194 protein-coding genes, 3 tRNA genes, 1 pseudogene and 1 riboswitch (2 of these 199 cut by a window edge) are annotated in these 230,686 nt (G+C 39.6%); of the genes and pseudogenes, 126 read left to right on the plus strand and 72 right to left on the minus strand.

Annotated features, from left to right (window positions below; genetic code table 11):
- Together MED217_RS06515 and MED217_RS06520 are read right to left on the minus strand one after the other, a co-directional pair.
- Nucleotides 1-410 carry the 5' portion of a DUF4268 domain-containing protein gene (locus MED217_RS06515; RefSeq protein WP_009779696.1) on the minus strand. 19 nt of this gene lie to the left of the window's left edge, so the window shows 410 of its 429 coding nt (coding positions 1-410); the start codon lies at nt 408-410; the stop codon falls past the left edge of the window.
- Nucleotide 411: 1 nt separating this feature from the next.
- Nucleotides 412-1,080, minus strand: a complete 669-nt coding sequence (locus MED217_RS06520) for a ZIP family metal transporter (RefSeq protein ID WP_009779697.1) — start codon at nt 1,078-1,080, stop codon at nt 412-414.
- A 75-nt stretch (nt 1,081-1,155) separates the two neighbouring features.
- On the opposite strand from MED217_RS06520, the gene MED217_RS06525 reads away from it, so the two are divergent.
- On the plus strand, nt 1,156-2,319 hold the full coding sequence (locus MED217_RS06525; RefSeq protein ID WP_009779698.1) for a THUMP domain-containing class I SAM-dependent RNA methyltransferase: 1,164 nt from the start codon (nt 1,156-1,158) through the stop codon (nt 2,317-2,319).
- A gap of 91 nt (nt 2,320-2,410) precedes the next feature.
- Here MED217_RS06525 and MED217_RS06530 read toward each other — a convergent pair whose 3' ends face one another.
- Nucleotides 2,411-3,160: a C40 family peptidase gene (locus MED217_RS06530; protein WP_040532631.1), complete on the minus strand. Its 750-nt coding sequence runs from the start codon at nt 3,158-3,160 to the stop codon at nt 2,411-2,413.
- A 98-nt stretch (nt 3,161-3,258) separates the two neighbouring features.
- Entirely contained in the window at nt 3,259-4,434 is a 1,176-nt protein-coding gene (locus tag MED217_RS06535; protein WP_009779700.1) for an acetyl-CoA C-acyltransferase, read from the minus strand.
- Between the two features lie 209 nt (nt 4,435-4,643).
- Here MED217_RS06535 and MED217_RS06540 point away from each other — a divergent pair, with 209 nt between their 5' ends.
- From MED217_RS06540 to MED217_RS06580, 10 genes are all read left to right on the plus strand, one after another.
- Nucleotides 4,644-6,689: an HD family phosphohydrolase gene (locus MED217_RS06540; protein ID WP_009779701.1), complete on the plus strand. Its 2,046-nt coding sequence runs from the start codon at nt 4,644-4,646 to the stop codon at nt 6,687-6,689.
- A 139-nt stretch (nt 6,690-6,828) separates the two neighbouring features.
- Nucleotides 6,829-6,912 (plus strand) — tRNA-Ser (locus MED217_RS06545).
- 22 nt (nt 6,913-6,934) lie between these two features.
- A tRNA-Pro gene (locus MED217_RS06550) sits at nt 6,935-7,009 on the plus strand.
- 423 nt (nt 7,010-7,432) lie between these two features.
- Nucleotides 7,433-8,209, plus strand: a complete 777-nt coding sequence (locus MED217_RS06555) for an alpha/beta fold hydrolase (protein ID WP_009779702.1) — start codon at nt 7,433-7,435, stop codon at nt 8,207-8,209.
- Nucleotides 8,209-8,940: a LuxR C-terminal-related transcriptional regulator gene (locus MED217_RS06560; RefSeq protein WP_009779703.1), complete on the plus strand. Its 732-nt coding sequence runs from the start codon at nt 8,209-8,211 to the stop codon at nt 8,938-8,940. The genes MED217_RS06555 and MED217_RS06560 overlap by 1 nt, the downstream gene beginning before the upstream one ends.
- A 556-nt stretch (nt 8,941-9,496) precedes the next feature.
- Entirely contained in the window at nt 9,497-9,997 is a 501-nt protein-coding gene (locus tag MED217_RS19200) for a carboxypeptidase-like regulatory domain-containing protein (RefSeq protein WP_009779704.1), read from the plus strand.
- A gap of 6 nt (nt 9,998-10,003) precedes the next feature.
- Nucleotides 10,004-12,598 (plus strand): SusC/RagA family TonB-linked outer membrane protein, encoded by a 2,595-nt coding sequence (locus MED217_RS06565; RefSeq protein ID WP_009779705.1) that lies wholly within the window; start codon nt 10,004-10,006, stop codon nt 12,596-12,598.
- A gap of 10 nt (nt 12,599-12,608) precedes the next feature.
- Entirely contained in the window at nt 12,609-14,108 is a 1,500-nt protein-coding gene (locus MED217_RS06570) for a RagB/SusD family nutrient uptake outer membrane protein (protein WP_040532632.1), read from the plus strand.
- A gap of 282 nt (nt 14,109-14,390) precedes the next feature.
- Nucleotides 14,391-16,073, plus strand: coding sequence for a carboxylesterase/lipase family protein (locus tag MED217_RS06575; protein WP_009779707.1), 1,683 nt, complete (start codon nt 14,391-14,393; stop codon nt 16,071-16,073).
- 28 nt (nt 16,074-16,101) lie between these two features.
- Nucleotides 16,102-18,444, plus strand: a complete 2,343-nt coding sequence (locus tag MED217_RS06580; protein ID WP_009779708.1) for an alpha-L-rhamnosidase-related protein — start codon at nt 16,102-16,104, stop codon at nt 18,442-18,444.
- Nucleotides 18,445-18,478: 34 nt separating this feature from the next.
- Here the strand turns inward: MED217_RS06580 and MED217_RS06585 are convergent, their stop codons facing one another.
- Both MED217_RS06585 and MED217_RS06590 read right to left on the minus strand, forming a co-directional pair.
- Complete coding sequence (locus MED217_RS06585; RefSeq protein ID WP_009779709.1) at nt 18,479-19,180, minus strand: LytR/AlgR family response regulator transcription factor; 702 nt, start codon at nt 19,178-19,180, stop codon at nt 18,479-18,481.
- Complete coding sequence (locus MED217_RS06590; RefSeq protein WP_009779710.1) at nt 19,177-19,995, minus strand: sensor histidine kinase; 819 nt, start codon at nt 19,993-19,995, stop codon at nt 19,177-19,179. The genes MED217_RS06585 and MED217_RS06590 overlap by 4 nt, the downstream gene beginning before the upstream one ends.
- 215 nt (nt 19,996-20,210) lie before the next feature.
- Here MED217_RS06590 and MED217_RS06595 point away from each other — a divergent pair, with 215 nt between their 5' ends.
- A complete protein-coding gene (locus tag MED217_RS06595) occupies nt 20,211-21,383 on the plus strand; it encodes a metallophosphoesterase (RefSeq protein ID WP_009779711.1) in 1,173 nt (390 codons plus the stop codon).
- A 77-nt stretch (nt 21,384-21,460) separates the two neighbouring features.
- Here MED217_RS06595 and MED217_RS06600 read toward each other — a convergent pair whose 3' ends face one another.
- Together MED217_RS06600 and MED217_RS06605 are read right to left on the minus strand one after the other, a co-directional pair.
- Entirely contained in the window at nt 21,461-23,269 is a 1,809-nt protein-coding gene (locus tag MED217_RS06600) for a glycoside hydrolase family 2 protein (protein ID WP_040533296.1), read from the minus strand.
- 104 nt (nt 23,270-23,373) lie between these two features.
- Complete coding sequence (locus tag MED217_RS06605) at nt 23,374-24,789, minus strand: MBL fold metallo-hydrolase (protein WP_009779713.1); 1,416 nt, start codon at nt 24,787-24,789, stop codon at nt 23,374-23,376.
- A gap of 188 nt (nt 24,790-24,977) precedes the next feature.
- Between MED217_RS06605 and MED217_RS06610 the strand changes: the two genes are divergently transcribed.
- From MED217_RS06610 to MED217_RS06725, 24 genes are all read left to right on the plus strand, one after another.
- Nucleotides 24,978-25,859, plus strand: coding sequence for a helix-turn-helix domain-containing protein (locus MED217_RS06610; RefSeq protein ID WP_009779714.1), 882 nt, complete (start codon nt 24,978-24,980; stop codon nt 25,857-25,859).
- Nucleotides 25,860-26,197: 338 nt separating this feature from the next.
- Entirely contained in the window at nt 26,198-26,740 is a 543-nt protein-coding gene (locus tag MED217_RS06615; protein ID WP_009779715.1) for a cupin domain-containing protein, read from the plus strand.
- A gap of 245 nt (nt 26,741-26,985) precedes the next feature.
- A complete protein-coding gene (locus MED217_RS06620) occupies nt 26,986-28,194 on the plus strand; it encodes an NAD(P)-dependent alcohol dehydrogenase (RefSeq protein ID WP_009779716.1) in 1,209 nt (402 codons plus the stop codon).
- A 38-nt stretch (nt 28,195-28,232) separates the two neighbouring features.
- The gene (locus MED217_RS06625) at nt 28,233-28,631 is read left to right on the plus strand and encodes a (R)-mandelonitrile lyase (protein ID WP_009779717.1); all 399 of its coding nucleotides are present in this window, start codon (nt 28,233-28,235) and stop codon (nt 28,629-28,631) included.
- Nucleotides 28,632-28,723: 92 nt separating this feature from the next.
- Entirely contained in the window at nt 28,724-29,290 is a 567-nt protein-coding gene (locus MED217_RS06630; RefSeq protein ID WP_009779718.1) for a DapH/DapD/GlmU-related protein, read from the plus strand.
- Nucleotides 29,291-29,301: 11 nt separating this feature from the next.
- Nucleotides 29,302-29,667, plus strand: a complete 366-nt coding sequence (locus MED217_RS06635; RefSeq protein WP_009779719.1) for a DUF2255 family protein — start codon at nt 29,302-29,304, stop codon at nt 29,665-29,667.
- 5 nt (nt 29,668-29,672) lie between these two features.
- Entirely contained in the window at nt 29,673-30,551 is an 879-nt protein-coding gene (locus MED217_RS06640; protein WP_230199243.1) for an alpha/beta hydrolase, read from the plus strand.
- Nucleotides 30,552-30,866: 315 nt separating this feature from the next.
- A complete protein-coding gene (locus MED217_RS06645) occupies nt 30,867-31,268 on the plus strand; it encodes a cyclophilin-like fold protein (RefSeq protein ID WP_154648917.1) in 402 nt (133 codons plus the stop codon).
- Between the two features lie 132 nt (nt 31,269-31,400).
- On the plus strand, nt 31,401-31,757 hold the full coding sequence (locus tag MED217_RS06650; protein ID WP_040533301.1) for a cyclophilin-like fold protein: 357 nt from the start codon (nt 31,401-31,403) through the stop codon (nt 31,755-31,757).
- A 33-nt stretch (nt 31,758-31,790) separates the two neighbouring features.
- Entirely contained in the window at nt 31,791-32,024 is a 234-nt protein-coding gene (locus MED217_RS06655; RefSeq protein ID WP_009779723.1) for a tautomerase family protein, read from the plus strand.
- Nucleotides 32,025-32,067: 43 nt separating this feature from the next.
- Complete coding sequence (locus MED217_RS06660; protein WP_009779724.1) at nt 32,068-32,919, plus strand: aldo/keto reductase; 852 nt, start codon at nt 32,068-32,070, stop codon at nt 32,917-32,919.
- Nucleotides 32,920-33,036: 117 nt separating this feature from the next.
- The gene (locus tag MED217_RS06665; RefSeq protein ID WP_009779725.1) at nt 33,037-33,633 is read left to right on the plus strand and encodes a sugar O-acetyltransferase; all 597 of its coding nucleotides are present in this window, start codon (nt 33,037-33,039) and stop codon (nt 33,631-33,633) included.
- 21 nt (nt 33,634-33,654) lie between these two features.
- Nucleotides 33,655-34,161 carry a cupin domain-containing protein gene (locus tag MED217_RS06670; RefSeq protein WP_009779726.1) on the plus strand — a complete coding sequence of 169 codons (507 nt, stop codon included), beginning with the start codon at nt 33,655-33,657 and terminating at the stop codon, nt 34,159-34,161.
- Between the two features lie 256 nt (nt 34,162-34,417).
- Nucleotides 34,418-35,143, plus strand: a complete 726-nt coding sequence (locus tag MED217_RS06675) for an SDR family NAD(P)-dependent oxidoreductase (protein WP_009779727.1) — start codon at nt 34,418-34,420, stop codon at nt 35,141-35,143.
- Between the two features lie 22 nt (nt 35,144-35,165).
- On the plus strand, nt 35,166-36,383 hold the full coding sequence (locus MED217_RS06680; RefSeq protein WP_009779728.1) for a multidrug effflux MFS transporter: 1,218 nt from the start codon (nt 35,166-35,168) through the stop codon (nt 36,381-36,383).
- Nucleotides 36,384-36,450: 67 nt separating this feature from the next.
- Nucleotides 36,451-37,110: an SDR family oxidoreductase gene (locus MED217_RS06685; protein WP_009779729.1), complete on the plus strand. Its 660-nt coding sequence runs from the start codon at nt 36,451-36,453 to the stop codon at nt 37,108-37,110.
- A 274-nt stretch (nt 37,111-37,384) separates the two neighbouring features.
- Nucleotides 37,385-37,801, plus strand: a complete 417-nt coding sequence (locus MED217_RS06690; RefSeq protein WP_009779730.1) for a response regulator — start codon at nt 37,385-37,387, stop codon at nt 37,799-37,801.
- Nucleotides 37,801-38,367, plus strand: coding sequence for a heme NO-binding domain-containing protein (locus MED217_RS06695; protein WP_009779731.1), 567 nt, complete (start codon nt 37,801-37,803; stop codon nt 38,365-38,367). Before MED217_RS06690 ends, MED217_RS06695 begins: the two co-directional genes overlap by 1 nt.
- A complete protein-coding gene (locus MED217_RS06700; protein WP_009779732.1) occupies nt 38,339-40,714 on the plus strand; it encodes a PAS domain-containing sensor histidine kinase in 2,376 nt (791 codons plus the stop codon). The genes MED217_RS06695 and MED217_RS06700 overlap by 29 nt, the downstream gene beginning before the upstream one ends.
- Nucleotides 40,704-41,837, plus strand: coding sequence for an FIST signal transduction protein (locus MED217_RS06705; RefSeq protein WP_009779733.1), 1,134 nt, complete (start codon nt 40,704-40,706; stop codon nt 41,835-41,837). Before MED217_RS06700 ends, MED217_RS06705 begins: the two co-directional genes overlap by 11 nt.
- Entirely contained in the window at nt 41,838-42,899 is a 1,062-nt protein-coding gene (locus MED217_RS06710) for an ATP-binding protein (RefSeq protein ID WP_009779734.1), read from the plus strand.
- Nucleotides 42,892-43,221 (plus strand): Hpt domain-containing protein, encoded by a 330-nt coding sequence (locus tag MED217_RS06715; RefSeq protein WP_009779735.1) that lies wholly within the window; start codon nt 42,892-42,894, stop codon nt 43,219-43,221. The genes MED217_RS06710 and MED217_RS06715 overlap by 8 nt, the downstream gene beginning before the upstream one ends.
- Nucleotides 43,222-43,230: 9 nt before the next feature.
- The gene (locus tag MED217_RS06720; RefSeq protein ID WP_009779736.1) at nt 43,231-43,950 is read left to right on the plus strand and encodes a LytR/AlgR family response regulator transcription factor; all 720 of its coding nucleotides are present in this window, start codon (nt 43,231-43,233) and stop codon (nt 43,948-43,950) included.
- A 98-nt stretch (nt 43,951-44,048) separates the two neighbouring features.
- Nucleotides 44,049-46,487, plus strand: coding sequence for a DUF4114 domain-containing protein (locus MED217_RS06725; protein ID WP_009779737.1), 2,439 nt, complete (start codon nt 44,049-44,051; stop codon nt 46,485-46,487).
- A 168-nt stretch (nt 46,488-46,655) separates the two neighbouring features.
- On the opposite strand, the gene MED217_RS06730 is transcribed toward MED217_RS06725, so the two are convergent.
- On the minus strand, nt 46,656-47,390 hold the full coding sequence (locus MED217_RS06730; RefSeq protein WP_009779738.1) for a hypothetical protein: 735 nt from the start codon (nt 47,388-47,390) through the stop codon (nt 46,656-46,658).
- A 134-nt stretch (nt 47,391-47,524) separates the two neighbouring features.
- Nucleotides 47,525-49,570 (minus strand): tetratricopeptide repeat protein, encoded by a 2,046-nt coding sequence (locus MED217_RS06735; RefSeq protein ID WP_009779739.1) that lies wholly within the window; start codon nt 49,568-49,570, stop codon nt 47,525-47,527.
- 358 nt (nt 49,571-49,928) lie between these two features.
- On the opposite strand from MED217_RS06735, the gene MED217_RS06740 reads away from it, so the two are divergent.
- The 3 genes from MED217_RS06740 to MED217_RS06750 all read left to right on the plus strand — a co-directional run bounded on the left by MED217_RS06740 (nt 49,929) and on the right by MED217_RS06750 (nt 52,814).
- The gene (locus tag MED217_RS06740) at nt 49,929-50,225 is read left to right on the plus strand and encodes an STAS domain-containing protein (protein ID WP_009779740.1); all 297 of its coding nucleotides are present in this window, start codon (nt 49,929-49,931) and stop codon (nt 50,223-50,225) included.
- A 22-nt stretch (nt 50,226-50,247) separates the two neighbouring features.
- On the plus strand, nt 50,248-51,495 hold the full coding sequence (locus MED217_RS06745; protein ID WP_009779741.1) for an MATE family efflux transporter: 1,248 nt from the start codon (nt 50,248-50,250) through the stop codon (nt 51,493-51,495).
- 107 nt (nt 51,496-51,602) lie between these two features.
- Nucleotides 51,603-52,814, plus strand: a complete 1,212-nt coding sequence (locus MED217_RS06750; protein WP_009779742.1) for a glycosyltransferase — start codon at nt 51,603-51,605, stop codon at nt 52,812-52,814.
- 85 nt (nt 52,815-52,899) lie between these two features.
- Here MED217_RS06750 and MED217_RS06755 read toward each other — a convergent pair whose 3' ends face one another.
- From MED217_RS06755 to MED217_RS06765, 3 genes are read right to left on the minus strand one after another with little or no spacing between them, the layout of a single operon-like run.
- Nucleotides 52,900-54,423, minus strand: coding sequence for a cellulase family glycosylhydrolase (locus tag MED217_RS06755; protein ID WP_009779743.1), 1,524 nt, complete (start codon nt 54,421-54,423; stop codon nt 52,900-52,902).
- Nucleotides 54,420-55,637 carry a hypothetical protein gene (locus tag MED217_RS06760; RefSeq protein WP_009779744.1) on the minus strand — a complete coding sequence of 406 codons (1,218 nt, stop codon included), beginning with the start codon at nt 55,635-55,637 and terminating at the stop codon, nt 54,420-54,422. Before MED217_RS06760 ends, MED217_RS06755 begins: the two co-directional genes overlap by 4 nt.
- Nucleotides 55,634-58,735, minus strand: coding sequence for a membrane protein (locus MED217_RS06765; protein WP_009779745.1), 3,102 nt, complete (start codon nt 58,733-58,735; stop codon nt 55,634-55,636). Before MED217_RS06765 ends, MED217_RS06760 begins: the two co-directional genes overlap by 4 nt.
- Before the next feature lie 187 nt (nt 58,736-58,922).
- On the opposite strand from MED217_RS06765, the gene MED217_RS06770 reads away from it, so the two are divergent.
- Nucleotides 58,923-59,735 (plus strand): dolichyl-phosphate beta-glucosyltransferase, encoded by an 813-nt coding sequence (locus MED217_RS06770; RefSeq protein WP_009779746.1) that lies wholly within the window; start codon nt 58,923-58,925, stop codon nt 59,733-59,735.
- Nucleotides 59,736-59,811: 76 nt separating this feature from the next.
- Here MED217_RS06770 and MED217_RS06775 read toward each other — a convergent pair whose 3' ends face one another.
- Nucleotides 59,812-60,564 carry an NUDIX hydrolase gene (locus MED217_RS06775; protein WP_009779747.1) on the minus strand — a complete coding sequence of 251 codons (753 nt, stop codon included), beginning with the start codon at nt 60,562-60,564 and terminating at the stop codon, nt 59,812-59,814.
- 268 nt (nt 60,565-60,832) lie between these two features.
- On the opposite strand from MED217_RS06775, the gene MED217_RS06780 reads away from it, so the two are divergent.
- The 3 genes from MED217_RS06780 to MED217_RS06790 all read left to right on the plus strand — a co-directional run bounded on the left by MED217_RS06780 (nt 60,833) and on the right by MED217_RS06790 (nt 67,029).
- Nucleotides 60,833-62,266 (plus strand): sulfatase family protein, encoded by a 1,434-nt coding sequence (locus tag MED217_RS06780; RefSeq protein WP_009779748.1) that lies wholly within the window; start codon nt 60,833-60,835, stop codon nt 62,264-62,266.
- A 145-nt stretch (nt 62,267-62,411) separates the two neighbouring features.
- A complete protein-coding gene (locus MED217_RS06785) occupies nt 62,412-64,661 on the plus strand; it encodes a TonB-dependent receptor (RefSeq protein WP_040533307.1) in 2,250 nt (749 codons plus the stop codon).
- 10 nt (nt 64,662-64,671) lie between these two features.
- Nucleotides 64,672-67,029, plus strand: a complete 2,358-nt coding sequence (locus tag MED217_RS06790) for a beta-glucosidase (protein WP_009779750.1) — start codon at nt 64,672-64,674, stop codon at nt 67,027-67,029.
- A gap of 122 nt (nt 67,030-67,151) precedes the next feature.
- Here the strand turns inward: MED217_RS06790 and MED217_RS06795 are convergent, their stop codons facing one another.
- Entirely contained in the window at nt 67,152-70,679 is a 3,528-nt protein-coding gene (locus tag MED217_RS06795; protein ID WP_009779751.1) for a PAS domain-containing hybrid sensor histidine kinase/response regulator, read from the minus strand.
- A 205-nt stretch (nt 70,680-70,884) separates the two neighbouring features.
- On the opposite strand from MED217_RS06795, the gene MED217_RS06800 reads away from it, so the two are divergent.
- The gene (locus tag MED217_RS06800) at nt 70,885-71,952 is read left to right on the plus strand and encodes a serine hydrolase domain-containing protein (protein WP_040532636.1); all 1,068 of its coding nucleotides are present in this window, start codon (nt 70,885-70,887) and stop codon (nt 71,950-71,952) included.
- Nucleotides 71,953-72,069: 117 nt separating this feature from the next.
- Here MED217_RS06800 and MED217_RS06805 read toward each other — a convergent pair.
- A tRNA-Ser gene (locus MED217_RS06805) sits at nt 72,070-72,154 on the minus strand.
- Nucleotides 72,155-72,245: 91 nt separating this feature from the next.
- On the minus strand, nt 72,246-72,908 hold the full coding sequence (locus MED217_RS06810; RefSeq protein ID WP_009779753.1) for a SanA/YdcF family protein: 663 nt from the start codon (nt 72,906-72,908) through the stop codon (nt 72,246-72,248).
- 208 nt (nt 72,909-73,116) lie between these two features.
- Between MED217_RS06810 and MED217_RS06815 the strand changes: the two genes are divergently transcribed.
- Complete coding sequence (locus MED217_RS06815) at nt 73,117-73,746, plus strand: NAD(P)H-dependent oxidoreductase (protein WP_009779754.1); 630 nt, start codon at nt 73,117-73,119, stop codon at nt 73,744-73,746.
- Here MED217_RS06815 and MED217_RS06820 read toward each other — a convergent pair.
- The 11 genes from MED217_RS06820 to nhaC all read right to left on the minus strand — a co-directional run bounded on the left by MED217_RS06820 (nt 73,741) and on the right by nhaC (nt 84,586).
- Nucleotides 73,741-74,091, minus strand: a complete 351-nt coding sequence (locus tag MED217_RS06820; protein WP_009779755.1) for a hypothetical protein — start codon at nt 74,089-74,091, stop codon at nt 73,741-73,743. The two genes, MED217_RS06815 and MED217_RS06820, sit on opposite strands and share 6 nt — an antisense overlap.
- Before the next feature lie 80 nt (nt 74,092-74,171).
- The gene (gene ribB / locus MED217_RS06825; protein ID WP_009779756.1) at nt 74,172-75,317 is read right to left on the minus strand and encodes a 3,4-dihydroxy-2-butanone-4-phosphate synthase; all 1,146 of its coding nucleotides are present in this window, start codon (nt 75,315-75,317) and stop codon (nt 74,172-74,174) included.
- A gap of 175 nt (nt 75,318-75,492) precedes the next feature.
- On the minus strand, nt 75,493-77,106 hold the full coding sequence (locus tag MED217_RS06830) for an LptF/LptG family permease (RefSeq protein ID WP_083777987.1): 1,614 nt from the start codon (nt 77,104-77,106) through the stop codon (nt 75,493-75,495).
- Nucleotides 77,107-77,113: 7 nt separating this feature from the next.
- Complete coding sequence (locus MED217_RS06835; RefSeq protein WP_009779758.1) at nt 77,114-77,779, minus strand: outer membrane lipoprotein periplasmic chaperone LolA1; 666 nt, start codon at nt 77,777-77,779, stop codon at nt 77,114-77,116.
- On the minus strand, nt 77,772-80,165 hold the full coding sequence (locus MED217_RS06840; protein WP_009779759.1) for an FtsK/SpoIIIE family DNA translocase: 2,394 nt from the start codon (nt 80,163-80,165) through the stop codon (nt 77,772-77,774). The genes MED217_RS06835 and MED217_RS06840 overlap by 8 nt, the downstream gene beginning before the upstream one ends.
- A gap of 207 nt (nt 80,166-80,372) precedes the next feature.
- Nucleotides 80,373-80,750: a diacylglycerol kinase gene (locus MED217_RS06845; RefSeq protein WP_009779760.1), complete on the minus strand. Its 378-nt coding sequence runs from the start codon at nt 80,748-80,750 to the stop codon at nt 80,373-80,375.
- Between the two features lie 3 nt (nt 80,751-80,753).
- On the minus strand, nt 80,754-81,254 hold the full coding sequence (gene tpx, locus MED217_RS06850; protein WP_009779761.1) for a thiol peroxidase: 501 nt from the start codon (nt 81,252-81,254) through the stop codon (nt 80,754-80,756).
- Nucleotides 81,255-81,612: 358 nt separating this feature from the next.
- Nucleotides 81,613-81,861: a DUF6952 family protein gene (locus MED217_RS06855; protein ID WP_009779762.1), complete on the minus strand. Its 249-nt coding sequence runs from the start codon at nt 81,859-81,861 to the stop codon at nt 81,613-81,615.
- The gene (locus MED217_RS06860) at nt 81,842-82,156 is read right to left on the minus strand and encodes a thioredoxin family protein (RefSeq protein ID WP_009779763.1); all 315 of its coding nucleotides are present in this window, start codon (nt 82,154-82,156) and stop codon (nt 81,842-81,844) included. Before MED217_RS06860 ends, MED217_RS06855 begins: the two co-directional genes overlap by 20 nt.
- A 58-nt stretch (nt 82,157-82,214) precedes the next feature.
- A complete protein-coding gene (locus MED217_RS06865; protein WP_009779764.1) occupies nt 82,215-82,853 on the minus strand; it encodes a peroxiredoxin in 639 nt (212 codons plus the stop codon).
- 251 nt (nt 82,854-83,104) lie between these two features.
- The gene (gene nhaC / locus MED217_RS06870) at nt 83,105-84,586 is read right to left on the minus strand and encodes a Na+/H+ antiporter NhaC (protein WP_009779765.1); all 1,482 of its coding nucleotides are present in this window, start codon (nt 84,584-84,586) and stop codon (nt 83,105-83,107) included.
- 850 nt (nt 84,587-85,436) lie between these two features.
- Here nhaC and MED217_RS06880 point away from each other — a divergent pair.
- From MED217_RS06880 to MED217_RS06895, 4 genes are all read left to right on the plus strand, one after another.
- Complete coding sequence (locus MED217_RS06880; RefSeq protein ID WP_009779767.1) at nt 85,437-85,823, plus strand: hypothetical protein; 387 nt, start codon at nt 85,437-85,439, stop codon at nt 85,821-85,823.
- Nucleotides 85,824-85,978: 155 nt separating this feature from the next.
- The gene (locus tag MED217_RS06885) at nt 85,979-86,776 is read left to right on the plus strand and encodes a hypothetical protein (protein WP_009779768.1); all 798 of its coding nucleotides are present in this window, start codon (nt 85,979-85,981) and stop codon (nt 86,774-86,776) included.
- Between the two features lie 219 nt (nt 86,777-86,995).
- Nucleotides 86,996-87,496 carry a hypothetical protein gene (locus tag MED217_RS06890; RefSeq protein WP_040532638.1) on the plus strand — a complete coding sequence of 167 codons (501 nt, stop codon included), beginning with the start codon at nt 86,996-86,998 and terminating at the stop codon, nt 87,494-87,496.
- A gap of 38 nt (nt 87,497-87,534) precedes the next feature.
- Complete coding sequence (locus MED217_RS06895) at nt 87,535-88,026, plus strand: hypothetical protein (protein WP_009779770.1); 492 nt, start codon at nt 87,535-87,537, stop codon at nt 88,024-88,026.
- Here MED217_RS06895 and MED217_RS06900 read toward each other — a convergent pair.
- Nucleotides 88,004-89,133 (minus strand): IS3-like element ISLbl2 family transposase gene (locus tag MED217_RS06900; RefSeq protein ID WP_088124381.1). Its coding sequence is split into 2 segments (ribosomal slippage): nt 88,004-88,872 and nt 88,872-89,133, totalling 1,131 coding nucleotides; the frame shifts between segments, so codons are not numbered across the junction. The genes MED217_RS06895 and MED217_RS06900 overlap by 23 nt on opposite strands.
- A gap of 399 nt (nt 89,134-89,532) precedes the next feature.
- Here MED217_RS06900 and MED217_RS06910 point away from each other — a divergent pair.
- From MED217_RS06910 to MED217_RS06975, 14 genes are all read left to right on the plus strand, one after another.
- Nucleotides 89,533-90,291, plus strand: coding sequence for a hypothetical protein (locus MED217_RS06910; protein WP_083777989.1), 759 nt, complete (start codon nt 89,533-89,535; stop codon nt 90,289-90,291).
- A 219-nt stretch (nt 90,292-90,510) separates the two neighbouring features.
- Nucleotides 90,511-91,050, plus strand: coding sequence for a DUF4377 domain-containing protein (locus tag MED217_RS06915; protein ID WP_040533320.1), 540 nt, complete (start codon nt 90,511-90,513; stop codon nt 91,048-91,050).
- A gap of 283 nt (nt 91,051-91,333) precedes the next feature.
- Nucleotides 91,334-91,786, plus strand: coding sequence for a thioredoxin family protein (locus tag MED217_RS06920; RefSeq protein WP_009779776.1), 453 nt, complete (start codon nt 91,334-91,336; stop codon nt 91,784-91,786).
- A gap of 665 nt (nt 91,787-92,451) precedes the next feature.
- A complete protein-coding gene (locus tag MED217_RS06925) occupies nt 92,452-94,011 on the plus strand; it encodes a hypothetical protein (protein WP_009779777.1) in 1,560 nt (519 codons plus the stop codon).
- 88 nt (nt 94,012-94,099) lie between these two features.
- Nucleotides 94,100-95,506, plus strand: a complete 1,407-nt coding sequence (lpdA, locus tag MED217_RS06930) for a dihydrolipoyl dehydrogenase (RefSeq protein ID WP_009779778.1) — start codon at nt 94,100-94,102, stop codon at nt 95,504-95,506.
- A gap of 114 nt (nt 95,507-95,620) precedes the next feature.
- A complete protein-coding gene (locus MED217_RS06935; RefSeq protein WP_009779779.1) occupies nt 95,621-96,601 on the plus strand; it encodes an NAD(P)H-quinone oxidoreductase in 981 nt (326 codons plus the stop codon).
- A gap of 5 nt (nt 96,602-96,606) precedes the next feature.
- On the plus strand, nt 96,607-97,848 hold the full coding sequence (locus tag MED217_RS06940; protein ID WP_009779780.1) for an ATP-binding cassette domain-containing protein: 1,242 nt from the start codon (nt 96,607-96,609) through the stop codon (nt 97,846-97,848).
- Nucleotides 97,849-97,983: 135 nt separating this feature from the next.
- Nucleotides 97,984-101,601, plus strand: a complete 3,618-nt coding sequence (locus tag MED217_RS06945) for a PAS domain S-box protein (RefSeq protein WP_009779781.1) — start codon at nt 97,984-97,986, stop codon at nt 101,599-101,601.
- Nucleotides 101,602-101,625: 24 nt separating this feature from the next.
- The gene (locus tag MED217_RS06950) at nt 101,626-102,351 is read left to right on the plus strand and encodes a response regulator (protein ID WP_009779782.1); all 726 of its coding nucleotides are present in this window, start codon (nt 101,626-101,628) and stop codon (nt 102,349-102,351) included.
- Complete coding sequence (locus tag MED217_RS06955; RefSeq protein WP_009779783.1) at nt 102,348-102,710, plus strand: response regulator transcription factor; 363 nt, start codon at nt 102,348-102,350, stop codon at nt 102,708-102,710. The genes MED217_RS06950 and MED217_RS06955 overlap by 4 nt, the downstream gene beginning before the upstream one ends.
- Before the next feature lie 81 nt (nt 102,711-102,791).
- Nucleotides 102,792-103,886 carry a HEAT repeat domain-containing protein gene (locus MED217_RS06960; RefSeq protein WP_009779784.1) on the plus strand — a complete coding sequence of 365 codons (1,095 nt, stop codon included), beginning with the start codon at nt 102,792-102,794 and terminating at the stop codon, nt 103,884-103,886.
- A 50-nt stretch (nt 103,887-103,936) separates the two neighbouring features.
- Entirely contained in the window at nt 103,937-105,364 is a 1,428-nt protein-coding gene (locus MED217_RS06965; protein WP_009779785.1) for a glycosyltransferase family 2 protein, read from the plus strand.
- Nucleotides 105,365-105,376: 12 nt separating this feature from the next.
- Nucleotides 105,377-106,636, plus strand: coding sequence for a YaiO family outer membrane beta-barrel protein (locus MED217_RS06970; RefSeq protein WP_009779786.1), 1,260 nt, complete (start codon nt 105,377-105,379; stop codon nt 106,634-106,636).
- 2 nt (nt 106,637-106,638) lie between these two features.
- On the plus strand, nt 106,639-107,790 hold the full coding sequence (locus MED217_RS06975) for a hypothetical protein (RefSeq protein WP_009779787.1): 1,152 nt from the start codon (nt 106,639-106,641) through the stop codon (nt 107,788-107,790).
- Between the two features lie 8 nt (nt 107,791-107,798).
- Here MED217_RS06975 and MED217_RS06980 read toward each other — a convergent pair whose 3' ends face one another.
- Nucleotides 107,799-109,829: an LTA synthase family protein gene (locus MED217_RS06980; RefSeq protein ID WP_009779788.1), complete on the minus strand. Its 2,031-nt coding sequence runs from the start codon at nt 109,827-109,829 to the stop codon at nt 107,799-107,801.
- A 281-nt stretch (nt 109,830-110,110) separates the two neighbouring features.
- Between MED217_RS06980 and MED217_RS06990 the strand changes: the two genes are divergently transcribed.
- From MED217_RS06990 to MED217_RS07055, 14 genes and pseudogenes are all read left to right on the plus strand, one after another.
- The gene (locus MED217_RS06990) at nt 110,111-110,533 is read left to right on the plus strand and encodes an HYC_CC_PP family protein (RefSeq protein WP_230199244.1); all 423 of its coding nucleotides are present in this window, start codon (nt 110,111-110,113) and stop codon (nt 110,531-110,533) included.
- A gap of 118 nt (nt 110,534-110,651) precedes the next feature.
- Nucleotides 110,652-114,367 (plus strand): annotated as a pseudogene (locus MED217_RS06995) (efflux RND transporter permease subunit).
- 4 nt (nt 114,368-114,371) lie between these two features.
- Nucleotides 114,372-115,598 (plus strand): TolC family protein, encoded by a 1,227-nt coding sequence (locus tag MED217_RS07000; RefSeq protein ID WP_009779793.1) that lies wholly within the window; start codon nt 114,372-114,374, stop codon nt 115,596-115,598.
- A 4-nt stretch (nt 115,599-115,602) separates the two neighbouring features.
- Nucleotides 115,603-116,220 carry a DUF3347 domain-containing protein gene (locus tag MED217_RS07005; protein ID WP_009779794.1) on the plus strand — a complete coding sequence of 206 codons (618 nt, stop codon included), beginning with the start codon at nt 115,603-115,605 and terminating at the stop codon, nt 116,218-116,220.
- 10 nt (nt 116,221-116,230) lie between these two features.
- Nucleotides 116,231-117,451 (plus strand): permease, encoded by a 1,221-nt coding sequence (locus tag MED217_RS07010; protein WP_009779795.1) that lies wholly within the window; start codon nt 116,231-116,233, stop codon nt 117,449-117,451.
- A 30-nt stretch (nt 117,452-117,481) separates the two neighbouring features.
- Nucleotides 117,482-120,214 (plus strand): heavy metal translocating P-type ATPase, encoded by a 2,733-nt coding sequence (locus MED217_RS07015; protein WP_009779796.1) that lies wholly within the window; start codon nt 117,482-117,484, stop codon nt 120,212-120,214.
- Nucleotides 120,215-120,220: 6 nt separating this feature from the next.
- Nucleotides 120,221-120,925 (plus strand): PepSY domain-containing protein, encoded by a 705-nt coding sequence (locus MED217_RS07020; RefSeq protein ID WP_009779797.1) that lies wholly within the window; start codon nt 120,221-120,223, stop codon nt 120,923-120,925.
- 18 nt (nt 120,926-120,943) lie between these two features.
- A complete protein-coding gene (locus tag MED217_RS07025) occupies nt 120,944-122,656 on the plus strand; it encodes an efflux RND transporter periplasmic adaptor subunit (protein WP_009779798.1) in 1,713 nt (570 codons plus the stop codon).
- Between the two features lie 373 nt (nt 122,657-123,029).
- On the plus strand, nt 123,030-124,106 hold the full coding sequence (locus tag MED217_RS07030) for a 3-oxoacyl-ACP synthase III family protein (RefSeq protein WP_009779799.1): 1,077 nt from the start codon (nt 123,030-123,032) through the stop codon (nt 124,104-124,106).
- A gap of 266 nt (nt 124,107-124,372) precedes the next feature.
- A complete protein-coding gene (locus tag MED217_RS07035; protein WP_009779800.1) occupies nt 124,373-127,999 on the plus strand; it encodes a chemotaxis protein CheB in 3,627 nt (1,208 codons plus the stop codon).
- 3 nt (nt 128,000-128,002) lie between these two features.
- On the plus strand, nt 128,003-130,216 hold the full coding sequence (locus MED217_RS07040; RefSeq protein WP_009779801.1) for an ATP-binding protein: 2,214 nt from the start codon (nt 128,003-128,005) through the stop codon (nt 130,214-130,216).
- 10 nt (nt 130,217-130,226) lie between these two features.
- Entirely contained in the window at nt 130,227-130,637 is a 411-nt protein-coding gene (locus tag MED217_RS07045; RefSeq protein WP_009779802.1) for a response regulator, read from the plus strand.
- 1 nt (nt 130,638) lies between these two features.
- Entirely contained in the window at nt 130,639-131,178 is a 540-nt protein-coding gene (locus tag MED217_RS07050; RefSeq protein WP_009779803.1) for a response regulator, read from the plus strand.
- A 4-nt stretch (nt 131,179-131,182) separates the two neighbouring features.
- A complete protein-coding gene (locus tag MED217_RS07055; RefSeq protein WP_009779804.1) occupies nt 131,183-131,749 on the plus strand; it encodes a biliverdin-producing heme oxygenase in 567 nt (188 codons plus the stop codon).
- Here the strand turns inward: MED217_RS07055 and MED217_RS07060 are convergent.
- Genes MED217_RS07060 through MED217_RS07075 form a run of 4 tightly spaced genes read right to left on the minus strand, consistent with a single transcriptional unit; the run spans nt 131,746 to nt 135,177 of the window.
- Nucleotides 131,746-132,933: a THUMP-like domain-containing protein gene (locus MED217_RS07060; protein ID WP_009779805.1), complete on the minus strand. Its 1,188-nt coding sequence runs from the start codon at nt 132,931-132,933 to the stop codon at nt 131,746-131,748. The genes MED217_RS07055 and MED217_RS07060 overlap by 4 nt on opposite strands.
- Complete coding sequence (locus MED217_RS07065; RefSeq protein ID WP_009779806.1) at nt 132,923-134,026, minus strand: AI-2E family transporter; 1,104 nt, start codon at nt 134,024-134,026, stop codon at nt 132,923-132,925. Before MED217_RS07065 ends, MED217_RS07060 begins: the two co-directional genes overlap by 11 nt.
- Nucleotides 134,016-134,537: a TrmH family RNA methyltransferase gene (locus tag MED217_RS07070; RefSeq protein WP_195891556.1), complete on the minus strand. Its 522-nt coding sequence runs from the start codon at nt 134,535-134,537 to the stop codon at nt 134,016-134,018. Before MED217_RS07070 ends, MED217_RS07065 begins: the two co-directional genes overlap by 11 nt.
- Nucleotides 134,527-135,177, minus strand: coding sequence for a DUF4159 domain-containing protein (locus tag MED217_RS07075; RefSeq protein WP_009779808.1), 651 nt, complete (start codon nt 135,175-135,177; stop codon nt 134,527-134,529). The genes MED217_RS07070 and MED217_RS07075 overlap by 11 nt, the downstream gene beginning before the upstream one ends.
- Nucleotides 135,178-135,285: 108 nt before the next feature.
- On the opposite strand from MED217_RS07075, the gene MED217_RS07080 reads away from it, so the two are divergent.
- Nucleotides 135,286-135,672, plus strand: coding sequence for a glyoxalase superfamily protein (locus MED217_RS07080; protein WP_009779809.1), 387 nt, complete (start codon nt 135,286-135,288; stop codon nt 135,670-135,672).
- A 5-nt stretch (nt 135,673-135,677) separates the two neighbouring features.
- On the opposite strand, the gene lysA is transcribed toward MED217_RS07080, so the two are convergent.
- Entirely contained in the window at nt 135,678-136,895 is a 1,218-nt protein-coding gene (lysA, locus tag MED217_RS07085; protein ID WP_009779810.1) for a diaminopimelate decarboxylase, read from the minus strand.
- Between the two features lie 254 nt (nt 136,896-137,149).
- Between lysA and sucC the strand changes: the two genes are divergently transcribed.
- From sucC to MED217_RS07100, 3 genes are all read left to right on the plus strand, one after another.
- On the plus strand, nt 137,150-138,340 hold the full coding sequence (sucC, locus tag MED217_RS07090) for an ADP-forming succinate--CoA ligase subunit beta (protein WP_009779811.1): 1,191 nt from the start codon (nt 137,150-137,152) through the stop codon (nt 138,338-138,340).
- Between the two features lie 369 nt (nt 138,341-138,709).
- Nucleotides 138,710-139,072 carry a hypothetical protein gene (locus tag MED217_RS07095; protein WP_009779812.1) on the plus strand — a complete coding sequence of 121 codons (363 nt, stop codon included), beginning with the start codon at nt 138,710-138,712 and terminating at the stop codon, nt 139,070-139,072.
- Between the two features lie 189 nt (nt 139,073-139,261).
- A complete protein-coding gene (locus MED217_RS07100) occupies nt 139,262-139,702 on the plus strand; it encodes an Hsp20/alpha crystallin family protein (RefSeq protein ID WP_009779813.1) in 441 nt (146 codons plus the stop codon).
- A 125-nt stretch (nt 139,703-139,827) separates the two neighbouring features.
- On the opposite strand, the gene xerA is transcribed toward MED217_RS07100, so the two are convergent.
- Nucleotides 139,828-140,724, minus strand: coding sequence for a site-specific tyrosine recombinase/integron integrase (gene xerA / locus MED217_RS07105; protein ID WP_009779814.1), 897 nt, complete (start codon nt 140,722-140,724; stop codon nt 139,828-139,830).
- A gap of 109 nt (nt 140,725-140,833) precedes the next feature.
- Here xerA and MED217_RS07110 point away from each other — a divergent pair, with 109 nt between their 5' ends.
- The 4 genes from MED217_RS07110 to MED217_RS07125 all read left to right on the plus strand — a co-directional run bounded on the left by MED217_RS07110 (nt 140,834) and on the right by MED217_RS07125 (nt 143,741).
- A complete protein-coding gene (locus MED217_RS07110) occupies nt 140,834-141,436 on the plus strand; it encodes a porin family protein (protein ID WP_009779815.1) in 603 nt (200 codons plus the stop codon).
- Nucleotides 141,437-141,883: 447 nt separating this feature from the next.
- Nucleotides 141,884-142,486: a porin family protein gene (locus MED217_RS07115; protein ID WP_009779816.1), complete on the plus strand. Its 603-nt coding sequence runs from the start codon at nt 141,884-141,886 to the stop codon at nt 142,484-142,486.
- A gap of 98 nt (nt 142,487-142,584) precedes the next feature.
- On the plus strand, nt 142,585-143,010 hold the full coding sequence (gene aroQ, locus MED217_RS07120; protein ID WP_009779817.1) for a type II 3-dehydroquinate dehydratase: 426 nt from the start codon (nt 142,585-142,587) through the stop codon (nt 143,008-143,010).
- A 5-nt stretch (nt 143,011-143,015) separates the two neighbouring features.
- Nucleotides 143,016-143,741 (plus strand): Dph6-related ATP pyrophosphatase, encoded by a 726-nt coding sequence (locus MED217_RS07125; protein ID WP_009779818.1) that lies wholly within the window; start codon nt 143,016-143,018, stop codon nt 143,739-143,741.
- A gap of 88 nt (nt 143,742-143,829) precedes the next feature.
- Here MED217_RS07125 and lpdA (MED217_RS07130) read toward each other — a convergent pair whose 3' ends face one another.
- The 5 genes from lpdA (MED217_RS07130) to msrB (MED217_RS07150) all read right to left on the minus strand — a co-directional run bounded on the left by lpdA (MED217_RS07130) (nt 143,830) and on the right by msrB (MED217_RS07150) (nt 147,522).
- Nucleotides 143,830-145,206: a dihydrolipoyl dehydrogenase gene (gene lpdA, locus MED217_RS07130; RefSeq protein WP_040532641.1), complete on the minus strand. Its 1,377-nt coding sequence runs from the start codon at nt 145,204-145,206 to the stop codon at nt 143,830-143,832.
- An 87-nt stretch (nt 145,207-145,293) separates the two neighbouring features.
- Nucleotides 145,294-145,860: a uracil-DNA glycosylase family protein gene (locus MED217_RS07135; protein ID WP_009779820.1), complete on the minus strand. Its 567-nt coding sequence runs from the start codon at nt 145,858-145,860 to the stop codon at nt 145,294-145,296.
- A gap of 18 nt (nt 145,861-145,878) precedes the next feature.
- Nucleotides 145,879-146,391: a hypothetical protein gene (locus tag MED217_RS07140; RefSeq protein WP_009779821.1), complete on the minus strand. Its 513-nt coding sequence runs from the start codon at nt 146,389-146,391 to the stop codon at nt 145,879-145,881.
- 131 nt (nt 146,392-146,522) lie between these two features.
- Nucleotides 146,523-146,921 (minus strand): peptide-methionine (R)-S-oxide reductase MsrB, encoded by a 399-nt coding sequence (msrB, locus tag MED217_RS07145; protein WP_009779822.1) that lies wholly within the window; start codon nt 146,919-146,921, stop codon nt 146,523-146,525.
- Between the two features lie 130 nt (nt 146,922-147,051).
- Nucleotides 147,052-147,522, minus strand: a complete 471-nt coding sequence (msrB, locus tag MED217_RS07150) for a peptide-methionine (R)-S-oxide reductase MsrB (RefSeq protein WP_009779823.1) — start codon at nt 147,520-147,522, stop codon at nt 147,052-147,054.
- Between the two features lie 292 nt (nt 147,523-147,814).
- Between msrB (MED217_RS07150) and MED217_RS07155 the strand changes: the two genes are divergently transcribed.
- The 6 genes from MED217_RS07155 to MED217_RS07180 all read left to right on the plus strand — a co-directional run bounded on the left by MED217_RS07155 (nt 147,815) and on the right by MED217_RS07180 (nt 158,266).
- On the plus strand, nt 147,815-149,749 hold the full coding sequence (locus MED217_RS07155; RefSeq protein WP_009779824.1) for an alpha-1,4-glucan--maltose-1-phosphate maltosyltransferase: 1,935 nt from the start codon (nt 147,815-147,817) through the stop codon (nt 149,747-149,749).
- 32 nt (nt 149,750-149,781) lie between these two features.
- Entirely contained in the window at nt 149,782-151,419 is a 1,638-nt protein-coding gene (locus MED217_RS07160) for a phosphotransferase (protein ID WP_009779825.1), read from the plus strand.
- Nucleotides 151,412-153,334: a 1,4-alpha-glucan branching protein GlgB gene (gene glgB, locus MED217_RS07165; protein WP_009779826.1), complete on the plus strand. Its 1,923-nt coding sequence runs from the start codon at nt 151,412-151,414 to the stop codon at nt 153,332-153,334. The genes MED217_RS07160 and glgB overlap by 8 nt, the downstream gene beginning before the upstream one ends.
- A 221-nt stretch (nt 153,335-153,555) precedes the next feature.
- Nucleotides 153,556-155,949: a glycoside hydrolase family 31 protein gene (locus tag MED217_RS07170; RefSeq protein WP_009779827.1), complete on the plus strand. Its 2,394-nt coding sequence runs from the start codon at nt 153,556-153,558 to the stop codon at nt 155,947-155,949.
- A 91-nt stretch (nt 155,950-156,040) separates the two neighbouring features.
- On the plus strand, nt 156,041-156,853 hold the full coding sequence (locus MED217_RS07175; protein WP_009779828.1) for a M48 family metallopeptidase: 813 nt from the start codon (nt 156,041-156,043) through the stop codon (nt 156,851-156,853).
- A gap of 81 nt (nt 156,854-156,934) precedes the next feature.
- A complete protein-coding gene (locus MED217_RS07180; RefSeq protein ID WP_009779829.1) occupies nt 156,935-158,266 on the plus strand; it encodes an MFS transporter in 1,332 nt (443 codons plus the stop codon).
- Between the two features lie 57 nt (nt 158,267-158,323).
- Here MED217_RS07180 and MED217_RS07185 read toward each other — a convergent pair whose 3' ends face one another.
- Genes MED217_RS07185 through MED217_RS07200 form a run of 4 tightly spaced genes read right to left on the minus strand, consistent with a single transcriptional unit; the run spans nt 158,324 to nt 161,266 of the window.
- Complete coding sequence (locus MED217_RS07185; protein ID WP_009779830.1) at nt 158,324-159,052, minus strand: head GIN domain-containing protein; 729 nt, start codon at nt 159,050-159,052, stop codon at nt 158,324-158,326.
- A gap of 18 nt (nt 159,053-159,070) precedes the next feature.
- Entirely contained in the window at nt 159,071-160,174 is a 1,104-nt protein-coding gene (locus tag MED217_RS07190; protein WP_009779831.1) for a hypothetical protein, read from the minus strand.
- Nucleotides 160,155-160,706, minus strand: coding sequence for a hypothetical protein (locus MED217_RS07195; protein ID WP_009779832.1), 552 nt, complete (start codon nt 160,704-160,706; stop codon nt 160,155-160,157). Before MED217_RS07195 ends, MED217_RS07190 begins: the two co-directional genes overlap by 20 nt.
- 2 nt (nt 160,707-160,708) lie before the next feature.
- The gene (locus MED217_RS07200) at nt 160,709-161,266 is read right to left on the minus strand and encodes an RNA polymerase sigma factor (RefSeq protein ID WP_009779833.1); all 558 of its coding nucleotides are present in this window, start codon (nt 161,264-161,266) and stop codon (nt 160,709-160,711) included.
- 227 nt (nt 161,267-161,493) lie between these two features.
- Between MED217_RS07200 and lon the strand changes: the two genes are divergently transcribed.
- The 5 genes from lon to MED217_RS07225 all read left to right on the plus strand — a co-directional run bounded on the left by lon (nt 161,494) and on the right by MED217_RS07225 (nt 168,604).
- Nucleotides 161,494-163,944, plus strand: a complete 2,451-nt coding sequence (gene lon / locus MED217_RS07205) for an endopeptidase La (protein WP_009779834.1) — start codon at nt 161,494-161,496, stop codon at nt 163,942-163,944.
- A gap of 114 nt (nt 163,945-164,058) precedes the next feature.
- Nucleotides 164,059-165,078 carry a type IX secretion system protein PorQ gene (gene porQ / locus MED217_RS07210; protein WP_009779835.1) on the plus strand — a complete coding sequence of 340 codons (1,020 nt, stop codon included), beginning with the start codon at nt 164,059-164,061 and terminating at the stop codon, nt 165,076-165,078.
- A 35-nt stretch (nt 165,079-165,113) separates the two neighbouring features.
- Nucleotides 165,114-165,809 (plus strand): (d)CMP kinase, encoded by a 696-nt coding sequence (cmk, locus tag MED217_RS07215; protein ID WP_040533331.1) that lies wholly within the window; start codon nt 165,114-165,116, stop codon nt 165,807-165,809.
- A 24-nt stretch (nt 165,810-165,833) separates the two neighbouring features.
- Nucleotides 165,834-167,003: an MFS transporter gene (locus tag MED217_RS07220; protein ID WP_009779837.1), complete on the plus strand. Its 1,170-nt coding sequence runs from the start codon at nt 165,834-165,836 to the stop codon at nt 167,001-167,003.
- Nucleotides 167,004-167,173: 170 nt separating this feature from the next.
- Nucleotides 167,174-168,604: an NAD-dependent succinate-semialdehyde dehydrogenase gene (locus tag MED217_RS07225; RefSeq protein ID WP_009779838.1), complete on the plus strand. Its 1,431-nt coding sequence runs from the start codon at nt 167,174-167,176 to the stop codon at nt 168,602-168,604.
- A 57-nt stretch (nt 168,605-168,661) separates the two neighbouring features.
- Here the strand turns inward: MED217_RS07225 and MED217_RS07230 are convergent, their stop codons facing one another.
- Nucleotides 168,662-170,086, minus strand: coding sequence for an amidohydrolase (locus MED217_RS07230; protein WP_009779839.1), 1,425 nt, complete (start codon nt 170,084-170,086; stop codon nt 168,662-168,664).
- 238 nt (nt 170,087-170,324) lie between these two features.
- On the opposite strand from MED217_RS07230, the gene MED217_RS07235 reads away from it, so the two are divergent.
- Nucleotides 170,325-172,019 carry a carboxypeptidase-like regulatory domain-containing protein gene (locus MED217_RS07235; RefSeq protein WP_009779840.1) on the plus strand — a complete coding sequence of 565 codons (1,695 nt, stop codon included), beginning with the start codon at nt 170,325-170,327 and terminating at the stop codon, nt 172,017-172,019.
- A gap of 71 nt (nt 172,020-172,090) precedes the next feature.
- Nucleotides 172,091-173,779, plus strand: a complete 1,689-nt coding sequence (locus tag MED217_RS07240) for a carboxypeptidase-like regulatory domain-containing protein (RefSeq protein ID WP_154648918.1) — start codon at nt 172,091-172,093, stop codon at nt 173,777-173,779.
- Here MED217_RS07240 and MED217_RS07245 read toward each other — a convergent pair.
- Nucleotides 173,776-174,618, minus strand: coding sequence for an alpha/beta hydrolase (locus MED217_RS07245; RefSeq protein ID WP_009779842.1), 843 nt, complete (start codon nt 174,616-174,618; stop codon nt 173,776-173,778). The two genes, MED217_RS07240 and MED217_RS07245, sit on opposite strands and share 4 nt — an antisense overlap.
- A gap of 192 nt (nt 174,619-174,810) precedes the next feature.
- Between MED217_RS07245 and rpsA the strand changes: the two genes are divergently transcribed.
- Together rpsA and MED217_RS07255 are read left to right on the plus strand one after the other, a co-directional pair.
- Nucleotides 174,811-176,694 (plus strand): 30S ribosomal protein S1, encoded by a 1,884-nt coding sequence (rpsA, locus tag MED217_RS07250; protein ID WP_009779843.1) that lies wholly within the window; start codon nt 174,811-174,813, stop codon nt 176,692-176,694.
- 181 nt (nt 176,695-176,875) lie between these two features.
- On the plus strand, nt 176,876-178,054 hold the full coding sequence (locus MED217_RS07255) for a GlmU family protein (protein ID WP_009779844.1): 1,179 nt from the start codon (nt 176,876-176,878) through the stop codon (nt 178,052-178,054).
- Nucleotides 178,055-178,094: 40 nt separating this feature from the next.
- Here MED217_RS07255 and MED217_RS07260 read toward each other — a convergent pair whose 3' ends face one another.
- The 3 genes from MED217_RS07260 to MED217_RS07270 form a co-directional block, all read right to left on the minus strand.
- The gene (locus MED217_RS07260) at nt 178,095-178,715 is read right to left on the minus strand and encodes a TetR/AcrR family transcriptional regulator (RefSeq protein ID WP_009779845.1); all 621 of its coding nucleotides are present in this window, start codon (nt 178,713-178,715) and stop codon (nt 178,095-178,097) included.
- A gap of 80 nt (nt 178,716-178,795) precedes the next feature.
- A complete protein-coding gene (locus MED217_RS07265) occupies nt 178,796-179,080 on the minus strand; it encodes a hypothetical protein (protein ID WP_009779846.1) in 285 nt (94 codons plus the stop codon).
- Nucleotides 179,081-179,129: 49 nt separating this feature from the next.
- On the minus strand, nt 179,130-180,773 hold the full coding sequence (locus MED217_RS07270; RefSeq protein ID WP_009779847.1) for an ABC transporter substrate-binding protein: 1,644 nt from the start codon (nt 180,771-180,773) through the stop codon (nt 179,130-179,132).
- A 164-nt stretch (nt 180,774-180,937) separates the two neighbouring features.
- On the opposite strand from MED217_RS07270, the gene mtaB reads away from it, so the two are divergent.
- The gene (gene mtaB, locus MED217_RS07275; RefSeq protein WP_009779848.1) at nt 180,938-182,281 is read left to right on the plus strand and encodes a tRNA (N(6)-L-threonylcarbamoyladenosine(37)-C(2))-methylthiotransferase MtaB; all 1,344 of its coding nucleotides are present in this window, start codon (nt 180,938-180,940) and stop codon (nt 182,279-182,281) included.
- A 49-nt stretch (nt 182,282-182,330) separates the two neighbouring features.
- Here mtaB and MED217_RS07280 read toward each other — a convergent pair whose 3' ends face one another.
- On the minus strand, nt 182,331-182,630 hold the full coding sequence (locus tag MED217_RS07280; protein ID WP_009779849.1) for a hypothetical protein: 300 nt from the start codon (nt 182,628-182,630) through the stop codon (nt 182,331-182,333).
- A gap of 152 nt (nt 182,631-182,782) precedes the next feature.
- Here MED217_RS07280 and MED217_RS07285 point away from each other — a divergent pair, with 152 nt between their 5' ends.
- Both MED217_RS07285 and MED217_RS07290 read left to right on the plus strand, forming a co-directional pair.
- A complete protein-coding gene (locus tag MED217_RS07285; protein ID WP_040532645.1) occupies nt 182,783-183,433 on the plus strand; it encodes an alpha/beta fold hydrolase in 651 nt (216 codons plus the stop codon).
- Nucleotides 183,434-183,471: 38 nt separating this feature from the next.
- The gene (locus MED217_RS07290) at nt 183,472-184,425 is read left to right on the plus strand and encodes a lytic transglycosylase domain-containing protein (protein WP_009779851.1); all 954 of its coding nucleotides are present in this window, start codon (nt 183,472-183,474) and stop codon (nt 184,423-184,425) included.
- An 81-nt stretch (nt 184,426-184,506) separates the two neighbouring features.
- On the opposite strand, the gene MED217_RS07295 is transcribed toward MED217_RS07290, so the two are convergent.
- Both MED217_RS07295 and MED217_RS07300 read right to left on the minus strand, forming a co-directional pair.
- Nucleotides 184,507-185,208 (minus strand): TlpA family protein disulfide reductase, encoded by a 702-nt coding sequence (locus MED217_RS07295; RefSeq protein WP_009779852.1) that lies wholly within the window; start codon nt 185,206-185,208, stop codon nt 184,507-184,509.
- Nucleotides 185,209-185,381: 173 nt separating this feature from the next.
- The gene (locus MED217_RS07300; protein WP_009779853.1) at nt 185,382-185,939 is read right to left on the minus strand and encodes a hypothetical protein; all 558 of its coding nucleotides are present in this window, start codon (nt 185,937-185,939) and stop codon (nt 185,382-185,384) included.
- A 215-nt stretch (nt 185,940-186,154) separates the two neighbouring features.
- Between MED217_RS07300 and rpmH the strand changes: the two genes are divergently transcribed.
- From rpmH to MED217_RS07310, 3 genes are all read left to right on the plus strand, one after another.
- The gene (gene rpmH / locus MED217_RS18740; RefSeq protein WP_009779854.1) at nt 186,155-186,313 is read left to right on the plus strand and encodes a 50S ribosomal protein L34; all 159 of its coding nucleotides are present in this window, start codon (nt 186,155-186,157) and stop codon (nt 186,311-186,313) included.
- Between the two features lie 110 nt (nt 186,314-186,423).
- Nucleotides 186,424-189,276 (plus strand): carbamoyl-phosphate synthase large subunit, encoded by a 2,853-nt coding sequence (gene carB / locus MED217_RS07305; protein WP_009779855.1) that lies wholly within the window; start codon nt 186,424-186,426, stop codon nt 189,274-189,276.
- Between the two features lie 131 nt (nt 189,277-189,407).
- Complete coding sequence (locus tag MED217_RS07310; protein ID WP_009779856.1) at nt 189,408-190,001, plus strand: T9SS type A sorting domain-containing protein; 594 nt, start codon at nt 189,408-189,410, stop codon at nt 189,999-190,001.
- Nucleotides 190,002-190,149: 148 nt separating this feature from the next.
- Here the strand turns inward: MED217_RS07310 and MED217_RS07315 are convergent, their stop codons facing one another.
- The 6 genes from MED217_RS07315 to MED217_RS07340 all read right to left on the minus strand — a co-directional run bounded on the left by MED217_RS07315 (nt 190,150) and on the right by MED217_RS07340 (nt 195,547).
- Nucleotides 190,150-190,644 carry an acyl-CoA thioesterase gene (locus tag MED217_RS07315; RefSeq protein ID WP_050759349.1) on the minus strand — a complete coding sequence of 165 codons (495 nt, stop codon included), beginning with the start codon at nt 190,642-190,644 and terminating at the stop codon, nt 190,150-190,152.
- 122 nt (nt 190,645-190,766) lie between these two features.
- Nucleotides 190,767-191,135 (minus strand): hypothetical protein, encoded by a 369-nt coding sequence (locus tag MED217_RS07320; protein ID WP_009779858.1) that lies wholly within the window; start codon nt 191,133-191,135, stop codon nt 190,767-190,769.
- A gap of 24 nt (nt 191,136-191,159) precedes the next feature.
- On the minus strand, nt 191,160-192,497 hold the full coding sequence (locus MED217_RS07325) for a DNA recombination protein RmuC (RefSeq protein WP_009779859.1): 1,338 nt from the start codon (nt 192,495-192,497) through the stop codon (nt 191,160-191,162).
- A gap of 87 nt (nt 192,498-192,584) precedes the next feature.
- Complete coding sequence (locus MED217_RS07330; protein WP_009779860.1) at nt 192,585-193,373, minus strand: ABC transporter ATP-binding protein; 789 nt, start codon at nt 193,371-193,373, stop codon at nt 192,585-192,587.
- 4 nt (nt 193,374-193,377) lie between these two features.
- Nucleotides 193,378-194,406: an iron ABC transporter permease gene (locus MED217_RS07335; protein WP_009779861.1), complete on the minus strand. Its 1,029-nt coding sequence runs from the start codon at nt 194,404-194,406 to the stop codon at nt 193,378-193,380.
- Complete coding sequence (locus tag MED217_RS07340) at nt 194,399-195,547, minus strand: ABC transporter substrate-binding protein (RefSeq protein WP_230199246.1); 1,149 nt, start codon at nt 195,545-195,547, stop codon at nt 194,399-194,401. The genes MED217_RS07335 and MED217_RS07340 overlap by 8 nt, the downstream gene beginning before the upstream one ends.
- 95 nt (nt 195,548-195,642) lie before the next feature.
- Nucleotides 195,643-195,856, plus strand: a riboswitch (cobalamin riboswitch).
- A 30-nt stretch (nt 195,857-195,886) separates the two neighbouring features.
- On the opposite strand from MED217_RS07340, the gene MED217_RS07345 reads away from it, so the two are divergent.
- Entirely contained in the window at nt 195,887-197,722 is a 1,836-nt protein-coding gene (locus tag MED217_RS07345; protein ID WP_009779863.1) for a TonB-dependent receptor plug domain-containing protein, read from the plus strand.
- Between the two features lie 5 nt (nt 197,723-197,727).
- Complete coding sequence (locus tag MED217_RS07350; RefSeq protein WP_009779864.1) at nt 197,728-198,795, plus strand: YncE family protein; 1,068 nt, start codon at nt 197,728-197,730, stop codon at nt 198,793-198,795.
- 75 nt (nt 198,796-198,870) lie between these two features.
- Here the strand turns inward: MED217_RS07350 and MED217_RS07355 are convergent, their stop codons facing one another.
- Nucleotides 198,871-200,394, minus strand: coding sequence for a S41 family peptidase (locus MED217_RS07355; protein ID WP_009779865.1), 1,524 nt, complete (start codon nt 200,392-200,394; stop codon nt 198,871-198,873).
- Nucleotides 200,395-200,433: 39 nt separating this feature from the next.
- Complete coding sequence (locus MED217_RS07360; RefSeq protein WP_009779866.1) at nt 200,434-201,909, minus strand: S41 family peptidase; 1,476 nt, start codon at nt 201,907-201,909, stop codon at nt 200,434-200,436.
- 111 nt (nt 201,910-202,020) lie between these two features.
- Between MED217_RS07360 and MED217_RS07365 the strand changes: the two genes are divergently transcribed.
- The 6 genes from MED217_RS07365 (at nt 202,021) to MED217_RS07390 (ending at nt 207,460) form a co-directional block, all read left to right on the plus strand.
- A complete protein-coding gene (locus MED217_RS07365; RefSeq protein ID WP_009779867.1) occupies nt 202,021-202,530 on the plus strand; it encodes an RNA polymerase sigma factor in 510 nt (169 codons plus the stop codon).
- Nucleotides 202,517-202,954 carry an anti-sigma factor gene (locus tag MED217_RS07370; protein WP_009779868.1) on the plus strand — a complete coding sequence of 146 codons (438 nt, stop codon included), beginning with the start codon at nt 202,517-202,519 and terminating at the stop codon, nt 202,952-202,954. Before MED217_RS07365 ends, MED217_RS07370 begins: the two co-directional genes overlap by 14 nt.
- A gap of 16 nt (nt 202,955-202,970) precedes the next feature.
- Nucleotides 202,971-203,495, plus strand: a complete 525-nt coding sequence (locus MED217_RS07375) for a DUF4252 domain-containing protein (RefSeq protein WP_040533341.1) — start codon at nt 202,971-202,973, stop codon at nt 203,493-203,495.
- Between the two features lies 1 nt (nt 203,496).
- Nucleotides 203,497-204,033, plus strand: a complete 537-nt coding sequence (locus MED217_RS07380; RefSeq protein ID WP_009779870.1) for a DUF4252 domain-containing protein — start codon at nt 203,497-203,499, stop codon at nt 204,031-204,033.
- Nucleotides 204,034-204,171: 138 nt separating this feature from the next.
- Nucleotides 204,172-206,268, plus strand: coding sequence for a phosphate acetyltransferase (gene pta, locus MED217_RS07385; RefSeq protein WP_009779871.1), 2,097 nt, complete (start codon nt 204,172-204,174; stop codon nt 206,266-206,268).
- A 10-nt stretch (nt 206,269-206,278) separates the two neighbouring features.
- Nucleotides 206,279-207,460 (plus strand): acetate/propionate family kinase, encoded by a 1,182-nt coding sequence (locus tag MED217_RS07390; RefSeq protein WP_040532648.1) that lies wholly within the window; start codon nt 206,279-206,281, stop codon nt 207,458-207,460.
- 183 nt (nt 207,461-207,643) lie between these two features.
- On the opposite strand, the gene purB is transcribed toward MED217_RS07390, so the two are convergent.
- Together purB and MED217_RS07400 are read right to left on the minus strand one after the other, a co-directional pair.
- The gene (gene purB / locus MED217_RS07395) at nt 207,644-208,984 is read right to left on the minus strand and encodes an adenylosuccinate lyase (RefSeq protein ID WP_009779874.1); all 1,341 of its coding nucleotides are present in this window, start codon (nt 208,982-208,984) and stop codon (nt 207,644-207,646) included.
- 89 nt (nt 208,985-209,073) lie between these two features.
- On the minus strand, nt 209,074-209,619 hold the full coding sequence (locus MED217_RS07400; RefSeq protein ID WP_009779875.1) for a hypothetical protein: 546 nt from the start codon (nt 209,617-209,619) through the stop codon (nt 209,074-209,076).
- Between the two features lie 39 nt (nt 209,620-209,658).
- On the opposite strand from MED217_RS07400, the gene MED217_RS07405 reads away from it, so the two are divergent.
- Nucleotides 209,659-210,132, plus strand: coding sequence for a heme-binding domain-containing protein (locus MED217_RS07405; protein WP_009779876.1), 474 nt, complete (start codon nt 209,659-209,661; stop codon nt 210,130-210,132).
- On the opposite strand, the gene MED217_RS07410 is transcribed toward MED217_RS07405, so the two are convergent.
- Nucleotides 210,101-210,781 (minus strand): SIR2 family NAD-dependent protein deacylase, encoded by a 681-nt coding sequence (locus tag MED217_RS07410; RefSeq protein WP_009779877.1) that lies wholly within the window; start codon nt 210,779-210,781, stop codon nt 210,101-210,103. The two genes, MED217_RS07405 and MED217_RS07410, sit on opposite strands and share 32 nt — an antisense overlap.
- A 135-nt stretch (nt 210,782-210,916) precedes the next feature.
- Here MED217_RS07410 and MED217_RS07415 point away from each other — a divergent pair, with 135 nt between their 5' ends.
- From MED217_RS07415 to MED217_RS07430, 3 genes are all read left to right on the plus strand, one after another.
- On the plus strand, nt 210,917-213,247 hold the full coding sequence (locus MED217_RS07415) for a CHRD domain-containing protein (RefSeq protein WP_009779878.1): 2,331 nt from the start codon (nt 210,917-210,919) through the stop codon (nt 213,245-213,247).
- A gap of 65 nt (nt 213,248-213,312) precedes the next feature.
- Nucleotides 213,313-213,966 (plus strand): TrmH family RNA methyltransferase, encoded by a 654-nt coding sequence (locus MED217_RS07425; protein WP_009779879.1) that lies wholly within the window; start codon nt 213,313-213,315, stop codon nt 213,964-213,966.
- Nucleotides 213,963-214,205, plus strand: coding sequence for a CBU_0592 family membrane protein (locus tag MED217_RS07430; RefSeq protein WP_009779880.1), 243 nt, complete (start codon nt 213,963-213,965; stop codon nt 214,203-214,205). The genes MED217_RS07425 and MED217_RS07430 overlap by 4 nt, the downstream gene beginning before the upstream one ends.
- 79 nt (nt 214,206-214,284) lie before the next feature.
- Here MED217_RS07430 and MED217_RS07435 read toward each other — a convergent pair whose 3' ends face one another.
- From MED217_RS07435 to MED217_RS07445, 3 genes are all read right to left on the minus strand, one after another.
- Nucleotides 214,285-215,082 carry a carboxypeptidase-like regulatory domain-containing protein gene (locus MED217_RS07435; RefSeq protein WP_040532652.1) on the minus strand — a complete coding sequence of 266 codons (798 nt, stop codon included), beginning with the start codon at nt 215,080-215,082 and terminating at the stop codon, nt 214,285-214,287.
- Between the two features lie 74 nt (nt 215,083-215,156).
- Entirely contained in the window at nt 215,157-216,935 is a 1,779-nt protein-coding gene (locus tag MED217_RS07440) for a DEAD/DEAH box helicase (protein ID WP_009779882.1), read from the minus strand.
- A gap of 182 nt (nt 216,936-217,117) precedes the next feature.
- Nucleotides 217,118-217,690, minus strand: a complete 573-nt coding sequence (locus tag MED217_RS07445) for a non-canonical purine NTP diphosphatase (RefSeq protein ID WP_009779883.1) — start codon at nt 217,688-217,690, stop codon at nt 217,118-217,120.
- A gap of 125 nt (nt 217,691-217,815) precedes the next feature.
- Between MED217_RS07445 and MED217_RS07450 the strand changes: the two genes are divergently transcribed.
- Together MED217_RS07450 and rpiA are read left to right on the plus strand one after the other, a co-directional pair.
- Nucleotides 217,816-218,394 carry a nucleotidyltransferase family protein gene (locus MED217_RS07450; RefSeq protein ID WP_009779884.1) on the plus strand — a complete coding sequence of 193 codons (579 nt, stop codon included), beginning with the start codon at nt 217,816-217,818 and terminating at the stop codon, nt 218,392-218,394.
- A gap of 36 nt (nt 218,395-218,430) precedes the next feature.
- The gene (gene rpiA / locus MED217_RS07455; protein ID WP_009779885.1) at nt 218,431-219,105 is read left to right on the plus strand and encodes a ribose-5-phosphate isomerase RpiA; all 675 of its coding nucleotides are present in this window, start codon (nt 218,431-218,433) and stop codon (nt 219,103-219,105) included.
- A gap of 86 nt (nt 219,106-219,191) precedes the next feature.
- On the opposite strand, the gene MED217_RS07460 is transcribed toward rpiA, so the two are convergent.
- Complete coding sequence (locus MED217_RS07460) at nt 219,192-220,079, minus strand: SDR family oxidoreductase (RefSeq protein WP_009779886.1); 888 nt, start codon at nt 220,077-220,079, stop codon at nt 219,192-219,194.
- A gap of 130 nt (nt 220,080-220,209) precedes the next feature.
- Between MED217_RS07460 and MED217_RS07465 the strand changes: the two genes are divergently transcribed.
- The gene (locus MED217_RS07465) at nt 220,210-220,578 is read left to right on the plus strand and encodes a winged helix-turn-helix transcriptional regulator (RefSeq protein WP_009779887.1); all 369 of its coding nucleotides are present in this window, start codon (nt 220,210-220,212) and stop codon (nt 220,576-220,578) included.
- Between the two features lie 51 nt (nt 220,579-220,629).
- On the opposite strand, the gene MED217_RS07470 is transcribed toward MED217_RS07465, so the two are convergent.
- The 3 genes from MED217_RS07470 to MED217_RS07480 all read right to left on the minus strand — a co-directional run bounded on the left by MED217_RS07470 (nt 220,630) and on the right by MED217_RS07480 (nt 226,218).
- Nucleotides 220,630-221,034: a rhodanese-like domain-containing protein gene (locus tag MED217_RS07470; RefSeq protein ID WP_040532655.1), complete on the minus strand. Its 405-nt coding sequence runs from the start codon at nt 221,032-221,034 to the stop codon at nt 220,630-220,632.
- A 5-nt stretch (nt 221,035-221,039) separates the two neighbouring features.
- Nucleotides 221,040-222,455 carry an MBL fold metallo-hydrolase gene (locus MED217_RS07475; protein ID WP_009779889.1) on the minus strand — a complete coding sequence of 472 codons (1,416 nt, stop codon included), beginning with the start codon at nt 222,453-222,455 and terminating at the stop codon, nt 221,040-221,042.
- Between the two features lie 94 nt (nt 222,456-222,549).
- Nucleotides 222,550-226,218 (minus strand): ShlB/FhaC/HecB family protein, encoded by a 3,669-nt coding sequence (locus MED217_RS07480; RefSeq protein ID WP_009779890.1) that lies wholly within the window; start codon nt 226,216-226,218, stop codon nt 222,550-222,552.
- 181 nt (nt 226,219-226,399) lie between these two features.
- On the opposite strand from MED217_RS07480, the gene MED217_RS07485 reads away from it, so the two are divergent.
- From MED217_RS07485 to MED217_RS07505, 5 genes are all read left to right on the plus strand, one after another.
- The gene (locus MED217_RS07485; RefSeq protein ID WP_009779891.1) at nt 226,400-226,600 is read left to right on the plus strand and encodes a hypothetical protein; all 201 of its coding nucleotides are present in this window, start codon (nt 226,400-226,402) and stop codon (nt 226,598-226,600) included.
- Nucleotides 226,597-227,934 (plus strand): 2TM domain-containing protein, encoded by a 1,338-nt coding sequence (locus tag MED217_RS07490; RefSeq protein WP_009779892.1) that lies wholly within the window; start codon nt 226,597-226,599, stop codon nt 227,932-227,934. The genes MED217_RS07485 and MED217_RS07490 overlap by 4 nt, the downstream gene beginning before the upstream one ends.
- A 103-nt stretch (nt 227,935-228,037) precedes the next feature.
- Complete coding sequence (locus MED217_RS07495) at nt 228,038-228,352, plus strand: 2TM domain-containing protein (RefSeq protein ID WP_009779893.1); 315 nt, start codon at nt 228,038-228,040, stop codon at nt 228,350-228,352.
- Nucleotides 228,343-228,702 (plus strand): 2TM domain-containing protein, encoded by a 360-nt coding sequence (locus MED217_RS07500; protein WP_009779894.1) that lies wholly within the window; start codon nt 228,343-228,345, stop codon nt 228,700-228,702. Before MED217_RS07495 ends, MED217_RS07500 begins: the two co-directional genes overlap by 10 nt.
- A gap of 14 nt (nt 228,703-228,716) precedes the next feature.
- Nucleotides 228,717-229,475: a LytR/AlgR family response regulator transcription factor gene (locus tag MED217_RS07505; protein ID WP_009779895.1), complete on the plus strand. Its 759-nt coding sequence runs from the start codon at nt 228,717-228,719 to the stop codon at nt 229,473-229,475.
- Here MED217_RS07505 and MED217_RS07510 read toward each other — a convergent pair.
- Nucleotides 229,472-230,686 carry the 3' portion of a DUF2254 domain-containing protein gene (locus MED217_RS07510; protein ID WP_009779896.1) on the minus strand. It continues 117 nt past the right edge of the window, so only the last 1,215 of its 1,332 coding nucleotides appear in the window; its start codon lies off the right edge, out of view; its stop codon occupies nt 229,472-229,474. The genes MED217_RS07505 and MED217_RS07510 overlap by 4 nt on opposite strands.

The following is a 230,686-nucleotide window of genomic DNA, read 5'->3' on the forward strand; positions in this document are numbered from 1 at the left end:
TGATATTCCCACCAGAAGAGCTCAAATTTTTCCATATTGTCGTGGAAGAATTCAAAAACTTCGGGCCAATGCTTTTTGTTGTGAATGTTCACGTTTGGTTTTTCAACATAAACACGTGAAATGACTTTTCCGCTGCTGCGTATATATTCCTTTTCAAAAAGAATATCTTCAGAAACTTCTGCTTTAAGCAGGTTTTTTAAGCTTTCAAACTTTTCAAAATAGTATTCACGGAATACTTGATCATAGGTTTCAATATCAAATGAAACCATCGCTTTATCGTTATCAAAACTAAATTTCAAATTGATTTCTTTTACTTTGGTATCATACAGCAACCATTTTTTTTGATAACGTTTACCAAAGAAAATCCAGAAATCTTCACGTAGTTTTTTTGATTCTTCCCTGCTAAACATATTAGAGTAAATAGGCTAGAGTTATTCCCAGTAAAATAACACCAAATTTAGTCGCATTGAACTGGTGATTTTTAGAGGATTCAAAAAGTATAGTGGTAGATACATGTAATAAAACGCCAACGACAATCGCATTTATACTACTTTTTAAAGTTAAAGACCAAATATCTAACGCTCCTAAATAACTTCCTAAAGGAGTCATCAAAGCAAAAACGCTTAAAAAGGCCACAATTTGAAGCTTGCTAATGTTTGATGACAACAAGAAAGAGCTGATGATAATGGCAATTGGGATTTTATGCACAACGATTCCGTAGACAAGATCTTGATTTTGCGACAACGGAAAACCTTCAAATGCTGAATGCACACACAAACTAACGAGTAATAGCCACGGGATATTTTTTCGGGCTTTATCTAGGTGTAAATGTCCGTGTTCTGCACCTCTGGAAATAAATTCTAATAAGATTTGAAGTAGCAATCCCGCCATAATGAATAAGCCGACATTCTCATTGCTAGAAGCGTAAAGCTCGGGTAAAAATTCAAAAATCGTAATTGAAAGTAAAAAGGCCCCACTAAAAGCCAACAGCAATTTTACAGACGTGTCTAAAGTAGGTTTAAAAAGTAGCGCAATAACAAAACCCAGTAAAACTGCGGCTACAGGTAAAATAAAAATCATAGAATCGTTAGCTAGAAATTCTTAGTCGTAACAAGCCGACAAAATTAACCTATTTTTGCAATCAAAATTTTAACGATGGAAGGGAACTTTAAAATGCTGGCAAAAACCTTATTTGGTTTTGAAGATTTACTAGCACGAGAATTACGGGAATTAGGAGCAGGAGATATAGAAATAGGAACACGAAGTGTTGGTTTTTCTGGTGATACAGGTTTTATGTACAAGGCCAATTTATGCTGCCGTACTGCCATAAAAATTTTAAAGCCGCTGCGCTCTTTTGTAGTCAAAGATGAAAATGCACTTTATGCTGCGGTGAAGAGTATCGATTGGAGCCAATATATGCGTGTTAATGACACCTTTGCTATCAATGCCACCATAAGTGGTGAACAGTTTACACATTCTTTGTTTGTTGCTCAAAAAGCCAAGGACGCGGTTGTAGATCAGTTTAGAGAGGCTACGGGCGATCGACCGGATGTAGATCTGAAATTCCCCGATTTGAGCATTGACATTCATATACGCCACAACAGATGTACGATTTCGCTTGATAGCAGTGGCGTTTCGTTACATCAGCGAGGATATCGTTTAAGCACCAATATTGCCCCTATAAATGAAGTTTTGGCCGCGGGCTGTTTAATGCTTGCCGGGTGGAAGGGGTACAGTGATTTTCTTGACCCAATGTGCGGTAGTGGGACAATGCTTATTGAAGCTGCGATGATCGCCTGCAATATTCCGCCTAATTTGAACCGAAAGCAGTTTGGTTTTGAAAATTGGCACGATTGGGATCCAGATCTTTTTGACGTGATCGAAGCTGCAGCGTTGAAGAAAATACGGGAGTTCCATTTTACCATTCAAGGCTATGATCTAGATCCTTCAGTAATCGATAAAGCCAAAGAGAATATTAAAAATGCCGAATTGAGCGAGTTTATTTCTATAAAGCAAGCCGACTTTTTTAAGACTGAAAAAGAACGCGAGCGTCATTTGCATATGGTTTTTAATCCGCCGTACGGCGAAAGAATTCCGGTAGAAATGGAAGCTTTTTATAAAAATATAGGAGATACGCTGAAGCAAAATTATAAAGATACCGAAGCTTGGTTCATCACTTCAAACCTCGAATCTTTAAAGCACGTAGGCTTACGCACCAGCCGAAAAATAAAGCTTTATAATGGTTCGTTAGAATCACGTCTAGTGAAATATGATATTTATGCCGGTTCTAAAAAGGCGAAGTATCAGAACAACGATTAATTACAGAACACCGTAATAAAAAAAGCGAGAAATTTATTTCTCGCTTTTTTTATTGGCGTCGCTAAAGGGATTAATCTCTTTAGCGCGTGAATTAAAGAATTCTTTTTATAACTCTTAGTTTATGGGTGTGTGTGCGACGTTCTGCATTATAAATACCCGTGTGATCTATACGATCAATACGCACCTCACCATGGCAATGTATAATATAATTGTCTTGAAGCATTATTCCCACGTGTACGATAGCACCTTCGTCATTATCAAAAAAGGCCAGATCGCCAGGTTCACTTTCTTCAATAAAGCTTAAAGCTTCCCCTTGAGTCGCTTGCTGGGAAGCGTCTCTAAATAAGGAATGTCCGTTAAGTCTATATACCATTTGCGTAAAGCCACTACAATCTAAACCGAAAGGTGTACGACCACCCCACAAATACGGACTTTTCAAATACAGTAATGCGGTGTTAATGAATGTGGCTTTCTCTCGTTTTTCTGCAACAGAATTACCTTCGTAATGATCACCAGTTAATGACAAATTTGCCAATTGCGCTCCTAATGGAATGCTGAGCACGTGCTCGTCTGAAGAAGTAGCCATCTGCAAGAGATCACTGGCGAGAATAGGAGTGCGCTCTTGGGCAGCATCATAATCTTCAACCGTAATTTCTTTATATTGCTTGTTGTCAATCCACCCCTCATATTTATCATGTGCAAGACGGATGCGACTCCATTTCTTACGGATTTCAAGCACTTTAAAATGCTCACCATAAAGTACTTGGTTGATCATTTCGGCCGCATCTGCAGGCTCTAAACGCATAGGTACAATACTTAATGGGCAAATGCCGTAATTCATCAGGCGGTTTTGAAATTTTTGTAAAAGTAATTCAAATGATTTTTTCCCACCAAAATGATTATTAACAAGACGTGTATAACTTCAGTTTCAATACAATTTTATCTGGAAATCACCATTGCCGAAGCGCCACCGCCACCATTACAAATCGCAGCAGCACCCAACTTGGCATTATTCTGTTTTAAAACGTTTATGAGCGTGATGAGAATACGCACACCACTACATCCCAAAGGATGCCCAAGAGATACGGCACCGCCATTTACATTTACTTTATCTGCAGATAAACCTAAGATCTTCATATTGGCTAAACCAACAACAGAAAAGGCTTCGTTAAACTCAAAATAATCAATCTCACCTTGACCTACGCCCGCTTTTGCCAAGGCTTTAGGCAAAGCTTTTGAGGGAGCGGTAGTGAACCACTCAGGATCTGTAGCAGCATCAGCATAACTTTTGATGGTGCATAAAACTTCTAGATTAAGTTCTTCAGCTTTTTCTTTAGTCATTAAAATGACAGCACCGGCACCATCATTAATCGTAGAGGCATTTGCAGCGGTCACCGTACCATCTTTTGAAAATGCCGGTCTTAGGCTGCTTATCTTGTCCATACGAATATTCTTAAATTCTTCGTCTTCTTTGATTAGAACAGGTTCTCCACGACGCTGTGGCACTTCCACAGGAACAACTTCATCAGTAAACTTTCCGCTTTCCCAGGCAGCAGCTGAACGTTTATAGCTTTCAATAGCAAATGCATCTTGGTCTTCACGAGAAAAATTATATTCTTGAGCACAAGCATCTGCACAAACACCCATCGCATTACCATCGTAGGCATCGACGAGTCCGTCTTTTTGCATACCGTCTACCAAAGTCGTCGGACCAAATTTTTGCCCGTTACGCATATGTACGTAATGTGGAATTTGGCTCATACTTTCCATTCCGCCGGCAACAACGACCTCATTATCTCCAAGAGCGATAGATTGCGCAGCAAACATTACCGCTTTCATTCCTGAAGCACAAACCTTATTTACGGTGGTACACGGAACATTTTTTGGAATACCGGCACCAAGTGCTGCTTGTCGCGCAGGCGCTTGACCAACCCCGGCTTGTACCACATTTCCCATAAAAATTTCATTGACTAAAGTCGGGTCTAAATCAATTTTATCTAAAGCTCCTTTGATCGCAGCAACTCCCAGATCAACAGCGGTAAGTGAAGATAAACTTCCTAAAAAACTACCTATTGGAGTACGCACGGCGGAAACGATAACTATATCTTTTTGCATCTTATTTGTGTGTTTTTTGATAGAACTCAAAAGTAAGGAATACCAAACGAAAACGTTATCTTTTAGTCAATACTTAACACCTTAAGCTTCCCGTTTAATTTTAGTACTTTTACTTTTAAGTGCATGCTCAAGGAATTGAATAAACTTGAAAAATTCAGGTTGGTCTTATTGAAGTTAAGCCTTGACATTAGGAGCCTCACACGTGTTTTATGAGTAGTATTTTAAACCGGTTTTATAAAAATCAAGGTGCAATATATAAGGTGTTGTTATGTATTGCAAGTACCATTCTTATCGTTTATCTCTTTCCGAAAAGCGGGAAGTTTCAGTTTGATTTTCAGCAGAATAAACCTTGGCAATATGATAATTTGTATGCGCCGGTAGATTTTGCGATTCTGAAAAGCGAAGACCAGCTAGAGCAGGAGCGTGCCGATGTTGAGAATTCGATTATTCCTTATTTTAATTATGATCAGGATATTGCCAATGAGGCTAAGGCAGCCTATGAAAACCAGTTTGCTTCGGTTTTTACCGATTCGATCTTTAGAAACCGGCAGGACGAACTCAAGAATTTTGGTCTCCAAATTCTTGATGACATTTATAAATACGGGGTCATAAGCGATCTTGTGGCTTTTCAGGAAGGAAGAAAGATTTACTTACGTCGCGGTAATGAAATCGAAGAAACTTCTATAGAAAACCTGAATACGACCGATGAGATCAGCGCGCTTATCAACAGGCGTCTTGTGAACGGACCTTATGTGCAAGCCGCCAATCGTTTTAAAGAGCTGTTTTATGATGTGGTGCAACCTAACGTAACCTACGATGAAAAGCTCACCAATAAAGAGCTCAATGCAGAATTGAGTAAAATCGCTCCTACAAAAGGTGTGGTAAACAAAGGAAGCCGAATTGTCGCAAAAGGAGAGATCGTTGAGCAGAGTACTTACCAAATTTTAAAGTCGCTTCAAGCCGAATATGAATCCCAATCCTGGACGGCCAGCAAATACAATTGGGTTGTTTTTGGTTATGTGTTGCTGGTTTCAGTGGCACTTACAATGCTTTTGCTTTTTATCAAAACCTATAGAGAGCAGGTTTTTGAGAACAATACAATGGTCACTTTTATTTTCTTCAATATCATTTTAATGGTGTTGTTTACGACCTTGATCGTAAAGTATGATGCCAATTATGTATATGTGGTTCCTTTGTGTATACTTCCGCTGGTGATCAAGGCGTTTTTTGATTCGCGATTGGGACTGTTTACTCACGTGATCACGCTTCTGCTGTTGGGTTTTATCGTGCCTAATACTTCAGAGTATATGTTTTTGCAAGTGATCGCCGGGATCGTGACGATTTTAACGGTTTCAGAGTTGTATAAGCGGGCTAATTTATTTATTTCGGTAGGGCAGATCACTTTTATATACATCATTGGGTATTTTGCGTTCCATATCATTCATGAAGGGACTGTAGACAACCTTGAATGGGAAACCTTTAGTTTGTTTATCATTACCGGTCTTGCTACATTATTCGTTCAGCCGCTTATTTATGCGTATGAGAAGATCTTTGGCCTTGTGAGCGATCTTTCGCTGTTAGAGCTTACCGATACCAATTCTAAGCTGCTGAAAAACTTAGCCAATAAAGCACCGGGAACTTTTCACCATAGTTTGAATGTAGCAAACCTTGCAGAAGCTGCCGCAAATGAGATTGGAGCCAATGCGATGCTGACTCGGGTAGGGGCATTGTATCACGATATTGGCAAAATGGTAAATCCTACAGATTTTACCGAAAATCAATCGACAGGAATCAACACGCACGAAGACTTATCACCTCGAGAAAGTGCACGTATCATCATTGATCACGTGATTAACGGGATTGAAATTGCGCGTAAGAATAATCTACCGGATCGGGTTATAGATTTCATCAGAACACATCATGGGACCAGCACGGTATATTTTTTCTACAAAAAAGCGCAGGAGCAGGATGAGGATGTAAATATTGATGACTTTAGATATCCCGGGCCCTTGCCGTTTAGTAAGGAGACTGCAATCCTGATGATGGCAGATAGTGTAGAGGCGGCTAGTAAAAGTTTGAAGTCACCAACTTCTGTGTTGATCGATTCTTTTGTAGAAAAGATCATCAACAAGCAAATGGAGGAAAATCAATTCTTGAACGCGACGATTACCTTCAAAGAAATACAGATTATTAAAAAAGTATTGAAGTCAAAGCTGAATAATATCTATCATCTGCGAATTGAATATCCTGAATAGGGTTTTGTGAAATTCTTGTTTTCAGGGAGTTAAAAAAAGATTGAAAAAAAGTTATAGAAATTCTTCAAAAAGCTTTGGTTGATCGAAAACTTAGATATATATTTGCACCCGCGTTTTGAGAGAGACGCCAACGTTCTTAGGAGAGGTGCCAGAGTGGTAATGGAGCAGATTGCTAATCTGTCGACGGGTAACCGTCGCCAGGGTTCGAATCCCTGTCTCTCCGCAACTTTTTTAAGAAAACACCTCGGGGTGTAGCGTAGCCCGGTCATCGCGCCTGCTTTGGGAGCAGGAGGTCGCAGGTTCGAATCCTGCCACCCCGACGAACCACTTGAAAGTGGTAATCAAAAACCTGTTAGTTTTTAACTAACAGGTTTTTTTATTTTAAAACTAGACAAATCTGATTTACCTTAAAACAAGCAGTTTAGTCCTTTAAACCTATCCAAATTCTTCATCAAAGACTTATTTTTCAAAAGAAAACAAAGTAAATAGCGAGGATGCTCACAAACTGTCTTTCCAGAGACTGTTTGAAAAGGTCTTTAGAATGCCTTATATTGAGAATTTTAGAGCAAAAAAATCCTTTGTCTATAAAGTTATTTTCAGAATAAGTATTTTACAGGAAGTTAATTGGTTTAGCAGAAGTTTTGACTTATAGCACAGACATAGATAAAAGCCGAAAGCGTTTTGTAAATCAATGTCTAGTATACAAAACGCCATGTTTTTACTAAATTTTTCGAGCCCTAACTATGAACCATAAATTAGAATTACAATTTCAAACGTGTTCCAACCAATCTAAAAATCTATTGGTGTGTCTTCACGGTAATTCTGTAGACTCCAATTATTTTTCAGTATTGCTAGCAGGTGTCGCCGGATGGAGGGTGGTAGCGCCTGATTTTATAGGACACGGAGAAAGCCCTAAGCTAGATTCTGAAGATTATAATTATGAGAATTTTGTACAGTGTTTGGTTCAATTCATCGATCAATTTTCATACGACCGACTAGTGATAGTTGGGCATTCTATGGGAGGAAATCTGGCTATTGAATTGATGAACCTTCTTCAGATAGATGGTTTATTGCTAATGGCATCCCTTCCTGTTTCATACTCCAGTAAGTTATCTCCTTATCTAAAAATGCCCGATTTTAAATTGTCTGAGCGTCACCAAGAAAATAGGATTCTTGCTGAAAAATATCTTTCTCAGCTTTCAACAGATCAATCTTCGATAAGTTATTTGACTCAGGCTTTCTTAAAAACCGACCCTGTTTTTCGTGATCGATTGCTGGAAGAATTTGGCGCTATGAAATTCTCTGATCAGCTAGAACTATTACAGCAGAATAACACAACCTATGTAGGTTATTTAATGGGGCTTGAAGATGCGGCAATAAACAGGGAATATCTAAATCAATTGGTTAAGGAGGAGATTTTTGATTTTTTTGACGTAATTCCGAATTGCGGACATTACAGCTTCATAGAAGCACCTCTAGAAAACAAAAAGTTTGTTTTAAAATTTATTGAACGCGTTTAATGAGTAAAAATGACATGGATACGTTTTTAAATCAGCAGGCTGAAAAGCTGAAAAATTTAGAAGCCATACCTCAAAAACTCGATGGTCTAGAAAGTTACCCGCTATCAGCATCTCAATGTCTTTATATTCATAATTTCCAAACAAAGTCCATTAGTTTTCAAAAAGGTGTGTCGGAGTTCTTAGGCTATTCACAAGATGAATTCAATTCACAACTCGTCAATAGTTTTTTTCACCCACAAGATAAAGCTATAGTATCCCGACTCATTCAAGCCTCTGTGAGTTATGCCATAGAAAATAAATTTTCTCAAGACGCACACCTTTCATTGACCTACAGAATTCGAAAAAAGAATGGGGAGTATATCAAAATTCTACGGCAGTCAAAAGTATTTGAAGCAGATAAAGACGGGCATCTGGTAAGCAATTTTTCGCTGTTGACCGATATTTCTTATATGGATACCTCCAATTGCGTAGAATGGAATTTTGATGCCAACTATTTAGATCAGGCGGCTTTCAAAAGATATGTAGGGCATCAATATGAAAACTTTTTTTCAGCCCGGCAATTTGAAGTGATAAAGGGAATTACTGAAGGACTCAATAGTAAAGAAATCGCAGATTTACTGTTTATTAGTAGGCATACCGTAGATACGCACCGCAAGAATATTCTTAAAAAAGCCAGGTGTAAAAATTCGGTTGAGCTTATTTCATTTTGTAAAAAGAATGGGTTAATTTAAATGGTTGCTAATAAAATTTAGACCCCAAAATGTATGTTTCTAAAGGCATAGGAACAAGTATTTTGCCAATACGCTTTGGAGCCAGAGCAGAAATGGTAGAAATGGAAATTTAAAGTTTATTTGCGCACCATAGAAAAGCAACTGCTTTTAGCTTTAATTTGAAGCATTTTCAACTTATCGATTTTACATCTAAAACCTATTAATTTTTCAATTTAAAAGGTGTTTTGTTGTTGAATTTTTAATAAAATGTAATTATCACACTTAATTTGTCTTTTTGAAGCATTTGACTTTTTCAAGTAAAATTATGTGCGCTTTTCAAGCACATTTCATTTCGAATTCGATCATTTTCAATACCTATTTATAGGTTTGTTTGGTGTTTAAATTGTTGATTTTCAGTATTTAAAAAATTGTAAAAATAGTTTGTTTTATCAAGCAGTACACAACAGGACAGTAAAGCTACAACGTTGTAGTATCATTGTTTATGTGACTAAGTCCTAAATCTTTTACTTCTAGGAGTGGTCTTTACAACATTTACATTTTTAACTAAACAAGAATTATGAAAACTAAAAGAAAACTAAGCTCAATTTTTATTTTGCTGCTGTTTTTCTGTTCCCTTCATGTTCAGGCTCAAGAGACCATAACGGTTACTGGGACGATAACAGATGCAGAAAATGGCCAGCCATTACCAGGAGTAAATGTATTGGTCAAGGGGACCAGCACAGGAGCCATCGCCGACTTTGATGGTAATTATACTATTGATGCGGCAGCAGATGGCGTATTAATTTTTTCTTCTGTAGGTTTTGTCACTCAATCTGTTGCTATAAATGGTCGTTCTCAAATCAATTTGAGCCTAGCGGTTGACAATCAACAACTGGATGAAGTCGTGGTAGTGGGATATGGTACTCAAAGTAGTAGAAAAGTAACTGGTGCAGTCCAGCAAATTAGTACCGAAGAATTGGCAGATATACCGGTACCACAGGTTACTCAAAAACTTCAGGGGAGGTTAGTTGGTGTTCAAATCAATCAGACCACTGGTAAACCGGGACAGGGAATCTAGGTTCGTGTGAGAGGTCAGGCTTCCATTTTAGCAGGAAGTGACCCTTTATACGTGGTCGATGGGTTTCCTATTGTAGGTGATATCAGTTCTATTAATCCTGATGAAATTGAAAATATAAGTGTACTTAAAGATGCTGCTTCAACATCATTATATGGTTCACGCGCGGCAAATGGCGTTGTTTTAATAACTACAAAATCTGGTAAAACCGAGCGAGGATCGTTATCCTTGAGTTATTATGGTGGAGTACAAATCGTTCCCGAACGTGGACGACCAGATTTAATGAACGGTACTGAGTTTGCTCAATTTAGAAAAGAATCCTTTGAAGATTTAGGACAGCCGGTTCCAGAACCATTTCAAAATCCGGAACAATACGGCGAAGGTTTTGACTGGTATGACGCAATGTTTGTGGCGGCTCCTATTCAGAGTCTAAATCTCAATTGGAATTCCCGTACAGAACGCAGCTCTGTAGCGATCGTTGCAGGAGTCTTCAATCAGGACGGGGTGATGGTTAATTCAAATTTTAAAAGATACTCGCTTCGTGCAAATTCTACCTTTAAATTAAATGATAATTTAAATCTGGGCATTTCTGTCGCTCCTAATTACTCTATAGATAACTTACCAAGTTCTGATGGTGCATTTTATGCAACTAATGTAAATTCTGGTATCCCCGGAGGTTTGGTTACTAATGCAATGCAAACCTGGCCAATATTACCCTTTGAGAATCCAGACGGAACGCTTCCGCTCACTGCTTGGATTCCAGGGGTAAGTGCTTTTCCAACACCCAACTGGTATCGTGCAGCTAAAGAAATTACCAATGAAACAAAATCTACTCGTATTTTAGGAAACTTGTTTTTAGAATACCGTCCAATAGAAGGTTTAACTTTGAAAACTTCTATTAATGGCGATTTTGGAAATTCTTCCTTTTTCAACTATAGCCCTTCTACTTCATCAACGACGTTCACCGCATTACCCCCGGTGATAGCTACGTCAATACGCCGTGAGAATAAATATTTAAGCTGGTTGAATGAAAATACAGCGACTTATAATAAATCTTTTGGAAACCACAACTTTGAATTACTTGGTGGAATTTCGTACCAAAAGTATGAAGGAGACAACTCCCAGCTATATTTGTCTAATTTTCCAGACGATCGCATTCGCACCATACAATCGGCGCTTAATATCGATAGAACAGCTTCTTTTAATAATATTAATCACTGGAGTTTATCTTCCTATTTCTCGAGATTGAACTATGACTATGACGGTAAATACTTAGTAACATTGGCATTACGTCGTGATGGTTCGTCTAGATTTGGTTCAAACAATCGCTGGGGTAACTTTCCTTCAGTCTCTGCAGGATGGGTGTTTTCTGATGAATCTTTCCTAGAAAATGCAGATTTTTTAAGTTTTGGTAAAATAAGAGCAAGTTATGGTGTCATCGGTAATAACAACATAGGAAACTATACCCAATATGCATTGGTCGATAATTCAATTAATGCTGTTTTTGGGAACACTGTAGCAAGTGGTGCTGCTGTTACTACTTTAGGTAATGCTAATTTAGGTTGGGAACGTACAAAACAGTTTGACATTGGATTAGACCTGAGATTCTTCAATAATAGAGTTGAGTTTATCTATGATTATTACAAGAAAAATACCACAGACCTTTTATTTAATGTGGCTATACCACAAGAATCAGGTTTTTCGAATTTTAACGATAACGTTGGAGAAATTGAATTTTGGGGTCATGAGTTTGCTATCGTAAGTCGAAATGTGGCCAATGATAATTTTACGTGGAATACAAACTTTAATATCGCCTTTAACCGAAATAAAGTGGTGGCATTGGCAGAAGGAGTAGATCGAATTTTCTCACCAGGGGGAAACTATACCAGCATAACACGCGCAGGTGAACCTCTAGGACAATTTTGGGGTTTAATTCACGACGGTGTATATGATAATCAAGCAGAATTTGATTCCTCACCACGCGCGGTAGAATCTGAAGTAGGTACTATCAAATTTGCCGATGTCAACGGGGACGGCGTCATTACATTCGGGAATGAAAATGATGACCGCACGGTAATTGGTAATCCGTTTCCTGATTACATTTTTGGTATTACTAATGACTTTAAATACAAGAATTGGGATGCAAGTGTGGTTATTTCAGGATCAGTAGGTAATGACATCGCAGTTACCACAGATCAAGGTCTTACAAATCTTGATGGTGTTTTTAATGTACTCAGAGATGTACAGGACCGTTGGAGGTCTCCAGAGAATCCGGGAAGTGGTCGTTACGGGAAAACTACGAGCGCAACTTTTATGGAGCGTGATTGGTTCAGTTCTAGATTTATTGAAGACGGAAGTCATCTCACCGTCAAAAACATAACAGTAGGATACAATTTTCCTGTAAAAGAAGATGGATTGTTACAGCGTGCACGTGTATATGCCTCTGTTCAACAGGCATTTGTTTTTACTAAATATAGAGGGTCAAACCCAGAAATTAGTACCACAACACAAGGGCAACAGGCCGGTGCATTGTCTTTAGGTTACGACTGGGGTTCCTATCCAGTACCTAGAACGTTTACAGTAGGATTTAATCTATCATTATAAAAAATATATCATGAAAAGCATATTTAAAATATTTCTAATTCTTTTCGCAGGCATAATGATTTCCTGCGAAGAAGATTTTCTGCAACTGCCCCCGGAAGACTCTTTGAGTAAAGAAATTTTCTTCAACACTCAAAGTGATTTTGAACAAGCTATCAATGCTACCTATGCGCCATTGCGGGCGCTACACGAAGTGCCCAATGGCGTCAATTTTCAAGGGGCTTGGGGTCTGGGTGAACTTACTTCAGATAACACGTATTATAAATACAACTCAAATTATCGAGCAGTACAAGATGGAGAAAGCTTGGCCGATTTTTATGTGAATGACGGTAATGCTACCATCCAAAACAATTATGTGACCAATTATCTAATCATTTCGCGAGCCAATCAAATTCTTGCATTGATTGATGATGTCGAGTTTGATGCTGCTGCTGTAAAAGACAATGTTAAAGGGCAAGCATTGTTTTTAAGAGCGCTTAGTTATTTTGAGTTAGTACAATTTTATGGCGCTATACCGCTTCACTTAGTGCCGGTTACCGGTCGTGAAGATGCGGCGCTGCCACTTTCTGCACCCGGTGAGGTATATACTCAGATTTTAGCCGATGTGAATGACGCGATAAACCTTTTACCGGTTAAATCTAATCAGGAAGCCGGTAGAGCTACGAGAGGATCGGCACAGATGCTGTTAGCTAATGTCTATATGGTTCAAGAAAATTGGGATGATGCAGAAACTTTATTAAAAATCATCGATGCTTCAAATGAATATGATTTGTTAGGAAGTTATGCAGCTGTTTTTGATTTATCTAACCAAAATAGTATTGAGTCTATTTTTGAAGTTCAATATTTAGAAGGGACAGATGGTTTTGCAAGTTCTTTTCAGTACGAGTGGCTTCCGATGCCATTAACCGGAGAGCAGGTAGCCTCAATTACCGGGGTCACTAATTCTCAGGCAGCCAACACTCAAGGCTTTAATATACCAACACCAGATCTTCTCGGGAGTTATGAGGATGGTGATACCCGTAAGTCAGCTTCGATTGACAGTATTCTTTTAGAAGGTACCTATTTCCCCTATATCGACAAATTTTGGGAACCGCATTCAACGCCGCAGTTAACCGGAGTAAATTGGCCCGTTTATAGGTTTTCTGAAGCCTTGTTGTTTCTTGCAGAAGCTATAAATGAGCAAGGAAGACCCGGAGAAGCAGAACCTTATATAAATCGTGTAAGAGCTAGAGCAGGTCTTGACCCGGTAAGTGGTCTTAATCAGAACCAAATGCGTGAAGCTATTATGAACGAGCGACGCGTAGAATTAGCCTTTGAAAATAAGCGCTGGTTAGATTTGGTACGTACAGGTACGGCTCAGGAGGTGATGACCGCTTTCGGCCAGCGCGTAAAAGCTAATCCACAAGACTACTATTTTCCTGAAGGTTTTGCACCACCTGCGGCGGCTTTCAATTCTATATATACAACATTTCCATTACCGGCGAGTGAGGCTTTATTAAATCCAAATTTTTAGAGTATCGGTAAATTAATAAGAGAAGAAGATGTGTTTGTTTGTTTTTCTTTCCTGGTGTTTTTTAATGCCGGGAAAGATTTTCAAACTAATTTCATTTTTTACAAAATACGTTGAAAAATAAAATTCTAAAATATCAAAGCAGATTTAATAGTTCGTCACTAATTTTTTGTGAAACTAAGCGTATAAATAGGGATCTGTGCAATTCATTAAAATTAAATACTCTTATTTTTAAAGGGACAAAACAACAGAAGCAAATCAATCTGAAAAATAAAGCTAATAGTTATGCATTCGCGTAGATCATTTCTAAAAACAACTTCTGCTACAGCAGGCCTTTTTTTATTATCTGGAAACTTTTGGGTTCGAGGAATGGGCTTAATAAATAGTCCCGAAGAATATATTACAGCAGAAACCCAGTATGGCAGTATAAGAGGAAGTAGGTCTCAAGGGGTTAATGCCTTTAAAGGAATTCCATATGCGGGCTCAGTTTCTGGCTTAAATAGATTTAAAATGCCAGCTCAGTTAAAACCGTGGACTGGAATACGGGACGCATTGACCTTAGGAGCTCCAGCTATTCAAGCACCGCGACGAGGTGAGCCTCAGCCAGATGAAGATTGCTTATTTCTTAATGTGTGGACACCGGCCAACGACAATAAAAAAAGAACTGTTATGTTTTACAACCACGGCGGTGGCTTCGTAATAGGTTCTGGAGGTTCTGCGGGACAAGATGGAGCTAATTTAGCCAGAAATTTTGATGTGGTGGTTGTCGAGACAAATCACAGACTGGGAATTCTAGGTTTTTTATACCTAGATGCTATTGGCGGGGAAGAATATGCAGGTTCGGGTAATATGGGACTTTTAGATATTACTGAAGGGCTCAAATGGGTGCACAATAATATTGAATCCTTTGGTGGAGATCCTGAAAATGTTATGATTTTTGGGGAATCTGGTGGAGGAGCTAAAACCTCTTGTCTCTATACGATGCCGGCTGCTGCGCCCTATTTTAATAAAGCATCTATAGAAAGTGGTCCGGGCGTTCGAATGCTTACCAAAGAAATGGCTGAACAAAATACTGAGATGATTCTCCGACAGTTTGGACTTACAAAATCAAACTGGAGAAAGTTACTTGACATACCAGCCGCTGAAATATTGAAAGTTCAGTCTCAGCTTCCGTTTGTTCCACCATTTCAAGAAAGAACAACTGCATCTAGTTTAGCAAAAACTCAGGTGGGTGGAGTAGGACCTGTAATAGACGGTGTGGTGATGTCTCAGCATCCTTTTGATCCTGTTGCGCCAGCCATTTCAAAAGACAAACCTTTAATGGTAGGGTGGAATGAAGATGAGTATACCTTTTTTGCGTGGGAACGAAGAGATACTGAATTTGCAAATCTTGATTTTAAAGGGCTTGAGAAGCGCTTAACTCCGCAGTTTGGTAATGATACTCAAAAAATCATATCAACCTATCGGCAAGCTCGCCCTCAGGCGAGTGCAGCAGATATATTCATAGCGGTATCTTCAATTACGATGATGGGGCTTGGGTCTGTAGAAATTGCAGAGGCAAAGCTAGATCAACAAAGTGCTCCGGTATATTTGTATAATTTCGGGTACAAATCTGAGCGTACGATCCCCGGAACCGATTATCCGATGGGAACACCGCACGCGATGGATATTTCATTTAAATTCAATAATGAGGTTCCGCCAAAAGCGGGAGAAAAGGATCAGCCCAGTTTCTTTGGTGGTGGACGTCCCGAACGCTTTGAGGCTTCGCATAAAATGGCATCCTACTGGACGGGCTTTGCTAAAACGGGAAAACCACACGGCGATGCGTTGCCTGAGTGGCCAGAATATAATCTTAACAACAAGCCCATGATGCGTATTGCAGAGCATTGCGAGGTTATTGATAATCGCTTTGCTCAGGAATTAGCTATGTGGCGTGAGATTGGCCGTTTACCCAAACAGACCAATTAAAAAACATTGTAAAACAAAGATCATAATTATGAAAAATATACTTTCAATTCTAATTTTGATATTCGGGGTGTCGCTTATGGCGCAACGCCCTCAGCAAAGCGAATGGACCGCCAGCTGGATCACATTAGATAAAGAAAATGCAGCGTCTGCAGGGCAATACTTATTTAGAAAAAGCATTGCTCTTGAAGCAGTACCCGAGACGTTCAATATTCGTATTTCGGCAGATAATAGGTACAAGCTTTTTGTGAATGAAAGCTTAGTTTCTACAGGTCCTAACTGGGGAGATATTAAGCATTACAACTATCTCAAGCTTGATCTGGCACCTTATCTGAAATCAGGTCAAAATAGCATTGCAGTACAAGTGTGGAATGAAGCCGACTTGAGACCGGTGGCGCAGTTTTCTTATAAAACCGCGCTTATCATCCAGGGAATGGAAGAATCTTCTCAGGTTATCAATACAGATGAAAGTTGGAAGGTGTTAAAAGACACAAGCTATACACCCAAAAAACAGCAAGTAGATGGCTATTATGCCGCTGGCGCCGGAGATTTTATAGATTTTAATAAGGGAGTTTTCGGTTGGAAAGCGATAGACTTTGACGATACTACGTGGGAAACTGCTGAAAAAGTTTTTGAGGCAACCGCTCAAGGTTTCGGTTTTAGACAACAGGCGGGTTGGCAGTTGGTTCCATCCATTTTACCGGATATGGAATTGAAGAAGGAACGCTTACAAAGTCTACGGCGGGCAGAAGGAGTGCAGGTTCCTAAAACCTTTCCTCAGGAGCTAACGGCAATTACCATTCCTGCCAATACAAAAGCTACATTGCTTCTAGATCAGGAACATCTTACAAATGCGTACTTGACATTGCTTTTCAGCAAAGGAAAAAACAGTGGTATCACGCTAACGTATGCTGAAAGTTTATTTGATGCCAATGGCGTTAAGGGAAATAGAAATCGTGTAGAAGAAAAAGAAATTAAAGGAAGACGGGATAGTATTATTTCTGGAGGTCAAATGAATCAGGAATTTACGACCTTAACCTACAGAACGTATAGATACCTTCAGTTAGCTATAGAAACGCAGGACGAGCCGCTGGTTGTTGAAGATATTTATGGCACCTTCAAAGGTTATCCTTTTGAACTGAATGCACAACTTGACACCAAGGATGAGGAGCTCGAAAAGATGATGGAGATCGGTTGGAGAACCGCCCGACTTTGTGCAGTGGATACCTATATGGATTGCCCTTACTATGAGCGTCTGCAATATGTAGGAGATACCAGAATTCAACATTTTGTTTCTTTTTATAATAGTGGTGATGATCGCTTGATCAAAAACGCCATAAACCTGCTTGATTATTCGAGACAACCTAATGGCTATACGCTTAGCCGTTATCCCGACCGACAAGATCAAGTAATTCCTACTTACGCGCTTTGGTATGTGAGTATCTTGTATGATTACATGATGTATGGTACAGATACCGACTTTATAACTGAAAAATTGATGGGTTCTAGACAGGTTTTAAACTACTTTATCACCTATCTGGATAAGGATGGGTCACTGAAGAATGTTCCCGGATGGAATTATACCGATTGGGTTCCTGAGTGGAACTTTGGTGTTGCGCCAATGGCTGAAGATGGTTCTTCGGCATTATTAGATTTACAAATGCTTCTTGCACTGCAATCAGGTATTGCGCTAGAAAAGGAATTGGGTAAACCCGAGTTTGTAACGCTTTATGAAACACTAGCAGCGCAATTAAAAACGACTATAAAATCAAAATATTGGGATGAAGCTTCAGGTTTATTTGCAGATACTCCAGATAAGCAAAAGTATTCGCAGCATGCCAATTCGCTAGCAATTCTCGCTGATATTGTAGATGACCCAACAAAACAAGCCATTGGAGCTAAATTACTTTCAAATGAAGATTTGGCTCCGGCATCGATCTATTTTAAATATTATCTACACCTAGCGCTCAATGCCGCCGGTTATGGAGATGATTATTTAGATTGGTTAGATATCTGGAGAAAAAACATAGATTTAGGCCTTACCACCTGGGGCGAAACATCTCAGGTAGAAACTACACGTTCTGATTGTCACGCTTGGGGAGCGAGTCCAAATATTGAGTTTTTCAGAATTATTTTAGGAATTGAAAGCGCTGCGCCAAATTTTGAAAAGGTAAAAATTGAACCTCATATTGAAGATTTTGAAACAATAGGAGGGGAGATGCCACACCCTGCAGGTATGATCAAAGTAGCTTATGACCAAAAAGGTTCAAAACTGAAAGCGACGATTACCTTGCCAAAAGGTATCACAGGAACTTTTGTTTGGGATGGGAAAGTTCAGGATTTATCCTCTGGCGAAAATACCTTGAGTCTGTAAAATAAAAGGTATTGATTGGTTTCTGATCAATGCCTTATTCTTTCAAAAGTTTATTAACCTGAGCTTTGTAAAAATTACCGATAGGGAGATGCTTTTCAAGAGCTTGGACCCTGTTTCCTTCAATGATCTTGATATGCTTTTTTGAGACGATAAAGGATTTATGAATGCGTATAAAATCAGCTTTAGGTACTTTTTCCATTAAGTCGGAAAGTTTTGATCTAACCAGTAGTTGATCATTTTCAAAGATGATTTTAGCATAATTTCCGGCAGCTTCGATGTAAACAATTTCATCGAGTGTTACCTGAATATGCTTCTTATCAGCATACACAAAAATGGTTTCTTTTTGTAACTTGTTTTCAGTAATACGGTTTGATAAACGCTGTGCGTCTACCTCCAATGCTTTATTGACTGCTTTCAGAAAGCGTTCAAAACTGAAAGGTTTTAAAAGGTAGTCTGAAATTTCCAGTTCGTATCCTTCTAAAGCATATTCTTGATAAGCCGTGGTCACGATGATCTTGGGCTTTTTAGATAAACTTCTTAAGAAATCAAAGCCTTTAAGTTTCGGCATATTTAGATCTAGAAATATGAGATCAACTTGATTTGTCCTGAGATAATCTAAAGCTTCCAGCGCGTCGTAGCAGTGTTTTGCAAGCTTCAAATCTGGAATGAGATCACAATACTCCTTTATGATTTGGTGAGCCATTTGCTCATCGTCAATGATTAGATACTTGGTCATTGGTTTAATTGAAGTTTGGCTTTAAAAATAGCGTCTTGTTTAGAGATACTGAATTTATGCCTTTGTGGATAGGCTAATTCTAATCTACGTTTTAAATTCTTAAGACCAATTCCGTGGTTTTCTTCAAGTTTAGTTGCGTCAAAATTGTTGCTAATTTCAAAATCGATAATGCTGTCTGAAGCTTTCAGGTTTATATGCACAAAAGCATCTTCTCGCAATTTTTCCACGCCGTGTTTAAACGCATTTTCAACAAGAATGATAAACAGCAACGGCATTACTTTCAGGTTTTCATTCTTAACCTCAACATCAAATTGGATATCTACTTTTTTATGATACCGCATTTGATTGAGTGCTATAAAATTTTCTAAGTAGGTTAGTTCTTCAGTCAATTTTACCCGATGCTTTTCACCTTCATAAATGCTATAGCGCATCAATTCTGATAATTTCAGAATAAGTCCTTTTGCCTTATCTGTGTCCTTGCCAACCATTCCGTAGAGGTTATTCAGCATATTGAAAAAGAAGTGCGGATTCACCTGATTTTGTAAATGCAAAAGCTCGTTGACTTTCTTTTCATTTTTAAGAATTATGAGTTCTTTCATCTGAATAACAAGCCAAATCACAGCCCACAAAAGAATAAGTGAATAATAGCACAAAACGCCAATACTAAATGCCGTAGGATAGCCTTCAAGAAAAACTACCGAGTTCTTCCCGAGAAATAGAATTTGGTATGTAACGATACTCAAGGGTATCAGAATCGATAAGCCGATCAGGAATTTAAGAATCCCCCAGCGCTTGTATGAAAACGTAGAAATCATACCGCAAAATACTCAGATTTTGTAAAGCCTGGGCAAACTTGTGATGAATAGGCTTTATAGAATTATAAAATCGGTTTTGAATGGGGTAAACTCAATTTGGATAATGCTAGCAATTATTCAGACTGAAAATGAGTGTGCTGAGCACAAATTTTTCAGCAAAAAGAATCGAAAGAACACATTTGCGGTAAGCATATGTTCAACGAATTAAAAATACAATGAAAACAAGAATTTTACGCTACTTTAAGCATTTAAGCCTTACCATTTTAGTGCTACTCTTAATTTTAATACCTGTCGGGATTTCTGAAGGCGCTCAGGTCAGTTACGGTCACGATTCCGCAAGTCTCAATTTTGATGGCGAAGGTCCGTATGTATTTTATAAGAATGACAGTTTGGTTACGTTAAAGTATATTAGAGGAAACAAGGACGATGGTTTTGCAATAGATGAAAAGGACTATTCTGTAAATCAACCTATTCCTGCGGAAGTTTATTTTCCTTTAGATCAGACGAAATTCAATTTTACGATACCAACAAGCTTTGAGACTCCACGAAGTATTTATAGGGACAACAAGAAGATCTTAGCGATTTCTGATATTGAAAGCGGATTTAAAACTTTTCGAGATTTTCTAATTCAAAACAAAGTGATCGATAAAAACCTGCATTGGATCTTTGGTGAAAATCATCTTGTCCTGTTGGGAGATTTTGTAGATCGTGGATTTTCAACAACTCAGGTGCTTTGGTTGATTTTCAAATTAGAACAGGAAGCCAAAAAGCAAGGCGGAACCGTACACTTTATATTAGGCAACCACGAATTGAAGAATATGTACGGCGACCATCAGGCGGCTTCTTTAAAATATACGTTTGTCGCTTCGATGCTTGGCAAAACACAGTCTGAACTTTACAGTAAAAATGCTGTCCTAGGAAGATGGTTGTCTAGTAAAAATGTAATTGAATCCATCAACGGAACGCTTTTCGTGCACGGTGGTTTACATCCTGAAATCACCGCTTTGAATATGAGCATTCCGCAGATCAATGCTTTTATGCGGAAAACCTATTATGAAGCGCCTTATCCAAAAGTTGATGAGGATAAAAAAGAGCTTTTAATTTCATCCAAAACCGGTATTTGCTGGTATCGTGGTTATTTTAAAGAAGATCTAAGTCAGGAAGAAGTTGAAAAACCTTTGAAGAAACTTAAGGCAAACGCTGTGGTGGTAGGACATACGTTACATTTTAGCGTCAAGAAGTTTTTTGAAGGCAAAGTGTATGGAATCGATGTAAAACATAGCAGTGATTATCACAAAAACTGGCCAGATTATGATTCTGAAGGTTTGCTTATCACAGACGGAAACTATTACAGAGCTATGGCAGATGGAACGCTTGAAAAATTATAGAGCATGAAATTCTGGTGAAATATAAAGCCTGCTGTTCGACGTGTGCAGCAGGCTTTGATGTAAAGTACGGGTAAGAATTACTTGTTGTCGTAATATTCCTTTAGAATAAAGAATGCTTTTTTCTTTTGACCTTTTTCAGAAATCAGGCCTTTTCTGTTCCAGCCGTCCTGTACTCCACGCAGTTGACGTAGCGGAGACATGAAATCTACAAGAATCCACGGGGTCATCCCTGCCAGACCTTCAATTTTGTCAAACATCGCAAGACTTTCTTTGTAAAGATTCTCTTGAAATTCTTCAGACCAGCGGGTGTGTTTATCGCCGTGAAAGCCTTGTAGAGCGCCACCACCAAACTCACTTACGATAATAGGTTTCTTCATTCCTGTAGTAAACGATTTGGTACGACTTTCTTCCGGTAGGCCGCCATACCATCCTAAATATTCATTGATGCTTATGATGTCTAGTTTTTCGATCAAAGGATCGTTGTAGGTGTATACGCTATCAGGATGACCGTCTATTTCCTGGTCTTTTTTTACAGCGGCAGAAATCAAACGTGTACTGTCTTTGCTGCGGATGTAATCTGCAAGATTTGATAAAAAGTTGTTACGGTCTTTACCGGGAGCCGTCTCATTAGCAATCGACCAAATGATCGAACTAGCACGATTATAATCGCGATTTATGAGTTCGTCATATTGTGACTTGGCTTTTTCCAAAACTTCAAGATTTCCCCACTGAATTCCCCAATACAAAGGTAATTCTTCCCAGAGTAGAATCCCTTTTTCATCCGCCAGGCGCACCAGTTTTTCTTGATGTGGATAATGTGCCAAACGAATAAAGTTACAACCTAATTCTTGGGCCCAATTCAATACAAGCTCTGCATCTTCAGTGGTGTTTGCGCGATCTTTTCTGAACGGATTCTCGTCGTGCAGGCAAATTCCTTTTAAGAAAACCGGCTTCCCGTTTAATAGAATTTCACGCCCTCTGGTTTCAATAGTTCTAAACCCAACAGCATCTTTTACGCTGCTTGAACCTGCGCTGATGTGCACTTCATACAATTTGGGGTTAGCAGGTTCCCATAACTTGAGGTTTTTTACAGAAAAACTAAATGTTGTCGGGCCTTCCTGATTTGTGTTGAAGGTTTCTTCAACCTTTAGCTCAGGAATTTTCACGCTGATTTCCTGCGTAATTTGAGGACCGTCAAAAAAGACAGAACCCTTGATCGTTTTGTTTTTCTTATCAAGACTGCTTTTGTCAAGTGCGATAAAAAAGTTGTTGATAAACGTTTTCTCGGTCTCTAGGAGTTTGACGTCACGTGTGATTCCCCCGTGGTTAAACCAGTCGGTAACCACTGACGGAATATAATCTGCGCGTCTCCCGCTGTTTACACCAATGATGAGGTAATTGTCTTTTTCCTTTAGTAAATCGGTGATCTCATAAGAGAACGGAGTGAAACCGCCTTCGTGCTCACCCAGTACCTTCCCGTTAAAGGTAACTTTGGTCTTGTAATTGGCAGCACCTACATTTATAAAATAGCGCTTGTTGGCGTCTATGTTTGCTTTGTCAAAGGTTTTGCGATACCAAACAATACCTTCAAAATATTTCAATTCTGGTTTTTGGGTGTTGAAACTTCCCGGTACATACAAGGTTTCAGCGGTATCAAAACTATATTCTACGCGATCGGTTTTTCCTGTAGCTTCTTTATTTTCATACACGGCTGCGCCACCCATACCGCCTGTTTTGTAAGGGTCAAGAACGTATTCCCATTTTCCGTTGAGGTTGGTGTACTTACGGTTAACGGTATTATTGATAAAAAGATCTTGCCCATGCACATAAAAAATAGATTGGCTAAGGACGAGACAAAGGATAAAAAGTTTGATATAGCGTTTCATCTTGAATTTTGATTTGAAGTGTAAAATATACACTTTTTTGCAAAATTCAGATTTTATTTTAGTATTTATTGAAAAGAGCGTCATTTTAGACGCTCTTTTTGATTTTATAATAACGTGCTGGGACAGACGTATTGAGAGATTTTGACTTGAGTTTCTTTGATACTTTTAAAACCACCTAAGACATCTGCAAAACTTTCATAACCGCGTTGTTTGAGCATAGATGCGGCAATCATACTGCGATAGCCACCACCACAAAACAAAATGAAGGAGCGGTCTTTAGGTATTTCTGCCAGACGCTCACTGAGTTGGTTAAGCGGAATGTTGATACTGCCTTCTACATGTTCTGCGTCAAACTCACTTTTTTTACGCACATCGATAAAGAGCAGGCGATTTTCATTATACATTCTTTCAAAGGCTTCGCAAGAAATACGTTCTATAGAATCGATCTCTTTTTCTGTATTTTTCCAGCTTGTAAAACCACCTTTTAAATACCCTATGACGTGATCATAACCTACTCGGGCCAGCCGCGTGATGGCCTCTTCCTGTTTGCCTTCTTCTGTAACCAATAAAATTTCCTGTTCAATATTGGTGATGAGTTCGCCTACCCAGGGAGCATAGTTTCCATCAAGGCCAATATTGATACTGTTTGGGATAAATGCTTTGGCAAAATCATTTGCATTTCTCGTGTCTAAGATGAGCGCTTGTGAGACATTCGCAACAGCTTCAAATTCATCAGGAGTAAGCGGGTTTTCGGCATTGTGTTTTACCTTATCAAAACTCTCGTAACCCTGAATATTCATCAGCACATTTTTAGGAAAATATCCCGGAGGTGTTGTAAGTCCGTCAAGCAATTCCTTTATAAATTCGTCTTTTGACATATCGGCACGCAGTGCATAATTTGTCTTTTTCTGGTTGCCTAAGGTGTCTGTAGTTTCTTTACTCATTTTTTTACCACAAGCCGATCCTGCTCCGTGATTAGGATAAACGATTAGCGTGTCGCTAAGCGGCATAATTTTGTTACGTAAAGAGTCGTATAAATGGCCCGCGAGCTTTTCTTCGGTCAATTCTGAAACCACGTGCTGCGCAAGATCTGGTCTACCCACATCTCCTATAAAAAGAGTATCGCCGGTAATGATCCCGTGTTCTTTTCCGGCTTCATCAATAAGAAGGTATGTGGTACTTTCCATCGTGTGCCCAGGAGTGTGAATCACTTTTACCTGATAATCGCCAATTGAAAAAAACTGACCATCTTGAGCTGTTATCGCTTCATAGTTAGGTTTGGCGCCGGGACCAAAAACAATTTGTGCTCCGGTTTTTTGATGCAGGTCCAGATGACCACTCACAAAATCTGCGTGAAAGTGCGTTTCAAAAACATACTTGATTTGCGCGTTATCTTTTTCTGCACGCTTGATGTAGGGCGCAACTTCGCGTAAAGGGTCAAAAATTGCAGCTTCGCCCTTATTCTCGATATAATAGGCAGCGTGTGCAAGACATCCGGTATAAATCTGCTCAACTTTCATAATACTGAATTTTAAAATGATTGTTTAAAGTTCGATTTGATTTTTAGAAGGTTGTGTAACCTGCGTTGCAAATTTTTAATTTTTATAAGCTATTTTATATGACTTAAGTCAGTGTTCTAAAAAAAAGAGAACCTGTTTAATTGATTTTTGTCAAAGGCTGTAAGATTTGAAAATCTTAAATTTGAAGTATGAGCGCAATTACAAAAAGATCGGTTTCAGAGTTTAATAACGAGTTAAAGCTAAAAGGTTTTAACGTGTTTAGAATCGAAGACGATAGTGCTTCTACCAAAATCTATAGCCGAAAGGATTTTTACAAGATCTGTCTCACTACCGGGGAGAGTGTGATTCATTATTCTGATAAAAGTTATAAAACAGACGGGAAGACCGTACTGTTTTTTGGCAATCCCCATGTGCCTTATTCCTGGGAGACTTTATCTAATAAATATGTAGGCTATACGTGTTTGTTCTCTGATGAATTCTTGACGCTTTCAGAGCGTTCTGAAATGTTGCAACAGTCGCCTTTGTTCAAATTAGATGGCACTCCGGTGCTTCAGATTGCAGATGAACAGCGGGTGTTTTTAAACTCGATGTTTGAGAATATGATCAGAGAGCAGCAGAGCGATTACAGCAATAAAGATGATGTGATGCGCAACTATATCAATTTGATCATTCACGAGGCTTTAAAATTAGAACCTTCACGCAATTTTCAGCAGAATCAGGATGCCTTATCAAGGCTTACCAATGTATTCTTAGAGCTTTTAGAGCGCCAATTTCCGATTGAAGGAATCGATCAGCCTTTAAAATTACGTACGGCCAAAGATTATGCAAATACGCTGGCGGTGCATGTGAATTACTTAAATCGTGCCGTAAAAAAAGTGACCGGCCATCCTACCACTTCACATATTAACGGGCGTATCATCAATGAGTCAAAGGCATTATTGCTTCACACGGACTGGAGTGTAAATGATATCGCTTATTCATTGGGTTTTGATTACCCGACTTACTTTAATAATTTCTTTAAAAAAGCAACTGGTACAAATCCGGGCTCGTATAGAAAATCAATGGTCTGATCGGGCTTTTGACTTTGTTTGAAATTATAGTTTTCAAACCAAAGAAAAATAATTGCAGTTAGGTGATTCTTGCCTAAGGCTTTCAGAAAAATCAGGGCTAGCACTGTTTAACAGTGAATTAAGAGTTTTGCTTGTTTTTTAGGTTCAAACGACTGAAGTGTAAGAGGTTATATTTTTAAGTCCTTAACGGTTTTTTAAGTTTTTATAAGGTAAATTTAAGACTGAAGGATTGAAAATCTTACTTTTTGATTTGATTTTCGTTATCTCAGATGGCAGATTCAAAAGTACCTTTGTGTAAGATTTCAAACCAAAAATGAAAACTAACTAAAAAACCAAGTATGAAAATGATCAATCTAAGAAATTCCCTTTTTGCAACATCGCTTTTAAGTGTATTGCTGTTAGGAAGCTGTAAAGAAAATACGACCGCAGAAACCGAAGAAGTAGCTTCTGAAGACACGGCACAAGTAGAAACTTCAGCTTCAGAAGAAAGCGAGCTTGATTTTATCTTTCCTAAGGGAAATAAAGGACCAGACAAAAATTTTACAGGTAATGCATTCAATGTTGGTCTGGTAGCACCAGATTCTACCTACACCACCGCAGTAGGAAATGTATACTTTGAGCCGGGCGGAAGAAGCAACTGGCACACGCATCCCGGTGGGCAGATTTTGATCATAACAGATGGTGTTGGATACCACCAGATTGAAGGTCAGCCTAAAGAAATTATGAAAAAAGGAGACGTGCTAAAATGTCCACCAAATACGAGACACTGGCACGGAGCAAGTGAAGATACCGGCGTACAGCAAATGTACATCGTCCCAAATACCGAAAAAGGTATTGTAGAGTGGATGGAAGCGGTTACAGATTCGGTTTACGGCGCTTAAGAAAGGTTCTTACAATCCTACAGTTAACTTTTGTTTATCTGCTTAGTGACCCTGATGTTCATATACATTGGCGTTAAGTGAGTTGGTCGCTAAGCAGCGTAGGATTGATCTTAAAACAAGTTTAGAAATTCTGTTTTAATTGTTTAGATGGAAAAGTGTGTTGCTTTTCGGTCCAGGGATTTCTATGTCTTGCTTCAGGTTAAAGAATCTCTTTGTTCAATAAATATTCAATTAATCGTCTACAAATGAAAGAGCAAACAAATAATAATTCAAGAAGAAAATTTTTACAAAAATCGGCTGTAGCCAGTGCCGCAATGATGAGTGGTTCTTGGGCAGCCTTTTCAAATCAAAACAATATGAGCACAGAAGAAACAGCAAACAATGTTATTCCTAACGGACCTATCAAAACCAAAGGATATGCCGCTACCGACGAATCAGGTAAATTAAGCCCTTGGGAATTTGAAAGAAGACCTGTTGGAGATGACGATATCTTAATCGATATCAAATATGCCAGCATTTGTCACTCAGACATTCATCAGGAAAAAGGACACTGGGGAGAACAGAAATATCCACAAGTTCCTGGTCACGAGATCGTAGGTGTGGTAGCTGCTGTAGGTAAGAATGTAACCAAATTTAAAGTTGGAGACCGTGCAGGGGTAGGTTGTATGGTAGATAGCTGTATGGAATGTGACAGTTGTAACGCCGGTGAAGAACACTTTTGTGATCGCGGTGAAACTAAATTCACCTACGGTGCGCCTTCTGAAGCAGAACCAACAGGAATCACTCAGGGAGGATACTCTAATAAATTAGTGGTAAGAGATCACTTTGCAGTACGCGTTCCTGATCACATCAGTTTTGAAGAAGCAGCTCCGTTGCTTTGTGCCGGGATTACAACTTACTCTCCATTAATGCGTGCGCAATTTAAAGTAGGAGATAAAGTAGGTGTTGCAGGAATTGGTGGTTTAGGACACTTGGCGGTTAAGATCGCGGTTTCTAAAGGAGCTAAAGTGTATGCCTTTACAACTTCAGAAGATAAAGTAGAAGATATCAAATCTTGGGGTGTTGAAGAAGTAATTGTAGTGGATGATGAGTTCAAAAATATGGGAGCTTACAACAAGACGCTTGACTATATGATCTCTACGATTCCCTATCAGTTCAACGTGACTCCTTATGTTATGTGTTTAAAACCCGGTGGAACCTTCACTTTTGTTGGGATGCCAGAAAAGTCAGAAATCACTTTGAACAACCTGATGTTAGCATTCGCACGTGTGAATTTTAACGCTTCACTAATTGGTGGAATTCCAGAAACTCAGGAAGTTGTAAATTACTGTGCAGATAACGGTATTAGACCTTCAATAGAGATCATTAATGCAGAAGAGATCAACGAGGCTTGGGATAAAGTGGTGAACAAAGAAGCAAGATACCGTTACGTGATTGACGCGGCTACTTTCTAAAAGCTTAAATGAAAAGAAAAAGGAAAAAATAAAATGTTATGGATATTACGAAAAACAAAAACATCGATTCTGTAGAAGGACCAGAAGACTATTTTACCGGAAGCGTAAGATTAGATCCTTTATTTGGTCAAAAAGAGAATATTACAAAAGGAGCCGGAACTTTGGTGACTTTTGAAGCTGGGGCAAGAACTGCGTGGCATACGCATCCTGCCGGTCAAACCTTGATCATCACCTCTGGTGCGGGTTGGGTACAACGTGAAGGTGGCCCTATCGAAGAAGTTGGTCCTGGTGATGTAGTTTGGTTTCCACCGGAAGAAAAACACTGGCACGGCGCTTCTCCTAACAAAGCAATGAGTCATATTGCGATTCAGGAAGAGAAAGACGGTAAAGTGGTAGACTGGTTAGAAAAAGTTTCAGACGAACAATACCAGAAATAACCCCCAAATTGTATGACTTAAAAATGCCGGTAATTCTTTGGATTCCGGCATTTCATCTTTCTCATTAAATAAAAACTAAGATTCGATAATTTATGAGTGCAACGAAGAAAAATATTTTCGAGCGATTACTGGCAAATGAAGTGATTCCGATGGAAGATCCCGATTATGGTGATGTTCGTGTAGCTGTTGAAGAAACAATGGGACTTAATCTAAAACTGAATAATGCTGAAGGTTTAGATGAAGTACGAAAATATCTGGGAGAGATCATTGGCACTGAAGTCGACGAAAGCACCACTTTGTTCACTCCGTTTTACACCAATGTCGGCAGGCACATCAAATTGGGTAAAAACATATTTATCAATCACGCGTGTAGTTTTCTGGATCTGGGCGGAATTGAAATTGAAGATAATGTAATGATCGGTCCGCGTGTGAATATTTCTTCGGAAAATCACCCTACAGAAATCGAAAAACGAAACATGATGGTTCCGCAGAAAGTGACCATTAAAAAAGGAGCCTGGCTAGGCGCAAATGTAACGGTCTTACCCGGAGTAACGATTGGAGAAAATTCAGTAGTTGCAGCCGGAGCTTTGGTGAATAAAGATGTTGAACCTAATAGCGTCTATGCGGGAATTCCTGCCAAAAAGATTAAAGAATTATAAAATTTAGAACGATGAGTTTAACAACGGAAGAAATAAAAACGATCGCAGCAGAAAACGATTTTCATATCGCACCTTTTCGTGCCGATGGAAAAACCTACGGAACCCTAACCTGGATCTGGTCTGTTGAGGTTGAAGGCAATTTATATGTCCGAGCGTATAACGGTACAAGCTCACGCTGGTATCAATCAGCTTTAAGCCAAAAAGCCGGAAAAATAAAAGCTGCAGGCATCGAAAAAGATGTAGAGTTTGAACCGATCAAAGGCGAAGAAATCAACGATAAAATTGACGAAGCCTATCGTGCAAAATACAGCAGTAGTCCGTATTTAGGATCAATGATCAGCGATCGCGCAAAAGCGGCAACAGTTCAGGTAAAATAATTTTAATGATGAAAGTTTCAAAATTTATACTGGTTGTTGCTTTGACAGCTGCATTTTTTGGTTGTAAAAATCAAAAAAAGGAAACAACAGAAAACAAAGAAGCTGTAAATCAAAGTGCGATGATAAAGGCCAAATCTGAAAATGTAGAAATCGAAGGAGCGGTAGGAACGTTAAAAGCTGTCTTGCAAACACCGGCGATGGAAGAAGGTCAAAAATACCCGATAGTCATTTTAATGCACGGGATATTTTCTAACAAAGAGACGCCTTTAGTAACGCATTTAGCAGATGGTTTGCAGAAAAAAGGGATTGCGAGTATTCGGTTCGATTTTAATGGTCACGGCGAGAGTGACGGTAAGTTTATCGATATGACGGTTCCTCTGGAAGTTGAAGATGCAAAAGCCGTTTTCAACTACGCAAATCAGCTTGATTTTGTATCCGGCATCAGTTTAATGGGGCATTCGCAAGGCGGAGTAGTAGCTTCTCTTTTAGCTGGAGAATTAGGTGATCAAGTTACTCGTTTAGCCTTATTTGCTCCGGCTGCTGTGATGGAAGATTTGATTGAAGAAGGAAAAATGATGGGTAAAACTTTTGACCCTCAAAATCCACCCGAGTACATAGAAGTTAATAATGAAAAAGTAGGTAGGGCCTATTTAGAATCGACGTCTAAACTTGATATTTATGAACGTGCAGAAAAGTTTCAGGGGCCGGTTTTGATCGTACAGGGAAAAGCAGATCAGGTTGTGCCTTATCAATATGCTGAAACTTATGATGAGCGTTATCAAAATAGCGAACTTCACCTGCTTGAAGATGTAGATCACGTATTTACAAATGCTACAGAAAAAGCTGCAGGAATCGGCCTAGAATTTCTTGCCAAGCTGAAATAATACATCAAAGTTGAAGCACTCAACTTTACAAATTTGACTATTAGTTTTCGAAGCCTCATTGATCGTATTCAATGGGGTTTTGTTTTTTATAGGTTAAAAGTTTTAGGAAATATTATAAAAATCAAACGCTTTGGGAGTGTTGAAATTTATAAAAACCCTTGGTTTTCTTAAAGTTTAGTTAAGCTTAAGGTGGTTTTAAGTAACTGTAAATCAGCAATCAGTTAAAAATAGTTAAATTAAAGGGATGTTTGATTTCCATAGTTTTCAGTTTGAAAAGCTTAAGCTTAAGAGAGTGATTCTTGTTAATTTTGAATAGTGAAATCAAAACAAAAAATGAGTCAGGATCCTCAAAAAGCAACCGAAGTAATTCTTAAAGTAGGAGAGAAAAAATTCAAAGCAAAATTCAACAATTCTACAACAGCGAAAGATGTACTTTCAAAGTTGCCTTACACGGTAAATCTAGATCAATACGAATTTGATTACTGCGGAATTATTCCTGCTCCATTAGCTTTTGACGAAGCAGATAAACACAACGGCTGGACCAATGGCGACATTTGCTTAGCTGATAATTACTTTACGATTTTATATGCCGGTGAAGAACAATCGGCATCCCACACGGGTTTAATCAAAATTGGTGAAGTAGAAGATAAAAATCAGCTTTCAGAAATTAAGAATTTAGGCAGTAACATTAGGTTGACTGTTTCAAGTAGTATATAACATTTTACCCTTCTTTTTCGGTAAGTGATGCAGCAATTAAAAACATATCGAATTTTGTCGATTTTGGTCCTTTTGGTCGGGTTTTTTACAAGTCCGGTTTCGGCTCAAAATCATCAAGAAAATAGTAAGAAAATGAGATTAAAAATAACGATAGGAGATACCGAGTTGATGGCAACTTTATACGATAATGCCACGGCAAAAGATCTTATTGCGCAGTTGCCGTTAACGGTAGAATTGGAAGATTACGCGAGTAACGAAAAGATTTTTTACCCAAAGCCAAAGCTTTCTACACAAGGTGCGCCGGCGGGTTACGATCCTTCAGCAGGCGATATCACGTATTATTCACCTTGGGGAGATATCGCGATTTTTTACAAAGATTTTAAATACAGCAGCGGATTGGTGAGCGTTGGAAAAATCGACGAAGCAGACGTGAAACATCTAAAATTCTCTGGAAATAAAGAAGCCAAATTCGAATTGGTAGCAGAATAATTTCCGCAGAAAAAAATTGAAAAGAAAAAGAAAATGCCACATATACATTTAAAAATAGCAGCGGGACAATCGGAAGAGAACAAGCAAAAACTAGCCGATTTGTTTACCAAAGTAATTACTGAAAATACCGAGAATCCCGACGAAGCGGTTTCGGTAGCGATCGAAGATATTCCGAAAGAAGATTGGAAAGATGCGGTTTACGATAAAGAGATCAAACCCAATATCGAATCGCTCTACAAAAAGCCGGGTTATTCGTTTGATGAATAGACAGTACTAAAAATAGAAATAAGTTTAACCAAAAAAGAAGATTATGATTTTAGAAGAAAAATTCACTTTAAATAACGGAGTAGCAATACCAAAATTAGCTTTAGGAACTTGGATGGTCGATAACGACGATGTGAGTGAAGCTGTACAAGAAGCCATAAAATTAGGGTATCGCCATATCGATACTGCGCAAGCCTATCAAAATGAAGAAGGTGTTGGTAAAGGAATAAAAGCAAGCGGAATCGACCGTAAAGAGTTATTTATCACCACTAAATTGGCTGCTGAAGAAAAGACTTATGACGACGCTAAAAAAGCGATCAATGAGTCGTTCAAAAAATTAGATGTAGATTATATCGATCTAATGATCATTCATAGTCCGCAACCTTGGAATGATTTCCGTGGCGGGAATTATGACGAAGGAAACCTGGAAGCCTGGAAAGCGCTAGAAGAGTTTTACGAAGCCGGAAAAATCAAAGCGATCGGATTGTCAAATTTTGAGCAGTCTGATATCGAAAACATTTTAAACAACGGTCACGTAAAACCAGCGGTAAACCAGATATTGGTTCATATTGGTAAAACACCAAGCGAATTAATTGAGTTTGCTCAGGAAAACGACATCTTAACCGAAGGATATTCTCCACTTGGTCACGGTGTGTTGATGGATCACGAAACCGTAAAAGAGATGGCAGACAAGTATAACGTAAGCGTTGCGCAGTTAGCGATTCGTTACAGCCTGCAATTAGGCGTGTTGCCATTGCCAAAAACCACAAAATCAAAGCATATGCTAAACAACGCAGATGTAGATTTTGAGATTTCTGAAGAAGATATGACAACCTTGAAAAATGTTGAAGAGATCAAAGATTACGGCGATGCAAATCAAATGCCTGTATTTCAATAAGATTGAAGTTTAATAAACTTTAAAACAAAACCTCTCCGGAGCTCATTTTATAGAATTACGGAGAGGTTTTTTTATGCTGAAAATTTTTCAGCTGCTGAAATAGATAATTTCTGAAAAATGAAAAACAACACAGAACATAAACCTGCTGAAGATCGCGATGCAATCATCAAAACCTTGAGAGATCAAGAAAGCGTTTCGATGAGCGATCCCGATATGCCGAGATTGGCCGAAGTGGCGAGCGAAGCATTCAAAGTTTTAAAAGACTTCAACGTAGAATACGATCTTGAAAAAGGCAGAGCGCTTTTTGGAACATTGACCGGGAAAGATTTAGATGAAACCACCACGGTTTATCCACCATTTTATACCAATTACGGCAAAAATATTTCTTTAGGAAAAGGCGTGTTTATCAATCACGATTGCTCGATGCTTGACTTGGGCGGAATCGAAATTGAAGATGAAGTAATGATCGGCCCGCGAGTGAGTATCACTTCAGAAAATCATCCCATTTCACCTAAAGAGCGCAAAACTTTGGTTCCGGGGAAAGTGACGATCAAAAAGAATGCGTGGATTGGTTCTAACGTGAATATTTTACCGGGCGTAACCATTGGTGAACATTCTGTGGTAGCTGCTGGAGCGGTGGTGACCAGAGATGTTCCTCCACGTACATTAGTCGGTGGTATTCCGGCGAAGGAATTGAAAAAATTAGAAGATTAATTCAACCAAAATCAGCTTTACATGTCTCTAAAAAATACCTTCAAAATCACCAATATCGGCTTATTGTTAATGCTGTTTTTTATGAGTTGTAAGCAGGAAACTTCAACAACTCAAACCGAAGAAAATAAGAAACAGCCGACGGTAAATGTTGAAGAAATTCAGCAAGGCGCTTTAGCTTCCGCAGAAAATAATACCGGTAATGTTTGGGTGAAACCGCACGTGATGCAAGATTCGATCTACGATATGATGCTGGTTACCGAAGCTTTTGAACCCGGAGCAAGAACCTATTGGCATATTCATCCTGCAGGCGAAATTTTGGTCGTAACCAAAGGCGAAGGTTATCATCAAATCAAAGGACAAGAGCTTGAAGAAATTAAAAAAGGCGACGTGATCAAATGTCCACCCGGAGTTTCACATTGGCACGGCGCGGTAAAAAATAATGTAATGAGTCACCTGGTCATACTACCAAATATCGCAGAAGGCGGCGCGATTTGGCAAGACGAAGTAGCCTTTGAAGAAGAAAAATAGGTTGGTTGAACTTCAAAAGGAGGAAATAACAGGTTTATTGGCACCGCCAAAGGGTATAATACCCAGAGGCTTGCCTCGAAATTAAAAATTTGTTTCTAACGAATGCCTCGAGGGCTTTCCCCGAGGTAGTTTATTTCCTTCTTTTGTTTTTCTCTATATGAGATTTAGTCGTTTGAAAATAACGTCACCCTGAACCTGCCAGCCGGCTAGGCGGGCTTGATTCAGGGTCTCATCCTCATTTCAAAAGAAGTAAATTATGGCAAAAATATTTATCACAGGATCCAGCGATGGTTTAGGTCTACTCGCGGCAAAAGCGTTGTTAGCACAAGATCACAAAGTCTTTGTACACGCCAAAAATGAACAGCGAGCGAAAGATCTAAACGCAGAATTACCCAATGCTTCAGCAGTTTTAATTGCCGATTTAGCGAATATCGATGAGGTAAAACAGTTGGCAAAAGAACTCAATAGCTTCGGAAGGTTTAATGCGATTATTCATAATGCAGGGATTTCTTCCGGAGAATTATTCGACGTAAATGTCTTGGCACCTTATATTTTGACTGCTGAAATTGAAACTCCAAATCGGTTGATTTACCTAAGCTCAAGTATGCATAAAGGTGGAAGTATGCTGAAAAATGAAGCTGAAATACCGAATATCAGTTATTCAGATTCTAAGTTTCTGCTCACGCTGTTAATGGATTATGTTGCCAAAATTTATCCTAAGACTTATGTGAATGCGGTAGATCCCGGTTGGGTTCCTACAAAAATGGGAGGGCAATCTGCTCCCGATGATTTGCAAAAAGGTTACGAAACCCAACTTTGGCTGGCAACGAGCGAAGAAGATGCTGCAAAAGTTTCCGGGAAGTATTTTTTCCATCAGCAACAACAAAAACCACATTCTGAAATCACGAATACTGACTTTCAGCAAAAATTAATTACTATTTGCAAAAACCGAAGCGGAGTCGAATTGAGTAAAGCAAAATAGAAACAGCATTTTAAACCCCTAAATGAAAAACACCCCAACCACAGCAAACGATACCAACGAAGTAGGAAAACTTTATTTTATAAGTGTTTTAGGCGCCTTGATGGCGTTCACCTCACTTTCTACCGATATTTATTTACCGGCGATGCCGCAAATGCACAAAGATCTGCAAGGCGATGTAGAATTAACCATTTCGGGATTTTTGATAGGTTTTGCTTTGGCGCAGATCATTTGGGGACCTATAAGCGACCGAATCGGGAGAAAAAAGCCCTTAAGAATCGGACTTATTTTATTCATTATCGGTTCGATAGGTTGTGCGTTTTCAGAAACTATTTTTCAGATCGTCACGGCTCGGGTATTGCAGGCCTTTGGCGCTTGCGTGGGGCCAATGTTGTCTCGAGCGATGATTCGAGATCGCTACGATCGTACACAGGCGGCCGAGATGCTTTCAACCTTAATGGTGGTGATGGCGATCGCACCGATTGCTGGTCCGTTGCTGGGTGGTCAGATTATAAAATTCAGTACCTGGCCGGTTGTTTTTTGGGTATTGGCAGCATTTGGCGCGGTGATGTTTATTGCGATTCAGCGTTTGCCGGAAACCCTTCCGCCAGAAAAACAAGCTAAAACTTCGCTGCTGGAAACCTTTAAAAAGTACGGCCGACTTTTTAAGAATTCAGATTTTATGGTGTATACGCTTTGCGTGACCTTTTTCTATATGGGCGTTTACGCCTTTGTTACCGGTTCGCCGGCGGTGTATATCACGTATTTTAATGTCAAGCCGGAATATTATGGTTGGTTGTTTGCGATCAATATTTTAGGTCTTATGGGCTTCAGCATCGCTAACAGAATTTGGGTGCGAAAATATTCGCTGGATAATTTGCTGAAGATCGCAACTTCGGTAGCAATGCTGGCGGGAATTGCTTTGGCGCTATTGGTCAAATTTGAGATTGGCGGAATTTACGCCGTAATAGGCACGGTATTTTTCTTTTTTTCAATGAACGGAATAATCGTAGCCTGTACCAATGCTGCAGCGCTCGATAAAGCCCCGGAAATGTTGGGAGCCGCCGCTGCGCTTTTAGGAGCATTTCAGTATGGAAGTGGCGTGTTATCTTCAGTTTTACTGGCTTTGTTTGGAGAAGACGATGGTTCGCCGGTAACGATGGCTTATATAATGGCTTTTTTCGCGACAGCTTCCACAGTTGTGATTTTTGCAAGAACAAGCCTAAAAAGCAGCAAAGTTTAAGAGCCTTTTAAAACAGGTTCTCTGAAAGAAAAATTAACTTGAAAATAAACGAAAAAGAAAGATTGATATGAAAGTTTTAATTATTGGAGCACACGGAAAAGTTGGACAACGAATTTCCAAAGCGATGCGTGCTGCAGAAGATGTAGAACCTACGGCGTTCATTAGAAAAGAGGAGCAAAAACCACTTTTTGAAGAAATGGGCGTTGATACGGTTGTAGAAAGTTTAGAAAATACGCCTGAAGCTATTGGCGAGGTGATTAAAAATTATGATGCTATCGTGTTTTCTGCAGGATCTGGCGGAAATACCGGAGATGATAAAACGATAGAAATCGACCTTGATGGCGCTATTAAAGTTATCAATGAAGCTGAAAAACATAATATAAAGCGATTTGTGATGGTTAGTGCTTCGCAGGTTGATAATCGTTCCTATTGGGGAAAAGTAGACGGAATGAAACCCTATTTTACCGCAAAATATTATGCTGATTTAGAACTGAAAAGAAGTTCGTTAGATTATACAATTTTGCGTCCTGTTCTTTTAACCGATGAGGATGAAGCCGGAAAGGTTTTAATGACCGAAACCCCGGATGAAGTAGGATCTGAAATTCCACGTCAGGCAGTTGCAGAAACTGTTTTAACTGTCCTAAAAGATCCAAAAACTTACGGAAAAGTAATTGAAATGAGCAAAGGTGAAGACAAGATTGCCGATGCGCTGGCGAAAGTGTGCTAGATCAATTATAGCACCTAAGAATAAAAAATCCTGTTGAGCGATCAACAGGATTTTTTTTATTCACAACGCTAAAGGCTTAAATGCTTTATAATATTACCATTGCATCTCAATCAATAAAGTACAAGTATTTTTACCATTCGTCTACACTTAAGTTCCATTCGTCTACACTTCTTTTTGGTTTCATCGCTTTTAACCAATAATCGCTCTAAGATTTCTGAATTTTACACGCGCGAAAAACCTTGTATTTAGCGCACCCAACTCAAATCAAAAGTAAATGAAAAAGAAAGTGCTATCTATTTTACTCATTGAGGATGACCGTATTGAGGTAATGAAGCTCAAACGTGTGTTATCTAAGGAAGCTTTAAATCATAAATTGATAGAGGCCAAAAACGGCGAAGAGGCTTTGACGCTCTTACGTGATAAAAGCATTTTGCCTGATCTTATTTTGCTAGACCTCAATATGCCTAAAATAGACGGAATTGAGTTTTTGAAGATCTTAAAGGCAGATGATACGTTTAAATACATTCCTACCGTGGTGCTCACCACATCCAGCAATCATAACGATGTAAAGCAATGCTATGAGATCGGAATCGCGGGATATGTGCTCAAACCCTTGAAGTACGAAGATTATGTTACTAAATTATCCGGATTATTGAATTACTGGAGTCTTAACGAATTAATTCATCTCTAATGAAAGGTATTGTTTTTACAGAATTTTTAGAACTGGTTGAAGAGAAGTTTGGGATCGAGATGGTCGATGAGATCATTACGGCTTCAAACTTGGAATCGGGAGGTGCGTATACTGCTGTAGGGACCTACAAATTTGTAGAAATGATCAATTTGTTGACGGCTTTAAGTGCGCGTACACAATTAAGCATAGATGAGTTGCTTTATATCTATGCGCAGCATTTTTTTAAAGTGATTAAGTCAAGTTATGCGGCACTCTTAAATACGTATAGCGATCCGTTAGAACTTTTAGCTTCTATTGAAGATCATATTCACGTGGAAGTGCGTAAAATTTACCCTGATTCGCAACTTCCTACCTTTAAGACGATTAAAAGGTCAGAAAATACCTTAGTTTTAGATTATCATTCAAGTAGAGCCATGTATAATTTTGGTCTTGGGCTTATGCACGAGACCTTTAAACATTTTGGTTTTGAACATAAGGTGACATTCGAGAAAATTAAAGAAGATGGCACGCACGTGCGATTTTTTATAGAAAAGGGAGATGACCACAAAAGATCCGGAACTATATAAAAGACTTGTAGAGCGCGAGCGCAAAGCGCGTAAGATGGCTGAGTCAATTTTGGAGAAAAAATCTTCAGAACTTTATGCGCTTTCTCAAGAACTTCAGAAATCAAATGACAAGCTTCAGTCGTTAATCTATCAAAAGAATACCGAGCTTCAGGGCGTATTTGAAAACTTAGTAGACGCCTATGTTGTGATCGATGTTGAAGGCCATGTGCTCAAGATGAATGATGCTGCAGTCGCCTTGCTAGAATATGATCCTACCAAAGAACCGGTGTTTTTACCAGCTTTGGTTTTACCAGAAGAGCAGGAGCTTGTAGCTGAAGCCTTTAAAGGTTTGTTGAAAAAAGGAAGCATTACCGATTTTAAGGTAAGCATTCGTACAAAAACCGGGGCGATTAGACGCGTACACATCAATGCGAGTACTATTGTAGATGAGAACAATAAAGCGATCGTAGCGCAGGGAATTGTACGAGATATCACCGATGAAGAGCGCAAAGCCCGTATTATCGATGAGCAAAAGCGACAACTGGAGTTTATCGTAAATAACTCGCCATTAGGTATTGCTTTAACTACAGATGGCATAATAGAAAAGTGTAATGCCAGTTTTACCAGAATCCTAGGCTATCCTGAAGATCGAATAATTGGTAAAGATTTGAAATCGATTACCATTGCAGCAGAGCAATCAGATTATGAGGAAAAGCGAAAGGATTTGCATAAAGGAGCTTTTGATTCTTTTGTCACCACACAGAAATACATCACCAGCTCGGGACAGATCATTACGACCAAGATCAATGTGAGCGCTGTGCGCAATCACGATAACCACACCCGTACGCAAGAAGTAATTACGGTTGAAGATGTGACCAAAGAACTCTTGGCCCGAGAACAACTCGTAGAATCAGAAAACCGGCTATCTGCACTTATTTCTCGACTGCAAAGCGGTGTTTTACTAGAAAATGAAGACCGGGCAATCGTGCTTACCAATCAAATGTTTTGTGACATGTTCGGCATTCCTGTGAAGCCTGAACATATGCAAGGTTTAGATTGCTCCAATGCTGCGGAAGAAAACAAGCATCTTTTTAAAAATCCCGAGCAATTTGTAAGCCGCATTACTCAAATCGTAGCCGAGCGCCAGCTGGTTACCGGAGATGAATTAGAATTGCTAGACGGTCGAATTTTTGAAAGGGATTTTGTTCCTATTTTCTCAAACGGCCAATACAAAGGACATTTATGGAGTTATACCGATGTTACTGTCACGCGCCGATACAAGAACGACTTGCAACAGCAAAAAGAAAAGTACAGTAACATTATTGCAAATATGAATCTTGGTTTGCTCGAAGTAGATACCGAAGATCGTATCCTGCTCGCAAATCAAAGTTTTAGTGAGATTAGTGGTTACGACTCTAGCGAACTGATAGGCAAGAAAGCAGCAGAGGTTTTTATGAAACCAAGTGATGCTGTTCAAGTCTTAAAAAAGAATGACCTGCGGGAAAAAGGGATTTCAGACTCTTATGAAATCGAAGTCTTTAACAAGGCAGGGGAGAAGCGCAATTGGTTGATAAGCGGGGCGCCTAATTTTGACATTAACGGGAAATTGGTGGGTTCTATAGGAATTCATCTTGATATTACAACGCTCAAAGACTTAGAAGCGCAAAAGGAATCTTTGCTCAACACCTTAGAAAAAAGCAATCGGGAATTGCAAGAATATGCGCACGTGGTTTCTCATGATTTGAAGAGTCCGTTGCGTAGTATCAACGCCCTTGCCAGCTGGATCAAAGAAGATAACTTAGAGCATCTGGATGAGCAGAGTTTGGAGAATTTCAGCATATTGGAGAACACTTTAGAGAAGATGGAAGGCTTGATCTCCGGGATTTTGAATTACAGCAGCATTCAACGTGAGAATATTCAGGATGAAGAGGTAAGTATTAAAGAGGTGATTGAGGATATTGAAACCTTGCTTTATATTCCCGAACATATAGAATTGATCGTTCCTGATGATTTACCCATTGTGAACGTAGACAGAACACGCATACAACAAGTATTTCAGAATTTAATCAGTAATGCGATTCGCTACAGCAATAAGGAAAAAGGCTTGATTAGAATACACTATACCGAAGAAGCCACCAGACACGTATTTGCCGTTGAGGATAACGGAATGGGTATTGATAAAATTTACCACGATAAGATCTTTAAGATTTTTCAGTCGCTCACAGATCATAAGGAATCTACAGGAATCGGACTTTCAATAGTTAAGAAAATTGTTGATCTGTATGATGGTTCGGTTTGGTTAGAAAGCGAGCTAAATGAAGGGTGCACCTTTTATTTCAGTTTAAAAAAAGACGCTCATGAAAATTAGACAAGGAAATCGGGATGCTTCAGGAAACTGGAATCACAAATCGGAAGCAGTATCATTAAAAAGTCCGTTAGTCTTAATATTTTCTAATCGGTTTGTTCTGGAGCAGGAAGCTGTTTTTTCTGAAATGCGCGCGTTATTTCCTGATGGGCATTTGGTCTTTGGGTCGACCTCTGGAGAGATCACGGGAACTTCGGTACTCAATAACGGCTTGTCGTATACAGCAATTGAGTTTGAAAAAGCCTCTTTTGAGATTGTAACACATTCCATCTTAAAAGAGGATAAAAACAGTTTTAAAACCGGAAAGCATCTTGCTGAAAAGTTAGATCAAAAGCTTCTTAAACACGTATTTGTCTTATCTGAAGGAAGCAACGTAAACGGAAGCGAACTCATCAAAGGTATAGCTTCAGTGTTACCTGAAGACGTTACGATTACCGGAGGCCTGTGCGGGGATGATGCCCGGTTTGAAAAGACCTTGGCGGCCTATAATGAACCTGCAAAGGAAGGAGAAGTGATCGCAATTGGTTTATACGGCGCATCTTTAGAGATTTCATACGCCAATTATGGCGGCTGGTTTTCCTTTGGTCCTGAGCGGCTCATCACCAAATCGGAAGGTAATGTGCTTTACGAATTAGACCATAAACCTGCATTAGATCTGTATAAGAATTATCTTGGTGAAAAAGCTTCAGAACTGCCACAGGCATCTTTATTTTACCCGTTAAGCGTTCAATTTAAAGACAAAAAACGACCGCTGGTGCGCACGATTTTAAATATTGATGAAGCTAGCAATGCGATGGTTTTGGCCGGCGATGCACCAGAAGGAGCAAAAGTTAAATTGATGATGGCTACGGTTGATGGTATTGTAGACGGTGCGCTGGAAGCAGCCAAACGAGCAGTTAAACATCGGGAGCATCCGTGTCAATTGGCTATTCTTGTGAGTTGCGTGGGGCGTAAATTGGTAATGGATCAACGTGTTGAAGAAGAAGTAGAGGAGGTATGCGAAGTTTTGGGTAATCAAGCGGTGATCTCAGGATTTTACAGTTATGGGGAGTTGGCACCTTTTTCTGATGACCGTATCTGTGAACTGCATAATCAGACGATGACACTAACCTTAATAAGTGAGTAGATGAATGCACTTTTAAAAAGACAACTACGGAAACATCTCCAAAACCAAGGAGTCGATTACAAAGAAGATCTTGATGTCTTTTTAAATGCAGTAAGTAGCTCGTATACCAATTATGAAGAGCAATTGGCTATGGTGCAGCGCGCGATGGCACTTAGTTCAGACGAACTTTATGAGGCTAATGAAAGTTTAAGAAAAGAGACCAATCAACAAAAGGAGATCATTAAAAGTCTTACCAATACGATTGCTCAGCTGTATAAACATAGTAACCCAGAAGATTCTAATCAAAAAATTGAAGAAACCAATCTTGATGCCTTAGAACTGGCGCGCGTGATCGATAACCAAACCCGTGAGATCATTGAGTCAAACAGACAGCGTGATATTTTATTAGCACAATTAGAGAAGCAGAATAAAGAGCTGAATGATTATGCGCATATCGTTTCGCATGACCTTAAGTCGCCTTTAAACAACATCAATGCATTGACCAATTTTTTGATCGAAGATGGTGATGTACGCGGAGACGGTGCAGAAAATCTGGATCTCATTCTGGAGCACGTTGAGCATATGCATGACCTTATTCAAGGAATTCTTGAATATTCTGCGATAGACAAAGTAGAAGACGAAGCGTATGCGATCAACTTGAACAAACTGGTAGCACGTTTGATTGAAACGATGCATATTCCGGCGCATATTGAAGTTTCAATACTGAATCAATTGCCCCTGGTTTATGGGAACTCGTTTCGGTTTCAGCAGTTGTTTCAAAATTTAATTCAAAATGCGATTCGGTATAATGATAAAGCGCAAGGCTTTGTAAAAATTGACTTCAAAGATCTTGGAACCCGGTATCAATTCAGTATTGCAGATAATGGCAATGGTATCGCTCCTTCCTATCACGATAAGATCTTTCAGGTTTTTCAAACGCTCGATAACGATTCTAAACATAAAGGAATAGGACTCTCGATCGTATTGAAGATCATTAAATATTATGATGGAGAAATTTGGTTAGAATCAGAACTTCAGCAGGGAACCTCTTTTTTCTTTACCCTGCCCAAACCTAATGCTTAATACTATGGATGCGCCTAATTTGCTTAAAATAAAAGAAATCTCAGGAGGTATGACCGACTTTGAGCAGGAGATGCTACAGATCATCAAAGAAGAATTGCCAGAAGAGATTGAACAGTACCATAGTAATTTAGAGGCCAAAGATTTTTTAAAAACAGCGGGAGATGTTCATAAGCTAAAACATAAAATAAGTATCTTGAACATGAAACACGGTTATGAAACTGCCGTTACCTATGAAAATGAGTTGAGAGCAGGCCGCCCTACATCTGCACAAGACTTTGAAGCTGTTTTAAACAAAATGGTAGTTTTTGTCAACCAACTTTAAATCCTACTTATGAATTGCATTATAATCGATGATGAAGCTTTGGCGCGCTCAATAATTCGTAACCACTGTGAGAAAAGCACAGATGTTGAGGTTGTAGCACAATTTGAGAATGCGATAAGTGCTATTAAATACTTAAACCAAAACGAGGTTGATCTGATTTTTCTAGATATTCATATGCCCGACTTTACAGGTTTTGATTTCATTCAAACCTTAAAAAGTCCGCCAAAAATTATTTTAACCACTTCAGATCGCAATTTTGCTATCGAAGCTTTTGAGTACGATTGCATTGTAGATTATCTTGTTAAACCGGTAGGATTACCTCGCTTTTTAAAAGCGATTCAGAAAGCGCAGCAATTCTCTTTAACCAGCAAAGAACCTGCCGCACCCGCAGCAGCCACAGAAGCAAAGCAGGAGGAAGGCAAGGATTTATATATCAATATCGACCGCAGGTTGATCAAGATTGATTTTGACAGCATTTTAATTATTGAGGCCAAAGGAGATTATATCCTCATCAAAACCGAAGGGAAAAACTATACGGTTCATTCTACCTTAAAGAAGATCGAAGAGAAACTGCCCGAGAGTAAGTTCTTAAAAATTCACCGGTCTTATGTGATCAATTTTCATAAGATCATCGACATTGAAGACAACAGTGTGTTGATCGCAAAGGATGTGATTCCTATTAGCCGTTCAAACCGTCCTATTTTGATGAAGCGTCTTAATTTGCTTTAACGCGTAGCGTTTTCCATTCAACTACACTTAAACGCGACCCACCGAATATTCAAATTTCAGCGCTTCTAGTCTTTTAATTTTGGATTAAAATCCAGATTATGAGACCTTTTCTAAGTTTAAGCATACTTTTAATTTCGGTGGTTGCCACTGCTCAAAATTTCAGCTTTTTAGGTGAATATACCTCAGACGGCACACCGCTTTATTTAGAAGCTCAGGATGATGTGGTTACCTCAGAAACGCTTTCGCTTGTTGCCAGTGCTTTGCCGGAGTCCTATGCGGTGCCTACTTACAATCCGCATTACATCTCTAGTGGTTATGATACAGATGTCATTGTGCATGAAGATGCTGAAGTCTACGTTACTTTTGTCGCCGAAGGCGCAGGGTATAAAAATGTTCTTGGATTTTATACGTATGATATCAATAATCCGTTAGATCGAAAACCTTACGATCACGAGATCACCATAATTTTCCCTAATGTTTCTGCACAAGGTTCCGGCGGTGGTTTAAAGGCCGGAAACAAAGTAAAATTAGGTTCTTTTAAAGCCGGCACCGGCATTGGTTGGGTGCTGCTGGCAAATGCCTGGAAGTCTGAAGTTACCTGGGGTTTATGGCAATTGTATTCTAATCCCGATTTTAATCCGGAGGCCGATCCTGCTTTGCGTTATCATAACGTGCTGCTCAACGATCCTGAAAATGAACGAATCATTCTAGGTTTTGAAGATATTCGTCGGGACTACAGTTCGTGTGATCAAGATTTTAATGATGCCTTGTTTTATATTTCAGCCAATCCTTATACGGCTTTAGAAACCAAAAATTATGCTGATGTAGCTTCTGCAACTAAGGTGAATTCTGCTTACGACGGCGGTTTAGAAAGCAACGGAGACCTGTCTACACTCATTGCAAAGCGCAATTTGAACCGAAGCAAAACAAACGATCAAAAAAATACCAAAGCAGCCCAGTCCCGATTTAAGAAAAGTAAGTTTCCCTCAAAAAACGGCACTTCAAACCTGGCGTCATATTTTGGTGAAACAGCACTTTTTGGCACCGAAACAGCTGCTGTTGCGAGTCCGTCTGACTTGCAAGACATCACTAATGCTTCAGGTATTTTTGCGATTGATTACTATCAAGGAGAAGATCGTGTCGTAGCAGGTCTGTTGCTCAAGACCGAAGACCGCGTGTATGATCACGCCAAAACGATTTGTGACCGATTGAATGGAGCAACTCTTGATGACATTCGTAGGTTTCAACTGCGGGGACATCAGTTTATTTTAGCTGAAATTTTACGAGCTAACGGACTCAAAGAATATGCTGTGAGCTTTTCGGTAAATCAGAGCGATGCTGCACAAACGCTTTACAGTTACTGGAATATTGATCAATATCCGGAAGGTGACTATTTAAACTTTCAATTTTGGGGAACTTCAGTAGCGCAGGTGAGTAGCCTTATAAATTATGCTTTAGATGTTTTAGAGCAATCAGGAGGCTTAAACAGCGACCCCAATACTACCTATAAATTACCCGAGGTATTTGTCAAAAGCGGATATTACAGCCGCGGTGCCCTTGTTTTAAATCTGTGTAATAAAACAGGAGTAAAAACACTTGTGGCAGAAACTAATAAGCGTGCAACCGAAACTGATAGTTTAGAAAACACGGTGCAAAACTTAAGCCTTAGCGGCGCGTATGAAGAGCAGGTTATCTTAGAAACCGGATATTTATTTGATGTTGGTGTATCGCTTACAGATGCTCAAACAGGTAGTTACGATGCTTTGTACCTTGCAGACGGACCTTGGGGTATCGACTATAATCAAACTGAAGCAAACCTGACCGATTTTATCATCGACCAAGCTGTTGAAGTTGCAGAAGGAGATGCTTACAGTATTGAACGCAATGTTTCACTTAATGCAGAAGTAAAGGGGACGTTTAATATTTTTAGACACATTCTCGCCGGTGAGTTGGCGCTTGATGTGCGTGATTTATCTGCTCTTGAATTTGAGCTGGAAACCAATGTTCCTGTTGAAGTTATTCTGGTTCCGGCAAACCTTGAAGATTGGTCAAACAGGCTGCGTTATACGCTACCGGCATCTCAAGAAAATCAATTTTATGCAATTCCTTTTGACGAATTTAAAAATGCATCTGGTGAGGCTCAAAGTGTGACCGCGATACGCAGTGTTGTATTTTCTGTACAGGGTGATTATATCAATTTTCAGTCAGCAGCGGTGAGATTAAAAAATCTGGCATTTAGCAATAATCGCAGTCTTTCTGTAGAAGCGATAGCTCAAGAACTTCAAAGCACGCAGGTACATAATTATCCCAATCCTTTTACGCAGTACACCTTGATCAAACTTCCGGCTCCTGCTGTAGAAGCAGCCATCGAGCTTGTAGATATGAATGGACGCAAGGTGGTTTCAAAAAAGAGAAAAACTTCAGGCAATCAAAATACACTTCGCCTGGATCGAGACGGTTTACCTACCGGTTTATACAGTTATGCAGTGACCACAGATACCGGTAATATATATAATGGAAAGTTACTTATAAATTAGTTTTTTTGTGTTGGTTAGTTAGTTTGTTAGAGGCGGTAGTTTTAAACTACCGCCTTTTTTGTGGTACCAAAAGCTTTAAAAACCATTACCTAACGAGTCTTCCTTGGCCGGCAGAAAGATTTGCCCTTAGCTCGTTTGTGAAGTTTTTTTGCCGATCCCGTATTACAATCAGTTTGATTTGGAGTTTTCTTGGGTATAATCGCAAGCTGCATCAATACGAATGCTTTTATCTATTTTATGGAAGGAAACCAACACATCTCTTTGATCGATATGATCATAATAATCGACAAAAAGTTTTTCGGCAAAAATTCCGTTAGGGATTTGTTTTGGGGCGAGTTGCCAATCTAGAAAAGCTACAGCATAGTCAAATACAGGAAGATGATATTCGGTTTCAGGTGCCACCCGATAGATCTTTGTTCCTGATTTAGACCGCTTTTGCCTGCGCTTACTTGTTGGGCTGAAGCTATACCAGTGTTGTGTTTTACCATCAACCAAGGTATCACGAACTTTACTGAACGCATAGTGCTTGGTCATAAATGCAAAATGATTGCGATAGCTACTCACAAATTCACAGGGAATATTGATTTTAGTTGCTTGTTCTAATTCCGTTTTGAGAAGGTTAACGTCAAATGTGAGTCCGTTTTCATCTTTAAACTGAAGCCTGTAATGTAAAGAACCCTTAGGCGTAACCACAGCGTGATAGCTGTTGTCATTAGCATTGGTTAAGTAAATTACGGTAGTCGTACTGTCCTTTGTATAAAAAGGTCTGTGTTCAATTTTAATACTGTCTTTATAAAAGGTTCTGGTGTAGGTGAGCCAATGATCAAAAGTGTACTGCTTTTGTGCATTGCAAACGAAAGTACATAAATAAAGTAGGCAGAAGCTATAGAAGTAGTTCCTCATATCACAAATTAGCAGCATAAATATACTTAAAATGCTGTGGTGAAACCTGTAAAAACAGAAAAGCCTGTCTGGGACAGGCTTTTGTAATAGCTACATTTTGTGGTACCGTAAAAGCTTATGTTAACTGAGGTAATTTACTTGAAAAGCGGCTTAGCAAAAGGCTGCCATCTTAAGCTTAAACCAACTTCTCCAAACTCAAAACCACTGGCTACAGCCGAGGCGATGTTACTGTATTGCGCATAAAGGCCGAGATCAAATTGATTACTGAAACTGTAGCGTACATTCACTTCAGCTCTAAAAATAGAGGTAGCTTCTTGATCTTCTACAAATTGACGACCGCCGGCAGCAACTGTATGAATAGTAAGGTTTTCTGCAGGCTTAAGCAGTAGATCTGCAAAAAGCTCTGCCGCCTGATATTTAGACGGACTGAAATACAAAGCATTCACCTGATCTTTATAACTCAGATATTGATAGTTGAAGCCCATTTTAAGCGCAGGCTTACGTGTGAGGGAATAATACAACGAGGTAAATAACAATTTACGGTTGTTTTCGTCAGATTGTGCGGTATAGATCATAGACGTGTACCAACCCAGACGTGTTGTAATTCCCCAGTTGTAATTCAAGAAATAATCATTCAAGGCTATTTTTTCTTGTAGTAGCGCAGCATTAAAATTCTGTAAAGCTCTGCGATAACCAAACTCTGCTTGCTGGCGTTTAAAGGGTTTTGCTTGTAAGCTTATTCCGCCTTGTGTATCGGTATATTCATTTTCATTGGTACTTGCTTTAATGAGTCCGGCGTTGGCTTTAAAATTTAAGCCCGGCATTATGCGATATTCTAGATTAGCGCCAAGTTCATAGGCCGTAGCCTCTTCGCCACTTATACCGTTGCGGGTGATACGATAACCGTATTGAGCACCAATTTTAAACGCAGTAGAAAAAGGTAGCGCAGCATTAAAGCCGTAGCTATATGCCTGGTTTTCTCCATTATCTTTGGTTAAAGAAGCACGTGCGCCTAGTTCTGGAGCGTACGATAGATCTAAAGTTTTGATCAAACCTAAAGCATCTTTTTGCCCCTCATAGTAGTCAAGTGTTTTTTGAGCGAAAGCATATGCCTGCAGCGGATTATCGCTTGCACGATAGGCATTAGCAATCCCCAAATTGCCGTCAAAGGAAGTCGAATCTTGCGCTAAAATTTGCTGATAGTTTTTTACTGAAGCTTTAAAATCGCCGGTATACATCCCTAACATCGCTTTTAACGCTAAAAGGGTCTTGTGATCTGTATAAGTTGAATCTAATGCTTTGATCGTTTGGTTGGCTTCAGCATACTTTGCATTCCAGACTAAAGCTTGAACATAACGCTCTGCTGCTTGAAGACGCACTAAAGAGTCGGTTTTCTTTTGCTTACTTAAAGTATAGGCTTCCGTCGCTTGTTGCAATGCCTGTTGTTCTTCCTCTTGCAAATGAGCAACAAGTGCTAAACCTATTTTCCCGGTGATGCTGTCATTACTATTCTTATTAAAACCAGAATAGATTTTAGCAGCTTCTTCAAAACTTTTGTTGGGTAAATAGATGGCGATAAGATTGAGTTGGGTATCACGATCCTGAGGAAAATCTTCAAAATTTGATTGAAGCAATGCAACGGCACTGTCAATTTCTTGACGTTTGGCCAATTGTCCCGCCATTCCTAATTTGATGTATTTATAAGAGACCTTGGCACTTGGGTTTTCCGCATCAACTTCAAGTGCTTTGTTGATATACACCCGAGCTTCTTGATAGCGTTTTAGGTTTGACAAGGTGTTTGCATAACCCAACAATGCCCCAAAATTCTCTGGATGTTCTGCAACGAGCTTTTTATACACAGGAACTGCAGCTTCAAAGTTTTTATTCCATAAAAAGGCTTCGGCATAGTTTAATTCGATTTCCAGATCACCGGGATAATCGTTACGCATTTCTTCAAATAAAGCTAAGGCTTCCTTTGGTTGACCGCCAAGACCTAAAGCACGTGCATAACATAAACGTGCGGTTTTGTTTTGGGGATATTCCTTAAGAATTTTTGCAAAGAACTCTTGAGCTTCTGCGTTCTTTCCGTTTTCAAGATAAGTAAACCCGGTTTGCATCTCTTGCGCCTGAACACTTATAAATAGTAAAGCACTTACAAGGCATAAATAAACTGTTTTCATAACTAAGATTTGGTAGGAGCAAGTTAGCCGCAATACCTTCTTTTTTAATCTACAGCTATGTACAGCTTATCGAAACATAAGCGCATTTCACGGGGAGTACAACTTTTAGAAACGTCAGATTTTGAGTTTGTTAGTCGATACGTGAGCGATTTCGTCAGGCTTTGTAATTCTTATATATAAGAGGATTGAAGCCTTCTTAGTGTATAACAAATATTTTTTAAAAGGATAGCATTGGTTGTTTCGGTTTATCTGCGGGATTTGAACCATTCATCTACACTTAAATTCCGCCGAACGAAATTTTCCGCTGTCGCCTCTCGATGCTCCTCATCTTTGCTTCATAATCTTTAAATCTTTTGTTATGTATTCTTTTATCACACAAAACCAGAGCATTCAAATACGTGGAATTTTAAAAGTACAGTCTGTTGGCGAACTCGCAGCAACGATCAATGAAGACTTTAGAAATCAAAAGAAGATCACGATCGACCTAAGCGAACTCCAAGAACTTACGTTAAGTACTGTTATGAAGTTGATCACTTTGCAAACCAATTACAGAAACAGTGGTAAACTCATCTTGTTTAAAGGCCTTTCTAATAAATCGGTAAGTGGAACCTTCGGCCTTGCCGGAAAGCGGTACTTGCTGGGAAACGTAGCCTAATAATCACTCCAAATCTGCCATTATGATAGCGATACCTTTTGTCAAACAGAAAATTTCTGCCCAACAGATTTTTATGCTAAGTGCCTTGCTGGTAAATACCGGTAACTACGCTTATAACTTACTTCTTGGGCGCTTGCTTGGCCCTGAAGCTTTTGCCGATGCTGCGATTTTAATCACCTTATTATTGGTGTTGTCGTTTGCAGCGATGACGTTTCAATTGGGTACCGCGCGCTTCATCGCACTGCTCGAAGAAGAAAAGCAAGGCGCATTTCTAAAAAAGATCAATAGATGGAGCCTTCGTATGGGGTTTGCGACAGGACTTGTCTTTGTGTTTTTTGCAAGCTTCTTTCAAGAAGTATTACAAACCTCCTCATCAATGATGTTTGTGGTTTTTGGCTTGTCTGTTCCGTTCTATTTTGTGATGAGTATCAATCGCGGGATCTATCAAGGAAAACAGGAACTGCTAAGCTTATCAAAAACCTATCAGATCGAAATGTGGAGCAGGTTACTGCTTACGTTTTTATGCATCTTATTATTTAAAGAACAGCCTGCCATTGGTGTAGCACTGGGAGTGAGTTTGTCTATTGTAGCGGCACAATTTCCCCGAGCAAAAACCATCAAAACCGATCAGGAAACATTAGATCGCCAATCTACAACTGAAGTCCTCAAGTTTTTATCGATCACAGCACTTTATGAAGGAACACAAATTCTTATCAACAACAGTGATATTATTCTTGTAAAGCATTTCTTTGAACCCTATCAAGCAGGATTGTACGCCTCGTTGGCATTAATAGGACGCGTGGTGTATTTCGTAGCCTGGATGTTTGTGATGCTGTTGCTTCCGGAAGTGGTAAAGAAGAAAAAAGCAGGAACACGTACCACAAAGATTTTATGGAAATACGTGGGTTATATTGGGCTACTTTCGGCAAGTATTGTGGTGGTGTGTTTCGCTTTCCCCAAGATGATCGTCAATTTGATGTTTGGGCAGGCGTATCTCGAAGTAGCGCATCTTTTAGGCCCTTATGCCTTAGCTACCGGACTTTTTGCAGTGGCAAATCTGTTTACCTATTACTTCTTATCGCTGGGTAAATACCGGCCTGTATATTTTAGTCTGGTGGGTGGCGCTTTACAAATAAGTGGCGTGCTCTTGTTTCACGACCAATTGTTGCACGTGGTGTTGGTACAAATTGCCACGATGCTTGTACTTCTTCTGGTACAAGTGGTCTATTGTTTTAAGGAAGAGGGAGTTAGATTAAGTGTTAACCGTTAAACGCAAGTAAAGTACCATTGGTCTACACTAGTCTTCGATCAAACGTATTTCGCAAAAACCAGCTTTATTTCTTTTCATCTTTGAATCAGAATTAAAAACCAAATCAAATGAAACTAGCACTTGTAACCGCATTTCCGCCCAGTAAAGTAACACTCAATGAGTATGCTTACTATCTGGTGCGCGCTTTTAGAAATCATCAGGAAATTGAAGAGTTGATCTTACTTACCGATGTTGAGACCGATGTAGCAGAACAGTACCTTGATGTTTCAGGATGTAAGGTAAGCGTGAAAAAATGTTGGAGCTTTAACAGCTACAACAGCTTTCCCGGAGTTTTAAAAGCAATACGCCAAACCAAACCAGACGCTGTACTTTTTAATCTTCAGTTTATGAAGTTTGGAGATAAAAAGATCCCGGCTGCTCTCGGACTTATCTTACCCGGAATTTGCAAAATGATGGGTATTCCTTCCGTAGTATTACTACACAATATTATGGAACAAGTAGATCTTTCTGAAGCAGGTATCACTCAAAACAAAGTACTTCAAAAAGCATACAATTTCATCGGAAGCGCACTTACGCGTATCCTTTTACAAGCAGATTTTGTTGCCTTGACGATCAGTAAATATGTAAGCATACTTGAGGAGAAGTACCAAGCAAAAAATATAGGATTAATTCCCCACGGAACGTTTGAATTGCCTGACACCCCTAATTATAATGTTCCTCAAGGTCCGCTGCAAGTAATGACTTTTGGCAAGTTCGGAACTTACAAAAAGGTCGAAATGCTTATTGAAGCAGTACAACACTTGAGAGCGACAACAACGCTAGACCTGGAGATCGTGATCGCGGGGACTGATAATCCTAACGTAAAAGGCTATTTAAAACAGGTAGAACAAAAATATGCACATGTAGAACAACTGCGTTTTACAGGTTATGTGGAAGAAGCAGAAGTGCCTCGCTTATTTGAAGAAGCTGCTGTAGTTGTTTTCCCCTACACTTCAACTACCGGCAGCAGCGGGGTATTGCATCAGGCAGGAAGTTACGGCAAAGCGGTTGTCATGCCAGACCTTGGAGATCTGGGTATTTTATCACGAGAAGAAGGCTATCAAGCCGAGTTTTTTGAACCGAACAATAGTAAGGATTTGGCAGAATCCTTAAAGGTTGTTCTCGAAAATGAAGCCTATCGTGTGGCTATGGGCATGGCCAACTATCAAGCAGCAACCGCTTTGCCTATGTCCTGCATCGCAGACAAATATGTAAACGTCTTTAAAGAAATAATGCTTTCAAAACAAGTTAAGACCTCTAAGACTTTGATTTCAGGATAGTGTCCCTTCACCCTCTTTGATTTGGTTGCAAACCCCTCTTGCTCTCCCTAAAGCATTTGGGGTTTCTTTTTGCTTGCTGGTGAAGTTATTTTAAGGCTTTAAATAGAGTAGCAGCTTCTTTTGATTCCCCTTGAGAGTCTAGGATACCGAATTTCTTTTGAGGCGCTCTGCGCCAGGGCAGTCGTCCTACCACTGCTGTGGGTACTTCTTCAAAATCATAGAGTGTCCAGAACGCAAAATGTAAGTTATTAGATTTTAAAATGGGTAAGATACGCTCGTAATAGGTTGTTTGATCGTTCTCGTCATTTCCGAAAGGTTTCCAGAGGCCTGAATATGTTGAAAGGCCAAATTCCTGCAACATGATAGGCTTGCTCGTGTTTGCTTTCAAGTCTCGATAGGTTTCTTCAAAGTCTTCAAGCTCTTCGTAATAATGAAAACTTACCACGTCTAGCTTTTCTTCTAAAATTGTGGCCGCTTTTGCTTTAGACCAACCAATGGTGACCGGAGTTTCAGGGTCAAGCTGTTTGAGATGCGCAATATGATTCTGAAGCCAAAAGGTGACTTGGTCTTTTCCTCGATTATCAAAATCGAGATCGGGTTCGTTTTTCAGATCCCAGGCCAAGAGCGCAGGATGTGCTTTGAGCGCAGAAATAATGCTTCGAGCATGTTTAAACGTATTTGGCGTATCTAAAACGGAATAATCTCCATAAAAATCAAAAAGGGTAACGATCACTTGAAGTTCGGCATCTTGCGCCAGATCCATGAGCTGTTTCAGTCGGTTTAGCTTTTCGGGATTTACTTCCGCTTTGCCAAAATCTTCATAACCTACAAATATACGCAGGGTGTTGAGGTTAAGTTGTTTGATTTTTTCGAAATCAGCTTGTATACGTTCCGCTTTAAAAAGGGTGTCAAACGTATTCCAAGGATGTTCTTGAGGGTAATAGTTCACGCCTTTAATCCATTGCGGAAGTCTTTTTAAGGATGACTTTTGTGCTGAAGAATCCTTTGCTTGCGGAATAATGCGCTCCTGATGCCTAATGCGCCAAAAGCCGTCTTCGAGCAGCATAACCACGCGGTAGGCTGAAGTATCTCGAGTTTCCAGCACGAGTTTTTCTTGGTCGTAAATTTGTTTAATTTCAAAAACAGCCTCATCTCTAAAACTGATGAGTTGCCCGTCTGCACTGTAAAATTCAAGATAGAGTTCGTGATTGAGGGAAGCTCCTTTTATGAAGGTCTTACCTTTTTTATTCTGAAGAAGAAGCGTGTCAATTTTAGCACGAGCACTTTCGGTATAATAATCAGTAATCCCTGTATTTTCTCCGGTGGCAAGCGCTACTTCACGCACATACCACGCATTTAAATAATCCTGTGCGACACGTTTTTTTGTTGGTTTTTCAATAGGTCGACTAGGGTTGATGCTGTCCTTCCAAACAAGATGCGGTTTATACACCGGTTCGGCTCCCAATGCCAGATTGAGCATCGTACTTTTGTCTGCACCGGTATTGAGGTAGGAAAGAATGTTGCTTATGGCCGCGACCAAAAGTAAATTCAATCCTATAAAAGAGAGAATAAGTAACGCGCGATAGATATTTTTATTTTGATTTTTCAATAGAGGTTTATCTTTTCAATGGTTTTTGAAACTCCCAAAACGGTCACCTTAAGATCATAAATTCCCGGTTTATAAAAGCTTGTGTTTAATTGAAATTCCACCTTTCCTTCTTGTGTTTTTTTCTCAAGCGTATAGGTGCCTTTTGTGGATTTTAGTTGAAGAACTACCGGCGTTCCTTCAGCAAGCAATTGCTGTAATTTACCAGTGAGTGGACCAACTTTTACAACAGCCTTTGTTTCGTCCCATTCCAGAGGGAAAGCATCCAGTGCCGGGGCATATGCTATAGTTAAAGCATTACTTTCTGCAATACCGGTAATAAAGGCTTGTACTTCCCAATTTTGTGCGCGGTTAGGATGTAGGATTTGTGCTTGAGCCACGCCGTTAAGGGTTGCACCTGAGGTTTGCAAAAGTTGGCTGTCTTGAGTTTTAATTACAAAATTGACCAAAGTTGCGTCAGAAATAAGGTTGCCGTATTGATCTTTGATCGTGCCGGTTTTAAACGTCGTGATCTGGTCTGCATCAGCAAAAGGATTTGGACGCTCATACGTTATATTGAAATCAGTCGCTAAATGCGCATCTATATAGATCGTTTGCAATTTTGAGGAACGCTCGTTAAGATGAACAGCCGTAAACATGGTTCCGGTTTTTTGAGGAGAGAACAGGTTTTTCCAGGCAATTCTGTTTTTTACGGGTAATGTTTCGGTTTGTTGTTGCTCTTTAAATCGGGTTGCAAGCGTTAGGGAAGTAGCGTCGGGGAGGAGGTTGTCATAAACGTCGGTTGCCAAAAGCGTTAATTGGGCAAAATCGGCGCCACCAGCCAGAATACGCTGCGGACCTAAGTACGATTCGATCGCTGCAATTTTTGAGGTGTCTGGTTTTATATTCAGGCTACCTTGCATCAATATATTTTTGTTATGAATCAATTTCCAGTCGAGTTTTCCGCTGGCGTTGGCGTAAGGCGCTTGAATTAGAAAGCTTTTCTGTATGGAAGTAGTTTCCGGTTCTAAAACTGTACTTCCTAGAGCGTTTGAAACCAGCAATTTCAAATCTTCAGCTTCGGTCTCAAAGCGTAATTGTACACGATCTTGAGCAACAACTTTTGTTGTTTGGGTAAGCAGCTTTAGAGTAATGGGTTTACGCGCTTGTTCAGGTTTTAAGGTAAAACCAAGCAGCAACACACAAAGGCATAAGATATGTATCAGTTTACTTTTCATCGCGGATTTCCTAAATAATTATTCAATTCAACTTTGAGATATCCGCCATTTTTCAATGCAATATGTGTGGCGTATTGTTGGGTAGACTTTCGATTGGGGATCACTTTTCGGGCGATCTCTTCGTTAGATAAACCATTCACAAAAATCGCTTGCATACGCGCACTGATCAACTCTGTTGCTTTGGGTTGCAATTTCAAATGTACTTCTTGCTTTCGCTGTTGGCGTACGCCTTCCTTTAAAAAATGATGATCTACCCATAGTAGTTGATGCGCTGCATCATAATAGGATAACAACACCTGCGGAATTGTCGCTTGCTGCGTCCCGGGATTGAAAAGTGTTGCTTGAAGCATTTCATCTTCTATCCTGATATCATTAACGACCACGCTCTTATACAAATCGGTATTGGCGACATTTGCCGAAACGTGCAAGTCAAAAGTAACGGGTTTTCCTTCTAATTCAATCGGGGTGAATTGTTCAGGATCAAAAGTGAGCGGTGCGTGTTCGTCGGGTTTTACCCAGGCAGTGCCTTCAAATTCAACTTTAAAGGAGGTTATTTCTTTAGGCATTAGCTTGTGTTTCATTTCATATTTGGCATTAAAAGTTGCCAAAGCCAGATCTTGTGCGTCATACAAAGTTCCTTTAACCGAAACATCTGCCGGAACATTATCAATATTTTGAATTTCACCTACAATTATATAATCGCCATTTACCTTTAAAAGTCGGGCTGAAAGCACCTCCAACACCGGTTGTTTTAAAATGTCTTCGTGATAGGTTTGCTCAGAGGTAATGCGCCTTCTCCCATGATTATAAAAATCGGTAGCATTACTGGTGATGAGTTGGTCTGGCGGTAGATCGAGATCGGGGTTTTTAGGTTTTACATACCATTTTGGGCCCCGCTTTACCAATTCAAAATCCTCTTGTGTAGGAATACGTTCTAAAGGGGTGATCCATTTGGCATAAGCAGTGGCCAACGCACTGGAGTCGGTTTTTTGAGTGATATCGATCTCAATGGCATCCAGTTTTGCATAGCTGTTAAGCAAGCCGTCTGTTACCGCAAATTCTAGCATAAACTGATCTAGCGATTTATCACTTTTGGGATCAAAATAGGAATAGGCGCGCTCGAGCTCTTTAAAATCAATAGCATCAAAATAAGCCTCAAGCACATTTTGTGGAGCAATCTGATCTGCATTTTTGAGGTAGAAGGTGTAAATGCCAAAGGCAAAACAAAACAATACTATGACACCGTAGCCGTGCGCTATAAGAAATAACAAGCGTTTGCGTTTGTTTGAAGTTTTGGCAGCAGCCGAAAAATCAAGCCTCCATCGCATATAGCTGGGCAGTGTAGGTTTTTTGGAGCGCAAAGCCCTAATCCAGATCGATTGAATATTGATCACAAAAGCGATAAGAACCGTCAGCAACGGAATGATGCCCCACATCAAAATTAAAAATACCGGAATGTCATCTTTAGGAATGATCTCGGGCATTGGTGGTACACCGAGTTTTTCCCAAACCATAATGCCATTTTCAAGTAAACCCAAGCGCTGCCAACCTGCAAAATACAGGATCGGATCGTAGAATTTATCGTTTGAAAAAACATATTTAAGATTATACTTTTCAGGAACGGTGAGAAATTGTTGCAGCGAACCAATACCTTCAACCCCTCTGAATTTTGAGTTCTCCAGACGTTCAATAGCGCGCGAAGTCAACTCGGGTAATCTTCGTGCAGAGTGGTAATTCCCGTCTACGGTCATTGCATCGGTTTGTGCCGAAAGCCAGGCGATTTGGTCTCCAAAACCTAGTGGAAGAAACCGCCATTTATAATGTTGATCCTGATTGAGGAAATTTACAATGGGCAACATATTAATAGGATCGGGCTGCGAGGGTCTAAAGTTATTGAGCGTCATCGTAAAGACCGTTGTACCTAAAAACAGACCTGCCAGAATACCCGCCAGAATGCGATGGTATAAACCGCCCAGTTTTGTACTTAAAAAGGTTTTATAGTCGCCTTCTGCAAAGCGATATGCAAATTCTCCAAACAATGGTAAAACCATAATACTTCCCCACAAGGTAAAGCGGTCTAGTGTAAGAATATTGAAAGCATTATCACCCAAAATGATTTTAGGAATAGGCGTGGTGCCACCAGTTCCCAAAATGGTGAGCATCGTCAAGGATAGTCCAAAAAATAAATAGCGTTTACTGTAATACCGGTAGAAAAAGTAAGGCATTAGCAGCAGTAAAATTCCCCACGGAATCAGAAAAAAAACGAGTCCGCTGGAGGTGATCTCTAGAAAATTATCCCGCGACCCGTGCGGAATAGGAACTTGAGTGATGGGATTATTTTTAGTATTGATCCAATAGGGTAGAATACAAACGATAATTAAAAACAGGGCCGAAAAGCCAAAGGCGATCATTCGCTTTAGCAGCCTAAAAAAGGCTTTGAGAAAAACGGGAAAGGTGATTTCTTTCATCGTATTTACTCGGGTTCTGGCTTCATCCATAACTGCCATCCCGATCAGCGGGAAAATGAAGAATACCATTCCGAAAATAGGCGTGACGTGATGGGAGCAAACCGTGACTGCAAGCAGGGACAATGACGTTAAAAAGTATTTTTTCTTTCCGGAGGTCAGCCAAAGGTAAATTTCTGGCAATGCGTGCATCAGGATCGAAACACCAATAATACTGGGCAGTTGACCAAAGATATGTAGGGTTTCTACAAAAGAGGATGAAAATACAGCAAGAATCGCTGCATATCCTGCAGCGTGAGCACTTGCGGTAATGAGCAAAGCGAAGCGATAAACACCGGTGATAAATAGGATCACCCCGATGATTGCTACCGTGAACATCCCAAATTTTAGTCCACCTATCAAGGATAATATGGCGATCGCCTGATGTACTAGTGGTGGATATCCCATAACCGTAAAACCGGTATACCAACTGTAGTTCCAAGGTTCAAACCAATGCGAGGCATAATGATCTGCAAAAAATAAATGGATTAAGGCATCATAGGTGCCTTCAAGTGTAAAAAAGATCCCAAAACCATGAAATACGACCCCGATCAACAGGGCGATTATCAAGTATCTGTTTGGGGTGTTTTTCATGAAATTATAAGATAAGAGATTGTTTGTTTTCTTACATAGCTAAGATAGAACTTTCGATGAATGACTCATCTGTCGACGAACGGTTTTCATCTAAAGTAGCCGTTTAACCATCGAAAATCAAGCATTTAGCCTGCGAGAGCCCGATATGTTTGTGGTGTAATTAATCAGAAACACCAAAACAAATCCTATGAAAACTGCAATCATCATCCCGTGTTATAACGAAGAAAAAAGAATAGATCAAGCGGCATTTAAAGCTTTTATCACGCAATCTGAAAATCATCATTTATGTTTTGTAAATGATGGGAGTAAAGACCAAACTTTAAATGTACTTAAGAGTATTCAGCACGCAAATCCTGAAAAAGTTACCGTAATCGATATGAAACGTAATTCGGGTAAAGCTGCAGCCGTAAGAGCAGGAGCACGTTACTTATACAGCCAGGAAAATGTACAACATATAGGCTTTATGGATGCCGACCTTTCTACCGACTTTGAAGATTTTATGGCTTTAGATCAGACATTAAAAACCAATAAAAACCTCAAAATGGTTTTTGGAAGTAGAGCAAAAGATGATAGCGGAATAGAAAAAGATCCTTTACGCGCGTTCTTTTCTAAGGTGATTAAATTTTGTGTTTTTTTGATACTGGGCCTGCCCATACAAGATACGCAGTGCGGCGCAAAAGTATTCAGTCGTGATCTCGTTCCTGTAATCTATGGAAATCAGTTTTTAAGCAAATGGCTTTTTGATGTAGAAATGTTTATTAGACTGAAGCACCATATGGGCGGCAAGGAGGCGGTCATGAATGCCATTCACGAGCAGGCTTTACAGCGCTGGGTGCACGTAGAGGACTCTAAATTAGGATTAAAAGACTCGCTTGAAATTCCTGTACGTCTATTCAGTATTTGGTTTAACTATACCGTTTGGGCTCCTGCAACACAATTAAATGTAGCTTCAGAAACCGAAGTACTATCTACGGTATACAGTATGCCTGTAGCCGCATAATTTTAAATTTACCCCAAGAAAGGCTCTGGGATCTTTAGGATCCTGGAGCTTTTTTTGCATTAAAAAGTATTGAGATTTACCAGCTTTCTTGCAAACCGTTCTCCAGCGCGACATTGTAATTTTCCAAATTAAAAGAATACAAGTCAGGAGCTTTGTGCGCGCCACCTCTGCGGGTTTCATTCAGTTTCTCTAAGATATTATAACGTGTCATTTTACGATAGAAATTACCGCGATTTAAAGATTTGTCAAGAATGATCTCGTAGAGCCTTTGCAGTTCTGGCATTGTGAATTTCTGTGGCAAGAGGTTTAGTCCGACCGGTTTGTAATTCAAATCACGTCTTAAATGCATTAAAGCATCTTCAATGATTCCTTTGTGGTCCATCATAATTTCAGGAAGTTGTTCTACCGGCTGCCAGGCACACGAATCAGAATACTTGTCTGTTCTAGGGTTCACGGCATCATAGCGAGTTAAGGCATAATATGCGATAGAAATGTAGCGTTGCTTATGCCATAGATCCTCGGGCAATTCGGTAAACGCATCTTCAGAGCGTTGTGTAGCCCCGTAGGTTTTAAACTGACTCAAGAAAATATTTTCGGCCCCGGTACGCTCTTGTAAAATTCTATGCGCACTTGAGTTGATGTTCTCCTCTTTAAATACGTATCCTCCGGGAAGCATCCATTCAGATTTCCCGATCAAACTGGTAAGTAACACGTGTAAATTTTCACCGTCAAAACCAAAAACAACACTGTCTATAGAAATATGAGGCAGGTAAAGGTCTTTATTATTTTCAGACTCAGCCAGAAGGATATCGTGAAGTTTTTGCGACATGAGAATTGTATTAGTTTTTAAAAGTACGCTTTAGCAGATTTATATAAAAATACCCAAAGCTATTTTCAAGCTTTCAGGCAGAATCACCTGTAGTATTTGCAATATTATCATTTAATATTATTCTAATTGCGCATAAACCAAAATCAAAGGCTTTACAATGTTAAATTTTCAATGCTTCATTTTGAATCTTTAAAAATTATTATTACTATTGCTTTAAATTGAAACATTAAAGACCTTTTACGAAAAGGTTATAGGAAAAAAGCAGCAGATGAATACAACAACAGTCAAATTTAAATTAGCGCTTTTTATAGCGATTCTTTTGGGTGGAACTATTACGATTTCAGCCCAGATTGAAGACAAGCCCAATTTTGTGATCATTTTTGCAGATGATATGGGTTACGGAGATCTAAGCAGTTATGGTCACCCAACGATCAAAACCCCAAATCTTGATAAAATGGCGATGGAAGGGCAGAAGTGGACCAACTTTTATGTGGGTTCTAGCGTATGTACCCCAAGTCGTGCAGCCATAATGACGGGAAGACTTCCCGTAAGAAACGGGATGACCAGTAAAGTGCATCGTGTATTGCAGCCTTGGTCAACCAATGGTTTACCTCAAAGCGAGATCACCATCGCAGAACAACTTAAAAAAGGTGGTTACGGAACAGCAGCTTTTGGTAAATGGCATTTAGGAGATAAAGAAGAATACCTTCCTGTAAACAATGGTTTTGATTACTGGTACGGTGTTCCTTACTCTAATGATATGGATATCACTTTAGAGATGAATGAACCTCAGGATTACTGGAATTTCTGGAAGTCAGAAGAGCGTAAAGAAATCAGTAGTTTCAACATTCCGCTGATGCGAAACACAGAGATCATCGAGCGTCCTGCAAACCAGCATACCATAACCAAGCGCTACACGAATGAGGCTATTGAGTACATTAAAGAGCATAAAGAAAATCCGTTTTTTATCTATCTAGCGTATAACCTTCCACACGTGCCATTATTTGCTTCAGAAGAATTTGAAGGAAAAAGCAAACGTGGATTATATGGTGATGTCGTAGAAGAGATCGATCATAATGTAGGTCGGGTAATGGAAGCTCTTAAAGAGCAAGGAATTGCAGAAAATACTATTGTGGTATTCACTTCAGACAATGGTCCTTGGTTAGTAATGGACGAAGAGGGCGGAAGTGCCGGCTTACTCCGTGACGGAAAAGGATCTACTTGGGAAGGTGGTATGCGCGAGCCGGGAATCTTCTGGTCTCCGGGTAACCTCAAACCGGGTATCGTGACAGAATTAGGTTCTACTATGGATTTGTTTACAACCTTTAGTAAACTCGCTGGTGTTGAACTTCCTGACGACCGTATACTGGATGGTGAAGACTTAAGCTCAACACTTTTTGAAGGAAAAGAGAGTCCTCGAGAAACGATGTTTTACTACAGAGGAGACGAACTTTACGCGGTACGTTACGGTTCTTATAAAGCACATTATGTGACGCAATCTGCTTATGCTGAAGATCGTGAGGCGCACGAAACACCATTATTATACAATGTAGATGTAGATCCTTCTGAGAAGTATGAGATATCTGCTAAACATCCCGAAGTGATCACTGCGATCAATAAAATAGTAGAAGAGCATAATAAGAATTTAGTAAAAGGTCCCGATATGTTGAAAGACTGGGATTACAACCCTTTTGGCGGTTAAACTAGTGTGTTAAATCCGGGCTGCTTATAGCAAGTAGCCCCGGATTTTTACGAGAAAATTTTTTCAACACAAACTACAAGGTTTGAATTTTTTTACTCAAATCTGAATGCTTCACCAAGAAGCTATTGAAAATAAAAATTATATAATGAAATTAAATTACAAGAATATATTCAGCCTGCTTTTTGTGGTCTTAGGAGTCGTTTCGATTCAAGCACAAGAAGAGGAAAAGTTAGCCACTCAGGATTCTGTTGCTATACAGCAGGATGTTGTAAAAGATGGTAATGCCAAAGAAAGCGGCAACCGTAATGTGATGCTCAATGCAGAAAGTAATACCGGTCCCAGAGAAGTAAACATCGGCCTACCACCTTCTATAGGCGGAATCACAATTTTAGAAAATAACCTCCCGGTGGTGTATTGGTTTTGGCCAGAAATGTCTACCGGAACCTGGAGACAAAGTGTAGGTCTAGAACGCACCGGTTTGCTTAAAATGGATGGTCTTGCCAATACTATGGGTGATCTTGGCTTTGCGGTGAATTCGTACACGCAAAAAGGGACTAAGGAGTTTAAAGGAAAAGCAAAACTTTCTGGAAGTCACTTTGGCTGGTTTCAGGGAGACATCAATGTTTCAGGGCCTATATCAGAAAGCGGGTGGAGTTATTCTGCAGGTGCATTTGTAAACTTTGATCCGAGTACGTATGATTTAGGTTTCAACAACTATGCAGATCAAACTCAGATTTATCGCATAGGACTTACCAAGCATTTTAAGGAAAATAAGGGGGATATTACATTTGCCTACAAGTATTCTAATTCCTATTCACTCACCAACTATGCGGTTTTTGAATATGGTCCTAACGGGGAAGCCAGAGAACTTGATGACTTTACCATTGGTCGCGATTCCTACTTACCACGAGATGGCAGACTCAAGTTTTTAGATATGGTAAGTGGAGACAACTATTGGGCAGATATGGATGGTCAATCTGCTACTTCAGAAGCACATAACTTTGATATTTTTGGTAATTATCTAATGGATAACGGTTGGAATTTTAAATACTCAACCCGACTTCATATCGCTGAAGCTTCTTTGATGTACAGTGCGCCAATTAGTATTTTTAATGCAGGTGCCGGTAGCAATTTTACGTTTGCAGATACGGGTGAAGCATATACCGGTCAGGTAGGTACCCAACTGGCAATGAATTCTCCCCGAATTCCCACAACCACGCTAATGGGAAGATTTTCAGTAGAAAAACAACTAGGAAACCATGACCTTACGTTTGGAATGCTAGAACAATATTACACGGTCGACGATTACCATTCTAACCGTTCCTTCTTTTTTCAATCTGTAGAGCCACAGCCCAGAAGACTTATAGGAACCAATACCGATGTAGACGGATTCTACAATTACAACGTGGGAGGGGAGTACAACAACGGTTTTGAAAACAAACTCTCTATTTATGGTTCAGATTCCTGGAAGGTTAGCGATCGCTTAAAGTTAGATTATGGACTACACCTACGCTATCATAAAATGAAAGGAGATCATTATACCACTCCAAGAGCTGCGGGCTTAGTACTTGATGAAGCAAACAAACAGCAGTTTGATCACGATTGGTTTCACGTAGCAGGTAAATTTAACGCGACTTATAATGTCCTAAACAATTTTGGTATACTTGGTAGCTTCCTGTATACCGAAGAAAATGGTCTTTTGGGAGATTATTCCGGAGCTCCTTATCCTAACTTGACAAAAAGTAAAAGTCCGTTGGGAGGTCTTGGGGTGTTCTGGAACACAGATTATATCCAGTTGGTTTCTCAAGCGACCTATTTGAACAAGAACAATTATTTACAACGTTTAAACCTTGTAAACCCTAATGATGATACCGAGTCTGTAACCAATACGATCTACTACGATATCCAGACGATAGGATGGACCACAGATTTTGTTTTAAAGCCTTTTAAAGGTTTCAACTTGCATTACCTGATCACACTTCAAGATCCTGTATATAAGAAATTTAATTTCACTGCATTCGATAATGAATACGATTACAATGACAACAGCGTACAGCAGATCTCCAAAGTATTGATGGAAATAGACCCGAGTTATACCTATAAAGATTGGAGATTTTGGGCAAGCTTCAGATATTTTAGTAAGCAGTATGCTAACCTTACTAATGCGCTTTATTTCGCAGAGCGTTGGGAAACCTTTGGTGGTATCAACTACAAATATAATGAGCACATCAGTCTAGGTGCGACGGTGGTAAACTTCTTAAATCAGCGCGGTGCTAAAGGAACCATTAATGGTGCAGAACTTATTACAGAGCCAGACCCGTATTACGGAAGGTTGTTAACCGGTTCTTACATTAGACCATTTACAGTTCAGGCATCAGTAACTATTAATTTTTAATTCTCAAACGATGAAACAGAATATTAAAACAGTAGCCTTGTCGCTCGTTTGTGTATTGGGCGGAATTTCGCTTTCAAATGCACAAAAAGCGCCACAATTAGGAAAAGCTTCTTTAGATGAAGTGATTGCAGCAATGACTGCTGAAGAAAAAGCTGAGTTATTAATTGGTCCGGGAATGCCCGGCTACGCGGGCTTAGTTCCCCTAGAAGGCGAGCCAGACGTTCGTGTTTTAGGTGCTGCCGGAGGAAATGCAGGCATCGAACGTTTGGGAATTCCGGAGACTGTTTTTGCAGACGGTCCCGCGGGATTGCGTATTCAGCCAAAAAGAGAAAATGATCCTAATACGTATTATGCGACAGCATTTCCGGTAGGAACTTCATTGGCTTCTTCCTGGAATACCCAATTGATCGAAGAAGTAGGAAAAGCAATGGGAGAGGAAGTAAAGGAATATGGCGTAGATGTATTGTTGGCACCGGCGTTAAATATTCATAGAAACCCGCTTAACGGAAGAAATTTTGAGTACTATTCTGAAGATCCTTTGGTTGCCGGTAAAATTGCTTCAGCGTATGTGCGCGGAATTCAATCGCACGATGTGGGGACTTCGGTGAAGCATTTTGCTGCAAATAATCAAGAAAGCAATCGTCTTTCTGTAAATGCACACGTGAGTGAGCGTGCTATGCGTGAGATCTATCTACGCGGTTTTGAGATCGCCATAAAGGAAGCCAAGCCTTGGACGATTATGACCGCTTATAATAAGATTGATGGCACTTACGCGTCTGCAAGCAACGATTTGTTAAAAACAGTCTTAAGAGAAGAATGGGGTTATGAAGGTTTAGTAATGACCGACTGGTTTGGTGGTTATCCGGGTTTTGAGACCATCACTGATACTACGAGATCAAGTGATGTTGTCGCACAGCTAGAGGCAGGTAACGACCTGATGATGCCGGGAACTGTAGCTCAAAAAAATGCATTGATTAAAGCGCTAAAAGATGGGAGTATTGATGAGGCAGCTGTAAACGCAAGCCTAAAACGTATTTTGAACTACATCTTAAAAACGCCTACCGTTGCCAAATACAAGTACAGCGATAAACCAGACTTGAAAGCGCACGCTGAAGTTACCCGAAACGCTGCTACCGAAGGAATGGTGTTACTGAAAAACGAAGGCGATGTATTGCCATATACCAACAAATCTGGAACACTTGCTGTTTTTGGCGATACCTCCTATGATTTTATCGCAGGTGGAACCGGGAGTGGTGATGTAAATGAAGCCTATTCGGTTTCTTTGATCGAAGGTCTAACCGGAGCCGGTTATCAGATCGATACCGATTTACAAAGCGCGTATGTGCCTTTTGTAAAAGAAATGACTGCAAAAGAAATGAAGCGTCGTGAAGAAAATGGTGGTTTATTGGCAGATGTGCAACGTATTCCTGAGATGCCTTTAGACAAGGATCTGTTGGCTAAAAAGGCCAAGGCTTCTGAAGTTGCCGTAATTACCATTGGTAGAAACGCCGGAGAGCAACACGATAGAAAAGTGAGTAATGACTTTTACTTGGGTCAGGATGAGGTGAAAATGATCAATACCGTATCTGAAGCTTTTCACGCAGAAGGGAAAAAAGTCATTGTGATCTTAAACATTGGCGGCGTGATCGAGACTGCAAGTTGGAAGGATAAAGTAGATGCCATTCTATTGGCTTGGCAAGCCGGACAAGAAGGAGGAAACTCTGTAGCCGATGTATTTTCGGGAGTAAAGAATCCTTCAGGTAAATTGACGATGACCTTTCCTGTAGATTATAACAATCATCCATCTGCAGCCAACTTCCCAGGTTTTCCTGCACACGATCCTAAAGAGGTATTTTATGAGGAAGGAATTTATGTAGGATATCGTTATTTCAACACGTTTGGTGTTAAACCATCTTACGAGTTTGGTTTTGGACAATCGTACACGACTTTTGAATATGCAGATCTAAAATTGAGCACAACGCGTTTTACAGACGAACTTGAGGTTTCAGTAAAAGTGACCAATACCGGAGCTGTGGCAGGAAAAGAGGTTGTGCAAGTATATGTTGCTGCTCCTGCGCAATTAGCAGATAAACCTTCAGAAGAATTGAAGGCGTTTGGCAAAACCGAAGTATTAGAGCCGGGACAATCAGAGACGCTTAGCTTTAAACTTACTGCTAAAGATCTGGCTTCATTTATCGATGCGCAAAGTGCCTGGGTTGCAGAAAAAGGAACCTATACCGTTAAAATAGGAGCTTCTTCTCTAGATATTCAACTTAAAGAAGATTTCACGATAGCAGAAGATATCACTGCTGAAAAAGTGAATAACGCATTCGACCTTGATGCTGAAATGGAAACCTTAAAGAATTAATTCAGCATATACTAATATACTATTCAAGTATTCTTAAATTAAAAAAGTCCCATCTTTTAGAAAGGTGGGACTTTTTCTTTATTTAAAGGGTTTTGTGTTTACTACGATGATCCCCTTTATGCTCACTGATCTTGAAAACTCTTTCCTAAAATAAGATGTTTAAATAATACGCTTCTTAGATCATCAAGAACAATGGGTTTGGTTAGATAGTCATCCATCCCGATTGCCAGACATTTTTCACGTTCATTTTTTAAGGCGCGGGCCGTAAGCGCAATAATTGGCGTGTGAGCAGGAACTTCCTCGAGTTCTCGAATGGCTATAGCGGCTTCAATTCCGCTTAGAATAGGCATTTGGATATCCATAAAAACGATATCCGGTTTGTTTTTCTTGAATTTTTTTATGGCCTCTTCTCCATTCACGGCCGAAATGAGCTTCGCATTAGGAGCGATTTTTTTCAAGATGGAATTTGCTAAAAACCGATTTACGGGGTTATCTTCTACAATCAGAATTTTAAAGGCTTCGGTGGTAGTTTTAAATGTCTCTTGATCTTTGTTTACAGGATTTGTTTTCACAGTGCCAATACCTTCTAGCAATTCATAAAGCTGATTGATCTGAATAGGTTTGGTGATGTTATAGGCAACACCGAGTTCCTTACAGGATTTTTGAATCAATTCATCCTCTGTAGCACTATGAAGCAAGATAACAGGAAGTTTTTCTGAATTCAATTTATGGGTGTTGCGTATCTCTTCTATAAGACCAATTCCATTTAAATAAGGCATATTAAAATCGACAATGGCTAAATCAAAATCATCTTGCTCCCCAAGTGTACTCAAAGCATCAATGGCGTCTGTACAAAGCACAGTCTCGATGGAATTTACAGCCAACATTTGCCCGAGAATCTTGCGGTTGGTTGCGTTGTCATCTACAACAAGAACCTTTTTGATCTCTTTTATGTTATGAGATTTGTAAATAGGCTCTTCTTCTGTTTTGAGTTTAAGGTCAAAATAAAACGTACTTCCTGTTCCTTGTACACTATTAACTTTTAGTTTACTACCCATTAGATTAAGCAGTCGGTTGCTAATGGTTAACCCAAGACCGCTTCCTCCATATTTTCGTGTAGTGGAAACGTCTTCCTGATCAAAGGCATTGAATATTTTGTTTATGTTTTTAGGATCTATACCTATTCCTGTATCTCGTATTTCAAATTTAAACTCGGCTTCATTTTCTTGAGCAATTGTATTACTTGCTGTAACGGTCAGCGCTACTTCGCCTTGATCTGTGAATTTAACTGCGTTTCCTAACAGGTTGATCAGAATTTGCCGTAGTCTTATGGAGTCTGCCTGTACAAAGCGTTTAACATCCGGGGAGATTTGTAACAGCATCTCAAGCCCTTTTTGATGCGCCTGATGTTTGACAATGTCTACTGTTTGCGTACAGAGTTCTATCAAATCTGTGCGCTCCTCGTTCAATTCAAGTTTACCGGCTTCTATTTTTGAAAAATCGAGAATGTCATTAATTAGATCCATTAAAGTATTTGCAGAGTTATGCACGGTTTGCATATACTTTTGTTGAAATGGTGCCAGAGAGGTTTGCATAAGAAGATCGGTAAAGCCTATGATACCATTTAAGGGTGTACGTATCTCGTGACTCATATTTGCCAAAAATTCTGATTTTGATCTATTGGCTGCTTCGGCTTTCTTTCGAGCTTCGACAAGAGAATATTCCATCTCTTTAAGGTTTGAGATGTCTATGGCTACGCCTAAATAACCGAACACGTCACCTGTTTCATTATGAACGGGTGTGATCACCAATTTTACCGGAAAGGTCGAGCCGTCCTTTCTTTTATACGTCCATTCTGCATCATAGAATTTTTGATGGTCTGCTTCTCGTTCTATAAATTCTTCTTCGGTATGAAAGGAAGAAACGTTCATTCTACCTACAACTTCTTCTGCGGTATAGCCCAGTAAATTTTCAGCCCCTCGATTAAATTTCTGAATGATTCCGTCCAAATTCGTTTCCATTATAGAGACTTTGGTAGTAGCATTCATGAGTTGCTGAAATTCGGTTAAACTTTTCTGAAGTGCTTGTTCTGCTTTGACTCTTTTTGAGAGGTCAGAAATTTGACCGATTAGGTATAACGGAGTTCCTTGCTCATCAGTAACTACCGAAACATTGAGTAAGCCATGAATAATCTTACCAGAGCGGTGTACAAAGCGCTTTTCTATACTATAGGTGTCTATCTCGAGATTGATGAGCGCTTTTAGCTGTTTAGAATCCTTCTTCAAATCATCGGGATGGGTGAGTTCGCTAGAGCGTTTGTTAATGAATTCTTCTTTTTTGTAACCAAAAATACTAGCGAGATTTTGGTTTACCATCAACCAATCTCCCTCAATACTCACCATACCCATTCCGTTAGGTGAATATTCAAAAGCTGTTGTAAAGCGTTTTGCGTGTTCCTTGGCTTTAAATTCTAAATGCTTACGTTCGGTTATATCTTCTACCTGACTAATGATTCTATCCTTGATTCCATCTTCCCCTTTTACTAAAGAGACCGAAAGCCTGCACCAGATCTCAACCCTATCGATTCTATAAAATTTAGCTTCCATCTGGTAACTATCAATTGCTCCCGCAATCAATTGAGCTCTGTAATTGATAGCTTCTTCTAAAAAATCAGGATGAATAAAATTTCTAAAGGTCAGTTTCAACGCTTCATTTAACTGTTCTTCCTGAAAGCCAAATATTTTGAGACTCGCAGGATTTGCTAAAAGCAGATGCCCATCTACGTGAACCAGAATGATACCTATGGCAGAATTTTGAACGATCTTTTCAAAACGCTCTTTGGTTACGTTATAATCCAGTTGAGCGATCTTACGCTCATTAATATCTTGAAAAGCGCCATAGAGACGAACGCAAACGCCCTCTTTAAATTCAGCCTTTCCTAAAGCTCTTACCCATATCTCCCGGTTTTTTGCGGTTACCAGTTGCAATTCTGCATCCCAGGGAGTGCCAAATTGTATCGCCTTTTGTACCAATTCTGAAATAGTATCCCGACTTTGTCCTTCTTTATAATAATTGATTCCTTCTTCTAGCGTAGGCTCGTAGTCATCAGGCACCTCGTGAATCTTCTTTGTTACGCGCGTCCAGGACACTTTGTTGTTTACTAAATCTACTTCCCAACCACCTACGCGGGCCAGTTCACTAGCTTCATTAAAGAGTTTGCTAATATCACTAAATCCATCCAGGACTTGAAGCGATTCTGATTTTTGCTCGTAGCGTTGAATTTGATACAAAAGACCAGGCTGGTCATTGATCGTTACTTCCTGAAGGAAGATGTTGACGAGAATAGCATTGCCAGTTTTACACGTAAAGGTCTTCTGCAGGGGAGTCTCGGGAAGTTCAGACTTTTGACTCACCTCACTCAGTATAGCTCCAATAGTTTTTTTTAAGTCTTGTACTTCTGCAGACGTAGCATTGAGTTCCAATCCTAAGAACTTAAAAAAGGAAGCACTTACCCACAGTTGGTTAGACGTTTTTTGGGGTTGCAACCAAATACCACAAGCAGCAGTGGCTGTAATTTCACTAAGCAGCTGTAAATTGTTTGCAATGGTTTTTTTAAACCAAGCCTGCGATAAAAACCGGATGTTTCCCATTTTGATAAAAATGTCTGCTAATCAGTGATAATTTACTCAAAATAATCCTTAAAATCATCAATTTGTTATTTTTTGGCTGTGTAGTCTTTCTTTTAATCAAGGATAAAATTAATAAATGAACCAAAGTGAAGAGACTGTAACAAATACGAAATCTCTTGGTCTATCTTTATAGTTGAAGTTGCTGTCTAACCTTATTCCTTTTTTCATGCAAAAATTCTTATCCTTTTTAGGCTTATTATTTGTTGTAACTGTTTCCTTTTCTCAAAGTATAGAAAGTAAGATTGATCAACTTATAGTAAAAGAATTTAATAATACTGATGAGCCGGGCGGCGTATTTTTGGTCGCGGTTGAAGGCGAGTCAATCTATAGAAAAGCATTTGGGAAAGCCAATTTGGCTCTAGCTGTTGAAATGACTCCGGAACAGGTTTTTCAAATCGGGTCGATGACTAAACAGTTTACCGCCATAGCTATATTGATGTTGGAAGAACAGGGAAAACTAAGTGTTGAAGATCCAATTTCTAAATTCCTCCCAGATTATCCCAATGGAGATGCCATCACCATAAATCAATTACTCACCCATTCTTCAGGAATAAAGGATTTTACTCGATTGAAACGTATTGCAGAAATTGCAGAAAAGGAAATGACGCCTGAAGAAATGGTGGCTTTTTTTAAGGATGAACCCGTTGATTTCAGTCCCGGTGATGCATTTCAATACAATAATTCTGGATATGTTTTGCTAGGTTATCTTATTGAGCTTATTTCGGGAGAAACCTATGCCGATTTTATAGAGAAAAATATCTTTGATGCTATAGGTATGGAGCATTCGTACTATGCCAGCGACCGAAAGGTAATTCTCAATCGCGCCTATGGATATCACCAAAAAAGTTATGGCTTCGTAAATAAAAAACCAATTAGCTTTAGTATTCCTTTCTCCTCAGGCGCACTGATGTCTACAGTAGATGATATGCTCAAATGGCAAAATGCACTTGATCAAAATCTATTGCTAAAACCGGAGAATTTAGCTAAAGCTTTTACCAAAAAGCAGCTGAGAACCGGAGAAGCTATTGAATATGGTTATGGTTGGCATCTTAAAGATTGGGGAGAAACCGCTGTGCGGGAGCACGGTGGCAGCATATTTGGGTTTAAAGCAATGGGGGTTTATATCCCAGGTAAAGCCATTTATGTAATTGGTCTTAGCAATTGTGATTGTCACTCTCCAACACAACTCGTTCGAGATATTGCCAAAGTGGTTGATGAATTGGTAGGAGAATGATTAAAAATTACTTGCATTGAGAAGTAAGACAGAAATTCTCTTTTGTGCTCAAAGACAAAAGATAAATTTCCTCAAAAAAACAAAGCCCCGTCATCAGTGCGATAACGGGGCTTTTTGCGGAGAAAGAGGGATTCGAACCCCCGGAGGTGTGACCCTCAACGGTTTTCAAGACCGCCGCATTCGACCACTCTGCCATTTCTCCTTGAGTGTCTCATCAGCTATTTGCTGATTGCGGGTGCAAATATAGAAAGTTTTTTTAGATTGACAACACACTTTTTTAAGGAATTTTCAGCTTAATTATTTTTTCCTGTAATCGGAATTTTATCTCCTTTAAAATGAGGCTCTTTGTTGATCAAAAGTTCGATCCAGGCTTTTACATTTGCAGCAACTTCTCTAAAACGGTTACGGGATTCCAGCTCATATTCCCGACGATCACCGTTATACCCGTAAAAATTTAAGCCCATCGAGCGTGCGATATAAACGGCACGTGGGAGATGAAAACGCTGCGACACGACAATAGCGCTGTCTACTTCAAAAATATACGAGGCACGATATACAGAGTCATAGGTATCAAAACCGGCAAAATCCATAAAAATATCTTCTTCAGGGACGCCACGCTCCAAAAGGTATTTTTTCATTGCAACGGGTTCGTTATAATTGGTGGTACGATTATCACCAGAAACCAAAAAGCGTTTAATCTTTCCTTTGTTATACAGCAACAGGGCCGATTCTACCCGGTCTCTTAACATCGTAGAAAGCTCGCCATTGCGCCGTACACTTGCACCCAAGACCAGCGCGGTGTAGGTTGAGGGCAGCTCCTCTACACGGTCATAAATGTAAGCTTCGGTTTCCTTATTGATGTGATAGGCGAGGTAGGTGGTAAGCAATAAACCCAAAAACCCCAGTAAAATAAGGTAGCGTACAATACGTAAAGCAAGTAATTTGTTAAACCGCATAAATCAAAGTCAGTGCATCATTATTCGTGTAAACTTATCATTTGTTTTAATGCAAACGTAATCTATACCGCATAACGTGTAACTTTAATTGAAAATAATTGTGAAACTCTTACCAAATGCTTTGGTAATGATTATATAAGAATTCCTTAGCTTTCTATAAATCATAGGTAGTATTAACCAACTATCTTTGTACAAAATTAGAACGACCATGGATGTGATCTCAAGCCTTAAATGGCGCTATGCGACCAAAAAATTTGATGCAGATAAATTGCTTACCGAAGAAAAACTAGATATTTTAAAGGAAGCCTTCAATCTCACTGCAACTTCTTACGGACTACAACCGGTGCGTATGGTGGTGGTTTCTGATAAAGCCCTGCAGCAGCGTCTAAAAGAAGCTGCAATGAACCAAAGTCAGGTGCTTGATGCTTCTCACGTGTTGATCATCTGTGTAGAACGCAAGGTAGAAGCTCCTTTTGTAACCAATTATTTTGACCGCGTAAAAGAGGTTCGTGAAACTCCAGATGCGATCTTAAAGCCTTTTAGAGAGATGCTGGAGCAGAAGTTTGACAATCAGCCAAAATCAGATACTCGTGAATGGGCGATACGTCAGGCTTATCTGACTTTGGGAAATTTATTGACCGTATGTGCCTTGGAGGAGATTGATGCCTGCCCTATGGAAGGTTTTGAGCCCGAAAAATTTGACGAAATTCTTGAGCTGAAAAAACACAATCTGGCTTCTGCATTGGTGTTACCGGTAGGCTATAGAGCACAAGATGATATGTTTGCCGACTTTAAAAAGGTACGCAGACCACAGAAGGAAACCATCATTCATCTATGATTGGTAATATCTTTTGATCATTATTGGCTCTAAAATGGGCATTGAATATTGATACGGGTCATTACGATCCAGATACTGCATTTTGTATTCAAAGGAATCATCAGGCTTTAAAATGGGCATTAAGGGAGCAAAACCATTAGGTGATAGCTGAATGCTGTCAAGCGGTTTAAGTTGGTCCTCAAAAGCGTCGAGCTCTGAAAGCGAAAAGCCTTGTTGATTCAGTTGGAAAGGCTGCGCCTGAAACAAAGAATCAGCAGTAGTGAGATGCATTTGTGATTTTAGCTGTGCGTGAGCAAAACTTCCGAAGAAAAAAATCGTTAAAACTGAAGCGTAACCTGTTCTCATAAGTTCATTTTTTGAATAGACTATATTCAAAATACGAAAAAAGAGAAGCCTCGTGACAGAATTGCTTGAAAAAGAATGTTTTAATAGCCTACGCGGTCTGCGATCTCCAGGCCGTAACCTATCATTCCTACGCGTTTATGCTCTTCACTATTAGATAGTAATTTGATCTTAGAAATCCCCAGATCGTGTAAAATCTGAGCGCCAATCCCAAAGTCTTTAAGATCCATTTTTGCAGGCGAACTCATTTTACGACCACTTTCCTGGCGCTCTTTAAGCTCAGCAAGACGGTACAGCAGCTTGCTGGCAAAATTCTCCTGATTGATAAAAACCACAGCGCCTTTTCCTTCTTGATTGATCACCTCAAATATTTTATCGAGTTTGGTGTCGGGCTGTTCGGTAAGTGTGCTCAGAATATCATTATTGACAAAGGTCGAATTCACACGCACCAGTACCGGTTCATCATTAACCCAAGTACCTTTAGTCAATGCGATATGAATTTGATCATTGGTCGTTTGTTGATAGGCGCGCAATCTAAATTCACCATAGTGCGTGTCTATTGTAAAGTCTTCCTTTTTGACAATAAGCGAATCGTGTTGCATGCGATAAGCCACAAGATCTGCTATAGAGACAATTTTCAAATCAAACTTCTTAGCGATCTTTGCCAGTTGTGGCAAGCGTGCCATCGTTCCGTCTTCATTCATCACCTCTACGATCACTCCGGCAGGTGCAAAGCCGGCAAGGCGGGCAAAATCAATAGCAGCTTCGGTATGCCCTGTTCGTCGCAACACTCCGCCTTCTTTAGCTTTCAGCGGAAAAATATGTCCGGGTTTTGTAAAATCCCAAGGTTTCATATCGGGATTGGTAAAGGCTTTCACCGCTTTTGCGCGGTCTAAAGCACTGATTCCCGTAGTGACCCCGTGACCTTTTAAATCTACCGAAACGGTAAACGCCGTTTCCATTGGATCACTGTTAGTGCCTACCATCATTTCAAGCTTCAGCTCTTTACAGCGTTCTTCGGTGATAGGAGCACAAATAAGGCCTCGCCCGTGTGTCGCCATAAAGTTGATAGTTTCTGCCGTTACCATCTCTGAGGCGGCCAGAAAATCACCTTCATTCTCACGATCTTCATCATCTACAACAATAATAACTTTCCCTTTCTTGATATCTTCGATCGCTTCAGGAATGGTATTGAGTTGTATTTCTTGGGTAAGCGTTTGCGCTGTCATAGTAGCTTTTTATTGGCACCGCCAAAGCGTATACTACTCCGGTGGCTTGCATCAAAATTAAAAATTTGTTCTCAAAAAACACCTTGTAGGCTTACACCTGAGGTGGTTTATTTTGAAAGGTAAAGATACGATTTAGCTTAGTCTTAAAATCTAAATGTAGCCTTAAAGCCTGTTTCTAGGTAAAGGTTTTGAGCAATGTTTCGGCGGCGTCTTTGAATTTTTCTGAATAGCCATATTGCTCATAATTGGCTACAATATCTTCAAGTTCACGTTTGGTTTTGGTCTTCAGAATCGCTTTTTCCGAATTGGTAAGGTCAAAGTCGATAAGCGGTTGTTCAGGATGTACTTCCTGATCTTTTTTCTTCTGAAATAACTTCTTAACAGGATCTAGAAAACCGTCCAGATCAAACAAGCCTTGGTCTGTGGTAGCCCTGTACGTTAAATAAACGCCTAGCGGAAAAAGGATCAAGGTGCTTAACCAACTAGCCAACCAAGCAGCGACACTGCCGTCTTCGGCACTGTTTTTGGCAAAAATCCCTATAAAGTGGTAGGTGAGAAAAAGAACTACCCCGATCACAATAGGAAGCCCCAGACCACCTTTTCTAATGATCGCCCCTAAGGGAGCACCCACAAAAAACAGAATGATACAACCAAAAGCCAGAACGAATTTTTCATGCAAAGCGATCTCGTATTTGCTTAGCGTTTTCACTTTGATACCATTGTCGGTTTTACGATTCTTGATCGAAGTGACGTTGTTTTTTACCGTGGTTTTAGCATAATCTAATACCTGGATCTGTTCAGAAAACTCAAAGTTCTCTATGAGATCCTCTTTTAAAACACGAGTAGTGTCTCTGGGAATATTTTTTAAATAGGATGAATCTAACTTACGCAACTGCAGGTCGCGTACCTGACCTTTTCCTAGCGAAGCCAAGTAGGTGTTGTAATTCTTTGAAATGTCAGCCAGTGTATCGTTAAGCTGCTTTACGGTAAGCATCGTATAGGCATTGTCGATACTTTTTTCTTCCATATCTACATTATCAAGCTCAGACAAGTCGATATTGATGGTGTAGGTTTCAAAATAACTCTTTACAAAAGGTTCGCGTTTCTGTTTTCTAAAATCCTTCTGTTCAACTTCATCATAATAATTTCCGTCAATAAGTTTTAAAGAAAGCACATTATCTCCTTCGGCACTTATGAGTTCGCCTTCACGGGCTTTGATCACCGTATAGTTTCCTACGCGGCTCGGGTCTTTTTGGTAGATGATGACATCTTTTAAAAACTGTCCTTTTTCCCCTTGTTTATCGGCTACCTTCATCACATAATCCTCACCAATAGTGTTGTATTGTCCTTTAGTGATCGCCATTGCTGGCTTTACCTGAGCGATATTCCGCCGTAGGTTGAGCGATTCAAACTCTGCTGCCGGAATCACATAATTGGCAAACAAAAACGAGGTTACTGCAAGCCCAAGAATAAAAACCGTAAGACTGCGCATGGCCCGCTGCAAGGAGATCCCGGTAGACTTCATCGCGGCAAACTCATAGTTCTCTGCAAAATTCCCAAAGGTCATAATACTGGTGAGCAATACCGTAAGCGGCAGTACCAGTGTGACCAGACGCGGGGAGAAGTAGAGTAAGAATTTGACAATGATGACCAGATCAAGATCTTTACCGGCAAGCTCTTTGATATAGAGCCAAACGGTTTGCAGCACAAAGATGAACATCAGGATGATGAACGTGCTTAAGAAATTCTTGATGAAGGTAAGTAGTATGTACCGGTCTAGTATTTTCAAAAGGAGCCTAGTCTAATTCATTGATGTAGTAATCTGAATATTTTGAAGCATCAAATGTAAACAGGTTACCGGGTAAAGGTTGATCGGTCTTAAAAGTGTTGACCGTGATGGTGATCTTACTCCCGTTGTTTTGGGTCATAATCAGGCGGTAGATGTGCTTGGTTTGCGCATCGATACCGAGTAAAGCAGATTTCAACTCACTGTTAGAGTCCATAGGAACCAACTTTACATACTGAATTTTACGACCGCTCACATTCTGCTCAATATCCCATTTATAGGTGTATCCTTCGTTAAAGAAGGTTAGCATTTTTGAAGGCGTGATGGCATCATCGTCTCCCGGATTTTGGGTAGAGATGGTGATCTCTTCATCTTCAGGTACGATGGTATACAGTTTTTTACCGTCGTACATTTGCATCGTACCCATCAAATTCAGTTTGTACTTATCACCGTCAAGGGTGACATCTCCACGGGTTTCTTGATTGATTCCCGCAGCCTCATTAGATAAGCCGTATTTAAAATCGATAAACATATTGTCGTAGCTCTTCACTTTTGCCGAAACCTCGTCTAGAAGTTTTTTAGCTTTTGCGTCCTGAGCAAAAAGCGATGAAGTGCTTAACACAGCTACTACAAGCAGGGTGATGTATTTTATTTTTGAAAAGTTCATGTTACTCATTATTTAATTGTTGATGTAAGGCATTCATATCGGCCACGAGTACTTGTCTGGCTTTACTACCTTCAAAAGGTCCTACAATACCGGCAGCCTCAAGTTGATCTATAATTCTACCGGCACGATTGTATCCCAATTTCAGTTTACGTTGTAATAAAGACGCACTTCCTTGTTGCGCTGTGACAATAACTTCGGCAGCATCCATAAACAAGGCATCGCGGTCGCTTGCATCTATATCAAGACTTGTGCCACCTTCTTCTCCCACGTATTCCGGAAGCTGGTGCGCTTCAGGATACGCCTTTTGAGCCCCTATAAAGTCAGTGATCTTTTCTACTTCGGGCGTGTCAACAAACGCACATTGCACGCGTATCAGGTTGTTTCCCTGGGTATACAGCATATCTCCACGCCCTATTAATTGGTCGGCACCCTGACTGTCAAGAATGGTACGTGAGTCGATCTTTGATGTCACCCTAAAGGCAATTCTGGCAGGGAAGTTGGCTTTAATAATACCCGTGATCACATTTACCGAAGGTCGCTGCGTAGCAACAATCAAGTGGATCCCAATTGCACGCGCAAGCTGCGCAAGACGCGCAATAGGGGTTTCAACCTCTTTCCCGGCAGTCATAATTAAATCGGCAAACTCATCTATGACCAGAACGATGTAGGGTAAGAACTTATGCCCGTCATTAGGATTTAGTTTACGTTTTTTAAACTTAGCGTTATATTCTTTAATGTTACGCGCCATAGCATCTTTCAACAGATCGTAGCGTTTATCCATCTCGATACATAACGAATTGAGCGTATTGATCACTTTGGTATTGTCGGTAATGATCGCATCTTCAGAATCTGGAAGCTTAGCCAGATAATGCCGTTCAATTTTATTGAATAAGGTAAGCTCTACTTTTTTAGGATCTACCAATACAAATTTTACTTCCGCAGGATGCTTTTTATACAATAACGACGTAAGAATCGCATTCAAACCTACCGATTTACCTTGACCGGTTGCACCCGCCATAAGCAAGTGGGGCATTTTTGCCAGGTCAACCACAAAGGTCTCGTTAGATATGGTTTTTCCTAAAGTAAGTGGTAATTCCATTTCGGCATTTTGAAACTTAGGCGAAGCGATCGCCGAACGCATAGAAACGATTCGGGCATTTTTGTTAGGCACTTCGATACCAATGGTTCCTTTACCCGGAATCGGAGCGATGATACGTATTCCTAATGCGGCAAGTGAAAGCGCAATATCATCCTCCAGGTTCTTGATCTTTGAAATACGCACTCCGGCTTCCGGTACGATCTCATACAGGGTTACTGTAGGCCCTACGGTCGCTTTAATGTGCGCAATGTCTATCTTGTAGTTTTTAAGCGTATCTACAATACGATTTTTATTTTCTTCAAGCTCTTCCTGATCTACCGTGATGCTTTGGCCTTTGGTATAATCTTTAAGCAATTCTATGGTAGGGAAGCGGTAGTTGCTCAACTCTAGCGTAGGATCGAATTCTCCAAAATCCTGTACGAGTTTGGTGCTTAGATTTTCAACGACTTCCTCTTCTTCAACCGTCTCTTCAATTTCTATTTCAAAATCATCGTCTTCAGTAGCCTTAGGAGTTTCCTTGGTCTCTGTTTCCTGCTTTACCGGTGTTTCTGTTGGGGTAGGAGTGGTTTTGAGTTGCGGCTCTTCTGGTGTTTCTTCAACTTCTTCCTGAGGTAATTCGATATTGTCTTTGTCAAAAGCCGTGTCTACAAACTCGTTGCCTTCGTCATCACTCCTATTGAATTCAGAAGCAATGGCTTGTTTCCGCTTTGCGAAAAACTGCCCAATATGTTCGGGAGTCAGCTTGAGTCTGATGGCAAAATAAACGATGGCTACAAAGGCAAGCACGAGAATTGTACCGATAAGCCCTATAAAATCCTGAAGAAAATCATTGAGTTCGAAGCCTACCATCCCGCCAAGCAACGGATTGGTCTCTGCAAAGAAACCTAAAAAGGTAGCAAACCACAACATCACGATAATTCCCCAAAACCAAAAGCCCTGAAGTTTTTTTCGGGGTTTATCAAAGAAATAGTAAAATCCGGAAAGGGTGACCAGGATGGCCAGGGTAAACGCCGCCAGGCCAAAACCTTGGTAAATGAACAAGTCCCCAAGTGCAGCACCAAATTTATTCAGCCAGTTTTGTGACTCGACACTGCGATCGCTAAGTTCACTAAGCGTGCTTTGATCTGCCTGCCAACTGAAAAAATAAGAGATGAACGAAAACAACAAGGCAAGTCCTAAGAGAAATAGAAAACTTCCCAGTACTATTTTTTGTTGTTTAGACAGTACCCAAGAGATCTTTTTGGACTGCTTGGTCGTTTTGGATTTTGTTTTAGTTTTCGTCTTTTTTCTGGCCATTCTAAGCTTAAACTCTATAGTCGCGCCGCTTAGGTTTTAAAACCCAGCAACACACATTTTTGTTTAACATTTATAGCGTATACAGCTTGTGGTGACAACTGCCTGTATACCCTACACTTAACACGTGTAGTTAAGCGCCTTTCAATTAACACGAATTGATTAGCGCGTAAAAGTACAAATATCAAACGGTACTAAACTTATAAAATTTTAGAACAGTTTAGGTATATAGATGATAAAACCAATAAGTGCCGCAATAACAGCGGCAAAGGTTACCGCTCCCGCCGAAACATCTTTGATGATGCCTATTTTTTTATGGTACTCCGGATGAATAAAGTCGGCTATTTTTTCTACAGCGGTATTGAGGCCTTCAACGGCCAGCACCAGACCAATGGCCAGCAGTTGGATGCACCATTCTAGTGTAGAGATTTCATACACAAACCCCAAAACCGTTACCACAAGCGCACAAAAACTCTGCACCTGAATACTAGGCTCGTTTTTAATAAGCAACCAAGCGCCTTTAAAAGCATATTTAAAGGCCTTGATTCTATTTATTACAAAAGGTTCTTTGGCTTCCGGGTCTGTCATAGTTTAGTTAAGAGCGCTTAGCGCAGCTTCATAATTAGGTTCCTGACCAATTTCTGGAACTTGCTCTTCATAAATGATTTTGTGATCTGCATCAAGCACAAGCACAACACGCGAGTGCAATCCGGCAAATGCACCGTCTGCGATCTCTAAACCGTAGGCTTTACCAAAGCTTCCATCTTTAAAATCTGATAGGGTTTCTACATTCTCAAGACCTTCTGCACCACAAAAACGGGCCTGAGCAAAAGGAAGGTCGCGTGAGATGCACAATACTGCAGTATCTTCTAGCGCAGCAGCATCCTTATTAAAGTGTCGTACAGAGGCTGCACACACTCCGGTATCTACACTCGGGAAAATGTTCATCACAATGCGTTTGCCTTTGTAATTATCAAGACTTACTTGAGATAGATCTTTAGATGCAAGTTTAAAGTCGGGAGCAGCGGTACCTACTTCAGGAAGTTCTCCAGAAGTTTTTGTGGTATTGCCGCCTAGGGTAATAGTAGCCATAGTTTTTAAATTGAAATTAGTTGCCCGATCCTCGGGCCCTCTCTTGTGTTTGATCAACTTGGAATCTATAGGTTAGGGTGATCGCCCACAATCGAACAGTAAATGTACTTATAAGCAAATGGACCTACAATTAAAGGAATGCTAAATTGAAGCGCTATTCACAATTTGAATGCTTTAAGAGTGGGATTGGAATAGTGTGCATAAAAAAAGTCCTCAAATCAATAGACCTGAGGACTCTTTCAATAAAAAATCTAACCTACATTATTTATTATTTCTACCGGAGGGTATCTTAGTTTGAGACTTGAATGCCAATCAAAATGATTTTCAATCTGTGTCTCACTGCTCGCCCTTTGGCAGTTTATCTGTCAATAGAACCTAGAACCTTCTGCGCAAAACCATTTGCTGCATCACGTTCAGACATTCCATCTGCTATCATTTGGTGCATTTCTACCGCTCCGCATAGATTGGTGATCAATTCACCTACAACATCCATATCGTTATCGGTACACGAGCGATGCTCGGTAAACGATTCTAACACATCGATGGTGTTTTGCAAAGCTTCAGCACTATTGTTTTTCTGTAAATGTTTAATTACTGGTAACTTCATCTACGAGTTCTTTTAGGTTTTCAAACTTGTTAGTTTGTACCTGATTAACAAAAGTTCCGTTTTTGAATGTGGCAAATGTGGGTAGATTATCTACCGTAGCCAGTTTACGGCTCTCCGGATATTTCTCTGCATCTACCAAGTAAAACTTAGCATTTTCATTTTCTGAAGCCAGCTTTTTAAACTTAGGTTTCATCAATCTGCAGTTTCCGCACCAGCTTGCCATATATTGAACCACAACAGTTTCGTTATCGCTAACTAATTCTGAAAGGTTGTCTTGATCAAGTTCTTGAATCATAAGAATTGAATTTTAGGGTTATTAATTTCTTTGAAAAATTGAAGTTGGGTGTAAGAAATTAATTTGAAGCTAAGTAAGAAGCTACACCGTCGCGGTTTGCGCTCATTGCATCTTTACCTTCTTCCCAGTTTGCAGGACAAACTTCACCGTTTTTCTGTACGTGTGCATACGCGTCGATCAAGCGTAAAAATTCTTTTACGTTACGACCTACCGGCATATGGTTGATTCCTTCGTGAAATACAGTACCTTCTTCGTCGATCAAATAAGTAGCTCTATAGGTTACGTTATCTCCATCTACAGTTAAAACACCACTTTCTTCATCATAACGCTCGTTAGTCACGTCAAGAATTCCTAAACGGTTTGCCAGGTTACGGTTTGTATCTGCAAGAATAGGATACGTTACCCCTTCGATACCACCATTATCTTTTGGTGTATTTAACCAAGCGAAGTGTACTTCTGGAGTATCACAAGACGCACCAATAACAATAGTATTGCGTTTTTCAAATTCGTCCATCGCTGCTTGAAAAGCGTGAAGCTCTGTAGGGCATACGAATGTAAAATCTTTTGGATACCAGAAAAGCAATACTTTTTTGTTTTTGCTTTTTGCTTCTTCGAGAATGTTTACTTTAAAAGTATCTCCCATCTCGTTCATAGCATCAACTGCAAGATTTGGAAATTCTTTACCTACTAATGTCATATTGTTTGTTTTTAATGATTTATTTCTACTGCAAAGGTAGCAGGGAAATTCCATTAAATGCACGCAAAAAATGCAAACAAATTATTTTAGTATAAGCAATACTTATGCAAAGGAGGCAAGCGGTGATTTTTTGAGATTGTGCTAAAAGCGAGCGTTGAAAAATAGTAAATACCTAATTAAACCTACTGTATTTTATCAGGTTGATAAATGACCGATTTGAACTTTTTTCAATACTGAAAAACTTTAAGCGTTTAAGCGGCTTTTGCTTCTTTCAATGTGCGTATTTTGATACGGAAAGCTGCAAAGATCAAGGTCATAAACGGACTCAACCAGTTGAAGATCGCGTACACAAAATAATCTGCTACCGACACGCCCAAGACACCGCTCTGGTAAGCTCCACAGGTATTATACGGCACAAGTACTGAAGTTACCGTACCACTGTCTTCAAGCGTTCTGCTCAGGTTTTCTGGAGCAAGTCCTTTGTCTTTATAGGCTTTGGCATACATTTTACCCGGCACCACGATCGCAAGATATTGATCACTTGCCGTGGCGTTAAGACCAATACAAGTGGCTACCGTACTTGCAAACAGACCAAACGTACTTTCAAAAAGATCCAGCATAAAAGCACTGATTCGGGATAATGCACCAATAGCATCCATCACCCCACCAAAGGTCATCGCGCAAAGGATCAACCAGATGGTGCCTAGCATTCCTGCCATACCGCTGGCAGCAAACAGGTCGTTGAGATTCTCATTGGTTGTCTCTATGGCGGTGTCTACAGTAATGGCATTCATAATACCCTTATAACCGCTTTCAAAAGTAAGGCTCTCGCTTCCACCCAGACCGGCGATGATCTCCGGCTGAAAGATAAGCGCAGCGATTCCACCTAAAATCGTACCGATAAGGAGTGCAATCAAAGGCGGTGTTTTTTTAATGATCATAAAGATGACGATCGCCGGTACGATAAACAACCACGGACTGATCGTAAACGCATCATCAATCGAGGCCAGGATCGCCGAAGTATCTGCGGTACCGCTGGTTTCGATATTGAGGCCAATGATGATAAAGACGATCAAGGTAATGCTTACCGTAGGTACTGTGGTAAACAACATATATTGAATATGGGTAAACAGATCGGTTCCTGCCATAGCGGGAGCAAGATTGGTGGTGTCGCTCAAAGGCGAGAGTTTGTCCCCAAAATACGCACCCGAAAGAATAGCTCCGGCGGTCATTCCTAACGAAATGCCCAAAGCATTGGCAATCCCTATCAAAGCAATCCCTACGGTAGCCGAAGTCGTCCAGCTGCTTCCCGTAGCCACCGAAATGATCGCACAAATAACCACACAGGCCGCCAAGAAAATAGACGGATTTAAGATCTGGAGTCCGTAATAGATCATCGTCGGGATGATCCCACTTACCAGCCAGGTACCCGCAAGCGCACCAACCATCAACAGGATCAAGATGGCACCGGCGGTAGATTTGATGTTCTGGGCAACTTCTTCCATCATGGTTTCAAAAGAAGTTTTATTAAAAAAGCCCACCAGTGCAGCAACCGCCGCACCCAATAATAAAATAAACTGATTAGAACCGCTTAAGGCATCGTCACCAAACACCAGTACATTATACGCCAGCATACCTACCAATGCAAAAATGGGAATTAAGGCTTCCCAAATGTTTAATGCTCTGTTTTCAACGATTTCCTGATTTTTTGGATCCTGATCCTGATTGCTCATAGGTGTATTTTAAGATGCTTACAATAATAAACAATCTTGAGGATATAGCTTGAATAGATAAAACAGTTGGCAGTGGCAGTTTGGAGTAGGCAGTAATGAGACGTTAGATTTTAGACTTGAGAAGTGAGACAAAAGAAAATAGAACAAAGAGAAAATACTAGATGGAAACATGAGGGTAGAAATTTTAAATACGGAAAAGAAAAGAGTTGGCAGTGTCAGTTTGCAGTAGGCATTAGGGAGATGTTAGACTTGAGACTTGAGAGGTTAGCGTAAGACTAAGAGTCACAAGAATAGAAATAAATAGTTCTTTAAGCAATGTCTGGGCGATCAACGCAATCTAAAAACAGGTTGCCGCGCGATTGCTATCGCGTGTGCATCACTTCTTAACCCATCAGCAATCAACGTAAGCTTAACGACCTCCTTTTAAACCTTAACCCGAAATCCCTTACAAAAAATCAATGGTACCTGCATAGGCTTGCACGGTCTTGCACGCTTTTGCATTAGTTTGCACATTGTTACATATAAGTCCGAAATTTCTGGGGGTTTGCTTCGGGTCTCGTTCGAGTCTTGTTCGGGTCACGTTCGGGGTTGCTTTGAGTCGATAAACGACAGGTTTAGAATCTTATGTGCAGCTGTTTTTAAAAAATGGGAAAATACCGAAGTTCATACGAAGCAAACTGCCATTAAACCTCTAGAAACCTTGTTTTTTACTATTTGGAGGCTAGGGAAGGGGGGAGTGATCAAATTGGATAAACTGGAACTAAAGTTCCAGTTATCCCGAAAATTATAAAGGGATAATAGGTATATTTATCCTGATGTAACGAGTTGTAAAACATTTTGACCAAAAATTATGGGAATAGAAAAAACCGAACTATCACTAAATAAGTTTGACTATAAATTTGAAAAGATAAATAACAAAATAATAGTCAAATTGGACTTTGCTCAAAGAATAATAATTGACTTTTCTGACCCAGAAAAAATAAAAATAACGGATAGATTAGTTGGCTGGAATTTCTTAACTGGGCTTATAGAAATGAGTTTAAAAAATGCTACTCTTTACAATTTTATTGGAGCAATAATTATGACCATTTTATTCGTATACCTGGATTTAGAATATGACGGACTGAATTTTGTATTCTTCTTTTTAGCATTCGTAATTTGGATGCTCCTTTGGACACTATTCTATCTATTTAAAGCGGAAAATCTTAAACGGATTTTAATAAGTTGGAATGAATAAGAATACTCTGAAAAAAAGGTTTTACAACAATGGGTATAAAACATAGGGCGGACAGTGGTTTCCGCAAGTTTTTGGCACTTAGCAAGCTTCGTTTCGGGCGGACAGTTAAGTGATTCTAAATGCCCTCCGTTTCATACCACAACCGTTGGCATAGCATGAAAAGAATACTCCTTTATATAATTTTTTTATCAAGTAACATTGGTCTTTGTCAATATCAACAAAAGGCGGGACAACCTTATACTGAACCTGACTTGTTAATTTGGAAAAATGATACCATTCAAATTCAAACTTTTCCTCTATACTGTTGGTCTAAATTTGACCAAAACAAACTTTTTGATACCCAAAACGTAAAACCAGAGTGTTGGGGCTGTTTGAAAAATTATACTGCGGAATGGAAAATTATAAATGATAAGCTCTACTTGTCAAATATTTATAGTTTCAACTTTAAAAAAGACAGTATAAAAATAGATTTAAACAAACTCTTTCCTAATAAAGTGGAAAGCAATTTGGTATTCGCCAACTGGTACTCTGGTGATCTTTTTGTTCCACAAGGAGAAAAGATTTGGATGAGCCAAAGTCCAGGATTCCCAATTTATGAGTCAGAATGGAATTTAACTTTTAAAGAAGGAAAAATTGAAAATAAGGTTTTTAAAACTGGTAATTATCATAAATCAATTTACACTCAAGATCCAAAAGAGATTGTGAGTTTCATTGATAATCACTTAGACCAAGAAACGAGAACTAAATTGAAAAACAAACGGATTTCAATTCTCTTTAAAACTGGAAAATCTAAAAAAGATTACTCTGTTTCTCTAAAAGGAGTTGATGATAAAAAGTTAGAACTTAAACTAATTAATATATTAAAAGTGTTACCCGATTTTGACTATTATTATAGGCATGGAGAAGAATTAAATTTGACTATTCCTTTAACCTATATAGATAACCGACTTTAATAAGTAGGTATGCCAATAACGAGCCTTCGTGTGGCCGGTACAGCCTGTATAGCAGCATAACCCTGTATCTGATATAAACACTGCGTCTACCAAACTGTCACCATTTAAGTCAACGTACTGTGAGTTTTAGTTCGTTTTGGAATGCGTTATTTAAGGTAGATTAGGGACTATTGCATATCGCAATCACCTCAACTACTTTTAAAATATAAACAGGTAGTTTTGAGACAGACTGCCGTTAGCAAACATTTGATGAAAATCGATTCTGAAAATATAATAAACTTTCTCACAAAGAGAATACCTGAATTGAAATACAGCCTTGAGAAGAAAAATATTCTGAATATTGAGCCTAATGATTCCAATGGATTTGGGATTAAAATGATAATTGACTCAACAGAAAGCACAATTTTTTTCGGAAATTCTGGACATCATATACATTGTTATGAATCTTCCGAAAATATAGAAGAATATTTGAATTTAATTGTGAACTCACTAACAGGAACTGGTAGAATTGTCGCGCACATCTCAAATGGAAAAGAATTTAAGTGGGAATACCAAGAAATGAATGAAAATAATGATTGGATAACAATTTCTGAAATGGGAACATTTTCTTGGAAATTTTGGAAAAAAAGAAAGACTGATAAAAGGAATATCCAAACGAATAATTACAAACAAAAAACGTTTGCTAACATCAGTTGCAAACCGAAAATTAACACATATTAACCCGTAACTGACGGTTATAGGAGACCGTTCCCATAATTATGAAAAAAATCCGTCTGACTTTAATAATTGGAGTTTTAATATCAAATTTTGGTTTCTCACAATCAAAATCTGAAATTGAAAATCTATTGGACGGAATTTCAAAAATTGAAAACTCAAAAGAATTAACTAATACAGAACAAGCCGAAAAACTGATTGAATATGGCTGGCGGATATTACCAACTCTTGCGGAATTTTTTACTGATCAAACTTTGACCAGTACTAAATCGGAATGCCACGATCGAATTTTAAACAAAGGAGAAATTGCAATAATTATGGCTGACCGTATTGAAGGAATGCCTTATGCAAGAGTTACTGAAATCCAAAATTGCACATTAGACTTTTGCGAAAAGAATGCTAATTTGATTGAATATTATTTGCCATATATAAAAAGTAATGGAATTAAAGAATTTCAAAAAAATTATATGGATTGGCTCGTAAGTGATGTAAGCTTCCCCAGACTAGAACTGCTTAATTTTCCAAAACTGGTTTAAAATTATTGTTATTCATTCTCTTGGGGCTAGCCCCAAGAGAATGGAGTTTTGCGTATTGCACTGGTGCTATTTTGCCCAGTGAGTCATGGGGACGATATTTATTGTAATCTTCCATCCATATTTGAGTTTGTTCCCTTACCTGATCAATATTTTCAAAGATATATTTATCTAGGACACCTCTGCGATAGGAGCCATTAAAGCGTTCTACAAAAGCATTTTGAGTAGGTTTGCCTGGTTGTATGTATTTAAATTCAATTTCATGCATTTTACTCCATTCAGCAGTTAGGTTTGCTATGAATTCAGGACCATTGTCCATCCTGATCCTGTTTGGCTTGCCCCGTCGGTTGATTAGGTGATTGAGTACCCAGACTACCCGATTACTAGTCAATGAAAAGTCTACTTCAATATGTAGTGCCTCTCGATTAAAATCGTCTATTACGTTAAAAGATCTAAAACGTCTCTTGTTTTCTAGGACATCGCTTACGAAATCAATACTCCAAGTATCATTCAATTCTTCAGGAATCTCCAAAGGCTCCTGTATACGCGCGGGCAGGCGCTTCTTTGCTTTTCTTCTTAAAGGAAGCCCTAAAGATACATACACCCTGTGTACCCGCTTATGATTCCAAGGCTTTCCTTCGTTACGGATACGCCAGTAGGCTTTCCAGAAACCCTCTTCTGAATGTTCTTCTGCTTTGTCTCTAAGAGCCTTCTCTATAGGAGTATCATCCTTGGGTAATGGCTTATAATAGTAAACACTTTTACTCATATTAAGCACTCGGCACGCCCTACTGATGCCGTAGCGGATAAGTTCTTTAGCTATGGTGCGTTTACGGCAGGGCTTTAGAGCTTTTTTTCAATAATCTCTTTTGCCATTTGGTGGTCTAGTGCTAAAGAGGCATACATCTGCTTTAGACGGGCGTTTTCAGCTTCGAGCTCCTTAATACGCTTAAGTTCTTTGCTGCTCATACCAGCGTATTTAGAACGCCATTTATAAAAGGTAGAGGTACTGACACCGTATTCGCGGCTAATTTCTTCAACACTCTTACCGTTGTCGAACTCCTTTAAAATTTTTGCAATCTGTGTAGGTGTGAATTTGCTTCGTCTCATACTGTTTAAAATTAAGAATTATTACACTTCTAAACAGTTCGGTTTTAAGGGAAGCATACAACATCTTTATCCAAAACATAAAAAGAGGTGATAAATTATTCCAAGAAAAAATTAATAAAGCTATTGATCTTTACAAAGAGGATATTCTTGATGATGAAATTGAAGTAGAATATGTTGATTACTAAATTAATTCTAAAAAAAACAGAACCAATTTGCTTTACAAAGGAAGTAATTGATCTAATTTCTCAATTTGTTTAAGCGGTTTTTGTTTTATTAGTGATTTCGCAATCACTTCAACTACTTTTAAAACATAGAAAGGTGGTTTTGATACAGCCTGCCGTAACCCATAAGCTTGCCAGACCATTGAAAATACTACTTCACATTATAATTTTCGTCTTTTTGACAGTTGTAACACAAATTGGTGGAATTCTTTATCTAATTGCGGTATTATCGATTAAACGTACAGCCAAAAAAAGGCGATTGAAGAAACTCGGAATTTTCACCGGATTTTACTTGATCACAACTTTTCTGATTGTTCCAAACATTGCGCCGATTTTTGGACGTGAAAAAATAAAAGAAACCGAATTTTTAAAGGCGCATTCTTTTTTTTACAGACTTGCCAATAGGAATTACGTTCGACCAGAGCTGAACAAATCGCTGGTTCAAATAGCAACGGAATATGAGAAACGCAATAGCGGAGTCAAAATGATTTACCTTGACGCGAACTTTCCATTCATCAATGGATTTCCTCTTTTACCTCATTTAAGTCACAACGACGGAAAGAAAATTGACGTTTCTCTGATTTACGAAGACCCAAACGGACAATTGACGAACAAAAAACCATCAATAAGCGGATACGGGATTTTTGAAAAACCGACCACAATCGAATATGACCAAAATGCAGATTGCAAACAACGTGGAAATTGGCAATATGATTTCCCAAAATATTTGACGCTAGGGACTATCAACAAAGAAATTGAATTTTCTGAAAAAGGAACTCGTGAATTGGCAAATTTGATTTTACGCCAAAACAGCATCGGGAAATTATTTATTGAACCACACTTAAAAAGCCGACTGAATTTAACAAACGGAAAGGTAAGATTTCATGGTTGTCAAGCTGTTCGACACGATGACCATATTCATTTTCAATTAAAATAAAAAATAAAGATGCACAACCTCGGTATGTATGTAACAAGTCCAAGATTTTAATAATAACCTCTCGAAGTTTCTATATCAAGCGATAATCCAGCTCTACTAAATATCACTCCATATTAATTAAATTACTTCTGTAAAAGTTTGATTTTGAGTTGTTTTTTTCTTTTTTAACGCAACCTTTAGCTGATAATGCATCTTACTTAGAAACTCATCCAAATGCTTATGAAAAAACTACTCTTACTTTTAGTCACTCTAGGATCCTTATGTTCATGTACTAAGGATGATGAGCAAGCTGAAACTATAGCCATGAGAATCAATCATTTTCAGAATACCGGCATTGGTGAAGCTGCTATGTTGACCTTACTGGTGCAAACCGGAGATGCTATAGGAACAGAAACCTGGACCAAATTCTACTCAACTATCGAAGGCTTTGACTACGAACCGGGAAGAGTCTACGATGTAACTTTAAAAACAACACCTATAAACAATCCTCCTGCAGACGGAAGTGCGGTAAGCTACACGCTTTTGGATATTACATCAACTCAAGAAGTTCCTGATGAAACCCTGTTTGATATTGATCTCAAAATAAACGGAGAAAACTTTATAACAAGCGATTCGGGATTACAACTGCTCAATCAAATAGACCTTGATTGTAACGCGCTTTGTGATGAATTAGACACCAGGTTAGTAAATCAAGATTTTGTAGTGGGTACGTTTAAGCGAGGTGCTAACAATGCACTACAGTTGGTAAGTCTTCAATAAAGGTCGTAGTCTGATGCTTTGCACGTTGGTAGTTTAGTTTAGCAATTTAAAGTGTAAATAGTTGTTTTTGAGGTATATTGCAATTGTTGACCATAGCTATAAACTAAAACTATGAACAAAACAGCCAAAGTAATCTTGAATCTGATTTTAATTCCTTTGTTTGTTTATGCAATTTACCTATTTATTGAAATTCCTCAGGTTTATGGAAAACTTGCCTTAGGTATTTTGATTGCCACGCTATCCTTCAACCTGTTCAAAAAGAAGCTGATCGCAATTCCCGTTTATGCTTTGGGGGTTCGTTGGTGCCGGTCTGATCTTATTTTCAGCGTATTCTTTCAATTTGTATACCGAAAGAGAACGAAGCAAATTTGATATTCCAACAGCCGTTAGTTTTGAAAAAACAGATTTCAATACCGCCTTGCTAAAGGCGAAGGAGGCGAATAAACCTCTTTTTATTGATTTTTATACCGGGTGGTGCGCACCCTGTTTGGTCTTTACAAAAAATGTCCTTACAGATCAGGAAGTTGGTGAATTTATGAACGATGCTTTTGTAAATCTAAAATACGATGCCGAAAAAGGTGAGGGGATCAAAATTGCCAAAAAATACAAGGTAACTTCTTATCCCACACTATTGATTATTGATAGCGATGGAAATCTATTAGAGCGCATAGGAGATCAATGGGTGCCGAAAAAAGAGGATATGATCGCGATATCGAAAAAGTACAATAACCAATAACGTATTATATTAAAGCTTGAAGATAAAGTCTTGCCTTACGCGTATAACCGTGTAGGCTACTTTGATTGTTTTTAGCTGTTATTAAGTGGTTTTATAGATTGGTTAGCTTTGATCTCAATACTAGAGATGCGTATTATCTTCTTCGGGCAATGCTAAACTTATAATGACATAAATAGCGATGGGAATCAATAAGCAAGAAACCTAGTTTGTTTTCACCTTCTCTTTCCACAAACAAGTCTTTTTTAAATTTTAGTAGTATTTAGATTTCTTAGAATGGCTTACAGCCAAATCTAGTAAATACTATAAGAATCAAAGTAGTATACCCTTGCCAATAAATTAGCTTTTTGCGGGCCAAAAAAAGTTTGATTTCAATTCTTAGAAAGATGGGTTCTGTAAAGTTCTTGTTTCAAGGTTTTTAGCAGGAATTATGTAAAAATGCAAGTATTGGGCTAATAAAGAACTCCTTACTATCAAGAAAATTAGTAGATATATGGAAAACTTTACTGTTAAAAACATCGTATATGTCGATGAAAAGACTTTTTAAGTCGATAAAAAGCATAAATGTAGGAGATATTTTCTACTTGTGTTAAATAACTGTTTGCCAGTAAAATATAATCAAATTAACAATTAATTTTGCTTTGCCTTAAATCGATTAATTTACCTCAATGAAACAACAATTACTCTCATTAGCTTTCACTTTATTTTCTTCTATAATTTATGCACAAATAGGTATTGGTACCACCAGTCCTGATCCTTCAAGTATTCTCGATATACAATCGACTACCAAGGGATTTTTAGCACCGCGTATTAACTTGTCATCTGTAACAAATTCTAGTATTGACGGAGCCAATACTAATGCAGCCGGATTACTGATCTATAATACCAATGCTTCAGTTACCGGAGGCAGTGGGGTGGGGTATTATTATTGGGATGGTAGTGTCTGGACGGCTATGAAAGCTGCTCCTTCTGGTGGTTCGGGTGCAGGTTGGCAATTGGATGGGAATAACCTAAACGGAAAAGCCAATGACGGGACCACATTTTTGGGTACTACAACCTATCACTCTTTATATTTTAAAGTTGATGGGGATCAGATTGGGCGCTTACATCCTAACGGAGGTATTGCCTTGGGGCTTGGTGCAAGTTCAAGTGTTAATCAGGCTTTTGCTATTGGTGAAAACGCCTCTGCCGGAAATACCAGCAATTATGCTTATGGTAAAGCAGCCAACGCCTCGGGGAGTGACGCTTATGCTATTGGGGCATCTTCAATATCTTCTCAAACAGACTCTTATGCTTTGGGTAAGTCAGCGACCGCATCTGGAACAAGTTCGTATGCAATTGGTGAGGCATCAAAGGCTTCTCACAGTAACAGTTATGCACTAGGAGCAGGTGCTGACTCTAGGGCTACAGGCTCATTTGCTATCGGTAATCAATCGGTTTCCTCTTCAAACAACACGATGGCATTAGGTAATCAATCTAGTGCAACAAGTAACAATGCTACAGCAATAGGTTATCAGGCAAACGCAAGCAATCAGAATGCAATAGCTATTGGTCCGGCGACGACTTCGGTAGATAATTCTATTATTTTAGGAAACACTACAAATACCACAACAGATTCTTATGCTGCGACCAAGGTGGGTATAGGAACTTCAAACCCATCAGCAAAACTTCATGTTAACGGTACATTACGTTATGTTGATGGCAATGAAGGAAACGGGAAGGTGATGACTTCAGATGCAAATGGTAACGTGAGTTGGCAGGATGCCTCTTCAGGAAGTTCTGGAGGTTTAAGCGTTTATGGAGAGATTTATGTTGGTACTGGATATAGACTATCAGATATTAACACTACTAATCGTATAGTATCTTTTGGTGAAGTAGGGCCTAACAAGGGACTGAATAGTCTTTCTAGTTCTAGAATACAGACTAGAGAAGTAACCGGTGTTTACAAATTTACTTATACAATTAATCTTTATAGGCGCAGAGATCGCGGATTTTTGAAATTTTATGTAGCAGAGTATAGTAACGAAGTAGCGAACAGTTCTTCTTTTGTAGATTTTAATAATGATTCAGAATACGTCACAATTACAAAATCATTTTTAGTTAACATCAGTAATACATATAGAGGTTTTGATTTATACATGCAAACCATTGATAATGATGATAATAATGAATGGGATGATCTTGAAATCTTAGAGGGAACGTCGTTAAGGATAGAATTGGTTGATTAAATTAAATTAACCGATAAATCTGCGTTTCAAATTCGGTTAACTTTTTTACGTGTTGTACCTTTATACTTCTTAAACAGAAATTCATATTATGAGTACATACGACGTTGCGGTCATTGGTTCCGGTCCCGGAGGTTATGTGGCTGCTATTCGCTGCGCCCAATTGGGGCTTAAAACAGCAATCATTGAGAAATATGCAACTATGGGCGGTACCTGCCTTAATGTAGGTTGTATTCCTTCTAAAGCCTTATTAGATTCTTCTCACCATTATGAAGATGCCGTTAAACATTTTGAAGAGCACGGGATCGAGATTCCGGGCGAGGTAAAGATCAATCTGGAGAAAATGATGGGCCGTAAAGCTTCGGTGGTGGAGCAAACCACTAAAGGAATCGAATTCTTGATGAGTAAAAACAAGATCGATACCTATCAGGGAGTGGGGAGTTTTAAAGATAAAACGCACATTCATATCGCAGTAGCGGAAGGAGATGATGTAGAGATCGAAGCAAAAAACACCATTATTGCTACCGGAAGTAAACCGGCAAGTCTTCCGTTTATAGAGATCGACAAAGAACGTATCATCACGTCTACCGAAGCCTTAAAATTGAAAGAAATTCCGAAGCATCTTATCGTAATTGGTGGTGGGGTGATCGGTCTCGAATTGGGGCAGGTATACAAACGTTTAGGTGCAGAAGTAACGGTGGTAGAATATTTAGACCGAATCATTCCAACAATGGATGGTGCTCAGAGTAAAGAGCTTACCAAAGTGCTGAAAAAGTCTAAAATGAAGATCAATACCTCACACAAAGTGAGCGCTGTAGAACGCAAGGGTGACGAGGTGATCGTTAAAGCAACCGATAAGAAAGATAAAGAAGTCGAGTTCAAGGGAGATTATGTTTTGGTTTCTGTTGGGCGTAAAGCCTATACAGACGGCCTAAACCTGGATGCTGTTGGTCTAAAAACAGACGATCGAGGCCGCATTGAAGTTGATGAACATTTACAAACTGCTGTAAGCAATATTTACGCGATTGGCGATGTGGTGCGTGGGGCAATGCTTGCGCATAAAGCCGAAGAGGAAGGCGTGTTTGTAGCAGAAACTTTAGCCGGACAAAAACCGCATATCGATTATAACTTGATTCCGGGAGTGGTATACACCTGGCCAGAAGTTGCTTCGGTAGGTAAAACCGAAGAACAATTGAAAGAAGCGGGTACCGCCTATAAATCAGGGCAGTTCCCAATGCGTGCTTTAGGCCGCTCCAGAGCTTCGGGAGACATCGATGGCTTTGTAAAGATCCTTGCCGATAAAGAAACCGATGAGGTGCTTGGTGTTCATATGGTGGGCGCTCGTGTAGCCGATTTGATCGCTGAAGGTGTTACTGCAATGGAGTTCCGTGCAAGTGCCGAAGACATAGCGATTATGTCGCACGCGCATCCTACCTATGCTGAGGCGGTTAAGGAAGCTGCACTCGCAGCAACCGAGGACCGAGCGCTGCATATTTAAAAGAATTATGAAATTTTTAAAAACCCTTTTCAACTGAAAAGGGTTTTTTTGTTGGTGCCGTCAAAGGATAGTATAGCTTGCAGCTTGTCCTTAACGGAATTCACATAAAATACTATGAAAGCGATTTATATAACCCAAGCCGGTGGGCCCGAAGTACTTCAATATAAAGATTACCATCTTCCGCAGCTGCAGCAGCACGAAGTGCAGATCGCAGTCAGAGCCGCCGGGGTCAATCGGAGTGATATTTTAACCCGTAACAACCCGGATGCTTATGGAGGAGATACGCCCAAAGCGCAAATCCCCGGTCTGGAAGTGGCTGGCGAAGTGCTTGCTGTGGGGGAGCAGGTCAAAGGGTTTAAGGTGGGGGATGCGGTTTGTGCTTTGGTGCCGGGCGGCGGCTATGCTACACATAGCAATGTAGATGCCCGTCTGTGTCTTCCGGTGCCTGAAGGCCTGAGTTATACCGAAGCCGCAGCACTGCCCGAAGTTGTTTTTACGGTATGGTTTAATGTGTTTCAACAGGCAAAAGCTAAAGAAGGTGAAGGCCTCTTGATTCACGGCGGTACCAGTGGTATCGGGGTGATGGGACTGCAAATCGCTAAAGCATTGGGATTAAAAACCTTTACCACGGTAGGTTCGCAAGAGAAGCTAGACTTTATAGAGGAACACCAATTGGCTAAAGGCATCAACTATAAAGAAACCGCTTTTGAAGAAGCGTTTAAGAATGATAAGATCGATGTAATCTTAGATATGGTGGGTGGTGATTACACGCAGAGAAATCTTGAATTACTGAATACTAAAGGACGATTGATTCACATTAACGGAATGAAAAGCCTGACTCCGCAAATCAATTTATGGACGATGATGAGCAAACAATTGATCCTCTCCGGAAGTCTGCTGAAGCCGCAACCTGTGGAGGTCAAAAAACGTATTGCCAGGGAGGTAAAAGAAAAAGTCTGGCCGTTGTTGGCATCAGGACAGGTCAAGCCAATTATCCATAAGGTTTTCAAACTAGAAGAAGCTGCCCAGGCACACCAACTGATGGAAAGCAGTGCTCATATAGGAAAGATCATTTTAGAAAACAGTGCGTCCTAAATACTATGCAGGTAAAAACAACAAAACAACATTATGCGATAGCCGTTACTCAGGAGGTTTTAACTAAAAAGCAGTTAAAGGAACTCCTCAAAGCAGCTTGGTTGATCGAAGAAGCAGGAGGTGAGGGATTATTGTTTTCTAATCATATTTTAGAAGAATACCTGGATGAAGAATACCGTCACGGTAGGTCGATATTGACCGAGGAACACGAGCGTTTACAAACCAAGTCAAGTGGCGAACGCAAAAAACTCTTGTTAGATTATCAATTGGCGCAACAGCCTAAATTTTTAATTCTCGATAATCCTTTTGATGCTTTAGATACTGAAAAGATCAAGTGGTTTAAAGAACAGCTAGAAGCGCTTAAAGATACCACCTTGCTCATACAAGTCTATCGGCGTGAAGAAGATGTGTTGCCCTATTGTACACAGGGATTACAGTATCAAGAGGGACATTTTAAGAAGACAGCGCTACCCCGGCAAGATCAAGCGGTAGATCACACTTTAGCGGTTCATCCTATTCCTGAGCCGCTTACGTTCTTTAAGGACATTCCTGAAGAGCTTATTGTGCTAAAAAATGTTTCTGTATCCTTTGGAGAAAAGCCCGTACTTGACAGCATATCCTGGACGGTGAAGCGCGGCACTTCCTGGCACCTCAAAGGACCTAATGGTTCAGGGAAAACCACCTTGCTTTCTATGATTACCGGGGATAGTACCAAAGGCTATGGGAAGGAATTGTATTTGTTCGGAAGAAAAAAGGGAACAGGAGAGAGCGTCTGGGAGATCAAACAGAAAATAGGGTATTTTACCACAACAATGACCGAACGTTTTGACGGAATGCACGATGTGAAGAATATGATCATTTCGGGCTTATACGATAGTGTGGGACTGTATCAAAAGCCCACTACTTTAGAAATCGCTACTGCCGAAGCCTGGCTTAAAGTCATCGGTCTTACTACTTACAGTACAAAACCCTTCAGATCCCTGACCGAAGTTCAAAAACGACTGGTCTTGATCGCAAGAGCTATGATCAAACACCCGCCCTTATTGATCTTAGATGAGCCTACAGCCGCATTAGATTCGGCAGGTGCACGCCTTATCGTTTCGCTTATCAATAAAATAAAAGCAGGGAGCAAAACCGCTGTGATTTATGTTTCACATAGAGAAGAGCCCGGATTGAATTTTAAGAACACGATCCTATTTCAGCCTTCAAAAACGGGTTCAAAAGCAGTACTTTCTCGAAAAGACTGAAGTAACAAATAGCTAAAATGCTTAAGTTAATCGTTAAAGTGTTTAAAAGTTAGGCTGAAAAGCGTACATTTGATTGCCCAATGAATTTTAAAAGTACCTTACTTTTAATTTTACCCAACTTAAAACGCTTCTACAATGTCTGATTCTGCATTTGTTAAAAGGGATTTTCATCGTATTCTTTGCGATGATGCTGAGGTCTTTTCCTGGATTTTAAGCAAAGCATCTATTGGAGTATTCTACATCAATTTAGAGCATCAAGAGCGCTTTCATATCACCACTTCTTTTTGGGATACAATAGGCTATAGAAAGCCTGAAAAAGAGGTTGAACTCGATGTATTCTGGGAGGTTCTGGGAGTAGCGGGAAAGAAAACCATTCAAGACCTGATAAACAAAACAAGTTTCAATGAGTTAACAAAAGAGCGTCATTATTTTTCTTTTTCCGACAAAAACAGGAGAATTCTTACGGCAACTTCGCGGCATTTGGTATACACTGACAGCGACGGCAAACGTCATCTTTTTGTGAAATTTATTGCCGATGTTGCTCAAAAGTCCTCATCTGATAACTATTTAAAGAAAATCAAGAAGCTTCGGAAGTTCAACGAAATTTATGAAGAGACTAATGATCTGGCTTGTGTTGGTGGTTGGGAAGTAGATTTGATCAAGCATAAGGTTACCTGGACGCGGGTCACCAAAGAAATTCATGGTGTGTCTAAGAGCTTTGAGCCTCGTTTTGAAGCAGGTATCAACTTTTATAAGGAAGGAGAAAACCGAGAAAAAATCAAGACTCTTTTTTCAAAATGTGTTGAAGAAGGCGTGAGTTTTGATGACGAGTTTATCATAATCACTGCCGATGGTAAAGAAAAGTGGGTGCGCAGTATGGGTAAAGCCGAATTTGAGAACGGGGTATGCATTCGCGTTTACGGGGCTTTTCAGGATATCAGCAACAGGAAAAAGCATCAGCTCGCTAGAGAAAAAGCAGAAAATCGGTTTACAAAAGTATTTGAGAATTCTTCAATAGGAATTGTTTTGGTGAATCATCAAAGCAATTTGGTGATGGCTAATTCTTCTGCAAGAAGAATTTTCGGTTTAGATCATTTGTCAGAAGAGGAGGTTCTAGAATATACCATAAAAGATGTCCTCCTTCCTGAATACATTCCGGAAGCTATAGAAAACAGAACAGCACTCATGTCTGGAGACATAGACCATTATCAAATGGAGGTAGAGTGCTACCACGGCTCAGGTAAAGTCATTTGGTGTAGTTTTAGCTGTTCAATGATTACAGAAACAGAAGCCCAGTCTAAATTAGTAATTACGCAGGTAGAAGATATTACAAAAAGGAAAAGTTTAGAGCGCAGAGCTTTAGAGAATGCTTCCAAATTTAAAAGGGTTTTTGAGTATTCACCAAATGGAATGGCCCTAGTTGATTTACACGGGAGATGGCGTAGTGTCAATCATAATTTGGCACAAATGATCGGGTATTCTAGAGAAGAATTGCTTAAGATGTCATTGAGAGAAATCACGCATCCTGAAGATCGGGAAAATGATGCGCAACTTTTCTCAAAGATCATTACCAAGGAGTTGACAAACTACCAAGTAGAAAAGCGCTATTTACATAAAGATGGATCGCTTGTACACTGTTTTTTAACGGTTTCCGGTTTGTTTGATGAGCGCGGAAATGTACGTTCGCTTATTGGCCAGGTAGTCGATATGACTGATGAGATCAACGCGAAGAAGGCATTAGAATCTAGCTTGAATGAGATGCGGGTAATTCTTGATTCTACCACTCAAGTAATTATTGTAGAAACTGATCTTGACCATATTATTCGAAAATTCAATAAAGGTGCAGAAAATCTTCTCGGCTATACCGCTGAAGAAGTTATAGGAAATCAAAAGCCGGCTATTTTTCATGTAGACGAAGAAGTTGAAAACTATGCTTTAAAACTGAAAGAAGAATATGGAGAGCAGGTTGACAAACATGATGTTTTTACCTATAAGATCAATAGGGGCGAACTAGAAACCCGCGATTGGACTTATGTAAGAAAGGATGGTACCACATTTCCCGTGCAGCTAGTAGTAACGGCCATTAAAGATGATGAAGGCAAAACCACAGGCTATTTAGGCGTTTCGGCAGATATTTCTGCATTAAAAGCGATGGAATACTCCTTGATCAAGGCCAAACAAAAAGCTGAAGCTGCAAACAAATATAAGTCGGAGTTTTTAGCAAATATGAGTCACGAAATTCGAACGCCATTAAACGGTGTAATTGGTTTTGCCGATATTTTGATGAAGTCTCCACTTAATGAGAATCAGCAAAAATACATGGAGACCATTTATGCATCGGCAATTTCGCTGCTCGATCTGATCAATGATATTTTAGACTTCTCTAAGATCGAAGCCGGTAAATTGAGCCTAAGCGAAGAGCGGGTGAATATCACAGAGCTTTGTGGCCGATCGGTTGAAATGATCAAACATGAGGCGTATCAAAAGAATATTGAAGTATTGCTCAACATTCCGCAAAAGATCGATCAATACATCATTGCAGACGGTTTGCGCTTGCGACAGATCCTGATCAACTTGTTAAGCAACGCCGTAAAATTCACACACGACGGTGAGATCGAACTTAAGGTTGAAGAGCAAAATAGCGCGTTACATCCTAATAAAAAACAATTTACGTTCTCCTTAAGAGATACCGGGATTGGGATTTCAGAACAAAATCTTCAAGAGATCTTTAAAGCCTTTAATCAAGGTGACGCTTCTACGACGCGTAAATATGGCGGTACCGGACTCGGACTCACCATAAGCAACAGACTGTTGCAGTTGATGGAAAGTAAACTGGAAGTAAGAAGTACTTTGGGCGTAGGGACAACCTTTTACTTTACTGTAGATTTTGAAACCGATAGTGGTGTCAACAGGACTCCTACACCGTTTAAAGATATAAAGCGTGCCTTGCTTGTAGATGATAACACCAACAATCGTGTCATCCTTGAAGAAATGTTAAGTGAGCGTAATATAGAAACGGTTCATGCCGCAAATGGAATTGATGCGATCGAAATACTACAAGAAGATACAAACTTTGATATCGCTATTGTAGATTACAATATGCCCTATCTAAACGGACTTGATCTCATTCAGCATTTTAGAGAAGAGCTTAAAATTAATAAAGAACAATTACCTATTATTTTACTGCACAGTTCTGAAGATGACACTGAGATCAATGGGCGTACCAAAGCTTTAGGCGTAGCCGGAAAACTGGTGAAACCTGCTTTACGTAATGATCTTTTTGAAACGATAGATCGTTTAGATGAATCAGAACAAGGGCAGCTAGAAGAGGTACAAGAGGCGACAGATTTAAGCAATGGGACCCTTACCATTCTGGTTGCAGAAGATAATCCGGTAAACAAGTTCTTAACCAAAACCATTCTCAATAAGATCACCGCAAACGCCACTATTATTGAAGCAGATGATGGGGCTCAGGCCGTTGAAGTCTATAAGAATCAGCCGTTAGATTTTATTTTTATGGATATTCAAATGCCGGTAATGAGCGGTTATGAAGCTACTCAGGAAATAAGAAAAATAGAACCACACGGAGATCGCATACCCATTATTGCGCTTACAGCTAGAGCCTTAAAAGGAGAGCACGAGAAATGTGTAGCAAGTGGAATGGACGGATATATAGCCAAACCTTTGGTTCTTGAAGACCTTAAAAAGGTGCTGCAAGAGCATTTGAATAATGAAAAACTAAGCGTATCTTAAAACAAGCGAAACAAGCTTTAAACTTTGAACGAAACAAAAAAACATATAGTCCTTGTAGATGCAGATGCGCTGGCACAAGCGAGATTCAACACTTTTTTTTCTAAAAGTGAGGTTGAGGTCAACAGCTTTGCTTCGGCGATGGGAGCCATTCAATACATCAAGCAGTCTGGCGAGCCAGATCTTTTGTTGATCGAAGAGAACGTTAAACCTCTAGGGGCTATTCAGACGTTGAATTATTTGAAAGAACAAGTAAATTTTAAGGGATCTGTCATGTTAATCGCTAATTCAGAGTCCTTAGTTTCAAAAAGTGCAGATTTTGTAAGATTTTTGAGTAAACCTTTTAAAAATGAAGACATTGGCTTTGTAAAGACATTTTTGCAGCTTCCTTGTTCTCCTGAAGAACCTGAAGAACAAATCTACAGCCTCAATTATCTTATAGAGCTCTCTGATGGTGATGCTGAGTTTATTAGAGAGAGTATCAGCATTTTTAAGGATTCTGTAACGCCACGTCTGGAAGAAATGCTTCAATTTTATAAAGAGGAAGCTTACGAGGAGGTGAGCAAGGTTGCACATAGTTTAAAGCCTTCTTTTGAAATGCTGCAAAACAGCAAGGCTGCACAATTGAGTAATGAATTGGCTCACAAAATTACAGGAACAGCGATGTTTCCACTTATAAATGAATTGATAGAAGAACACAAAAAAATGCAGGAAGCTTTAAAAGATGATTTTCCTGAAGTGTACAGCGTATGAGTAAAAGAATCTTGGTCATAGAAGATAACCCCATGGTCGTAAAATCTTTAGAGTTTAAGCTAAAGAAGGATGGATACACGGTTGTCTTGGCTGAAGATGGCCGCGTGGCTATGCAGTTGCTCAAAGACCAGGAGTTTGATTTAGTGCTTACCGATTTAATGTTACCTTTTGTAAATGGAAACGAAATAATAGAACATATAAAAAACGTGAACCAAGAGGTTCCTATCATAGTATTGTCTACCTCAACACAAGAAGACATTATAACTGATGCCTTTGAGATGGGCGTCGACGATTTTATAACCAAACCTTTTAGCCCTAGTGAGTTGTCGCTACGTGTTAAAAGAACACTAGCTAAGTAACACTTTTAAAATCCTTACGTATAAGAAAACATAAACCTTCATCTAACTCCGACTCCCCAAGTCACAAATGAATTTATTACTATGCCTACGCTTTATTTTAATTTGGAAGATTGGTCTTTGATCCTAAAGATCAATTTGATCCTCAGTTTGATTTTTTCTTGTATAGCACTGTTTTTTGTAAGCTTAGTGCTGTATTTGCGTATACGTAAAAATATCAAGGAATCGCATAGAAAACATTTAGAGGCCAGGTTTATAGATTTTGTCAATGCGTTTCTTTTTGATGAAACCATTAATAAGAGTAAAGCTTTAGGCGATTTTAAGTACAGCTATATAAAGTCTTCCTATGACCATAAAATCTTGATCAAGCAGATTTTAATTTTTGATGAAAACTTAAAAGGAGAGTCCAGCTTACTCATCAAAGAGATTTTTTATGGCTTAGGTTTATATAAATTTCTATTGGAAGATCTACAGGGGTATCGATGGTATTACAAAGCACGGGCAATGTTTGCGTTTTCTAAATTGGGTATTGAAGTTCCCGAGAACTATGTATACCCTTTATTACAGTCCAAACGGGTAGAACTTCGACAACACGCTATTTTGTACTTTTTAAACACTTCAAAAACAGATCCTCTGGTTTTTCTTGATAATTTGGAAGGACGCTTGACCCTGTGGCAACAAGTGCTGATTGAAAATAGCCTGAAAAGCTTTGAAGTAGAGATTCCTGATTTTGCGCGCTGGCTCGACCATCACGAAGATAGTATTGTCGTTTTTTGTATTAAAATGATCTTAAGTTTTAATCAATTTCAGAATATACCCTTGTTGGTAGATTGCTTAGATCACGATGCGGAAGAGGTGAGATATCAGGCTATTCAGTCTTTGCAAACCATGGAAGTTTCTGAAGCCTTACAGTTAATGCTTACTCATTTTCCTGAAGAAACTGCACAGAATAAACGCAGTATTTTATACGCTATAAAAAAGATGGGTACCTATAAAGATCTGCAGACTTTGGTTCCCCATATTCATAAGGAAGATGAAAATTTACAAGTTGATTTTTATAAAATCTCTCGCTGCTTTGAAGATCAAATCCCGGTAAAAAGTCTTTTAAATATAGAAACTTTATCAAAAGATTGGGAAGATTTTCAAGAGTATTCAATGCAACAAAGTATTGGGGCTTAAGCAGGCTGTTTTCAATGAAAGTTGCTTATCTTTTATAAAAATTGAACAACTTGCAACTTAACGCAACCACTATTATAGAAGTTTTTAGTGTCCTGTTTTTGATCTATGGGTTAATTATCATTTCGGGATATATTTTTTCTGCATTTTTTTCAATCTTCGAAATTCGGGATTATAAACGTAGAAATAACTTTCAGGACGACGCAGCCCTTTTACAGTCAGCCAATTTACCAGCGATCTCCGTATTGGCTCCCGCCTATAATGAGGAAGCAAATCTTGTTGAAAACATACGCTCGCTGTTGACGTTAAATTATCCTTCTTTTGAGATAGTGATCATAAATGATGGGAGTAAAGACAATTCGCTACAAAAGCTCATAACTACTTTTCAACTCGAAGAGCAAGAGCCTATTCATTACAATCATATAGCGACAAAAAAACTAAAGGGAATTTATAAGTCTAAAATTAAAGCTTATAAAAACCTTAGGGTCATCGATAAAGAGAATGGTGGTAAAGCCGACGCTTTGAATATGGGAATCAACTGTTGCATACACGATGTGATCTGCTGTATTGATGTAGATTGTGTTTTAGAGCGCAACTCGCTTTTAAAGCTCATAAGACCCTTTTTGAACAATACAAAACGCGTGATCGCCAGTGGCGGAATCATTCGCGTGGCCAATAATTGTATCATAGAAGATGGACGAATCATCGAAGTGCGTCTCCCGCGAACGTTTCTAGGGAAGGCACAGATCTTAGAATATTTTAGGGCTTTTTTGATGGGGAGAATGGCCTGGTCACGGGTTGATGGTTTGTTGCTCATCTCTGGAGCTTTTGGGATGTTTGACAAACAAACGGTTATTGAAGCCGGGGGCTATAACCACAATACGGTGGGCGAAGACATGGAGTTGCTCGTGCGTATGCGTAGGGTTATGCGTGAACAAGGAATCCCTTATAAGGTGGGTTTTGTTCCCGACCCTTTATGTTGGACCGAAGTGCCGGAGAGCACCCAGGTCTTACGCCGGCAGCGCAATCGCTGGGCGCGTGGAACAGTAGAGACCTTAATGCTGCATAAGAAAATGCTTTTCAATCCTAAATATGGAGTTTTAGGATTATTGAGCACACCGTACTGGATGTTTTTTGAGTGGTTTGCGCCAATTATCGAGTTTATCGGAATTCTATTTTTTATCGTTCTTATGCTTCTTGGAAAGATAAATTTTCAGGTATTTATGATCTTTTTCATTGTGATCTATACCTTTTCTATACTATTTTCGATCACAGCGATCTTCTTTGAAGAATACTCTTTTCAGCAGTATAAAAAGCCAAAATATATGTTTATGCTCATATTTACGGCTTTATTAGAACCTATCCTGTATCACCCTATTGTTATGTGGGCGGCAGTTAAAGGAAATATTGATTTAATTCGCGGAAAAAAATCCTGGGGAGAAATGTCTCGAGCAGGATTGGGAAATTCCGGTAAAACTTAAAAAATAAGAATCATGCCCCATTTGTACCAAACTTTTAAAGCTGTTATACTGGCTATTTTCTTGGTTTCGTTTGCCGCTGTGGCACAGGAACAGGAGTATACTACAGATGAACTTTACACACAAGCGCGCAATGCTGCTTTTGAAGAAGATGATTACCCCAAGGCGATCGCACTCTTAAAGGCGGCGCTTAAAAAAAGTCCCGATTATCTGGAAGTACGCGTATTTCTAGGTCGAATTTATACCTACTCAGACAGTTTGCCTCAAGCGCGAATGGCTTTTGAAGAAGTATTGGCTAAAGAAAAAGGACACGAGGAAGCGAGTTTTGCCTACGGAAATCTGGAATTTTGGAACGATAATTCTGAAGCAGCGCTGAAAGTTGTAAATAATGGATTAGACTATCATCCTGAATCTGAAAATTTAGGGCTTTTAAAAGCAAAAGTGTTAAGAGATCTGGAAGCTTATGAAGAAGCTACAGCCACGCTGCAGGGGCTTTTAGAACAAAACCCTAAACTCGATCAGGCACGCAGTTTATTGAGCAGTATCAATAGCGCAACCGCTAAGAACGCTGTAGGTCTCAACTATGAATTTGTTTATTTTGATGAACGATTTGATGATCCGTGGCATTTGGCTGCGCTTGACTATATCAGGCAAACCAAGCTGGGCTCTGTCGCTGCACGTATTAATTTTGCCAACCGATTCAGGACTGATGCGCTTCAGTTTGAGGTAGATGCTTACCCCAGAATATCAGACGTGTTTTATACCTATGTAAACCTTGGTATATCTAGCGATAGCGGGATTTTTCCGCAGTATCGTGCAGGGTTTTCTTTGTTTTCAAACCTTCCGGCTTCTTTTGAAGCAGACGCGGGATTTAGATATTTGGCTTTTGACGATGACACGTTTGTGTATACCTTGGGCTTGGGGAAATACTATAAAAACTATTGGTTCAACTTCAGAACCTATTTGACGCCTTCAGACAGTGCGTTATCACAATCCTATGCGCTTACGGTGAGGTATTATTTTGGGGGTGCAGATGATTTTATTGGTGCAAGAATCGGTACAGGAATCTCTCCGGATGATAATGCCAATAGTGCACTTTTTAACGGGGCCACGATCACGCGTTTGCGCTCTAATAACCTGACCTTGTTTTACAGGAAGCTGTTGGGTGCAACTCACGTCTTGACAGCTCAGGCGGGGCTTGAAGATCAGGAATATGCAGCAGATAGCAGTGGGCTTCAGTTCTCTGTAAGTGTGGGCTTTATTAAACGTTTCTAATTATGTGGCAAAAAGCGCTCAGAATCATTTTGCTCCTAGTCGTTCTAGCACCACTAGTATCGTTTCTTTCCTGGTATTTTACGCCAAAAAAATACCTTACAGCCGCTATAATCGACAAAACGGTTTTTAATACAGACGGTCAGGAACACATCTCTTTTCACTGGGTGTTAAATCACAACCGCTTTATGAAAAGTGGTTCTGAAGCCTATGAAGTGGAGCGTGACTATTTTGGTTTTTTCCCAAAAAAAGATACAGCATATGCTATCAAAGGGATCGAGCGTTTTCCTGCTGAAGCATTAAGCTTATTAAGCGATGATTCAGATATGCTGTATATCACAGATACCTATGGGATTTACAAGCAAGAGTGGTATGCTAATTACAGTAAAAGACCAGGGGTTTTATACGGTGGATTGAGTGAAAAGGATATCAATTTCATCAAACAGATGAAGGCAAAGCAAAAGCCGGTTATCGCAGAATTTAACTGTTTGTCCAGTCCGACTCCAAAACCTATTAGAGCAGCGTTTGAAGCATTATACCATGTGCGTTTCACAGGCTGGAGTGGTCGTTATTTTGATTCTTTAGATGAAAATGTGAATCAAGAACTGCCTTCCTGGATTTTAACCAATTACAAAAATAACCACAACGGGAATTGGCCATTTACCAAAGATGGCGTCGTTTTGGTTAACGATGATTCGGGTACAGTGGTTATTTTAGAAAACGAAACCCATCTCAACAATCCGTTGCCTTTTGTTTATGCTACTGCAGCAGGACAAGAGCGCTTTGACCTGCCCGAAAAAGAAAAGTATCCTTTTTGGTTTGAAATTATGGAAAGTGATACGCAGGTGAATACAACCTATGCCAGTTACCAACTCGCAACCAACACGGCAGGAGCACAGGAGTTAAAAAAATATGGAATACCCAATACCTTCCCGGCGGTCATTAACCATAGTGATTCAGATTATGATTTTTACTATTTAGCCGGTGATTTTAGTGATAACCCTATAGGTTTTACGACTTCTTATTTTAAAGGAATCGGTTTGTTGAAAAGCTTTTTTTATAACGCTAAAGAACCTTCAGATCGCGGTGGGTTTTTCTTCAATTTCTACAAACCTCTGGTCACTCAGATCTTAAGTGAAACTTACGATCAAATGTAGCCGTATTTTTAGTGCGCATATCGGGTGATCAAACTGTCAGGAACTAAAGGACTTCCGTTGGCTATTTGTTGATTTCGTTTTTTAAATTCTGAAAAAGCAGTTAGTAATTCTTCTTTTTTTCCTTCATCGGTAATAGCTTCCTCATATAGGTTGGGATACAGCTTGTACAATTGATTACCATTCAAGTGATAAGTTTCAGAAACAAAATCGATCAGGTCTGTTTTGGTTTGCATCAACGGGATTTGATGGATGTTTCTAAAGGTACTCGAAGTGTCAAGGCCTTTACTCAAAAAGCTGGTTTGCTTGGGTAATGGGATCCCATGCGTTGCATTTAAGTATCTCAAAATACTGGGAGCCACGTCAAAATGTGAGGAGATCGCAGCTATTTCTTTTGTTTTTTGAAGTAGAGGCGAATAGATGATGAGTGGCACGTGATAACGGTCGATCTTAGTGCTCAATGGAATTTCAGGAATGCGATGATCTCCGGTTATTACAAAAATGGTATTATCATAATCTGTGCGCTTACGGTAGCGCTCAAATAGTCTTTTTAAAGAGGCGTCAGCATAAAGCACGGTCGCAAATTCTTCTTTAAAATTTTGTCGTTGCGTTTGTTGTTCAGCACTCAGATTTAAGCGCTGCAGTTGACTTTCAAAAAGCTTGTTATACCGCTCCTGATCATTCACTCTAAACGGGTTGTGCGTGCTTACCGTCAATATGACGTCAAGACGCGGTGTGGCAAGAGTATCGTCTGCACTTTTATCTAAATAAAACTCGTACAGTTCCTCATCGCCATATCCCCAGGTAAAGCCCCCAACCTCCGGGAGTTTTGCAAAAGTTTCAGGAAATGATGCTTCGTCAAAGATACGTGCTGTTTTATTCAAGTCGAGATATCCACTCATATTATCAAAACCGGCATCACCACCATAAAAGAAGCTGCTCTGATAGCCGTTTTTCTCAAGAACGTTAAGCAATGAGAGCTGATTAGGCATTTTATCCTGAAGCGCCAAAAATCCATTTTCAGCAAAAGGTGCCGATCCTAAAAGGGAAGGAAGCACAGCAAAGGTGCGTCCTCCATTGCTCAAGAAGTTTTTAAAGTACAGGCTTTGTTTTGACAGACTGTCTAAAAAAGGAGTGAAATTTCCCAAGTAGGCTTCTTCGTTTGTAAAAGCCCTGCCCAGTCCTTCAACAATGATAAAAACCATATTGGGTTTTCTGGATTTCTTTTCAAAAAACGGACTCAAAACATCGGTGGTTTCTGCTTTATGAAGAAAAGGATAAGCAGTAGCGGTATATTCAAATTTGCCTTGTTGGGCAATACGGCGCTCTAATAGATCAAAGTAATTTTCAGCATAAATATCGGGCTTATAGGTGGTTTGTGTAAGGTAATCTTCTGCAGCCTTAAAAAAGTGTTGTGTTTTATTAGTGACGAGATTATTGGTAAAGTCTTGCTCATACTGTGGCCTGAGATTAGGAAAACTGTCAAACATAAACACGATACCCGCGATTAAAACCAGAGCTCCGGCTGGTATGAAGTTGATGCTCATTTTAGGGCGTAAAAAGACCAATCCGGCAATGATCAAAGCGACAAAACCAAGAAACAAAAGAACAGTTCCTAAAGCCAAAACACCAGAGGCGCCTACCGTTTGTGTAATATCTTCCAGCGAATATCCAAAAAGATCAGAGCCTAAAAGGACCAGTGCTGTTTTATGGTAATAGATAAACAGCAAATTGCAACTGAAGAAAAGCACCCAAATTATATTGAAAACAATTTTAGCTCCCCGTAGGCTGATAAAGCTTATGATGAGGAATAAAACATACGCAGGAAAAATAGCAGATAACCAGAAAAGTACATCGATTATAAAACCTTTGTAAAGCAGCTCAAAAAAGCCAACAGGTAATTTTTGTGATGTTTGAAAAAGAAAGAGTTCTATAATTCTAGAAAACAAAATTCCGAGAAATAGAAAAAGTGCAAAACCCGAAAATTCATTCAAAGTTTTTTTAAGGGTGGTCATCTTTTTATCAGGTTGTTCTGGATTCATACGGTTGCGATCTGGGTTACAGGGCTAAAGTCTGTCTGCTTTATTGGCGTCGCCAAAAGGTTTAATACTGCGTCCCGATAATTATCGGGATGCCTCGAAATTGAAAACTCGTTTTCAACCAATGCCTCATGGGCCTGCCTTTGTCGGCAGACAGGCTTGGCCTGAGGTAGTTTATTCAGCAGTTTCAAGTTATAAAGTTAAATCCATTTTTTTGATAAAAAGCTGGCCCTTAACGATAACTTTTACACGGAGCTATATTTTTGATTACCTTTGTAATTAATATGAAACACGTATCAAAACAAATAATGGCAGTGTTGATGGCTTTCGTAGTACTTTGTACGACGATGTCCTTTACTGTGAATATGCATTATTGTGGCGATACTTTGTTGGATTATGCATTAGTTCAAAAAGCAAAATCTTGCGGGATGGAGCTAAGCACTCCTGGCGAAAATGCAGGATGCGATCTTCAGATTGTAAAAAAATCGTGTTGTCAAGATAAATCAGTTACCGCTAAAGGTCACGACGATCTTAAACCCAGCTTTACTTCTATAGATCTAGAGCAACAGGTTTTTATTACCTCTTTTTTCTATTCCTACGCAGCGCTGTTTACACCGCAAACGGTGACTCCAAAAGCATATACAAACTACACACCTCCGTTACTCTTCAGGGACGTTCAGACTCTGGATGAGGTTTATTTAATTTGATAATGTATGGTTAGGTTCTTTGAGCCTGTATCTTAGTTGTTTCGCATCCGCGGAAGAACTGCTTATACTTCAGTATTTAGACTGAAAAAATAGCGTTTCACACCATACATTATATCTTATGCTGAATAAAAGCATTAAATTTTTTATCGAAAATAAGCTGGTAGCTTTTTTACTCTTGGCTCTTTTATTGGGCTGGGGCATCGCTACAGCGCCTTTCAATTGGGATACGGGTTTTGTACCACGAGATCCGGTTGCGGTTGATGCCATTCCTGATATTGGAGAAAATCAGCAAATTGTTTTTACTCAATGGCAAGGCCGTTCTCCTCAAGATATTGAAGACCAGATCTCTTATCCGTTAACGTCTGCTTTGCTGGGGATTCCCGGGGTAAAAACGATACGCAGCTCGTCGATGTTTGGCTTTTCAAGTATCTACATCATATTTGAAGAAGATATTGAGTTTTACTGGAGTCGCAGTCGCATTTTAGAGAAGCTCAACTCACTGCCTTCCGGTTTACTACCGGACGGTGTTAACCCAACTCTGGGACCTGACGCTACAGGATTGGGCCAAATCTATTGGTATACTTTAGAAGGACGCGATGCAGCCGGGAATGTGACCGGCGGCTGGGACTTGCAGGAATTGCGTAGCATTCAGGATTATTATGTGAAATATGGTCTGGCTTCTGCTGGAGGTGTTTCTGAAGTAGCTTCTATTGGAGGCTATGTTCAGGAATATCAGATCGATGTAAATCCAGAATTATTGAAACAATACAATATAAGTCTGGATGTTTTGGTCAAAGCGGTAAAGTCGAGCAATGAAGATGTAGGAGCACAAACTTTAGAGATCAATAAGGCGGAGTACCTGGTACGCGGTTTAGGCTACATCAAGTCTATTGCAGATATAGAAAATGCCGTGATCACCGCTCAAGAGTATACGTCTATTCGCGTTAAAGATGTGGCTAACGTAAGCTTAGGACCTGCGCCACGACGCGGCATTCTTGATAAAGAAGGCGCAGAGGTGGTAGGCGGAGTTGTCGTTGCGCGGTATGGCGCCAACCCTATGGAAGTCATCACCAATGTCAAAGCAAAGATCCAGGAAATTAGTGGTGGGCTGCCTTCAAAAACCCTTGCAGATGGGCGAAAATCCCAGTTAACGATCGTTCCGTTTTACGATCGTACACAGCTCATTCAAGAGACTTTAGGTACGCTTGATGAAGCACTTACGATGGAGATTCTTATCACCATTCTTGTGATCGTGGTGATGATTTTCAACTTGAGAGCTTCCGTCTTGATCTCCGGATTATTACCGGTCGCTGTTTTGATGGTGTTTGTAGCGATGAAGCTCTTTGAGGTAGATGCCAATATTGTTGCTCTTTCAGGTATCGCTATTGCCATCGGGACGATGGTAGATGTCGGCGTCATCTTGACTGAAAATATGATCAGGCATTTGGATGAGGAAGCGGCTAAACCATCAAAACTTCCATTCAATAATATAATTTATAATGCTACTGCTGAGGTTTCCGGAGCGATCGTTACGGCCGTGCTTACTACGATCATCAGCTTTATTCCAGTATTTACGATGGTAGGAGCAGAGGGCAAATTGTTTCGGCCGCTTGCATTTACTAAAACCGCTGCATAACGGCTTCACTGGTCATTGCACTTTTTCTCATTCCGCCCTTTGCCGCTTTAATTTTTAGAAAGCGAAACTTTAAAAAGACCACCGCGAGAACACTTAATGCCCTTCTCATTGTTTTAGGTGTTATAGCGATTTTCTACGGAGTTTGGTTAGGCTTGCTATTGATCGCCTTTGGTGCGCTTTATTTTTTACGCGCAGCGAAAGCGCTTCCTTTCAATAATTTGAAAAATGCCGAAGGTATACTAACCGTCGTAGCCATCGCAATTCTGTTGGCAACCTATTGGCGCCCATTAGGATTCAACCGAAGCATCCTCATCAACTTTATTTTTGTAGCGCTTTTATGTGCAGCATTTTTTGGTGCATTTTGGCTGTTGCGTCGTTTTTACCAGCGTATTTTACGCTGGGCACTGGCCAATCGAATTGTGTTTTTAAGCATTCCGCTTGGCTTATTGATTTCCGGCGGATTTATACTTTCTAATGCGGGTAAAGAGTTTATGCCGGCGCTTAATGAAGGTGCTTTTTTATTGATGCCAACCTCTTTACCGCACGCCGGTGTAGAAGAAAACAAACGCGTATTGCAACAGCTTGATATGGCTGTGGCGAGTATCCCGGAGATTGAAACCGTGGTGGGGAAAGCCGGAAGAACCGAGTCGGCACTCGATCCTGCGCCTTTATCAATGTACGAGAATATCATTCAATACAAACCCGAATATATGCTGAATACCGCCGGTGAAAAACAACGGTATCAAGTGGATGAGGCAGGCTATTTTGTATTGAAAACAGGGGGCAAGACCTATAACCCAAATACCACTGAAGAAGAAGCCACTGCAAATACAAGAAGCTTTCCTGTTACCACTGAAGCTTTGATCGAAGATGAAGATGGGGAATATTACCGCAATTGGCGTCCCGATATTCAGTCTCCTGATGACATCTGGAATGAGATAGCTCGGGTTTCTAAACTTCCGGGAGTGACTTCTGCGCCTAAACTTCAACCTATAGAAACGCGGCTTGTGATGTTGCAAACAGGAATGCGGGCACCTATGGGGATCAAAGTAAAAGGACAGGATTTAAAACAAATCGAGGCTTTTGGTTTTCAGCTTGAAAAACTTTTAAAGCAAACCGAAGGCGTCAAACAAGAAGCAGTTTTTGCAGATCGCATCGTGGGCAAACCCTATTTACTCATCGACATCAAACGCGATCGATTGGCACGTTATGGTATTAGCATTGCAGATGTGCAGCAGGTTCTTGAAGTTGCTGTAGGCGGAATGCCTATTACGCAAACCGTTGAAGGTCGTGAGCGGTATTCGGTGCGGGTGCGTTATCCTAGGGAGCTTCGAGAAAATCCTGATGATCTTAAGAAAATTTATGTTCCGGTTTCCGGTGGAAGTCCGGTGCCGTTGGGCGAACTTGTAGATATCCGTTATGAGCAAGGCCCACAGGTGATCAAAAGTGAAGATACGTTTCTGGTAGGTTATGTGCTGTTTGATAAACTCGATGGCTATGCTGAAGTTGATGTGGTAGAAAATGCACAGGCAGTGCTTCAGTCAAAGATAGATTCCGGGGAGTTGGTGGTTCCGCAAGGAATAAGCTATCAATTTACCGGTACTTATGAGAACCAATTGCGTGCTGAGAAAACCTTAGCTGTGGTAGTTCCGCTAGCCTTGATCATCATTTTCCTGATCCTTTATTTTCAGTTTAAATCGGTAACAACTTCCCTGATGGTCTTTACAGGAATCGCAGTGGCTTTTGCCGGAGGCTTCATTATGCTTTGGTTGTACGGTCAGGATTGGTTCTTAAACTTCGACTTTTTTGGTGCGAATCTCAGGGACTTATTCAATATGAAAACCATAAACCTGAGTGTGGCGGTTTGGGTTGGTTTTATTGCACTCTTTGGGATCGCGACCGATGACGGTGTGGTTATGGCCACTTATCTTACTCAGACTTTTGATGCTGAAAAGCCAAAGAACAAAAAACAAATACGCCTCGCTACGTTGGAAGCTGCCGGTAAACGCATACGACCATGTTTGATGACAACGGTAACCACAATTTTGGCATTATTGCCGGTATTGACGTCTACAGGACGGGGAAGTGATATTATGATCCCGATGGCGATACCCGTTTTTGGAGGGATGATCATCGACGTGACTTCGTACTTCATAGTTCCCGTGTTGTACAGCTGGAAAAAAGAATTAGCACTTTAAAGCCATGAATAAAAGATTTAACATAGCGACCGCAATAGTATTAGGCTTCACCGCTGTGGCGACTGCTCAGGATTTGAGCGGATATATAGCAGAAGTTGAAACCAACAATCCGGAAGTACAGGCCTATGAATTGCGTTATTCGATCGCGCAAGAAAAGGTGAACGAGGTGAATACCCTTCCGGATACCGAGTTTGGTGTGGGGTATTTTGTAAGTACGCCAGAAACTCGTGTTGGCGCACAGCGCGCGCGTTTTTCGGTGAAGCAAATGTTGCCTTGGTTTGGCACTATATCAAAGCGTGAAAAATATCAAGATGCTTTGGTCGAAACAGAATATCTTGAGTATGTGATTGCAAAGCGGAAGCTGGGTCTGGCGGTCGCTCAAGGCTATTACAAATTGTATACTATTGAAGCGCAGAGCAAAGTTGTGCAGCAAAATGTGGAGCTGCTCGAGCGCTATAAGGAATTAGCGTTGAATGCGGTGGAAGTCGCAAAAGCTTCGGTGGTAGATGTGCTTAAATTGGAGATGCGTCAAAACGAATTGAAAGCGCAGCAGCAAATTCTTGAAGAGCGACGTATCGCTGCAGAAATTCAGTTTAAGAATACCTTGAACACAGCTTCGGAAGGACGCATTCTGGTTGTGGATAGTTTATCTATTCCAATAGAAGATGAGCAGATTAACTCAGAGGATCTTTCAGCGAATCCTGAGCTTTTGAAGTACGATAAATTGTATGAAAGCGTCACACAAGCCGAAATTTTAAACCGTCAGGAAGCCGCGCCAAAATGGGGCGTAGGCTTAGATTACATTCCGGTTTCTGAACGTACTGATATGTTTCCGGCAGATAATGGTAAGGATATCGTGATGCCTATGGTTTCGGTTTCGGTGCCTATTTTCAATTCCAAATACAAATCGGTTTCTCGCCAAAATGAGTTGCGACAGCAAGAGCTGGATGCGCAAAAAGCGCAACGATTGAACACCTTAAAAAATCTTTTAGCAGAAGCTAAACAGCATAAAAATACGGCGCGTATTAATTTTAATACCCAAAAACAAAATATAGCTCAGGCACAAGATGCTGAAGAGATTCTGCTTAAAAGCTACGAGACCGGCAGCATCGATTTTAACGACGTGCTTGATATACAAGAATTACAATTAGAATTTCAATTAAAACAATTACAGGCTGTTCAAAACTACTATGAGCAGGCTGCTTTAATCAATTATTTAACTAATATCTAAAACAATGAAAGAGACTGTAAAATTTATGAGTGTCGCCGTTTTGGCATTAACCTTAGCTTCTTGTGGGGATGATAAAAAATCAGATAAGGATGCTGAAGTTGAACTAGAAATGGATCATGCTATGGATGAATCTATGGAAATGGACGAGATGGATGAAATGGGCGAAATGAACCACGCAACTTCTGAAAAAACTTCAGAAGCTATGAATGAAGATACTGCGGCATTAGCGTTTACTGATGAAAATGCCATGGCAGTTTGGAAAGCTTACAATGCGGTACGTGAAGCTTTGGTCGCTACTGATGCAGCAAAAGCGAAACAAGAAGCAGCACAACTGGCAATGATTTTTGACGAAGATAATGCCAAGCTAAAAGCAATGGCTGAAGGAATCGCAAAGACCGAAGATGTTGCAGCACAACGCGAAGCTTTTTCCAAATTTTCGAATGCTGTTGAAGCTTATTTTAAAAGTACGATCAACGCAGGAACACTGTATAAGCAGCATTGCCCAATGGCCTTTAGTGGCGAAGGAGCAGATTGGTTTTCTAACGAGTCGGCGATCAAGAACCCTTATTTTGGAGATAAAATGTTGAATTGTGGTTCTGTAACAGCAACGATAACTCAATAAATACAAGCTTATGACTGACTTTTTTAAACAATGGGGCGAGGCAGCCTACACCACGGCAGGATTTTTTTGGATGGCACTTTGGGCGTTTGCGCTGGGCTATATCATAAGCAGTATGATACAGATCTTTGTCACCGAAAAGAAAATGCAAAAAACAATGGGAGGCAAGGAAACCAAAGGTGTCCTGCTGGGAACCTTTTTTGGGTTTATCAGCAGTTCGTGCAGCTTTGCGGCGCTGGCTTCCACCAAATCTCTGTTTAAAAAAGGAGCAAGTTTTGTATCGAGCATTGCCTTTTTACTGGCATCGACCAATCTGGTGATCGAACTCGGGATTATCATTTCTATCTTTCTGGGTTGGCAGTTTGTGGTTGGTGAATATGTGGGAGGTATTTTACTTATTCTGTTGAGCTGGATCTTAATCCGTTTGATCAATCCGAAAAAGCTCATTGAGCAAGCGCGGAAAAACCTGGGTGATACTGAAGCCGATGAGGATTCAGGTTCTAAATCCTGGAAAGAAAAAATGAAGTCTGAAGAAAGCTGGGCAAAAGTTTCTAAGCAATACGGAATGGAGTGGAAGATGGTTTGGAAAGACGTAACCGTAGGCTTTACCATAGCCGGTATCGTGGCGGCTTTTGTTCCTGATGCGTGGTTTCAAACCTTGTTCATCGGCTCGGGAAATGGGAATACCGACTTTAGTTTTCTGGAAATTCTAGAGCACATCATCGTAGGTCCGGTCGCGGCATTCATCACCTTTATCGGTTCTATGGGGAATATTCCGCTGGCTGCTTTGCTTTTTGGAAAAGGGGTGAGTTTTGCCGGCGTGATGGCATTTATTTTTAGTGATCTGGTGGTGTTTCCTATTTTGAGGATCAACGCTAAATATTACGGTTGGAAGATGTCGTTGTTTATTCTGTTTTTGTTGTTCACCGCACTGGTGGGAGCCTCGCTGATCTTGCATTATGGATTTGATCTTTTGAGTATGCTACCAGATCCTTCGCAGGTGACTGTGCAGGATTCTGAATATTTCAAGATCGATTATACGTTTTTCTTGAATCTCGCTTTTTTGGCTGTTTCAGGATACCTGATCTATCTGGGCTTTTTTAAGCGGAAGGATATTATGCATATGAAAGAAATGGCACCTAAAAGCAAGACTTTGGAGAGCACATTGAAGTACGCCGCATTCCTTTGTTATTTCTGGCTAGCCGGAGGTTTAATCGTAAAGTTTTTTGTCTAGCGACGACCTTATTTACAAACAAATAGTAAAATGAAACATACCTATCATATACACGGAATGAGTTGTAATGGCTGCCGAAGCCACGTCGAGCAGACCTTGGCAAAGGTGGATGGTGTTCAATCAGTGAGCGTTGATCTGGAAAATGCTGAAGCGACTATTGAGATGCACGAGCATATTCCTTTAGAAACTTTTCAAAAAGCACTTGCGGAAGATGGAGGTGGGTATAGTATTCATATGCCGGCTTCAGAAGATGAAGCTATGCAACATACCTATCACATTCACGGGATGAGTTGTAATGGCTGCCGAAATCACGTGGAGCAGACTTTAGCGAATGTTGAAGGTGTTCAATCGGTGAGCGTCGATCTGGAAAATGCTGAAGCTAGCATTACGATGAAAAAGCATATTCCGCTAGCAAGGTTTAAAAAGGCACTTGCAGATGATGGTGGGTCTTATACGATACACAAATCGGGAGCACACGGTAATCAACCAAACGACAACAAGCAAAAGCAAAAAGCCAACACCCAAGGTACCGGTACTTTTTATTGCCCGATGCACTGTGAGGGCGATAAAACCTATGATAAGCCCGGCGATTGTCCGGTTTGCGGGATGGACTTGGTCGAGGAGCAATCGCTTTCAGCCACTTCTGCAGAGCAATATACCTGCCCAATGCATCCTGAGATCGTTAAAGAAGAACCGGGAAGTTGCCCTATTTGCGGGATGGATCTGATGCCTAAAGAACCCGACCTTTCAGCAGAAGAGAAAAGCTATAATAAGTTGTTGCGCAAGTTTTGGATTGCCTTAGGCTTTACGCTTCCGGTGTTTTTGATCGCGATGAGCGAGATGCTCAGTAACAATCCGTTGTATGATCTTATGCCGCTAAAGTATTGGAACTGGGTACAGTTTGGGTTATCGCTTCCTGTCGTTTTTTATGCGACCTGGATGTTCTTTGAACGCGCGTGGCGCTCTGTAAAAACCTGGAATCTCAATATGTTTACACTTATAGGCATAGGTGCCGGGGTCGCGTGGACTTTTAGTGTTTTTGGTTTGCTGGTACCCGATTTCTTTCCGGAGCAATTCAAAACAGAATCAGGCACGGTGCACGTGTATTTTGAAGCGGCAACGGTAATTCTCACTTTGGTATTAATGGGGCAAGTTTTAGAAGCTCGTGCGCACAGTAAAACCAATTCGGCGGTAAAAGAATTGTTGAAACTAGCACCTAATAAAGCCATTCAGGTGATTGATGGAGAAGAACACGAGGTCGCTATAGATTCCATAGAAAAAGGAGCGATTTTAAGGGTGAAGCCAGGGGCTAAAATTCCGGTAGACGGTAAAATAACCCAAGGCGAAACTTCTATAGACGAATCGATGATCACCGGTGAGCCGATTCCGGTTTCTAAAAACGAAGGCGACAGCGTGAGTAGCGGGACCATCAATGGTAACCAATCTTTTTTGATGGAAGCTGAAAAAATAGGGGGAGAAACCTTGCTTTCTCAAATTATTGAGATGGTCAATAAAGCCAGTCGCAGTCAGGCACCCATCCAAAAATTAGCAGATAGAATTTCAGGATATTTTGTCCCTATTGTGGTTGGAGTTTCGATCATCTCGTTTATTCTATGGGCGATTTTTGGTCCGCAACCGGTTTATGTTTATGCCTTGATCAATGCGATTGCGGTCTTGATCATCGCGTGCCCTTGTGCTTTAGGACTGGCAACGCCTATGTCTGTAATGGTAGGTGTAGGTAAAGGAGCGCAAAACGGAGTACTGATCAAAAATGCCGAAGCCCTCGAGAAAATGAATGCGATAGATACACTCATCGTGGACAAAACCGGTACGCTAACCGAGGGAAAACCTTCAGTTGAAAAAATTGGTGCCGTACACCATAGTTCAGAAACTGAAGTTTTAAACTATATCGCTGCGCTCAATGCGTTGAGTGAACATCCTTTGGCTGAAGCGACCCTGCGTTATGCTGAAGAAAAAAACGTCACTATTTCTAAAGCTGAAGATTTTAATGCAGTTACCGGAAAAGGAGTAACCGGAAGCCTTGAAGGTAAAAAAGTTGCTTTAGGCAATAAAAAAATGATGGAAGAAGCTTCAGCAAAATTGGATGAGGTTTTGGAAAAAGAAGCTTTAGACGAACAACAAAAGGGAAAAACGGTTTCCTTTTTAGCTGTTGATAGAGAGGTTCGGGGGTATGTGGTGATTTCTGACAAGATCAAAGCCACGAGTAAAAAAGCGATTCAAAGCTTAAAAGAAAAAGGAATTGCTGTAATCATGCTCACCGGCGATAATGAAGATACTGCCCGCGCCGTGGCTAACGAACTTGATCTAACCGATTTTAAAGCAGGAATGCTTCCGCAGGATAAACAAGCAGAAGTTGCTCGGTTGCAACAAGAAGGAAAACACGTGGCAATGGTTGGTGATGGCATCAATGATGCGCCGGCCTTGGCGCAAAGCAATGTAGGGATCGCAATGGGTACGGGAACTGATGTCGCTATAGAAAGTGCCGCGATCACGCTGGTAAAAGGCGATTTGCACGGTATTGTAAAAGCCAAAAATCTAAGCGATGCCGTGATGCGTAATATCAAGCAAAATTTATTTTTTGCACTGGTCTACAATTCCATTGGTGTACCGGTGGCGGCGGGAGTATTATATCCGTTTTTTGGGATTTTACTATCGCCAATGATTGCTGCATTGGCGATGAGTTTTAGTTCGGTTTCAGTAATTGCAAATGCGTTACGACTGCGCGCAAAATCTTTAGAATAAGTATTGATGGGAAAAATTAGAGTACGTAAACAGCTTAGAAAAGCCCATCGGTATTTGGGGCTCTTTATCGGGATTCAATTCATCCTGTGGACGGTGAGTGGCTTGTATTTCAGTTGGACAGATATCGATGAAATTCACGGGGATCATTTACGCAAACCGGCAGCACCGGTAGCCTTTGAGAATTTGGTAAGTCCAACTGCGTTAGATTCAACCTTAACGATCCGTTCGGTTGCACTTCGAGAGATCAATGAGACACCGTATTATTGGGTGAATGATAATCTTTTGTACAACGCCCAGACCGGAGAGCAAAAGGAAGAAATTACCGAGGAAGAAGCCCTAAGTATTGCTTCAAAACATATGGCAGATCATCTGGAAGTTGCAGGTGTAACTCGTATAACTTCCGCAGGAAAACATCACGAGTATCGCGAGCGCTTATTGCCGGCGTATGTGGTGAGTTATAAAGGCGACGATGCGATTAAAGCTTACATTTCTACAAATGATGGGACGTTTCAAACCGTGCGACATCGCGACTGGCGTTGGTTTGACTTTCTCTGGATGACGCACACCATGGATTATGAAAGTCGTGATGATATTAATAATTGGCTTTTGCGCGCATTTTCAGTTTTGGGATTGATAACCGTTTTGAGCGGATTTGTGCTTTGGTATATTAGTTCGCCAACTTTAAGAAAGCTGAAGAAAAAGCGAAAATAGATTTAAACTTTTTTGATGATGAATAAATCAATTGTATACATAGTATTGGCTGCGATCGTAGGTCTGGGATTGGGATATGTCTTATTCAATGCTGCGGAAGAACAACAGGATACGGCTGAAGAATCCCATAATCATGAGAATGCCTCTCAAATGTGGACCTGCTCAATGCATCCACAAATTATGCGTGAAGAACCCGGTGATTGCCCTATTTGCGGGATGGATCTAATTCCTGCAGAAAGTAGTAGCGACGGACTTACCGTAAACCAGTTTAAAATGACTGAAAATGCCCTGGCGCTGGCCAATATTCAAACTACAGTGGTTGGGAATAGTAATGCCGCTTCAGAGGCGCTTACGTTGTCGGGTAAAATAGCCGTGAACGAAGACGAGACTGCTACACAACCGGCACACTTTGACGGTCGGGTAGAACGTTTGATGGTTTCTTCCGTAGGGCAAGAAGTGCGCAAAGGGCAAGAAGTTGCGACTATTTATTCGCCAGAATTGGTAGCGGCTCAGCAAGAATTGTTTACCGCAGCAAAGCTGAAAGGTTCTCAGCCAAAATTGTATGCAGCGGTGCGTAATAAGTTTAAAAACTGGATGATCTCTGATGCACTTTTAGACCAAATTGAAGAGACTGGAAAAACGGTAACACGATTTCCTATTTATGCAAGCTTTTCTGGAGTGGTAAGTGAAATTTCGGTTAATGAAGGTGCGCACGTGATGGATGGAAACCCCATTTTTAAAGTAGCCGACCTGAGCACTGTTTGGGCCGAATTTGATGCTTATGAAAGCCAGATCAATCAGCTTAAAAAGGGACAAAGCATACGCATTAGCAGCAATGCGTATCCCAACAAAATATTTGATGCGGAAATCTCATTTATAGATCCCGTTTTAAATACCCAAACGCGTACGGTAACCGTGCGTGCAACTTTGAATAATGCTGAAGACCTATTAAAACCCGGAATGTTTGTAGAAGCAAAAGTAACGGGTGTGTCTAAGGAGAATTCAGGCTTAATGGTTCCTGCTTCTGCGGTGATGTGGACGGGCGAGCGCTCGCTGGTCTATGTAAAGCCTAATGCAAATACATCTGTTTTTGAAATGCGAGAGGTCACCTTGGGCGAGAAAATAGGTGATAGTTATAGCATTGTTTCCGGATTAAACAACGGAGAAGAAATCGTCACCAACGGAACCTTTACCGTAGATGCAGCTGCACAATTGAGCGGAAAAAAATCAATGATGAATGCGACTTCAGAAACTACATCTGATGAAGCAACGGTTGCTATGAAAATGCAGTTGTCTACAGATTTTCAAAACCAACTTAAAGATGCATTAGAAGTATATATGGTTTTGAAAGATGCTTTTGTGGCCTCAGAAGTTGAACAAATTAGTAGTGCAGCAGCAGACTTAAAAGATAAGCTTCAGGCTATACCAACTGAAGCATTAGAAGGAATGGTAAAATCACATTTTGAGATGATTCAACGAAAGCTTGAGGCGATTTCGGCATCAGATACTTTAGAAGAACAGCGTGCAGCTTTTGTTATTTTGAATGAAAATATGGCTGTTTTGGTGAATAATATTTCAGGAATTGCACCTGATCTGTATTTGCAACGTTGCCCAATGGCAAATAACAGTAAGGGTGCGGTCTGGTTGAGTTCTTCTTCAGAAATACGTAATCCTTATTACGGAGATGCGATGCTCACCTGTGGAAGTGTGATAGATACTTTAGGTTTGTAAATTTATTGGCACCGCCAAAGGGTTTAATGCTCCGAGGCCTGCCTTTGTCGGCAGACAGGCTTGCCTCGAAATTGAAAATTCTTTTCCAAGAAATGCCTCATGGGCCTGCCTTTGTCGGCAGACAGGCTTGCCCTGAGGTAGTTTACTAAGAACATCAGTGTAAGAGCTTTAGCCTGCTTAAGTACGGTTGAAACAAGCTTTAGTATTTTGATTTTTAGTGGTTTAAAACGAATGAAGATGCATTGACTTTTGTAATAACAAAATATAAAATGCTTTGAATTACGAAATAAGATTGTATTTTACCCGCATTAGGATAGAAAGAACGATTTAGAGAATCAAAAATATACAGCAAACCCCAACTGCAACGCAAACTATGACAACATACAGTGTAATTACAGGAACAGGAATTTATTTACCTAAGAAAAAGGTGAGCAACAGCGATTTCTTAGACTTTGAGTTTTATGAATCAAATGGTAAACCCATCTCCAAAGACAACCAATATGTGGTTGACAAGTTTCAAGAAATTACCACGATCGAAGAGCGTCGTTATGTCGCTGATGATTTGGTAGCTTCAGATATCGCTTATTTTGCGGCTAAAGAAGCTATCGCAGATGCCCAATTAGATGCTGAGACTTTAGACTATATTATTGTCGCGCACAACTTTGGAGATGTAAAGCATGGTTCAAACCGAAGTGATATGGTACCTGCACTTGCCGCGCGTGTAAAACACAAACTGAAAATTAAGAATCCGGAGTGTGTCGCCTACGACGTACCCTTCGGATGTCCGGGATGGTTGCAAGGGATGATTCAGGCTGATTATTATATCAAATCTGGAGATGCCAAAAAGATCCTCGTAATTGGTACAGAAACGCTTTCTCGGGTTATTGATATACACGACCGTGATAGTATGATTTATGCAGATGGGGCCGGTGCGACAATTTTAGAAAGCAGGGAACAGGATACCAGAACCGGAATTCTAGCTCATAAAACGCGTTCAGACACCTATCGCTATGCAGAAATGCTCACGATGGGCTGCTCGTATAACATCACTGAAGAGAATAAAAAAGATCTTTATCTCAAAATGAATGGGCGCAGGCTATACCAATATGCGCTAGAAACAGTACCGCTTTCTATTAAGGCTTGCATTGATAAAGCGGGAGTTGACATAAGCGATGTAAAAAAGATTTTGATTCATCAGGCTAATGGTAAGATGGATGACGCCATCGTAGACCGCTTGTACAAGTTGTATGGTTATGAAGAAGCACCTGATGATGTTATGCCTATGATCATTTCGTGGCTAGGAAATTCATCGGTAGCTACAGTTCCTACCTTGTTAGACCTAATTTTGAAGAATAAGGTAGCAGACCATAAAATTGAAGAAGGTGATCTGGTAATTTTTGCTTCGGTAGGAGCAGGGATGAATATTAATGCTGCGGTTTACCAGTTCTAAACACTTTTAGCTGGGATTGCTTTACTTCAATAGTAAGAATAATAAAACCTTAAAAACTCTTTTAGAGCTTTTTAAGGTTTTTTATTTAGAATGCAAAGACATGTTCTATAATTTTCAATAATAATTGTCTTAATAAAATCTTAAACCTTAACAGTTGATTGTGATAATAAGGTTAAAAATCTTATTTTTGAGATTGTCGGTTGAGTTGTATTATTTTTAATAATAATACCTTTACTGATTTTTTTTCTAACCCTTAATTAAACTGTGTGACTACAAACTCAAAGACTAACAAAGCCACTCATGTCATTGTAGGAATCGGAGCAAGTGCCGGTGGTCTCCAAGCTCTTAACGATTTTTTTGATAATGTTCCTACGGCGTCTTTGTATAGTTATATCGTAGTTCAACATCTTTCTCCTGATCATAAAAGCCTTATGGCTGAGCTTCTTAGGAAAAACACCAAAATCCCTATCGAGGTAATTGAAAATGGAGGAGAGATCAAAGCAAATTGTATTTACCTCATTCCACCTACAAACAATCTGGTGATCGAAGACGGTAAGTTTAAACTTCTTGAGAAGCCTAAGGATAAAACGCTTAACCTCCCCATAGATTTGTTTTTTGAGTCCCTTGCTAATCACGGTAAAGAACATTGCGCAGGTATCATTCTAAGCGGTACGGGTAGCGATGGATCGAGAGGTATTCGTGCAATAAAAGAAAAAGGAGGCGTGGTTATGGTACAGCAGCCCGATCAGGCGAAGTTTGACGGGATGCCGCGTAATGCCATAAAAACGGGACTGGCAGACTATATTGTTCCTGTAGAGCGTATAAGCGATGAATTGTCTAATTATTTTGAAGCGCAGAGCAGTATAGGTTTTGATGCCGAATTATATCAGTATGATGAGCAATTGTTAAAAGACATTTTAACGGTTTTAAAAACAAATACGGCGCTTGATTTTAGTTTATACAAGCGTCCAACGTTGTTAAGACGCATCGGAAGGAGAGTGCGTGTTTTAAAATTAGACTCGCTTGAAGGATATTATGAGTATTTAAAAGCACACAAAGAGGAGGTTCAAATTCTTTATAAGGAGTTTTTAATTGGGGTGACCAAATTTTTTAGGGACTTTAAAGTTTGGGAACTTTTGCAAAGTGAGGTCATTTCAGAAATTATCGCTTCAAAAGATGATGGAGATATCATTAAAATTTGGGATGTAGGTTGCAGCACAGGTGAAGAGCCTTATTCGCTGGGGATTTTATTTTTAGATGAAATAGAAAAGCAGAAAAAAGACATTTCACTTAAGATCTTTGCAACAGATATTTCACAAGACCACTTGGATATTGCGGGAAGAGGTACCTATTCTGAAAATGTTTTGAGTGACCTGTCTTCTGAACGTTTGCGTAAATATTTTAGAAAGCAGTCAGAGAATTTTATCGTTAAAGATAATTTGCGCAAGTGCATCATTTTTTCAAACCACGACATTACTAACGATCCACCGTTCAAAAATATGGATATGGTGATGTGTCGTAATCTATTGATCTATCTTCAAAACGATGTACAATCTAAGGTAATTCATTTACTTCATTATGCGCTGAAGCAAGACGGGATCTTAACCTTGGGCTCTAGTGAATCTTTAGGAGTGCATAAAGATAATTTTGAAGAGGTCAATCGCAAATGGAATATTTACCGAAATATAGAAAGTTCTGAGCGTTTAAAAACCGAAATATTGAATTCTACGGCAGAACGTCAAACGTTTAAACGTCACGAAAACGGAATGAAAAACGGAAACGTGCAAAATTACAGCAACACGCAACGCCTGAAAGAAGAGATCAGTAAGGCGATCATTCAGCAGTATGGGGCTGCAAGTGTGTATATTGATGAGAACTTCCAGATTTTGGAAGCTATGGGCGCTTTTAAAAAATATGCCCAGTTGCCAGAGGAAGGCTTCACCACAAATCTTATGGAAATGCTTCCTAAAGAGTTGGTAGGCCCCATTAAAAATACCGTTAATAAAGCCAGACGCAAACGCAGTCAAATTCTGTATAAAGATGTTGAGGTTTTTAACGATGCAGAAGAGTTGCAGTCGCGACTTGATGTTTTGATTAAACCCATTAAAAATGGTACTACCGAAGGGGATTACCATTTTATTGTAACGCTCATTGAGCAAAATAAAGAAAACAACAGAGCGCTTATTGTAGAGCGTGCAGATATACATAAATCCTCTCAGGAACGTATTAAAGATCTTGAAGAAGAGCTTAAAGAAACGCAGTACGAACTGAGCAATGCCCTTGAAGAGGCAGAAACCAGTAATGAAGAATTACAGGCTTCTAATGAAGAATTACTTGCCTCAAACGAAGAGTTGCAAAGTACCAATGAAGAGTTGCAAAGTGTAAATGAGGAGTTGCATACCGTAAATGCAGAGCATATCGAAAAGATGGAAGATCTTGCAATGCTCAATGCAGATATGGATAACTTGCTTGACAGCACTCGTATAGGGACGGTATTCTTAGACCGTAATTTGATCATTAGGAAATTCACGCCTGCGATTCGAGAGCATTTTCATCTGGTAAAGCAAGATATTGGCAGATCGATCGAGAACTTCGTAGCCAATTTTGGTATTCGTAAACGCAAAACAATTGTAGACAATTCAAGAACTGTGATGGAAACCGGGCAGGTTTTTGAAAAACGCATTAAAAGTAAATCAGGGCGCTATTTCTTGCAGCGCATCTCGCCCTTTCATACTTCACAAGATACGATAGATGGTGTGGTGATCACATTTATTGATATTCATAAAGTAGAGCAATCGCAAGAGCGCCTACGTAGAAGTGAAGAGAAATTTAAAGCCTTTTATGAAGATGATCCGGTGATGCACGTTACGATCAATTCGCATACTGGTCTGATCTCTGAGTGCAATAAGCTTTTCGTAGAGACTTTGGGCTTCAAAGAGAAAAATGAAATTATTGGTAAATCTATCTTTGAGTTTTATCCGAAGCGTACGAAGGTTAAAGCAATTGCTTTGTTAGACGAACTCGAAAAATCGGGTAGTATCGCCAATGAAGAATTGATGTTGGAATGTGTTGATGGAGATAAAGTAGATGTATTGTTTAATGCAGAGTTGATGACCACAACTTCTGCGAAAGATACCACCCAATGGCGCTGCACGCTTATGGAGATCACCGATCTTAAAAATGCGCAACAGGAGTTGCAACGTCAAAAAGACGATTTGGAGCGTATCAATACAGATCTGGAGCAGTTCGTTTCTATTTGTTCACACGATTTACAGGAGCCGCTATCAACCATACGTTTCAGCAGTGATTTTCTTTCGAAGAAATTCAGCAGTGAGTTGAGCGAAAAAGGAAAGGAATATCTAGGGTATATCCACGAAGCCTCCGGTAGAATGGCAGAGCAGATCAAAGCGCTGTTAGAACATAGTCGAATAGGTGAAGACCTTAAGAAAACCAAAGTTGATGTAGGAGAGTTGCTCGAGGTGGTAAAATATGATTTAAACCGAAGCATTCGTGAGGCTAATGCAACTGTTACGGTAAGCAAAATGCCACAATTGATGGCCTATGAGACCGAATTGCGTTTGTTGTTTCAGAATTTGATCAGTAATGCTTTAAAATATCGAAAGAAAGATACCAATCCTAGTATTCGAATTTCAACATTTGCTGATGAAGAGTATCAAACATTTGCAATTGCAGACAACGGGATCGGGATCAAAGAAGATGATCTAGAGGCGATCTTCAAGATTTTTGGTCGCGTTCCTACCGAAGAGAAATATGAAGGTACCGGAGTTGGACTGGCGCATTGTAAAAAGATCGTGAAACTACACGAAGGGAAAATTTGGGTAGACTCTGAGTTTGGTCAAGGGAGTACGTTCTATTTTAAAATTAAACGCTAATTCATGACGCAAGGCCCTAAGTCCTTATATCCAAAAGAAGTATCTCTTACAAATTGCGATAAAGAACCTATACATATTCTTGGTAAAATACAACATCACGGTTTTTTAGTAGCCTGTGATGCTTCAAATCATACCATTACCTATTGCAGTGATAATATCTCAGCACTTTTTGATAAATCTGCTGAAGATATACTCGGAAGTTCGTTGAGCGACTTGCTTTCTGAGACGATCACTCAAGATGTTTTAAAAACCACTTCAGGAAAAAAATCTATATCCATTCAGCTAAAACTGAAGGATGAGGTATATGTTTTGCTTTCTCATATTAATGAGGGGAATTTGGTTTTAGAGTTTGAGCCACTGCAAGATTCCGGAGATCCATATAATTACCAAAATCAACTTTCAGAAATTGTAGCTCAGCTTAATGCTGCTACTGATGAGCAAGAGATGTGTGATGTAACCGCAACCTTGATCAAAGAGTTTTTTGGTTATGATCGGGTGATGATCTATCGTTTTGATGAAAACTGGGATGGGATCGTGGTTTCAGAAGCACGAGCGTCTAATCTGGAAGAATGGTTAGGATTGAGGTATCCCGCATCTGACATTCCGCAGCAGGCGCGCAAATTATTTTTAAGACAAGGCGTGCGCATCATTGCCGATGTGAAAAGCGAACCGGTGGCGATACAGGCCTTTGGAGGGAAAGAGCAAGACAATCCTATCGATTTATCAATAAGTGAAACCAGAGCTTCTTCACCAATTCATATTGAATATTTAGAAAATATGAAGGTTGGGGCTTCGCTTACGGCTGCGATTATTTCTAAAGGAACGTTGTGGGGTTTGATCGCCTGTCATCACTACAGTCCCAAGTTTGTAAACTATTACCAGCGCCAATCCTGCAAATTCATTACACAAGTTTTTTCAAGTCAGTTGGTGTTGATGGAGTCGAATACTTGGCTTAAAAAGATCAACAAAGCTGCTAACTTACGCAGCAAGCTTATTGAGAAAATTACCAAAGACTGGGATATACACAAGGGATTGACGCAAGGTGAAGCAACGATGCTTTCGCTTACAGAAGCAGCCGGAGCTGCAGTGTTCATTGACGGGAAACTTAAACGTGTAGGAGTAACCCCAAAAAAGAAAGAGATCAAGGCGCTTATCGCAGCATTACAAGAGCGTGCTACAGATGATTTTGTGACCACGCAACTGGTTGAAGAACTACCAGAAATGACCGCTTTGCAGGAAAAAGCTTCCGGAGTTTTATGTTTGTTCTTATCAAATACCAAAAAGGATGCTTTGCTTTGGTTTAAGCCGGAAAAGGTAAAAACGGTAACCTGGGCAGGAAATCCTGATAAAAAGGTTTTGGTAGATAAAGATGAGCGACTTACGCCTAGAAAATCTTTTGAAGCTTGGTCTGTACAGCAAGAAGGTAAATCGGCGCCCTGGCAAGAATATGAGATTACCGCTGCCGAAGCGCTAAAGCAAGATATATCAGAGATCATTCTCGAGAAGTATGATGAAATAAAAGAGCTTCATAACCTGCTTAAAGTAGCCTATGAAGATCTGGAAACCTTCAGTTATAGTGTTGCGCACGATTTGCGAGCGCCGTTGCGCGGAGTTGATGGTTTTGCGCAGATCATCAAGGAAGATTATTTTGACCATCTCGATGAGTTCGGTCAGTCTTCCATAGAAACTATTATCGATTCTGCTACGCAAATGAACCGACTCATAGATGATATTCTGGCATTTTCGATGGTTTCTCAGGCTGCGATGCATAAAGATTCATTTTCTATGAACAAGGTCGTAGCTGATGTGCTTAAACTGCTCGCGGTTAAACAAGAGTATCCGGCGATCAAGATCAAGGTTCAGGAAGAAATGCCTAAGGCCTATGGAGATCAAAAAATGGTTGCGCAGGTCGTTCAAAACTTGCTTACTAACGCTTTGAAATATACCCAAGATGCTGAAAATCCATCGGTCGAAATCGGGTATACGCAAGAAGACGGTAAAGGCTATTATTTTGTAAAAGATAATGGGATTGGTTTTGACCAAATACACGAAAAACGCATTTTCAAATTATTCAATCGTCTCGTGAGTGATGCCTATGAAGGTTCGGGAATTGGATTAACTATTGCCAAGCGTATTGTGAAGAAGCATAACGGGAGCATTAAAGTAAAAAGTGAAGTAGGAGTAGGAAGCACTTTTTTGTTTAATTTGGAATCTTAAATCGAGAGCTGTGAACAGTGATTACATTTTATCAATAGAAGATAATAACACCGATATTGTCTTGATGAACAGGATCTTTAAAAAAAGTATTCCTGAATTTGCCATTAAACATATCACAGACGGCCAGGAGGCGATGGCTTATGTAGAGTCTGAAACCTTTAGGAGTCACCTTCCCAAATTGATTTTGTTAGATATAAAAGTCCCAAAATTAAACGGACTAGAGATATTAAAAAGATTTAGAAAAAAAGAAGAATTTCAAGCTATACCGGTTGTGATGATGAGTTCTTCTGATAGAAAAGATGAGATAGAAAAAGCCTACGAATTAGGGGCTAACAGTTTTATGGAGAAACCCCGAACGTACCCCGAATTGTCCAAAGCATTACCTGCTTTAATTAATTATTGGATTGTTTATAACAAATAAGATGATCAAAGAAGAATTAAAAATATTAATGGTTGAAGATAACCCGGCCGATGTTACCCTGATCAGGCGGGAGATCTCTAAAGTTGCCGAAAATGCCGAGGTGACCGTATGTAATAATGTTACAGACTTCAGGTTGAATCTTATTAAGAATCCGCCAGATTTGATCATTTCAGATTATAATTTACCTACAAGTTCAGGGCTCGAGATTTTGGAGGTAGCGCAACGCTTGACACCTTCAGTAACCTTTTTGTTTATTACAGGAACGATCAACGACGAGGAACTCGCGGCAGACACTATTTTGAATGGTGCTTCGGGTTATATGCTGAAGAAAAACATAAGCAAATTACATCAGCGTTTGGAGCCGTATTTGAATGCGATTTCAAAAAATGGTCCGATGATGCATCCGGTGCGTAAGAAAATCGTAGAGAGTAAAAAACTGGTACGAGACATTGAAGTATTTCTAGAGAATTTTTCCAGAGAAAATATGTCACATCGCGAGGGAATGCTCAAAATTCAAGAAGACCTTAAACGCCTTAAATAAGGATATGATTTTAAAACACTTAAAGAAGCAGACCGAGACCCTACACAAGAAGACTGAAGAAGATAATCTTGCTAAATACATTTTAGATCACAGTATTGATAAGGAAACCTATAAAAGGCTGCTTCAACAAAATTACCTGGCTTACGCAAGAATCGATGCGTTGTTGGCCTCAAATAGCTCTACTTTAACTGCGGAATTAAAACCTTTTGCAGATAAAGCTAAAAGCAATGCATTAGCTGAAGATCTAAAAAGACTTAATGCTGAAATTCCACAAGTTGATCCAGTAAAAGATTCCTATTCTGCTGCGTTTCTTTTAGGATTGATTTATGTAGTTGAAGGTTCAATGATGGGCGGTTTGCTCATTAGGAAGAATCTCGAAGCCTGTACGCATTTAGAAGACATTGAACAGCATCATTTCTTTGGGAAATCAGCACCTGAAGTAATGCAGCGTTGGAAAGCTTTTACTCAAGCGGTTGAATCACAGACCTATACCAAAGAAGAGCAACAGCAAGCTGTAGATGGAGCGCATACAGCTTTCAACATTTTTAAAGATTCGTACAGCTACGCTTAGATTTTTTCACACTCCAGCATAACAGTGGTGCTATCTTCAAGCGTTGTGAAGAAGAGGTATAAATCACCGCCGCTTTTTACTTTGAATTTGGCTCGTAAACTAGCTACAGATTCTTTAAAATTCCGTGTGGTGATGTTGGCTTTTTTTCTTTTTAAGAATTTAGCAATGCTCTTTTTTGAATACGGATGAACCGCATTGATTTTAAAATGCCTGCCCGGAAATTGGATTGCTTCAGTTGAAGTATACAAATGGGTGTTGGGTGCTAACTTATCAAGCTTATAATGTGATGAGATCCAATTAAAGCAACCTAGTTTTAGCAGTGCCGCGTTGGGTTCGTATAAATAGTTTGAAGGTGAGTCGTAGGTCGCTTCGGCGGTTTGCAAATCGAAGCCTTCAATTGAAACCGGAAGATCAAACGCACTAGTTAAGTTTACAGCGATCAATTCAATATCCGGTTGTGTTTCATTAGAAAGCACCCAAAGCAATTCTTTAACTTCGTTTTTTACCGCTACGCAGTGAATTTGAATTACATTTTTCAGTTCGCGCAGACCTGCAGCAATATCTAGCAACGGACTGGTCTTAATCACAAGATGCTTGGCCTTATCTAATAGGAAATCAAGATGCTCCGGAATATTCGGTTCGCAATCCTTCAGCATAAAAACTTTTCCTTTATCCTCATTCCTTCGCGAAGGATCACAATAGATCAAATCAAAATTGCCTGCAGTATTTTTAATAAAGTCTATGCTATTGTGATTGATGGTTTTGATGTTTGTAGCACCTAAAACTTCAAAATTGTGTTGAGCGAGTTCACTCAATTCAGCATTCATTTCACAATGTGTGACCTCGTCAAAAACAGTGCTTAGAAAATAGGTGTCAATCCCTAAACCGCCCGTGAGGTCAATAGCACTTGAGCCAGCAAACAAGGATGCTTTATAAAGTGCAGTCTCTTCTGATGAAGTTTGTTCCAGGTTAAGTTTGGGAGGATATAAAATTTCTGGCTTTTGAAACCAAGATGGAAGTTTGCGTTCTGCCTTTTGTAAGCCAATGATTTGTTGCGCTAGTTCTGGAGCGCTTACGTCTTCAAAGGGAGACTTACTCAATAGTATTTTGGAAACATCTGCTTTGTAATGCGCTCTTGTGTAGGTTATAACCTCTTGTTTTAAAAGGGTTTTATTAAGAGTCATACAGGTTTTTTGTAAGCTTTTGAACAATTTTATATTCCGAAAGGAACTCCTTGGCAATTACTTTGATCGCAGTGTACGCAGGAATGGCGACCACCATACCGAATATTCCGAAAATCAGTCCTGCAATTACGATCACTAGGAAAATCTCTAGCGGGTGCGATTTTACGCTACTTCCAAAAATAAGCGGCTGATTGATAAAATTATCGATCAATTGTGCGATGCAGTACCCAATGAACACGTAGATCATTTTGGGTAAAATAACCTCTTGAAAGTCTGCTGTAAAATTACCACTTATAACAAGTAGCATCATAACCACGCCACCCACAACCGGACCAATATACGGAACAACATTAAGCATTGCGCAAAAGAGCGCTATGGCAAAAGCATTGGGTATTTGAAAGCTTACCAGTAAAATAGCATAAATGGTAAACAGGATCATAAGTTGAAGTAAAATCCCTAAAAAGTAGCGCGAAAGCAGTTGTTTGGTTTTGTGAAAAACCCTGCGAAACCGGCGTTCTTCTCCAGTGTTGGCAAACACCAGAAAACTATCTAGAAGTAAATGACTGTCTTTTAATAGAAAAAAGGAAATAAAAATCACTGACAATAAGCCGACAATCAACGAACTGAAGTTCCCCAAAATACTGTTGATGAAGGTAGGGATTACCGAAATGTCAAAGTTTTTGATAAAGTCTGACTGCTTTAAACCTTCAATTAAGGTTACTTGATCAACCCCCATCGCACGGCTGAATTCAACGTTAAGCCGGTTGATGTTGTGTTTTACTTCTTCAAAATTGATCTTGCTTATGTGTTCGCTTTGATCGATCAAAATGGGAATGAATAAGGCTAAAATACCTGAGATCACACAGATCACCATAAGTAATGTGGTGATTGCCGCCGCAACGGCGCCAAACTTACACTGATGCTTTAAAAAGTTCACTACGGGACGACCTATCAAAGAAATGACTGCTGCTATACAGATAAAAATAAGCACCGCTTGTATTTGGTATAAAAACCAAATCACAAATACAATTCCGCCCAAGATTCCCAATGCTCTGAGAATTCCGTAGGCAATAACCTTAGACTTATTTTCCATTATTGGGGTTGTTGATGAGTTGGTAAGCAGCTATTGCTGCGGCCTGACTTACGTTCATACTGCTGTTTTTTCCGCGCATCGGAATGTACGTAATATGATCTAAGATATTCAAAACATCTTCACAAATTCCGTAGCGTTCATGGCCTAAAACTAATGCTATTTTTTTAAATGCGTATTCATTCAGCGAAGCAAGCGGTTTACTCGTTGTGGTGAGCTCGAGTCCTATAAGATGGTAATCTTTTTCTTTAAGCCCATTTAGAGTTGTGATAACATCTGCATCTGGCGAGTAGGGAACCAGCTTTTCACTGGAACGCGCAGTGCGTTTAAGCCGTGTACTTTCAAATTGAATAGTAGTGTTGCAAAAGTAAATATGGGCGATTCCCAAAGCATCTGCCAAGCGAAAAAGGCTACCGGCATTGGCCGGACTATTTATTCCGTCACAAACTAAAACAAAAGGAAAGGTTTCCTTTTTAAAAGGAGTATTCTCGTGAATGAGCTGTTCAGTTTTCAAAGGCATATTTTATGATATTGGCTCCCATTTGTAAGGCGCGTTGTCGCACCTCTGGCGGATCGTTGTGTACGGCTGCACTTTCCCAGCCATCACCCAAATCGCTTTCTAAGGTGTAAAGAATAACCAGGCGTCCTTCGCGAAATAAGCCAAATGCTTGCGGTCTTTTGCCATCGTGCTCGTGTATTTTGGGTAGTCCTTCTTTGAAGGTAAATGCCGTTGAAAAAACAGGATGATCTGCAGGAAGCTCTATGAGTTCTTCTTCTGGAAATAACTTTTTTAATTGCGGACGTAAATATTGATCAATACCATAATTATCATCAATATGTAAAAAACCACCACTGTCTAAGTAGTTACGCATATTCTGAAGCGCTTCATCAGAAAAAAACACATTTCCGTGGCCGGTCATATGTACAAAGGGATACTGCATAATTGCAGGGTCTTTACTGGTAACATTGGCGACTTTGGGTTGGATAGCGGTTTGTATATTGGCATTACAAAATTGCACCAGGTTGGGTAAAGACGTGGGGTTTGCATACCAATCGCCACCGCCTTCATATTGTAAAACGGCGATTTGCTGTGCACTAAGCGAAGTCGCTGTGAATACCAATGTTAATAAAGAAGCAAACCAAAACTTAACCACTTTAGTATAGTTTTTTAAATTGAAGAACGAAATTACTTATTTTCTAGGCAACACCCTATTAATTTAAAACAGCAATATGTGTTTCTCAATCAAATTGAATAGCTGCATATGAGTACATCAAACACAGATTATCTTGCTCAGATAACGCCAATACTGCCCGTAAAAGATGTATTGGAAGGCCTTGAATTCTACATCAAAAAGTTAGGCTTTGAGCTGATTTTTATTGATGAAGAGCGCAATCCACGGTATGCGGGTATTAGACGGAATAACATCGCATTGCATTTGCAGTGGCACGATGCAGCCGAATGGGAACACGATCAAAACCGCCCTATGCTGCGCATTCAAGTACAGGGCATAGAAAATTTATACAAAAAGTATCAGCTTATGGGCGTGTTTCACAACCATACGTCTCTAGAAGAAAAACCCTGGGGCACTTTAGAGTTTGCTTTTTACGATCCATTTAAAAATGGATTGATCTTTTATGCGGAAGCTTAAGATGTTTAGGCTTTCACCTTTTCCTTCAAAGGGATTTGATTTTTGATCAAGTCATCAAAAGTTTCGCGCTCGCGAATGAGGTGTGCTTTTCCGTCAAGGAATAAAACTTCTGCCGGACGATATCGCGAATTGTAATTGCTGGCCATACTGAAGCAATAGGCGCCTGAATTGCTAAAAGCAAGAATATCACCTTCAGCGATCTCTGCAATTCTTCGGTTTGTAGCAAATGTATCGGTCTCACAAATATATCCTACAACCGAGTAAAAGCGTTCGCGGCCTTTCGGGTTGCTTATATTGGTGATCTCGTGACGGCTTCCGTAGAACATAGGACGAATGAGGTGGTTAAAGCCACTATCTACCTGCGCAAAAACAGTTGAAGTCGTTTGTTTGATCACATTGACTTGTACAAGGAATTTTCCTGCTTCACTCACAAGGAACTTTCCGGGTTCAAAAACAAGCGTTAGCGGCTTGCCGTAGTTTTTTTCAAAGGCATTAAAACGCTTACTCAATTTCTCACCAAGCTCTTCGATATTGGTTTCAATATCTCCTTCTTTATAAGGAACTTTAAAACCACTACCAAAGTCTAAAAACTCAAGGTCTTTAAAATCTTTGGCCGTATCAAAAAGAATTTCTGCAGCGTGCAGGAACACGTCAATATCCAGAATATCGCTACCGGTATGCATGTGAATTCCGTTGATATTCATTCCGGTATTTTTTACGATACGCAACAAATGCGGAATTTGGTGAATACTAATACCAAATTTACTATCAATATGTCCTACTGAAATGTTGGTGTTTCCACCGGCCATTACATGCGGATTGATACGTACACAAACCGGAGTTTTAGGATGTTTTGTGCCAAATTGCTCCAGGATAGATAGGTTGTCGATATTGATTTGCACGCCCATTTTTGCAACCGCTTCCAGTTCGTCTAAGGAAACCCCATTAGGCGTAAACATAATTTTAGAAGGATCGATTCCGGCCGCAAGGGCAAGGCGCACTTCTTGTATACTAACCGTGTCCATCCCGGCACCAAAACCGTGAATCAACTGAAGCACTGCAAGATTAGACAAGGCCTTAACTGCATAATTGATGCGCAGGTTTTTAACCTTGTTAAAAGCACCGGTAAGACGTTTATATTGCGATTCTATTTTTTCGGCGTCATAAACATACACAGGGCTCCCGTGTTCTTTTGCAATGGCAAGTAAGTTTTGGTTGGTCATAATCAATACACTTTAAGCCTGCAAATCTAGTATAGATAATTTAGTTTAAAGCAGGCTTCGGTCAAAAAATATAGCGAGATGTACATTTTAAAGCTAAAAAAAGCATTGGATTTTAGTTAGTCTTTTTAATAGGCTACGCAAAGGTTTTAAAAATGCAGTATTGAAAGCAGAAATCAAAAGTAAATTGCTAGCAGGGTTTGCGCTAAATACTTATTTTTGCTCTGCAAATTTCAAATATATAGAAACGCCTGATTATGAATCTACACGAATATCAAGGAAAAGAAATACTTAGCAGTTTTGGAGTGCGTATACAGCGCGGTAAAGTAGCAACTACTGCTGCAGAGGCAGTTGAGGCTGCAAAAAAACTTACAGAAGAAACCGGTACGGGATGGCACGTGATAAAAGCGCAAGTTCACGCCGGAGGTAGAGGAAAAGGCGGTGGAGTAAAACTGGCTAAAAACCTTCAGGAGGTTGAACAAATTGCAGGAGAGATCATCGGGATGAACCTGGTAACTCCACAAACTTCAGCAGAAGGAAAAAAAGTACACCAAGTGCTTGTTGCTGAAGACGTTTATTACCCAGGAGATAGCGAGCCGGAGGAATACTATATGTCTGTTTTATTAAACAGAGCTACCGGAAAGAATATGATTATGTATTCTACCGAAGGTGGAATGGATATCGAGGAAGTTGCTGAGAAAACTCCACATTTAATTTTTACTGAAGAAATTGACCCTGCAACAGGATTGTTAGGCTTTCAAGCAAGACGTATCGCATTTAACCTAGGTTTAAGCGGGACTGCCTTTAAAGAAATGACCAAGTTTGTTGCGGCATTATATAAAGCCTATTCAGAATCTGATTCTTCATTATTTGAGATCAATCCTGTGCTTAAGACCAGCGATGATAAAATCATGGCTGTAGATGCTAAAGTGTCTTTAGATGATAACGCATTATACCGTCACAAAGATTACGCAGCAATGCGTGATAAGCGTGAAGAAAACCCAGTAGAGGTTGAAGCAAAAGAAGTAGGGCTTAATTATGTTGACCTTGATGGTAACGTGGGTTGTATGGTAAACGGTGCCGGACTTGCAATGGCAACTATGGATCTTATCAAGCAAGCGGGTGGTGAGCCGGCTAACTTCTTAGACGTTGGAGGTACAGCGGATGCAGAACGTGTAGAAACTGCATTTAACTTAATTCTTAAAGATCCTAACGTAAAAGCGATTCTTGTAAATATCTTTGGTGGTATTGTACGTTGTGATCGTGTTGCACAAGGTATTGTTGATGCTTATAAAAACATGGGAACAATCAATGTACCTATTATCGTAAGACTTCAAGGAACCAATGCTGATATCGCAAAAGAATTGATAGACAATAGTGGTCTTGATGTTCAAAGTGCTATTCAGTTTAAGGAAGCTGCAGATAAAGTACAGCAAGTATTAGCATAAGCGCTAAATAAAATACTTCCGATTCATCGGAATTTTAAGCCTCAGTCAGTTGACTGAGGCTTTTTTATTGGACCTATATATTGAAATGCCATTGTTCCGATAACTACTGGTATATTCCGAATCTAAAAATTTGGTGTTAACCTATAACGTTTGAACATGGGGCGCGATAGTTTATTTATAGAGAGCTTGTAGTAGTTGTAAGTGATTGTAATTCAGAAGAATGTATTTAGCTTAATGGATTTAGTTTTGGTTCTAACTCTTTGGTTTTCAGCTATTAGCTTCGTTAATAATCTGTTAAAAACAAGGTTAAGGTGTAACTGTTTGAGGTTTGAGCCGTCTTTTTAGTACATCATTCAAAAATCAAACATTATGAAAACTTTTAAAACAATGGTACTTGCAGTTGCGATCATCTGCGGTACAGCGTTAAACGCAAACACCACTGAACCAACCGAGCCAAGCTCAAAAACTACAAGCGCAGCTGTAAAGCGTGCAATGAATGTAGAACTGGCAAATCTTTTAGCAGAGCCTAACTTTAATGTGGAGCAAACCACATCGGTTAAAGTATCTTTTACTGTGAATAGCGACAACGAAGTAGTTGTGCTAAACGTAGACTCAAAAGATGCCTCTATTGAAAAGTATATTCAGGGGCGTTTGAACTACAAAAAGCTTGATTCTAAAGCTTTAGTGGGACAAACTTATCACGTACCTGTAAAATTAGAGAGTACGTTATAAATGCAGTTTTTAGTTAGTAGAAAGAGCCCGGCTGAAAAGTCGGGCTTTTTTTAGGTCTTATAATTATTTAAAATGCCATTTTGGCGTTTGAACTTCAATAAAAACAGACAAAAAGTCGGTTAAATTCTAGTGGTATCCAATTTGCTATTAATTGAGTGTAATAATTAATAACAACAAAATTTTTGAGATATGAGCTTAGTTAAAAGAACAAACGAAAACTGGTTACCATCCATTTTTGATGACATGTTTAAGACCGATTGGCTGGGGGGAACAACCAATGTTAACAGTATAGGCGTGAGCATTCCAGCAGTAAACATTATTGAGAAAGATAGTGGATTTGAAGTAGCAGTTGCTGCTCCGGGTAAAACCAAAGAAGATTTTAATATTGAGTTAGATAATGATGTGCTCACCATTTCTGCTCAAGAGCAAAAAGAAGCTGAGACTAAAGAAGAAGGAAGATTCACTAGACGCGAGTTTAGCTATAGCACTTTTAAACGTGCCTTTAGTTTACCAGATACGGTGAACAGTGCAAAGATTGAAGCTAGCTATGAGAATGGGGTGCTCAATATAGTAATCCCAAAAAAGGAGGAAGCAAAGGTTCAGGCAAAACGCTTGATCGAGATCTCCTAAATGTTAAGTAAGTAAGTTTTTTTGGTTAGTGAAGAGTCCCGGGTCATTGAATTGATCCGGGATTTTTTTATTGGCATCGCGAAAGTTTTATTGCGCAGGTTTTGCAAGAGGTAGTTTCTCTTCGATCATTTTCTTGGATGAAATGTATTCAAAACATCTGCCAGATGGGAACGGTCGACATGCATATACACTTCGGTAGTAGTAATGCTTTCGTGTCCCAACATTTGTTGTATAGCTCTTAAATCGGCTCCATTTTGAAGCAAATGTGTCGCGAAAGAATGTCTAAACGTATGCGGACTGATCTTCTTTTTAATTCCGGCCTTTTGGGTATGTTGTTTAACCAAGGTAAAGATCATCGCCCGGGTAAGCTGCGCGCCGCGACGATTGAGGAATAGAATGTTTTTAAATTCGGGTTTAGGAGCCTCGTGAATGCGAATTTGATCCCGATAAATCTCAATATATTTTTGGGTGATGGGAGCAATGGGCACAAAGCGTTGCTTGTCTCCTTTACCGGTAACCAAAATATATCCTTCATCAAAAAACAAATCAGAAAGTTTAAGATTCAAAACTTCAGAGACCCGAAGACCACAACCGTATAAGGTTTCTAGTATGGCGCGATTACGTTCGCCTTGCGGCCTGCTCAGATCAACCGCATCAATGATACGATTCACTTCATCTTCAGAAAGCGTATCGGGAAGTTTTCTGCCAACTTTCGGGGCTTCAATGAGATCGGTGGGATTGTCTTTGCGATAATCTTCAAAAACCAAATACTCAAAATATCCTTTTAAGCCTGAAATAAGTCGGGCCTGCGATGAGGCAGTGAGTTCTTTTGCGTAGGTATATATAAAATCTTGCAGTTGTTCTTTAGTAATTGAAATGGGTGAAGCTTCAACCGAATGTTCATCGATCCACTTGATGAGCTTGCTGATGTCTAGGCCATAATTTACAACTGTGTTCTCAGAAAGACCACGTTCTATCTTTAAGAATAATTTATAGTCTATTAACGAATTTTGCCAATTCACAAATGAAATGCAGGTTTTTTAGGAATCTTTTAAAAATAGTTTATCAAAGCCTTAATAGTTTCGTGTAGCTAACCCTCCTAGCTTTGTCTCAAATCTAAATATAAAAATTATGAAAAAGTTATTTTTAATAGCCAGTTTTATTGTTTTAGGAACTACTGCAACTCAAGCCCAAGATTATTGGAATTTTGGTATCAAGGGTGGTGCTAATTTTGCAACTATTGCAAATGAAGATGGAGAAAATCCTGACGGAAGAACAAGTTTTAATGTAGGTGCAATGGTCGAAATCCCGGTTTCTGATAAATTCTCTATTCAGCCAGAGGTCTTGTATTCTGCACAGGGAGCCACTCTAGCATCTTTTGATGAAGACAACACGTTTGATGTTGATGATAATGTAGAATATCAATTAGATTACATACAAGTACCGGTACTTGCTAAGATCTATTTAGTTGAAGGATTGAGTGTACAAGTAGGTCCGTCTTTTAATTTCTTAGCCAATGAAGAAATCGACTTTGACCCAACAAGCGATAGCGGAGACATTGATATCGAAGATGGAGCAAACGGATTTGAATTTGGTGGGGCAGTAGGTCTTGAATACAAGTTCGCTAACGGATTTTTGATCCAGGGACGTTACACAAGAGGATTCTCTGAAATTTACGATAACGCAGATGGAAGAAACTCCGTAGTACAAGCAGGAATTGGTTTTATGTTTTAAACAGCCTAACCGCAAACGAATACTAGAAAGCACCTTTTTAAGGTGCTTTTTTTATTAGCACCGCCAAGGGTTTAATACTACGAGGCTTGCTTCGAAATTGAAAATTCGTTTCCAAGCAATGCCTCATGGACTTGCCTGAAGTTGTTTATTTTATCTTTTCTAGAATTATCCCCCAATTATCTTCACGATTACAGTATTAACATTATTTAAGAAAGTAGAAAAAAAGTTACTTCTAATACAATAAAATTAAAGTACTTCTATTTCAACTTTATACGAATAGATTTTAGGATGATTCCAAACTGAGTTTTTACTAAAAATCAGAAAATCAAGAAGTTTCGTAAAGGCGAGTTGTTGGCAATATTTTAGAGAAAGCTTAGAGAATCATTAATACTTGTGAAGCCTTGCAGCATCTAGCTTTGTTCAAAATTTAAACAACAAATTATTCTTATGAAAAAGCTATTTTTAATTGCGAGTTTTATGGTTTTGGGTGGTGCAGCTGCTCAAGCTCAGGATGCGTTTCACTTCGGCGCAAAAGGTGGTGTAAACTTTGCTAATCTTGCCGGAGACGATGCTGCCGATCAGGAAAGCAGAACGAGTTTTTATGCAGGTCTTGTTGCTGAGTTACCGGTTTCAGAAATGTTCTCTATTCAACCAGAGGTGATTTATTCAGCACAAGGTTCTACCATTGCAGCTATTGACGAAGACAACACCTTTGACGTTGACGATAATATCGAGTATCAATTAGATTATATTCAAGTGCCGTTATTGGCAAAAATCTATCTTGCTGATGGTTTGAGCATTCAGGCAGGTCCCTCGTTTAACTTCTTGGTAAGTGAAGAGATCGATTTTCAACCTACTTCTTCTTCGGGAGATATTGATATCGAGGATGGTGCAAACGACTTTGAGTTTGGTACTGCTGCCGGTTTAGAATATCAGTTTGATAACGGGTTATTCATTCAAGGGCGTTACACCAGAGGGTTCACCAAAGTTTACGACAATGTAAGTGCTTACAACTATGCGATTCAGGCAGGTGTAGGTTTTGTATTCTAAAACAAACTAAACGACCAACCAAAAAGTATAGCCTCGCATGTGCGGGGCTTTTTTTATAGGCGATTTTTAAATTACCTTTACGCAACAATCAAATGAAAATGGCTCAAGAACTCAAAATACTTGTTATCAATGGTCCTAACCTTAACCTGTTAGGCAAACGCGAACCTGATGTTTATGGAAATCAATCTTTTGAAGATTATTTCTCAAAGCTTCAGTTTCAATTTAAGGAGACTGAGCTTTCTTATTTTCAGTCTAATAGCGAAGGAGATCTGATCACCAAAATTCAAGACGCCGATGGTGTTTTTGATGGTATTGTGCTTAATGCTGCCGCATACACGCATACTTCAGTAGGAATTGGTGATGCTATCGCTGCGGTTTCTGTGCCGGTGATCGAGGTGCATATTTCAAATACATTTGCACGCGAAGCCTTCCGTCATCAATCCTATATTTCTAAACACGCTAAAGGAATCATCGTAGGTTTTGGTTTGCAGAGCTACGAATTGGCGATCAAATCTTTTCTATAAGTATTTTGCAAAAGGCCTATTTCAATTGGAGTAGTGGTAAGGATTCTGCGTTGGCTTTGTACACCATTTTAGCCGAAAAGGAATTTGAGATCACTAAACTTGTCACGACTATAAATACGGATGTTGACCGGGTTTCTATGCACGGTTTGCGTGAAGAATTATTAAACCGTCAAGCGGAAGCACTTGGTTTTCCATTAGAAAAAATTTTACTTCACGGCGCCATCTCAATGACCGAATATTCTGAAATCTTGGGTGCAGCAGCCCGAAAGGCAGTTGATGAAGGAAACACACACAGTATTTTTGGGGATATCTTTTTAGAAGATTTAAAAGCATATCGCGATGAGCAGTTGGCTAAAGTCGGACTCAAAGGCGTGTATCCACTTTGGAAGAAGGATACCAAACATTTAATTACTCAATTTATCGATCTGGGCTTTAAGGCGATTACTGTTTGCGTTAATGGAAAGCATCTGGACAAATCATTTGCAGGAAGAATTATAGATCATCAGTTTATAGCCGATTTACCTTCGGAAGTCGATCCTTGCGGAGAAAATGGCGAATTCCACACGTTTGTTTTTGACGGACCTCTTTTTTCTAAGCCTGTAACTTTTGAAATAGGAGAGATCGTGGAGCGCTCGTATAAACCTAAAGCCGATCAAGAAGACAATTGTTTTTCTGAAGATGAAAAACCTTGGGATACCCAATTCTATTTTTGTGATTTGATACCTGTTTAAAGTGACGTAAGGTAGTCTTCAAATTCTTATAAAGAAAAAATCCCTGAAATTGAATTCAATTTCAGGGATTTTACTTTTGTCTAAAGTCTTATAAATGAATTACTTCATCATAAGCTGCAGCAACAGCTTCCATCACCGCTTCACTCATCGTTGGGTGTGGGTGAACCGCTTTAAGCACTTCGTGACCGGTAGTTTCTAATTTTCTACCTAATACAGCTTCAGCGATCATATCAGTAACGCCGGCACCAATCATATGGCAACCTAACCACTCACCGTATTTCGCATCAAAAATAACTTTCACAAAACCATCTTTATTTCCGGAAGCACTTGCCTTACCAGAAGCTGAGAATGGGAATTTTCCGATTTTTAGTTCGTATCCTGCTTCCTTAGCTTGCTTTTCAGTCATTCCTACTGAAGCGATCTCAGGAGAAGCATACGTACATCCCGGGATATTGCCGTAGTCTAATTTTTCTACGTGCATTCCAGCAAGTTTTTCAACACAAATAATTCCTTCAGCAGAAGCAACGTGTGCTAGTGCAGGACCGGGAGTTACATCACCAATCGCGTAATAACCCGGCATATTGGTTTGGTACCAATCGTTTACGATCACTTTATCCTTATCGGTAATGATGCCTACATCTTCTAGACCAATGCCTTCGATGTTGGTTTTAATACCTACTGCTGAAAGTACAATATCAGCCTCCAGTTTTTCTTCGCCTTTTTTAGTTTTTACTGTAGCAACAACACCGTCTCCAGAGGTGTCTACAGACTCTACCGAAGAACCGGTCATAATGTTGATACCGGCTTTTTTCAAGCTGCGTTCAAATTGCTTAGAAACTTCTTCGTCCTCTACAGGAACGATGTTTGGCATATATTCTACGATGGTAACTTCGGTTCCCATAGCGTTGTAAAAACTACCAAATTCACAGCCTATCGCTCCAGATCCTACAACGATCATTTTCTTAGGCTGCTCCTTTAAAGTCATCGCCTCACGATAACCAATGATTTTTTTACCGTCTTGAGGTAAGCTAGGCAGTTCGCGTGAACGCGCACCAGTTGCAATAATGATGTTGTCTGCACTATATTCGGTACCATCAACGTCAACCTTTTTACCTGGTTTTAGTTTTCCAAACCCTTCAATAACGTCAATTTTATTTTTCTTCATCAAGAATTGAACACCTTTGCTCATTCCTTCTGCAACACCACGGCTACGCTTTACAACCGCATCAAAGTCTTTATCTGCACCTTCTACTTTAAGACCATAGTCTTCGGCATGTTTCAGATATTCAAAAACTTGTGCACTTTTAAGAAGCGCTTTGGTAGGGATACAACCCCAGTTCAAACAAACGCCCCCAAGGCTTTCTTTTTCTACAATAGCGGTTTTAAAACCTAATTGTGAAGCACGAATAGCTGTAACATAACCACCGGGTCCACTTCCTAAGACAATAATATCGTATTTACTCATAGTTTTCAGTGAAATTTGAGGCACGAATTTACGCATTAAAAGTCTAAAAAACGAACCAACTTAGACTTAGGATTTTCTTTCAAAAGCTTACTGAAGGCGTTGCTTAATTTCTTGCTGTAGTTGTGGAATCACATCGCTTTCAAACCATTTGTTTTTATTCATCCAAAAATGATTTACCGGCGAAGGATGCGGAAGCACAAAATACTTAGGAAGATAGGCTTCAAAATTTTGAATACGTTTGGTTAGGGAGCGCTTGTCTTGCAGATAATAGCTTTGCGCGTGGTTGCCAATTAAAATGTAGAGCGGATCTGCTTCAAAATGGTCGATTACTTTTTGATGCCAAAGCGGGGCACATTCTGGTCGAGGAGGAAGATCTCCAGTTTTGCCTTTCCCCGGGAAGCAAAAGCCTAAAGGCAACACAGCAAAATTATCGGGATTGTAGAAGGTATCTTCGTTTACACCTAACCACGCCCTTAGTCTGCGACCACTGGGATCATCCCAAGCAATTGATTTTTCATGTGCGATTTTTCCGGGAGCTTGGCTAGCCAGAACGATTTTGCTTTTTGGCGATGCCGAAATAATGGGATTAGCGCCTAAAGGCAAAAAAGGCTTACAAACGGAACAGTGTCGTATTTCCGTAAGTAAACCTTTCATAAATTTAAATCTTAAAGTTTATTTAAGCGTTTGAATATTGGTTTCATTCAATTCTAAAGCACTCATAACCTCGTAGTAATTTGAGAAGTCACCGTTAAATTCAGCTACGAGATCAGAAGGAACAACAACAATTCTAAAAATCTGATCTTGCGTAAATTCAGCACCTGCTAGAGAAATATCATCACTTTCTAGAATGATATCAACATCCCCTAGAGTATAATTGAATCTATATTGTAAAAAACCTCCATCATCAAAAAATATGGTAGCTGTAGGTAAGGGCTCCCAAACATCTAATCCGTCAACCACATCCTCTAGTCGATAAACCAAGACTGCATCTCCGTTAACAATATTACTAGGAAAAGTAAAACGGTAGAAGTCATTGTCTACTGAAAAGTCAATTGCTGGAGTTTCGTAGGTACTTCCTACCAAAGCCGTTCCATCTAATCCAGGAGGTCCTTGTGGACCCGGGTCTCCTTCACAAGCTGTAAATCCTAAAGCTACTATGCTAAGTATTGTAAATAATTTTTTCATCGTTTTTTGTTTTAATGTTTATCGCTAAAAGTAAATCAAGAGTCATTCCGAAACTTTTAAAACTATGCTAAAGCTCTTATTTTAATAAAACATTAACGCAGTTTCTTTTTATCCTTCTTCCTGATTTTTGGTTATTCTTTTTCATAATCTATTGAAGCTGAGTTGACACAATAACGCTGACCAGTTTCCGTTGGGCCATCGTCAAAAACGTGACCTAAGTGGCTGCCGCAATTGGCGCAGAGAATTTCGGTGCGTATCATTCCGAATGTAGTATCGCGGATATATTCTACAGCTCCGGGTATCGATTCATCAAAACTGGGCCAGCCGCATCCACTTTCAAATTTACTATCGGCTTCAAAAAGTTTTGCATCACAAGCACCGCAATGATAGGTGCCGTCCTTTTCAAAATGCAAATTGTATTTACCGGTATGTGGCCGCTCGGTGCCTTTACCGCGTAAAATATGATAACGTTCAGGACCGAGCTCCTCTTTCCATTGCGCTTCGGTTTTCTGTATTGGGTATTCTTTCATAGTATTTTTTTATCATTTCCGCGAAGGCGGAAATCATTTTATCCGCACTTCGATTCACTCATTATAAGTTACGGCGGAAATCTTTCAATTTTTAGGTCACAAGTGTTTCTCCCGTTGGTGGCTACGGCCTTTATTTTTTAGGAACGAAATTTAAAGCGACTCCGTTGATGCAATGGCGTTTTCCGGTAGGTTTTGGTCCGTCGTTAAAAACGTGTCCTAAATGACCGCCACAGTTAGCACAATGCTCTTCGGTGCGTGTGTAACCTAGTTTGTTGTCTGAAGAAAACTCGACATTACCTTCTATATAATCGTAAAAAGAAGGCCAACCGGTACCGCTGTCAAATTTGGTTGAACTTTTAAAAACCGGATTTTGACAGGCCGCGCATACATAAGTTCCTTCTCCTTTAATGTTGAGCAATTCACTGCTAAATGCGCGTTCAGTTCCCTCTTTACGCAAAACCTGATATTCTGCATCGGTCAATTCCGCTTTCCATTCTGCTTCGGTTTTTGATACCGGAAATTGTTCCTGTTTATCATTTTGAGCGGTGCCCTTGCAAGCGTTTAGGCTAATCAATAGCCCGAGTATAAATAACTTTTTCATAATACATTTTTTATAAAATTACGTATTGCAGCAAGTACTGGTTTACTGTAGTCGTGTTTTTAACAAAAGACTAACGTGTGTATATTCTGTTAAGCCTTTGTCAAATTCTTATTTGGGCTGTGGTTCTAATTAATTATTGCTATTTTTAAGGGTAATCAATTGAAAGTAAACTACCTCAGGGTAAGTCCATGCTTGGAAACGAATTTTGAATTTCTAAGCAAGCCTGTCTGACGACAAAGGCAGGCTTCGGAGAATTAAACCCTTTGGCGGTGCCAATAAAAAACTAACACCCTTGACTAGAGAACGTATTGTTATAGAGAATGTAGAACCCCAGCTTCAAGGCGGGGATTTTTTTATCAAAAGAGTTGTAGGCGAACTCATACACGTAACTGCAGATGTTTTAGGAGATGGCCATGATGTGATCGATGCAGAAATTTGCTTTAAAAGCGAGCATGATAAAATTTGGAAAACAGAGCGGTTAGAGCATCAAGGCAATGATCGCTACGCGGCGACTTTTGTTGTTGAGCAGCAGGGTTTTTATGAGTATAAAGTGCGTGGGTGGGTAGATCACGCATTGAACTGGCAACACGGTACAGAGGCCAAATTAAAGGACGGCCAATATATTAAAAGTGAGCTGCTGGACGGCGTTCAATATCTTGATGCGGTAGTAAAAAAGTTGGATGAAGACGGAAAGCACTATGTAAAAATGTTGAAGGAAGTGTTTCAGGATGAAAATCGTTATGACGAGGCCTGTAGTTATGCCGTTTCTCACGATTTACACCGCATATTCAAAGATCATCCGGAACGTAAATTTGCGCACGAAAGCAAAACGCTTCAGGTATATGTAGACCGGGAAAAAGCGCGTTTTAGTACTTGGTATGAGTTTTTCCCAAGATCGGCTAGTAAGCAGCCCGGGCAACACGGTACATTTAAAGATTGTGAGCGTTTGTTGCCGCGTGTAGCAAATATGGGATTTGATACGTTATACTTTCCACCCATTCATCCCATTGGAGAAGTAAACCGAAAAGGAAAAAATAATGCAACCAACGCCGAAGAAGGCGACAGCGGTGTGCCTTGGGGTATTGGTTCACGTTTTGGCGGACATAAAAGCATTCACCCGGAATTAGGCTCTGAAGAAGATTTTAAAAACCTTATCAAACACGCCGAAAGTTTGGGGATAGAAGTTGCGATGGATTTGGCATTTCAGGCAGCTCCAGATCACCCGTATTTAAAGGAACATCCGGAGTGGTTTAGAAAACGACCGGATGGTACGATGCAATACGCTGAGAATCCGCCAAAGAAGTATCAGGATATTGTCAATTTTTATTGGGAATCTGAAGATTATAAAAACCTCTGGAAAGAACTGCTTAGTGTGGCTTTTCATTGGATCGATTTTGGGGTCAAGGTTTTTAGAGTTGATAATCCACATACCAAGCCGTATTACTTCTGGAATTGGTTTATCGCAGAAATCAAGAAAAAACATCCTGATGTGTTGTTCTTGGCCGAAGCCTTTTCCCGACCTAAGGTGATGCAGCAACTTGCAAAACAAGGCTATTCGCAGTCGTACACCTACTTCACGTGGCGTACCAGTAAGCACGAATTGGTAGAATATATGACCGAGCTTACCCAAAGCAAAATGCGAGAATACTTTAGACCTAATTTTTGGCCCAATACACCAGATATCAATCCGTATCATTTACAAGGAGCCAATGAAGCACAACACATTATTCGTTATGCTCTGGCGGCAACCTTGAGTTCAAATATTGGCTTGTATGGTCCGGTTTACGAATTTATGGTGACCGAAGGTGTACCCGGAAAGGAAGAGTATATGAATTCTGAAAAGTACCAGATCTCCCATTGGGATTGGAATCAAGAGAACAAACTTACCCGTCTCATTACCAAAATTAATTGGATACGTAAGCAACAACCTGCGTTGCAACAAACCAACAATATTCAGTTTTGTGAATTGCATCACGAAGGGCTTATGGCGTATTACAAGTGGGATCAAGATCAAAATAACGAATTGCTAATTGTAGTAAGTCTTGATCCGTATTATAAACAAGCGGGTAATTTGAGACTGCCTTATGAGAAAATAAATATTGCTCCGGGTTCTCAAGTGGTTGTAAAAGATCTTATCACAGACAGCACGTATACTTGGAATCAAGAATGGAATTATGTCGAGTTGCATCCGGCTTTACCGGTGCATATTTTCCAGATATATAAATAGACAAGAAACGCAAAACTTCAAAACAACCAACCATGAACCAGGAGCAGGAAATAGACGGACGCATCGTTTTTAAATATGACACAGATTGGAAAAACCTTTTAGAATCAGAGCGTTTTAAAAAAGAGTTATGTGACGATATTCTTGAGCCTTATATCCTATCGCAACGCTGGTATGGTGGAAAAGCCAGTGCATTAAAATATATCGAGATCATCGACAGTTTTCCTATTGAAGACGCTTCAGATACGTTTTACGGGATCGTGCTCGAGGTAAACTTTAGAGAAGCCTTTGTGCATAATTACTTTTTACCGATTGCTTTTGTAACCGATAAAAAAATAGTTGATGATAAGTTTATAGCGCATTTAAAACTGAATGGAACCTCTGGGTTTTTGGTTGATGCGTTGCTCTTAGAGTCTTTTAGAAAGCAGATTTTTGAAAAGATACTTGAGGGCGAAAAATACCGCTACAAAGAAATCGCCTACCGAAGAGGGCGTTCTAATCAATCTAAAGGCTATAAAAGCAGCCGCTTGATGGGCGTAGAGCAGAGTAATACTTCGATCATTTATAATGATAAGTATATGCTGAAGATCTTCAGAAGGGTGTATGTTGATGAAAATCCGGATTACGAAATAAGCAAATACCTGACTGCTAAAGCTATTTTCAATAATACACCAAAATACTTAGGAAGCATCACTTTGAAGTTTAGCGATAAAAATGTGATAACCTTAGGCTTAATGCAGGAGTTGGTCCCCAATGAAGGCGATGCCTGGGAATATTTTGTGCACAATCTCAAATTGATCTTTGAAGAACTTTCGCGTCAGCAACCTAAATTAGAAACGCTACGGGCTACCAAATATCTGGAGCAAATCTCAATTACCGATGTGCCTGCTTCGATCTTGGCTTGGTGTCCTATTGAGTTTTTTGAAGATGTTTCGCAGTTAGCATTGCGCACGGCACAGATGCATATCGCATTGGGTCAGGAGCGCATCAATACAGCGTTTACTCCGCAAGCATTCAGTAACGACTATTCTGTATGGTTAAAAAACCGATTGATCTATCAATTTGAAAATAGAATCAATCTTGTCGAAAATAATTTGCATAAGCTTGAAGGCCTTCAGCTTGAATTGGCCAACGAATTGTTAAGCAAGAAAAAGATCATCCGGAAACAACTGCTCGATTTTGACGAAACAATGCTCAAAAGTGAGCGCTTACGCATTCACGGCGATTATCACCTTGGGCAAGTTCTGGTTCAGGATAGAGATTTTTATATCATCGATTTTGAAGGAGAGCCGGAGAGTACCATTCGTGATCGTAAGGTAAAACAACCGCCGATTAAAGATATAGCCGGGATGTTTAGGTCATTCAACTATGCGATCTATGCAACTGTTTTTAATAATTACGAGTCTTACGATTTTGAACTTGAAGAGCTTTTTGAAGTGGCAGACGTACTTTACAGCCACATCATTGGTGTATTTCTCAAAACCTATATCAATGAAGTACAAACTGCCAATTTAAATATTGGCTACATCAAAGAAATTGAATTTTTATTACAATATTGCTTACTAGAGAAAGCTGTATATGAATTGGGTTATGAACTCAATGCGCGTCCGCGATGGGCGATCATTCCATTAAAAGGCATCTCTAACATCCTTAACCAACAACATTATGAGTAACGTATACGTTCACAGCCTATTTTCAGAATTTGATATCGATCTTTTCAAATCAGGAAAACACTTTCGCCTGTATGAAAAGTTAGGTTCGCACCCCATGACTTTAGAAGGAGAGAAGGGGACTTACTTTGCCGTTTGGGCACCGAGTGCCAAATCGGTTTCTGTAGTTGGGGATTTTAATTACTGGTTAGAGGGCGATCACAAACTCAATGTGCGTTGGGATGGCAGTGGGATCTGGGAAGGTTTTATTCCTGGGGTTATGCCGGGCGCCATTTATAAGTATAAAATACAGTCAAGTCATAATGATGTAAAGACTGAAAAAGCCGATCCGTTTGCACGTCGTGCCGAGCATCCGCCCAAGACAGCTTCGGTTGTCTATGCCGCAGATTATAAATGGAAAGACAAAAAATGGATGACGAGTCGGGCAAAATATAATGCACTAGACACGCCATTTTCGGTATATGAGGTGCATTTAGGTTCTTGGCGTAAAACAGGAGAGGAGAACCGAAGCTTGAGTTATACTGAGCTTGCAGACGAACTCGTTGCTTATGTCAAGGAAATGGAGTTTACCCATGTGGAGTTTATGCCCATTATGGAATATCCTTACGATCCGAGTTGGGGGTATCAATTGACCGGATATTTTGCGCCTACTTCACGCTTTGGTTACCCCGAAGAATTTATGCTGCTGGTAGATAAACTGCATCAAGCCGGTATAGGCGTGATCCTCGATTGGGTACCCTCACATTTTCCTGAAGATGCTCACGGCTTGGGTAATTTTGACGGGTCTCATTTATATGAGCATCCCGATCCTCGTAAAGGCTGGCATCCTGACTGGAAATCTTTGATCTTTAATTATGGTCGTAACGAAGTGCGCGCTTTTCTAATAAGTAATGCGCTTTTTTGGCTAGATCAATACCATATTGACGGTTTGCGTGTAGATGCCGTAGCCTCGATGCTTTATCTCGATTACTCTCGCGAAGACGGGGAATGGGAGCCTAATCAATTTGGTGGTCGAGAGAACCTTGATGCGATTGCGTTCCTTGAAGAACTGAATAAAACGGTTTATAAAAACTATCCTGATGTACAAACCATCGCAGAAGAATCTACCAGTTATACCGGTGTTTCTAAGCCGGTGTTTTTAGGTGGATTAGGTTTTGGTATGAAGTGGATGATGGGTTGGATGCACGATACGCTCGAGTATTTTAAGAAGGAGCCGGTATATCGTAAATACCATCAAAACGATATCACCTTTAGTATGACCTATGCGTTTTCAGAAAACTTTATGTTGCCGCTTTCTCACGATGAGGTTGTTTACGGGAAGCGTTCACTTTTTGATCGTATGCCCGGCCCGGAGTGGGAACGTTTTGCGAACCTTAGATTGATGTTTGGATATATGTTCACACATCCCGGGACCAAATTGATCTTTCAAGGTGGGGAATTTGCGCAAAGTGCCGAATGGAATTTTCAAGAAAGTTTAGATTGGCATTTACTACAATATGACTTTCATACGGGAATTCAGGAATGCGTAAAAGACTTGAATAAACTGTATAAGTCGCAACCTGCATTGTATGAGCGTCAATTCCGTCCCGAAGGGTTTGAATGGATCGAATGGTCTGATAGTGAGAACAGTGTATTGAGTTATCTAAGAAAAGGATATGAGGCTGAAAATAGCGTTTTAGTAATCTGCAATTTTACTCCGGTGCCACGGGAGAATTACAAAGTTGGCGTACCCGAAACCTTAACTAAAGCCGGAGCAAAGCTCAAAGAACTCTTCAATAGTAATGAAAAGAAATATGGCGGTAGTGGAGATTTCATTAGTAAAAAAGTGAAGGTTGAAGCAGAAGCGTGGAATGGTCGCGAGCACTCTATCACTTTAGATTTGGCACCACTCGCGGTTATGGTCTTCAGTCTTAAGTAAGTTCTATCGGGCAAGCCTGTTTGCCGACCATGGTCGACCACGAGGCCTTCGTTGGAAACCAACTTTTAGTTTTAAATAAACCTTATAGCCTTAAGCTTTTTGACGGTTCTAATAAAAGTAGCTTGGTGTTAACGTTGTAGTTGATATCTTTTGGATTTGAGCCCTAGATTAACTCAGGAAACCTTTAATTTAGTAGGCCTAACATCCTTACACAGGCTATTATGATTATTAATACTGAGTTAGAACAAAAAGGAAATCAATTTCCAAACGAGATCAAGAGCGTACGGCAAGAAGTCGACACATTATATTTTACCACCCAAAACAACGTAATTTTAGAACTTACCGTTTTACGCGATAGCGTGATACGGTTTAGGTACGGAACCCGAGGAATTCTCGAGGACGATTTTTCATATGCGATAGATCCTGAAAATCACGTAGGCTACAATCATTTAGAGCTTTCTGAAAACAAGAACTTTTATATTGTAACCACGGCTAAACTTATCATCAAGATTGAAAAAATAAGTTTACAATCTAAGATTTTAGACCGGGAAGGAAACTTGATCAATGAAGACGAAATAGGCTTTCATTATGAAGAAAGTTTTACCCTTGGCGGAAACATTGTTAAAATGAGTAAGCGCTCACATCCCGGTGAAGCGTTTTACGGGATGGGCGACAAGCCGGTGCATTTAAATTTACGTGGAAAGCGTGTGACCAATTGGGCTACAGATTCGTATGCCTTTGGTAAAGATACAGACCCTATCTACAAATCGGTTCCCTTCTATATCGGCTTAAAAGAAAAACACGCCTATGGAATCTTTTTTGACAACACCTTCAAATCTAGCTTTGACTTTTGCCATGAGCGTCTCGATGTGACCAGTTTTTGGGCGCCGGGAGGAGAAATGAACTACTACTTTCTCTATGGTCCGGGAATGAGCGAAGTGGTGCAAAACTATACGCATCTTACCGGAAAACCGGAGCTTCCACCATTATGGACATTAGGCTTTCAACAATGTAAATGGAGCTATTATCCGGAAAGCACAGTAAAGGGAATCGCGCAAAAATTTAGAGATCTAAAAATTCCGTGTGATGGGATTTACCTGGATATCGATTATATGGACGGGTTTCGTTGTTTTACCTGGAATAAGGAATACTTTCCCGATCCAAAGCGCATGGTTAAAGAGCTGCTGGATGACGGTTTTAAAACCATTGTGATCATCGATCCGGGGATTAAAATTGATCCTGAATATTGGGTGTATAACGAAGCTTTAGAAAATGATTACTTCTGTAAACGTGCAGATGGCCCAGATATGGTAGGAAAGGTATGGCCGGGCGAATGCGCTTTCCCAGATTATACCAATCCTGAAGTGCGTGAGTGGTGGGCAGACCTGTTTAAAGAATTGGTGCACGACATTGGTGTACGTGGGGTTTGGAATGATATGAACGAACCCGCCGTAATGGAAGTCCCCGGAAAAACGTTTCCTGACGATGTGCGTCACGATTATGATGGACATCCTTGCAGTCATCGCAAAGCACACAATATTTATGGGACACAAATGGCACGTGCGACCTATGAAGGTGTAAAACGCTATGTGTATCCTAAGCGTCCATTGGTGATCACCCGATCAGCATACAGTGGCGCGCAGCGCTATACATCGTCGTGGACCGGAGATAACGTAGCAACTTGGGAGCATCTTTGGATCGCCAATAACCAAGTGCAGCGTATGTGTCTCTCCGGAATGTCTTTTACAGGAACAGACATCGGCGGATTTGCAGAACAACCTACCGGAGAACTGTTCGTCCGCTGGATTCAGCTTGGGGTTTTTCATCCCTTTTGCAGAGTACATTCAAGTGGACATCACGGGGATCAGGAGCCTTGGTCTTTTGATGATGAGGTAACTAACATTACCCGCAAGTTTATAGAAATGCGGTATACCTTGCTTCCGTATTTATATACTGCGTTTTATGAGTATGCAACAGAAGGTATTCCTATGCTAAAACCGCTTGTATATTACGATCAAGACGATGTGCATACCCATTATCGTACCGATGAATTCATCTTCGGAAACCATATTTTAGTTTGTCCTATTTTAGAACCTAATTCTAAAGGACGTCGTATGTATCTGGCGCGTGGTCGCTGGTACGATTACTGGAATAATGAAGTCGTAGAAGGAGGGCGCGAACTTTGGGTAGATGCAGATTTTGACACCATTCCAATTTTTGTTAAAGAAGGAGCGATTATTCCGCGATATCCGGTGCAGCAATACGTTGGCGAGAAGAAAATTGAAGAGCTGAAGCTTGATGTTTATTATGCAGAAGATACCATTGAATCTCGTGTTTATGAAGATGCCCGCGATGGTTATGATTATAAAAAAGGGCGTTACAGCCTAAGAAACTTTAAGCTTACCGGTAAGGCTAAAGATTTAAGCATTCAGCAGTTTAAGACCGGGACTTTTGAAACGGAATATGAAGCTATTAAACTTAACTTAATTGGTCTGCCGTTTAGAATAAAGAAAATCACAGTCGATAATGTGGCATACGACTTGAATAATCTGGATAAGGAGGATAAAATTCTAAAACTTCCGAAGGATTTTTCAGTGGTGCATATGATAGGATAATTTTCACAACTTGTACTAAAGTTTAGCTAATTGTTAAAATACCGATGAGTAGAATTTGTATTTTCAACTCACTAACCTATAATAGATTAAAATGAAATCAAAACAAATACTTGTCGCATTAGCGACCATATTTCTGGTTGTAAGTTGTAAAACCAGTCCGTTTACCGGAAAGAAAACCCTAAATGCCTATAGCAATGAAACCATTTTCCCGATGGCTTTTCAGCAATACAATCAATTTTTAGAAGAAAATACAGTTGTGAGAGGTACTGCCGAAGCTCAAATGGTGCAGCGTGTAGGTAACAATATAGCAAAAGCTGCAGAACGTTATATGACTGCATTGGGTTATCCTAATTATCTGGATGAATATCGTTGGGAATATAATTTGGTACAAGATGAGGCCGTAAATGCTTTTTGTATGCCAGGTGGTAAAATTGTAGTCTACACAGGAATTTTACCGGTGGCACAAAGTGAAACCGGTTTAGCAATGATCTTAGGGCACGAATTGGCGCACGCTTTAGCTAATCACGGGGCACAGCGTATGACAGCTCAGCAAGGTCAACAGATCGTTGGAGCTGCGGGGGGCATCGCGCTAGGAGATTCTAGAGCAGGACAACTTTTTAATCAGTATTATGGTGTGGCAAGTACGGTAGGAGGTATTTTACCTTTTAGCAGAAGTCACGAAAGCCAAGCTGATGAAATAGGAACTATTATCGCCGCTATTGCAGGATATGACCCTTATGAAGCTCCTAAACTTTGGGAGCGTATGAAAGCGCAAGGCGGTTCTGCACCAAGCGAGTTATTGAGTACACACCCTTCACCAGATACACGTATTCAAGCGTTACAACAAATTGCTCCACGTGCAGCAGCTGAAGCAAAGAAATTCGGAGTTACCTCTTTTAAGTAGGATAACGGAAAAATAAAAAGTAAAAGCCGCTTCATTGAAGCGGCTTTCTTATTTTAGACATTTCAATAACAACCTTAGTTTATGGAAGCTTTACCTAAAGGAAGTAAAAAACTTTTGAACGCCTGGGCATTTTACGATTGGGCAAACTCAGTATACAGCCTGGTGATCGCCTCTGCTGTCTTTCCTATTTTTTATGGAGCACTCACGCTTGTAAAAGATGAAGATGGAAAGATATTGGATGACACGGTAAACTTTCTAGGCTTCGATTTTAACAATGATACGCTCATTAGCTATGTGACTGCCGCGGCTTTTTTGGTCGTTTCTTTTTTAAGTCCGTTTTTGAGCGGGATCGCCGATTATGTAGGGAATAAGAAGACTTTTATGAAGTTTTTCTGCTACCTGGGCGCGCTTTCTTGTATAGGTCTCTTTTGGTTTAATATGGACTATCTCTGGTTTGGATTGCTGTGCTACTTTCTCGCTTTGATAGGATTTTGGGCCAGTTTGGTGTTTTATAATTCGTATTTACCGGATATCGCTTTCCCTGATCAACAAGATAAAATTAGTGCAAAAGGTTATTCCTTAGGATACATAGGTAGCGTGATCTTACTCATCGTTTGTCTAGCGATGATCTTAATGTATGATACTTTTGGTTTTGAAGATGAAGGCTTGCCTACGCGATTGTCTTTTGTACTTACCGGATTGTGGTGGATAGGGTTTAGTCAGTATACTTACTATTATTTACCTAAGGGAAACAAGAAGGAAAAATTGACCAAAAATGTACTGTTCAGCGGTTTTAAAGAACTTCGTAAAATATGGAGAAAGCTGAAAGAAGATAAACCGATGCGCACCTATCTGAGTGCATTTTTTGTTTACAGTATGGCGGTTCAAACGATAATGCTTATCGCCACTTATTTTGGGATCGAAGAATTGGATTGGGGAACCACTGACAGCACCACCGGACTTATCGTAAGTATTTTGTTGATTCAGTTGGTAGCGGTTCTTGGTGCCTGGCTTACTTCAAAAGCTTCAGCGAAATTTGGCAATATTCAAACCTTGATCGTGATCAATTGCATCTGGATCGCGATTTGTATTTATGCCTATACGATCACCACTCCGTTTCAGTTTTATTTTACCGCTGCTTTTGTTGGTCTCGTAATGGGCGGGATTCAGTCGTTGTCGCGTTCTACGTATTCAAAATTGATTCCGGAAGGGGAGAAGGATACCGCTTCGTATTTCAGCTTTTACGATGTTTCAGAAAAAATAGGAATTGTGATCGGGATGTCTACTTATGGATTTATCGCTGACCAATACAACATACGTAATGCGATTTTGTTCTTTATTGTATTCTTTATCGTAGGAGTAATTCTATTGTTTTTTGTTCCGCGGAAGCGTATTGTGGAACAGGCAGAATAAGAAAATGGCTACCCTTTTGAGACAGCCATTTTCCAGATTTGATTGATGAACATATGCTTAATTGCTCACACTTCCTGAGCCTACTACTTTAGAATCTACTTTATCAGGTTTTCCGGAATACACGATATCTCCAGAGCCTGCTACTGTAGCTTTTAATGTTCCTCCTTTACAGTATACACTGATATCTCCAGAGCCTGCAATGCTGGCCTCTACATCAATACTTTCTAGATTAGAAGCGTGTACGTCACCGCTTCCTGCGACTTTTAAACTTGATTTTTGAGTGCTTCCGCTAAGAGAAAGATCACCGCTTCCTGCAACAGCTGCGGTTATATCCTGAGCGTTAACTTCAAGAACCATATCGCCGCTACCAGAAACCGAACATTTAAAATCCTGAGCATTGATCACATCTTTTGTAGTAACATCTCCACTTCCTGCAAGACTCACCTTTTCAAGATCGGTAAAGGGAACGGTTATGATGATGTCTTTGTTACGGCTTGTTCTTAAGCTTACACCATCTTCAATATAGATTTTGAGTTTGTCTCCCTTGACTTCGGTGATGATATACTCCTGAAGGTTTTCTTCAGCTTCTACGGTGATTTTTCCTTCTGCTCCGGCGACAAGAATGACATCAAAAGAGCCTGCAACACCTACTTCGTCATAGTCGCTTACATTACGCGTATCGGTTACGGTATTACCATTTCCGCTTACTTTTTTACTGCCCCACCATTGTGCATTGACAGATGTTGAAAGCAACGCGATACTTAAGATTAAAACTAGTTTTTTCATTTTTTGATTGATTAGTGATTAATTGACTTTATAAAAACTTACACCTCCATATTCTGAGTTGATGCTTAAGTTGTTTTTTGCTGAAGAACTTCCGTAGTAGCCTTCGTAATACTTATCTGAAGATTCGATCTGGCGTTTTGTGATCTCAAAATCATCTTCCCCGTTGAGTCCGGCATAATCCAGCTTAATGATAAAGTTGAAGTTATAAGCAGCGTTGTAACCTACTTTGACTCCTGCATATTCTGTATTGATACGCACATTACCGGCATTTGCAGTGAGCTCATCAATACGTAGTGAACCATAATCCATACTTAAATCCAGGTTTCCATTTATTTTACCCAATTTGACACTTAGGTAATCTGAGTTTCCTTGTAGATTGTTTACTTCGTCGAGCGTTACCGCACCATAATCACAAGAATATTGCAGGTTTTTAATGCTTCCGAAGTTTGACTTGGTATAATCTGCGTTGAGCACAATATTTTCTCCTTTTTCTAATGTAAAGGCACTGTAGTCTGCGCGTATCTTTCCGCTTTTCATATAAGCGATATTGGAGTTGTTTGTGTAATCAAAACTCAATTGGTTGTTGTCTGCAAGCAATTCGCCCAGGTCCAGATGTCCATAATCGCAGGATATTTTAGCCTGTCCCTTGATCTTGTCGATTGAAATTCCGCCGTAATCATTGCTGAGATCAACTTTGTTGGTTACCGGCACTTTGATCTTGTAATTGATCTCCATATTTACATTATTCCCTCCAGAAGTCCAGCTGCTCCACCACGAACTACTTGTACTTTCAATTTCTGTGCGTGCAGAAACCATATCTGTAGAAGCTTCAAATTCTACTTCGATCTGATTAAGTTTTTTGATCACTTTGTCTTCATCATTACCGTTGGTTTTGATATGAACCTCGATAACTACTTGGTTTTGATCCCAAGAAATGACATCAACATTGCCGTAGCTGTTATTGATTTTAAGCAAGGCGTTGGCATTCACATTATATTGCTTATTGATCTTCTTTTCTTTGGTATATCTGCCCTTAAAGCGGTCAGGATCGCTGCCGTTTGCAAAAGTTACCGCGCTGGTAACTAGAAAAAGAAAGAGATATTTATAGTAATTGGTCTTCATATACGTCGTTTTTAATTTTTTTGATTGATTCAATTTCTTCTAAAACAGTATTCAATAGATCTATGCGTGCCTGAAAATTGGAAATCATCGCGTAGATCACCCGTTTGTCTTCACCGCTGGTGGCGAGGTCTTCGGTAAGTTGTTTGTAATCCTTTTCTAGAATTTCAAGCTGAACAAGAGCATCTTCTACCAGTTTTTGAGTTTCTGGAGTTCGGGCCTCGTTAATGTTATACAATTCTTCCTCAATTGCTTTTGTGAAGAAATCCTGAGTCTTTGCCATTTCTGGGGAAACGGCTGCTAATTCAGCACCGCCTTTTGCGGGCTTAATGGTAGCGTATCCTGCAAAGACCACTAATAAAATAGCTGCAGCAGAAGCCAAAGGTTTCCACCAGTCTAGCTTTTTGACAGGCTTTTCTTCTGTTTGATTTTCTTTGAGTTTGTTTAAGAAGCGCAGCTCGTGACCATCGTCCGGTTGGGCAATGTCAAAACAGTCGCGCTGTTCTTCAAACCAGTTTTCTAGATTCGTTTTCATAATTATTCGGTGATTAACTCACTCAATTTTTTTCTTAAACTTTCTTTTGCGCGGGAAACCGTTGTCCTGCAATTGGCATAACTTATTCCCAGAATGTCACTCATTTCTTCATAATCGTAACCTTCGATCAGATTTAGTGTAAGCGCCATTCTATAGTTTTCTTTGAGATGATTCATCGTTTGTAAAACGCGTTGCACCTCGAGCTGGTTAGTGTCACATTCGGTAATGCCTTGATCTTCTTCCAGCTTGTAAAGCGTATCATCGAGATCGTCTTCTTTGAGTCGGGCACGTTTGTTATAACTGCTGATGCTGTTATTGACAACGATACGTTTTAACCAACTCCCAAAAGTCGCTTCGCCGCTGTACGATTCAAGCTTTGTAAAAGCACTTAAAAACGATTCTTGCATGACATCTTCGGCTTCGGCGCTATCTTTTACAATACGTAGCGAAGTATTGTACATAGCTTTGTAATACCTTTTATAAACCGTAAGCTGTGCTTGCTGATTTCCGTTTTTACATTGCTCTAAAAGCAGATCAATATGATGGTTAGTAGTATTCAATAGGTTAATGCTTCAGTATAAAGATACGTTGGGAAGTGGTTTGTTACAGTTTGAAGTAATTTTTTTCCACCTACTTTAAAAACTAAGGTGGCATAAGAATTGAATTATACACTATAAGAAAGATATAAAACAGCTTAAAAGCCCATCATTAAAGGGTTTAAATCAAATAAAAAAGATCACATTGTTTTCTATGTGAATGAATTTATGACAATGTGGCGTTAAAAAATATGGCAAGAACAAAATTTACAAATCTTGACAATCTGTCACTGCAGGACTTTGAAGGTGATGCTGAGTTAATTCCGCTAATGACTCCTGAAGATGAAGATGAGATTAACAGAGAAGAATTACCCGAAACCTTACCTATACTTCCTTTAAGAAATACCGTGTTATTTCCCGGTGTTGTGATTCCTATCACCGCGGGTCGCGATATGTCTATCGACTTGATCAACGAGGCGAATAAAGGTTCAAAAATTATAGGTGTTGTTTCTCAAAAGGATGGTGAGGTAGAAAATCCTTCGGCAGACGATATCAATACCACAGGTGTGGTGGCGCGTATTTTACGTGTTTTAAAAATGCCTGACGGAAATGTAACTGTAATCATTCAAGGGAAGAAGCGTTTCAATATTGCTGAAGTGATTACCGAAAAACCCTATTTGGTTGCCACGGTACGCGAGGTTTCAGAAACCAGACCAGAGAAGGATTCGGCAGAGTTTAAAGCGATCATTGATTCTATTAAAGAACAGGCGCTACAGATCATCAAGCAATCGCCCAACATTCCTAGTGAAGCCGGTTTTGCGATCAAAAATATCGAGAGCGAGTCGTTCCTGATCAATTTTGTGAGTTCTAATATGAACTTAACAGTTGAGGAAAAACAAGGTTTATTAGAGATCAATGATCTTCAAGAACGTGCTTTGCAGACGTTGCGCTACATGAATACCGAAATGCAAAAACTGGAGCTGAAAAATGATATTCAGAGCCGGGTGCATAACGATATGAGTCAGCAGCAACGTGAATATTTCTTGCATCAGCAAATGAAAACCATTCAAGAAGAATTGGGTGGTGTTTCTCAAGAAGATGAGATCGAAGAAATGCGTGAGCGTGCCAAAAAGAAGAAGTGGGATGAGAAGGTTGGCAAGCAATTCAAAAAGGAATTGGCTAAGATGCAACGTATGAATCCGCAGGTTGCAGAGTACAGCATTCAACGTAATTACCTGGATCTGTTTCTTGACCTTCCTTGGAATAAATTCAGCAAAGATAAATTTGATTTAAAGCGTGCTAAGAAAATTCTTGACCGCGATCATTACGGATTAGATGATGTTAAGAAGCGAATTATTGAATATCTCGCAGTATTAAAACTGCGTAACGATATGAAGTCTCCTATTTTATGTCTTTACGGACCTCCGGGAGTTGGTAAAACTTCTTTAGGGAAATCGGTTGCCGAAGCGCTAGGACGCGAATATGTACGTATGAGTTTGGGTGGTTTACGTGACGAAGCAGAAATCCGTGGACACCGTAAAACCTACATCGGAGCGATGCCGGGTAGAATTCTTCAGAATTTGAAAAAGGCAGGAACCAGCAATCCGGTATTTGTTTTAGATGAGATCGATAAGTTGAGCAATAGCAATCAGGGAGATCCTTCTTCGGCTTTGCTTGAAGTATTAGATCCTGAACAAAATGCAGAGTTTCACGATAATTTCTTAGAACTTGGGTTTGATCTTTCTAAAGTGATGTTTATCGCTACGGCAAACAATCTAGGAGGCATTCAGCCGGCGTTGCGTGATCGTATGGAGATCATTAACGTTACCGGTTATACCATCGAAGAGAAAGTAGAAATTGGGAAACGTCACCTACTTCCGAAGCAATTGAAAGAACATGGCGTTACTGCAGATCAATTGAAGATCGCAAAGCCTCAGTTAGAAAAAATTGTTGAAGGTTATACGCGAGAATCCGGTGTGCGTGGTTTAGAAAAACAAATCGCAAAAATGGTGCGTTACGCGGCCAAAAATATTGCGATGGAAGAGGAATACAAAGTCAAAGTTGATAACGATACCGTTGTTGAGGTATTAGGTTCACCTAAATTAGAACGTAATAAATATGAAAACAATGATGTCGCAGGTGTCGTAACCGGATTGGCCTGGACGCAAGTAGGCGGTGATATTCTCTTTATAGAATCTATACTTTCTAAAGGAAAAGGCAACCTTAGCGTTACCGGAAATCTGGGTAAAGTGATGAAAGAGAGTGCGACCTTAGCAATGGAATATATTAAATCAAATGCCGAGCGTCTTGAGCTGGATCCAACAGTGTTTGAAAAGTACAATGTGCATATTCACGTACCTGAAGGAGCAACGCCTAAAGATGGACCAAGTGCCGGGATCACCATGTTAACTTCTTTGGTTTCTTTGTTTACCCAGCGTAAGGTGAAGAAAAGTATTGCGATGACCGGTGAGATCACATTACGTGGTAAAGTGCTTCCGGTAGGCGGAATTAAAGAAAAGATTCTTGCAGCCAAACGTGCACACATCAAAGAGATCATTATGTGTGCAGAAAATGAGCGCGATATTAAAGAGATCAACGAGGATTATCTAAAAGGACTTACGTTTCATTATGTAAATGATATGAGCGAAGTGCTCGATATTGCACTTACCAATCAAAAGGTAAAGCACGCAAAAGCTCTTTAATAGATTTTAAACTATAAATTGAAACCCACTTCAAAAACGGAGTGGGTTTTTTAATGGGTAAGAAATAAAGTATACTTGTAAGCGTTTTGCGTTTAGGGTTTTTGGTGATTTGATATGGTAAAAAAGCTACTTTTAATTTTAGCCTTGTTTACAAGCTTCAATTTTTGGGCACAGTTGGGCGGTCGCGCTACCTATCAGTTTTTAAATTTGGTTTCTTCACCAAAACAAGCCGCTTTAGGCGGTAAATTACTCACCGATTATAGTTACGATCCCACGAGTGGATTGTTCAATCCGGCGACGATAAATCCGGAGATGCATAATCAACTTTCGCTGAATTATGTCAATTATCTGGCCGATGTAAATTATGGGACCGTAGGTTATGCTTATGAATACGATCGCCGAAGCGGTGTTTTTCACGCAGGAGTAACCTATGTGAATTATGGAACTTTTGAAGGCTATGATGAGCGCGGTAATGCAACAGCAGACTTTAGTGGGGGAGAAGTGGCGTTTTCTACAGGTTATGCTTTTAATATTCCGCGAACAGATTTTTTTGTCGGAGCCAATGTTAAATTGATTTCTTCAAAATTGGAGCAGTACACTTCGTTGGGTGGCGCGTTAGATCTGGGATTTATCTATGTGAATGACGAACTGGAACTGAATATCGCCGGAGTGGTGCGCAATATCGGGACGCAGTTTACGGCTTATGATGTGACGTATGAGCGATTACCGCTGGAAATTGATCTGGGCATTTCTCAAAAGTTAGAACACGTTCCGCTTCGGTGGCATTTCACCTTAGAAAATCTACAGAATTGGAATCTGGCATTTGCAAATCCGGCGCGGGCAACTTCAGATTTAAATGGAACTACTACACCAGAAAATGTCAATTTCTTTGATGAAGCACTCCGCCATATGATTTTTGCAGCAGAGTTATTTCCCGATAAAGGCTTCAATATTCGTTTAGGGTATAGTGTGCGCAGAGCGGAAGAATTACGCATTGTAGACCAGCGTAGTTTTGCAGGTCTAAGTGCCGGTTTCTCTGTGAAGTTTAATAAATTGCGCTTGAGTTACAGCTACGCGCGTTATAACAGTGCTGCAAGCTCGGGATTTTTTGGTTTAAATGTAGATTTAAACTGATGGTTCCAAAACCATTAACCTTCAACTTGAATCATTTGAAAAAAATCACCATCGCCATAGACGGCTTTTCTTCTACAGGAAAAAGTACCGTTGCAAAAATGCTGGCCAAAGAACTCGAGTATGTTTATGTAGATACCGGAGCAATGTATCGTGCCGTAACGCTTTATGCAATGCGGAAGCTTTTTATAAAAGATGGGCATTTTGATAAAGAAGGATTGATTAGACATTTGTTTATGGTTTCGGTGAAGTTTCAGATGAATGCAGAAACCGGGATCGCAGATGTATATTTAAATGGTGAAAATGTAGAGCGAGAGATCAGAACCTTAGAAGTTTCCAACTTTGTGAGTCAGATCGCTGCGATTCCTGAAGTGCGCAAACTCATGGTGCAGAAGCAACACGAGATGGGCAAAGAAAAAGGTATTGTGATGGATGGTCGCGACATTGGGACTGTGGTATTTCCCGATGCAGAATTGAAAGTGTTTATGACTGCATCTGCAGATGAGCGTGCCCGCCGTCGTTATGAAGAGCTCAAAGCCAAGGGCGATGAGGTAAGCTATGAGGCGGTTTTAGAGAATGTTCAGAAGCGTGATGAATTAGATACTTCTCGTGAAGATTCTCCACTTGTGCAGGCAGAAGATGCCATTCTGCTAGATAACACGCATACCAATATTGAAGATCAGTTTCATATTCTTTTACAACTTGCAAAAGACCGTATCTACGGTAGATGCTAATCTTTTGAAACCCCTCAATTTTTAATGAAAGCTACCCAACTCGATCGTGGGCTACTCTACTTGATGGCTGCAGGAGCAGGTCTTGTTGTAGCCAATAATTACTACAATCAGCCGCTTCTTAATTTAATGGCCAAAACTTTTTCGGTCACCGAAGCGCAAGTGAGTAATATTCCGTTGGCGACACAATTGGGTTATGCTTTTGGATTGCTTTTTATCATTCCGTTAGGGGATAAGTTTTCAAGAAGGAACATCATTTTAATAGACTTTGTGGCGATAATTAGTTCGTTATTGGTAACCGCTATAGCGCCTTCACTGTTTATATTAACCGTTTCTAGCTTTTGCGTAGGCTTTTCATCTGTAGTGCCGCAATTGTTTGTGCCGATGGCTGCCCAACTCGCTACCGAAGAAAATCGAGGTAAAGCCATTGGGATTGTGATGAGCGGTTTGCTTATCGGGATTTTAGGAAGCCGTTTTCTTAGCGGAATGGTTGGAGAATATTTTGGCTGGCGTTTTATGTATTATGTAGCCGCTGTGATAATGCTTGTTTATGCGGCCTTAATTTATTTCAAACTGCCTGACGTGGCTACCAATTTTAAAGGAACCTATGCGCAGTTGATGCAGTCGCTTCTACAACTCGTAAAAACAAAGCCCGAAGTACGAATTGCTGCGCTACGAGGAGCTTTGGGGTTTGCAGGATTTAGCGCATTCTGGACGACGCTGGTGTTTCTTATGGAAACCAATTTTGGCTACGGAAGTGGCGCTGCGGGACTTTTTGGGGTTTTAGGGATGATCGGAGCGCTGGGCGCAACACTATCAGGAAAACTGAATGATAAATACAATTCTAAAAAACTCATCTATCTCTTTACAGGCATCTTAGTGCTCTCGTGGATTGTTTTTCAGTTTAGCGGAACTTCTATACTCGGTTTAGTCATTGGCGTTTTGGCTGTTGATTTTGGACTGCAATGCCTGCACGTGACCAATCAGAACATTATTTTTAAACAGAATCCTGAAGCGCGCAATCGCGTAAATACCATTTATATGGTCATTTATTTTATAGGTGGAGCACTTGGTACTGTTTCTGGAGCTTATGCCTGGCAGCATTATCAATGGGCGGGTGTTGCGACTTTGGGATTGGGTTATTCCATCTTGATCATCATACTTCAGTTATTATTTCAGTGGAAGCATAAACGCTAAATCCTGCCTTTTGACTTTATTTGAAGATTCATATGCTAAATTCCCCATAAGATGTGCTTAAGGCTTTACTAAAACCACTTGGTTGACCAAGGCTACTCATTAACTTTAAAATAAAAATTGCTCGGCTGCTTGATAGTAAGCAATGCCGAAAACTATTTAAAAGAAGAATTATGAGTACAGATGTTTTAGAGAAGCTCACTGCGACAGAGCAAGCTTCAAGTAGTGATACGATTCAAACTATAAATCCGTCAACAGGACAGCCGCTCAACAGTTACAAAATGATGACTGATCAAGAAGCCAGTGAAGCTGTTAAAGCAACACATCAAGCTTTTTTGACGTGGAAGACTTTTTCATTAGAAAAGCGTGCAGAATTTATTAATAAAATAGGTGAAAGCTTAAGCAAGCACAAAGACCAACTGGTAAAATTGATGACCCAGGAAATGGGGAAACTTACCAGTCAGGGAGAACAAGAGGTCGATTTATGTGTAGGAATTTGTGAATACACTGCGAAAAATGGACCCGAAGTATTGAAGGATGAAGAACGCACCTTGCCCGATGGCGGTAAAGGACTTATTACAAATGCGCCTATTGGAGTCATCTACGGAATTCAACCTTGGAATTTTCCAACCTATCAGGTAATTCGTTATGCGATTGCCAACTTGATGGCAGGAAACGGCGTGTTATTAAAGCACGCTGAAAACGTAACCGGTTCAGCGTTATTAATTGATAAGATCATACGGGAGGCCGGCCTACCTGAAAACATTTTTACTGTGCTAAGAATTTCGCACGAACAATCTGATGCGATCATTGAAAATGATTTAGTGCGCGGAGTTACCTTGACGGGTAGCGGAGCAGCGGGTAAAGTTGTTGGCGAAAAAGCCGGAAAAGCTTTAAAGAAAACAGTTTTAGAACTTGGATCTAACGATGCGTATTTAGTTCTAGACGACGCTGATGTAGATACTGCGGTAGAATGGAGTATTAAAGGACGAATTTATAACAACGGGGAGACTTGTGTTGCTGCTAAACGTTTTGTGGTAACTGAAAAAGTCTACGACGAATTCAAAGAAAAGTTCGTTGCCGGAATGAAAGAAATTAAATTCGGTGATCCTGCGGATGATACTGTAGACATAGGACCGATGGCACGTAAAGACTTACGTGAGAAGTTGCACAATCAATTAAAAGAAAGTGTCGCCAATGGCGCTGAAATTTTATGTGGAGGTGAGTTGCCAGAGGGTGACGGTTACTTTTATCCTGCAACGGTGTTAGGAAATGTAAAACCCGGTCAACCTGCATATGATGATGAGTTGTTCGGTCCTGTTGCATCTTTAATCAAAGCAAAAGATAATCAAGATGCTATGCGTATCGCAAATGACAGCCGTTTTGGATTAGGTGGCGGAATCTTCTCTAAAGATGAAGCAGCAGCATTCGAATTGGCTAAAAATCACTTCGATACCGGTATGGTGTTCATCAACAGTTTTGGTGTTGCTCAGCCTAATATGCCTTTTGGTGGCGTAAAAGCTTCAGGATATGGTAGAGAGCACGGAGGCTTTGGAGTCAAAGAATTTGTTAATGAAAAGGCAATTATGAGACTCAACAGCTAGGTGAAGAGATTAATTTAAATAAAAATCCCCGTTCAGTGATGAACGGGGATTTTCTTTTTAGTTACCAATTGGTGGTGGTCCGTCAGGGATCATCGCTTTATAAACGTCGTCACCTTTTCGTTCTTTAAATTCAGTTTTTACTTCTTCAACAAGTTTTGCATCGTCAAAAAGGTCAAACATCGTCATCGACATAGCTTTTGAAGCCATTACCATTCCTTTGTGGCCTATAGACATTCCGCCGCAGGCGACAACCGCCCAAGAATGCCAAGGCGTATCTTTAGGCGCAACGGTTACTCCAAGATTAATATTAGGCACATTCCAGCTCACATCACCAACATCTGTAGAGCCGCCGCCGGGATTCTCTCTGGTTTCTTCAAAAGGATAGATCTTGCTGTCCATTCCTACCTGAGGTTTACCGGTTATCTCTTGAATCTTCTTACCAAAAGCGATTTCTTCTTCCGTATATTCTAATGGTCCTAAAAGTTCTAGATTCTCTTGCATTACAGCTCCGCCGGTTCTGTTTACCAAAGTTTCACGTATACCGGAAACAAGCGAATATTTGTAATCTACATTTGCCATAATCGCAGCACCTTCTGCCATTTTCTTTACCTGTTCAAAAACCGGAAGCATTCCTTTGGTATCGGTATTGCGCACGCGTACCCAAAGTTTGCTATAATCAGGCACCACGTTAACTACTTGACCACCGTCTTGAATATGATAATGAATGCGAACCGTAGGTTTTATATGTTCACGGTAATAATTGATTCCGGTGGTATACAACTCTAATGCATCAGAAGCACTGCGCCCATTCCACGGATCTGCCGCAGCATGCGCCGCTTGTCCATTAAACTCAACGATAAAGTCAACCATAGCCAGCGAACTTTGCACATCTGCTTTGGTATCTGCAGAAGGGTGCCAGCTAACATTAACATCTACATCATCCCAAACCCCTGCTTCGAGCATCCATAGTTTTCCAAAGAACTTTTCTTCAGCAGGAGTACCTATGAATTTTACAGTACCTTTAATTTCACCTGCTTCGATCATTTCTTTAACAGCAATGGCTGCGCCCAGACTTGCGGTCCCAAAGAGATTATGACCGCAACCGTGACCTGCAGCACCTGCTTCAAGAGGTTCTTTTGTAGGTTGAGCCTTTTGAGAAATTCCCGGGAGGGCATCAAACTCACCCAGAACACTTATTACGGGTTTTCCTTCTCCATAGGTCGCAATAAATGCGGTAGGAATATTAGCAACGCCACGTTCTACGGTAAAACCGTTTGCCTCGGCATAATCGGCAAGTAGTTTTGAAGATTCGGTTTCCTGAAAAGCGATTTCGGCATTTGCCCAGATTTTGTCGCTAATTGAAATCAGGTCCTCTTTGTGATTTTCAACAGAAGCAATAAGCTGCTTTTTGTCTTTGGGGATTTTTTGCCCGAAGGCAACTATTCCTGCCAAAAGGAATAGCAATGTAATTTTTGTATTCATACATAAAACATTTTAGTTAGTGCTTTTAAAGTTAGTAAAATCAGACCTAGTCTGTGGCAACACAAGAATTTATGCTGAATTCTAAAATATCGATCTATAAATGGGAGAATCTCTAAAATTGAGATTTGATTTTGACAATGTTCTAAATTTCTTGTTGAAGTTCAATTTCTTGCAGCAACATTATATTTTAACTGATATTTTTATATAACTTACTGTAATTGTGAAAATTGAGTTTGCTATGAGAGCTTTTATTGTTTACTTCTTGATGTTTTTAGGAATTTCATATGGTTTGTTTGCACAAACCAAACAAGAGGTTAGTGGTTATGTTACCAGTTTTGGTACGCCGGTGGTCCATGCAAAAGTGGCTGTCGTGGGTACCGATTTAATGACCGCAACAGATAGTAAGGGTTATTATACTATTGAGGTCACACCAAGACAAGAATTGCAATTTTCTTATGTTGGGCTTCAAACTGTAACGATCATAATAGAAGATGTGACAAAAACGCTCAATGTAAAAATGCTGCCCGAGGTTAATGATCTTGATGAGGTGACGGTTAAAGAAAAGGTCAAAAAAATAGAGGCTTTTTCAGATGAGTTAGGAGAAGACGGCAAACCTATTTGGATGCCCACTTCAATGGGACCAATTTTTACTCAAAATGGTTCAACGAGCTATGTTAAAGGGAAAGATTTAAATCTTGCTGCCCGTGACTTGACTATTGCACTTGGTGGTAGAGTCATGCTAAGAAAGAGTGCTACAATTTCGCTTCCTGAAGTAATGTTATGGGATGTTGATGGAAATCAATTTTATCCTACAAATTATGATATTCGTGATGTTTTACCTCAGGTTTCTGAAGTCTATGATGTTATGGTGCTTCGGTCTTTGTCATTGACCAATCGTTATGGCTCAAGAGCGAGAAACGGAGTTGTCGTGGTGCGTACTAAAGGAGCTTATTTTGCACAGCGTAAGGAAAAAGTCAACAAGACCTACGGAAATCAACAGGTTTATTCAGATGACGCTATTGCAATGGAAAGTCTAATCACAGTAACTCCTGATTATCTAAAAGAATTAGAAAATTCAAATACTCCGGAGGAAGCTTTTACTATTTATAAGGAAGCGTTGGTCACTAATGCACGGGACGTAGCATTTTATGCAGATGTTGCTCAGTACTTTTATGATAAAAATGCTATCGATAAAGCACATTCGGTTTTAAGCGAAATGGAAACCGCTTTTGTAACCAATGCCGAAGCATTGAAAGTACTGGCATATACTTATGAAGCAAACGCTGATCGTGAAAAAGCGCTTTCGGTTTATAAGAAGATATTCAGACTGCGACCGCAATACGCGCAATCGTATCGGGATTTAGGCAATTCGTTTGCTGTTGCTGAAAATTATCAGAAAGCCTGGTTGATGCATATGGGCTATATGAATACCACAGATAGTTTGAGCGGCACAGGAATAGACGCGATTGTTTACCGGGAGATGGAAGCTTTGTATTTTCAGCATAAAGACAAGATCGATGCAGATGCTAAGTTCTCCCTCCCTGAAAATAAAAGCGAACTCGCATACGACGTTCGATTAGTTTTTGAATGGAACACCTCTGAAGCCGAATTTGAGCTCGAGTTTGTGAATCCGCAAAATCAACCTTATGTAGTGAGTCACACTTTAGAGCAAAACCCTGAACGCATAAGAGACGAAAAGCTTAAAGGCTATACCTCAGAAGAATTTTTGATCGATGATCTAGGTTCTGGTGACTGGCTGGTAAATCTCAAATATTTTGGGAATAAGCAGTTTCAGCCTACGTTTTTGAAAGTGACAACCTATTACAACTGGCAACAGCCTACTCAAAAACACGAGGTTGAGGTATTTAAATTAACCCGACAAAACATAAAAATGCAACTGCTCAAATTGAATAACAGGGGTTTGAGAATATAGTCTAATTTAAAGCTTAAAACATAATAAGTTATATGTCAGCAAAAAACAAAAGGTCATTCGTAATAACCAAAATGGGAATATTTTTACTCATGTTTTCTATGCAAGCATTTGCACAAACCAAACAAGAGGTAAGTGGTTATGTTACTAGTTTTGGTACACCGGTGGTCAATGCAAAAGTGGCTGTCGTAGATACCGATTTAATGACCGCAACAGATAGTAAAGGTTATTACACTATTGAAGTCACACCTCGGAAAGAATTGCAATTTTCTTATGTTGGTCTTCAAACCGTAACAATCATCATAGAAGACGTTACTAGAACGCTCAATGTAAAAATGCTGCCCGAGGTTAATGATCTTGATGAGGTGACGGTTACCGCCAAAAATAAGAATCAAAGAGATTTTGAAGAAGAATATGGCCCTTATGGCAAACCTAGGAGAATGCCCACAGCAATGGGGTATATAAGCACCGGTGGATCTTCGGCATACTTAAAAGGAGCAAGTTTGAATCAAGCTGCAGTAGATATTTCTAGGGCTATTGATGGCAGAGCAGCCGGACTCGAAGTAAATAGTGAAGGGGAGATTTATATTAGATCGGGTAATTCTATAAATAATAATGTACCAGCCATTTGGGATGTAGATGGAATGATTTATAAAGAGCCTCCATTTATTGATATTTCAAATGTTCAAGATATTCTAATTTTGAAATCATTAAGTCAGGTCAATAGGTATGGCAATATGGCTTCAGGTGGCGTAATTATAGTACGTACTAAAGGTGCTTATTTTGCACAGCGTAAAGAAAAAGTCAACAAGACCTACGGAAATCAACAGGTTTATTCAGATGACGCTGTAGCTGTAGAAAACCTAATTACAGTAACTCCTGATTATCTAAAAGATTTAGAAAATTCAAATACGCTGGAGGAAGCTTTTACTATTTATAAAGAAGCGTTGGTCACTAATGCACGAGACGTAGCATTTTATGCAGATGTTGCTCAGTACTTTTATGATAAAAAAGCTACCGATAAAGCACATTCGGTTTTAAGCGAAATGGAAACCGCTTTTGAAACCAATGCCGAAGCACTGAAGGTACTCGCATATACCTATGAAGCAAACGCTGATCGTGAAAAAGCACTTTCGGTTTATAAGAAGATATTCAGACTGCGACCACAATATGCGCAATCGTATCGGGATTTAGGCAATTCGTTTGCCGCTGCTGAAAATTATCAAAAAGCCTGGTTGATGTATATGGGCTATATGAATACCACAGACAGTTTAAGCGGCACAGGAATAGATGCGATTGTTTATCGGGAGATGGAAGCTTTGTACTTTCAGCATAAAGACAAGATCGATGCAGATGCTAAGTTCTCCCTCCCTGAAAATAAAAGCGAACTCGCATACGACGTTCGATTAGTGTTTGAATGGAACACTTCTGAAGCCGAATTTGAACTTGAATTTGTAAATCCACAAAATCAGCCTTATGTGGTGAATCACACCTTAGAGCAAAACCCTGAACGCATAAGAGACGAAAAGCTCAAAGGCTATACTTCAGAAGAATTTTTGATCGATGATCTAGGTTCTGGTGATTGGCTGGTGAATCTCAAATATTTTGGGAATAAGCAGTTTCAACCTACGTTTTTGAAAGTGACAACCTATTACAATTGGCAACAGCCCAATCAAAAACAAAAGGTTGAGCTATTTAAATTAACCCGACAAAATATAAAAATGCAACTGCTCAAATTGAATAACCGCAATTTACGCTATTAAGAATTCGCGCGATCTAGAATCCAATTGCTATAAAACTCAAGAATTTCTTCTTTGTTGAGTTCGTTGTGCGTTTCGTGTCGTAAACCTTCCCAGGGTTTGAAATCGATTTGATCGGGATGACGTAAAGCCAAAGTTTTTGAAGCTTTAAATTTTGTGATATTGTCTTCGGTACCGTGAGCTAAAAGTACTTTGGTTCTAAAATCAAAAGTTCTATCCATAAGATAAACACCGTTGTCATTTAGCCCAAAAAATAGTTTTAAAGAAGCTTTGCCGTGCACGAGTTGGTCTTCTTTATAGGCTTTTCCAACTTCGGTATCCCTAGAAAGATCTGCAGGGTCGAGTTTCGTTTCTTGCACAGGGTTTAAAGCAAAGGTCAAAGCCATTCTTCCTAGAATTATTTGCAATGCTCCGGGATTCTTAACCAGCTTTAACCAGGGCGAAGTGACGAGAGCTCCTGCGGGTGGTACCGCGGTCATCAATAAGTAGCGTAATACGATACCGCCGCCCATACTGTGACCGTATAAAAACACCGGTGTTCCCGGGTTTTCTTCAAACGCTTTTTCATAAATAAAGTCCACTGCAAGAATAAAATCCTGTAGGGAGCGTACCACACCACGTTTACCGTTAGATTTTCCGTGACCGGGTAAATCTATTGCATAACAGGTGATATTTTTTGCATTAAAATATTCGGCGACGTGTGTATACCTTCCTAAATGCTCTCCAAAACCGTGAATGATGCAAACCACGGCTTTTTGATCAGGAGCTTTCCAGACCTTTCCAAAGAGTTCATGTCTAGCGGTTTGCCCTGTAAATGTAGTGCTGGATTTTTCTGCTAACATATTTTTTATTTCAGAATAGAAAATTAGAAAAGTTTATGTAATTTTGCACTCCTTTTGACAACGGTTGGAAACCCAAAAGGATGAGGGATTTAAAATGAATCTCTTGAAACCAAACATGTATTTTAAACCTCTTTTACGATTTTGAGTTGTTTAGTTTCCACAAAAGCGTAAAATACAAACTATTAATCAGCAATGGCTGAAGAAAATAAAAAACCAGAAGCTCAGGAAGAAGTTGAGCTTAAGACAAATGTTGCAGCAGCAGAAGAACTTGCTACTCCTGATGCAATTAAAGAACCAAAAGGTTACGAAAGCGCTGCTCAAGCTAATCCTGAGAAATTTCTTGAAGAATTCAACTGGCACAATTACGAAGAAGGAATTGATCCTATCGATGATGACAAGCTAGATGAGTTTGAAAAGCTGGTTGCAGAAAACTTTGTTGACACTCTTGATGACGAAGTTGTTGAAGGTAAAGTAATCAACATCACAGATCGTGATGCTATTATAGACATCAACGCAAAGTCTGAAGGTGTAATCTCTCTTAACGAGTTCCGTTACAACCCAGATCTTAAAGTTGGTGATACTGTTGAGGTATTGATTGATGTGCGTGAAGACGCTACCGGTCAATTAGTATTATCTCACCGTAAAGCGCGTGTGATCAAAGCTTGGGAGCGTGTAAATAAAGCTCACGAAGATGGTACAATTGTTACCGGTTTTGTAAAAGCACGTACTAAAGGTGGTATGATCGTAGATGTATTTGGTATTGAAGCATTCTTGCCAGGTTCTCAGATCGATGTGAAGCCTATTCGTGATTACGATGCGTATGTAAACAAAACAATGGAATTCAAAGTGGTTAAAATTAACCAAGAATTCAAAAACGTTGTTGTTTCTCACAAAGCGCTTATCGAAGCAGATATCGAAGAGCAGAAAAAAGAAATCATCGGGCAGCTTGAAAAAGGTCAGGTTCTTGAAGGTACCGTTAAAAACATTACTTCTTACGGAGTATTCGTTGACCTTGGTGGCGTAGATGGATTGGTACACATTACAGATCTTTCTTGGTCTCGTATTAACCACCCGAATGAGATCGTTGATCTTGATCAGAAACTTAACGTGGTTATCCTTGACTTTGATGAGGATAAAACACGTATCCAACTTGGTCTTAAGCAGCTTAAGAAGCACCCATGGGATGCTCTTAGCGAGACTTTAAGTGTAGGAGATAAAGTAAAAGGTAAAGTTGTTGTAATCGCAGATTACGGTGCTTTTGTTGAAGTAGAAGAAGGAGTAGAAGGTCTTATCCACGTTAGTGAGATGTCTTGGTCTACGCACTTACGTAGCGCTCAGGATTTCGTAAACGTTGGTGACGAAGTAGAAGCTCAAATTCTTACTATGGATCGTGAAGATCGTAAGATGTCTCTTGGTATCAAGCAATTGACGCAAGATCCTTGGACAGATATCACTTCTAAATATCCTGTAGGTTCTCGTCACACAGGAATTGTACGTAACTTCACTAACTTTGGTGTATTCGTAGAATTAGAAGAAGGTATCGACGGTCTTATCTACATCTCAGACCTTTCTTGGACTAAGAAAATCAAGCACCCATCAGAATTTACAAACATCGGTGATAAACTAGAGGTTGTAGTTCTTGAGCTTGACGTAGAAGGACGTAAATTAAGCTTAGGTCACAAGCAGATTGAAGACAATCCTTGGGACAAATATGAAGCTGAATTTGCAGTAGGAACTAAGCACACCGGTACAATTGGAGAAATTGTAGACAAAGGAGCAACTGTAGAATTCAATGAGGACATCGTGGCATTTATTCCAGGACGTCACTTAGAGAAAGAAGACGGAAGCAAACTTGGTAAAGGTGATGAGGCAGATTTCCAAATCATTGAGTTTAATAAAGACTTTAAGCGTGTAGTTGCATCGCACACTGCATTGTTTAAAGAAGAGGAAGCGAAGATCGTTAAGCAGGCAGCTAAGAAAGCAGCTGATTCTGCAGCAGCTAGCGCACCTACTTTAGGAGACGCAAATGATGCTCTTGCAGCATTGAAAAAGCAAATGGAAAAAGGCGGTAACTAAGCCCTAACATTTTCTAATATATTAAAGCCCTTTAGCATTTGCTGAAGGGCTTTTTTTATTAGACCTATAAAAGAGGGTAACACCCCGCGCTTTTTTGATTCGATGCTTTGCTATTAGAAGTCGCAATCGCAATTCTCTAAGGATAAATGTTTATTTTCGCTTACCCAGAAACACGACACTTATGAACTATATTCTTTTTGACGGTCCTGCGCGTAAAAAACTCTTACCCTTTACCTATACCAGACCTGTAGCAGATCTTAGAATCGGTATTTTAACCATTCGCGAAAAGTGGGAAAAGCATTTAGGAAGCACAACGTCAACAATTACTGAAGAGTATTTGTCTGAGAAATTCCCGATGGTTGAGTTTGAAGAGAATGTAATGATCAATGCATCGTATATTCCTACAGAAATTTTAGTCGAGCAAGTGCTGGATTTACAGATGAATCAGGCGCTTTTTGATGGGGATGACATCGTAGCTTTTTATACTAGAGATACTCAGGAAGAAATTGATTTTGATACCTACGAGCAATTAGAAGTAACCGCTGAAGGTGTTTTTAAGATTGAAAATAACTGGGATATTTTCAGTAAGAACCACGAAGCCATTCAGTTGGATTATGATTTAATCACCCAAGGAAGAACTTCTGCTGAAATTCCAAAAGGGGTTCAAACCATGCATTCAGAAAACATCTTTATAGAAGAAGGTGCCAAAATAAATTTTTGTTCGCTTAATGCTTCAGATGGTCCTATTTACATTGGTAAAGATGCCGAAATTATGGAAGGAGCACTCATTCGTGGACCTTTTGCGCTTTGCGAACACGCAACTGTAAAGATGGGGGCAAAAATCTACACAGGGACAACGATTGGTCCGTATTGTAAAGTTGGAGGAGAAGTTACCAATTCGGTATTGATGGCATATTCTAATAAAGGTCACGATGGTTATCTTGGAAATTCTGTGTTAGGTGAATGGTGCAATATTGGTGCAGATTCTAACAACAGTAATCTTAAAAATAACTACGAAGAAGTGCGTCTTTGGGATTACGAGACTGAAGGTTTTGCAAAAACCGGATTGCAATTTTGCGGTTTAATGATGGGAGATCATAGCAAATGCGGTATCAATACCATGTTTAATACAGGAACAGTGATTGGTGTAAGTGTAAATATTTTCGGAACCGGCTTTCCACGTAATTTTGTTCCGTCATTCAGTTGGGGAGGAGCCAGTGGTTTTACTACTTATAAAACCAATAAAGCTTTTCAAACCGCTAAACTGGTGATGGAGCGTCGCAACATTCCTTTTGATGAGCAGGAGGCAGCGATCTTAGAACATATTTTTGAGGATTCTGCCAAATACAGAAGGTATTAGGCCAGCTCATCAAGTAACGTGGAGCTTTAAAACCAGTTTGTTAAGCTTCTAGACACACTAATGCACAAAGCATGGTTTGCAAATGTTTGACGATGGAGTGGTTTATATAGTGCTCAATAGCTTCAGGAGTGTCCAGATTATAGGTTGATTTAAAAAAGACTTGGTTGTGATGAAAATCAAAATAGGTGCCTAAAATGGTCGGAATGATCAACGGGATTTCTATATTCTTTTTGAATTCGTGCTGTTCTTGTCCCTTACTGATAAATTCGGTTAGGGCATCATAATTATTCTTCTTTTGAACTAAATAGTGCTCAAAGGTTAAGCAGCGGGTGCTATTGGAAAGCTCTGTATGTACAATTTTATAGATACGATTGTTTTTGTGTATACGTTGTACAAAGAGTTCGATGATTTGATTGAAACGAGACTTAAAAGAACTATCCTGATTGATAATGGTGTCAAGCTCTCCTTTAAAGTCAGACATACGATACACAACCATATGCTCTAGCAGTTTTTCTTTAGAGCCAAAATAATAAGAGATCATTGCGATATTGATATTCGCCTCCTTAGCGATTTGGCGTACTGAAGTTCCGGCAAAACCATGCTCGGCAAAAAGCTTTTCTGCAACCTGAACGATTTGCAGCTGTTTCTCATTCAATTCCATTAGTCAAATTTGAGTTTGCAAAATTAAACAATCGTTTAATTTTAAAGCTTAATTATTGGAATTTGTTTAGACTGTGCAATTTAGATTAGTGGTCTGCCTGAATCTAGAAAAAGCCAGTAGACTAAAACAGCTAAAATGATCAATGCTATTAGGGTGTATAACATCGTTTTTCTTTTATGGTTTTCGCTCTTCCGTTTGATTTCAGCCTTAGCTTTAACCAATTCTTTTTCGCTTAATTTTTTAAATTTTAGCGAGATGTTGGTTTTGCTTCTGTGAGTATTCGGCTTTTCAAAACGAGAAACACGCTCGCGCTTATTTTGTCTAAGCGAAGCCAACATTGCAGATACCGAACCACCAAATCCCATAATTTATAGTTTAATTATAGGTAGGTTTTATAACGGTAATGTTACGCTACTAGCGCTGTTTTGAAGTTTTTTTAACACGTTTAAGAACCAGAAAATCTTGAGGATTGGCTTTAAGTCCGGTTACATTTTTATGAACAAACTTGATGACTTGATCATAGTACAGTGTTACAAATGGAGCTTGTTCTAGGATTATAGAATCCATTTTTCTGTAGAGCAGTTTACGCTTATTTATATCGGTAAGCTTAAAACTTGATTCATAGAGGCTATCAAAAGTCGCATTCTTAAAATGCGTATAATTAGGTCCGTTTGGGGTGAAATTTTTGCTATAATACAGCGAAAGATAATTCTCGGCATCCGGGTAATCTGCAATCCAGCTGGCTCTAAATGCATCGAGTTTTCCTGTAGATTTAAGCTGGCGTAACGTAGAAGGAGGCATCACATCGATATTAATCTCAAGTCCAAGCTTGCCCAATTCCCGCTGAATATATTCGCAAATGTCCAGGTATTGACTGTTGGTGCCAATGGTGATGCTGGGCGTATTATTACCGCTGTCTTCAATATATTTTGTGATTAAAGCGCGCGCCTTGCTTGGATTGTACTCAAAGCCTGAAGCACCATATCCCGGCAAACCTTTAGGAATAAAACCGGAGTTTGCTGGTTCTCCAATTCCGTTGCGCAGGTATTTTATCATTTTCACCCGATCAAACCCGTAATTAACTGCTTGTCTTAAAAGTTTTGAACGTACTTCTTTTGACGGACTTTCTAAATAGAAACCTAAATATTCGGTATTTAGAAAAGGGCCTGTAATCGTCTTAACGCGATTTTTATAGTTCTCTTTTAGCTTTCCCGTTGCGGTAAGCAATTCATCTTTATAAGAAGGGTCAAGGCTGTTCAACATATCGAGATTGCCTTGTGCAAATTGTAAAAATTCACTTTGCTTATCGGGTAAAAAAGTGATGGCTACAGCTTCAAGATAAGGAAGCCGGTTTCCATCTTCGTCTTTTTCAAAATACAGGTTATTTTTCCGAAGAACTAACTTCACGCCTTCTTCCCAACGTTTAAATTTAAAAGGACCAGTGCCAATAGGGTGAGAACGAAATTCATTTCCGTAGAATGAAACGATTTCTTCAGGAACTACAGAGCAATAGCGCATAGTAAGCAGTCCTAAAAAAGCAGGAAACTCCTTTTTTAATGTGATTTGAAAAGTACTGTCATTAACAGCTTGGTAGCGATCGACATTACTCAATACCCAACTTCCGGGAGAGGCAATTGAAGGATCTTTCAGGCGATTGAAACTATACACAAAATCCTCAGCACTTACCTTGCGCGTGCTATCCTTTGTTTTGAATTGCTCGTGCTTATGAAAATAAACATCGTCCCTTAGGATAAATGTATAGGTTTTGGTGTCTTCGCTTACCGTCCAGCGTTTAGCAACATCAGGAATGATATTTAAAGAATCGTCTTGTTGAACCAAGCCATTAAATAATTGATTCGTAGGCCAGATAATAGGCGGATTTCTTGCAAAAGCAGGATCAAGTGTAGCTACATTATAATGCTCATTGTATCTAAAAACTTCGTCTTCTTTATGCCGATTGTCTTTTGGATCACACGAAAATAAGCTGATAAGGATTAATGGAAACAAAAGCCACTTTAGCTGTATTGTGCGCACGTCAAAAGGAGGTTTTAAGGTCATAAATATCAATCTGATACATCAACAGTTTTGGGTCGTTATGCTTCAGGTAGTTATAAACTTGAGCAAGAGCAAAATTGTAGTTAACTTTGCACCCTTAATTTGATCTGGTTATTTGAGATTTTGAGGATGCAAAACAAAAGTAACCATTTGTGAAGAAGATTCTAATGAACGAAGCAGGGAAAAAAGTAGCGTTTTATACGTTGGGATGTAAACTTAATTTTTCTGAAACTGCAACGATCTCACGCAGTTTTGAAAACGAGGGTTTTGATCGGGTAGATTTTAAAGACACTGCAGATATTTATGTGATCAACACATGCAGTGTAACCGAAAATGCAGATAAGCGTTTTAAGACCATTGTAAAGCAAGCGCAGAAGGTGAATCCTGATGCTTTTGTAGCTGCTGTAGGATGCTATGCTCAGCTAAAACCAGAAGAACTTGCAGATGTAGATGGTGTTGACCTTGTTTTAGGCGCAACAGAAAAGTTCAAAATCACCGACTATCTAAACGATCTCTCTAAAAATGATATGGGCGAGGTGCACAGTTGTGAGATTGAAGATGCAGACTTTTATGTAGGATCTTATTCTGTGGGCGATCGTACACGTGCATTTTTAAAAGTGCAAGACGGTTGCGATTATAAATGTACCTACTGTACAATTCCTTTGGCGCGAGGTATTTCTCGAAGCGATACGCTTCAAAATGTATTGAAAAATGCACGAGAGATTTCAGCACAAGGAATTCGGGAAATCGTGCTTACCGGAGTAAATATTGGAGATTACGGTAAAGGAGAATTCGGGAATAAAAAGCACGAACATACCTTTTTAGATTTGGTTAAGGCATTAGATCAGGTAGAAGGTATCGAGCGTTTACGTATTTCGAGCATCGAACCTAACCTGTTGAAAAATGAGACCATCGAGGTTGTAGCAGCTTCCAGAGCTTTTGTGCCGCATTTTCATATTCCTTTACAAAGCGGGAATAATGAAATGCTCGGAAAGATGAGACGTCGTTATAGAAGGGAACTTTATGTAGATCGTGTAGCGGCTATCAAAAAGTTGATGCCCGATGCGTGTATTGGTGTAGATGTGATTGTAGGTTTTCCTGGTGAAACCGATGAACACTTCTTGGATACGTATAATTTTTTAAACGAACTCGATATATCGTACTTACACGTTTTTACCTATTCTGAACGCGATAATACACTTGCTGCAGATATGGATGGTGCTGTACCGCTTAAAAGACGAAAAAAACGCAGCAAAATGTTACGTGGACTTTCAGCAAAAAAGCGTCGTGCATTTTATGAGTCTCAACTGGGAACTCAGCGTACTGTACTTTTTGAAGGTGAAAATAAAAAAGGCTATATACACGGTTTTACCGAGAATTATGTCAAAGTCAAGACTCCTTGGGATCCTTCATTGATCAATACGACACATACGATTGAGCTTACAGATATTGATGAAGATGGTATCGTGCGCTTTGAATATGTGAATCAAGAGCAAAGCGTTACTGCATAAAAAAACCTGCTCAAAAAGCAGGTTCAATGTTTTAATGTAGAAAGGCGCTTTAGATATTAATACCTACAGGTAATAAATTCTTATACTTTCTACGGTTAGATCTCATGAATTTCGCAATTTCCGGACTTGTAGGAACGAGTCTGATATTACGGTCTTCAACTTCTTTGAATACAGCAACGATAAAGTCATTCATACGATCTTCAGCGCCTTCTGGCATATGAATTTTAGTAAGAAAGATCTTTCGGTCTTGAAGAGAATATTCAATCTTAGCCAGCTTGTTGTCAAAAGTGGTTTCAAATTGTCTTAAGAACTCGTTATCTGTTAATTCAATCGCTGTCATTACATCCATATAAATTATTTTAAAAAATAGAGTTTACGTTCTCGAAAAGGTTTGAAAAGTGTAGGATGGTTAGATATGTCATATAACGTATATCAGTAAATATACAAAAAATTAAGCTGTTTTTGGCGCTTTATAGTGTTAAACTGTTAATTTTGAATACTATGATACACGTGTATTTAATGCCGGGAATGGCAGCTAATCCCAGTATTTTTGAGTACATCAAGCTACCCAAAGAGCGGTACACCCTCCACGCGCTTTCTTGGAAAATACCAGAACCTGCCGAAACACTTGAGCATTATGCTCAACGGATGTTAGAAGAAATTAAAGAGCCAGACCCAGTTTTGCTTGGAGTAAGCTTTGGTGGGGTACTGGTGCAGGAAATGGCCAAGTTCATCAAGTACAAAAAACTCATTATTGTAAGCAGCGTGAAGTCTATGGCTGAATTGCCCAAGCGTATGCGTTTTTGCAGGGCTCTTGGTCTTTACAGATTGGCTCCGGTAAGTTTGGCTCGTAATATTGATACACTGGCAAACTATGCCATTGGAGACCGACTGAAACATAAAGTAGAATTGTATCAAAAATACCTTTCTATTACAGATCCTGTTTATTTGAATTGGGCTCTTGAGCAAATGTTGTGTTGGGAGCAAACCAAGAGTAAAAAGGATTTGATTCATATACACGGGACTAGTGATCCTGTATTTCCGTATCGATACATTGATAATTGTATACCCATTCCCGGTGGAACACACGCTATGATCATCACAAAGTGTAAGTGGTTTAACAAAAACTTGCCTAAGATTATCGAGAATTAATTGGTAATTTCACAAAATAACTTGAAACTTTATTTGCTATGATACATTTTAAAAATATCCTTGCAGGAATAGGGCTCGTTGCCACTACCGCAGTTTGCGTGCAGGCGGTGCAGCAAGATGACGACACGCAACGAATAGATCCTGAAATTAAGAAAACAGATAAACTGGTAAACGATTATAACGTTTATGCAATTCCTTTACCAGAAACTTTAGATTTTGCAGGAGAGCCTGTGCCTTTAGATAATCCTGATATTCGAGAGCGATTGGATCGGGAGTTGTTGGTAAATACGTATTGGCAATCTAACGGGCTATTGCTGATCAAAAGAGCGGCAAAATACTTTCCTATCATCGAACCGATTTTAGAGGAAGAAGGTTTGCCTGATGATTTCAAGTATCTGGCTGTTATAGAAAGCGGATTAACGCAAGCGGTTTCTCCCGCTCGTGCGACCGGTTTTTGGCAAATCCTACGAAGTACAGGGAGAGAATTAGGACTTGAAGTCAATGATAATGTAGATGAGCGCTATAATATCGAATTATCCACGCGTGCTGCTTGCAAGTATCTCAAAAACTCGAAGGAGAATTTGGGGAGTTGGACGTTGGCTGCTGCAGGTTATAATGCCGGGAATGCCGGAATGAGTAGAAGGTTAGACCAACAAAATGTAAACGGATATTACGATTTGTTGTTAGGCGAAGAAACCGGTAGGTATGTATTTAGAATTTTGGCCTTAAAACAAATTCTTGCAGATCCCGAACGTTATGGTTTTAATTTTAAGAAAGAACACTTGTATGAAGAAGTACCATCATATAAAGTTAAAGTAGATACCGTGGTTACAGACTTTGTTCAGTTTGCTGAACATTTTGGTATTAATTATAAAATCTTAAAGCTGCATAATCCTTGGTTACGTGAAGATCACTTGAACAATGCTTCACGAAAAGAGTATCAAATTGAAATCCCTAAAGAGGGGTATTATGATGCTAATATTGGGCAATAAGTTTGAGTCATAGTTATAATAAAAACAAAGAAGGCTTCACATGTGAAGCCTTCTTTGTTTTTTAGAGTTATGTGGTTGTTCTTAGAATGTTGCTAAAGACTCAGGAAGATCATTGATGTTAATGTTATGATCAATATTGATTGCAGCGATTTGTCGACTTAGAAAAACAATGTTTTGGTTAAAAAGTTGATTTTCGGTTAAATTCATTTGATTAGGAGGTCGACGATTGATGTCCAAGATTTCTCCGTCAGCACCCAAAACAAAACTTAATGATAATCCGAGCGCGTGTTTTAAAAGATTAACGGTTTGCATATGTTTGTTTTGCGTTTCATCAACATATACAATATGTATGTTTTTGTCAAACTGCTTTGCCATCTGACGTACCGTTGACTTAGAGTCCCAAAACAACACAATAAAGTCTATCATGTCGCCATAGCGCTGTGATAATTTATTTAAAACCGGAATCTCTCCCTCGCTTGGGATACACCAGGAACTGTAAGTAAGTAGAATAGTGGGTTTTTCAAGTTCTTCAGTAGAAGCGATGCCACTATCGAAACGCTCAAATTGTAATGGATCGATATATGAACCTTGTAATTTGGTTTTTACTAAAGTATCTAAGAGGGATTTGGCAAAATCTAAATCTCCCAACTCCAGCGCTTCATCTACACGCTGATTGTAGGCATCAATATTTAATCTAAGCGCATCAGAAAAGAGTGTTTTGTCATTTTCTTGTGCTGCTAAGCTTAATACCGATAAAAGAAATATAAGTAGTGTTCTTGCCATAAAGTTTAATAACAGGTACTATCAAAGCTAATCTTTGATTCTCGCGTGTAAAAAACTTCTCGTTCAAAAGGTATATATATTTGTTAAAAGGCGTACAAACTTTTTCTATTCGACTTAGGCCATAAAAAAAGCTCCATTACGGAGCTTTTATAACTATTTAAAACAAATCTGCCTTATCTGCGACCACCTCGACCGTATTGCTGGCGTGGCATATTTGCCGCTTGTTTCATTTGCTTTTTCATCATTTTGATTTGTTCGCCAAGCATATTGTGTTTATCCAGTTTTTTGGCTTCGGCAAGAAGTTTATCTGCTTCTCGTCTTCTATTTTTAGTCATTGCGATGCCGGCAAGATTGATTTTGGCCATTGCTAAATCTGCATCCATACTTAAACCTAACTGTATCGCTTTCTTAAAATACTTTTCAGACTGAATCATATTGGTTTGCGATAACATCAATCCGTTCAGGTAATTGTAGTAACCATTTTGTTTACGAACCAGCGCGGCTTCAGGATTTTTAATTTTATCCAACCATTTTTGTGCTCCCGCAAAATCTTGTTTTCTAAGGCGTAAAAATGCAAGGATTAAAATTTCATTCTTAAAGTAAAGCAATACAAACATTGCGGCTAGAAGGATTAGCATGATGCCGTTTCCTATAGACCTGTCAATAATTTGCCAGATTGCCAGACCAAGTACAAGAGCAGCTAGAACTAATTTTATATTTTTGTTGAACATATGTAGTCTTTATATAGAGGAGAAATAACTCCTGCAAACAGGATGAAAATTGAGGTTTTAATTGCGCGAGCAAATGTAATAAAAACAATCGAAAATATTTTAAACTTTCTGTTTGTTGATTAAGAAAGTGTTTGTATATTTGCGCCCAGATTTTGGGAAGGCTAATCCCAAAAAATAATTCAGAACAGTTAAAGGAAGATTAAAGAAGATATAAAATGAAAAGAACGTTTCAACCTTCAAAAAGAAAAAGAAGAAATAAGCACGGTTTCCGCGAGCGTATGGCTAGCGCAAATGGTCGTAAAGTCCTTGCTCGAAGAAGAGCAAAGGGTAGAAAGAGAATTTCTGTATCTTCTGAATTAAGACATAAAAAATAATTGGTGATTTGCCATTGTTAAAATATTAAGGTGTTACTTTTTTAAGTAACACCTTTTTTTATAAATACCCCAATCGTATTTTTATTTAATACATTTAATTTGAGACTATAATGCCAAAAAACGAAAACCTTAAATCTATTTTAATTATTGGTTCTGGTCCTATCGTCATAGGTCAGGCGTGTGAATTTGATTACTCAGGATCTCAAGCTTTACGCTCGCTGCGTGAAGATGGGATTGAGACTATTTTGATAAACTCTAACCCGGCGACGATAATGACTGATCCTGTTATGGCAGATCACGTTTATCTATTGCCGCTTACAACCAAGTCTCTGGTAAAGATCTTAAAAGAGCATCCGCAAATTGATGCTGTTTTACCTACAATGGGAGGACAAACAGCATTGAACTTATGTATTGAAGCTGATGAAAAAGGGATTTGGGAAGATTTTGGCGTAAAAATTATAGGTGTTGATATCGATGCGATCAACATTACTGAAGATCGTGAGAAGTTTCGCGAGCTGATGCTAAAAATAGGTGTAGGTATGGCACCGCAAGCAACTGCTACTTCATTTTTAAAAGGTAAAGAGATCGCACAGGAGTTTGGTTTTCCTCTTGTGATTAGAGCGTCTTATACTTTGGGTGGTGCCGGAGCATCTATCGTGTACAAACCCGAAGATTTTGACAGGCAGTTGAGTCACGGTCTTGAGATTTCACCTATTCACGAGGTGATGATCGATAAAGCCTTGATGGGCTGGAAAGAATATGAGCTAGAGCTTCTTAGAGATAAAAATGATAACGTAGTTATTATTTGTACCATAGAGAATATGGACCCGATGGGAATTCACACGGGAGACTCTATAACCGTTGCTCCTGCAATGACGTTAAGTGATAGTACGTATCAAAGAATGCGCGATATGGCAATTCATATGATGCGTTCTATTGGTGATTTTGCCGGTGGATGTAACGTGCAGTTTGCGGTTAGCCCAGATGAGAAAGAAGATATTATCGCTATTGAAATTAACCCGCGTGTATCTCGTTCTTCTGCGTTGGCATCAAAAGCGACAGGGTATCCTATTGCAAAAATCGCTTCTAAACTGGCAATTGGTTACACATTAGATGAGTTAGATAACCAAATTACAAAATCAACTTCAGCCTTATTTGAACCTACTTTAGACTATGTTATCGTCAAAATTCCTCGTTGGAACTTTGACAAATTTGAAGGTAGTGACCGTACTTTAGGTCTTCAGATGAAGTCTGTAGGAGAGGTGATGGGAATAGGTCGTTCTTTTCAAGAAGCCTTGCACAAAGCCACCCAATCTCTTGAGATCAAACGTAATGGTCTAGGAGCAGACGGGAAAGGGTATACAAACTATGATAAGATCATTGAAAAGCTTACCAATCCTAGCTGGGATCGTGTGTTCACGATTTATGATGCGATTCAGATGGGAATCCCGTTAAGCCGCATTTATGAGATCACAAAAATTGATATGTGGTTCCTCAAGCAGTTTGAAGAGCTAGATGCCTTAGAGAAAGAAATTTCAAAATATAAAATAGACACGCTTTCGAGAGATTTATTGCTTGAAGCAAAACAAAAAGGATTTGCCGATCGTCAAATCGCGCATATGCTTGATTGCTTAGAAAGCGATGTGTATAACAAAAGAGATGAACTCAACATCAACCGCGTTTACAAGTTGGTTGATACGTGTGCAGCAGAATTTGTGGCACAAACACCGTATTTCTATTCCACTTTTGAGAGTGAAATGCAACTGGCAAACGGGGAGCGTTTTTCTCAAAACGAGAGTAAAGTAAGCGACAAGAAAAAAATTGTGGTATTAGGTTCTGGGCCTAACCGAATTGGCCAGGGAATCGAGTTTGATTACTGCTGTGTGCACGGTGTATTAGCCGCTGCAGAATGTGGTTATGAGACCATTATGATCAATTGTAACCCTGAAACTGTTTCTACCGATTTTGATACGGCAGATAAGCTTTATTTTGAGCCGGTGTTCTGGGAGCACATCTATGATATCATTCGTCACGAGAAGCCAGAAGGAGTAATCGTTCAGCTAGGAGGACAAACTGCATTAAAGCTTGCTGAAAAATTAGATCGCTACGGAATTAAGATCATCGGTACCAGTTATCAGGCGCTTGACTTAGCAGAAGATCGAGGAAGTTTCTCCAGATTGTTGAAAGAAAACAATATTCCTTATCCTGAGTTTGATACTGCTGAAACTGCAGAAGAAGCCCTTGCGGTTGCAGACAAGTTAGACTTCCCAATTTTGGTAAGACCTTCTTATGTTTTGGGAGGACAGGGAATGAAAATCGTGATCAATAAAGACGAATTAGAAGAAACGGTAGTTGATCTTCTACGTAAGATTCCAAATAACAAGTTACTTCTTGACCACTATTTGGATGGAGCTATTGAAGCGGAAGCCGATGCAATTTGTGACGGCGAGAATGTTTACATCATCGGTATTATGGAGCATATCGAACCTTGTGGAATTCACTCAGGAGATTCTAATGCAACATTACCTCCGTTCAATTTAGGAGATCTAGTAATTCAGCAAATTAAAGATCACACACATAAAATTGCATTAGCACTTAACACTGTTGGGTTGATCAATATTCAGTTTGCGATCAAAGACGACAAAGTATATATCATTGAAGCAAACCCAAGAGCTTCTCGTACGGTGCCATTCATTGCAAAAGCGTATGGAGAGCCTTATGTGAATTACGCGACGAAAATTATGCTGGGTGAGAAGAAGGTGACTGATTTTGAATTTAAACCAAAATTAGACGGATATGCGATCAAGCAGCCGGTGTTCTCATTCAATAAATTTCCTAACGTAAATAAAGCCTTAGGACCAGAAATGAAAAGTACCGGTGAGAGCATCTTGTTTATAGATAGCTTAAAAGACGACGAATTTTACGATCTGTATGCACGAAGAAAAATGTATTTAAGTAAATAATTTTTGCAACATTAAGCTGCGTTCAACGTCTTTAATTAAAGAATAGTATAATTATCACAAAATTTTAGCATTTTTAGAAGCTAGTTGTTATATTTTTACTATTACAAAGACCTCAAATACAGTGATATGGCATGAAATTTACTTGGATTTATATTTTAATATTCATTATAGCAGCAAGCGTTAGCGCTCAGGAAACCTATATAATCAAGTGGGGTACAGGTGCTAAAGAGTTACAGTCAACGCTTGAGGTCGAGGTAGGGGATAAAGTAAAATGGATTTTTGATGAGTCGATTCCTCAAAATTTATTGAATACATCTCTTAAAGCTTCCGGCGATTTTGGAACTAAGCAATTGCTTCCTAAAGGTGCTGTTTATGAATATGTATTTTCAGATAAGGGTTTTTACACGTTCCAAAGTGGAATAAATAAGAACTTGAAAGGCTCCATTCGAGTTTCTGAAAATTCTTCGGTCTTGACCCAGACAAAAGATGGTTTTAAAATTTATCCCAATCCTGTAAAGGATCGTATATATTTCAAAAATCCAGATTTGTCTAATTCGGTTGAGATCACTTTTTACGATGTTCTAGGTAAGATGGTAAAACGAAATGCGATCGATTCCGGAGTGATACAAGGAGGGATGGATGTAAGCAGATTAAAAAGGGGCGTTTATCTTGTTCAAATAGATACCGGAGCGCGTTCTTTTACACAGAAATTGATCAAAGATTAACTTAAAATACATTTTAATAAAAAAAGGAGCCATCGAGCTCCTTTTTTTATTGGCACCGTCAAAGGGTTTAATGTTCCGAGGCTTACCTCGAAATTGAAAATTCGTTTCCAAGCAAAGCCTCAAAGGCTTGCCTTAAGGTAGTTTATTTCTAATATTCTAATTGCACTTTATGGGAGTTTCTCAGAATCTCCAGGTCTTCAATTTGAAGCTCAGTCTTTTTGGAAGTTTCGTTGCGATGCTTCTTTTTCATTTCTTGACGATTAAGGCTTTTTAGAAAACGTCGCACTTGCTTTTCGGTTTTCAAGATCAAGCCCGGCACCGGAACACTCTTTCCGGAATCATCTTTGGCGACCATCGTAAAATAGCTGGAGTTGCAATGTTTGATCGTGCCGCTATGTATATCTTCGGCTTCTACACGTATACCTACGACCATTGAGGTACGACCCACAAAATTCACCGAAGCTTTCATAACCACGAGTTCACCCACTTCAATCGGTCTTAGAAAATCTACAGTATCTACCGATGCAGTTACGCAATAATTACTAGAGTGCTTGGAGGCACAGGCAAACGCGATTTGATCCATTAATGATAAAATATACCCACCGTGAATTTTACCGCTGAAATTAGTATGTGAGGGTAGCATCAATTCACTAATAGTGACTTGTGATGCTTCAATAGTTTTAAACTGACTCAAAATGCTTTGTTTTTATTTTTTGGCGACGCCAAATGCTTTTATATATAGCGGCTCTACTCAAACCTGAAAGTTTATTCTCGGTTAAAATGAGGGGATTTTTCTTTACTGACTTCGGTAACAAAATATTTGGTGTCACCCCAGAATATGAAAGTCGCATAGCGTTCGATATAGGTAAGCTTCACGTAACTCCCTTGATAATCCTTCAGTTTCTGAATCACTTCTTCTTCGCCGTCCAAGACTGAAAAATCAAAAATTTGAGCGCCGCTTATCCCTTGACTTATTTGGCCTTCCCAGGTTTTAGAAACAACTCCTTTTCTACTAAATTTTATGAGTTCGCCTGCGCGTGTTCCCTCACTGTACGGAACAAAGTAAATAAACGCATAGTACAAAATGGCAAGAAGCACAATGCCTCCTAAAACTAAACCGAGTATTTTTTTCATATACATTAAATTCGTTAGTCAAATTTAGTCATTCGCTTTTTTAATGGCTTCATCTTCAAGGTCAGTATTCAATAATTTTTTATCAATAACCTTACTGTTAGTAGCGCCCATTTTACGCAATTTTTCAACTCGACTGATCAAATTCCCTTTTCCGGTAAGTTTGGTCATCGTTCTGTCATAAGTATTACGCGCAGTATCTAATTGAGCTCCTAATTTCTGAAGTTCTTGCGTAAGCAGCGTAAAGGAATCATACAATCTTCCGGCTTGGGTAGCGATTTCTAATGCATTTTTCTTCTGCCGGTCGTTTTGCCATAGATTTTCAACCAGTTTAAGTGCAGCGAGCAGGGTAGAAGGTGTAACGATGATCACGTGTTTATTGAAGGCTTCTTCATACAGTTGTGGCTGATTGGCAGAGGCCAGCGCAAATGCCGGTTCAATAGGTATAAACATAAACACCGTATCTGGACTTTCATCTACCAGAAATTGATAGTTTTTAGAACTCAATCCTGCGATATGGTTTTTGATCGAAGCGATATGTTGTTTGAGATACATGGTTCTTTGCGTCTCATCGGTTTCAGAAACGTAGCGTTCAAAAGCCGTCAAGGACACTTTGCTATCGATGATCATTTTCTTTCCATCGGGAAGATGAATCAAAACATCGGTCTGCAGGCGTTTGCCTTCTTCATTTTTGTGACTGTCTTGTAAGGTATATTCACGGTCTTTCTCAAGCCCTGATTTTTCAAGGACGCGTGTGAGAATGAGTTCGCCCCAATTCCCTTGCATTTTAGCATCTCCTTTAAGCGCTTTGGTAAGATTGTCTGCATCTTTACTCATTTGCAGGTTGAGCTCAGCAAGACCTTTAATTTGTTGGCGTAGCTCGCTATGTCTTCCTAGACTCTCCTTGTTAGTCTCCTCAACGCGTTTTTCAAACCGATAGATTTTTTCTTGTAATGGTTTTAATAAAGCATCTAAGTTCTCTTTATTCTGAAGTGTAAACTTGGTAGATTTTTCATCTAAGATCTTGTTGGCTATGATCTCAAAATCTTTGGTAAACTTCTCTTGTAATTGCTCGAGTTCACCTTTTTTCTCTTCAAACCGATGCTGTAAATTCTCAAAAGCTACGTTACGCGCAGTAAGTTCATTTTGAAAAAACTCTTTATCGTCCTGTAGCTGCTCTTGCTTTTTTATTAAGTCACTTTTTACTTTTTCTTCCTCCTTCAGCTGTAGTTGTTGAAGGTTAAGACGTTCCTGAAGAATACCGGTGTTGCTTTTTCCTTTTGCCGAGGCAATTATAAAACCTACTGCCAGACCAAGGAGCAGAGCAGCTACAGCAACAGCAATAAGGAGAAGGCTTTCATTCATAAAGTTTCGGTTTATTAGCGTCGATAAAGGGTGAACTACTTCGAGGCTTGCCTTAAGGTAGTTTATTCAAAGATACTATTTGACCTTTTACTTGATAAAAAAGCGGCGTGAAGTTTTGTCAAAACCAATGCGATTATTTGGGAATAGCTGCTCAAAAATACCTGATTCAATTAAGTTTTGTGGAGTGTCTTGTTGGGCTTTGTTTTGTTGAATAACGATCATTTCATCGCAAAGCGAAAGAACCAATTCTATATCGTGCGTGGTACATAAAATCGTTTTGTTATGCTCGTGTGCTATGTTTTTCAACAAAGAAAAAATAGAGGCTTTATGATGCAGATCTAGATGTGTTGTAGGTTCATCCAGCATAATGATCGGGGTATCCTGAGCCAAAGCGCGGGCAATAAGCGCGCGTTGAAATTGTCCATCACTTAAAGCGTAGCAGGCTGTGTGCCTCAGTTGTTCAAGTGCAGTTGCTTCAATCGCTTGTTCTATATGATTCTTGTCTTCTTGAGAAAGTTTACCCAGCCAATTGGTATACGGCTGTCTTCCTAAGGCCACCAACTCTAATACACTCAGATTTTTTGAAATTTGCTGTCCTGTGAGTACAACACTAAGCCACTTAGATTTCTCTTCGGTACGCAAAGCGGAAAGAGGAGAAGCATCAATATAAATTTCGCCGGCCAAGGGTTTTTGCAGTCCGGCAAGGCTGCGTAATAAAGTTGATTTTCCTGATCCGTTAATACCTACCATTGTGGTGAAAACACCTGGTTTCAATTGAAGGTTTACGTTTTCTACAACAGGTTTTTCTTCAGATGTGGAAACATACCCCACCGAAAGTTGCTCACAGTTGAGAAGGATTGAAGGTTGTTTTTCCATCAGGTTAAAATAAAAGTTTTTTCTTTCGGATCAATAGCCAGATCACAATAGGCGCTCCTATTAGCGAAGTAATTGCGTTGATGGGTAATGTAAATGCAAACCAAGGCATTTGTGCTATAATATCGCAAAGCAGCATTAAAACTGCACCGCCTAAAATACAAGCAGGCATCAAGACCCAATGATTGGAAGCTGTAAACCATTGCCTGATCAAATGCGGTACCGCTAGGCCTACAAACGCAATGGGCCCGACAAATGCGGTTAAACTTCCTGCTAAAATACTTGTGGCGATCAATATGATGAATCTGCTTTTTTGAAGGGAAACGCCTAAGGTTTGTGCATAATGATCCCCTAGTAAGAGACTGTTGAGACTCTTTGTGATACTCAACGCGAGTAAAAGACCTATGAAGTAACAAACGGACAGAATTCCGAGTGCCTTCCAGGAGATGTCTCCCAAACTACCAAAGGACCAAAACATATAACGCTGCAACTCTTCAGCCGGACTAAAATAGGCAAGAATACTTACAACAGCCGAAGTAAGACTACCAAACATAAGACCTATGATGAGCAAAGCCATGGCGTCTCGCACTCGTGCGGCCACAAGAATAACGACACTCAAAACAGCAAAACTACCTAAACTGGCAGCTATGATGGTTCCCCAACTGTTGGGAGCGATTACTGCGGTAAGTCCTAAAGCGCTTCCACCTAAAATAAAGAAAGCGACCCCCAGGCTCGCACCGCTGCTTATTCCTAAAACGAACGGACCTGCGAGCGGATTCTTAAAAAGCGTTTGCATCATCAATCCTGCAACTGCAAGACCGCTTCCTGTGAGTACTGCAGCCAGAGCTTTTGGGATTCGGTAATCTAAAATAATATAAGTCCAAGCTTCTTTAACGCTATCGTCTCCCAAGAGTATTTTTAAAATTGCCGTTAAAGGAATTTTTACAGAACCCAGAGCGATATTACTTAGGAAGAGTATGAGCAATACAATTCCTAAACTAATAAAGCGGATGCTATGTTTCTTCTCGTTAATCAAGCGGATAGAAAAAATGAGGTTGTTGTGTTTCGCTCAGTTCCGGATGAAAGATAGCAACCAAATCCTCCAGAACCCAATCTGGCCGTGAAGGTGCGAGTTCGTAATATAACATTCCTCCGGTAGCGCCTTTTGCTGAAGCAAAACTGTAAATACGTTTGTTTTTAAAAGCATCAAACCGGGTGTAAGCATCATTGGTGTTTGCAAGTGCATCATAGCTTTCAAACGCGTTGGGAGCAATCCAAAAATCAGCTTTTTGAGCGGTATTTAAAACCGACTCGATACTTAAGGCGGCGCTTCCGGTTCCTGAAGTATTTTTATAGAGATAATTTGCATTAGCATCAGCGACGAGCTGTGCTGCCCAACTGTCTCCTTTGGGTAAATACCAAACATCTTTGAACATCGCTCCGCTTAAAACGGTAGGCTGATTTGTTGCTTTTAATGCTTTCTCTTTTAAGTTGTTGTATTGTGTTTCGATCGTATTAAAAATGCTGTCTGCTACAGCTTCTTTATCATAAAGTGCTGCAAAAAACTTGATCCATTCTGCTTGACCTAAGGGAGAATTTTCGGTCCAGTCTCCGTTATAAATCACCGGAATATGCGCGCGCTGCAATGAACTTAGTGTTTTATTTTCTCCTTCAACTCCAAAACTTACTACGACATCCGGATTTAAGTCAATTGCTTTTTCGGTATTGATCGCTTCATTCTGACCGAGCTCTTGAATGGCTCCGGCGTCAATCAAAGCGCGGGTTTTTTCTGAAGAAATATAGTCGAGATTAGGAAAGCCGACTAGCGATTTTTCTACACCTAAAAGTTCTAAAGCCGGAATATGCGTAGTAGAGGTTACTACAATCGAAGAAATAGGAGTTGTGATCACAGCATCAGCCTGAATACTATCAGGCGCAGGGGAGCCTTTTTTATGAAGAAGGTATTTAAAGGTTTTGGTACTGCCCGGCCAAGCACTAGAGACTTTGAGAATTTTAAAATCACCATAGTTGTCGATTTGAAAGCCTTTAGCGTACGATAGCGTAGCATGGCTATTTTGCTCGACTTGAACTTCAGTAGCATTTTGATTTCCATCTTTGCAAGAATGAAAAATCAAGAGGGAAATGCATAAGGCTTTGGTAATGTGTTTTTTAATCAAAATACAGTGCTTTTTTGAGATTCTGAAGCTGAAAAAATGCTGCATCAAAAGTAAGATTAATTAAAAAAAGGAATGCAGACTTACAGATTTGATTAACTTCGCAAACGTATTTTGGTGGTGTTTTTTGTTTTTAAAAACACCTTAAAAGGGAATCAGGTGCTTCTTTGTAAAAATCCTGAGCTGTTCCCGCAACTGTAAGCTTAGTTCGTAAAAGAACGGTAAAGATCGTCTTACACCACTGTCAATATTGATGGGAAGGTTTGATCTTTATACGCGAGCCAGGAGACCTGCCAGAAGAAACTAATAACTATAGACTTTCGGGTTAAAGGTCTGAGGCTTATGAAGAAAACGCTATTCTATATTTTCTTAGCACTACTTGCGTGTTTACAAGACCTATACGCGCAGGACAGTCTGTTGACCAACTTAGATTCGGTGTATGTAACAGATGTGAAGCTCAAGAACTATTCTACCGGAAGAACAGTTTTACAACTTTCGGATACTTTAACGCAAAAAAACAGACCACTTCTAACCAATACGTTAAACTTCAATACCCCTATTTATTTTAAAGAAAACGGGTTGGGGATGGTGTCTTCACCATCTTTTAGAGGAACCACAGCTTCACAAACTGCAGTGGTTTGGAACGGGATAAATATCAATTCACAATTTAACGGGCAGCTTGATTTTAATACGGTAAACGCTGCTGCTTACGACGAGATCGCGGTGCGTGGCGGCGGTGGAAGCGTGGTCTATGGAACCGGCGCCATTGGCGGAAGTATTCATTTAAATACACAACTCGATTTTAAGAACCGGCAATCGCATCATCTGTTTTTACAGTATGGCAGTTTTGATACCCGTGATGCGCGCTATCAATTTAAAATGGGAACCGAAACGTATAGCCTGTCGCTAGCCTTGGCGCATAACAGTAGTGCTAATGACTATGCGTATCCTAATGATGGTAAAAATTTAAATGGTGAATTTGAAAATACAGCGCTTAATGTTGGTTTAGGTTTTAAACTGAACGCAAAGCACAGCCTTCGATTTTTTAGCGAATTATACGACGGTGAGCGGCATTTTTCACTCATCAGAGCTTCAGAAACGCGAACCAAATACGATGATCTAAACAGTAAGAATTTGCTCGAGTGGGAGTATAAATTTTCAGATTTTACTTCGGTTACTCGTGTAGCGTATTTAGATGAACATTATAAATACTTCGGAAATTTAAGCTCAGCAAATTATTCTTTTGGAAGTGCAAAAACCATAATCGGAAAATATGATCTTACTTATCGTTTATCTCGTAGACTTCATCTCAACACTGTTTTAACCAATACGTATACTTCGGGAGAAGGTTCAAGCTTAGGAATTAACAACCGTAATATTTTTTCGGCAGCGGTTCTTATGAAGCATCAGCTGAAGAATGGCCTTGATTACGAACTCGGTTTCAGAAAGGAAATTACAGGAAATTATGAGAGTCCGTTTTTATTTTCTGTAGGAGCAACAAAAGCATTTTCAGAATATTTCAGTCTGAATCTGAGTGCTTCGCGCAACTTTAGAATTCCCACGTATAATGACCTGTATTGGTCGAGCGCAGGGAACCCAGATTTGCTTCCGGAGAACTCCTTGCAAGGTCAATTAGGTACAAAAATTACGATAGCCAATTTCAATATTGATCTCACCGGATATTACAATTCGGTAACAGAAATGATTCGCTGGCTGCCCGTTAGCGACGGCGTATGGCGCCCGCGTAATGAAGAAGAGGTACGCATTTATGGAGCAGAAGCAATTGCGAATTGGTCACAAAAAATAAATGCGCATTCCCTGAATATTTATGGAACCTATGCTTACACGATTTCTGAAAATGCACAAACGGGAAACCAATTGATCTACGTGCCTTTTCATAAAGCCACGGCCGGACTTGACTATGACTTCAAGCGATTCAATGCCAGCTTACAATCGGTGTACGTTGGCGAGGTGTTTACACGCAGCGATAATAACAGCCGGTATAACTTGGATGCTTATGCTGTGGTCAATTTCAATTTGGGTTACTCTTTTGGAAATAAAAAAGCGTTCGAGTTAGGAGGTCGTGTAAATAATGTTTTTGATGCTGAATATCAAAGCGTAGAAAACCGTTGGATGCCCGGGCGAAATTTTAGTATGTACTTAAATCTTAAACTATAAAAACAATGATGAAAATTAATAAACTAGCACTTTTTGCGCTTTTAGGCGTATTTATATTGAATTCGTGCTCTAACGATGACGATGCACTCGAACCACTTCCTGAAGGTGATTATACAGACGGTTTTTTTGTGTTGAATGAGGGGAATTTTGGAGCAAATAACAGCACACTATCCTATGTGAATTATAATCTATCTACAATAAATAATGATGTTTTTAATCAAGTGAACGGAACTTCATTGGGAGATACAGCCCAAAGTTTGATCTTTGAAGATGATCTTGCATATGTTGTTCTAAATGCTTCAAACACTATTGAAGTTTTTAATAGATATACTTTAGAAAAAGTGGGAACAATTGACGAAAATCTCGCTAATCCAAGATATTCAGCGATTGAAAATGATCGTTTGTATGTTACCAATTGGGGAGATGGAACAATAGCAACTGATGATTATGTGGCTGTATTTGATATAAATACATTAGAATTCATCACCGCAATAAGCGTTGAAGAAGGTCCTGAAAAAATCGTAAGTGAAGATGATAAACTATATGTTGCCTTGCAGGGTGGATTCAGTTTTAATAACAAAGTCGTTGTTATAGATGCAAATTCAAATACGGTTTTATCAACAATTACTGTGGGCGACGTGCCAAGTGCTTTGGAAGTTGAGGATGATTTTTTATGGGTTAATTCATCTGGTTTACCAAGTTATAGCGGCTCAGAAACAGCAGGAGCTATTTATAAAATAAATATCAATACTAACGATGTTGTAGTTTATGAATTTGATGATAGTTCACAACATCCGAGTAATTTAGAAATTGAGGATGATATGGTTTACTATACCTTAGGAGGCTCAGTATATAAATTTAACACTTCAGCAACCGAATTACCTGCAACAAGTCAATTTGAATTAAGCGAAATCACCAGTTTGTATGGTTTTGAGGTAGAAGATAACTATATATATGCTGCAGACGCTTTAAATTATACTGAAGGAGGAAAAGTGGTAGTTTATGATCTTAATGGAGAGGTTATTGCTGATTTCACTTCTGGTATTGCTCCTAACGGTTTCTACTTTAACTAAGAATATTACACATAGAATGGTATAAAAAAACCGCTGAGTTTATCAGCGGTTTTTTTATTTAAAATTTATTCAAAACTATTTTTGAATTTGAGGAAGTTCGGTAACATACATTTTTTGGAAGGTAGGTTGATTCATATCGGTTTCTCCAAAAATTTCAAAATCCATTGGGCTTAACGAATTTCTTTTAGTCTGGAAACTTTTTCCTGTTATTTGCTGTAATGCTAAATTTAAAAGAGGTTCTTCAGGATCACCAAGAGTGCCAAAGTTTCTTAAGTCTTCAGCGAGTTCAAAATCTGGAACAATTCCTGTAGGAGGTCCCACAACACCGTCTGCGTTAGAGTACGTATAAATTAAAGGCTGAATAGCATAATTGTGGTCTGGATTGACATTTTCTCTCAAGAAATTAGGAGAATCATAAAGCGTTACAGAAGCTTCAAATTTTCCTACAGTCGTTGTCCCTATAGTGGTAACATCAATATAAGGTCGTAACCCAATTATTGTTAATTCACTTGCAGAAGCGGTGCTTCCGGTTCCTATAACATACAGTCGGGTAAGATTAAGACTATTGATAGGTTCTTCAGTTCTAATTTGCCCATCAAAACGATCGATTAGACTTTCAGGGCTTTCAGATTCAAAATACGCTTGAGCTTCAGCATTCCATTGTTGTTTTGTGATGACTTCTCCTTCAAACTGACCAGTGATCATTGAAGCTAAGTCGATAGCACTTGCCACAGAGCCTCCACCATTGTATCGTAAATCTAAAACGAGATCTGTGATACCGTCAGCTTTAAAATCTGCAAAAGCTGCATTGAGTTCATCATCAAAGTTGCCTATAAAGGAGTTGTAGAGTAAATATCCGATCTTTTGGCCATCAATATCTAAAGTTTTTGCTAAACCTATAGGGTTTTCTGTAAGTTCTATTTTATCAATTGAAACTTCATTACTAGACTCAACTAGCGTTCCTTGATCGTTATAACTTCCTAATGTAAGTGTATAAGAATCTAAATTTAATAATTCCTGCGCACGAGAATTTAAAGAGTTGCCTGAAACCCCGAGGCGCTCACCATTAATTTGAGTAACCACTTGGCTTCTGGTAAGGCCTGCTTCATCAGCAGGTGAATTAGGAACTACATATCTAATAACCGCTGCTGCGTAAACCGGCCCTCCTGATTGAAGTTGATATCCGGCATACACAAATCGCAAACCGTCACTTTTACTTACGCCAGAAAAACTATTCTCAAGTGCGACATAGTCGCTAGTCATATAGCTGAAACGATCTTGGTCTGAAACGAGTTCACCGTAATAAAAATTCTCAGGAACAGGGTTCTGAGAAAGATACTCAGCATACTCATTGTCGTCTGCGAAAAATGTTTGGGAAAGTTCTGGTATATCGCCTTTATACAGGTAATACACATTCATTGCAGACCACATATAGTCTTGAATTGGATAATCTTCTATATTAAATGTTTCTTCTTCCGGTTCTTCTGGAGTCGGTTCCTCAGGTGTTGGTTCTTCAACAATTTCAGCTACATCATCATCATTAGAACACGCAGAAAAAATTAATACGCTTAATAGAAATACTAGGAAATTCTTTTTCATTTTAAAAGGGGGTATTTTAATAATTGCGGAATATAAGATTTATTTTAAACTATCAGGTAAATCTTTTATATACATACGTTGATAGGTTGCGTTTTGGTTTTCACGCTCTCCAAAGAGTTCAAATACTGTACCAGCGTTACTTTTAGAAGAATAGCTACGTCCTAAGATTTGATCTAATGCCAAACTTAATAAAGGTTCGTCAGGAGCTCCTAGAGTACCTAAGTTTGAAATATCTTCTCTAAGCTCAAAATCTGGTGTGATTCCCGCCGGTGGACCAATAACGTCATCTGCATTGGCGTAGGTATAAACCAAAGGTTGAATTGCGTAAAAATGACTCGGGTTTAAAGTCTCATCATTTCTACGAAATGTTTCAGAATCATAAAGCGTGATCGAAGCTTGAAATTTACCTACAGTTGTGGTTCCCACCGTTTGAACGTTGATGTATGGCTGTAATCCTATGATGGTTAATTCACTTGCCGAAGCGGTACTTCCTGTACCAATTACAAATAAACGACTTAAGTTGAGACTGTTGATGAGGCTTCCGTCTGAGATGGTGTTATCAAATCGGTCTATCAAAGCGTCTGGTTCTTCAGCTTCAAAAGCAGCTTGAATTTCGGGATTCCATTGTTGCTTGGTTATGATCTCACCATTAAACTGCCCGGTGATCATAGAAGTTAGATCGATAGCCGTCTCAACCGAACCACCACCATTGTAGCGTAAGTCAAGAACCAGATCTGTCACTCCATCTGCTTGAAATTGTGCAAATGCGGCATTCAATTCACTATCAAAATTACGGCGATAGGCGTTATACATGAGATAGCCTATTTTGTTTCCATCGATGTCTAAAGTTTTAGCAATAAAAACCGGATTCTCTGTATATTCTTTTTGAACCAGATCGATGCGATCCCCGGTTAATTGCAAATCATCATTGGTGTCAAATTCGGCTAAAGCAATGGTATAGCTGTCCAGATTGAGCAATTCCCGTGAACGCGTACTTAAAGAGTACGTGCCGTCACCGTTGGCCGTTGTGGTTAAACGTTCGTCATTTATCGTATTGAATATCATTCCGCGTGCTACACCATTTGTTGAAGCAGAAGTGTTAGGGAGCACATAACGTACATAGGCAAACGCAAAGTTGGCATCATTAGGGTCTAATGCTAGACCATAATCGATACCTGAAGTTTTGCTCACACCGGCTAATGAATTTTCTAAATCGCGGTAATCTGTACTTAAAAAGCTAAAACGATCTACATCGGCAACCAGACCATTGTAAAATAAATCTTCAGGGCCGGTAAATGCAGACAAGAAATCATTCAATTCTGAATTGGTATCAAAATAGGTGTTGGCCAATTCCGGAATTTCAGGTTTATACAAATAGTACAGTTGCATCCCACTGTAGATGAAGTTTTCGATCTCTAATTCAGAAAGCGGTCGTATCTCATCGTCCCGGTCTTTACTGCAGGAACTCAATACGATTAAGATAACAAGGCTAAGCGAAAGGGTAATTCTTTTCATTGTGGCAAATTAATAATCAACTCTAAATTTAGGGGTATTATTGTATTTATTGTTTTTAATGTAACAAAATTTATGTTGAATCGTCATCCTTGTAACTAACCGCTAGTAAGAATGAATCAAAAAGAATTTTTAGCTCAAGTAAATCCAATTCAGGATCGTCTGTATCGTCTGGCAAGGCGGCTGCTGGTTTCTGATGATGAGGCACAGGATGCTACACAGGAAATTTTGATCAAGCTGTGGTCTAATCGTAAGAAATTTAAAAAGCTACGCAGCATTGAAGCTTTTGCCGTGACGATGACAAAGAATTATTGTTATGACAAGTTAAAAGCAAAAAGTAGCAACAACTTACAATTAGTACATTCTAATTATGAAGATCAGCATTACAATACGGTAAAGACCAGTGAGAATAATGACAGTGTTAATTGGGTGTTTAAGTTGATGAAGGAATTACCCGAACAACAACGACTGGTTTTACATATGCGGGATGTGGAGCAATATTCAAACAGTGAGATTGCAAAAGAATTAGATTTAAATGAAACAGCGGTACGTGTTACGCTGTCTAGAGCTCGAAAAACAATACGTGAACAATTGTTAAAAAAACACAACTATGGAATTAAATAAAATCGAAAAGCTGCTTGAGCTTTACTTTGAGGGAGCAACTTCCTTAGAGCAAGAAGCACAGTTGCAAGACTACTTTACTAGTGATGAAGTAGCCGGGCATCTCGCAGAGTATGCTCCGCTGTTTGGAGCATTTGCTCAGGCAAAAGAGCAAGGCTTTAACCGAAACATAGAATTGCCAGAAACCAAAAGATCCTGGCGCTGGGTGCCTGTGGCAGCAAGCATTTTGCTATGTGTTGGACTCTTTTTAACCTTTAATCAAAAGCAAGGTTCTGAACACGATCTTGGTACTTATAAAGACCCAGAAGTAGCTGCTTTAAAAACAAAACAAGCGCTGTTTATGATGGGAAATTTTGTAAACAAAGGTACCGGTCAACTTGAAAAACTAGAGACTTTTGAAGAAACCGCAAATCAAATTAAAAAATAATCTAAATCAAAAAACGATGAATAAATTAGTAGTTACCTTAATGTTAGTTGGCTTTAGCCTTACCACTTATGCTCAAAAGAGCTTTGACAGATTTGAAGATATGAAAGATGTAACCGCAATGGTTATTAATCAGAAGATGTTCAAATTACTAGGAAAGATGGATCTCGATTCTAAAGATCCTGAGATGAAAAATTATATCGATATGGTGAACAGCCTTGAAGATATAAAAGTGTTCTCAACAAAAAGTGCTAATGCAGCAAAGGCGATGAAAGGTGAGTTTAGCGCTTACAAAGCTAGTGAGAAACTGGAGCAGCTTATGAGTGTAAAGGATGAAGGTAAAAATGTGAATTTTTACTACAAGCCGGGAAAAAGCGATGATTTTGTAAGCGAGTTCCTGATGTTTATAGATGGTGAAAATAACGATGACGACACCGTACTCATCAAGATCACAGGTAATATAGACTTGAGAGAAATAGGTAAGATCGCAAATAGCATCAACTTTGATGGAAGCGATGAATTAAAAAATGTAAAAGTAAATTAAGATGAAAGCGTTTAAATTCAGTTTGATGCTGCTTTTGATTGCAACTCTTATGAGTTGTAACAATCAGCAGTCATTGCAAGAATATTATATAGACAGTAAAGAGAACGAAGACTTTATTATGGTTGACTTGCCTACCAGCTTGATCAGTGCTAAAAGTGAATCTTTATCTCCAGAGCAAAAAAAGGTGATCGAGTCGGTTAAAAAAATCAACTTGTTAGCTTATTCGTTAAAAGACACCGCTTTTTATACCAGTGAAACCGGAAAGGTAAAAGCTATTCTCAAAGGCGATAATTATGACGAGTTGATGAAGTTAGGAAGCACCGAGCAGCGTATGCGCATTTTTATTAAAGGTGATGAAGACGCTATCGATGAGGTTGTTGTTTTTGCTCAGGATAACAGCAAAGGTTTCGTTCTTGCTCGTGTTTTGGGTAACGATATGAATGTAGCAGATATGGTACGTTTTGCCGAAACTATGGATACCAGCAGTGCCGCTTTAAACACCGCGCAATTTGAAGGAATAATGGATGTTTTCAATTAAAACATTCTCCATTAGCATATAAACAAAAGGGAGTCTCTTAGACTCCCTTTTTTATTTAGAACAGGTTTAAACAATGACATAAGTCAGTAATTACTTTAGTTCTTAAATTGTAATTTTACCTAAACAATCTAACACGCTATGAATAAAGGAATTTATATCGCGACGCTCGAGCCTAATAGTGGTAAATCTATTGTTTCGCTTGGTTTGATGCGCACGCTTTTAGGTAAGACGGCCAAAGTGGGGTATTTCAGGCCCATTATTGACGATAGTAAAAACACCGGTAAAGACAATCATATAAGTACGGTTCTTTCTTTTTTTGATATCAAACTCGATTATGAAGATGCGTATGCGTTTACCAGCAGCGAGTTGATCAAAAAACGTAATAAAGGGAAGTCTGGTGAAATACTCGATACGATCATTACCAAGTATAAAAATCTAGAAGACCGTTTTGACTTTGTTCTGGTAGAAGGATCAGATTTTACAGGAGAAGGAAGTGTTTTTGAGTTTGACACTAATGTTCTGGTAGCAAAAAATTTAGGCTTACCGGTAATTCTTGTAGGAAGTGGTGTAAATAAAACCGAAGATGAACTTCTAGGGAGTTTGCAAATTGCATATACTACGTTTTTAGAGAAAGATGTTTCAGTTTTGGCGGTGGTGGCCAATAAAGTTCAAGAGGAAAATTTAATGGTTGCTAAAAACGGACTGAGCAATTTCTTACCTGATTCTGTTGAAGTTTTTGCAATTCCTTATACCGAAAAGCTAGCGCGACCTACAATCAAAGAGATTGTAGAAGAGTTAGATGGCGAAGTCTTATTTGGTGCCGAATTTCTAGACAATCAAACCGGGAATTTTGGAGTTGGTGCTATGCAGCTGCGTAATTATTTGACGCATTTAAAACAAGATAGTCTGGTAATTACTCCGGGAGATCGAGCTGATATAATTCTTGGAGCGCTTCAGGCGAATATTTCAACCAATTACCCGCGTATTTCCGGGATTATATTAACCGGAGGGTTAAAGCCTGAAGAACCAATTTTACAATTAATACAGGGACTTTCTCAAATCGTGCCAATTGTTTCAGTAAACGACGGAACTTTTTCGGTGACGAATAGAGTAGGGAACATCAAATCTCAAATTTACGCAAGCAGCAAACCTAAGATCGAAACTTCACTTACAGTTTTTTCTAAAGAGGTTTCTTTTGATAAACTTATTGAGCGCCTGATCAATTTAAAACCTAAAGGAATTACGCCAAGAATGTTTCAGTATGGTTTGATGAAGCGCGCACGTACGGCTAAAAAGCATATCGTTATGCCCGAAGGGACAGACGAACGCATATTGACCGCTGCGATTCAGCTCGTAGAATTAGATATTGTTCAAATTACCTTGCTGGGCGAAGTGGAGAAAGTGAAAGAAAAAGCTGTGCAACTGGGGCTTGCCTTAGATTTAGATAAAATCTCGGTGATCAACCCCGTGCAGTCTGAGCATTTTGATGATTATGTAGAAACTTTTTATGAACTGCGTAAGCATAAAAATGTAAATCGTGACATTGCCCGCGATTGGATGGCCGATGTTTCATACTATGGCACGATGATGATCTACAAAGGCCACGCAGACGGCATGGTAAGTGGTGCGGCGCATACGACGCAGCATACGATTAGACCGGCGCTTCAGTTTATTAAAACAAAGCCCGGTGTTTCAGTGGTGTCTTCGGTATTTTTTATGTGTCTTGAAGATCGTGTTTCAGTATTTGGAGATTGTGCGATCAACCCAAATCCTTCAGCTACAGAACTGGCAGAAATCGCGATTTCTTCCGCAGAAAGTAGTTTGGCCTTTGGCATTGAGCCTAAGATCGCAATGCTTTCCTATTCCTCAGGAACTTCAGGAAAAGGTGCAGATGTCGATCGTGTACGTGAAGCGACCGAAATTGTCAAAAAAGAACGTCCAGACCTTAAAATTGAAGGTCCTATTCAATATGATGCTGCGGTAGACGCTGCAGTAGGAAAAAGCAAATTACCCGATTCTGAAGTTGCCGGTCAGGCGAGTGTTTTGATCTTTCCAGATTTGAATACAGGAAATAATACCTATAAAGCGGTACAGCGTGAAACCGGCGCTCTGGCCATTGGTCCTATGCTACAAGGCTTAAACAAGCCGGTAAATGATTTGAGTCGCGGTTGTACTACCGAAGATGTTTTTAACACAGTAATCATCACGGCGATACAAGCACAAGGTTTTAATTAGAAGATTTTAAATGAATATACTCGTAATAAACTCCGGAAGCTCTTCGATTAAATTTCAACTTATTCAAATGCCCGAAACGCGCGTTTTGGCCAGTGGAGTAGTAGAACGAATCGGGATCGAAAACGGAAGTATTTCCTATAAAACAGAAACGGCTGATTTTTCAGAAAAGGTTGATTTTAAAGATCATGCTGAAGGTTTGCAAAAAGTAGCAAACCTTCTTATGAGTGCTGAGATCGGTGTGATTAAGAATGCTGCCGAAGTGGATGCCGTTGGACATCGTGTGGTACACGGTGGGAAACAATTTACCAAAACCATCAAAGTTAATGATGAGGTAAAAGCAAATATCAAACGCTTGTTTTCGCTGGCTCCGTTGCATAATCCTGCTAACTTAACGGGAATCGAAGTTGCCGAAAAACTCTTTGAAGATACACCACAGGTTTGTGTGTTTGACACCGCATTTTTTGAGAGTGTTCCGCAGAAAGCGTATCAATATGCGATTCCGCAGCATTTAATGGAAGAATCCAGAATTAGAGCTTATGGTTTTCACGGTACCAGTCACAAGTATGTAAGCAAAAAGGCGCTGAATCATCTTGATGATCCTTATGCTAAAATTATAACCATTCACTTAGGAAATGGTTGCAGTATGACGGCGATTAAAGACGGTAAAGCGATTGATACCTCGTTAGGTTTTGGTCCAGCAAACGGACTCATAATGGGAACACGAGCAGGCGATATAGATCAAAGTGTGGTATTCTTTATGCAGGAACACCTGGGCTACTCGGTCAAAGAAGTTAGTGATTTACTCAACAAAAAGAGTGGAATGCTTGGACTTACAGGACACAGTGATCTACGTGATATAGAAGCCGCTGCTGCTGCCGGAGACCGAACCTGTGCACTTGCTTTGGATATGAATGCTTATCGTATTAAAAAGTATATTGGTGCGTATGCTGCCGCCTTAAATGGACTGGACACCATTGTCTTTACGGCCGGGATTGGTGAAAATAGCAGCACTATAAGAAGTAAAGTTTGTAAGGATATGGATTTCCTAGGCATAAGCCTTGACGAGAGTTTGAATGGGCAACGCTCTAAAAGCTTACGAGAGATTCATGCTCTTGAATCTAGAGTGAAAGTAATGGTGATTCCTACCAATGAAGAATTAGAGATCGCCAATCAAGTTTATGAGTTGATCTAAAAGAAAACGAGACGCATTAATCTTTGCGTCTCGTTTTAATTAACCTGATTATTAATATCATAAAAATAATCGCTAAACCTGCTAGTATGTATGCCTCTGTAAGAATCCCAGCGAGGCCCGCAATGAGAATTCCTGCATAAAGCAGTACTACAAGAAAAAGATTTAGCGAAAATTTATAGCGCATTATACACCGGTATAGTTAGCCGGAGTGATTGCTTTTAACTCCTCTTTGATCGTGTCATTCACGTCTAGCGTTTCTATAAAAGCGTGCATAGATTCTTGCGTGATCGCTTCATTAGTACGTGTAAGTCCTTTTAAAGCTTCATATGGATTTGCATAACCTTCACGGCGTAAAATCGTCTGAATGGCTTCAGCCACCACAGCCCAGTTGTCTTCAAGATCCTTGGCAAATTTACTTTCGTTAAGCAATAATTTGTTCAAGCCTTTTAAAGTACTTTGGAAACCGATCAACGTGTGACCGTAAGGCACGCCAATATTTCGTAAAACCGTACTATCGGTCAAATCGCGCTGCAATCTGGAGATAGGAAGTTTTGCTGAAAGGTGCTCTAAAATAGCATTCGCGATTCCTAAATTCCCTTCACTGTTTTCAAAGTCGATAGGGTTTACTTTATGTGGCATCGCTGAAGAACCAACTTCTCCTTTCTTGATCTTCTGCTTAAAATATTCCATAGAAATATATTGCCAGAAATCACGATTCAAGTCGATAAGAATGGTATTGATGCGCTTCACATTATCAAATAATGCAGCCATGTGATCATAATGCTCGATCTGTGTGGTAGGGAAGGAGTGGTGTAATTTCAAAGTCCCGTTTACAAATGTATTACCAAAGGCTTTCCAGTCGATTTCAGGATACGCCACGTGATGCGCATTGTAATTACCAGTCGCGCCACCAAACTTTGCTGCGCTTGGTACAGCTTTTAAAAGCTTGATCTGCTCCTCAAGGCGCACAATAAAAACTTCGATTTCTTTTCCCAGACGGGTAGGAGAAGCGGGTTGACCGTGCGTACGCGCAAGCATTGAGATGCTCTCCCATTCATCGGCCAGTTGTTTAAGATGATCTACAACCTCCAAAAGTTGTGGAAGATAAACGTGATTGGTCGCATCTTTTAAACTTAAAGGAATCGCTGTGTTATTGATATCTTGTGAGGTGAGACCAAAGTGGATAAACTCTTTAGATTCGGTAAGACCTAAAGCATCAAACTTTTCTTTTATAAAGTATTCAACCGCTTTTACATCGTGGTTGGTAACGCCTTCAATTTCTTTTACTTTGAGCGCATCTTCGGTAGTAAAATCTTCATAGATCGCACGAAGGTTTGGGTAAGTCTCTTTGGGAAATTCGCTCAATTGTGGTAAAGGAATTTCGCAAAGCGCGATAAAATATTCGATTTCAACTTTTATGCGGTACTTTATAAGCGCTTTTTCAGAAAAGTATGCTGAGAGCGCTTCGGTTTTACTGGCATATCTACCGTCTATAGGTGATACGGCTTCTAAAGATAAAGACATAATTGCTTTTTGGTTAAAAGCGCAAATATACACAGCACAATGCTAGTAACAAACGAGAAAGTATAAGAATGTAATTGAATGAGACTCACTTATAAGTCAGCCAATAGTTTTGATGCACGGGATTTAAATGCAGCGGTACTGGAATCGTATTGAAGCGTTAATTGCGCCTTAAGTTCGTCTTGTATCCAGGGCTTGGTATCTTTTAAATTATAAATGCTTTGCATTGCAAAAACTTTGACGGCAACCTTTTCATCGGTTATAAGCCAGTCAAAACACCGGGCTATAATTTGTTGTTGCTCGCTAGCGTTTAATACGATCGTTTTCTTTTTTATAGAAGCTGCGGTAAGCAATTCACAAATCTTGGCCAATATTCTTGAAACAGTTTCAATTTTATTCAGTTCTAGCACTTCAAGAAATAATTTAAGATCAGGTTGAAGCAGTTCTATGCGCTTCCGCAAAGCGATGTCTAAGCCGTATGCAGCATTTGTAGCGAGAAGTGAATCTTGTTGTTTTATAAGTTCTAGGGAATAGGAAACACACTCAGGATTTTTGAGTATTTCGTTTCCTAAGGCTTTACGTTCTTCCAATCGTGCGGAAATCAAAGCAACTTTATCTGCCCATTGCGCTTTGGTCATTATTTAAATGATTAATTTCAACAGAATAAAAATAACAATATGATTTGGATAAAACGCTTTTTAATGCTTGCCTTAGTTGCGCTTGTTGTAATTCAGTTTATACCTGTAGATAAAAACGAAGAAGGTTATGAATCCCTAGCGCCTTTTTTACAGGAAACAAAACCTACCGAAGAGGTGGCTGCAATTTTAAAAAGTGCGTGCTACGATTGCCACAGTAATCAAACGACTTATCCTTGGTATTCTAATTTGGCACCTGTGAGTTTTTATCTTGAAGATCATATCAAAGACGGAAAAAGACATCTCAATTTTTCAGAATGGGAGCAATATTCCGTAAAGCGAAAGGATCATAAGTTAGACGAACTCATTGAAGAGATTGAGCGTAAAAGTATGCCGTTAGAATCCTATACGTTAATTCATACCGAAGCAAAACTTGATGCAGCACAAACCGAAGCCTTGATCAATTGGGCAAAAACTGCACGCATCAATTATTCAGGAGCTGCGCTACCACAGTAGGGACGCCTGTAGAAGCTTTTTCGGCATAGACTTTTAAGTTGGCTTGTGAACGAATGTTGGGTTTAGGATCTATAAAAAATACTTCAGCATCCGGTTTAGCATAATTAATTAATCCTGCCGCGGGATATACTTGCATAGATGTTCCTACAATTAAGATGTAATCGGCTTTAGCAGTGAGTGCCGCCGCGGTATCCAGAAGTGGAACCATCTCCCCAAACCAAACAATATGTGGTCGCAACTGACTATTTTTTGCACAAAGATCTCCTTCATTAATATCTTCTTTCCAGTCGAGAACAAGGTTTTCATCAACCGTACTACGTGCTTTTAACAGTTCACCGTGTAAATGAATCACAGAGGAACTTCCGGCGCGCTCGTGCAGGTCATCAACATTTTGCGTAATAATATCTACTTTAAATTGCTCCTCAAGTTTAACCAATGCTTCGTGTGCAGGGTTAGGGGATACTTCTTTGAGTTGCTTTCTACGCTGACTATAAAAATCAAGAACTAAAGCTCTGTTTTTATTCCAACCTTCTGGGCTGGCAACTTCCATAACATCGTGACCTTCCCATAAACCATTAGCATCCCTAAACGTTTTGAGTCCGCTCTCTGCGCTGATTCCGGCGCCCGTAAGTACTACAATATGCTTCACAATAAAATTTTAGTCAAAAATAATTAACATCTGGGAAAACCAAAAGGTTAAACTATTCGTAATTATTAGTGCTTGGGTTTATGATTTAATAAATTCCAATCAGAAATAATTAATAAATATTCAAAAAATCAGTTTATGAAAAAGTTTTATTTTTTGGCTTTATCACTGTTTATTGCTGCTTCTTGTAGTAATGATGATGATAGCCTAGACGTTATTCCCGGGGAATCGACGGGCAACACAATGACCTACGATTTAAGTGCAGTTTCTGATCCTGACGTGAGCGGAAGCGTTCTTTTTGTAGAAAAAGAAGACGGTTCTACAGATGTAAGTATCGTATTGTCTTCAACAACTCAGGGTTCACATCCTGCGCATATTCACCTAAACACAGCAGCAGAAGGTGGTGATATCGCAATCGATTTAGAACCTGTAGATGGTGCTTCAAGAAGAAGCTTAACTAACATTACTCAAACTAATGACGGTACGCCGGTATCTTACGATGACCTTCTAAATTTTGATGGATACATTAATGTACATGCAAGCGCTGACGATTTAGGTACACTGCTTGCTCAAGGTGATATTGGTCAAAACGATCTTACAGGAACTACTAAGTCTTATGATTTGGTAACCAAAGATGTTGATGGAATCAGCGGTACAGCTACGTTTTCTGAGCGTGTAAATGGTGAAGCTTTACTAGAAGTAATGCTTGATGGAACTCCTGACGGCGGAATGCATCCGGGACATATTCATAACAATTCTGCTGCAGAAACCGGTGGTATTGCACTTACCTTAACGACTCTTGATGGGACGACAGGTATGAGTAAAACCAACATAAGCGCATTAAATGATGGTACTCAAATAGGATATGCCGGAATTTTAGATTTCGACGGTTATATCAATTTCCATTTAAGTGCAGACGATTTGGCAACGCTTGTTGCTCAAGGTGATATTGGTGAAAACGAATTAACCGGAGAAACTAAAGATTACGAATTAGTAACTAAAGACGTAGAGGGTATAAGCGGTACAGCAACTTTTGCAGAGCGTAAAAGTGGTGCAGCGTTAGTAACTGTAATGCTTGACGGAACTCCTGACGGCGGAATGCACCCGGGACATATTCATAACAATTCTGCAGCAGAAACCGGAGGTATTGCTAAGACCTTAACAACACTTGATAGAACTACCGGAATGAGTGTAACACACATTGAAGCTTTAAATGATGGGACTGAAATTGGGTATGCAGGATTATTAGACTTTGATGGTTATATCAACTTCCATTTAAGTGCAGATGATTTAGCAACCTTAGTTGCTCAAGGGGATATTGGTGAAAACGAATTGACCGGTGAAACTAAAGACTACGAATTAGTAACTAAAGATGTACCAGGAATTAGTGGTACTGCAACCTTTGCAGAGCGTAAAAGTGGTGCAGCATTAGTAACTGTAATGCTTGACGGAACTCCTGACGGTGGAATGCACCCAGGACATATTCATAACAACTCTGCTGCAGAAACCGGAGGAATTGCTAAGACTCTAACAACACTTGACGGAACTACCGGAATGAGTGTTACACATATCGAAGCATTGAATGATGGGACTGAAATAGGATATGCAGGATTATTAGACTTTGATGGTTATATCAATTTCCATTTGAGTGGAGATGATCTGGCAACTTTAGTGGCTCAAGGTGATATTGGTGAAAACGAATTGACCGGAGAATCTAAAGAATATGATTTAGTAACCAAAGATGTGCCTGGAATTAGTGGTACTGCAACCTTTGCAGAGCGTAAAAGTGGTGCAGCCTTAGTAACTGTAATGTTAGATGGGACTCCTGATGGCGGAATGCACCCAGGACATATTCATAACAACTCTGCTGCAGAAACCGGAGGAATTGCTAAGACCTTAACAACGCTTGACGGGACAACCGGAATGAGTGTTACGCATATTGAAGCTTTAAATGACGGAACCGAAATTGGTTATGAAGGCCTATTAGACTTTGATGGTTATATCAACTTCCATTTAAGTGCAGATGATTTGGCAACTTTAGTTGCTCAAGGAGACATAGGTCAAAACGAACTTACCGGTGAGAGTATGACTTATGATCTTGATACGAAAGATGTGCCTGGAATTAGCGGTACAGCTACTTTTGCAGAGCGTTTAAGTGGTGAAACTTTAGTAACCCTTGATATTGATGGTACTCCGGCAGGTGGTATGCATCCTGCACACATTCACGCAGGAGCTGTAGCTGATGCGCCTGGAGCTATTTTAATTACCTTAGCCACAGTAGATGGAACTTCAGGAATGAGTCAGACTAACGTGTCTGCATTTAATGCTGAAGACGGTACTGCAAATGGTGGTGATGCGATCACTTACGATGAAATGATCGCGATTGATGGATACATCAATGTACACTTAAGTGCAGATGATCTGGGAACTATTGTTGCTCAAGGTAACGTAGGTTCAAATGTTGAATAAGCATTTATAATTCTTAAATACAAACCCGGCCATTTATTGGTCGGGTTTTTTTATTTTCGGCAGTTATGAAAAAAGAATTAATTGAGTATCTCGAAACTTTCTTGACGCGACGCAGGCAAGACTTATTTAAGCAGGTTCTTGATGAGCGAACGCGTTTTTTAACGGTCGCAATCGAAGATGTGGGGCATTTGCACAATACGAGCGCAGTAATGCGCAGTTGTGATGCGTTTGGGGTTCAGGATATTCATGTGATCGAAGAGCTCAAAGGAAAACGTATCGACCGAGAGATCGCTATGGGCGCGCAGAAATGGACTTCAGTTAAACGCTATGACTCTACAAAAAATGCGTTGGCAAAGCTGAAGTCAGAAGGGTATCAGATCGTGGCAACCACTCCGCATCATACGGCGCACAAACTCGAAGATTTCAAACTAGATAAGCCTACAGCACTTTTCTTCGGAAGTGAAAAAGATGGTCTCACAGAGACGGTGATCGAGGCGGCTGATGAATATATCTACATCCCAACCTTTGGCTTTACACAAAGCTTGAATATTTCGGTATGTGCTGCAATTTTACTTCAGGAATTAACCCAACGTTTGCGCAATTCCAGTTTAGACTGGAAATTAAAACCAAAAGATATTGAAGAAATCAAAACGCTTTGGCTCAAGCGTAATTTAAAGGATTATGACGCTTTAGTAGCACAATTTAAAACTACGTTATGACTTTAGTAGACTGGCTGGGAGCACTAGGCGTATTTCAAATACTATTGGCTTATGTACTCAATCTGGCTAAAAAAGTAACGACCAGCGATTGGTTCTTTTTATTATTAAATACAATTGGTGCTTCAATGGCGTGCAGTGCGAGTATTTTACTGGAGTATTGGCCCTTTATTATTTTAGAAGGTGTCTGGGCGTTTACTTCGTTGATTTCGGTCATTCAGAAAATCAGGCTAAAAAAATAGTATATTGTTTTAACTGAGTTTTTCTGGATACTGAAAGAAATAGAATTGCATTACACAGTTTAAAGTAGCTGAAAACTTTTTAACCTTTATCTCGATTAAGTACGCGGTATTCTTCGTAACAACTGCTAAGCGCATCAAGAATCTGTAGATCGTTAGCCGTTTTTACAAAACTTTCAGAGTAATCACATCTGCTCAAAATCGTCTCGATATCTTCTCTTGGAATTTGCAGTAAAGCTGATAAAGTTTCACGGTCAAATTTGGTAACCAGAAGATCTCTAATATTGTCATCTTCTTTCATCTGACGCAGTTTCCGCATCTGCGAACCTTTATTAGAAAAAACCTTGTTGAGAAAATCTGCCGGATTAAAAATAGCACTCAATACCTTATTGATCGCTCCGGGTTGCGAATTACCACCTTCATACGCGCTTTCTAAGCCAGAAATACTATAACGAACGTTCTTGTATACCGGGACATTTTTTGCGTCGATCTCAAGGTATCCTGTAAGCTCTACATCCTTTACGACTACTTCTTCAAGGGCAATTCCTGTTTCGGTCATTTTTACTTTTACGTCTCCAAAGCGTTTCCAGTCATTGGTCACACGTATTTGTAAACTTTTAAATCCTAAAAAGGAAAAATAAAGCGTGTCGTTAGAAGAAGCTCTTAACCTAAATGTTCCGTCTGGTTTTGAGATGGTTCCTTTAACCGTGTTGAGGTTAATGATGTTTACACCATCAAGCGGTTCGTTTGTAGACGAATTTAGAACGGTACCTTCTATGTAATTTTCATCTTCTTGAGATGCAGAAGCGGTTTCTGATTCTTGAGCTGAAAGATAAAAAGGAGCTACCATAAGTAGCAGGAGAAATACAAGCTTTTTCATAGAGGATGCCAATTTAGAAAAAGAGACGGAAAAATCATACCAAACGTGACAAATCCGTCTCCTTTTTTCAAAAATTATCGGTCTCTTCTTCGGCGTTTGCCAGAAAACGGACTTTTATTTTCTTTTTTGTTCGGTTTGCTCTTTCCGCGTCGCTCCCCGCTGCCTTTAGAATTTCTTCCGCGTTGGTTTCCATTAAAACCAGAATCATTTCTACGGCCACGGCCTTTTCCTCCTTTTTTGCGTTTTCCACCGCCGCCACCGCCACGGGTGTCTTTAGTGACTTCTACGTGAATTTGACGTCCTTGCAGCTTAAAATCTTCAAATAAAGCAAGAATAGTGTCCTTGTGTTCCGTATCGGTATTAAAGAACGAAAAAGAATCTTTACAGTCAACTTTGTAAATTCCATCACCAAGACCGGTAGTTTCCTTTAAAAAGTCTTTCAGGCTCATCCAGTCAAAACCGTCTTTTCCACCTACATTAATGAAGAATCTGGTAGACTCACCAGATTCTTCTTTAAGATCTGCCTTAACAGCCACATTAAGATCTTTTGCTTTCTGATAGTAGTTAAAGAAACGGGTAAATTCTACTGAAAACACTTTCTTGATTACTTCTTCGCGGCTCAATCCTTCTAACACCTCATTAATGCTGTATAAATACGGATTGATCTCTTCATTGATCTTCGTGTTGCGAATATCATTTGCCAGGTGCATCAACTGTACTTCACAAATCTCCATCCCTGACGGAATTTCTTTCTGCGTAAATTTTTTATTGATGATTTTTTCTAAAGTTCTGATCTTACGCAACTCGCTTTTTGAAACGATAACCATCGAAATTCCGGTTTTACCCGCACGTCCTGTACGACCACTACGGTGGGTGTAGGTTTCGATCTCGTCTGGCAACTGATAGTTGATCACGTGAGTTACATCGTCTACGTCAATTCCACGTGCGGCAACATCTGTAGCAACCAGCATTTGAATTTGACGATTACGGAAACTCTTCATTACCAGATCCCGTTGATTCTGACTAAGATCCCCGTGAAGCGCCGAAGCATTGTAACCGTCTTCAATGAGGTTTTCAGCTACTTTTTGCGTATCTCTCTTAGTTCGGCAAAAGATCACTGAAAAGATCTCAGGATTTGCATCAGCAAGACGCTTAAGCGCCTGATAACGGTCACGTGCATTAACCATATAATACTCGTGCGAAACATTCTCAGCACCCATATTTTTTGTTCCTACGGTAATTTCGATAGGAGACTTCATAAACTGCTTGGCGATGCGCGCAACCTCTTTGGGCATCGTAGCAGAAAATAACCATGTTTTTTTGTCTTTTGGAGTGTCTGCAAGTATGGTGGTGATGTCTTCATAAAAGCCCATATTGAGCATCTCATCTGCTTCATCAAGAACGCAATAGTCAATACCGGTAATATCAACCATATTGCGTCGCATCATATCCTGCATACGTCCCGGAGTCGCAACAATAATCTGAGCACCGCGACTTATCTGGCGCGCCTGCTCTTGAATGTTTGCACCACCATAAACCGCAACTACATTCAAGCCTTTTACGTGGCTTGAGTAGTTTTTTAGTTCGTTTGTGATCTGTAAACAAAGTTCGCGGGTAGGCGAGAGGATCAAGCCTTGTGTGTTGCGGTTGTTTACATCAATTCTTTGAATAAGCGGAAAACCAAATGCGGCCGTCTTACCCGTTCCTGTTTGTGCGAGGGCCACGACATCGGTCTCCTCTCTTAGTAGGACCGGGATGGCTTTTTCTTGCACTTCAGAAGGGGCTTTAAAACCCATATCGGTTACAGCTTGCAAGATGGCATCATTAAGTCCTAACGCTTTAAATGTACTCATATAAAAAAATTATCTTAAATCATCGTCGATTTAAGAGGGCGCAAAGATACAGTTAATTGACGTAAGAATCAGAGATTGACTAAATTGATTTAAATAATTGTAAATCAAAAAAATAGCATATCGTTTTGGCTTGATTTTAAGAAGGCTTAACTCCTTGATTCTGAGTAAAGCGCGAGCTGAAGCTATTTTTTTAAAAAATTGAGTAAGAGTTGGGTAGCTTTTCCTCGGTGTCCGATCTTATTTTTTTCGGCTAGTGGCATTTGGGCAAAGGTAAGTTGGTATCCTTCGGGCTTAAAAACAGGATCGTAACCAAAACCACTGGTTCCGGTTCGTTGTTGTATAATTTCGCCTTTACAAATTCCTTCAAAGCATTGTTCTTGCCCATCCAGAATAAGTGCGATAACCGTTTTAAAATGCGCTTTACGATCTTTTTTGCCTTCTAAAGCAGCGAGAAGCTTATCGATATTATCTTCAGCACTTTTTTGCGGACCCGCATAACGTGCGCTGTACACTCCGGGAGCGCCATCTAAAGCTTCAACCTCAAGCCCCGTGTCATCTGCAAAACAGTCATAACCATAATATGTTTTGACATAACGGGCTTTTATAAGCGCATTGCCTTCAATAGTAGGTGCATCTTCTATAATTTCTTCGGTACAGCCAATTTCGGTTAAACTTTTTAGCTGAATGTTTTCTGGCATAAGCGCCTGAATTTCTTTGAGCTTGTTTGCATTATGTGTCGCAAAAACGAGTGTCATTGTTTTTAGTTTTGTTCTGCAAGTTATTTATTCTTCCGGAATGCTTCTCGTAAAAAGAGATTCTTTAGTTCACGCTTGTGCTCCATAGCACAGTTTCATACTTTAGATGTCTACAAAATATCAAATTGAAAACAACAGCGATTTTAATTCTTGCAGCAGGTGAGGCATCTCGTATGGGAGAGATCAAACAAAACCTGCCCTATCTGGAGACCACGCTTTTAGGACACGCCATTACTCAAGCAAAACAAACTAAAGCGCAACACGTTTATTGTGTTCTGGGAGCTCAAAAAGAGGCCATAAAGGCTGAAATTAAACAAGAGGTTTTCTTTATTATAAATGAAGCTTGGGAGGAAGGCTTAGGGGCTAGCATAGCCACCGGAGTCAAAGCACTACGATCAAAAAAATACAATCACCTTTTGATAATGTTGGGCGATCAACCCTTGATGACTGCTGCATATTTGAATAAACTTATAGATAAAGCAAATGAGCAGCCTGATACGTGTGTCGCATCGGGTTATAAAAATAAAAAGGGTGTTCCTGCGATTTTCCCAGAGTCTTATTTTGATGCTTTAGAAAAACTCAGCGGTGATCAAGGAGCAAAGGCTTTACTGAATTCAGATCGGTCGGTAATCGCTTTAAATGCCGAAGATCTTCTTCAAGATATTGATACTCCTGAAGATTATGAGCGCTTGCTGAAAAAATAAACTTAATTTTAGACTCAAATAATCATAAGCAACACAATGACTGCTGATCAGGAAAAAAAACAAGCTGCGCTAGAAGCCGTAAAATATATTGAAGACAATATGGTTGTAGGATTGGGTACAGGCTCAACTGCAAAACATATGATAGAAGCAGTGGGAGCACTTGTTGCCAAAGGAATGAACCTTACCTGTGTACCCTCATCTGATGCTACCGAAAAACTTGCCAAAGAACTCGGGATAAAAATTGTTGCGCTTGATGAGATCGAAAAAATTGACGTTACTATTGACGGTGCAGATGAGTTCGATGCCAATTTTCAATTGATCAAGGGTGGAGGAGGAGCATTGCTTCGCGAAAAGATATTAGCTTGGAATACCAAGTTCAATATCATCATTGCAGATAGCAGTAAGGATGTTGAAAAGCTAGGCGCTTTTAAGCTTCCTTTGGAAGTGATTCCGTTTGCGACAAAGCAAATCATTACCTTTTTAGAGGAAGAAGGTTTAAAGCCTGTTCAGCGTATGAAAGGCAATGACCCCTATCGTACTGACGAAAATAACAATATTGTAGATGTTGATATTTTTGAGGTTGACGATTTAAAAGCCTTAGAAATTAAACTCTTGAAAGTTCCGGGAATTGTAGAAACCGGACTTTTCTTAGATACTACAAGTCTGATCATTGTAGGTAAAGAAGACGGCCCTGAAATTAAAAAGCGATAAATGCTAGGTCTATAAAGTAAAAAAGAGCTGTCACGTATGTGGCAGCTCTTTTTTTACCGGCTTTGGAAGTTAGCTTAGTTTAAATACTAGCCATAAACCTTTTCAAGGAAGCTTTTTAAATCCTGAGGTTTTCTACCCAGTAATTTTTCCAGATCAGTTTCTTCAGAGTTGAATTCGCCCTGAGCGATTCCCAGAGAAAAGGAAATCATCATCCCAATAGCACCTTCAGGAACCCCGTAAGAAGCCATTGTTGTTTTAAATGTATCAACATCTGGAGAGACATAACTTATTTCTTCACCGGTTACTTCGGTCAAAATAGAAGCGATTTTAGTAAAAGCAACAGCTTCTAAACCATCAAGTGTGTAGATTTTGTTCTCGTGCGCTTGGTGGTTTTTCAATACTGTTGCTCCAGCTTCAGCCAACTCGTCGCGTGAAGCAAAAGCCGTTTTTCCTTCTCCGGTAGGTAAGAAGACTGTCTTGCTGTTCAACAGCGTTTCTTTTTCGCCTAGAAACATAGGAACAACTTCTGCATACAAGTTATGTCTTAGAATAGTGTACGCCATTCCTGATTCCTGAAGCCATTTTTCAGTTTTGATATGTGCATCCATAACTGCAGCTACAGGAGAATCCTGACTTTCATCTTTGCGACCTGCACTGGTGTAAACTACGTGTTTTACACCTGCATTTTTTGCTGCAGTAACAACATTTTTATGCTGTGGCTCACGTGAAGGAATATCACTGGCAGAAACGAAATATAAAACCTCGATATCTTTAAAAGCAGCTTCTAGTTTTTCACTGTTGTCATAATCTGCAACACGCAGTTCATAGCCTTTAGCTTCGTAAGCCTTAGCTTTATCACTACTTGCATCTCGTACAAGTACAGAAATTTCTGATGCATCAACATCTTTAGATAAATGGGCGACGGCGCTACTTCCTAAACCTCCGGTAGCACCTGTGATTAAATATTTACTCATGATTTTATTAATTATAGTTATTAACTTACTTTTGGTAAGTAAAGATAAACACTATATTTGGAAGCTAAAAGAACTTACGTAAACGTGGTCTACTAACGTTGAAGTTAGTTTTGTTGAAAATCAATTGATTATGATGGAAAATTCTTTAAAAAAATATGCAGATGCTCAAAATTGTCCTGTGCGCAATGTGTTGGACCGTTTTGGTGATAAGTGGTCAACCTTAGTGCTGTTACTTCTAGAGGAGGTAGAAGTCTTGCGTTTTAATGAATTGCATAAAGCGATTGAGACCATTTCGCAAAAGATGCTCGCTGTTACCCTTAAGTCGTTAGAAGCAGACGGGTTAATCATCAGAAAACAGTATCAGGAAATTCCACCTCGAGTAGAGTATATGCTGAGTGCTCGTGGAGCTAGTTTGATGCCACATATCAAAAGCTTAGTGCAGTGGGCAAATACTAATTTTGAAGCCATAGAACAATCGCGTGAGGCTTATAATAGATAAAGGCTCAATATCATTGAGCCTTTATCTTAGATCGTAGCATTTTAAACGGAGTTAATTCTTTTCAATATTTTGACTTTCTCCGGTCCAGTTTAAATAGCCTCCTTCCAGATCAAATATTTTGCTGAAGCCGGCATCTAGCATAAGTTGTGCAGCTTTTGCACTACGTCTTCCTGAACGGCAATAAATATAAACCGGCTTTGCTTTGTCAAGGTTTTTGATCTGTTCTTTAAAACTTTCTTCTTCTAAAACATTAATGTTAGTGGCACCTTCGATCTTCCCGGCTTCAAACTCTTCAGGTCTTCGCACGTCTATCAATTGAATGTTTCTTTTCAAACTTTCGGTATCCGAATGAATACTTGCCTCAAACAGTTCTTTGCTTAGAATCACATGTTCGCTTTCTTGCGCAAATACACCAAAGCTCATTAAACACATACATAGATAAACGATCGTTCTCATAGTTCTTATTTTAAGGTTGAAGGGCAAACGTAGTTTGTTTTAGGTAAGCTTATTTCCTTGATGGCTTTATAACCGCCCTGAACATCAACCAAATTATGAATACCTCGACTTTTTAATATGCTCGCAGCAATCATACTGCGATAGCCTCCTGCACAGTGTACATAAAATTCTTGGTCTGAAGGAAATTCGCTAAGATGTTTGTTGATATAATCAAGCGGCGTACTTTGTGCTGCTTCAAGGTGTTCTGACTCAAACTCACCGGGTTTACGCACATCAAAAATAGCTGTGTTTTTATCAGCTTTAGCGACGTGTTCTAGTTCACTTGCGGGTACAGATTTGACTGAATCTGTCTCTTTACCGGCAGCCTCCCAGGCAGCAAAGCCACCTTTTAGATAACCCAAGGTTTGATCAAAACCTACGCGAGATAATCTTGTGATCGTTTCTTCTTCACGACCTTCATCAGCGACTAGAAGAATAGGTTGTTCAGTATCTGCTATAAGTGCACCTACCCAAGGAGCAAAACTTCCGTCTATACCAATAAATATAGATCGGGGAATATGTCCTTTAGCAAAATCAGCTGCTTTACGCACGTCTAAAATCACAGCTCCTGTTTCGTTAGCAGCAGCTTCAAAAGCATCTGGTGATAATTGTTGTGTACCGCGCTCTAAAACTTCGTCAATATGATCGTAACCCTCTTTATTCATTTTCACATTAAGCGGAAAATAAGAAGGAGGTGGAAGTAATCCATCGGTCACTTCAGCAATAAATTCTTCTTTACTCATATCGGCGCGCAGGGCATAATTGGTTTTCTTTTGATTGCCTAACGTATCTACCGTTTCTTTACTCATATTCTTACCACAAGCCGAACCTGCACCGTGAGCCGGATAAACTATAACATCGTCAGAAAGTGGCATAATTTTATTGCGAAGACTATCAAAGAGGAAGCCGGCAAGGTCTTCCTGCGTTAATTCTTTAGCTTTTTGTGCCAGATCAGGACGTCCTACATCACCTAAAAACAAGGTGTCTCCGCTAAAGATCGCGTGATCTTTTCCATTTTCATCAATGAGAAGATAGGTCGTACTTTCCATTGTGTGACCTGGGGTATGCAGCACTTTTATGGTAACGTCTCCCAATTTAAACTCCTGGTTATCTTCTGCAATAACGGCCTCAAAAGAAGGGTTTGCCTTAGGGCCATAAATAATTTGGGCACCGGTCTCTTTGGCAAGAGTCACGTGGCCACTTACAAAGTCGGCGTGAAAATGCGTTTCAAAAATATACTTGATTTTGGCTTGAGCAGCTTCAGCTTTTTCCATATAAGGCTTCACTTCTCGCAGCGGATCTACGATCGCAACTTCACCTTTACTTTCTATATAATAAGCTCCCTGAGCTAAACAACCGGTATAAATTTGTTCTATTTTCATGATACGTATTGTTAATTTCTTGTACAAAGATAGGGTAGCTTATCCACTCACTGGGTAACTAGGGTTACATTCCTAAAAAGCCAGAGGCGAACTATCAATTTCCAAAACGAATACTGAATTGCAACCTGCCACCTTCACTGCCTGTAAAATAACCAAAACTACTATTGAAAAAACCGCCCATACTCAGATTAATTCCGCCACCGTAGCTGTCATGCCATACCTTTGATGCTTCCTGATTGAACCAAACGCGTCCCAAATCATAGCCTACAAATATGCTGGATTGAATAGGGAAAATAGCCGTTTTTAAAGGTTTGATTTTGTAGCGTAAATCTGCCGAGCCCCGCAACGCCTGATCTCCTGTAAACCGATCTAAGCGATAACTTCGCAAGCCGGAATTACCACCTAGTCGTGCCGATTGATAAAAGGGAATCGCATTTCCAAAACGCAATTGACCGGCGATTTCACTTTTTAAAACCAGGTCTCTCGAGGTATCGATAGCATTCCAAAACGTGATTTTTGGGTCTGCAGCAAATACGGTTTCTTCGCTGTCTAAATGATCACTGTAATAGCCTGAAGCAATAAAATGCATTCCTCTTGTAGGAAAGTTTGAGTTGTCTACACTCTTGTAGGAATAAATAGTGTTTAAAGTTATATTGTTATTGTTATTCAGGTTTTTAAGTGGTGTTGATGGAAGTGTTTCTTCAACATTGAAATTTTGATAAGCGATACTCGTTTCAAATGAACTACCATATTCTCCGATGTAATACACGCCTGCTTCAGCCTCAAATTTTTGTAAGAACACCCGATTTGTATCAAAATTTGAAGCTGTATTTGTTGTTTCATTTCCAAAGCCAAAAAAGTTTTCGGTATAATTATTTGTAGTTGCCAGAGCGGCAATTTTTAGATTCCATTCAGGAAATAAATTTGCCGAATGGTATTCAGTTTTAAAAATTGCAGCCTGAGTCAATGAAAAATATTGAGCATCTATTACAAATTGAGAAGTAAAAGGATGACGTTCAAAACCCATTTTTTGACTTGCAAATCTTAAATGCGGAGCAAGCCCCCAATCTGGATTATAGGGCAATGCTAAACCTATTTTCTTCGCACTTTCCGGGCGACGCTCTGAGTCATAAATATGATTCTCATAAACACTGCTGAAACGCTTACGCGCTCCTCCTAAATTTTTGATTTCGTTGTCCTCGGGTTGGTCAAAGAGGGTTATGCCTTTTCCGTTTTCTAAATCGTAAACATCTTCGTCTTGTCCTCCGGAAATCACGATTTTTAATTTACCGGTTCCCGGGCCGTTAGCTGTAAAAACGTCATCATCATCCAGACCGTAAATCCATATTTCCTTGGTTTCATCAGGATTAAAGTTTCGATTAAATAACTCATAGCCGTCTGCTCCATCTTTGATACGATAGGCTTTTATGGTAGTGCTTCCGTCTGCATTGCGGGTGATGTAAAAGTGATCATCCTTGTCGGTACCTTTCAAGGTTTGAAACTTGATAAAGTAGTCGTAGTAGCGCTCTACAATACTGGTGAGATTGTCCTTTCGCTTTAACAAATCGCTTTGTAAAGCCAACCAATCCTCATCCTGAACTTCTTTAGGCATTTCTTTAAAGGCTGTTGAGACTACTTCTGGAGTAATGTGTTCTTGAATATAGCGTACCGCCTCTAGCCAGTCACTTTTATTAGTTTTCTGAAGTAGCGCGCGATCAAGGTTGATGGCGCTTTCACTGAATTTTTCTACAAATTCTATATCAGGTCCGTAATTACCGAGTTCGCGTGTTCCCGGCATAAATTTTTGCAGGGTTTTGATAAACGAGCCATCAAACTTTGAAAATACTTGGTCACGATCCCGTGGGATGGCGATAAAATTAACCACGTCATCATCGTCCTCACGCTCTGCCCAACGCCATTGATCTTCGTGACGATCCCAGTCGCCTACAAGCATATCAAAAACACGGGCGCGTATATAATCTTGTTCTTCCACCTGATTTTTTTCATCTTCCCGAATCGCCTCAAACAAATCTGCTGTGCTTTCAACATCATCGTTAAAACCAAACATATGTTCCCCGTTAAAGTCGTCATCAGGCTTTTCTACGACCATATAAAGTCGATTTCCGTGGGTTTCATTAAAATCGCCTAACATTTTATGTTTTGGTATATAAAATACTTTAGGATGCGTGTGGTTGAGGTTTGCAGCTCCTGCTAATCTAGGAATTGCAAAAGCACCATAAGGATGTGAAGCGGTATAAAAATCTTCAATAATTCGCGCAGGAATCGTACCCGAAAAATACGTTTCAGCATCAAGATTATCATAACCCGAGGACTTTAAAAAGGAAAAAGGATCTTTTGCTAAAGCGCGCATATTGTACTCGCGATCCTCTTTATCAACGAGTCTAAGCGATTGGGTTTGATGTCCGCCACCGGCACGTTCTACTTCAAGACCGCCGTGCAGCGTATCGATAACGGCGACTTCAGCATTGATTTCTAAACCGTATAAATCTCTGTAATGTTTACCCCAAAACTTCTCGTAACGCTTAGAAACAGTAACATCTTCTTTTGGGTAAATGCTAGCCTTTTCTGTAGTGCTGAATCTTGCCGGTAAGGAGTCTACGGGATACGGCTGTGGTTGCTCATAGGCGGTTTTGGCATAGCGTTCTACAAGTTGTTGCTCTTCATTAAGCTCATAAAAATGTACGGAAGTAGCCCCGTTCTCAAACAAACGCAATTCAGTAAAACCCGGTTGCACCGAAGCAAATAAACCGTCTTTCCCTAACCGCGCATATTCGGTTTTACTGCCGGTACCAGAAATGATCTGGCGTATGTTTTCATTTTCGATGTATTGCATAGAATGCTCGTGAGCAGAGAGGACAAACAGGCGTGGCAGATCGATCGCCATTTTTTTAATTTCGGTCATCAAGTCATTCATCAACGGATTGAATTGATCCTGCTTTGAAATTCCGCCTTGTGTTCTTGCAAACGCCCATAGAAAACCAGCAAATGGGACAAATGCATTTTCAGCAGAAGGTCTGTACAACGCACGCGTGCTCATCTCACCGCCGTAAATTCCGTTAGAATATAAGGGGTGATGCATTACCAGAAGAATGTTCTTGTGTCTTACTTTGCGCGCCTCATCCTTTAAAACGGTGATGAATTGTTCGCGGGTCTTAATGTTGCATTTATCATTAAAGCCGGCATCTTTGCTCCAATCCTCAATATACCATTGCGAATCTACAATGATAATCTCATTTTCGTCGTCAACAGTAATTTGTTCTATGGGACAGCCATTTTCAGGTTGAAAATGATTGTCTTTGCCCATTTGTTTTTCGATAAAATCTTCAATTTTTTCCAGACCATCTACGCCGTGATCATTCCAATCATTTTCCCCGGGAATGATCAAGGTTTCACCTTTAAAGTCTTCGATCAGACTTATTATTTCCTGTAACTGACTTTTGTTATTCTCTTGTTCTAGCTTATTGGCATACACATTATCTCCTAAAATCATCAAATAATCATCCTCTTGAGCCTGTTCTTTTTGAAAGCTTGTAAATGCTTTTAGAAGCGATGCATTAGGCCCTTTTTTGTCGGCGCCTAAGTTGCCCAACATATAAATGCTGCGATAGTTTGAACTATCTGTTCTTAGTGGAGTTTTTTCGTCTTGTGCGTTGCGAAATTGAGTGCGCTTACTGGCACAAGAATCGCCTAAAATAAGAATTGAAAGTATTGAAAAACAGTATGATAATCTGCGGGTAAGCATAGGTTAGGGTGTAGGTTTTAAACAAAATTATTAAATATGCTGAGCGCCAAAAGTTTTTGTGTGATTGTTAACGTTCTGCACATTTACAGTTGAGTCTTCAAATACTACAGTTGAGTACGTTTTCTTATAATGTAGGAGGCTTATTTTAAATCTTTGCTCAAGAATCAAGAAACTAACAATTATGGTAAGAATTTTAATCTGGGCCTTAGATCTTTTACTTTCAGTAAATGGTATCAACAACGATACTGAAGCACTTCATCAATGCGAAAGAAACAGCCTAAATGTACCTGCCCAAACCACTGCTTTGATTTTTAAAGATTGTGATACCTTTAAAGCAGGAATGAATCTGGGTGTGCGCATCTTTGAATACCAACAATTATGACATATTTTTTAAAGGAATTGGGTAAAGCATTTATCGTAGGTTGTGCTATTTATGTAGTCTTTCTTGCGATACACCTGCTGGGTGGCGGCGGTTTGGAATTCAACGCTGCGCTTGCAGAGGATTTTGGGATTAGCATGCTATACTCTGTGGTACTGTATTTGCTAAATATGCAGATCTTCACCTTTTTCTTTGACAAATACAAAACTTCGCTTTATACCTACAATCATCTGGTAAAAGCCATTCCGGCAAGTGTTGTGGTTACTGTTGTTGGGGTGTTTTTCATTCGGTTGTTTATTATCGTGGTGCTATATGGTATGAGCATCACGTATTTTATTACTGAAGAAAAGATCATCGACTATAGTATTCCACTTGTGGTGGCTTTAGTTTGTAATGCGATTTTTTACTTCTTCTTTTATTATCGCTATAAAAAAGAACGTCAGGTAAAGGAGCAAAAGATCATTGCTGGTACGGCTTCGGCACAATTTGATGCTTTAAAAAATCAGCTAGATCCTCATTTTTTATTCAATAGTTTAAATGTACTCACCAGTCTTATTGAAGAAAACCCGATACAAGCGCAGAAGTTCACGACCTCCCTTTCAAAAGTGTATCGTTATGTACTTGAGCAGAAAAATAAGGAGCTCATTTCTTTAGGTGAAGAACTGGCCTTTGCTAAAACGTATATGACTTTGCTTAAAATGCGTTATGAAGACAGTATCGTTTTTGAACTTCCGGAAGCGGTAAAAGATGCTGATGCAAAAGTGGTCCCGCTGGCTTTGCAATTGCTGCTGGAGAATGCGGTAAAACACAATGTGGTAAGCGGCAATCATAAGCTTTATATACGTATTGAAGAAGAAGCCGATTATCTGGTAGTGCGTAATAATCTTCAGCCTAAAAAAGTGATGTCAAAAAGCAGCGGAGTAGGGCTTATCAACATCAGACAGCGCTATGGACTCCTGACACAACGGGATGTACTTATAAGCAAAACAGAATTAGAATTTATAATCAAAATACCAAAACTTACTCGTCAATTAAAAACAGCAGTTATGAATACCGAGCAATACCTTTCTGACAAAAAATATGCGATGGCAAAAGAACATGTGGAAGAACTTAAAGGCTTCTACATCAACTTGGTGCTTTATTGTCTCATCATTCCCGGTCTCATTCTTTTAAATATGTATACGACACGTTTTCCTTGGGCGATTTTCCCTGCTTTGGGTTGGGGATTGGGCGTACTTTTTCACGGTTCGGAGGTTTTTGGATGGAATCCATTTTTAGGCAAAGACTGGGAGGAGCGTAAGATAAGAGAGCTTATGCGTAAAGATCAAAACAAATAACTACAGTTCAGCAATCAAAAATGACAATCGGGTAATACTAAGTTTTATTCCTGTTGTAATTCTAGCAATTTTGAATTGTAATTAATCATTAAAACCTTCAGCAATGGAAAATTTTGATAAAGAAAACAGATACCTTCAGGCTAAAGAAAAAGTAAAAGAGATCAAAAAGTTTTATGGTAGCCTCATCAGCTATGTGATCGTAATTGGCGCACTAGCCGCTTTAAACTATTGGGTTGATCAACTGCGCCATCCTTGGTTTTTATGGGCAGCATTTGGATGGGGATTGGGTTTAATATTTCAAGCAGCCAAGGCATTTGACTGGAATCCGTTTATTAGTAAAGACTGGGAAGAACGCAAAATAAAAGAATATATGGAGCGCGATTCTAAGTCACAATCAAATATGGGAAGATGGGAATAAGAAACACAAAAGTTATGAACGAGCAAGAATCCTCATTTGAGCGTGCGCAAAAACACGTTCAAGATCTTAAAGGCTGGTACAATCATTTACTGGTTTATGTTGTGGTAAATTCGGCATATTTACTGTTTTATTTTGGTCTTTTTGACCGCGGAGCCATAAGCAGTTACATCCCGTGGTGGTCGCCGGTTATTATGTTGGTAGTCTGGGGAATTAGCGTTGGAATTCATTTTATTGTAGTAAATAAAGGTAATTTTATCAATAGGTCATATAAAAACTGGGAAAACCGAAAGATCAAAGAATTTCTGGAACGCGAAGAGGCAAAACAAGCTGATATCAATAAATGGGAATAAAAGCACTGTAAATTATGAATGTACTGGTTATTGAAGATGAAAAACCGGCCGCACGCCGATTATCAAGAATGCTTGAAGCATTGGCGTTGAATGTACTTGCGCAACTCAATTCGGTAGAAGAGGCGATCGATTGGTTTAAAAACCACGAGCATCCAGATTTGATCTTTTTAGACATTCAATTGAGCGACGGTCTTTCTTTTGAAATTTTTGATGCGGTAGAAGTTAGCAGTGCGATCATTTTTACGACTGCATACGATGAGTATGCGCTACAAGCATTTAAGCTCAATAGCATCGATTATTTATTAAAACCTATAGACGATGAAGAACTAGAAGCAGCCGTAGAAAAATTTAAAAAGCAACAGCCCGAGAAGCAAGATGTAAAACTCAATTTTGATGATATCAGACAGCTTCTAGGTGTAAATCCTGTGGAACGTGAGTATAAAAAACGATTCACGGTTAAAATTGGTCAACATATCAAAATGATCAATATTGAGGATGTATGCTGTATTTACAGCGAGAATAAAGGCACTTATGCGCGTACTACAGATAAGCGTGATTACTTGCTGGACACCACTTTAGAAACCTTAGAAGATGAGTTGGCACCTGATGTCTTTTTTAGAGTTAGCAGAAAATATTATATCAATATCAATGCGATTCAGGATATTATAAGTTATACCAATTCCCGATTACAACTTAAACTGAAGGCTGCAGATGATCAAGAAATTATCGTTAGCAGAGAGCGCGTTAAGGATTTTAAACTTTGGCTTTCCTAATGATCTAATGCAACTAATTTCTTTTGGGTGCTGTTAATTGCTGCCATTTTATTTCTGATATCAAAAACTCCTTTAAGATCTTCTTTATTCGTTATTCCTGCCTTGGCGTCTTCTAGAATTCGGTTTGCTTCGTCAATGATTATAGTTTCAGAATTCTCGATCACGCTATGGCTTTGTTGTAAAAAGTAGAGTGCTGTCAACATTTTATGCAGCATGATTACATCGTGTTTACAATAAGCCCGTAAGGGTGCAAAAACGAAATAGATCAATTCTTTAAAATCAATAGTACGTAGTTTTATCACGGCCTGCTTTTCCTGATTTTTGATAAAGCTGAAATCTTCCTTCTTAAGGCGTAGCGCAAACAATTCTGATAGATAATCAATACAGGTAATCGCTGTTCCGGGATCATTTATTCCCGGACTCATCGCTTTTATAGCAATTTCTGTAAGTTGTTTAAATCCTAAGATGTAATTGTGACTTACAATTTCGCTGCGCGAAAAACCAAAACACGTTAATAATTGTTCTTTTTGCTTGTCATCAAGGGCTTTACTGCATTTGGCGATAGGAATTCCCTGAAGAATAAACGTTCCTTTAGGTACACTAACTTCAACACTACAATCATAGGTGTTACAAAGTTCGAGTAACGCATCAACCGCAATAGTTTGAAAGTATCCCGTACGATTCACTTCAATGGCATCCCAGTCTTCACTTGAAGGAAAATCTTCTTTGCTCAAAGCATCATCTGTTTTTGAGATGAGTTGCTGCAAGCGCGTTTTTGCACTGTTGTAAATCGATTCTATAATCTTGTTGATCTGAATCGCTTCAGAAATCGAATGAATAAAATAGATGAATAAGGCTAAAACCAGCATACTCAAAACAATCCCAACCAGCACAGCAAAACCTGGTAACTGATTTTTATCATCAGTAGGTTTTATACTTAACAGGATGAGGATGCAATAAATAAGCGTTGCGATGTAAAAGCCTAAAACATTCTGGTGTTTTTTGTTTGAAATTAAACCGGGGAGAATACGTGGCGAATAATTATTAGAGGCTTGATTAAGCAAGATCATTACCATCGAAAAACTAAACACCATAAGCGAAATAATTCCGCCAATGAATGTGCTTAACAATGTGCGCGCTGTTTCGGCATCGTTGATGACCAGTTGCGGTGCATTTTCGATCAAAAATGAAGAAACGCCGCGATCTTCAGC

This window comes from Leeuwenhoekiella blandensis MED217, assembly GCF_000152985.1.
GTDB lineage: Bacteria > Bacteroidota > Bacteroidia > Flavobacteriales > Flavobacteriaceae > Leeuwenhoekiella > Leeuwenhoekiella blandensis.

Coding starts and splice junctions, on each gene's coding strand:
- MED217_RS07190 (WP_009779831.1), bottom strand. CDS start 160,174: ATGAAGACCAATTACTATAAATATCTCTTTCTTTTTCTAGTTACCAGC.
- MED217_RS06750 (WP_009779742.1), top strand. CDS start 51,603: ATGAAACTAGCACTTGTAACCGCATTTCCGCCCAGTAAAGTAACACTC.
- MED217_RS06650 (WP_040533301.1), top strand. CDS start 31,401: ATGAGATTAAAAATAACGATAGGAGATACCGAGTTGATGGCAACTTTA.
- MED217_RS07295 (WP_009779852.1), bottom strand. CDS start 185,208: ATGGCAAGAACACTACTTATATTTCTTTTATCGGTATTAAGCTTAGCA.
- MED217_RS06880 (WP_009779767.1), top strand. CDS start 85,437: ATGGGAATAGAAAAAACCGAACTATCACTAAATAAGTTTGACTATAAA.
- MED217_RS07300 (WP_009779853.1), bottom strand. CDS start 185,939: ATGTTCAACAAAAATATAAAATTAGTTCTAGCTGCTCTTGTACTTGGT.
- MED217_RS06735 (WP_009779739.1), bottom strand. CDS start 49,570: ATGAAAACAGTTTATTTATGCCTTGTAAGTGCTTTACTATTTATAAGT.
- MED217_RS07000 (WP_009779793.1), top strand. CDS start 114,372: ATGAATAAAAGATTTAACATAGCGACCGCAATAGTATTAGGCTTCACC.
- rpmH (WP_009779854.1), top strand. CDS start 186,155: ATGAAAAGAACGTTTCAACCTTCAAAAAGAAAAAGAAGAAATAAGCAC.
- MED217_RS07010 (WP_009779795.1), top strand. CDS start 116,231: ATGACTGACTTTTTTAAACAATGGGGCGAGGCAGCCTACACCACGGCA.
- aroQ (WP_009779817.1), top strand. CDS start 142,585: ATGGCTCAAGAACTCAAAATACTTGTTATCAATGGTCCTAACCTTAAC.
- MED217_RS06715 (WP_009779735.1), top strand. CDS start 42,892: ATGCTTAATACTATGGATGCGCCTAATTTGCTTAAAATAAAAGAAATC.
- MED217_RS07310 (WP_009779856.1), top strand. CDS start 189,408: ATGAAATTTACTTGGATTTATATTTTAATATTCATTATAGCAGCAAGC.
- MED217_RS06580 (WP_009779708.1), top strand. CDS start 16,102: ATGAAAAATATACTTTCAATTCTAATTTTGATATTCGGGGTGTCGCTT.
- MED217_RS06595 (WP_009779711.1), top strand. CDS start 20,211: ATGAAAACAAGAATTTTACGCTACTTTAAGCATTTAAGCCTTACCATT.
- MED217_RS06810 (WP_009779753.1), bottom strand. CDS start 72,908: ATGCGGTTTAACAAATTACTTGCTTTACGTATTGTACGCTACCTTATT.
- MED217_RS06745 (WP_009779741.1), top strand. CDS start 50,248: ATGATAGCGATACCTTTTGTCAAACAGAAAATTTCTGCCCAACAGATT.
- MED217_RS07460 (WP_009779886.1), bottom strand. CDS start 220,079: ATGAGTAAATATTTAATCACAGGTGCTACCGGAGGTTTAGGAAGTAGC.
- MED217_RS06610 (WP_009779714.1), top strand. CDS start 24,978: ATGAGCGCAATTACAAAAAGATCGGTTTCAGAGTTTAATAACGAGTTA.
- MED217_RS06590 (WP_009779710.1), bottom strand. CDS start 19,995: ATGATTTCTACGTTTTCATACAAGCGCTGGGGGATTCTTAAATTCCTG.
- MED217_RS07445 (WP_009779883.1), bottom strand. CDS start 217,690: ATGACACTCGTTTTTGCGACACATAATGCAAACAAGCTCAAAGAAATT.
- MED217_RS07050 (WP_009779803.1), top strand. CDS start 130,639: ATGATCAAAGAAGAATTAAAAATATTAATGGTTGAAGATAACCCGGCC.
- sucC (WP_009779811.1), top strand. CDS start 137,150: ATGAATCTACACGAATATCAAGGAAAAGAAATACTTAGCAGTTTTGGA.
- MED217_RS06935 (WP_009779779.1), top strand. CDS start 95,621: ATGAAAGCGATTTATATAACCCAAGCCGGTGGGCCCGAAGTACTTCAA.
- purB (WP_009779874.1), bottom strand. CDS start 208,984: ATGTCTTTATCTTTAGAAGCCGTATCACCTATAGACGGTAGATATGCC.
- MED217_RS07415 (WP_009779878.1), top strand. CDS start 210,917: ATGAAAAAGTTTTATTTTTTGGCTTTATCACTGTTTATTGCTGCTTCT.
- MED217_RS06795 (WP_009779751.1), bottom strand. CDS start 70,679: ATGGGAAACATCCGGTTTTTATCGCAGGCTTGGTTTAAAAAAACCATT.
- MED217_RS07005 (WP_009779794.1), top strand. CDS start 115,603: ATGAAAGAGACTGTAAAATTTATGAGTGTCGCCGTTTTGGCATTAACC.
- MED217_RS06680 (WP_009779728.1), top strand. CDS start 35,166: ATGAAAAACACCCCAACCACAGCAAACGATACCAACGAAGTAGGAAAA.
- MED217_RS06575 (WP_009779707.1), top strand. CDS start 14,391: ATGCATTCGCGTAGATCATTTCTAAAAACAACTTCTGCTACAGCAGGC.
- MED217_RS07140 (WP_009779821.1), bottom strand. CDS start 146,391: ATGAAAAAATTATTTACAATACTTAGCATAGTAGCTTTAGGATTTACA.
- MED217_RS06725 (WP_009779737.1), top strand. CDS start 44,049: ATGAGACCTTTTCTAAGTTTAAGCATACTTTTAATTTCGGTGGTTGCC.
- MED217_RS06760 (WP_009779744.1), bottom strand. CDS start 55,637: ATGAAAAGTAAACTGATACATATCTTATGCCTTTGTGTGTTGCTGCTT.
- msrB (WP_009779822.1), bottom strand. CDS start 146,921: ATGAAAGAATACCCAATACAGAAAACCGAAGCGCAATGGAAAGAGGAG.
- MED217_RS06520 (WP_009779697.1), bottom strand. CDS start 1,080: ATGATTTTTATTTTACCTGTAGCCGCAGTTTTACTGGGTTTTGTTATT.
- MED217_RS07100 (WP_009779813.1), top strand. CDS start 139,262: ATGAGCTTAGTTAAAAGAACAAACGAAAACTGGTTACCATCCATTTTT.
- MED217_RS06865 (WP_009779764.1), bottom strand. CDS start 82,853: ATGACATTAGTAGGTAAAGAATTTCCAAATCTTGCAGTTGATGCTATG.
- MED217_RS07325 (WP_009779859.1), bottom strand. CDS start 192,497: ATGAATGAAAGCCTTCTCCTTATTGCTGTTGCTGTAGCTGCTCTGCTC.
- MED217_RS07055 (WP_009779804.1), top strand. CDS start 131,183: ATGATTTTAAAACACTTAAAGAAGCAGACCGAGACCCTACACAAGAAG.
- MED217_RS07185 (WP_009779830.1), bottom strand. CDS start 159,052: ATGAAAAAACTAGTTTTAATCTTAAGTATCGCGTTGCTTTCAACATCT.
- MED217_RS06720 (WP_009779736.1), top strand. CDS start 43,231: ATGAATTGCATTATAATCGATGATGAAGCTTTGGCGCGCTCAATAATT.
- MED217_RS06960 (WP_009779784.1), top strand. CDS start 102,792: ATGCCTACGCTTTATTTTAATTTGGAAGATTGGTCTTTGATCCTAAAG.
- MED217_RS06615 (WP_009779715.1), top strand. CDS start 26,198: ATGAAAATGATCAATCTAAGAAATTCCCTTTTTGCAACATCGCTTTTA.
- MED217_RS06860 (WP_009779763.1), bottom strand. CDS start 82,156: ATGATTCAAGAACTTGATCAAGACAACCTTTCAGAATTAGTTAGCGAT.
- MED217_RS06600 (WP_040533296.1), bottom strand. CDS start 23,269: ATGAAACGCTATATCAAACTTTTTATCCTTTGTCTCGTCCTTAGCCAA.
- MED217_RS07360 (WP_009779866.1), bottom strand. CDS start 201,909: ATGAAAAGAATTACCCTTTCGCTTAGCCTTGTTATCTTAATCGTATTG.
- MED217_RS07505 (WP_009779895.1), top strand. CDS start 228,717: ATGAATGTACTGGTTATTGAAGATGAAAAACCGGCCGCACGCCGATTA.
- MED217_RS06700 (WP_009779732.1), top strand. CDS start 38,339: ATGACCACAAAAGATCCGGAACTATATAAAAGACTTGTAGAGCGCGAG.
- lpdA (WP_009779778.1), top strand. CDS start 94,100: ATGAGTACATACGACGTTGCGGTCATTGGTTCCGGTCCCGGAGGTTAT.
- MED217_RS07500 (WP_009779894.1), top strand. CDS start 228,343: ATGGGAATAAGAAACACAAAAGTTATGAACGAGCAAGAATCCTCATTT.
- MED217_RS06665 (WP_009779725.1), top strand. CDS start 33,037: ATGAAAAACAACACAGAACATAAACCTGCTGAAGATCGCGATGCAATC.
- MED217_RS06685 (WP_009779729.1), top strand. CDS start 36,451: ATGAAAGTTTTAATTATTGGAGCACACGGAAAAGTTGGACAACGAATT.
- MED217_RS06835 (WP_009779758.1), bottom strand. CDS start 77,779: ATGAGTAACATGAACTTTTCAAAAATAAAATACATCACCCTGCTTGTA.
- lon (WP_009779834.1), top strand. CDS start 161,494: ATGGCAAGAACAAAATTTACAAATCTTGACAATCTGTCACTGCAGGAC.
- MED217_RS06655 (WP_009779723.1), top strand. CDS start 31,791: ATGCCACATATACATTTAAAAATAGCAGCGGGACAATCGGAAGAGAAC.
- MED217_RS06940 (WP_009779780.1), top strand. CDS start 96,607: ATGCAGGTAAAAACAACAAAACAACATTATGCGATAGCCGTTACTCAG.
- MED217_RS07095 (WP_009779812.1), top strand. CDS start 138,710: ATGAAAACTTTTAAAACAATGGTACTTGCAGTTGCGATCATCTGCGGT.
- MED217_RS07080 (WP_009779809.1), top strand. CDS start 135,286: ATGAGTACATCAAACACAGATTATCTTGCTCAGATAACGCCAATACTG.
- MED217_RS06790 (WP_009779750.1), top strand. CDS start 64,672: ATGAAACAGAATATTAAAACAGTAGCCTTGTCGCTCGTTTGTGTATTG.
- MED217_RS06980 (WP_009779788.1), bottom strand. CDS start 109,829: ATGAATCCAGAACAACCTGATAAAAAGATGACCACCCTTAAAAAAACT.
- MED217_RS07290 (WP_009779851.1), top strand. CDS start 183,472: ATGATACATTTTAAAAATATCCTTGCAGGAATAGGGCTCGTTGCCACT.
- MED217_RS06705 (WP_009779733.1), top strand. CDS start 40,704: ATGAAAATTAGACAAGGAAATCGGGATGCTTCAGGAAACTGGAATCAC.
- MED217_RS07355 (WP_009779865.1), bottom strand. CDS start 200,394: ATGAAAAAGAATTTCCTAGTATTTCTATTAAGCGTATTAATTTTTTCT.
- MED217_RS07370 (WP_009779868.1), top strand. CDS start 202,517: ATGGAATTAAATAAAATCGAAAAGCTGCTTGAGCTTTACTTTGAGGGA.
- MED217_RS06730 (WP_009779738.1), bottom strand. CDS start 47,390: ATGAGGAACTACTTCTATAGCTTCTGCCTACTTTATTTATGTACTTTC.
- MED217_RS06990 (WP_230199244.1), top strand. CDS start 110,111: ATGAAACACGTATCAAAACAAATAATGGCAGTGTTGATGGCTTTCGTA.
- MED217_RS07025 (WP_009779798.1), top strand. CDS start 120,944: ATGAATAAATCAATTGTATACATAGTATTGGCTGCGATCGTAGGTCTG.
- MED217_RS06535 (WP_009779700.1), bottom strand. CDS start 4,434: ATGCAAAAAGATATAGTTATCGTTTCCGCCGTGCGTACTCCAATAGGT.
- MED217_RS07485 (WP_009779891.1), top strand. CDS start 226,400: ATGGTAAGAATTTTAATCTGGGCCTTAGATCTTTTACTTTCAGTAAAT.
- lpdA (WP_040532641.1), bottom strand. CDS start 145,206: ATGAGTAAATACGATATTATTGTCTTAGGAAGTGGACCCGGTGGTTAT.
- MED217_RS06925 (WP_009779777.1), top strand. CDS start 92,452: ATGAAACAACAATTACTCTCATTAGCTTTCACTTTATTTTCTTCTATA.
- MED217_RS07260 (WP_009779845.1), bottom strand. CDS start 178,715: ATGGAATTGAATGAGAAACAGCTGCAAATCGTTCAGGTTGCAGAAAAG.
- MED217_RS07425 (WP_009779879.1), top strand. CDS start 213,313: ATGAAAAAAGAATTAATTGAGTATCTCGAAACTTTCTTGACGCGACGC.
- MED217_RS07265 (WP_009779846.1), bottom strand. CDS start 179,080: ATGGGATTTGGTGGTTCGGTATCTGCAATGTTGGCTTCGCTTAGACAA.
- MED217_RS06690 (WP_009779730.1), top strand. CDS start 37,385: ATGAAAAAGAAAGTGCTATCTATTTTACTCATTGAGGATGACCGTATT.
- MED217_RS06635 (WP_009779719.1), top strand. CDS start 29,302: ATGAGTTTAACAACGGAAGAAATAAAAACGATCGCAGCAGAAAACGAT.
- MED217_RS07015 (WP_009779796.1), top strand. CDS start 117,482: ATGAAACATACCTATCATATACACGGAATGAGTTGTAATGGCTGCCGA.
- MED217_RS07320 (WP_009779858.1), bottom strand. CDS start 191,135: ATGAAAAAAATACTCGGTTTAGTTTTAGGAGGCATTGTGCTTCTTGCC.
- MED217_RS06885 (WP_009779768.1), top strand. CDS start 85,979: ATGAAAAGAATACTCCTTTATATAATTTTTTTATCAAGTAACATTGGT.
- MED217_RS07495 (WP_009779893.1), top strand. CDS start 228,038: ATGGAAAATTTTGATAAAGAAAACAGATACCTTCAGGCTAAAGAAAAA.
- MED217_RS19200 (WP_009779704.1), top strand. CDS start 9,497: ATGAAAACTAAAAGAAAACTAAGCTCAATTTTTATTTTGCTGCTGTTT.
- MED217_RS07040 (WP_009779801.1), top strand. CDS start 128,003: ATGACGCAAGGCCCTAAGTCCTTATATCCAAAAGAAGTATCTCTTACA.
- MED217_RS06640 (WP_230199243.1), top strand. CDS start 29,673: ATGATGAAAGTTTCAAAATTTATACTGGTTGTTGCTTTGACAGCTGCA.
- MED217_RS07115 (WP_009779816.1), top strand. CDS start 141,884: ATGAAAAAGCTATTTTTAATTGCGAGTTTTATGGTTTTGGGTGGTGCA.
- MED217_RS06945 (WP_009779781.1), top strand. CDS start 97,984: ATGTCTGATTCTGCATTTGTTAAAAGGGATTTTCATCGTATTCTTTGC.
- MED217_RS07060 (WP_009779805.1), bottom strand. CDS start 132,933: ATGACTCTTAATAAAACCCTTTTAAAACAAGAGGTTATAACCTACACA.
- MED217_RS06585 (WP_009779709.1), bottom strand. CDS start 19,180: ATGACCAAGTATCTAATCATTGACGATGAGCAAATGGCTCACCAAATC.
- MED217_RS06695 (WP_009779731.1), top strand. CDS start 37,801: ATGAAAGGTATTGTTTTTACAGAATTTTTAGAACTGGTTGAAGAGAAG.
- MED217_RS07280 (WP_009779849.1), bottom strand. CDS start 182,630: ATGGATGTAATGACAGCGATTGAATTAACAGATAACGAGTTCTTAAGA.
- MED217_RS07135 (WP_009779820.1), bottom strand. CDS start 145,860: ATGAAAGGTTTACTTACGGAAATACGACACTGTTCCGTTTGTAAGCCT.
- MED217_RS06605 (WP_009779713.1), bottom strand. CDS start 24,789: ATGAAAGTTGAGCAGATTTATACCGGATGTCTTGCACACGCTGCCTAT.
- MED217_RS06660 (WP_009779724.1), top strand. CDS start 32,068: ATGATTTTAGAAGAAAAATTCACTTTAAATAACGGAGTAGCAATACCA.
- MED217_RS07230 (WP_009779839.1), bottom strand. CDS start 170,086: ATGAATACAAAAATTACATTGCTATTCCTTTTGGCAGGAATAGTTGCC.
- rpiA (WP_009779885.1), top strand. CDS start 218,431: ATGACTGCTGATCAGGAAAAAAAACAAGCTGCGCTAGAAGCCGTAAAA.
- MED217_RS06765 (WP_009779745.1), bottom strand. CDS start 58,735: ATGAAAAACACCCCAAACAGATACTTGATAATCGCCCTGTTGATCGGG.
- MED217_RS07365 (WP_009779867.1), top strand. CDS start 202,021: ATGAATCAAAAAGAATTTTTAGCTCAAGTAAATCCAATTCAGGATCGT.
- MED217_RS07315 (WP_050759349.1), bottom strand. CDS start 190,644: ATGCTACCCTCACATACTAATTTCAGCGGTAAAATTCACGGTGGGTAT.
- msrB (WP_009779823.1), bottom strand. CDS start 147,522: ATGAAAAAGTTATTTATACTCGGGCTATTGATTAGCCTAAACGCTTGC.
- MED217_RS07350 (WP_009779864.1), top strand. CDS start 197,728: ATGATGAAAATTAATAAACTAGCACTTTTTGCGCTTTTAGGCGTATTT.
- pta (WP_009779871.1), top strand. CDS start 204,172: ATGAATAAAGGAATTTATATCGCGACGCTCGAGCCTAATAGTGGTAAA.
- MED217_RS06530 (WP_040532631.1), bottom strand. CDS start 3,160: ATGAATTACGGCATTTGCCCATTAAGTATTGTACCTATGCGTTTAGAG.
- MED217_RS06895 (WP_009779770.1), top strand. CDS start 87,535: ATGAAAAAAATCCGTCTGACTTTAATAATTGGAGTTTTAATATCAAAT.
- MED217_RS07430 (WP_009779880.1), top strand. CDS start 213,963: ATGACTTTAGTAGACTGGCTGGGAGCACTAGGCGTATTTCAAATACTA.
- MED217_RS06820 (WP_009779755.1), bottom strand. CDS start 74,091: ATGAGAACAGGTTACGCTTCAGTTTTAACGATTTTTTTCTTCGGAAGT.
- MED217_RS07465 (WP_009779887.1), top strand. CDS start 220,210: ATGATGGAAAATTCTTTAAAAAAATATGCAGATGCTCAAAATTGTCCT.
- ribB (WP_009779756.1), bottom strand. CDS start 75,317: ATGACAGCGCAAACGCTTACCCAAGAAATACAACTCAATACCATTCCT.
- MED217_RS07030 (WP_009779799.1), top strand. CDS start 123,030: ATGACAACATACAGTGTAATTACAGGAACAGGAATTTATTTACCTAAG.
- MED217_RS07440 (WP_009779882.1), bottom strand. CDS start 216,935: ATGAGTACATTTAAAGCGTTAGGACTTAATGATGCCATCTTGCAAGCT.
- MED217_RS07375 (WP_040533341.1), top strand. CDS start 202,971: ATGAATAAATTAGTAGTTACCTTAATGTTAGTTGGCTTTAGCCTTACC.
- MED217_RS06525 (WP_009779698.1), top strand. CDS start 1,156: ATGGAAGGGAACTTTAAAATGCTGGCAAAAACCTTATTTGGTTTTGAA.
- MED217_RS06740 (WP_009779740.1), top strand. CDS start 49,929: ATGTATTCTTTTATCACACAAAACCAGAGCATTCAAATACGTGGAATT.
- MED217_RS07110 (WP_009779815.1), top strand. CDS start 140,834: ATGAAAAAGTTATTTTTAATAGCCAGTTTTATTGTTTTAGGAACTACT.
- rpsA (WP_009779843.1), top strand. CDS start 174,811: ATGGCTGAAGAAAATAAAAAACCAGAAGCTCAGGAAGAAGTTGAGCTT.
- MED217_RS07195 (WP_009779832.1), bottom strand. CDS start 160,706: ATGAAAACGAATCTAGAAAACTGGTTTGAAGAACAGCGCGACTGTTTT.
- MED217_RS07405 (WP_009779876.1), top strand. CDS start 209,659: ATGATTTGGATAAAACGCTTTTTAATGCTTGCCTTAGTTGCGCTTGTT.
- MED217_RS07330 (WP_009779860.1), bottom strand. CDS start 193,373: ATGGAAAAACAACCTTCAATCCTTCTCAACTGTGAGCAACTTTCGGTG.
- MED217_RS07380 (WP_009779870.1), top strand. CDS start 203,497: ATGAAAGCGTTTAAATTCAGTTTGATGCTGCTTTTGATTGCAACTCTT.
- MED217_RS07175 (WP_009779828.1), top strand. CDS start 156,041: ATGAAATCAAAACAAATACTTGTCGCATTAGCGACCATATTTCTGGTT.
- MED217_RS06780 (WP_009779748.1), top strand. CDS start 60,833: ATGAATACAACAACAGTCAAATTTAAATTAGCGCTTTTTATAGCGATT.
- MED217_RS07235 (WP_009779840.1), top strand. CDS start 170,325: ATGAGAGCTTTTATTGTTTACTTCTTGATGTTTTTAGGAATTTCATAT.
- MED217_RS06775 (WP_009779747.1), bottom strand. CDS start 60,564: ATGTCGCAAAAACTTCACGATATCCTTCTGGCTGAGTCTGAAAATAAT.
- MED217_RS06800 (WP_040532636.1), top strand. CDS start 70,885: ATGCAAAAATTCTTATCCTTTTTAGGCTTATTATTTGTTGTAACTGTT.
- MED217_RS06625 (WP_009779717.1), top strand. CDS start 28,233: ATGGATATTACGAAAAACAAAAACATCGATTCTGTAGAAGGACCAGAA.
- MED217_RS06915 (WP_040533320.1), top strand. CDS start 90,511: ATGAAAAAACTACTCTTACTTTTAGTCACTCTAGGATCCTTATGTTCA.
- MED217_RS06555 (WP_009779702.1), top strand. CDS start 7,433: ATGAACCATAAATTAGAATTACAATTTCAAACGTGTTCCAACCAATCT.
- MED217_RS07490 (WP_009779892.1), top strand. CDS start 226,597: ATGACATATTTTTTAAAGGAATTGGGTAAAGCATTTATCGTAGGTTGT.
- lysA (WP_009779810.1), bottom strand. CDS start 136,895: ATGACCAACCAAAACTTACTTGCCATTGCAAAAGAACACGGGAGCCCT.
- MED217_RS06955 (WP_009779783.1), top strand. CDS start 102,348: ATGAGTAAAAGAATCTTGGTCATAGAAGATAACCCCATGGTCGTAAAA.
- MED217_RS06675 (WP_009779727.1), top strand. CDS start 34,418: ATGGCAAAAATATTTATCACAGGATCCAGCGATGGTTTAGGTCTACTC.
- MED217_RS07470 (WP_040532655.1), bottom strand. CDS start 221,034: ATGAGAACGATCGTTTATCTATGTATGTGTTTAATGAGCTTTGGTGTA.
- MED217_RS07245 (WP_009779842.1), bottom strand. CDS start 174,618: ATGTTAGCAGAAAAATCCAGCACTACATTTACAGGGCAAACCGCTAGA.
- porQ (WP_009779835.1), top strand. CDS start 164,059: ATGGTAAAAAAGCTACTTTTAATTTTAGCCTTGTTTACAAGCTTCAAT.
- MED217_RS07220 (WP_009779837.1), top strand. CDS start 165,834: ATGAAAGCTACCCAACTCGATCGTGGGCTACTCTACTTGATGGCTGCA.
- MED217_RS06620 (WP_009779716.1), top strand. CDS start 26,986: ATGAAAGAGCAAACAAATAATAATTCAAGAAGAAAATTTTTACAAAAA.
- MED217_RS06540 (WP_009779701.1), top strand. CDS start 4,644: ATGAGTAGTATTTTAAACCGGTTTTATAAAAATCAAGGTGCAATATAT.
- MED217_RS06570 (WP_040532632.1), top strand. CDS start 12,609: ATGAAAAGCATATTTAAAATATTTCTAATTCTTTTCGCAGGCATAATG.
- MED217_RS06845 (WP_009779760.1), bottom strand. CDS start 80,750: ATGACAGACCCGGAAGCCAAAGAACCTTTTGTAATAAATAGAATCAAG.
- MED217_RS06670 (WP_009779726.1), top strand. CDS start 33,655: ATGTCTCTAAAAAATACCTTCAAAATCACCAATATCGGCTTATTGTTA.
- MED217_RS06855 (WP_009779762.1), bottom strand. CDS start 81,861: ATGAAGTTACCAGTAATTAAACATTTACAGAAAAACAATAGTGCTGAA.
- mtaB (WP_009779848.1), top strand. CDS start 180,938: ATGAACGAAGCAGGGAAAAAAGTAGCGTTTTATACGTTGGGATGTAAA.
- MED217_RS06975 (WP_009779787.1), top strand. CDS start 106,639: ATGTGGCAAAAAGCGCTCAGAATCATTTTGCTCCTAGTCGTTCTAGCA.
- MED217_RS06710 (WP_009779734.1), top strand. CDS start 41,838: ATGAATGCACTTTTAAAAAGACAACTACGGAAACATCTCCAAAACCAA.
- MED217_RS07285 (WP_040532645.1), top strand. CDS start 182,783: ATGATACACGTGTATTTAATGCCGGGAATGGCAGCTAATCCCAGTATT.
- MED217_RS07170 (WP_009779827.1), top strand. CDS start 153,556: ATGATTATTAATACTGAGTTAGAACAAAAAGGAAATCAATTTCCAAAC.
- MED217_RS06920 (WP_009779776.1), top strand. CDS start 91,334: ATGCTTTGGGGGTTCGTTGGTGCCGGTCTGATCTTATTTTCAGCGTAT.
- MED217_RS07435 (WP_040532652.1), bottom strand. CDS start 215,082: ATGAAAAAGCTTGTATTTCTCCTGCTACTTATGGTAGCTCCTTTTTAT.
- carB (WP_009779855.1), top strand. CDS start 186,424: ATGCCAAAAAACGAAAACCTTAAATCTATTTTAATTATTGGTTCTGGT.
- glgB (WP_009779826.1), top strand. CDS start 151,412: ATGAGTAACGTATACGTTCACAGCCTATTTTCAGAATTTGATATCGAT.
- MED217_RS07345 (WP_009779863.1), top strand. CDS start 195,887: ATGAAGAAAACGCTATTCTATATTTTCTTAGCACTACTTGCGTGTTTA.
- MED217_RS07240 (WP_154648918.1), top strand. CDS start 172,091: ATGGGAATATTTTTACTCATGTTTTCTATGCAAGCATTTGCACAAACC.
- nhaC (WP_009779765.1), bottom strand. CDS start 84,586: ATGAGCAATCAGGATCAGGATCCAAAAAATCAGGAAATCGTTGAAAAC.
- MED217_RS06560 (WP_009779703.1), top strand. CDS start 8,209: ATGAGTAAAAATGACATGGATACGTTTTTAAATCAGCAGGCTGAAAAG.
- MED217_RS07065 (WP_009779806.1), bottom strand. CDS start 134,026: ATGGAAAATAAGTCTAAGGTTATTGCCTACGGAATTCTCAGAGCATTG.
- MED217_RS07475 (WP_009779889.1), bottom strand. CDS start 222,455: ATGAAAATAGAACAAATTTATACCGGTTGTTTAGCTCAGGGAGCTTAT.
- MED217_RS07180 (WP_009779829.1), top strand. CDS start 156,935: ATGGAAGCTTTACCTAAAGGAAGTAAAAAACTTTTGAACGCCTGGGCA.
- MED217_RS07270 (WP_009779847.1), bottom strand. CDS start 180,773: ATGACCTTAAAACCTCCTTTTGACGTGCGCACAATACAGCTAAAGTGG.
- MED217_RS07225 (WP_009779838.1), top strand. CDS start 167,174: ATGAGTACAGATGTTTTAGAGAAGCTCACTGCGACAGAGCAAGCTTCA.
- MED217_RS07400 (WP_009779875.1), bottom strand. CDS start 209,619: ATGACCAAAGCGCAATGGGCAGATAAAGTTGCTTTGATTTCCGCACGA.
- MED217_RS07390 (WP_040532648.1), top strand. CDS start 206,279: ATGAATATACTCGTAATAAACTCCGGAAGCTCTTCGATTAAATTTCAA.
- tpx (WP_009779761.1), bottom strand. CDS start 81,254: ATGGCTACTATTACCCTAGGCGGCAATACCACAAAAACTTCTGGAGAA.
- MED217_RS07160 (WP_009779825.1), top strand. CDS start 149,782: ATGAACCAGGAGCAGGAAATAGACGGACGCATCGTTTTTAAATATGAC.
- MED217_RS06630 (WP_009779718.1), top strand. CDS start 28,724: ATGAGTGCAACGAAGAAAAATATTTTCGAGCGATTACTGGCAAATGAA.
- MED217_RS07020 (WP_009779797.1), top strand. CDS start 120,221: ATGGGAAAAATTAGAGTACGTAAACAGCTTAGAAAAGCCCATCGGTAT.
- MED217_RS07480 (WP_009779890.1), bottom strand. CDS start 226,218: ATGCTTACCCGCAGATTATCATACTGTTTTTCAATACTTTCAATTCTT.
- MED217_RS06840 (WP_009779759.1), bottom strand. CDS start 80,165: ATGGCCAGAAAAAAGACGAAAACTAAAACAAAATCCAAAACGACCAAG.
- MED217_RS06770 (WP_009779746.1), top strand. CDS start 58,923: ATGAAAACTGCAATCATCATCCCGTGTTATAACGAAGAAAAAAGAATA.
- MED217_RS06815 (WP_009779754.1), top strand. CDS start 73,117: ATGGATGTGATCTCAAGCCTTAAATGGCGCTATGCGACCAAAAAATTT.
- MED217_RS06785 (WP_040533307.1), top strand. CDS start 62,412: ATGAAATTAAATTACAAGAATATATTCAGCCTGCTTTTTGTGGTCTTA.
- MED217_RS07255 (WP_009779844.1), top strand. CDS start 176,876: ATGAACTATATTCTTTTTGACGGTCCTGCGCGTAAAAAACTCTTACCC.
- MED217_RS06970 (WP_009779786.1), top strand. CDS start 105,377: ATGCCCCATTTGTACCAAACTTTTAAAGCTGTTATACTGGCTATTTTC.